Genomic DNA, 224,960 nt, shown 5'->3' with positions numbered 1-224,960 from the left:
AACATCTTTTTACTTCGCTGGAGGCCATGGCGCAAAGCGATGAGATTGATGCGGTCTATATTGCCAGCCCTAACTCGCTGCATTTCCCGCAAACCCGCCTCTTTCTCAGCCACAAAAAGCATGTGATTTGCGAAAAACCGCTGGCGTCGAATCTGCGCGAAGTGGAAGAGGCAATTGCCTGCGCCAGAGAGAACCAGGTGGTGTTGTTCGAGGCGTTTAAAACCGCCAGCCTGCCCAATTTTGTGCTGCTGAAACAGTCGCTGGCGAAAGCGGGCAAACTGCGCAAAGCGTTTCTCAACTACTGCCAGTACTCTTCGCGCTACCAGCGCTATCTGGATGGCGAAAACCCGAACACCTTTAACCCGACCTTCTCTAACGGCTCGATTATGGATATCGGCTTCTATGTTCTGGCGGCGTCTGTTGCGCTTTGGGGCGAACCGAAAGGCCTCCAGGCCACCGCCAGCCTGCTGGAAAGTGGCGTTGATGCCCATGGCGTGGTGGTACTCGACTACGGCGATTTCAGCGTCACGCTGCAACATTCCAAAGTCAGCGACTCGGTGCTGCCAAGCGAAATTCAGGGCGAAGCGGGTGCACTGCTAATCGAGAAGATCTCAGAATGCCAGAAGCTCTCTTTCGTGCCACGTGGCGGTAAAGCCCAGGATCTGACGCAGCCGCAACATATCAACACCATGCTGTACGAGGCGGAAACCTTCGCCAGCCTGGTCGAGCAGAATGAAGTCAACCATGCAGGCCTGGCCGTCAGCCGTATTACCGCGAAGCTATCGACTGAAATCCGCCGTCAAACGGGGGTGGTTTTCCCGGCAGACGACGTGAGCGTGGAACTGCCTGCGTAAAGGTATGTAAAACAGATGTTACAGATCATTGACGGGAGGAATAGCCTGTCATATTTTGTTACGAGCAAAGGGGAGTAACTTCGTTGCCGGTGGGTCGTCATTACGATGCGTCTACCCTAAAGATTTCGAGTTGCAGCCACACAACGGCGGTTCGAAATATAACGGGTATAAGCATCCGGTCGCCGGGCGTCATTCATGTGACGTAAGTGAGACCTTGCCGAAAGGCGAGGACCCAATTGCACCTAAAGCATGCGGCTGACGTCTTTCGACGTTAGCCGTTTTTGTTTATACACATAATCATTCTGGATGCGTCGCGGCGGCAAGACTGAGAATCACCAGGAGCTTACTCAAGTAAGTGCCTGGCGTGAGCAGTCGAAGCCAACAAAGAGGCAGCCAGAAGGATGAAGTGTAAGGTGCTGAGGAACCTCACATGAATACTGTCGGTACACCGCTACTCTGGGGCGGATTCGCCGTTGTTGTCGTTATCATGCTGGCTATCGACCTCCTGCTTCAGGGGCGACGTGGCGTGCACACGATGTCCATGAAACAGGCGGCCGTCTGGTCGCTGGTCTGGGTTAGTCTTTCTCTCTTATTTAACGCTGCCTTCTGGTGGTACCTGGTACAAAACGAGGGCCGCGCCGTTGCCGACACCCAGGCACTGGCATTCCTGACCGGTTACCTGATTGAAAAAGCGCTGGCGGTGGATAACGTCTTTGTCTGGCTAATGCTGTTCAGCTACTTCTCGGTACCTGCTGCGCTGCAACGTCGCGTACTGATCTACGGCGTGCTCGGCGCGATCGTCCTGCGTACCATCATGATCTTCGCCGGAAGCTGGCTTATCTCCCAGTTCGAATGGCTGCTGTATGTCTTTGGTGCCTTCCTGCTGTTCACGGGTGTGAAAATGGCGCTGGCAAAAGAAGATGAAGGCGGCATTGGCGATAAACCCCTGGTCCGCTGGCTACGCAGCCATCTGCGCATGACGGACAAGATCGAAAACGAGCATTTCTTCGTGCGTAAGAACGGCCTGCTGTTTGCCACGCCGTTGCTGCTGGTGCTGATTCTGGTTGAACTGAGCGATGTGATATTTGCAGTCGACAGCATCCCGGCTATTTTTGCCGTCACCACCGACCCGTTTATCGTGCTGACGTCTAACCTGTTTGCCATCCTGGGTCTGCGCGCGATGTACTTCCTGCTGGCGGGTGTGGCAGAGCGTTTCTCCATGCTGAAATATGGCCTGTCGGTGATCCTGGTATTTATCGGTATCAAGATGCTGATTGTCGATTTCTTCCATATCCCGATTGCCATCTCGCTTGGCATCGTGGGTGGCATTCTTATGGTAACGCTGCTGATTAACGCATGGGTTAATCACCGCAACGACAAACGCAAGCTTGCTGAATAAGCAGCTCTAAGGGGCTGAGGTCACAACGTCCCTGGTACGCCCTCTTTTCGGAGAGGGCGTTTTTCTGATTTTTTCCCCCGCCAGTACCTGAAACAGCCTCCTGAGCAGCGAATTCTTTATACTCAATCCGTTACGCCTGCTGGCGCAGCACCGATGGAACACCAATAAAACCAAGGAAAAGGTATGCAAACACAACCTGCTACGACATGGTTGCAACGCGTGATGCGCGGCAATATCGTCAAACAAATTCTCGCCGGACTGATACTCGGCATCCTGTTGAGCTGGCTTTCACCTGACTCAGCGCGCGCCGTTGGCCTGTTGGGCACGCTGTTTGTCGGCGCGCTAAAATCGGTAGCCCCGATTCTGGTGCTGGTACTTGTAATGGCCTCGGTGGCTAATCACCAACAGGGGCAAAAAATCAGTATTCGCCCTATCCTGCTGCTCTACTTAATCGGCACTTTCTCTGCGGCATTAACGGCCGTGATCGTCAGCTTCCTGTTCCCTTCCCGGCTACATCTGGTGGCGGCCGCGACCGATGTCATTGCGCCTTCCGGTATTGTCGGCGTACTGGAAGGGTTACTAATGAATATCGTGGCAAACCCTGTCGATTCGCTGGTCAAAGGGAATTACATCGGCATCCTGGTCTGGGCGGTTGGTCTCGGCTTTGCCCTGCGCCACAGTAGCGATACCAGTAAGAAGCTGATTAACGATATGTCGCAAGCGGTGACCTTTATGGTCACGCTAGTGATTCGCTTTGCGCCGCTGGGGATTTTTGGCCTTGTGGCATCCACCCTCGCGACAACGGGCGTTGGCGCGCTCTGGGATTACGCGCAACTGCTGATGGTCCTGGTCGGCTGTATGTTACTGGTTGCGCTGGTGATCAATCCACTACTGGTCTGGGTGAAGATGCGCCGGAATCCGTACCCACTTGTTTTTATCTGCTTGCGTGAAAGCGGCGTGACCGCTTTTTTCACCCGCAGCTCGGCGGCGAATATTCCGGTAAATATGGCGTTGTGCGAAAAGCTCGGGCTTGATAAAGACACCTATTCCGTCTCGATCCCATTGGGGGCGACGGTCAATATGGCAGGCGCGGCAATCACCATCACCGTGCTTTCGCTGGCCGCGGTGCATACGCTTGGGGTGGCCGTAGATTTGCCCACGGCGGTGCTGTTAAGCATAGTGGCTTCGCTCTGTGCCTGCGGTGCATCCGGAGTGGCGGGCGGCTCGCTGCTGCTGATTCCACTGGCCTGTAACCTGTTTGGTATTTCAGCCGATGTTGCCATGCAGGTCGTCGCCGTCGGCTTTATTATTGGCGTTGTGCAGGACTCTTGCGAGACCGCCATCAACTCCTCAACCGATGTGCTGTTTACCGCCGCCGCCTGTCTGACAGACGGCGAGCGCGCGTCGTTAGTGCCTCAGCGCGATTAACGCGCAGACGTACTCTCTTTTTGCAGCGCGGTTTCGACTTTAAACGGGTCGATGCCGCGTTTTTGCATCCGCCAGAAACGGATAATGTTCAGCCCGTTTACCACAAGGAAGCTGCCTTCAATCAGGGTGCCGCCAATCGATCCCAGCCACAGGTTATGGGTGACCCAGCAGGCGGTTGAACACCACATGACGCAACGCACGGAAAGCCCTTTGCAGCGAAACAGCGCCCAGGTACTGGCAACCGTACCGATAATCGGCAGCAGTTCGACCGGGTGGTGTAATTTTATCAAACCAAAAAACAGCGTCAGCGCAATAAATACAGCCATAACCCACAGCTTGCGGGTATGCATGGAGATAATTGTGCGTATGGCGTTGAGTTCTGCGCTCATACCGGCAGGCAGTGCGCCCATCAGAAAGAAATGCGCGCCGATGGTGGCGCTGTAAAGGGAAAGCTGGAGTTTGAAGCGTTTTTCGTCGCGGTTAATAAACGTGGTAATACCAATAAGAAAAGCAAGTACACCAACGCCCTGGGCTAACCAATACGCGCTCATGGAGGATCCTTGTTAATGACACCAAAAAAGAAACGACGCTTCATAATATGAAACGTCGTTTTTTAATTCTACTGCTGTGTTACCCAAAAGATGTCGTGCTACAGCCAGGCGGCAAGTCCGGAACCCCTGGAAGCTTACATAAGTAAGTGACCGGGGTGAGTGGATGTAGCCAACACCGCTGTAGCGCGAAAGATGAAGGGTAACTTATAACGTTACGCCGCTCTTGAAGATAGCCAGCTCGCGGAACTCGTTGCGTTCATTGCAGGTCTGCTTACCGTTGGCAAAATCCACGATCACATCCACGAACTCGCTCAGAAGCTGCGGCATGGTTTTTCCGTGAATAAGCTGGCCCGCATCGAAATCGATCCAGTGTTTCTTCTTCGCCGCCAGTTCGCTGTTCGTCGCGATTTTCACTGTCGGAACAAAGCCGCCGTAAGGGGTGCCGCGTCCGGTACTGAACAGCACCATGTGGCAACCCGCCCCTGCCAGTGCGCTGGTTGCAACCGCATCGTTACCCGGCGCGCTCAACAGGTTGAGTCCGTGGGTTTTCAGGCGTTCGCCGTAACGCAGCACGTCGACCACCTGGCTGGCCCCCGCTTTTTGTGTACAGCCAAGCGATTTTTCTTCCAGCGTCGTGATGCCGCCTGCTTTGTTACCCGGCGATGGGTTTTCGTAGATCGGCTGGTTATGCGCGATAAAATACTGTTTGAAGTCGTTCACCATGGTGACCGTCTTCTCGAAGGTCTCTTCGTCGCGGCAATGGCTCATCAGAATCTGTTCTGCACCGAACATTTCCGGCACTTCGGTTAATACCGTGGTGCCGCCGTTACCGATAATGTAGTCAGAAAAACGTCCCAGCATCGGGTTCGCTGTGATACCGGAAAGCCCGTCTGATCCGCCACACTCCAGACCAAATTTCAGCTCGCCCAGTTTGCCGGGCTCGCGCTTGTCGTGGCGCATGGCTTCGTACAATTCGTACAGATGCTCAATGCCCGCTTCCACTTCGTCGTCCTGGTGTTGGCAGATCATAAAGTGGACGCGGGACGGATCGTATTCGCCCAGCGTTTCGCGAAACGCATCAACCTGGTTGTTTTCGCAGCCCAGACCAATGACCAGCACCGCCCCCGCGTTCGGGTGACGCACCATATTTTGCAGCATGGTACGGGTGTTAATATGGTCATCGCCCAGTTGTGAGCAACCGTAGGTATGGCTAAACAGGTGCACGCCGTCGATATCTTCAGCGTTGTGCGTCTCTTTCAGAAAACGGGTCTGGATTTGACGGGCGATGCCGTTAACACAGCCTACTGTCGGCAGGATCCACAATTCGTTGCGAACCCCAACCTCCCCGTTTGCACGGCGGTAGATCTGAACGTCGCGATCGGCCGCCGGTGCATTTTCACCAATGAGATCAGGTTGATAGCTATACTCATCCAAATCGCTCAGATTGGTACGCACATTGTGAGAATGTATGTGTTCACCTGCGGCGATATCTGTTGTGGCATGGCCGATAGGAAGACCATATTTAACAACATTCTCGCCCGTCGGGATGGCCTGCAGGGCAAATTTATGTCCGCGTACCACTGCCTGACGAAGCAGAATCTCATGACCGTCAACCACAACCTCTGTGCCTTCGGCGAGATCCGCCAGCGCTACCGCGACATTATCCAGCGAGTGGATCTTGATGTATTGCATATCAACCTCAAACGGCCTTAGTTCAGTTCAATCGCGAAGTAGTCACGCGCATTGTTAAAGCAGATATTTTTCACCATCTCGCCCAGCAGCTGGATATCAGCCGGAGCTTCACCCGCGTGCACCCAGCGGCCAATCATCTGGCACAGAATGCGACGGAAATATTCGTGACGGGTATAAGACAGGAAGCTGCGGCTATCAGTCAGCATGCCCACAAAGCGGCTCAGCAGACCGAGCTGCGCCAGTTGGGTCATCTGACGTTCCATACCGTCTTTCTGGTCGTTGAACCACCAGCCGGAACCAAACTGCATCTTGCCTGGCATACCTTCGCCCTGGAAGTTGCCGATCATGGTGCCCAGCACTTCGTTATCACGCGGGTTCAGGCAATACAGGATGGTTTTCGGCAGCAGATTTTCTTCGTTCTGCTTGCTGAGTAATTTTGACAGTTCTTCCGCCAGCGGACGGTCGTTAATGGAATCGAAGCCCACATCTGGCCCCAGCAGTTTGAACTGGCGCAGGTTGTTATTACGCAGCGCGCCAATGTGATACTGCTGTACCCAACCGCGACGGGCATATTCCGCGCCGAGGAATACCAGAACGGCCGTTTTGAACTGCGCGACTTCATGCTGGCTTAATGCTTCACCCGCCAGACGGCGTGCGAGGATGCTGTCCAGTTCCGCGTCGCTTGCTTCGGCGAAGAGCACAACGTCAAGCGCGTGGTCCGATACTTTACAACCGTGTGCTTCAAAGTGATCCAGACGTTTAGTCAGCGCCGTTTGCAGATCGGCAAAGCGACGGATATCGGTGTCAGACACTTCACCCAGCTTGCTCATGTAATCGTTAAACGTAGCCAGTTCAATATTGAAGGCTTTGTCCGGACGCCAGCTTGGCAGCACTTTGATGGTGAAGGTGGTGTCTTTGGCAACGGCAGCGTGGTGTTCCAGAGAATCGATCGGATCGTCAGTGGTACCGACCATCTTCACATTCATCTGCTGCATGATACCGCGGGCAGTAAATTTATCCTGCGCCAGCAATTCATTGCCCAGATTCCAGATTTCATCCGCCGTAGACGGAGAAAGCAGCTTACCTGTAATACCAAATGGGCGACGAAGCTCTAAATGGGTCCAGTGGTATAACGGGTTGCCAATCGTATGCGGTACGGTTGCAGCCCAGGCGTCAAACTTCTCACGATCGCTGGCATCGCCGGTACACAGGCGTTCCGGCACACCATTGGTACGCATTGCACGCCACTTGTAGTGATCACCTTTTAACCAGATGTCATACAGGTTTTTAAAGCGGTAGTTATCTGCGATCTGCTGCGGCGGCAGGTGGCAATGGAAGTCAAAAATCGGCTGATCTTTCGCGTAGTCATGGTACAGGCGGCGCGCAAATTCGGTATCTAACAGAAAATCTTCAGTCATAAATGGGGTCATTATCGTCTTCCTCTCAACGAGTGCGTCTGATGCTTACCTTAATGCTGACAAAGTTATCACACCAATTTCCAGTGGCCGAAGACTTTTTCGTGAGTTAGATCAATAAACGATGACAAATATTTACAAGAATGCGCGTCAAAATCACCGCCAGGCCGCGCCAGTACTGGTCTGGTGCCGCAAAGTTAAAAACCACACAAAGAAAAACGCTTTTGTGATGTCACTCACCTTTTGAAGTTGTATGACAAGTTATCTTTCTGCCGTCGAATACATCAGCCGACGGAATGCATTGCCGGTGATTAATCATCGGTCTTTACGGTACGGATACCGAATTGAGCACGTTGAATAGCAAGGTTCGGGTCGTTCCGGTGTTTACCGGTTACGCCCTCCGTTTTCACCTCCCGACCGCAACCGGCAGGTGACCGCGCTAGCGGAATTAACATAACGATGAGGTTTACATGCGTAAAATTAAAGGGTTACGTTGGTACATGATAGCGCTGGTGACGATCGGCACCGTGCTGGGTTACTTGACGCGTAACACGATTGCTGCGGCAGCGCCCACGCTGATGCAAGAGTTGAATATCTCCACACAGCAATACTCTTACATTATTGCGGCTTACTCGGCGGCTTATACCATCATGCAGCCGGTCGCAGGTTATGTACTGGACATCCTGGGCACCAAGATCGGCTACGCAGTGTTCGCCGTGACCTGGGCCATCTTCTGTGGCGCTACTGCGCTGGCAGGCAGTTGGGGTGGTCTGGCGCTGGCGCGCGGTGCCGTTGGTGCTGCCGAAGCGGCAATGATTCCGGCGGGCCTGAAAGCGGCTTCTGAGTGGTTCCCGGCGAAAGAACGTTCTATCGCAGTGGGCTACTTCAACGTCGGTTCTTCTATTGGTGCGATGATTGCACCGCCGCTGGTCGTGTGGGCAATCGTCATGCATAGCTGGCAGCTCGCGTTCATTATCTCTGGCGTACTGAGCTTCGCCTGGGCAATGGCATGGTTGGTTTTCTACAAACACCCGCGCGATCAGAAAAAACTGACCGAAGAAGAACGCGAATACATCATTGGCGGTCAGGAAGCACAACACCAGACTTTCAACGGTAAGAAAATGTCCGTCCTGCAGATTCTGGGCACCCGTCAGTTCTGGGGTATTGCACTGCCGCGTTTCCTGGCAGAACCGGCATGGGGTACGTTCAACGCCTGGATCCCGCTGTTCATGTTCAAAGTCTACGGCTTTAACCTGAAAGAAATCGCCATGTTCGCCTGGATGCCAATGCTGTTCGCTGACCTGGGCTGTATCGTCGGTGGTTACCTGCCGCCGCTGTTCCAGCGCTGGTTCGGTGTGAACCTGATTGTTTCCCGTAAAATGGTAGTGACCATGGGTGCGCTGCTGATGATCGGCCCAGGCATGATCGGTCTGTTCACCAGCCCGTATGTTGCAATCGGCCTGCTGTGTATTGGTGGCTTTGCTCACCAGTCTCTGTCCGGTGCATTGATTACCCTGTCTTCCGACGTGTTTGGTCGTAACGAAGTGGCAACCGCGAACGGTCTGACCGGTATGGCGGCGTGGACAGCAAGTACCATGTTCGCTCTGGTGGTAGGTGCGCTGGCTGACACCATCGGCTTTAGCCCGCTGTTCGCCGTGCTGGCCCTGTTCGACCTGCTCGGTGCGGTAGTTATCTGGACGGTGCTGAAAAGTAAATCCGCCAGTGAATTAGCGCAGGAAAGTGCGGTCGGCGGTACCGCAACACAAAGCTAGTACACGCCTTCTTCGTACTACTGTTTCCCAAAAGCCGCCCACCGTTTCGGGCGGCTTTTTCTTGCCTTGTTGTGGTGAGAATGGCGTAAAAGTGGTATAACAAATCTACTAATGCCTTATCTTGCCTGGAGCGCATATGGAAATCACTGAATCACGTCGTTTGTACCAACAACTTGCCGCCGAGCTGAAAAGCCGGATCGAGCAGGGCGTCTATCTTGTGGGTGACAAACTTCCCGCCGAGCGCTTTATTGCAGACGAAAAAAGCGTCAGCCGGACCGTGGTTCGTGAAGCCATCATCATGCTGGAAGTTGAAGGTTATGTTGAAGTCCGTAAAGGCTCAGGCATTCATGTTATTTCCAATCAGCCTCGTCATACCCAGGCCCCTGACGAATCGCTGGAATTTGCTAATTACGGTCCGTTTGAGCTGCTACAGGCACGTCAATTGATTGAAAGCAACATTGCTGAATTTGCCGCGACCCAGGTGACCAAGCAGGACATCATGAAACTGATGGAAATCCAGGAAAGCGCGCGCAAAGAGAAGTGCTTCCGCGATTCCGAATGGGATTTACAGTTTCATGTGCAGGTAGCTCTGGCGACACAAAACAGCGCGCTGGCGGCGATCGTCGAAAAAATGTGGACCCAGCGTGTTCACAACCCGTACTGGAAAAAACTGCACGACCATATCGACTTGCGCACCGTGGATAACTGGTGTGACGATCATGACCAAATTCTCAAGGCGTTGATTCGCAAAGACCCGCACGCGGCTAAAGTCGCGATGTGGCAGCATCTGGAAAACACCAAACAGATGTTGTTTAACGAAACCAGCGATGATTTCGAATTCAATGCTGACCGCTATTTGTTTGCGGAAAACCCCGTGGTTCACCTTGATACCGTAGCAAGTGGCGTAAAATAATGCTTTTCTCTGTCAGGCGCACAGCTCCTCTGCGCCTGGCCACTTAAGGGTCAGTAAAAAGTATAGAGTGTCAGCCTTTGTAAATACCCTCGCCACCCCTCCTTTCGACAAGCAAAATCATTTTCTGACAAAGCGTAATTTCTCTGCCGCAGAACTATGGCATTTGTTACAATTGGACGCACTTTGCCACTGCGTGAGTTAGCGCTTGCTCACAGCGTTGTTACCGGAATAGTCAGGCTGCTGAATGCGCCACGAGCGACCATAATGTCACTATCAATAATGTCGCCGTGCTGTTTTACAGGTAATCGACGTGCCGTAAACCGATGTACCAGGAACATTGAATGGAACTTTTAAGCCAACTGCTGCATGCCCTCTGGAGCCAGGATTTCGAAACGCTGGCCAATCCATCCATGATTGGCATGCTCTACTTTGTGTTATTTGTCATCTTATTTCTTGAGAATGGCCTGCTTCCGGCCGCTTTCCTTCCTGGCGACAGTCTCCTGGTGCTGGTGGGTGTTTTGATTGCCAAAGGGGCGATGGGCTATCCACAGACCATTTTGTTATTAACAGCGGCCGCCAGTCTGGGCTGTTGGCTGAGCTATATTCAGGGCCGATGGCTGGGGAACACGCGAACCGTGCAAAACTGGTTATCGCACCTTCCGGCGCATTATCACCAACGTGCACATCATCTTTTTCATAAACATGGCCTCTCAGCGTTGCTGATTGGGCGTTTTATTGCATTTGTTCGCACACTGTTACCAACTATTGCCGGAATTTCGGGTCTTAGTAGCGCTCGCTTCCAGTTTTTCAACTGGATGAGCGGTTTGTTGTGGGTGCTGATTCTAACGACACTGGGGTATTTGTTGGGTATAACGCCAGTGTTTCGTAAATATGAAGACGCGTTGATGTCTTGTTTGATGCTCCTTCCCGTTGTGCTGCTGGTGATTGGCCTGGTTGGCACACTGGTAGTGTTGTGGAAGAAAAAATACGGTAATCGGGGTCAATAATGGAATCGCAACGTCCCTTCCTGCGCTGGTTTTTTATGGGCATCGCCGCAATGGCGCTGTTCAGCGTACTCTTTTTGGGTTGGGTGACACTGCAAAACCGTGAGTCTACGCTGGCGATACGCCCAATCGCACAAAACACAAGCGTGCCGGATGGTTTTTCCATTTGGCATCATCTGGACGCAAACGGCATCCATTTCAAAAGCATTACGCCGCAAAACGACACGCTGTTAATCAAATTTGAGTCCAGTGCCCAGAGCGCTGCCGCCAAGGAAGTGCTGGACAGAACACTGCCCCACGGCTACATCGTCGCGTTACAGGATGACGAAAGCCAGACCTCCGCCTGGCTTTCACGTTTACGCGATACCACCCATCGATTTGGCTGATCCTCCAGGATTCTGAATCTTTTCACCTACTTTGGTGCTTTAGCCGTTAACGTTCTATGCTTGAGTTAATGGAACCAAAGTCCACGTTATGTCACTGGATGCTGGCGAGCCTTATTTCGCCAGCCAACAATGGAAGGTTTCGACCATGAAATACCGCATCGCACTGGCGCTAACCCTATTATCTGTAAGCGCGATGTCTCAGGCCGCTTCCCCCTGTCAGGAGAAAGAGCAGGAGATTACGCGTGAAATCAGCTATGCCGAAAAGCACAACAATCAGAGTCGGGTTGAAGGGCTGAATAAGGCGCTGCACGAGGTTCGCACCACCTGTTCCGACAGTAAATTGCGTGCGGAGCACCAGCGCAAAATTGCCAGACAGAAAGACGAGGTTACCGAACGTCGCGAAGATCTCGCCAAAGCGAAACAAAAAGGCGATGCGGACAAAATAAGTAAACGCGAGCACAAGCTGAAAGAGGCCGAGGCAGAACTTAAGGCGCTTGAAGCGCGTGACTACTGATTTTGATGGAAGTTAACACTCACTCACCTGGAGAGAATTATGTCTAAAGAGGCAAATACTGAACATCTGCGCGCTGAGTTGAAATCCCTGGCGGATACCCTTGAGGAAGTACTGAGCACCTCCGGGGACAAATCAAAAGAAGAGTTGAGCAAACTGCGCAGCAAAGCCGAAAAAGCCTTGCAGGAAAGCCGTTATCGTCTGGGCGAAACGGGGGATGCCATTGCCCGCCAGACCCGCGAAGCCGCTGCAAGAACTGACGAATATGTACGTGAAAACCCATGGGCCAGCGTGGGCATTGGCGCGGCGATTGGCGTCGTGTTAGGCGTGCTCCTGACGCGTCGCTGATTATGGCGGATTCACGACACGCGCAAGGACCGGGCAAAAGCGTACTGGGTATCGGGCAACGCATTGTTTCCATCATGGTTGAAATGGTGGAAACGCGGCTCCGGCTGGCAGTGGTCGAACTGGAAGAGGAAAAAGCAAACCTCTTCCAGTTGCTCATGATGTTAGGGCTGACCATGCTGTTCGCTGCATTTGGCCTGATGAGTCTGATGGTGCTGGTTATCTGGGCCATCGACCCGCAATACCGACTCAACGCCATGATCGCCACCACGGTGGTGCTCCTGGTGATGGCGTTGATTGGCGGTATCTGGACCCTACGTAAAGCCCGCGAATCCACAATTCTGCGCCACACGCGGCAGGAACTGGCCAATGATCGTCAGTTACTGGAAGAGGATAAACCATGAGTCACAAGGCCGAGCGTCTCAAGCGTAAAGCCCTTTTGCTCAGCCAAATTCAGCAGCAACGGCTGGATTTGACCGCCGCCCGCCGTGACTGGGTGGACGCCACCGGTGTCTATGATCGCGGGTGGAACACCTTCCTTAGCCTGCGTTCCTGGGCGCTGGTCGGCAGCAGCTTCATGGCCGTATGGTCGGTGCGCCATCCCAGCATGCTGATGCGCTGGGCGAAACGCGGGCTTGGGCTGTGGAGCGTCTGGCGGCTGGTAAAATCCACGTTTGATCAACAGCGTTAACAGACTCCCCGGCGGTGCCATACTGGCCGGGGTAGCAGCCTTTTTTTACACCAACTTCATCAGTATCTTTGAAAAATTTCGACAGTTTTCCTTGCTAACAATCTTTTCCCGCCCCGTTTAATATCCTCTCCATCGACAGCAATCATGCGGCCAGCGCCCGTGATTGCCGAACTTTTCACTAAAAAAGACATTGTGGTTCCCTGGAGAGAAAGATGAAAAAATTAGAAGATGTTGGTGTACTGGTAGCGCGTATCCTGATGCCAATCCTGTTCATTACCGCAGGCTGGGGCAAAATCACCGGTTATGCCGGCACTCAGCAATATATGGAAGCCATGGGTGTCCCGGGCTTTATGTTGCCGCTGGTTATCCTGCTTGAGTTCGGCGGCGGTCTGGCCATTCTGTTCGGTTTTCTGACACGCACCACCGCGCTGTTCACCGCAGGCTTCACCCTGCTGACCGCGTTTATCTTCCACAGTAACTTTGCGGAAGGCATGAACTCCCTGATGTTTATGAAAAACCTGAGCATCACTGGTGGCTTCCTGCTGCTGGCTATCACCGGTCCGGGCGCATTCAGCATCGACCGCGTACTGAATAAAAAGTGGTAAGCGCTCTATACTGATAAAGACATGAAGCGAGGAGACATCTCCTCGCTTTTGCCATCTAAAGGAGAATGCATCATGGGACAACTCATTGACGGCGTCTGGCATGATACCTGGTATGATACCAAGTCAACCGGTGGCCGCTTCCAGCGCTCAGTGTCCGCATTTCGTAACTGGCTCACCGCCGATGGCGCACCGGGTCCATCCGGCGAAGGCGGCTTTGCAGCGGAAAAAGACAGATATCACCTGTATGTTTCTCTCGCCTGTCCCTGGGCGCACCGCACGCTCATCATGCGCACGCTAAAAGGGCTGGACGATTTTTTACCGGTTTCGGTGGTGAATCCGCTGATGCTGGAAAACGGCTGGACGTTTGATGATAACTTTCCGGCAGCGACAGGCGACGCGCTTTATCAGCATGAATTCCTCTATCAGCTTTATCTTCATGCCGACCCGCAATACACCGGACGCGTAACGGTCCCGGTACTGTGGGACAAAAAGAACCATACGATTGTCAGCAATGAATCGGCTGAAATCATTCGCATGTTCAACACTGCGTTTGACGCGCAGGGGGCGCGTGCTGGCGACTATTACCCACCAGAATTGCGCACGCAAATTGACGAACTGAATAGCTGGATCTACGACAACGTCAATAACGGTGTCTATAAGGCCGGTTTCGCCACCAGCCAGCAGGCTTACGATGAAGCCGTCGAAAAGGTCTTCGAATCCCTCGCCCGGCTGGAACAAATCCTGGGGCAACATCGCTACCTGACAGGCGATCGGTTAACCGAGGCGGATATTCGCCTGTGGACAACGCTTATACGTTTCGATCCGGTGTATGTGACTCACTTTAAGTGCGATAAGCATCGCATTAGCGACTATCTCAACCTCTATGGCTTCCTGCGGGATATCTACCAGATGCCAGGCATCGCGGAAACGGTCAATTTTGACCATATTCGTACCCACTACTACCGCAGCCACAAAACCATCAATCCGACGGGGATTATCTCCATCGGCCCGTGGCAGGATCTTAACGAGCCTCACGGTCGGGACCTTCGTTTCGCATAATATTTTCGGGCGCAGCCGTTGCGCCCGAAAATATTTCACGCATCCTTTTATCCCCGTCTATTCTTACAGTGATCGCTGAGAAAACAACGTATTGAACGTCTTTCGAGGTAGAGAATGGATTGGTATTTCAAAGTGCTGAGCAACTACGTCCTCTTTCATGGCCGTGCGCATCGCCGGGAGTTCTGGATGTTTATGCTGGTCAACCTCATTCTCTTTGGCGTACTTGTCGTGGTGGATGAAATTTTAGGCTGGCGCACGGGTGGCATTGGCCTGTTAAGCCTGATCTACGCCCTGCTGGTTTTCCTGCCTTCCCTTGCCGTTCAGTCCCGCCGGTTGCACGATACCGATCGCACCGCCAAATGGCTGTGGTTGTGGTGTGTTCCTGTCCTGGGTTGGTTGATGCTGCTGGCCTTCTGGAGCCAGCACGGTACCCCCGAAGAAAATCGCTTCGGCCCTGAGCCAAAAGCGTTTCCTTAAGGGGCCGGGGGAATTATTTTCCGGAGAAGAGTTTCGGTATTTCGCGCAGACACCAGGCTTTCGCTTCGCCCATGCTGTCGCGCCGCCAGGCCATGATGATGTCGACTTCGCTGGTATATTCAGGACTGACGACGCGCAAACGCCCTTCTGCAATGTCCTGCTCAACCAACGGATAAGGCATCGTCGCCACACCCAACCCCGCCAGTAAAGCCTGACGTTTATCCTCAATGGTACTGACCGTCAGACGCGGCTGTTTGTCCAGCAACTGCACCGTCAGCACCGGGCGCTCGCGCGCGGTATCCGCAACCGCCACGCCGCGATATTTCACGCGAGTCACCTCAGACAACGGCTCCGGTTCGTGGTGAATCGGATGGTCTGGTGCCGCGACATAAACGTTCAGTACCTTGTACAGCTTGCGAGAGTTGATTTCCGACGAAGAGCGGAAATGCATATCCGGCGCGATCACGATATCCGCACGCCCCTGCTCCAGCCGCTCCCAGGCGCCTGCCAGCACCTCGGTAATGATCGAGAGTTGCGTGTTGGCTTTTGCCGCCAGTTTATCGACAAGCGGGAAAAGCTCGGGCGTCGGCACCAGTGCTTCGGTAACCAGCGTCAGGTGCGTTTCCCAACCGCGCGCCAGCGCTTCGGCATCGGTAGTGAGTTTGTCAGCCGCTTCGAGCAAAACACGGCCACGTTCCAGCAGCATGCGACCAACGTTGGTAAACTTCGTTCTATGGCCAGAGCGGTCAAACAGAACAACGTCCAGCTCTTCTTCCAGTTTCTGCATTGTATAGCTGAGCGCAGAGGGTACCCGCCCCAGTTCATCTGCCGCGGCGGCAAAGCTACCGCGACGGTCAATTGCGTCCATGACGCGTAACGCTTCCAGCGTAAGTGCCCTATCTTTCGCCATTTTTGTTCTCATTCAGGAAATTTGAACATACCGGGCAGAATATCTGGCTAACAATGCAGCGTCCATACCTTTACCATTGTTTTAGTGTAAAGAGAGGTCAAGAATTATGATTACTACCAGAACAGCCAAACAATGTGGACAAGCGGACTTCGGCTGGCTGCAGGCCCGCTACACCTTTTCCTTTGGACATTACTTTGACCCGAAACTTTTGGGCTACGCCTCCCTGCGCGTACTGAACCAGGAAGTACTGGCACCCGGTGCCTCATTCCAGCCGCGTACCTACCCGAAAGTCGATATTCTGAACCTGATTCTGGAAGGCGAAGCCGAGTATCGCGACAGCGAAGGTAACCATATTCAGGCGAAAACGGGCGAAGCGTTGCTCATTGCGACTCAGCCGGGTATTAGCTATAGCGAACATAATCTGAGCAAAGACAAGCCGCTGACGCGTATGCAGTTGTGGCTGGATGCCTGCCCGGAACGGGAAAATCCGACGGTGCAGAAAGTGATGATTGCCGATCAGGCTCGCCAGTTGCTGGCATCCCCAGACGGAAGCCAGGACAGCCTGCAATTACGCCAGCAGGTCTGGTTGCACCATATCGAACTGGAAAAAGGTGAAGAGCTGACGTTTCAACTGCATGGGCCTCGCGCCTATTTGCAGTCGATTCACGGTACAGTACACGCCGTCATGCCGTGCGAATCGCGGGAAGCGCTCACCTGTGGTGACGGTGCGTTTATTCGTGATGAGGCTAACATAACGTTAGTCGCCGATACGCCGTTGCGCGCTTTACTGATAGATTTACCCGTGTAAGCGCAAGAGTTTTACGGAGTACCAAGGTGAAAAAAAAGAGTGTTCAAAACAGAACGTCAAAACCCATTTCTACAGAGCAAACGACACCGGAAGCATCGCCGCAATCTTTTGATTACGACGATATGTTGACCGAACTGGAAGCTATCGTCGCCGATGCAGAGCAGCGGCTGGCGCAAGAAGACGAAGCAGCGTAACAAAAGCCCTGGTATAAAAACCGGGGCTTTTTTTGTGGGGCTTGCGGAAAAATTAGCCTGACGGCAACGCGCTATCCAGCAAATCGGTGCCGTAAGAATTATCGATAGTGCATAACCAGCCCTGCGAAGCAGTGTGGCGAAAAACATATGTCGCACGACGGATTGTCTTAACAGTGCCGCCTTTGCCGTCCGGGTAACGCAGCAGGGTTTCCATGATGACCAGCGCGTTATCGGCGCCTTCAATGACCTGCATCTCCCCTTGTTCTACCACCAGATTCCCCTGGAAATAGTCAGCGATGGCCATAAAAGCGTTGCGAATATTGTCTTTTCCTTTGGCAATCATTCCCGGCTTTATGACCAGCGCGGCATCGTCCGCGTAAAACGTCATCAGGGTATCGTAATCTTTTGCTGGTATCGCCTTGTCGCAGGCTTCGATGATTTTCCGTATTGGGTGTGAGCGCATGTCAGATGCGTCCTGTGAGTATGTTCCGGTACTCAGTAGAGCATTGTCAGCGGAAAATGTAACGGCGAGACGCGGATAGCTACCGGAAATAGGAGTATGGCGAGACCGTCGTCCCGGTAAACGCAGCGCCACCGGGGAATGTTCAGGCTTCCCCTCGCCCCACTGGAGCCAGAGGGAAGATCGTGCAGAAATTTGAAACCACAGAAAAGCAAAAACCCGCCGAAGCGGGTTTTTACCTGAAAAGATCGAAACTGACCGATAAGCCGGGTTCTGTCGTGGACAGTCATTCATCTAGGCCAGCAATCGCTCACTGGCTCAAGCAGCCTACCCGGGTTCAGTACGGGCCGTACCTTATGAACCCCTATTTGGCCTTGCTCCGGGTGGAGTTTACCGTGCCGCGAACTGTTACCAGCCGCGCGGTGCGCTCTTACCGCACCCTTTCACCCTTACCTGATCCCACTTGCGCGGGCCATCGGCGGTTTGCTCTCTGTTGCACTGGTCGTAGGCTGTTACACCCCCCAGGCGTTACCTGGCACCCTGCCCTATGGAGCCCGGACTTTCCTCCCCTTCGCCTGTCTCCCCCGAAGGAGGACAACGACGAAGCGGCGACTGTCTGGTCAGCTTCGGCGCGCAGTATAGAGGGTTTGCGCGCCGATGTCACCCCTCAGCAGACATGCCAACCTGTAAGGTGGCCGCAATGTTGCGGGATGCATGATAAATATTGTCAAACGCACCACGGAACGCCTCTTCCAGCGTACCAATGCTGGTCAGAACGCTGAATACCGCGTCAATACCATACTGATGCACAATGCCAACATCACGCGTCAGGCTTCCGGCAATACCGATAACTGGCTTGTGGTATTTTTTTGCCACGTTCGCCACGCCCACCGGCACTTTACCGTGGATACTCTGGCTGTCGATACGGCCTTCGCCGGTGACCACCAGGGTACAATCATGAATATGTTCTTCCAGATTCAAGGCCTGGGTTACGATTTCGATACCGCTACGCAGCTCCGCGCCGAGGAATGCCATCAACGCGGCGCCCATCCCACCCGCCGCACCGGCTCCTGGCACATTTTTCACATCAATATGCAGCGATTTTTTAATCACATCGGCGTAATGGGCAAGATTACGGTCCAGCTCAACGATCAGCGCTTCCGTCGCGCCTTTTTGCGGCCCAAAGATACGCGATGCGCCTTTTTCGCCGGTCAGCGGGTTTGTCACATCACAGGCAACACGAATGGTGCAGCCTTCAAGACGCGGATCGAGCCCGGAAACATCAATAGCATTCAGGCTTATCAGGCTACCGCCGCCGTTGCCGATGTCGGTACCATTGGCATCGCACAGCTTCGCGCCAAGCGCCTGTACCATACCCGCTCCGCCGTCGTTCGTTGCGCTACCGCCGATGCCGATAATAATGTTTTTCGCCCCATGATCCAGCGCGTGCAAAATAAGTTCCCCGGTGCCGCGTGAAGTGGTGATCAGAGGGTTTCGTAATTCAGGGGGCACAAGTGCCAGACCGCTGGCGGCGGCCATTTCTATAAAGGCTGTTTTACCGTCGCCGGACATCCCCCAACGCGCATCGACATTTTCACCTAAAGGGCCGGTGACGCATGCGCTGTGCACAGAACCTTTTGTCGCGGCAATCATGGCTTCAACCGTTCCCTCACCGCCATCTGCGACCGGAACTGAAACGTATTGAGCATTCGGGAAAATTTCCCGAAATCCTTTTTCTATCGCCTGCGCTACTTCGGTAGCAGAAAGGCTTTCTTTATAAGAGTCTGGGGCGATTACGATTTTCATAGTTGATTAGCCTGACATTGCCGCGCAAGGCATTCATTTCACCTCACAGGCCATTCACGTCACCGCGATTTTCGACCTGCAAGGTGTTGATGCTTAAGAAATTCAGGGTGCGCTCCCGCACCCTTCTTATTAGCGAGAGATTTCTACTTTCGCCAGTTTTTCGTAGTAGCACGCGAGAGCGCTGTGGTCGTCGCTACCGTGACCATCAGCACGCAATGCCTGCATCATTTCCATGACTGCGGCAGTCAGCGGCAACTGCGCACCTACACCATGAGAGGTATCGAGTGCGTTGGAGAGATCTTTGATATGCAGGTCGATACGGAAACCCGGTTTAAAGTTGCGGTTGAGTACCATCGGTGCTTTTGCTTCCAGCACGGTGCTGCCAGCCAGACCGCCGCGGATTGCCTGGAATACCAGCTCAGGATTCACACCCGCTTTCGTTGCCAGAGACAGCGCTTCAGACATTGCAGCAATGTTCAGCGCTACGATGACCTGGTTAGCCAGTTTGGTCACGTTACCCGCGCCAATATCGCCGGTATGAACAACGGAACCGGCCATGGCTTTCAGCAGATCGTAGTATTTGTCGAACAGCGCTTTGTCACCGCCAACCATTACGGACAGGGTACCGTCGATCGCTTTCGGTTCACCGCCGCTTACCGGCGCGTCCAGCATCTCGATGCCTTTTGCTTTCAGACCTTCGCTGATTTCACGGCTGGCCAGCGGAGCGATGGAGCTCATATCGATCAGAACAGTACCTGGTTTAGCGCCTTCAATGATGCCGCCTTCGCCCAGCGCAACTTCTTTTACGTGCGGGGAGTTTGGCAGCATGGTGATGATCACATCACACTGCTCTGCGATGGCTTTAGCGCTGCTTGCGGCTTCTGCGCCAGCGGCGATCAGTTCTGCGACCACATCGCTATTGCGGTCGGAGACCACCAGTGAGTAACCTGCTTTAATGAGGTTTTTACTCATTGGTTTACCCATGATGCCCAGGCCAATGAAACCAACTTTCATCGTCATAATTGCGTCTCTCTCTTTATTCAGTGGTGGTTTGGTTATTTTTTAAAGGCATCAGCCAGTTTCTGCGTACCCGCACGGAACACCCCCAGGTCGCTGCCAACAGCAACGATGGTCGCACCCCATTCCAGATAGCGGCGGGCATCTGCCTCAACAGGCGCCAGGATACCGCTCGGTTTACCATGTGCTTTTGCACGCGCAAAAATATGCTGGATGGTGCGCTGTACTTCCGGGTGCGCAGCATTGCCGATATAACCCAGGGTTGCCGCCAGGTCGCTCGGACCGACGAATACACCGTCAACGCCGTCGGTTTTGAGGATAGCGTCGAGGTTATCCACGCCTTCCTGGCTTTCGATCTGCACGATGATGGTGATGTTTTTGTTCGACTGCGCGAAGTAATCCGGTACGGTGCCAAACATATTGGCGCGGTGAGACACGGACACGCCGCGGATACCTTCAGGCGGATAACGGGTTGCCGCCACGGCGTTTGCCGCTTCTTCTGCCGTTTCAACAAACGGGACGAGGAAGTTATAGAAACCGATATCCAGCAGACGCTTGATCACAACCGGATCGTTCGTCGGAATACGTACCACCGGTGCGCTGACGCTGCCTTTCAGCGCCATCAACTGCGGTACAAAAGAGAGCACGTCATTCGGGGCGTGTTCACCGTCCAACAGCAGCCAGTCAAACCCTGCCAGGCCCAGAACCTCAGTGCTGATATGACTACCCAGCGCCGACCAACAACCGATCTGAACCTGATTTGCCGCCAGCGCAGCTTTAAATTTGTTCGGGAAGATATCGTTACTCATCTTTTGCACCTTAATTTTTTAAGCCGTTGCTTACTTTTTCAATTCCATACGTTTGATGTCGCCTACCACAAACAGGTAGCACACCATCATCATCAGGGCCGAGCATCCGACAAAAATCAGCGCCCCGTTGAACGAATGCAACTCTTTGACCATGTACCCAATTACCAGCGGGGTCACAATCGATGCCACATTACCGAACACGTTAAACACGCCGCCGCACAGACCGACAATTTCTTTCGGTGCGATATCGGAGATAACCGGCCAGCCCAACGCGCCGAAACCTTTACCGAAGAATGCCAGTGCCATCAACGCGATAACCAGCAGAGTGTTGTCGGTGTAGTTACACAGAATGATGCTGGAAGCCAACAACATCCCGACTACGATGGGGAATTTACGCGCCATGGTCAAAGTACAACCACGTTTAATCAGGTAGTCAGAGAACAGACCGCCCAGCACACCGCCCCCAAAACCACACAGGGCCGGAATGGACGCGACAAAACCCACTTTCAAAATTGACATGCCTTTATCCTGCACCAGGTAAATCGGGAACCAGGTCAGGAAAAACCATGTGATCGTGTTCAGGAAGTACTGACCGAAGAACACGCCGAGCATCATACGGCTGGATAACAGTTGCTTGATGTAATCCAGTTTCGGGCCAGATTGCTTATCGCTGTCGGTTTTTTTGTGGTCCATATCAACCACCGCGCCGTTAGCAGAAATGTAATCCAGCTCTTCGCGAGTCATACGTGGATGGTCAGTTGGGTTATGAATGTATTTAACCCAGGCCGCCGTCAGCACAAAACCAATCACGCCCATCACGGTGAAAACATGTTCCCAGCCCCACGCGAAGGTCAGCCAACCCAGCAACGGAGAAAATAGTGCGAGTGAAAAATACTGCGCCGCGTTAAAGATCGCCGAAGCGGTACCGCGCTCTTTTGCCGGGAACCAGGCCGCCACAATACGGGCGTTTGCCGGGAAAGAAGGCGCTTCCGAGAAGCCCAGCATAAAGCGCATGATAAACATCGAGACCCCGGCCCATGCGAGCGGGAATACGTCGACAAAGCCTTGCAAGAAGGTAAAGAGCGACCAGAAGAACAGGCTCCAGGTGTACACTTTTTTCGAGCCATAGCGGTCAAGTAACCAGCCACCTGGGATCTGCATCAGCAGATACGCCCAGCCAAACGCAGAAAAAATGTAACCCATCGATACCGAGTCAAGGTGCAACTCTTTCGCGACATCGGTCCCCGCAATAGAGAGCGTGGCGCGGTCCGCATAGTTAACTGCTGTAACAATAAATATAATGAGCAGAATTAAATAGCGAGTTGGTATTCCCCTTTTTACCTCAACTGAACTTTGCACAGACATATGGTTTCCCCTGGTGCAGCTTAATTTAAAGATATAATTTTCTTGATATGTAATTTACCCGATATATAAAAAGAAACTCACGAAAAGTAATATCAGGTAATAGCATGTTTGTATTTTATTACCGCACAGTATAATCACCGCCAGCCAGCCACGCACTGGTGGTTTGCTCAATTTTAATATGAACCATTAAGATTATTTTGAGCATATGCACACATGGCTGGGCGCTGATGCACAGATCTGGTAATTCACATCCTTACAGGACGGGTAATCACGAAAATAAGTGATTTAGATCACATTTTAATATTGAGACTCCTGACATTCTTATTTCATCAAACGAGGTTTTAACTTCTGATAATTACAGAATATCCTCCCTTTCTTTTTTTGAGTAATGCATCGTATCGTTAGCTGGAGATTACTTGATAATGGCCGACATTGAAATTAGACAGCAGTCGCCTACGGCGTTTTATATTAAAGTACACGACACCGATAATGTCGCTATCATCGTTAATGACAATGGATTAAAAGCGGGTACCCGTTTTCCGGATGGTCTCGAATTAATCGAACATATCCCGCAAGGTCATAAAGTTGCGCTGGTAGATATTCCTCATCATGGGGAAATTATCCGTTACGGTGAAGTTATCGGTTATGCGGTGCGTGATATTGCACGCGGAAGCTGGATTGACGAATCCACCGTTGAATTACCGAAAGCGCCGCCGTTGAACACACTGCCACTGGCGACTAAAGTGCCCGAGCCGTTGCCGCCGCTGGAGGGTTACACCTTCGAAGGCTATCGCAACGCAGATGGCAGCGTCGGTACCAAGAATCTCCTTGGCATCACCACCAGCGTGCATTGTGTGGCGGGTGTGGTCGACTATGTGGTGAAAATTATTGAACGCGACCTGCTGCCGAAATATCCGAATGTGGATGGCGTGGTCGGTCTGAACCATCTGTACGGTTGTGGCGTGGCGATTAACGCACCGGCAGCCGTTGTGCCTATCCGCACTATTCACAACATCGCGCTGAACCCGAACTTTGGCGGTGAAGTGATGGTCATCGGCCTGGGCTGTGAAAAACTGCAGCCTGAACGCCTGCTTAAGGGTACAGAAGATGTGAAAGCGATTCCGGTAGACGATGCCAGTATTGTCCGTCTGCAGGATGAACATCATGTCGGTTTCAAATCCATGGTTGACGATATTTTGCAAGTTGCGGTTCGTCATCTGGAAAAACTCAACCAGCGCCAGCGCGAAACCTGCCCGGCTTCTGAACTGGTTGTCGGCATGCAGTGTGGTGGTAGTGACGCCTTCTCCGGCGTGACCGCAAACCCGGCTGTCGGTTACGCCTCTGACCTGCTTATACGTTGCGGTGGCACGGTCATGTTCTCCGAAGTGACCGAAGTGCGTGATGCTATCCATCTGCTTACGCCGCGTGCAATCAATGAAGAAGTGGGCAAACGCCTGCTGGAAGAGATGGCCTGGTACGATAACTACCTGGACATGGGGCAAACTGACCGTAGCGCTAACCCGTCGCCGGGTAACAAGAAAGGCGGTCTGGCAAACGTGGTGGAAAAAGCGCTGGGCTCGATCGCGAAATCAGGTAAGAGCGCCATCTCCGAAGTGCTTTCTCCGGGCCAGCGTCCGACCAAACGTGGTCTGATTTACGCGGCAACGCCGGCCAGTGACTTTGTCTGCGGCACGCAGCAGGTTGCGTCGGGTATCACCGTGCAGGTCTTTACCACTGGTCGTGGTACGCCGTACGGTCTGATGGCGGTGCCGGTTATCAAGATGGCAACCCGCACTGAACTGGCCAATCGTTGGTATGACCTGATGGATATCAACGCAGGGACTATCGCAACGGGCGAAGAGACTATCGAGGAGGTGGGCTGGAAGCTGTTCCACTTTATCCTTGATGTCGCAAGCGGTCGTAAGAAAACCTTTTCTGATCAATGGGGCCTGCACAACCAACTGGCTGTCTTTAACCCGGCTCCGGTGACTTGATTCATCAATAAACCTCATCGTTTAGCATGGCTTCGGCCATGCTTTTTTTTTTGCTTTTTTGCCGCCCTTAACTTTCGAAAACCTCCTTTCGCTTTCGTATCTTTCATTTTTCTGACTTAACTCACAAAAAAACGTTACGAAACCCTATATCTTCTTTCGAAGAAAACAAACGAAAGGTTTCGGAGGCAGGATGTACATCATTTCGACGAAAGCGATGCTTAACAAAGCGCAGCAAGAAGGCTACGCCGTCCCGGCATTCAATATCCACAATCTTGAAACGTTACAGGTAGTAGTAGAGACCGCCGCAGAGCTGCGTTCTCCCCTGATTGTTGCGGGCACGCCGGGTACATTCAGTTATGCCGGAACAGGCAACATCGTCGCCATCGCTGGCGATCTGGCAAAAACCTTTAATCAACCACTGGCCATACATCTCGATCATCATGGACAACTTGCTGATATACAAAGCAAAGTCCTCAGCGGCGTGCGTTCCGTTATGATCGACGGCTCCCATCATCCTTTCGCCACAAATATTGAACTGGTGAAAAAAGTCACTGATTACTGCCACCGCTATGACGTCAGTGTTGAAGCGGAACTGGGCCGTCTGGGTGGACAAGAGGACGATCTGGTCGTGGAGGGTAAGGACGCCCTTTATACCAACCCCGAACAAGCATTTGAATTCGTACGTCAGACGGGAATCGACTCGCTGGCTGTTGCTATCGGAACCGCTCATGGCCTGTATACCGCTGAACCCAAACTCGATTTTGACCGCCTTGAAGAGATTCGCCAGCGCGTAAATGTACCGTTGGTGCTGCACGGCGCCTCAGGTTTGTCTGCCGATGATATCCGCCGGGCCATTAGCCTTGGCATTTGTAAGGTCAACGTCGCGACAGAGCTGAAAATCGCCTTCTCGGGCGCGCTCAAGTCATATCTGGCTTCACATCCGGACGCCAGCGATCCGCGGCATTACATGGTGCCAGCAAAGGTTGCCATGAAAGAGGTGGTACGGAAAGTTATCGCCGACTGCGGCTGCGAAGGAAAATTGTGAAAGCAGTTAACTAATTATTGAAAGAATTCAGAAATAACCCGGAGGATATAGTGAAAGATATTATTGCCCGCCATAAGGCAGGGGAGCACCTCGGCATCTGCTCAGTCTGTTCAGCGCACCCGATGGTTATAGAAGCTGCGCTTCGCTTTGATGCTCATAGCGATAACAAAGTGCTGATTGAAGCGACATCGAACCAGGTGAATCAGTTTGGCGGCTATACCGGGATGAGACCGGCAGATTTTCGGGATTTTGTTTTTACGATTGCAAAAGAGGTGGGGTTCCCACTGGAGCGGTTAATTTTAGGCGGCGACCATCTCGGGCCCAACTGTTGGCAGAACGAAACCGCAGAAACGGCAATGGAAAAATCCGTCGACCTTATTAAGGCCTATGTCGCTGCAGGTTTCACGAAGATCCATCTTGATGCGTCAATGTCCTGCGCAGACGATCCCGTTCCTTTGGATCCGAAGGTCGTCGCCGAGCGTGCCGCACGTTTGTGCAAGGCCGCAGAAGAAACTGCCAGCGATGAGCTGAAAAAATCGCTGACCTATGTGATTGGGACCGAAGTCCCGGTTCCTGGCGGCGAAGCAAGCAGCATTGATACGGTTCACGTGACCCGAGTAGAAGATGCCGCCAGCACGCTTGAAACCCACCGGGCTGCCTTCCATGCGCTTGGGCTGGATGAAGCGATGAGCCGAGTTATCGGCATTGTCGTGCAACCGGGCGTCGAGTTTGATCACACCCAGATTATTCACTATCAACCTCACGAAGCCGAAGCACTCTCCGCCTGGATTCGCCAGACACCAATGGTGTACGAAGCTCATTCGACAGACTATCAGTCCCGCCAGGCTTACCGTGCGCTGGTACGCGATCACTTTGCCATCCTGAAAGTTGGCCCTGCCCTCACCTTCGCCCTGCGCGAAGCCATTTTTGCTCTGGCGCAAATGGAAAACGAGCTGGTTATCCCGGAAAACCGCAGTCGTGTGCTGGAGGTGATTGACGAGGTGATGCTCAACGAGCCGGGCTACTGGAAAAAGTATTATCACCCGACATGGAGCCAGGCGATGGTGGACATCCATTTCAGCCTGTCTGATCGCATTCGCTACTATTGGCCACATCCACGCATCCGCCAGGGCGTAGAGAAACTTATCGCCAACCTGAGTGCCATCCCGCTACCGCTGGGGCTAATCAGCCAGTACTTGCCCGTTCAGTTTGAACGTCTATTGCATAACGAGATCGTCGCGACGCCGCAGAATCTTATCAATGACAAAATACAAGATGTATTACGCGCCTACCGTTATGGATGCGCCGAAGAAGCAGCCTGATTTCTGGAGAATGTATGAGTCAACTATTTGTCCGAACCGGAATTGAATTTAGCTCGTGTCAGCAGGCGTTGACACACATAGGTGAAGAGATGCTGGCGAAAGGCGTCGTGCATGATTCTTATCCTGCGGCATTGCTGGAACGTGAAGCGATTTACCCGACAGGGATCGCCCTTGAACGCCATGCCGTTGCAATCCCGCACTGCGAGGCGACTCATGCAAAGTCAGCGGCAATTTATCTTATTCGACCGGATAAACCAGTGAATTTTCAACAGGCTGATGATGACGGCGACATTGCAGTTTCGCTGATCATCGCACTGATTGTTGAGAACCCTGCGGCACAGCTTAAACTCCTGCGCCGCCTTTTTAGTGAGCTACAAAACCCGAATGCACTTGAGGCGTTGATGACGACGCCTTCCGATCGCCTGGCAACGCTTTTTCGGGAAACGATCCTTGAGCCTGAGAATTGCGAACAGGCTTCATAAGATACTGATAATAAAAGGAGTACCCTATGAAACGTAAAATCATCGTCGCCTGCGGCGGCGCGGTCGCCACCTCCACAATGGCGGCAGAAGAGATCAAAGAACTCTGCGAAGCGAATAACATCAGCGTCGAACTGGTGCAGTGCAGAGTTAATGAGATCGAAACCTATATGGATGGCGTCGATCTTATCTGCACAACGGCAAAAGTGGATCGTACCTTCGGCGATATTCCGGTGGTACACGGTATGCCGTTCATTTCTGGTGTCGGCATTGAGGCACTCCAGCAAAAAATCCTGACCATTCTTGTGGGGTGAAGCCATGTTTAGCGAAATCATGCGCTATATCCTCGACCTGGGCCCCACCGTCATGCTGCCGGTGGTGATCATCATCTTCTCAAAATTATTGGGGATGAAGCTCGGGGACTGCTTTAAATCCGGTCTGCATATCGGGATTGGTTTTGTTGGCATCGGGCTGGTTATTGGCCTGATGCTGGACTCTATTGGTCCGGCGGCAAAAGCCATGGCAGAACAGTTTCAAATAAATCTGCATGTCATTGATGTCGGCTGGCCTGGCTCATCCCCAATGACCTGGGCCTCGCAGATTGCGCTCATTGCTATTCCTGTCGCGATTGCCGTGAACGTACTGATGCTGGTCACCAGGATGACCCGCGTGGTGAACGTTGATATCTGGAATATCTGGCATATGACTTTTACCGGCGCGATGCTGCATATCGCAACGGGTTCCTACTGGATCGGGATTTTGGGTGTCGTCGTGCATGCCGCCTTCGTCTACAAACTGGGGGACTGGTTTGCGAAGGATACCCGCGATTTCTTCGGCCTTGAGGGTATCGCCATCCCACACGGCAGCTCAGCTTATCTCGGCCCGATTGCCGTGCTGGTCGACACTATCATTGAGAAAATCCCCGGACTCAACCGCGTTCACTTTAGCGCGGATGATATCCAGAAACGCTTTGGTCCGTTTGGTGAACCGGTAACCGTCGGCTTTGTTATGGGTATTGTTATCGGCCTGCTGGCAGGCTATGACGCTAAAGGCGTACTGCAACTGGCCGTCAAAACAGCCGCCGTTATGCTGCTGATGCCACGTGTCATTAAGCCCATCATGGACGGTCTGACGCCGATTGCAAAACATGCCCGTAAACGTCTGCAGGCTAAATTTGGTAGCCAGGAGTTCCTGATCGGTCTCGATCCGGCACTGCTGCTGGGCCATACATCGGTTGTCTCTGCCAGCTTGATCTTTATTCCGCTGACGATCCTCATCGCAGTGCTGGTGCCGGGCAATCAGGTGTTGCCGTTCGGTGACCTGGCAACGATCGGTTTCTTTGTGGCGATGGCGGTTGCCGTGCATCAGGGGAATCTGTTCCGCACGCTGATTTCCGGGACAATTATCATGGGCATCACCCTGTGGATTGCCACCCAAACTATTGGCTTCCATACACAGCTTGCTGCGAATGCAGGCGCGCTGAAAGCCGGAGGGATGGTTGCCTCAATGGACCAGGGCGGTTCTCCAATAACCTGGCTGCTTATTCAGCTCCTCACCTGGCAGAACATCGTCGGCTTCACCGTCATTGGTGTGATTTATCTCGCCGGCGTACTGCTCACCTGGCGCAGAGCGCGCAACTTCGCAGCCGCGGAAAAGGCCGCCGCCGCGATACAACAAACGCACGTCACATCTTGATATTCAGGGGAGCCACCGCTCCCCTTTTCATTCCTGGAGAGAGTTATGAAATCAGTGGTTATTCACGCTGAGGGGAACATCTGCGTTGAAGAACGTCCTGAACCTCAGTTAAAGCATGACGATGACGTCAAAGTCAGAGTAGTCAGTTCCGGGTTATGCGGTTCTGATATCCCGCGGATTTTCGCAAAAGGAGCCCATTTTTACCCTATTACCCTGGGGCATGAATTCAGCGGCTATATCCAAGAAATGGGGAAAAGCGTTACCGACCTCGCAACGGGCGACGCGGTAGCCTGCGTGCCACTCCTTCCCTGCTTTGACTGCCCGGAATGCCGCAAGCAGTACTTTTCTTTGTGCAAACGCTACCAGTTTGTCGGGTCACGGAGCGACGGCGGCAATGCGGAGTACGTTGTGGTCAGACGGGCAAATCTGATTCGTCTGCCAGAAAAAATGGCCATTGAGGATGGCGCTTTTATCGAACCTATCACGGTCGGTCTGCACGCGTTTCATCTGGCGGGCGGGTGTGCCGATAAAAACGTGGTAATTGTCGGTGCCGGGACGATTGGTCTGCTGGCCATGCAGTGCGCACTGGCGCTGGGGGCGAAAAGCGTAACGGCAATTGACATCAACCCGGACAAATTAGCGCTGGCAAAAAGCCTCGGGGCGACGCACGCCTTTAATAGCCGCGAACTGAGCGCCGCGCAAATTCTCGAAAATCTGACCGACAACCGCTTTGACCAGCTTATTCTGGAGACCGCAGGCGCTCCACAAACCGTTTCACTGGCCATTGAGATTGCCGGTCCACGTGCCCAACTGGCACTGGTCGGCACGCTGCATAATGACCTGACGCTGACCGCAACCGTCTTCGGACAAATTCTGCGTAAGGAGCTAACAATTCTGGGGAGTTGGATGAATTACTCCGGCCCGTGGCCGGGGGAAGAGTGGGTGACCGCCACCCGCCTGCTTACGGAAAAACGCCTTACACTGGAACCCCTTATCGCCCATCGAGGTGGACCAGAGAGCTATGCCCAGGCCGTTCAGGCATTAAACGGCACGCCAATGCAGGGAAAAATCCTACTGAAGCTGGATTAAATGCAGGAGCCAGCAACCTGAGCTGGCTCACATTTACTTTCGAAAGTTAGCGTTCAACTTTCACAATCCTTCGATTACACTATCCAGAGTTAATTCTCAGGCAAATCAACATGAACTCATTTGAACGAAGGAACAAAATCGTCGATCTGGTTAACGCCCAGGGAAGCGTACTGGTTATCGATCTTTCGAATACCTTTGGTATTTCAGAGGTGACGATCCGCGCAGACCTGCGTTTACTGGAAGAAAAAGGTCTGGTTACCCGTTTTCATGGCGGTGCCGCTAAACCAGGCACGCATATGATGGAAAGCGACAATCAGGAAGTGACGCTGGAAGACCGCTATAAACTTGCCAGCGATCCGAAAAAGCGTATCGCCCAGGCGGCAACCGGCATGATTGAAGAAGGGATGACCGTTATTCTGGATAGCGGAAGTACCACAATGCTCATCGCCGAAGCGCTGGCGAAAAAATCCAACATCACCGTCATCACCAATAGCCTTCCTGCTGCGTTTACCCTCTCTGACAACAAAGACATCACGCTGGTGGTCTGCGGCGGCACCGTGCGCCATAAAACGCATTCAATGCACGGCACCATCGCTGAGCGCTCTTTGCAGGGCATCAGCGCTGACCTGATGTTTGTGGGGGCGGATGGCATTGACACCACCAATGGCATCACCACGTTCAACGAAGGCTATTCGATTAGCGGCGTGATGGCGGCTGCGGCACATAAAGTGGTGGCGGTACTGGACGCCAGCAAGTTCAATCGCCGCGGGTTTAATCAGGTGTTACCGATGGACAAAATCGACTGCGTGATTACCGATGAGGGCATCAGCGAGAGGGACAAAGTAGCGCTGAACAAGATGGGTAAAGACGTGATGATTGTTTAACGCGTCCACTGCGATGACCGTAACGAAAACAGCCATGGTATGAATCACATGGCTGTTTTGGTCGAAAGCCCGGAGTTCGTAAACAGGAAATCGCCTGGATATAACCTGTTATGCTCAGGCAGAAAGGTTAGGCATCGCCCTGCTGTTCCAGCGCGTATTTATAGAGCGCGTTTTTCTTCACGCCGTGGATTTCCGCAGCCAGCGCAGCGGCTTTTTTCAGAGGGAGTTCAGCCTGTAACAGGGCCAGCGTACGCAGCGCATCGGCGGGTAAGGCATCTTCCTGCGCCTTATGGCCTTCGACAATCAGCACCATCTCACCTTTGCGGCGGTTTTCGTCCTCTTTCACCCATGCCAGCAATTCCCCTACCGGTGCGCCATAAATCGACTCCCAGGTTTTGGTCAGCTCTCGGGCCAGCACCACGTAACGTGCTTCGCCCAGCACGGCAACGATATCCTCCAGGCTTTCCAGCAGGCGATGCGTTGACTCATAAAAAATCAGCGTGCGTGGTTCTGTCTCCAGCGATTTTAAGGTGTCGCGACGCCCTTTCGATTTGGCGGGCAGAAACCCCTCGTAACAAAAACGATCGGACGGTAACCCCGCCGCACTTAATGCTGCTATTGCAGCACAGGGCCCCGGCAGTGGAACGACACGGATGCCCGCTTCACGGCAGGTGCGTACAAGATGGTAGCCAGGGTCGTTAATCAGCGGCGTGCCAGCATCGGAGACCAGCGCGATGTTTTGCCCTTCTTTTAGCTTCGCCACCAGCGTGTCGGCCTTTTGTTGCTCATTATGGTCGTGCAGGGCAAACAGACGGGCGTTAATGGCGAAATGTGAAAGCAGCAGTCCGGTGTGGCGCGTGTCCTCAGCAGCGATAAGATCGACATCCTGCAATACGGTGAGCGCACGCTGGGTAATATCACCCAAATTGCCGATGGGCGTAGGGACAATGTAGAGCTGGCCCTGATAATTGTCCGCAGATTCGTGTTGTTTCATTGTTCTATCCGTATTGCCGATTTAATATTGAGCATTGCGTAAAAAATATCACTGGATACAGTATGCTACCGTCAACATTTCTACGTTCGAAAGCCATGCGCTGCCTGCCTGTCGTGCTGGCCGCTCTGCTGTTCGCAGGCTGCGGCACACACCCGGTCGATCAAAGCACCGGGCACCTGGAGGGCAAGGCTGAGGCTGATTCGGGTTTTTATCTGCACCAGATGCAGCAAAGCTCAGATGATAGCAAGACCAACTGGCAATTACTCGCCATTCGTGCACTGCTGAAAGAAGGCAGAACCCAGCAGGCCAGTGAATTGTTGGGCCAATTACCTCAAGAGTTGAATGACGAGCAGCGCGCTGAGCAAACCTTGCTGAGTGCTGAGCTCAAACTCACGCAACAAGACTACGCCGGTGCGCAGGCACTGCTGAGCAAGGTCGATCTGAAAGGGTTTAGTCAAAATCAGCAAGCCCGTTACTGGCAGGATGTGATCACCGCAAGCCAGAACAAACCGTCGCCGACACTGCTGCGTGCCCTTATCGCACAGCAACCGCTGCTGACTGCGGCACAGGACAAACAAAAGAATATTGATGCGACCTGGCAGACGCTCTCTTCCCTGACGCCCGATCAGGCCAACGCCATTCAGGTGAGTCAGGACGAAACGGTGCTGCAAGGATGGCTGGATTTACAACGCGTATGGTCCAATAACCGCAACGATCCGAACATGCTAAAAGCGGGTATTGCGGACTGGCAGAAACGCTTCCCGCAAAATCCTGGCGCGGTTCTGTTACCGAGCCAACTGGCGAATGTACAAAATTTCCGTCCGGCATCGGTCAATCAAATCGCGTTGCTGCTGCCGTTAAATGGCCAGGCAGCCGTCTTTAGCCGCGCGATCCAGCAGGGTTTTGAAGCGGCGAAAAACGGCACCACTACTGTTTCTGGCCCGGCCGTGCCTGTTCAGGTAGCCCAGGCCGCGACAATGGCGACCACAGCAGACGTTGTCAGCCCCGCCCAAACCAATGTCAGCGACCTGACCACGCCGCAGTCCGCGCCTGCGGCTAGCGCACCGGTAACGCCGCCGGTACAGGCTCCGGCAGACCAGACGCAACAAACGTCACCTGCTGAGCAAACCACACAGGCTCCTGCTGAACAAACCGATCCGGCCGCCCCGGCAGGACAACCGGTGAATACTCCTGCCGTTGCCAGCACCCCGGCCAATCCGACCGCCGTGCTGAAAGTCTATGACACCAGCTCACAGCCGCTTGACCAGGTGTTGAGCCAGGTACAGAAAGATGGTGCGAGCATTGTTGTTGGGCCATTGCTGAAAAATCACGTCGAAGAGCTAATGCGTAGCCAGACACCGCTGAACGTGCTGGCGTTAAACCAGCCAGAGAAAGTCGAAAACCGTCCGAATATCTGTTACTTCGCCCTCTCCCCGGAAGATGAAGCCCGCGATGCGGCACGCCATATTCACCAGCAAGGCCGTCATACGCCGCTGTTGCTGTTGCCGCGTAGCTCACTTGGCGATCGCGTCGCCAGCGCTTTCGCCCAGGAGTGGCAAAAACTGGGCGGCGGTATCGTGCTGCAGCAAAAATTCGGCTCGACGGCAGAATTACGCATGGGTATTAACAGCGGTTCCGGTATTGCAATGACGGGTAGCCCTGTCACGGCCAGTCTGCCGCAGCAGCAGGGCGTAACCATTGGCGGGTTGAATATTCCGGCTCCGCCAACTGAAGCGCAGATCACCGGCGGCGGCAATATTGATTCTGTCTATATCGTCGCGACACAGGATGAAATCGCCCTTATCAAGCCGATGATTGCGATGCGTACCGGTAGCCAGAGCGGCATTGTTCTGTATGCCAGCTCCCGTAGCGCTCAGGGCGGTTCAGGCCCGGACTTCCGTCTGGAGATGGAAGGGTTGCAGTTTAGCGAAATACCGATGCTCGCTGGTAGCAACCCGGCACTGATGCAACAGGCGTTGATGCATACCAATAATGACTACTCCCTGGCGCGCCTGTATGCGATGGGCGCGGATGCCTGGACGCTGGCGAACCACTTCTCGCAAATGCGTCAGGTGCCAGGGTTTGAAATTAACGGTAACACGGGCGATTTGACCGCCACTCAGGAATGCGTGATTAACAGGAAGTTGTCATGGCTCAAATACCAGCAGGGGCAAATCGTCCCCGCCAGTTGACCCGTAAGCAGACCGGTGATGCGTGGGAGTTACAGGCGCGTCACTGGCTTGAGCGCAAGGGAATGCGCTTTCTTGCCGCTAACGTGCGCGAGCGCGGCGGTGAGATAGACTTGATTATGCAGGACAAGTCGACAACGGTGTTTGTGGAAGTGCGCTATCGCAAGTCGTCACTTTTCGGCGGCGCCGCGGCCAGTGTCACCGCCAGCAAGCAACGTAAATTACTGCATGCCGCCCGTTTGTGGCTGGCCCGGCACAATGGGAGTTTTGATACTGTGGATTGCCGGTTCGATGTGGTAGCCTTCACCGAAAATGAAGTTGAGTGGATACAAAACGCCTTTAACGACCACTCATAATGACTGAATGATAGGGATCACCCGTGCTCGATAGAATTAAAGTTTGCTTTACAGAAAGCATTCAAACCCAGATTGCGGCGGCAGAAGCGCTGCCAGACGCAATTTCACGCGCGGCCATGACCATGGTCCATTCCCTGCTTAATGGCAACAAAATCCTCTGTTGTGGCAATGGGACTTCCGCCGCCAACGCACAGCATTTTGCTGCCAGTATGATTAATCGTTTTGAAACGGAACGCCCAAGTTTACCTGCCATTGCACTTAATACCGATAATGTGGTCTTAACGGCAATCGCAAACGATCGTCTGCATGACGAAATTTATGCCAAGCAGGTTCGGGCACTCGGACACGCAGGCGACATATTGCTGGCGATTTCCACGCGTGGAAACAGCCGCGATATTGTTAAAGCCGTTGAAGCCGCAGTAACGCGCGACATGAGTATCGTGGCGCTTACGGGGTATGACGGTGGTGAACTGGCCGGATTGTTGGGGCCGCAGGATGTCGAGATACGTATTCCTTCCCACCGCAGCGCACGCATACAGGAAATGCATATGCTGACGGTAAATTGTTTATGCGATCTGATAGATAACACGCTTTTCCCTCACCAGGATGATTAAGGAGTACATATGAAGGCATTTACGCCCCTCGCAGTCCTTATTTCCGCACTGCTGCTACAAGGCTGTGTAGGCGCAGTGGTGGTCGGTTCAGCTGCTGTCGGTACCAAAGCGGCAACCGATCCACGTACGGTTGGCACTCAGGTGGATGACGGTACTCTTGAACTTCGCGTTAACAGCGCGCTGTCTAAAGACGAACAGATTAAAAAACAGGCTCGCATAAACGTCACGGCGTATCAGGGAAAAGTCCTGCTGGTGGGTCAGGCGCCAACCACCGATCTCTCGTCACGTGCTAAGCAAATCGCCATGGGCGTAGACGGTGCAACAGAGGTCTACAACGAAATTCGCCAGGGCCAGCCAATTGGTATGGGAACGGCCGCCAGCGATACCTGGATCACCTCAAAAGTGCGTACGCAACTGCTCAGTAGCGACCAGGTGAAATCGTCCAATGTGAAAGTCACCACTGAGAATGGCGAAGTGTTCTTGCTGGGCCTGGTGACCGATCGTGAAGGCAGAGCCGCAGCGGATATCGCCAGCCGCGTCAGCGGTGTGAAACATGTCACCACCGCATTTACAATGATTAAATAGCGTTGACTCTTCTCCCCGGCGGGCATAGCACCACCGGGGAGAATCAGTTAAAACAATGCCAGCGTTCCGGTAATCACCCCGCCTAATGCCACCAGCCCCCCTGTTAGCCACAGTGCTTTGGCCGGAAAGGATTTGCGCAGCATAATCAGCGACGGCAGGCTGACCGCAGGCAGCGTCATCAGTAGCGCCATTGCCGGGGCTGTCCCCATCCCCGCCAGCATCATTGTCTGGACAATCGGAATCTCCGCCGCCGTTGGGATCACGAACAGGCAACCGGCTATCGCCATCGCAACCACCCACATCAGGGAATTATCAATTGCACCATCGGCATGCGGGAACAGCCAGACACGGGCGGCGCCCAGTACCAGCACGGCAAGGATATAAACCGGGATTGTGCTCCAGAACAGAACCCACAGCGCCTTTCCCCAGCGGGCAAAAAAGTGCCCTTCCGGTTCCGGCAACGAAAGATCGACCGGTGCCGTCTGCTGGATATCATCCTTGACCAGATACTGCACCAGTGTCGCCACGCCAATAACCATCACTAACCCGGCAATCAGTCGCATAGCGACAAAATGCCAGCCCAGCACAAAACCCATAAAAACCAGGGTTGCCGGGTTAAGCAGCGGGTTGCCCATCCAGAATGCCAGCGCGCCGCCCATCGAGACCTGCTGACGACGCATTCCCGCCGCAACGGGCGCTGCACAGCAGGAGCACATCATGCCCGGCAGGGAAAACAGCGTGCCAAAGAGTGTCCCGCTCAGTCGCTTTTGCCCAAGAGTACGAATCAGCCAGTTTCGCGGAATAAGCACCTGAATTAACGAACCCAGCAACACCCCCAGCACCGCCGCTTTCCAGACGGCAAGAAAATAGACCATGGCATAGTCAAGAGCCGCCTGGAATGGGCTGGCATCGGCCTGAGCGAGAATAGATTTACCAATACTGTGAGTTTCAGCGGCGGTGAAGGCTTTTCCGTAATAGGGCTGCCACTTCACATACCAGAGACCCACGATCACGACGAGAAAAAAGAGAGCGGGTTTCCACCATTGCACCGGTGTCGCCGCCCGAGATGAAGACTGACCAGTCATACCATTCTCCGGGGGATAAATGCAGAAATAATTACCCGGCGAATAGTACTCCTGGGCTATTTATTTGAAAATGATTAATCACTTGCCATCGCGCGCAGTCGGGCAGATGAGAGGATCTCCACACGTTGCGAAGAAGGAGAAAAGGCCGCTTTCAGCATCGCGCTGGCCACATCCTGTGCAGCAATCGATTTCAAGTTCCCCGGCATGATGCGAAACAGCGGGGCAAACAGTGACTCGTTAACACGATGCTTTTCACGGTTCCCCAGTAGCATCGACGGGCGCGCAATGGTCAAACGCTCCCACTCTTGCTCCATCAGCGCGTTTTCCATCTCGCCTTTCACCCGATTATAGAAAAACGGCGAACGTGCATTAGCGCCCAACGCACTCACCACCAGCATGTGCCGTGCCCCCAGGCGTAGCCCTGTTAATGCCGTGTCGACTACCAGTGTGTAATCGGCATGTATAAAGGCCTCTTTGCTACCCGCTTCACGTCGTGTCGTTCCCAGGCAGCAAAAAACAGTATCAACGGGCTCCGTCACCATGGCGAGTGCATCGGTTAACTGGGGATCATGAGGATTGAACACACCAGAGATCGGTTCTAATGGCCGACGCGTGGGGGCTGCAATGGCATCAACGCGAGCATCATTCGCCAGCATCCGCAGTAAGATCCCGCCAACCAACCCGGTTGCGCCCGTTATCAATACCCGACTCATATCCTCTCCTTTTGCAGAATAGTCTGCCTTGCAATGTCATCGCCCTGAACCAGGCTTAATAATCCTGATAGTCATTATTGTTGAAAATGACCAGCCTGAGCTGAATAACGGAGGATACATGAGCAAGAAAATTGCAGTCTTGATCACCGACGAATTTGAAGATTCAGAATTTACGTCTCCGGCAGAGGAGTTTCGTAAGGCAGGCCACGAAGTGGTTACGATAGAGAAGCAGGCGGGTAAGACAGTGAAAGGTAAGCAAGGCGATGCCAGCGTGACCATCGACGAAGCGATTGATGACGTCCGGCCCGCCGACTTCGATGCCCTGCTTCTGCCAGGCGGACATTCGCCAGACTCTCTGCGTGGCGACAACCGTTTCGTCACCTTTACCCGCGATTTTATTAACAGCGGTAAACCTGTGTTTGCGATTTGCCACGGACCGCAGCTTTTGATTAGTGCCGATGTTCTGCGCGGCAGAAAACTGACGGCGGTGAAACCGATCGTGGTGGATGTGAAAAACGCGGGAGGCGAATTCTACGACCAGGAAGTGGTGGTTGATAATAACCAACTGGTCACCAGCCGTACGCCTGATGATCTCCCCGCGTTTAACCGCGAAGCATTACGGCTGCTGGGTGCCTGAGTCACGTATCCAGTGAAGCTTTTTACCAAAACCCAGCGTGTTATCGGTGAATTTCAGCTCGGTGAGGCGAATTTCCCACATCGGCGCCGATAAAACGCGGGCAACAGGAAAGCGTCGGTTGTACTGCGCACGCGGGCCGACGCTTTCCGCCTCCTCAAGACGCCGAATCTCCCCGGTGAATTGCACGCCGCGAATAAGTGCGACCGTCTTTGGTTGCCCATTCACGGTTCCGGCAATGTTCGCCTGCAGGCCGGTCATCTGCGAATGACGCGTATGGTCCTCACTCAGAAGATAAAATGCGACTTTTTGCGGATCATAGATATAAAAGGCATTCGCACACCACAACTCCCCCCTGTTGGCCACACACCAGGTCACAACATGCTGCTTCGCCAGCCAGCGACTAATGGCCGCAAGAGTTTCCATTTCTCTTCATCCTCGTGTTATTTTTCTTTCACATTAGCACAATGAATGACGTTATGACGCTCTGGTCTCTTTATCTCATCCGCACGGCGGACAACAGCCTTTATACCGGTATTACTACCGATGTGGCGCGTCGCCTTATGCAGCATCAAAGCGGCAAAGGCGCAAAAGCACTGCGGGGAAAGGGGGAACTCACGCTGGCATTCTCCGCGCCAGTGGGAGAGCGCTCGCTGGCGCTGCGTATGGAGTATCGCATCAAGCAACTGACAAAACGCCAGAAGGAGCGCCTCGTTGCCGGAGATGGCATCTTTGAAGCGCTATTAGAAGGCCTGGTTACCGCAGCCGATTAGAAGCGATTAAAGTGCTCGTGGTATTCCACCAGCCCCTTCACATGATTTAACGCATCGTCTGCCAAAGGGTGGAGCTGGAAAGCGCTTTCGGTATCCGGCCAACGGCAATGCAGACCGAACTTCGCCGCAGGCTCAAAGCCCAGATGGCCGAAAAAGTCAGGGTTACCCAGCGTCACCACGGCGGCATAGCCAAACTCATTGAGTGAGTCCAACCCTTCGTATACCAACTGGCGAGCAAGGCCCTGGCTACGATACGCCTCATCGACGGCCAATGGCGCAAGGCCAACCCACTGTAAATCTTCGCCCTGCACGGCAACCGGACTGAATGCGACATAACCGATGACCTGCCCTTCATCATCCGTTGCGACAAGCCCAAGTGTAATTAAGCCGTCTTCGCGCAGATCGTGCACCAGCGTCGCTTCGCGCTCATCCGCAAAAGTGCGGCGCAAAAGCGCGTCGATTCCCGGTGCATCAATCCCAATTTCTACTCGAATCAGCATGGTTCACCTACAGAAGATTGTGGCGTTGAGTCCGGCGCTTGCAGGCCGGCTTCAACAAAATCCGCCAGTTGCAGTAGCATGATGCGAAGTGCTTTCGGCATCTGCTCCAGCTCAATGGCGTCCATCAGGTTTTTCACATACAACCCAAGCTCCGTGTCACCTTCAATGACCAGTCGGCGTTGAAAGAACAGCGTATCCGGATCCTGTTTGCGCGCGGCGATCATCAACAGGTCGCTGGCATCTGCGCTGAAACTGACATCAGCCACGGCAGACTCACGCACGATTAATCGTGAATTTTCAACCGAGGTATACCACGTCAGGCCAATATCGCGAACCTGGATACTTAACCAGCGGCCTTCAAGAAACTCTAGCTCCCCGTCTGCCAGCGCCTGTTGGAACTGCCAGCATAAGACCTGCTCCAGAACCTGCCGTTTAATGGCGAAAGGCGTCAGCTTAACCGGCACGCTCAACAAAGACGGGCCAACGTGAACGAGACGTGAGCGCAGTTTTTCCAACACGAGCATTACTCCCTGAAATGAAAATTCCTTCTATTTTGCCATATCAGATAAACGACATGGCGGCGTAAATCAACAATTACGTAAGAAGAATGCCTCGATTATTGATGTCACCAATACACAATTAACTGCCTCAAATCAAAAATTGTCGCTACCAGGTTAACTAAAATCCCAGTTCATTAACAATTTAGCGCCCCACGTGGGTTGCCAGGGCCAATACAGCCCCTGATTTCAGGATAAATTATGGAGTTGCTCTGCCCTGCCGGAAACCTTCCGGCACTCAAAGCGGCCATCGAAAACGGTGCCGACGCCGTCTATATCGGCCTGAAAGATGATACCAACGCCCGCCACTTTGCCGGTCTCAATTTTACAGAAAAGAAACTGCAGGAAGCGGTCAGTTTTGTGCATCAGCACCGACGCAAACTGCATATCGCGATTAACACCTTCGCGCATCCTGATGGTTATCAACGCTGGGAGCGCGCTGTGGATATGGCCGCGCAAATTGGTGCGGATGCGTTGATTCTCGCCGATCTGGCTATGCTGGAATATGCTGCAACGCGTTATCCCCATATCGAACGCCATGTTTCTGTGCAGGCATCGGCAACCAATGAAGAGGCCATTCGCTTCTATCATCGCCATTTTGACGTCGCCCGCGTTGTCCTGCCTCGCGTTTTATCTATTCATCAGGTTAAACAGTTAGCCCGCGTCACCCCTGTGCCGCTGGAAGTCTTTGCTTTTGGCAGCCTGTGCATCATGGCTGAAGGGCGCTGCTATCTCTCCTCTTACCTGACGGGTGAGTCGCCAAATACCGTGGGCGCCTGCTCTCCGGCACGTTTTGTGCGCTGGCAGCAAACCCCGCAGGGGCTGGAATCACGCCTCAATGAAGTGCTGATCGACCGCTACCAGGATGGTGAAAACGCAGGCTATCCGACGCTGTGTAAAGGCCGCTATCTGGTCGATGGCGAGCGCTACCACGCGCTGGAAGAGCCCACCAGCCTGAATACGCTGGAATTATTGCCTGAACTGCTGGCGGCCAATATTGCCTCGGTGAAAATTGAGGGCCGTCAGCGCAGCCCGGCCTATGTGAGTCAGGTGGCCAAAGTCTGGCGACAGGCCATTGACCGCTGCATTGCCGATCCGCAGAACTTCGTGCCGCAATCCGCCTGGATGAACACGCTGGGTGCGATGTCAGAAGGCACGCAGACCACGCTTGGCGCTTACCATCGCAAATGGCAGTAGGAAACACGATGAAATATTCACTCGGACCCGTGCTCTGGTACTGGTCAAAAGAGACGTTAGAGGCGTTTTACCAGCAAGCCGCAAACAGCAGCGCAGATGTGATTTATCTTGGCGAAGCGGTGTGCAGCAAGCGTCGCGCCACTAAAGTGGGCGACTGGCTGGATATGGCGAAACAACTTGCCGACAGCGGCAAACAGGTCGTGCTCTCGACTCTTGCGCTGGTGCAAGCCTCGTCAGAGCTTAACGAACTCAAACGCTATGTCGATAACGGCGATTTCCTGCTGGAGGCCAGCGATCTCGGCGTGGTGAACCTGTGTGCCGAGCGCAAATTGCCCTTCGTCGCGGGACACGCGCTAAACTGCTACAACGCCGTTACGCTGCGTCTGCTGCTTAAGCAAGGAATGATGCGCTGGTGCATGCCGGTAGAACTTTCGCGCGACTGGCTCATTAACTTGCTCGATCAGTGCGAAACGCTGGGTATTCGCGATCAGTTCGAAGTGGAAGTGCTGAGTTACGGGCATTTGCCGCTGGCCTATTCCGCGCGCTGCTTTACCGCACGCTCGGAAGACAGGCCGAAAGATGAGTGCGAAACCTGCTGCATTAAATATCCAAATGGACGCCGTATGCTGTCGCAGGAAAATCAGCAGGTGTTCGTGCTTAATGGCATCCAGACCATGAGTGGTTACGTCTACAACCTGGGCAATGAACTCAAGTCGATGGCGGGTATCGTGGACATGGTACGGTTGTCACCCATGGGGGAAGAGACGTTTGCCATGCTCGACGCCTTTCGCGGCAATGAAAATGGACAAGCGCCTTTGCCGCTGACAGCAAACAGTGACTGTAACGGCTACTGGCGACGTCTGCCGGGTCTGGAACTCCAGGCTTAAAAAACCGCTCACTTTGTTAACAACAGTCATCAGATTTTAATGCACTATTAAAGATGCAGCTTTTCTGGCCGACGCATCCTGGATGCGCCAGGCTGGAAGAAGACCTTCAATCTGATGACTATGCTGTAGCAAAGTGAGCCGTTATGACCGACAAAACGATTGCCTTCTCGGTGTTGGATCTTGCACCGATCCCACAGGGCGCTTCTGCTAAAGAGGCCTTCGCCCATTCTCTTGATCTCGCAAGGCTTGCTGAAAAGCGCGGATACCATCGCTTCTGGCTGGCTGAGCACCACAATATGGTGGGTATCGCCAGTGCGGCGACATCCGTCTTGATTGGCTATCTGGCGGCCAATACCACCTCTCTGCATCTGGGTTCCGGCGGTGTCATGCTGCCAAACCATGCTCCGCTGGTGATTGCCGAACAATTCGGTACGCTTAACACGCTCTATCCGGGCCGTATCGATCTGGGTCTTGGGCGCGCGCCAGGTAGCGATCAACCAACCATGCGGGCACTGCGTCGCCATATGAGCGGCGATGTGGATAATTTCCCGCGCGATGTTGCCGAACTGGTGGACTGGTTTGATGCCAACGACCCGAATCCGCACGTTCGCCCGGTGCCGGGTTATGGCGAGAAAATTCCGGTATGGCTACTCGGTTCCAGTCTTTATAGTGCTCAACTGGCGGCACAGCTTGGTCTGCCGTTTGCGTTTGCTTCGCACTTTGCACCGGACATGCTGTTCCAGGCGTTGCATCTGTATCGCACCCAATTCAAGCCTTCCGCGCGACAGGAAAAACCGTATGCCATGGTGTGTATCAATATCGTTGCGGCAGACAGTAACCGCGATGCGGAATTCCTGTTTACCTCCATGCAGCAGGCTTTCGTGAAATTGCGCCGTGGGGAAACCGGCCAGTTGCCACCACCGATCCAAAATATGGATCAGTTCTGGTCGCCGTCAGAGCAATATGGCGTACAGCAGGCGCTGGGGATGTCACTGGTGGGCGATAAGGCGAAAGTGCGTCACGGGCTGGAGTCTGTACTGCGCGAAACCCAGGCTGATGAGATTATGGTTAACGGACAAATCTTTGATCACCAGGCGCGTTTGCATTCGTTTGATTTGGCGATGCAGGTGAAAGAGGAACTGCTGGGTTAGGTTTTTCCCGGATGCAGCGCGCTGTGCTTTATCCGGGTTACCCCACCCGTAGCCCGGCTAAGCAGAGCGCCAGCCGGGACAGGAACATTAACGGTAAACCGGCAAAAGATCAAAGCTCGACAGCACATGCACCAGCGCATTGCCCACGCCAAACACAAGGATCAGCGCAATCATCGGCTTGCCGCCCCAGACGCGAAAACGCGGGCTGCCAAAGCGTTTACGCGATGCGTTAGCCAGTAAAGCTGGCACAATTGCCGCCCAGATTGTCGCCGCCAGCCCCGCATAGCCAATTGCGTAGAGAAAGCCATTTGGCCACAACAAACCACCGACAATCGGAGGCAGAAACGTCAGCAGCGCAGTTTTAAAGCGCCCCTGTGCCGAATCATCAAAACCGAACAGATCGGCCAGATAGTCAAACAGGCCCAGGGTCACGCCAAGGAAAGAACTCGCCACCGCAAAGTTGGAGAAGACCACCAGCAGCAGATCCAGACTGCGGCTGTTCAGCACGCCGCTTAACGCCTGCACCAGCACATCAATATTGCCGCCCTTCTGGGCAATGCCGATAAACTCCGGACGTGGAATATTCCCCATCGTGCCCAGCAGCCACACCATATACAGGGCCAGCGCCAGCAACGTGCCATATACCAGGCAACGCGCGATAGTGCGCGGATCTTTACCGTAGAACTTCATCAGGCTCGGCACATTACCGTGGTAACCAAACGACGCCAGACAAAACGGCAGTGTCATCAGCAAGTACGGCGTATAGGACGCATTGCTTTCCGCCACATTGAATAATGTCGCGGGTTGAACATGCCCCAGCAAACTGCCGAAGGTGAGGAAAAAAGTGATAACTTTCGCCCCCAGCACAATCGCCGTCATCCGGCTCACTGCGCGGGTAGATAGCCAGACGATAAAGGCGACCAGCAGCGCAAACCCAAGGCCTGCAATACGAGGCGGGACGTTTAACGACAGCTCAGCAAAGGTGTGATGCAGAATAGAACCGCTCGCTGAAATATAAGCGTAGGTCAGGATATAGAGCACAAAAGCGATGGAGAGACCGTTAATCACATTCCAGCCGTTGCCCAGCAAATCTTTGGTAATGGTATCGAAGCTCGCACCAATGCGGTAATTGAGGTTCGCTTCCAGAATCATTAGCCCGGAATGCAGCATACAAAACCAGGTGAACACCAGGGCCGCTATCGACCAAAAGAACCACGCGCCTGACATGACCACTGGCAGTGAAAACATCCCCGCACCAATCACCGTTCCGCCAATAATCACCACACCGGCAAGCAACGAAGGGGTCGCTTGTGTGGTTGTCAGTGTTGCCATGCTATCTTCTCCAGTAAGGTAAAATACCGATGCATTGTACCAGTACAAGAGTACATAACAGATAAAAGAAACCCCGATGTTTTGCACCGGGGTTGTATCAATTACTTTACGAAGTGTAAAGCTGGCTTACTGCGCGATTATGCGTCACCGAAACGACGACGGCTGGAGCCTTCTTCGCGGTCACGACGCGGAGCGCGACGTTCGCCACTGAAGTTACGACCTTCGCTACGACCGCCTTCACGACGCTCACCACCGAAGCTGCGACCACCTTCACGGCGTTCACCACCACCGAAGCTGCGGCCACCTTCACGACGCTCACCACCGCCACGACGCTCAGGACGCGGCTGTGCATCACCCAGAAGCTGCATGTTCATCGGCTTGTTCAGGATGCGGGTGCGAGTAAAGTGCTGCAGAACTTCGCCCGGCATGCCTTTCGGCAGTTCGATGGTAGAGTGGGTACCGAACAGCTTGATGTTACCGATATAACGGCTGCTGATGTCGCCTTCGTTAGCAATCGCGCCAACGATATGACGAACTTCAACACCATCATCACGGCCAACTTCAATACGGTACAATTCCATTTCACCAGCATCACGACGTTCACGACGCGGACGATCTTCACCACCACGCTCAGGACGGTCGCCACGCGGACCACGGTCGTTACGATCGCCACGGCGTTCAAAGCGGTCGTCGCGCTCACGGAATTCACGCTTAGGACGCATCGGCGCGTCTGGCGGAACGATCAGCGCACGTTCACCCTGTGCCATTTTCAGCAGAGCAGCGGCCAGCGTTTCGAGATCCAGCTCTTCACCTTCCGCAGACGGCTGGATTTTCGCCAGCAGAGCACGGTACTGATCCAGATCGCTGCTTTCCAGCTGCTGCTGTACTTTCGCGGCGAATTTTTCCAGACGGCGTTTGCCCAGCAGTTCTGCGTTCGGCAGTTCTACTTCTGGAATAGTCAGCTTCATGGTGCGTTCGATGTTACGCAGCAGACGACGTTCGCGGTTCTCAACAAACAGCAACGCACGACCAGCGCGACCTGCACGACCGGTACGGCCGATACGGTGAACGTAAGACTCGGAATCCATCGGGATGTCATAGTTAACAACCAGGCTGATACGCTCAACGTCCAGACCACGTGCTGCCACGTCGGTTGCAATCAGGATATCCAGACGACCGTCTTTCAGACGCTCCAGAGTCTGCTCACGCAGGGCCTGGTTCATGTCGCCATTCAGCGCGGCGCTGTTATAGCCACTACGCTCCAGCGCTTCTGCCACTTCCAGGGTCGCGTTTTTGGTACGAACGAAGATGATCGCCGCATCAAAATCTTCTGCTTCCAGGAAACGTACCAGCGCTTCGTTTTTACGCATGCCGTACACAGACCAGTAGCTCTGGCTGATGTCCGGGCGAGTAGTCACGCTGGACTGAATGCGCACTTCCTGCGGCTCTTTCATAAAGCGGCGGGTAATGCGGCGAATCGCTTCCGGCATGGTTGCAGAGAACAGTGCGGTCTGATGACCGTCCGGGATCTCTGCCATGATGGTTTCAACGTCTTCGATGAAGCCCATACGCAACATTTCATCGGCTTCGTCCAGCACCAGACCGCTCAGTTTAGAGAGATCCAGCGTACCGCGTTTCAGGTGGTCAAGCAGACGACCCGGGGTACCGACAACAATCTGAGGCCCCTGACGCAGGGCGCGTAACTGCACGTCATAACGCTGGCCGCCATAAAGGGCAACCACGTTCACGCCGCGCATGTGTTTAGAGAAATCTGTCATGGCTTCGGCAACCTGAACCGCCAGTTCGCGGGTCGGCGCCAGCACCAGGATTTGCGGTGCTTTCAGCTCAGGATCAAGATTGTTCAGCAGCGGTAATGAAAACGCTGCGGTTTTGCCGCTACCCGTCTGGGCCATACCCAGTACGTCGCGACCGCCCAGCAGATGCGGAATGCACTCTGCCTGGATTGGAGATGGTTTTTCGTAACCCAGATCGTTAAGGGCTTCAAGGATAGGAGCCTTCAGGCCCAGATCTGCAAAAGTGGTTTCGAATTCAGCCATGTAGTACGTGTGCCTCGATATTAATGGCGGCCAGTCTACATAACTCATCGTGAAAATTTTCGGTAATTTTCATTAAAAGTGTGAACCGGCTCAAAGTAGGTGTATTAACGAACAACAACGCCCTCACCCGCGAAGGTGATGGCAATCAAAGTAATGATTACGGGCTGATGTGTACGTCAGCTATTGCTGGTCCGATTCTGCCAGGTCATCTTGCTCCTGGCCCAAGAGCGCTAATTCCAACAATGCATAACGGTGCTCAACAAAATTATGAACGTTGTTAGCCACCGCTAATTTGAACAGTGCCGCAGCGCTGTCCTTTTCCCCCAGACTTAGGTAGTACTTACCTAAATAGAAGTTGGTTTCACTGAGATGCTCAGCGAGCGAGGTGTTATCCGTTGCGTCTGCCTTCAGGCGGTTCATTAGCTCTTGTTCGCTAATATCGCCAAGGTAGAACTCGACAATGTTCCATCCCCATTGCTCTTTGCCCGATTTTTCGAAGCGTTGTTTCAGCGCTTCTTTAGCCTGCTTCTCATCGAGCTTCCGCTCAACGATGTAAAGCCACAGACTCCGGAAAGGGTCATTGGGATCGTCTTGATAAAACGCCAGCAGATCATCTTGCGCTAACTTATCGCGACCGCCGTAATATAATGCGATACCGCGATTCAAGTGCGCGTAGTTGTAAGTTGGATCAAGCTCAAGTACAGAATCAAACGCTTCATAGGCAGCATCAAAATTGCCTGCCTGCGTTAAATAAATGCCTAAGTAATTGAATACTTCCGGCATATCCGGTCGGATGGCCAGCGCTTGTGAAAAATCATTTCGCGCCAGTGCTCTCAAACCAAGACTATCATACAATACTCCGCGCTCATATAAAAGCTGTGCGCGTTCATCATCGGATAAAGCCCGACTGGCAAGAATTTGTTCCATGCGCGCCAGAATCACTTCTTGCTGCAAAGTCGGTTGCAATGGCACCGCGAGGACTTCGCTCTTACGCCAGGCAGAGTTGCTGCATCCTGCCAGCGTTAAAGCTGTCGCAACGAAACACCAGCGCAAAAAAGGCTTCATTTCCCACTCCCGAAGACAACAATTGGATGAACGTCCTGTCCCCCGGCTGCAAACACGGCGTCCTGCCAGTTAAATAACCCTCCGCTTTCGCGGAGGGCAAACACCATTTTACTCGCCCTGCTCTGCTTGCGGCGCTTCCGGCGCTGCTTCAGGCTGAGTTTGTTCAGTGGCTTCTTTAATGCTAAGACGAATACGGCCCTGGCGATCAACTTCCAGAACTTTCACCGGTACTTCCTGACCCATCTGCAGATAGTCAGTCACTTTCTCAACGCGCTTGTCAGCGATCTGAGAGATGTGAACCAGACCTTCTTTACCGCCGCCGATGGCAACGAACGCGCCAAAGTCAACAATGCGGGTCACTTTACCGTTGTAGATACGACCTACTTCGATTTCTGCAGTGATCTCTTCGATACGACGAATAGCGAATTTCGCTTTCTCGCCATCGGTCGCTGCAATTTTCACGGTGCCGTCATCTTCGATTTCGATGGTAGTGCCGGTTTCTTCGGTCAGCGCACGAATCACAGAGCCACCTTTACCGATGACGTCTTTGATTTTGTCCGGGTTGATCTTGATGGTGTGGATACGCGGTGCGAATTCAGAGATATCGCCGCGCGGCGCATTGATCGCCTGCTCCATCACGCTCAGGATGTGCAAACGAGCACCTTTAGCCTGGTTCAGCGCAACCTGCATGATCTCTTTGGTGATGCCTTCAATTTTGATATCCATCTGCAGTGCAGAGATACCGTCGCGGGAGCCCGCTACTTTGAAGTCCATATCGCCAAGGTGATCTTCATCGCCCAGGATGTCAGAAAGAACAACAAAGTTGTCGCCTTCTTTCACCAGGCCCATTGCGATACCCGCAACGGCTGCTTTGATCGGTACGCCTGCGTCCATCAGCGCCAGAGAAGCGCCACACACGGAAGCCATGGAAGAAGAACCGTTGGATTCGGTGATTTCAGACACCACACGAACGGTGTACGGGAATTTATCCGCTTCCGGCATTACAGCCAGTACACCGCGCTTCGCCAGACGACCGTGACCAATTTCACGACGCTTCGGCGAGCCAACCATACCGGTTTCACCTACGGAGTACGGAGGGAAGTTGTAATGGAACAGGAAGCTGTCAGTGCGCTCACCCATCAGTTCATCAATGATCTGCGCATCACGGGCAGTACCCAGTGTTGCGGTAACCAGAGCCTGAGTTTCACCACGGGTAAACAGCGCGGAACCGTGAGTACGCGGCAATACGCCAGTGCGCACGTCCAGACCACGGATCATGTCTTTTTCACGACCATCGATACGCGGTTCGCCTGCCAGTACGCGGCTACGAACAACATTTTTCTCGATAGCGTGCAGGATGTCGCCCAGCTCGTTGGCATCCAGGGTTTCATCTTCTGCAACCAGCGCAGCTACAACGTCAGATTTAATGACATCAACCTGAGCATAACGCTCTTGTTTGTCAGTGATGCGGTAAGCATCGCTCAGACGCGCTTCTGCCAGAGCAGCAACACGTGCGTTCAGCGCTTCGTTGACGGCTTCTGGCTGCCAGTCCCAACGCGGTTTGCCCGCTTCTTTTACCAGGTCGTTAATGGCCTGGATAACAACCTGCTGCTGTTCATGGCCAAATACGACTGCGCCCAGCATCTGGTCTTCGCTCAGCAATTCTGCTTCGGATTCCACCATCAATACCGCACCTTCGGTACCCGCTACCACCAGGTCCAGTTTGCTGGACTTCAGTTCTTCCTGGGTCGGGTTCAGTACATATTGATCGTTAATGTAACCCACGCGCGCTGCGCCAATCGGGCCATTGAACGGAATACCTGACAGAGACAGTGCTGCGGAAGCACCAATCATAGAAACGATATCCGGGTTAACCTGCGGGTTAACGGAAACCACGGTTGCAATAACCTGAACTTCGTTAACGAAGCCTTCCGGGAACAGCGGACGAACCGGGCGGTCAATCAGACGCGCAATCAGGGTTTCGCCTTCGCTTGGACGGCCTTCACGACGGAAGAAACCACCCGGGATTTTACCAGCAGCGTAGGTACGCTCTTGATAGTTAACAGTTAACGGGAAGAAATCCTGGCCCGGTTTAGCTTTTTTAGCGCCCACAACGGTAACGAATACCGCAGTGTCATCCATGCTAACCATAACGGCTGCCGTCGCCTGACGTGCCATCATGCCGGTTTCCAGCGTAACGGTATGTTGGCCGTACTGGAATTTACGAACGATCGGATTAAGCAAAATATTATCCTTTCTTAATCTTAATGAATGACAGCAACCCCCAGGGATGCTGTCGTTTAAACCCGATCTTCCTGCATCCTCGCGACTAATGACAACCCTAACCCCGCTCTCGTGGGTAAAGCCTCTCATTAGCCGCGCGAACCTCTGCAACGAAGATCATTCATAGCAACAATACATTATTGTACTGTTAATTACTGCCGTCTGGTTGAAAAAAGGGGCCTTACGGCCCCTTTCTTGAAACTCGCAAGAATTAGCGACGCAGACCCAGACGCTCGATCAGCGCGGTGTAGCGTGCAACATCTTTACGTTTCAGGTAGTCGAGCAGTTTACGACGCTGAGAAACCATACGCAGCAGACCACGACGGCTGTGGTGATCTTTTTTGTGCTCTGCAAAGTGGCCCTGCAGGTGGTTGATCTGTGCAGTCAGCAGTGCAACCTGAACTTCGGTAGAACCGCTGTCGTTTTCGCCACGACCAAACTCAGAAACGATTTTTGCTTTAGCTTCAACGCTTAGAGACATTTTGTACTCCAGTGATAAAAAAATGAGAGGGTGCCGATCTCTAATTCAGCAACCCCGGAATTAATACCAGATATTGTTAAACAATTGACCCGGCATTAAGCGCCAATATTCTACTCTCAGTGACTGGTTATCGCAAGACGAGGCTTAGACTGGCGGGTACTCAACCACCAGACGACGCGGAGCAACACGCCCTTCGTCATCCATTTCGCCCATACCGATAAATTTCGCCTCTTCACCTTCAGTGACACGCACCAGACCTTCATGCGGCACACCGGTGGTTCGCACAGGATTACCGTTGCGGAAGTAAACCGACGAAATCAACGGAAGGTTAACAACAGGGTAATCAGCTGCCGGGCTATCCATGGGCATTAACAACGAATCGAGTAATTGAGCCGCCGGGATATCACGCTGCTCAGCTTGCGCGACCAGCTCATGCAATTGTTCCAGCGTCACCATTCGCTCAGCAGGATATTTACTCACCGCCAGACGGCGCAGATAAATCACATGTGCGCCACAGCCCAGTTTCTCACCCAGATCGTCAACAATCGTACGAATATAGGTGCCTTTCGAGCAGTGAACTTCCAGTTCCAGTTCATCGCCTTCGTGGCGGATGAACAACAGTTCATACACCGTAATAGGTCGGGCTTCACGTGGAACTTCGATACCCTGGCGCGCGTATTCATACAGCTTTTTGCCCTGATATTTCAGTGCAGAATACATTGAGGGTATTTGTTCGATATCGCCACGAAAGGTCTCCAGCGCGGCGGCCAGTTGCTCAGCGCTAAAATCGACCGGACGCTCTTCGACGATTTGACCATCAGCATCAGAAGTATCGGTGCGCTGGCCCAGCTTCGCAATCACACGGTAACGCTTGTCAGAATCCAGCAGATACTGGGAGAACTTTGTCGCCTCTCCCAGACAAACCGGTAGCATACCTGTTGCCAGAGGATCCAACGCGCCAGTATGCCCGGCGCGATTGGCATTAAAGAGACGTTTAACTTTTTGCAGTACATCATTGCTGGATGCGCCTTGCGGTTTATCCAGCAACAGCACGCCGTGCACATCGCGACCGCGACGACGAGGACGACTCATCAGTCCTCCTTGCTGTCGTCCGTTGGGTTCACACGACGTTCATCGTCATGTTTCACCACGCTGGTGACGAGGTTAGACATACGCATCCCTTCCACCAGTGAGTTGTCGTAGAAGAAAGTCAGTTCTGGCACGATACGCAGGCGCATAGCTTTGCCGAGCAGCGTACGGATGAAACCGGATGCTTCCTGCAGCGCTTTGATGCCCGCTTTAACGGCGGCTTCATCTTTGTCGTTCAGGAAGGTCACAAACACTTTGGCATAGGCCAGATCGCGAGAGACTTCAACGCCCGATACAGTCGTCATCATGCCAACACGCGGGTCTTTAATTTCGCGCTGCAGGATGATGGCGATTTCTTTCTGCATCTCCTGGGCTACGCGCTGTGGGCGACCAAATTCTTTCGCCATAATAAATTCTCCAGACAAAAAAGGGGCTTATAGCCCCTTTTGAAATTCATACCGGGTGGCGCTGCGCTTCCCCGGTCTACGCTAATCAATTTTCTAAGCTTTTGGGATTCCGGCAAGGCGGCACGCTCATCAATCCCCGGGAGCATAGATAACTATGTGACCGGGGTGAGTGAACGTAACCAACACAGTGGCGGCCCAAAAGCCGACGAAAATTAATCGATGCTACGTTGGATCTCGATAATTTCGAACACTTCGATCATATCGCCAACGCGAACGTCGTTGTAGTTCTTAACGCCGATACCACATTCCATGCCGTTACGGACTTCGTTAACGTCATCTTTGAAGCGGCGCAGGGATTCCAGCTCGCCTTCATAGATAACCACGTTGTCACGCAGGACGCGGATTGGGTTATGACGTTTAATCGTGCCTTCGGTAACCATACAGCCCGCGATCGCACCGAATTTCGGTGATTTGAACACGTCACGAACCTCAGCCAGACCAATGATCTGCTGTTTCAGTTCCGGAGACAGCATGCCGCTCATCGCTGCTTTCACTTCGTCGATCAGGTTATAGATGACGGAGTAGTAACGCAGATCCAGACCTTCGGCTTCGATCACGCGGCGCGCAGAGGCGTCGGCACGAACGTTAAAGCCAACCAGAATGGCATTCGAAGCCGTTGCAAGGGTAGCATCGGTTTCGGTGATACCACCAACACCGGAACCTACGATCTTCACTTTCACTTCGTCAGTAGACAGTTTCAGCAGAGAATCGGTGATAGCTTCCACAGAACCCTGAACGTCCGCTTTCAGAACGACGTTCACTTCGTGGACTTCGCCTTCGGTCATGTTGGCGAACATATTTTCCAGTTTGGATTTCTGCTGACGCGCCAGTTTGACTTCGCGGAATTTACCCTGACGATACAGGGCAACTTCACGTGCTTTCTTCTCGTCGCGAACAACCGTCGCTTCATCACCCGCTGCCGGAACACCAGACAGGCCGAGGATTTCAACCGGAATAGACGGACCCGCTTCGCTAACTTCACGACCAAGCTCATCACGCATCGCACGTACGCGGCCATATTCAAAGCCACACAGAACGATATCGCCTTTATGCAGAGTACCTTCGCGTACCAGAACGGAAGCAACCGGACCACGACCTTTATCCAGGAAGGATTCGATCACAACACCGCTCGCCATACCGGTACGGATAGCTTTCAGCTCAAGAACCTCAGCCTGCAGCAGGATAGCGTCGAGCAGCTCGTCGATACCGGTACCCGCTTTTGCAGATACATGAACGAACTGGCTTTCGCCGCCCCACTCTTCCGGCATAATGCCGTACTGGGACAATTCATTCTTAACGCGATCCGGATCCGCTTCTGGCTTATCGATTTTGTTCACTGCAACAACAACCGGTACCTGCGCCGCTTTTGCGTGCTGGATAGCTTCGATTGTTTGCGGCATCACGCCATCGTCAGCAGCCACAACCAGAACCACGATATCCGTTGCCTGCGCACCACGTGCACGCATCGCGGTAAACGCGGCGTGGCCCGGGGTATCCAGGAAGGTGATCATGCCGTTTTCGGTTTCGACGTGGTATGCACCGATGTGCTGGGTAATGCCGCCCGCTTCACCTGAGGCTACTTTCGTTGAACGAATGTAGTCCAGCAGAGAGGTTTTACCGTGGTCAACGTGCCCCATGATGGTCACGACTGGTGCACGCGGTTCAGCCGCAGCACCCGTATCACGGTCGCTCATTACCGCTTCTTCCAGTTCGTTTTCACGACGGAGGATAACTTTGTGGCCCATTTCTTCGGCTACAAGCTGCGCGGTTTCCTGGTCGATAACCTGGTTGATGGTGGCCATTGCGCCCAGTTTCATCATCGCTTTGATGACCTGAGAGCCTTTCACCGCCATTTTGTTAGCCAGCTCGCCAACGGTCAGCGTTTCACCGATCACAACGTCACGGTTAACTGCCTGCGCAGGCTTCTGGAAGCTCTGTTGCAGCGCAGAACCTTTACGCTGTTTGCCGCCTTTACCACCGCGAATGGCCGCACGGGCTTCTTCACGATCGGCTTTGCTTTCGGCATGCTTGTTGCCTTTTTTCGCTGGGCGTGCCGCTTTCGCGTTACGACCACGACCACGACCACCTTCGACTTCACGGTCGCTATCGTCCTCAGCCTGGCGTGCATGGTGAGAAGTGGTTACATGATAGTCGCTGCTTTCTTCTTCTTTATCGCTGCTGGCATTCCAACGGGATTCGTTTTCCTCAGCCATGCGACGAGCTTCTTCCGCTACGCGACGCGCATTTTCTTCCAGCTTACGACGAGCCTCCTCTTCCGCTTTGCGCTTAAGATCTTGCGCTTCAGCTTCACGACGGGCTTTTTCACCCTGGGCTGTCCTGGTCATTTCGTCAGATTGTTGGTTGCTCACTTTGCTATTTTCCGCAGCTTCACGTTTTGCTTTATCAGCAGACTCGCGTTTGGCTTTTTCATCCGCTTCACGCTTCGCTCTTTCTTCGGCATCACGTTTGGCTTTTTCCTCGGCTTCGCGCTTAGCAGCTTCCTCTGCTTCACGACGGGCCTTATCCTCCGCTTCACGCTTCGCCTCTTCTTCCGCTGCGAGACGTTCCGCCTCTTGTGGATCGCGTTTTACAAAGGTGCGTTTTTTACGGACTTCGATCTGCACCGATTTACTTTTCCCACCGGTGCCCTGAATGCTTAATGTGCTACGCGTCTTGCGCTGCAACGTCAGCTTGTCAGGACCTGAGCCGTGTTCACGGTTCAGATGCGCTAACAGCGTCTGTTTTTCTTGTGCCGTCACTGAGTCTTCAGCGGACTTACGGATCCCTGCATCAGCAAATTGCTGTACCAGGCGGTCCACAGAGGTCTGAATCTCAGCGGCCAGCGTTTTTACGGTTACATCTGTCATGCTGTTCCTTCCTGCTACAGTTTATTACGCTTCGCCACCAAACCAGCAAATATTACGTGCGGCCATGATGAGCTCCCCGGCTTTCTCGTCGGTCAAACCGTCGATATCGCTCAGGTCATCTACGCCCTGGTCGGCGAGATCTTCCAGCGTACAAACACCGCGGGCTGCCAGTTTAAACGCCAACGCACGATCCAAACCTTCCAGGTTCAGCAGGTCTTCAGCCGGTTCTTTATTACCGATGCTTTCTTCCTGCGCCAGAGCCAGGGTGGTCAGGGCATTTTTCGCGCGTTCACGCAGGGCTTCAACGGTATCTTCATCCAGACCGTCGATTTCCAGCAGCTCTTTCATTGGCACATAGGCCAGTTCTTCCAGCGTGGAGAAACCTTCTTCAACCAGAACAGTGGCGAAGTCTTCGTCAATGTCGAGGTAGCGAGTGAAGGTGTCGATCGCTGCATGGGCTTCTGCCTGATGCTTCGCCTGCAGGTCTTCAACGGTCATCACGTTGAGTTCCCAGCCGCTCAGCTGTGAAGCCAGACGAACGTTCTGGCCATTACGGCCAATCGCCTGAGCCAGGTTACCGGCTTCAACGGCGATATCCATGGTGTGCTTGTCTTCATCAACAACGATAGAAGCCACATCAGCAGGTGCCATGGCGTTAATAACGAACTGCGCCGGGTTATCATCCCACAGGACGATATCGATTCGCTCGCCGCCCAGTTCGGTTGATACTGCCTGAACACGTGCGCCACGCATCCCTACACACGCACCGACCGGGTCGATACGTTTGTCGTTGGTTTTCACAGCAATTTTTGCACGAGAACCAGGATCGCGAGCAGCCGCTTTGATTTCGATAACTTCTTCGCCGATTTCCGGTACTTCAATGCGGAACAGTTCGATCAGCATCTCAGGTTTGGAACGCGTCACGAACAACTGCGCGCCACGCGCTTCGGGACGTACAGCATAGAGCACACCGCGAATACGGTCGCCCGGACGGAAGTTTTCACGCGGCAGCATGTCTTCACGCAGAATGACTGCTTCGGCATTGCTACCCAGATCAAGCGTGATGTTGTCGCGGTTCACTTTCTTCACCACACCCGTGATGATCTCGCCTTCATGCTCACGGAACTGGTCAACAACCATTGCACGTTCAGCTTCGCGCACTTTCTGCACGATAACCTGTTTTGCCGTTTGGGTGGTAATACGGTCAAAGGTGACAGATTCAATCTGGTCTTCAACAAAATCACCAACATTCATGCTTTCGTCTTCGAAGCGAGCCGCTTCCAGCGTAATTTCGCGCGTCGGCTGGGTAACTTCTTCGACCACAACCCAACGGCGGAACGTATCGAAATCACCGCTCTTACGATCGATCTCTACGCGGACATCAATCTCTTGCTCGTATTTTTTCTTGGTTGCTGTAGCCAGAGCACTTTCCAGCGCTTCGAAGATTTTTTCACGCGGCAGCGCTTTTTCGTTAGAAACAGCTTCAACAACAGCCAAAATTTCTTTATTCATCGGGGGCCTTTCACCTCAATCCAGACTGTTAAAAGTGGGGGACCAGGTTCGCTTTCTGAATGTTGCTCAATGCGAACACTTCATCTTTACCTTCGACCGTAACGGTGATCATCTCGCCATCGACACCTTTGATAACGCCTTGCCATTTGCGACGGTTCTGTACCGCCATACGCAAGACCAGCGACACCTCTTCACCCGTAAAACGCGCGTAGTGTTCCGCTGTAAATAAGGGACGATCAAGGCCTGGTGAGGACACTTCCAGGTTATAAGCAACGGTAATAGGATCTTCAACATCCATCACCGCGCTGACCTGGTGGCTGACATCGGCACAATCATCAACATTGATGCCATCTTCACTATCAATATAGATGCGCAGTGTAGATGTGCGACCACGCACAAATTCAATACCAACCAGCTCGTAGCCCAGTGCTTCAACCGGTGCTGTGATCATCTCTGTTAATTTTTGCTCTAATGTGGACAAGCCCACCCCCAAGACATAAAAAAAGGGCGTAAAGCCCAGTTATTCCGTAGTCAGATAACAAAAAACCCCGATAAATCGGGGCTTTAAATAACTGAACCCTATAGCCGCAACTGCGGCCTGGAGAACCTTCCGGGAGTATTTTTTTCAAATCCAGCGACGAAGGCGTTAAGTCTTCATAGTATATTTGAAAAAGAACACTTAGGGAAAGTGGTTGCGGGGGCCGGATTTGAACCGACGACCTTCGGGTTATGAGCCCGACGAGCTACCAGGCTGCTCCACCCCGCGCCTGAAACGTGGCAAATTCTACTCGGTTAGCAGAAGATTTGCAAATAATGCTGGGATTTGGTACCGAAGACGGGACGTATAATCTGCGTACATTATATTGATAAACATAACTATCTGTCAACCCTGACAGGTTTGCCTTTTATGCGCCCGGACTTGTACTATCATGCGCAATGGCGGATGCATTTTCAGAGGGCATTATCAGCCATTATTGCGATGAAAATTGCACTCTTCTCTTCCTGTCATCGCCAAAAGATGTTTAAATGAAAACTCATTTATTTTGCATAACCATTCATTATCGCAACAACAGTGAATGGTATTAAACATCATGGCGTGGCTGTTAAGTCTCTCACCATAGGTATATTAAGCAGGGATTTATTTTATGACGACGATTCTCAAGCATCTTCCGGTTGGTCAACGTATTGGTATCGCCTTCTCCGGGGGCCTGGATACCAGCGCGGCATTGCTGTGGATGCGCAAAAAAGGTGCCGTTCCTTACGCATACACTGCGAATCTGGGTCAACCGGACGAGGACGACTATGACGCAATTCCTCGTCGTGCAAAGGAATATGGCGCGGAGAATGCCCGCCTGATCGACTGCCGTAAGCAACTGGTTGCCGAAGGCATTGCCGCAATTCAGTGCGGCGCGTTTCATAACACAACAGGCGGCCTGACCTACTTCAACACCACCCCGCTCGGTCGTGCGGTAACCGGTACCATGCTCGTTGCAGCAATGAAAGAAGATGGCGTTAACATCTGGGGCGATGGCAGTACCTATAAAGGTAATGATATTGAGCGTTTCTATCGTTATGGCCTGTTGACCAACGCCGAGCTGAAAATCTATAAGCCGTGGCTGGATACCGATTTTATTGATGAGCTGGGCGGCCGTCAGGAAATGTCCGAATTCATGATCGCCTGTGGTTTCGACTACAAAATGTCCGTGGAAAAAGCGTATTCCACCGACTCGAACATGCTCGGCGCAACGCATGAAGCGAAGGACCTCGAATTCCTGAACTCCAGTGTGAAGATCGTAAACCCGATTATGGGCGTTAAGTTCTGGGATGAAAATGTAAAAATCCCGGCAGAAGAAGTGACCGTACGTTTTGAGCAAGGCCATCCGGTTGCCCTGAACGGTAAAACGTTTAGCGATGACGTTGAGCTAATGATGGAAGCTAACCGGATCGGTGGCCGTCACGGTCTGGGCATGAGCGACCAGATTGAAAACCGTATCATCGAAGCGAAAAGCCGCGGCATCTATGAAGCGCCGGGGATGGCGTTGCTGCATATCGCCTATGAGCGTCTGCTGACCGGTATTCACAACGAAGACACTATTGAGCAGTATCATGCGCATGGCCGTCAGTTGGGTCGCTTGCTGTATCAGGGCCGCTGGTTCGACTCTCAGGCACTGATGCTGCGTGATGGTCTGCAACGCTGGGTGGCGAGCCAGATTACGGGTGAAGTGACGCTGGAACTGCGTCGCGGTAACGACTACTCCATCCTGAATACTGTGTCTGATAACCTGACTTATAAGCCAGAACGTCTGACCATGGAGAAAGGCGATTCCGTATTCTCTCCGGATGATCGTATTGGTCAGTTGACGATGCGTAACCTGGACATTACCGATACACGTGAAAAACTGTTCGGTTATGCGCAGTCCGGTCTTCTTTCCGCCTCTTCTGCGACAGGTCTGCCGCAGGTAGAAAATCTGGAAAACAAAGCTAAATAAGCGCTGATCAAAAATGAGAAAAGCCGCGAAAGCGGCTTTTTTTATGCCATACATTTATGCAGTAACATCACGCCGTGGAGACGATAGCCATCAACCCATATCCGAGTCACATACATTCAGGCGCATGGCCTTTTCTAGAGACGAAAAAAAAGACGCTTATTAGCGTCTTCTTTTCGGAATATTGGTACCGAGGATGGGACTCGAACCCACAAGCCCGTTAGGGCACTACCACCTCAAGGTAGCGTGTCTACCAATTCCACCACCTCGGTACGACGACTTCTTATTTCGGGATATCGCTGCTCGGCTGCGCCGGAGCTGCTGGCTGAGTCTGCTCAGTTTGAGCCGGAGCACTCAGTCTTTCCCATTCACTTCCTTTATTGGTTTTGTTGGTATTAATGTTACCCAGCACCAGACTGATGATGAAGAACAGTGTCGCCAACACAGCGGTCATACGGGTCATGAAGTTACCAGAACCACTTGAACCGAACAACGTTGCAGAAGCGCCTGCGCCAAATGAGGCTCCCATATCAGCGCCTTTACCTTGCTGCAGCATGATTAAACCAACAAGGCCAATTGCCACAATAAGGAAAACAACTAAAAGAGCTTCGTACATAATCAACCTGTTCCTTGCGGGGTTGCCGCATGCCAATGCTTCAAACCAATAAAAGTGGGGTTGTTAATGTTTCCCACTGAAGCGGGTGTGAATACTAACCAAAGCGAATCACCTTCGCAAGGCCATTTTAATCGCATTTTATCAAGTGAGGAAAAAAACAGCAAAAACGGGGATGTCGCGCATTAAAAAGGCAGCAAACGCCGCCTTTTTAGACACTTAATGACCGTTAAACCGCTTTAACCGCATCGGCGATACGGTTGGCAAATGCGACAACGTGCTCTTCAACCTCGCCTTCCACCATGACGCGAATCAGTGGTTCAGTACCGGATTTACGCAACAGCACACGGCCACGATTCCCCAGTGCCGCTTCAACCTCAGCGGTCACGCTTTTAACCTGCTCATCTTCAAGCGGATCAATATCACTGGAGGTGTAACGCACATTCACCAGTACCTGAGGGAACATTGTCATCCCGCTGCACAAATCATGCAGGCTCATATGATTACGCACCATCGCCGCCACAACCTGCAAGCCCGCGACAATGCCATCGCCTGTCGTGGTTTTGTCCAGCAGAATGACGTGGCCCGAGTTCTCCGCACCAAGGCGCCAGCCTTTCTCCTGCAATTTCTCCAGCACATAGCGGTCACCCACTTTCGCACGTGCAAACGGAATGCCGAGCTGTTTGAGCGCCAGCTCCAGCCCCATATTGCTCATCAGTGTACCGACAGCACCGCCGCGCAGTTGGCCCTGACGCAGGGCTTCGCGAGCGATGATATAGAGAATTTGGTCACCATCGACTTTGTTGCCTTCGTGGTCAACCATGATCACACGGTCACCGTCGCCATCAAAAGCGATACCTAAATCTGCTTTTTCACTCAGAACGCGTTGCTGCAATGCCCGGACATCCGTTGCGCCGCAGTTTTCATTGATGTTGACGCCATCAGGCTCGCAACCCATTGCGATCACTTTCGCACCCAGCTCACGGAAGACACTCGGGGCAATGTGGTAGGTAGCGCCATTCGCGCAGTCCACAACGATTTTAAGCGTGTTCAGGCTGAGCTCATTCGGGAATGTGGCTTTGCAAAATTCGATATAGCGGCCAGCGGCATCCACGATACGGCTGGCTTTCCCCAGCTCTGCTGAATCCACGCAGGTCAGCTCTTTTTCCATCTCAGCTTCAATGGCTTCCTCTACCGCGTCCGGCAGCTTGGTACCGTCGATAGAAAAGAACTTAATGCCGTTGTCATAAAAAGGGTTATGTGATGCGGAGATGACAATACCCGCTTCCGCACGAAACGTACGGGTCAGGTATGCCACTGCGGGAGTGGGCATCGGCCCGGTAAAAGAGGCAGATAACCCCGCAGCAGCGAGACCCGCTTCGAGTGCGGATTCCAGCATATAGCCGGAAATTCGGGTGTCTTTGCCAATAATAATTTTGCGTGAGCCATGACGGGCCAGCACCTTACCAGCCGCCCAGCCCAGCTTAAGCACAAAGTCAGGGGTAATTGGCGCATCACCAACGCGACCACGGATGCCATCGGTGCCAAAATATTTACGATTACTCATAGCGTTTGTTTTCCTTCGCTGACGCTGACAGTGTGGCTTCCACCACCCGCATGGCTTCAACCGTTTCTTTTACATCGTGGACACGAATAATGTGCGCACCTTGCATGGCGGCAATCACCGCACATGCCAGGCTACCACTCAACCTTTCGTTCGGGCCAACATTCAGTAACTGGCCAACCATCGATTTACGCGACATTCCTACCAACAGGGGCAGATTAAAATGATGAAACTCCGCCAGGCGGGCGAGGAGCGCGTAGTTGTGTGAGAGATTTTTACCGAAACCAAATCCAGGGTCGAGTAACAATTTCTCTTTTGAGATACCTGCCCGCTCGCACCGGGCAATATGATTTATAAAGAAGCTATTCACATCCGTAAATACGTCATCATACTTAGGCGCTTCCTGCATCGTTTTTGGCTGGCCCTGCATATGCATCAGGCAAACAGGCAAACCTGTTTCTGCAGCGGCCTCCAGCGCGCCAGGTTCAGTCAGCGAACGGATATCATTGATGATATGCGCCCCTACTCTTGCCGACTCACGGATAACGTCGGGTTTAGAGGTATCGACAGAAATCCACACTTCAAAGCGCTGCGCTATCGCTTCGACAACCGGAATAACGCGCTCCAGCTCTTCCTCTACACTGACCTCTGCCGCCCCCGGACGCGTAGATTCGCCACCGACATCCACAATCGTTGCGCCAGCATTAATCATCAGATTGGCATGCCTGACCGCCTCGACCAACGTGTTATGCGTTCCGCCATCGGAAAAAGAATCCGGCGTTACATTGAGAATTCCCATCACATGCGGATGAGAAAGATCGAGGGTGGTGCCCTGGGCATGCAATTTCATGACGTAAAACCTTTTTGAATATTTGGTTGTGCAAAAAAGAAAAACCCCGGAGCAAGCCCCAGGGTTTCAGCAAAAGAACACATTATCGACAATAAAAAACTTACTTGTCGCCCAACTGTTCAGACATCGTGTTACCCGGGTTCGGCGTACGCGGTTCATCTACCGGACGCGGTGCACGCGGAGTGCCATTGCTGTCAGAATTGTTGGTGCCTGGTTCTTCCCAGCCAGCAGGCGGGCGAACATCACGGCGAGCCATCAGATCATCAATCTGCGGCGCGTCGATGGTCTCATATTTCATGAGCGCATCTTTCATCGCGTGCAGGATGTCCATGTTTTCATTCAGGAGCTGACGCGCACGATTGTAATTACGTTCAATCAGCGATTTCACTTCCTGGTCGATGATACGCGCGGTCTCATCGGACATATGTTTGGCTTTCGCGACGCTACGGCCGAGGAATACTTCACCCTCTTCTTCGGCGTACAGCAACGGACCGAGTTTGTCAGAGAAGCCCCACTGCGTCACCATGTTGCGCGCCAGGTTGGTCGCGACTTTGATGTCGTTCGACGCGCCGGTAGAAACATGTTCAACGCCGTAGATGATCTCTTCCGCCAGACGGCCGCCGTACAGCGTGGAGATCTGGCTTTCCAGCTTCTGACGGCTGGCGCTGATTGCGTCACCTTCAGGCAGGAAGAAGGTCACACCCAGCGCACGGCCGCGCGGAATAATCGTCACTTTATGCACCGGATCGTGTTCCGGCACCAGACGACCAATAATCGCATGGCCCGCCTCGTGGTAAGCGGTAGATTCTTTCTGCGCTTCCGTCATCACCATGGAGCGGCGTTCCGCACCCATCATGATTTTGTCTTTCGCTTTTTCGAACTCAACCATTGAAACGACGCGCTTGTTGCCACGAGCAGCAAACAGCGCTGCCTCATTCACCAGGTTCGCCAGATCCGCACCGGAGAAGCCAGGCGTACCACGCGCGATAATTGCCGCATCAATATCCGGAGAGAGCGGTACGCGACGCATATGCACTTTCAGGATTTGCTCACGACCGCGAACATCCGGCAGACCCACAACGACCTGGCGGTCAAAGCGGCCCGGACGCAACAGCGCAGGGTCAAGAACGTCCGGACGGTTAGTCGCAGCAATAACGATGATACCTTCGTTACCTTCGAAACCATCCATCTCAACCAGCATCTGGTTAAGCGTCTGCTCGCGTTCATCGTGACCACCGCCTAAGCCAGCGCCACGCTGGCGACCGACGGCGTCGATTTCATCGATGAAGATAATGCATGGTGCTGCTTTTTTGGCTTGTTCGAACATGTCACGCACACGGGATGCACCGACACCAACGAACATTTCCACAAAGTCAGAACCAGAAATGGTAAAGAATGGAACCTTCGCTTCACCCGCGATAGCTTTTGCGAGCAGCGTTTTACCGGTACCCGGAGGGCCGACCATCAGAACGCCTTTCGGGATTTTACCGCCCAGTTTCTGGAAGCGGCTCGGCTCACGCAGGTACTCAACCAGTTCACCCACTTCTTCTTTCGCTTCGTCACAGCCTGCGACATCGGCAAAAGTGGTTTTGATCTGGTCTTCCGTCAACATTCGCGCTTTGCTTTTACCGAACGACATGGCGCCTTTGCCACCGCCGCCCTGCATTTGGCGCATAAAGAATATCCAGACCCCAATCAGCAACAGCATCGGGAACCAGGAAATAAAGATCGAAGCCAGCAGGCTCGGTTCTTCCGGCGGCTCGCCAACCACTTTGACATTTTTAGTCAGCAGGTTATCAAGCAGTTTCGGATCGTTCACCGGGATGTAAGTCGTGTAACGGTTACTATCTTTCTTGGTAACGTTGATCTCACGTCCGTTGATACGCGCTTCGCGAACCTGGTCCTGGTTGACCTCCTGCAGGAAGGTAGAATAATCCACCTTACGGCCATTAGACTCGCTGGGCCCAAAGCTCTGGAATACTGACATCAGCACAACGGCAATGACCAGCCAGAGTATTAGGTTTTTCGCCATGTCACTCAAGGGATTAACCTCATATTACAACTGTGTTAAAAACAGCGTCAGGTTACTATAGTTTTCGCCCGGTCGCTACAATGTACACTTCTCGTGAACGGGCACGGGAAGAGTCCGGCTTACGAACTTTCACTTTCGTAAACAGAGAGCGAATTTCCCTAAGGTACTCATCGAAACCTTCGCCCTGAAAGACTTTCACAACAAAACCACCACCAGGCGCTAACACATCCCGGCACATCTGCAGCGCCAGTTCCACCAGGTACATAGAGCGGGGAATATCAACTGCTGGGGTTCCGCTCATGTTTGGTGCCATATCTGACATGACAACTTGTACTTTACTGTCCCCGACTCGATCCAGTAATGCTTTCAGGACTAATTCATCACGAAAGTCACCCTGAAGAAAGTCCACACCAACGATTGGATCCATAGGTAAAAGATCACACGCGATGATACGGCCTGTGCCCCCGATTTGCGTGACCGCATATTGCGACCAGCCACCAGGAGCAGCACCGAGATCGACAACCGTCATTCCCGGCTTAAAAAGTTTGTCACTTTGCTGTATTTCATCAAGTTTAAACCAGGCACGGGAACGCAACCCTTTTTTCTGCGCCTGTTGAACATATTTATCGCTAAAGTGTTCCTGTAGCCAGCGACTCGAGCTGGCAGAACGCTTCTTACCTGTCATTTCACATTCCGTCTGGGTTCATCGTATACAGCAACGTAAAATTACACGCGGCGATTTGGTGATATATGGGAGATGGCGGTAGAATGACCCGTTTTCAATCCCAACGTAAGCAAAATATACGATGAATCTGAGTACTAAACAAAAACAGCACCTGAAAGGTCTGGCACATCCGCTCAAGCCTGTAGTTATGCTTGGCAATAATGGTTTGACCGAAGGGGTACTGGCCGAGATCGAACAAGCGTTAGAGCACCATGAACTTATCAAGGTCAAAATCGCTACCGAAGACCGCGAGACTAAAACCTTGATCGTGGAAGCTATTGTACGCGAAACCGGCGCCTGTAACGTACAGGTCATCGGTAAAACGCTGGTGCTTTATCGTCCTGCTAAAGAGCGCAAAATCTCGCTGCCGCGCTAAGAATATCCTTAATTGAACACAAAATCTGTGTAAAACGAGGGGTTTTCGCTAACAGACGAGCAAAATGCCATGCTCACTGAGTTGTTAAAAGGCCGCAATGCGGCCTTTTTCTTTTCTTTACAATACGTCAACAACTGCGGTTAACGAAATTATTCACAGGTATTCCACTTTGATAATTTCGAATTCGACATCACCGCCCGGGGTACGAATGACAACGACATCGTCTTGTTCTTTACCGATCAGGCCACGCGCGATCGGTGAATTTACGGAGATCAGATTCTGCTTAAAGTCAGCTTCGTCGTCACCCACGATGCGATAAGTCTGCTCTTCCTCGGTATCCAGATTAAGCACACTTACCGTACTGCCAAAAATCACACGCCCATTGTTCGGCATTTTAGTGATATCGATAACCTGTGCGTTGGACAGTTTCGCTTCGATATCTTTGATACGCCCTTCGCAGAAGCCTTGCTGTTCGCGGGCCGCATGGTATTCCGCATTTTCTTTCAGGTCACCATGCTCACGCGCTTCCGCGATCGCGGCAATAATCTCAGGACGGCGCACAGATTTCAAAAAATCCAGCTCTTCGCGCAGTTTTTCGGCACCACGTAAGGTCATCGGAATAGCTTGCATTTGTTATACCTCTTAAACATTCCTGTAAGGAGCAGTCTCCCGCCCCGGCTGCTATGTCTGCCCGGATTCAGGCGCATAACCCCCGACCAGAAGCAAAAGAAAACTGACCCGGAGACAAAGCCCCAGGTCAGCAGTAATTTTTCAATTTGATACGCATTTTACCCGGAAGTTCACTATGGGTCATCGTTTACTTTCCGGGTCGATGCGCCGTAGTATGACGGTTTGTTTCCAGGTTGTTAGCGCGAGATTATGCGATTTTCCAGATTTTTCATCGGATTGACCACAAGTATAGCCCTGAATGCCCAGGCCGCGAATGTCGACGAGTACATTAACCAATTACCGGACGGCGCGAACCTTGCCCTCATGGTGCAAAAGGTAGGTGCACAAGAACCGGACATCGATTATCACGGCAAGCAAATGGCTTTACCGGCGAGTACGCAAAAAGTCATTACCGCGCTGGCTGCTTTATTACAGCTTGGCCCTGATTTCCGTTTCACCACCACGCTGGAGAGTAAAGGTACGGTTACCGATGGTGTATTGAAAGGGGACTTAGTAGCGAGATTTGGCGGCGATCCGACGTTAAAACGTCAGAATATCCGCAATATGGTCGCTATCCTGAAAAAATCCGGTGTGCAAAAAATCGAGGGTAATGTTCTCATCGATACATCGATTTTTGCCAGCCATGACAAAGCCCCCGGCTGGCCCTGGAACGACATGACCCAGTGTTTCAGCGCCCCACCCGCCGCCGCTATTGTCGACCGCAACTGTTTCTCTGTTTCGTTATACAGCGCGCAGAAACCCGGAGACCTCGCCTATATCCGCGTCGCATCGTACTACCCCGTGAACATGTTCAGCCAGGTTCGTACACTGGCACGCGGCTCATCCGAAGGGCAATACTGCGAACTGGATGTTGTACCAGGCGATTTAAACCGCTTCACGCTCACCGGCTGCCTGCCACAACGTACTGACCCGCTTCCGCTGGCTTTTGCTATTCAGGACGGCGCCAGTTATGCGGGGGCCATAATCAAGGCAGAACTCAAAGATGCAGGCATTACCTATACGGGGACCCTGCTGCGCCAGACCCAAGTCAACGAACCTGGTACAGTTATCGCCAGCACGCAATCAGCCCCTTTGCACGATTTGCTGAAAATCATGCTGAAAAAATCGGACAATATGATTGCCGATACCGTTTTCCGCATGATTGGTCATGCCCACTTTGGCGTACCGGGAACCTGGCGCGCTGGTTCTGATGCTGTTCGTCAAATTCTGCGTCAGCAAGCCGGTGTGGATATCGGAAACACGATCATTGCGGATGGCTCCGGCCTGTCGCGCCATAATCTGATTGCCCCTGCCACTATGATGCAGGTACTCCAGTATATTGCCCAGCATGACAGCGAGCTTAACTACATCTCTATGCTACCGCTTGCGGGCTATGATGGCTCATTGCAGTATCGCGCGGGCCTGCATGAGGCTGGTGTGGACGGCAAGGTTTCCGCTAAAACAGGTTCACTGCAAGGCGTTTACAATCTGGCAGGCTTTATTACTACCGCCAGTGGGCAGCGAATGGCCTTCGTGCAATATCTGTCAGGTTATGCGGTAGAACCCGCCGATCAGCGTAACCGCCGTATTCCACTGGTTCGCTTTGAAAGCCGTCTGTACAAAGATATCTACCAGAACAATTAATAAAAAAGCCGGGTAGCGTTAACGCTTTCCCGGCTCAGAGTGCCTGTAACCCCGTCAGGCTTGCGCCTGTGGGGAAGTAGCAGAATCAATGCTTATAGATGAACTCAACGCCTTCTTCGTCATCTTCGTCCCAGTCATCATCGTCCAGGTCGTCTTCTTCATTTTCTTCAAGCTGCTGACGGTGGTAATCGTCCCACATAAACTCGACTTTCTCTGGCTGCTTCTCTTCCTGCGCCTGAGTGATCGGATTTTCGATGATAAAGGTCATCACATCCCAGCAGAGATCCTTAACACCTTGCTGGCTGGCCGCAGAGATAAGGTAATATTTATCTTCCCAGCCCAATGCTTCGGCGATCTCTTTGGCTTTGGCTTCTGCTGTGGCTTTGTCCATCAGGTCAATTTTATTGAAGACCAGCCAACGCGGTTTAGCCGCCAGTTTTTCGCTGTATTTTTCCAGCTCGCCAATGATGATCCGCGCGTTATCAACCGGATCAGAGCCATCAATCGGATCGATATCGATCAGATGCAGCAATACGCGGCAGCGCTCAAGATGCTTGAGGAAGCGAATGCCCAGACCGGCACCTTCGGATGCCCCTTCAATCAGCCCCGGGATGTCCGCGACAACAAAGCTTTTTTCGTTATCCATACGCACGACGCCAAGGCTTGGCACCAGCGTGGTAAACGGATAGTCAGCCACTTTAGGTTTTGCCGCAGAGACCGCACGGATGAAAGTCGATTTGCCCGCATTCGGCATACCCAGCATCCCCACATCCGCCAGCAACATCAGCTCCAGCATGAGGTCGCGTTTATCACCCGGCGTACCCATCGTCTTCTGACGCGGCGTACGGTTAACGGATGATTTGAAACGGGTATTACCCAGACCGTGCCAGCCGCCTTTCGCCACCATCAGACGCTGACCGTGTTTGGTCATATCGCCCATGGTTTCGCCAGTGCCCTGGTCAATCACACGCGTGCCCACGGGTACTTTCACCGTCACATCTTTACCGCGTTTACCCGTGCAGTCACGGCTTTGACCGTTCTGCCCACGTTCAGCGCGAAAAGATTTTTCAAAGCGGTAGTCAATCAGGGTGTTCAGGTTCTCGTCTGCTTCCAGCCAGACGTCGCCACCATCACCACCGTCACCGCCATCCGGGCCACCGTTAGGAATGTATTTTTCGCGACGGAAGCTCACACAACCGTTACCACCGTCACCCGCCACGACCAGGATGACCGCTTCATCAACAAACTTCATTTTACTCTCCGTAACTCATTCGCCTGAGCGGGGCAAAGTGACAATCACTTCGCGCTTGCGCCAGCGTCCCCAAAGACGATGGCCAATGGCGGAATACATTGCTCCCGCAACCACGACAAACGCACCGAGATAACCGATAAGGTTTAACATCGGTCTGGCGAAAACATCGGGCCAGGCCATTGATAATAAATCTGAAAAAAACAGCGTAAACAGCGGCGTCAGGGTGATGAGCGCGCTTACCTGCGCGGCCTGCCAGCGCGCCATTGCTTCCGCCAGCGCGCCATAGCCAACCAGTGTATTCAGGCCACAAAAAAACAGACACGCAAGTTGCCAGTTGCTGAGCTGGGAAATCACTCCGGGCCTGGCTAACGGCAGTAACGCTATCGTACATAAAGTGTACAGCAAAAAGAGTATCTGTTGTGAAGCCAGACGCCTCAATAATACTTTTTGCGCGACACCATAACTGACCCAAACCGTTGCCGCCCCGACACCGAAAATAACGCCCCAGGTGTAGTCAGTCAGTTTGGTAAAAATCTCTATCAGGCTGGTATTGAAAAACATGACCAGACCGCAAAGCAACATAATTGCGCCTATCACCTGCGTCCCGCGCATCTTCTCTTTCAGGATAAAGACGCTGGCTACCATCATGCCGACCGGTGAAAGCTGACCAATCACCTGGGACGCCGTGGGGCTAAGATATTGCAGGGAAGAACTAAACAGGATGAAGTTACCGAACAGACCGCCCGTCGCAATAGCCAGCATTACCAGCCAGCGCGGCTTACGAAAGATACGCAGCGGTGGAAGCTTGCCTTTAACGGCCAGAATGGCCCCCAGGCCAATGCTCGCCATTAGAAAGCGATAAAACACCACCGTCGGGGGTTCCATCACTGTCAGCACCTGTTTCATTGCAATTGGCAGTGCACCCCAACACATTGCGGTGGTGAGCGCCAAAAGAATACCAATGCCAGCCTGCTGCTTCATGCCCGTTTTCCCTACAGAAACTTTTCCGGACTTCTAATGTAAAAAGCCCCGCAACGTGTTGCGGGGCTTTCATCCGTTACCGGACCACGAAAAACTTACTCAGCAACGATGCTGATGTATTTACGGTTGTTCGGGCCTTTAACTTCAAATTTCACTTTACCGTCTGCTTTAGCAAACAGAGTGTGGTCACGACCGCAACCTACGTTAGTACCAGCGTGGAATTTGGTGCCACGTTGACGAACGATGATGCTACCCGCCAGAACGGATTCGCCACCGAAACGCTTAACGCCGAGGCGTTTAGCTTCTGAATCGCGACCGTTACGAGTTGAGCCGCCAGCCTTTTTATGTGCCATTTAAATCTACTCCTCAGGTCTTAGGCGCTGATGCCAGTGATTTTCACATCAGTGAACCACTGACGATGGCCCTGTTGCTTACGATAGTGTTTACGACGACGAAACTTAACGATTTTAACTTTCTCGCCACGACCGTGAGCAACAACTTCAGCTTTGATTACGCCGCCATCAACGAAAGGAACGCCGATTTTGACTTCTTCACCGTTTGCGATCATCAGAACTTCAGCGAATTCAACAGATTCGCCAGTTGCGATGTCCAGCTTTTCCAGGCGAACGGTCTGACCTTCGCTTACTCGGTGTTGTTTACCACCACTTTGGAAAACCGCGTACATAAAAAACTCCGCTTCCGCGCACATCATCGTGTGATTCAGAGTGCGCTATAAATATTCACAATAGGGCGCGAATATTACGCAAAACGCGAGCCTTTGACAAGAGCGATCGTCAATCCATGCAGAAAAAAAACACAATGCGTAGGGTAACGTTTATCTGGCGCGTTTTTTCAGTACAATCAACAATACTATTCTAACCCGTAACCCTTCGTTATCCCATTTTGATATGTGGTAAACAGGACTGAAAGCCCGGCTTTTGCGATGAATTTAGAAAAAATCAATGAGTTAACCGCGCAAGATATGGCGGGTGTTAATGCGACAATCCTGCAACAGCTCAACTCTGATGTTCAGCTAATCAACCAGTTGGGTTATTACATTGTTAGCGGCGGCGGTAAACGTATCCGTCCAATGATTGCCGTACTGGCAGCGCGTGCCGTTGGCTACGAAGGCAACGCGCATGTGACCATCGCCGCGTTAATCGAATTTATCCACACGGCGACGCTGCTTCACGACGATGTTGTGGATGAATCAGATATGCGCCGCGGCAAAGCTACCGCTAACGCTGCGTTTGGTAACGCGGCCAGCGTACTGGTCGGTGATTTTATTTACACCCGCGCCTTTCAGATGATGACCAGCCTTGGCTCGCTAAAAGTACTGGAAGTCATGTCCGAAGCGGTGAATGTAATAGCCGAAGGTGAAGTTCTGCAGTTGATGAATGTCAATGACCCGAACATCACCGAAGAGAACTACATGCGCGTAATTTACAGCAAGACCGCGCGTCTGTTTGAAGCGGCAGCCCAGTGTTCTGGTTTACTGGCGGGTTGCAGTGACGCACAAGAAAAAGCGTTGCAGGATTATGGCCGCTATCTGGGTACTGCCTTCCAGCTCATCGATGATTTGCTGGACTACAGTGCAGATGGTGAAACGCTGGGTAAAAACACCGGCGATGACCTCAACGAAGGTAAACCGACTCTCCCCTTGCTGCATGCGATGCACAATGGCACTGCAGAGCAGGCACAAATGATTCGTGAAGCCATTGAGCAGGGCAACGGACGACATCTTCTGGAACCTGTTCTGGAAGCTATGGCAGCCTGTGGTTCGCTGGAATGGACGCGTCGTCGCGCGGAGGAAGAGGCGGATAAAGCTATCGCTGCTCTACAGATTCTTCCGGACTCCCCATGGCGTGAAGCCCTCATTGGCCTGGCCCATATCGCGGTCCAACGCGATCACTGATCACCTCGCTTTCCCGCTGGAAACGGGAAAGCGCCAATAAGTTCCTATAAAAATCAACTTAGATTCAAAAACCCATGTTTTTCAGCCTTGATGGATTCTTAAAGCTATCACTCTTACTTGAACTTTTTAGAGCAAAAGCTCTTATATAGGCATGTTAAGCAATAGAATATTGCCATAGCGTTTTAATGGCTTTCACCAGGGAGAGAAAATGGAAAGTAAATTCATTGACTGGCACCCGGCGGATATCATTGCCGGACTGCACAAAAAAGGGACATCACTGGCCGCAGAATCACGCAAGTGTGGTTTGAGTTCATCGACATTGGCGAACGCGCTAACACGCTCCTGGCCAAAAGGAGAGCTCATCATTGCCCGCGCGCTGGATACCGATCCCTGGGTGATATGGCCATCGCGCTATCACGATCCCGTAACCCATGAATTTATCGACAGAACCAGCATGATGCGGCAAAGGAAGCCAAAATAAACAGGATAACCCCCTTCCCGAAACGGGTTGGGGGTTTTAGTGCAAAGAGAGATTATTCGCCTTTTACGCGCTCAATATGGGCGCCCAGCGCACTCAGCTTGTCTTCAATGCGTTCGTAACCGCGATCGATATGGTAAATACGATCCACGATTGTCGTCCCTTCCGCGATACAACCCGCCAGCACGAGGCTTGCAGACGCGCGCAGGTCGGTCGCCATCACTTGCGCGCCGGAGAGTTTTTCAACGCCGTGACAAATCGCGGTGTTGCTTTCGATTTCCGCATGCGCGCCCATACGAATCAGTTCCGGGATGTGCATAAAACGGTTTTCGAAGATCGTCTCGGTGATCACACCCGTGCCTTCCGCAACCAGGTTCAGCAATGTGAACTGTGCCTGCATGTCTGTCGGGAACGCCGGGTGCGGCGCAGTGCGCACGTTGACGGCCTTCGGACGCTTACCATGCATATCCAGGCTTACCCAGTCGTCGCCCACTTCGATTTCCGCACCGGCTTCGCGCAGCTTAGCCAGCACGGCGTCAAGGGTATCGGGTTTCGCGTTACGGCAGACGATTTTGCCACCAGAGATTGCGGCAGCTACCAGGAAGGTGCCTGTTTCAATGCGGTCCGGCAGCACACGATAGACACCGCCGCCCAGACGCTCAACGCCTTCAATGGTGACACGGTCAGTGCCCTGACCACTGATTTTCGCACCCAGCGCATTGAGGAAGTTTGCAGTATCAACGATTTCCGGCTCACGCGCGGCGTTTTCGATGATAGTTGTCCCCTCAGCCAGGGTTGCCGCCGTCATGATGGTGACGGTCGCGCCAACGCTGACCTTATCCATGACGATATGCGCGCCTTTCAGACGACCATTAACGCTCGCTTTGACATAACCTTCTTCCAGCTTAATTTCTGCACCAAGCTGTTCCAGACCCGTGATATGCAGATCTACCGGACGCGCGCCAATGGCACAGCCCCCCGGTAAGGAAACCTGTCCCTGACCAAAACGCGCGACCAGTGGTCCCAGCGCCCAGATAGAGGCACGCATGGTTTTGACCAGATCGTAAGGTGCGCAGAATACGTTAACCTTGCTTGCATCGATCCAGACTGAACCGTTGCGTTCAACTTTGGTACCCAGCTGGCTCAGCAGCTTCATGGTGGTATCAATGTCTTTCAGTTTCGGAACGTTGCGGATCTCTACCGGTTCTTCTGCCAGCAGTGCGGCAAAAAGGATCGGTAACGCGGCGTTTTTAGCACCTGAAATTGTGACTTCGCCCTGGAGCCGGGTTGGCCCCTGTACACGAAACTTATCCATTCATCTGATCTCTGTTAAGAATTCACACGCGCTGCGGGCGTAATACCCGTAGCTCAAAAACCGTTTAGTTTGCGATCGCGTGCCCACTCTTGCGGGGTATACGCTTTGATCGAGAGTGCGTGAATGCGGTTGTCCGCTATATATTCCGCTAATGGGCCATACACGGCCTGCTGTTTTTTGACCCGGCTCATGCCGTCAAAAATCTCACCCACAGCAATAACCTGAAAGTGACTGCCGTCGCCAGTGACGTGGGCTTCCTGGAGAGAGAGTGCGTTCATCAGCACTGTCTGAATTTCATGATTTTCCATGGGCGTTAATTTCATCTGATAGTGAAAACAGCCCCACATCTTAGAGGAAAGTGAGGCGGTCTTAAATAAGCAAAAAGCCCCGTTGGTATACCAAACGAGGCTTTAAAGAGTAACGTACTGAAAAAATTAGCGAGGCAATACGTCCGCAGGCAAATTATATAATGCTGCAAGCGTCTGCAAATTCTCGCTGATCCCTTCGAGTGAAACCTGGTGACCCTGAATTTTCCCCTGAGCAATCAGGTGAATTAATAGCGCTACACCAGCAGTATCAACGCGCGATACGGCGTGAAGATCGATGCAGGTTGTCCCTTTCATTGCCTCCTGACGAGCATTCCACAGAGGATTCAGCACATCCTGATCGAGCTCGCCCTGCAACACCAGCCGTTCACCTTCACGCACCCAGCTTAATTGCGGCGTCATTATTTCTTCTGGTCCAGAGTAATTTTCTGGTGAGAAATGGACTGCAACTGCGCGGTCAGACCATCGATACCTTTGGTGCGCAACAGGTCGCTCCATTCATTTTGCTTGGTGGTGATCATACTCACCCCTTCGGCAATCATGTCATACGCCTGCCAGTTACCGGACTGCGTGTTTTTGCGCCATTGAAAGTCCAGACGCACTGGCGGACGACCGTTAGGATCGATAATAGTCACACGGATCGGCACGATCGTGGCATCACCCAGCGGTTGCTCCGGGGCAATCTCATATGTCTGACCGTGGTACATTGCCAGCGCCTGGCCATAGGCCTGTTTCAGATATTCACGGAAAGCAGCGAAGTAGGCTTCGCGCTGCGCAGGCGTTGCGTCTTTATAGTAACGTCCCAGTACCAGAGCACCGGCATATTTAATCTGGACGTATGGCAGTAATTCCTGGTCAACCACATCACGTAAATAATCAGGATTCGCGCGAATCTTCGGCTGCTCATTTTTGAGGCGATCAAATGTTTTCTTTGCCGCTTCCTGCATTGCTTTGTATGGATTAGCTTGCTCCGCCGCGTTGGCGAGCCCAAGTGGCGCGATAACCAGCATGGCAACCATTAATAGACGTTTAAACATGCGTCAACTCTCCTCGTTAATTCGTCTTACCAGCAGACGGTGCGCTGGAAGTATCATCCTGCGGTTTTGACTGCGCATCGCCAGAATTCTTATTGTCACTGCCTTTACTGTTGTAAAGGAATTGTCCGATCAGGTCCTCAAGCACCATGGCGGATTTCGTATCCTGGATTGTGCTGCCTTCTTTAAGCATAGAAGTTCCCAGCTCAGGATCCTCAAAACCTATGTTCAAAGCCAAATATTGCTCACCCAGCAAACCTGACGTGCGAATAGCCAGCGAACTTGTATCCGGAATCTGGTTATAACGTTCTTCGATATCCATCGCGACGCGCGGCAGATAGGTTTTCGGATCAAGTTCAATATCCGCAACACGGCCAACCACTACGCCACCAATACGGACCGGCGAGCGTGCTTTCAGACCGCCAATGTTGTCGAAGGTTGCGTACACGCGATACGTCGGTTCGGTGCGCATAGAGGCGACATCGGCCGCTTTCAGGCAGATAAACAGCCCCGCCAGCAGCGCCAGTAACAGAAAAATGCCTACCCAAATTTCACTTTTTTTCGTTTGCATGAACTCAATTCCCAAACATCAATGCGGTGAGCACAAAATCCAGACCAAGAACGGCCAGTGAAGAGTGCACAACGGTACGCGTCGTTGCCCGACTGATCCCAGCAGAAGTCGGGATCGCGTCGTAACCATTAAATAAAGCAATCCAGGTTACAGTGATAGCAAAGACGACGCTCTTAATCAGACAGTTCACCAGATCCAGTCGCCAGTCGACGGCATTTTGCATCGCCGACCAGAAGAACCCTGAGTCGATTCCTTTCCAGTTCACACCCACCAGCGAGCCGCCCCAGATACCAACTGCAACGAAGATAATCGTCAGCAATGGCAAGGAGATAACACCCGCCCAAAAGCGAGGGGAAATCACGCGCCGCAGTGGGTCAACAGCCATCATTTCAAGGCTTGAAAGTTGCTCAGTCGCGCGCATCAGGCCAATTTCCGCAGTCAGTGCAGACCCCGCACGCCCTGCATATAGCAGCGCAGCGACAACGGGCCCCAGCTCACGCAACAAGGAGAGTGCCACCAGCATTCCCAGACTGGTTTCCGCGCTGTAGGTCGTCAGCACCAGATAACCCTGCAAGCCAAGCACCATGCCGATAAAGACGCCGGACACGATAATAATGAGCATCGACAGGACACCCACATTATAGAGTTGGCGCACCAGCAACGGCGCGTGTTTGCCAAATTCCGGCTTACCGACCAGCGCGTTGAAGAGCATTAAACCAGCGCGGCCAAACGTCGCGATCGTCTTAATCCCGCGATGTCCAAGCGACGCCAGTGCATGTAACAACATGAGTGGCTTAACTCCCTGTCTCAAATAAATCGGATTGATATTGACCTGCGGGATAGCGGAACGGCACGGGTCCGTCAGCAATGCCGTCGAGGAACTGACGGACACGAGGGTCGGCGTTTTCTTGCAAGCCTTGCGCGCTGCCCTGCGCCACAATTTTCCGGTCTGCAACTATATACGCATAGTCGGCGATGCTCAGCACTTCCGGCACGTCATGCGAGACGACAACACAGGTTACGCCCAGCGCGCTATTCAGTTCAGAGATAAGCTTCACCAGCACACCCATGGTAATAGGATCCTGGCCGACAAAAGGTTCGTCGAACATGATTAAATCAGGTTCCAGCGCGATAGCCCTTGCCAGCGCCGCACGACGCGCCATCCCGCCAGAAAGTTCAGAAGGCATGAGTTTTGCCGCACCGCGCAGCCCTACCGCCTCCAGTTTCATCATGACCGTACTTTTCAGCAACGCAGCCGGTAAATTCGTATGTTCGCGCAGCGGATAGGCGACATTATCGAACACGGTCATATCAGTAAATAATGCGCCGGACTGGAACAACATGCTCATCCGTTTACGCACGGTAAACAGCCGGGAGCGACTCATCTCGGGGATATTCTCGCCGTCAAAGAGGATCTCACCCGCGTCTGGCGGTATCTGTCCACCAATAAGACGAAGCAACGTTGTTTTACCAATCCCGGACGGCCCCATGATGGCGGTAATTTTACCGCGCGGCACCGTCAGCGAGATATTGTCGAAAATACGCCGACTTCCACGGGAGAAACTCACGCCACGGATATCGACCAGATTCGCCACAGTCTGGCTCATTCTTTCTTCCTTATAAGCCTTGATTGGGTCTAAGCATGATGCCGGATAACAGCAAGAACCCACCATTTTTACAGAATATTACCCGTATGAGTTAGCGAAAGCTGGCATTTGTTTTACTTTTGAGCCGCATAAAGTCAAAATTAAGAATTCTCTACGCCGCTTAAAATTCCCGGTTTTCCCCGGCAATCGCAGCCTGCGGACCGGCAGATTATACCTCAAGAAAGGACTTTAGATGCTTTTAGCGACGGCGCTGTTAATTATTGGTTTACTGTTAGTGGTATACAGCGCTGACCGATTGGTATTCGCCGCCTCGATTTTATGCCGCAGTCTGGGCGTTCCACCGTTACTCATTGGGATGACAGTGGTGAGTATCGGCACCTCTCTTCCGGAGATGATTGTCTCCGTTGCTGCCGCCATGCATGGTCAGCTTGATCTGGCGCTGGGTACGGCCCTTGGCTCTAATATCACCAATATTCTGTTGATTCTTGGGCTCGCTGCGCTTCTGCACCCATTTACCGTCCATTCCGATATCCTGCGCCGTGAATTGCCGCTAATGTTAATAACCAGCATGCTGGCAGGGTTCGTCCTGTTTGACGGGCAACTTACCCGGCTGGACGGCCTGTTTTTACTTCTGCTGGCCGTGCTATGGCTGGTATACATTGTTAAAATCGCCCGTCTGGCTGAACTGCAAGGTAGCGATACGCTAACACGTGAACAAGTTGCAGAGTTGCCCCGTGGCGGCAGCCTGTCAGTGGCATTCTTGTGGCTTGGCGTTGCACTCATCATTATGCCGATGTCAACGCGTATGGTCGTAGACAATGCCACGGTGGTCGCAAACTATTTCGCGATGAGCGAATTAACCATCGGCCTGACGGTGATTGCCATTGTGACCGGGCTGCCGGAACTGGCGACAGCTATTGCCGGGGCACGTAAAGGAGAAGACGATATTGCGATCGGTAATATCATCGGCTCGAATATTTTCAACATCACGCTGGTGCTGGGTTTACCCGCACTGATAGCGCCGGGTCATTTTAACAGCCTGGCTTTTACGCGAGATTACGGCGTGATGTTACTGGTGAGCGTCATTTTTGCCCTCACCTGCTGGCGGCGTAAGCAGCAGACAGGCAAAGGAACTGGCGCATTATTATTAGGCGGTTTTATCACCTGGTTGGCACTACTGTACTGGGTTACGCCGCGTTTGACAGGATAACTGGACACACATTTATGTCGCATATCGATCTGCAACCGGGCTTCGACTTTCAGCAGGCTGGCCGGGACGTTTTGCAAATTGAACGTGAAGGCCTGGCTCAGCTTGATCAATACATCAATCAGGATTTTGCACAGGCCTGCGAGAAAATTTTCTATTGCAGCGGCAAAGTCGTCGTAATGGGAATGGGAAAATCCGGTCACATCGGCCGCAAAATGGCCGCAACATTCGCCAGTACCGGGACCTCTTCTTTCTTTGTTCATCCGGGAGAAGCGGCGCATGGCGATCTGGGTATGGTCGGTTCGCAGGATGTGGTGATCGCGCTGTCGAACTCCGGTGAGTCGAATGAGATCCTGGCGTTGATCCCGGTGCTCAAACGACTCAAAGTCTTTCTGATCTGTATGACAAGCCGTCCGGACAGCAGTATGGGCCGCGCGGCTGACATTCATCTGTGCGTGAAGGTGCCGCAAGAAGCCTGTCCATTAGGGCTGGCACCGACATCCAGTACTACCGCCGCACTGGTCATGGGAGATGCCCTGGCCGTCGCGCTGTTGAAAGCCCGGGGTTTTACAGCAGAGGATTTTGCGCTTTCCCACCCTGGCGGTGCGCTTGGGCGTAAGCTCCTGCTGCGGGTCAATGACATCATGCATACCGGGGATGAAATTCCGCATGTGAGTAAAGAGGCAACGCTGCGTGACGCCCTGCTCGAAATCACGCGCAAGAATTTAGGCCTGACGGTTATTTGCGACGATCTGATGAAAATCGAAGGCATTTTTACTGATGGCGATTTACGCCGTGTATTTGATATGGGCGTAGATGTGCGAAATTTAGGCATTGCTGAGGTCATGACGCCAGGCGGTATTCGCGTACGTCCTGGCACACTGGCGGTGGACGCGCTCAATTTGATGCAGTCCCGCCATATCACCTCTGTTTTGGTTGCCGATGGCGACCAATTGCTGGGTGTGTTACATATGCATGATTTGCTGCGCGCGGGCGTGGTGTGAAAAAGGATCGAAGAATGAGTAAGGTTGGAGCGTCGCTTGCGACATGCTACGGACCCGTCAGTACGCAGGTAATGGCGAAGGCAGAAAAAATTAAGCTGTTAATTCTTGATGTAGATGGTGTTTTATCTGATGGATCTATCTACATGGGTAATAATGGAGAAGAGTTGAAAGCGTTCAACGTCCGCGATGGTTACGGTATCCGTTGTGCATTAACGTCCGACATTGAGGTTGCCATTATTACTGGCCGAAAAGCTAAACTGATGGAAGACCGCTGCGAAACGCTGGGCATTACGCACCTCTATCAAGGGCAATCAGATAAGTTGTTGGCTTATCGCGAGTTATTGAGCAAACTTTCGCTGACGCCGGAACACGTTGCGTATGTGGGAGACGACCTCATCGACTGGCCTGTGATGGCTGAAATCGGTTTAAGCGTGGCGGTGGCGGATGCGCATCCGTTGCTCATTCCTCGGGCGAATTATGTCACCCGTACAGCAGGCGGGCGTGGTGCGGTTCGTGAAGTGTGTGATTTGTTATTGCTGGCGCAAGGCAAGCTTGATGAGGCCAAAGGGCAATCAATATGAGTAAAACCAGACGTTGGGTCATCATTGTGCTGTCACTGGTCGCACTGATACTGATTGGGGTGAATCTGGCCGATCGCGAACAGCCAGAACAAGTGACCGTTAACAATACTGACCCAACGTATAAAAGCGAGCATACCGATACGGTAGTCTACAGTCCGGAAGGTGCCTTGAACTATCGGCTGATAGCACAGCATGTTGAATATTATTCCGCTGATGCAATCACCTGGTTTACCCAGCCGGTGCTAACAACTTTCGACAAAGATAAAATTCCCGAGTGGTCCATTAAGGCGGATAAAGCGAAGCTGACCAATGACCGGATGCTTTACCTTTACGGACATGTTGAGGTCAACGCCCTGACCGCGGATGCTCAACTGCGAAAAATTACGACGGATAATGCACAGATAAACCTGATCACGCAGGATGTCGCCTCTGATGATCAAGTTACGTTATACGGAACAACATTTAATTCCACCGGCCTGAAAATGCGCGGCAATTTACGCAGCAAAAACGCCGAGCTTATTGAAAAGGTTAGAAGCTCCTATGAAATTCAGAACAAACAAACTCAGCCTTAATTTTGCCCTGGCCAGTGTCCTTTTTGCCGCCAGTCTTCCGGCGCTTGCGGTGACCGGCGATACCGAGCAACCGATCCATATCGACTCCGATCAGCAGGCGCTGGATATGCAGGGGAATGTGGTGACCTTCACCGGTAATGTTGTCGTGACCCAGGGCACCATCAAAATCAATGCCGACAAGGTTGTGGTAACACGCCCCGGCGGCCAACAAGGTAAAGAAATCATTGATGGTTACGGTAATCCTGCCACCTTTTATCAGATGCAGGATAACGGCAAACCTGTGAAAGGCCACGCCTCCCAGATGCACTATGAGCTGGAAAAAGATTTCGTGGTCCTGACAGGCAATGCTTACCTTGAACAGCTTGATAGCAACATCACGGGCGACAAAATTACCTATCTGGTGAAAGAGCAGAAAATGCAGGCTTTCAGCGATAAAGGCAAACGCGTGACGACGGTTCTGGTGCCGTCGCAGTTGCAGGATAAGAGCAACAATAAAACCCCGGCTCCGGCTCCGGCGCAAAAAAAGAGTAACTAATTCGTTATGGCAACATTAACTGCAAAGAATCTCGCCAAGGCCTACAAAGGTCGTCGTGTGGTGGAAGATGTCAGTCTGACAGTCAATTCAGGCGAAATTGTCGGGCTGCTCGGTCCTAACGGTGCAGGTAAAACCACGACGTTCTACATGGTCGTTGGCATCGTGTCGCGTGATGCGGGCAATATCATCATTGATGATGAAGATATCAGTCTGCTGCCGCTACATGCCCGGGCACGTCGCGGTATCGGCTATTTGCCGCAGGAAGCCTCTATTTTCCGGCGCCTGAGCGTATTTGACAATCTCATGGCGGTACTGCAAATTCGCGACGATCTCACAGCCGAACAGCGTGTGGATCGGGCGAACGAGCTGATGGAAGAGTTCCATATTGAACATCTGCGCGACAATATGGGGCAGGCGCTTTCTGGTGGTGAACGTCGTCGTGTCGAAATTGCTCGCGCGCTGGCCGCAAACCCGAAATTTATCCTGCTGGATGAACCGTTTGCTGGCGTTGACCCGATATCGGTTATTGATATCAAGCGCATTATTGAGCACCTGCGTGATAGCGGACTTGGCGTGTTGATTACCGACCACAACGTTCGCGAAACGTTGGCGGTGTGTGAGCGGGCTTATATTGTCAGCCAGGGGCATTTGATCGCGCACGGTACGCCTCAGCAAATCCTTGAAGACGAACATGTTAAGCGCGTATATCTTGGGGAAGACTTCAGACTCTGATAGGGTAGGGTTTATTGACGTGTTTAGTCGGAGAGTACTGCTCTGAATATGAAGCAAGGTTTGCAATTAAGGCTCAGCCAACAGCTAGCCATGACGCCACAGTTGCAACAGGCTATTCGCCTGCTGCAACTGTCCACGTTGGAACTTCAGCAAGAACTCCAGCAAGCTCTGGAAAGTAATCCATTGCTTGAGCAAACCGATCTTCACGAAGAAGTGGATGCACAACAATCCCAGGACAATGAAGGGCTGGACACGGTTGACGCTCTCGAGCAAAAAGAGATGCCCGAAGAGTTGCCCCTGGATGCCAGTTGGGACGAAATCTATACCGCTGGCACCCCTTCCGGTAGCAGCACCGATTACCTTGACGATGAACTGCCTATTTACCAGGGAGAGACCACCCAGTCGCTACAGGATTACCTGATGTGGCAGGTGGAACTCACCCCCTTCTCGGATACCGATCGCGCCATTGCGACCTCCATTGTCGACGCTGTTGATGACACGGGTTATCTCACCGTTCCCCTGGAAGACATCCTGGAAAGCATGGGTGATGAAGAGATCGGTCTGGATGAAGTCGAAGCGGTACTGAAACGTATTCAGCGTTTCGATCCGGTCGGTGTTGCGGCCAGGGATCTGCGCGATTGCCTGTTGATCCAACTCTCTCAATTTGCCAAAGAGACCCCCTGGTGCGATGAAGCGCGTTTAATCATCAGCGATCACCTGGATCTGCTCGCTAACCATGACTTCCGTACGCTGATGCGCGTCACACGTCTGAAAGAAGATGTGCTAAAAGAGGCGGTCAATTTAATCCAGTCTCTTGATCCACGCCCTGGCCAGTCAATCCAGACCGGCGAGCCCGAATATGTCATTCCTGACGTGCTGGTGCGCAAGCACAATGGGCGCTGGACGGTCGAGCTGAACTCCGACAGCATTCCACGTTTGCAAATCAACCAGCACTACGCCGCTATGTGCGGTGGGGCGCGTAACGATGCCGACAGCCAGTTTATCCGCAGCAATCTGCAGGAAGCGAAATGGCTGATCAAAAGCCTTGAGAGCCGGAATGACACCCTGTTAAGGGTAAGCCGCTGCATTGTTGAACAGCAGCAGGCGTTTTTCGAGCAAGGCGAAGAGTTTATGAAACCGATGGTTCTGGCCGATATCGCTCAGGCCGTCGAGATGCATGAATCAACGATTTCCCGTGTCACGACCCAAAAATATCTGCACAGTCCGCGTGGCATCTTTGAGCTTAAATATTTCTTCTCCAGTCATGTGAATACCGAAGGCGGCGGCGAAGCCTCGTCAACGGCTATCCGTGCACTGGTGAAGAAATTAATTGCCGCAGAGAATCCTGCGAAGCCGTTGAGTGACAGTAAGCTGACTACCATGCTCTCAGATCAGGGTATTATGGTAGCGCGGCGAACCGTTGCGAAGTATCGAGAGTCTTTATCCATTCCGCCGTCTAATCAGCGCAAACAGCTGGTGTGACCTAACCGATAAGGAAGACACTATGCAGCTTAATATCACTGGACATAACGTCGAGATAACCGAGGCCCTGCGCGAATTCGTCACCGCGAAATTTGCCAAACTCGAACAATATTTCGAAAGGATCAATCAGGTCTATGTTGTGTTGAAAGTGGAGAAAGTGACTCATATCTCGGACGCGACCCTGCACGTAAACGGAGGGGAGATTCATGCAAGTGCGGAAGGACAAGACATGTATGCTGCTATCGACGGTTTAATTGATAAACTGGCGCGGCAGCTCACGAAACATAAAGATAAACTGAAACAACACTAATTGTCCGGGCACTCGTCTGGCGCGTATCACCCTGCCGCAACCCGGCAGGGTGTCTGCACTGGCGACGCTTAGGTGAAATTATGATGAACAACGATTCCGCTCTTCAATTGAGCAATGTCCTTAACCAGGAATGTACCCGTAGTGGCGTTCACTGCCAGAGCAAGAAACGTGCCCTGGAAATTATCAGTGAACTGGCTGCAAAGCAGTTGAGCCTGCCACCACAAGTGGTCTTCGAAGCGATCCTGACGCGTGAGAAAATGGGCAGTACCGGCATTGGTAACGGTATCGCCATCCCTCACGGAAAACTCGAAGAAGATACTCTTCGTGCCGTTGGTGTTTTTGTACAACTGGAAACACCTATCGCCTTCGATGCCATTGATAACCAGCCAGTCGATCTGCTCTTCGCGCTTCTGGTTCCCGCCGATCAGACCAAAACCCACCTGCATACGCTTTCGTTGGTGGCCAAGCGTCTGGCGGACAAAACCATCTGCCGCCGCCTGCGCTCAGCGCAAAGCGATGAGGAGTTGTATCAGATCATCACGCTGACAGAAGGCGAAAATGACGATGCGTAACGCAACAGCCGCCTTTCTGTCATTGGTTCTGAGGAGAATTGGCTCATGGTCCTGATGATCGTTAGTGGTCGTTCGGGCTCTGGTAAGTCAGTGGCCCTGCGCGCCCTGGAAGACATGGGATTTTACTGCGTCGATAACCTGCCAGTCGTCCTGTTGCCAGAGCTGGCAAGAACGCTGGCTGACCGCCAGACGTCAGCCGCCGTCAGCATCGATGTGCGTAATATGCCGGAATCCCCGGAAATTTTTGAGCAGGCGATGAGCAGCCTGCCGGACTATTTCTCACCGCAACTGCTGTTCCTGGATGCCGATCGTAACACCTTGATCCGCCGCTACAGCGACACGCGTCGTCTGCACCCTCTTTCCAGCAAAAACCTGTCTCTGGAAAGCGCCATCGATGAAGAGAGCAATCTGCTGGAGCCACTGCGCTCACGCGCGGATCTCATCGTCGATACATCGGAAATGTCTGTTCATGAGCTCGCCGAGATGCTCCGCACCCGCCTGTTGGGTAAACGCGAGCGCGAGCTGACGATGGTGTTCGAGTCCTTTGGCTTTAAGCACGGTATCCCTATCGATGCCGACTATGTGTTTGACGTACGCTTCTTGCCTAACCCGCACTGGGACCCGAAATTACGCCCAATGACCGGGCTGGATAAACCGGTTGCCGCCTTCCTTGACAGACATACGGAAGTGCACAATTTTATCTACCAGACCCGCAGTTATCTCGAACTGTGGCTACCAATGCTGGAAACCAATAATCGCAGCTATTTAACGGTGGCGATTGGGTGTACCGGCGGTAAACACCGTTCCGTCTATGTGGCTGAACAGCTTGCGGACTATTTTCGCTCGCGCGGTAAAAACGTTCAGTCTCGTCATCGTACGCTGGAAAAACGGAAAACATGACCGTAAAACAAACTGTGGAAATCACCAATAAGCTGGGTATGCACGCCCGCCCGGCGATGAAACTGTTTGAACTGGTTCAGGGCTTTGATGCTGAGGTGCTGCTGCGTAACGACGAAGGAACCGAAGCCGAGGCCAATAGCGTGATTGCGCTACTCATGCTGGACTCCGCCAAGGGCCGGCAGATAGAGATAGAAGCGACAGGCCCCCAGGAAGAAGAAGCGCTGGCGGCCGTCATTGCGCTTTTTATTGCCGGGTTTGATGAAGACTGACTGCACGGGTTTTCCCTCTCCCAATGGAGAGGGTATCGTCAATGCAGTTTATTGCGTTCCAGGAACTCTTCTCCGCCAAGCTGACGCATCTGGCGCATAATCCACGCCTGACGGCTGCGCACATACCCTGAGGGCGCATCCGCGCGAAAACGTACCGGGTTTGGCAATACCGCCGCCAGCAATGCCGCCTCAGCCATCGTCAACTTGCTGGCGGGTTTATGAAAGTAACGCTGCGAAGCGGCTTCCACACCAAAGATGCCATCGCCAAATTCAGCAATATTCAAATAGACCGTCAGAATACGCCGCTTGGTCCAGACAGCCTCCGTGACCAGCGTTAATCCCGCTTCAAAGCCTTTACGCACCCAGCTTTTACCGTCCCAGAGCAGCAGGTTTTTAATGGTCTGCTGGGAAATGGTTGACGCACCACGAATACGATTTTCATGCTGTTCATTGTGCGATAAGGCTTTTTCAATCGCGCCAAAATCCAGCCCCCAATGGTCCGGGAAACGCTGATCTTCGGCGGCAATCACCGCCAGCGCCGCCCAGGGTGAGATCTCATCCATGCCGACCCAGTCCGAGTGAGCGACATAGCCGAAATCCCCGGTAAGCCACGCCCCAAACTGCCGTTCGACCATCACGGCTGAAAACGGCACCGGCAAAAAACTGAACAGAAGAATACCGCCGCCCCAGAAAATGCCCAGCGCCAGCACCACCCGGAGTAATAGCTTTTTGATTTTCGCCATTAGCGGGCCACGCGCCCCTCTCATTCAGTGAGCACCAGAACGCGAGAGACCAGTTTTTCGATCCCGGCGGCCGCCTCCGCAATATTCTGCGCCAGCATATACGCCGGCGTGGTCACCACTTTGTTGTCCTCATCGACCACAATGTCGTCGACAGGGCAAGGCACGTGTTCAGCCCCCATATCTTCCAGTACTTCAGCGGTATCGATATCCGTGCCAATCGTCAGACGCAGCGGGAAAGCAAAGATTTTTGGCAGCATCGCAGGTGCAATGCACATAAAGCCGAGCGGTTTCCCCGCCTGGTGCATCTCCAGAGCCAGTCGTTTCAGATCCGGATCGACCACGCTTTCACTACCGAGACTGGCAAAGCTGCTCAGGTTTTTCGCTGCGCCAAATCCGCCAGGAACGATCAGCGCATCCAGATCGTTTATTGATGCCTGCGCGATAGGAAGGATCGCACCGCGAGCAATTCGGGCCGCTTCGATCAGCACGTTCCTGCTTTCCCCCATCGGTTCACCCGTAAGATGATTAATGACATCGGTCTGGGGCTTGTCCGGTGCAAAACATACAGCCTCAGCGCCTTCGCGAGCGATCGCCAGTAGGGTGATGACCGCTTCATGGATCTCCGATCCGTCATAAACGCCTGATCCGCTGAGAACAACACCGATTTTTTTCATTTTGCTCATCCTCTATGCAACGTACTCGGGATAATTAAAAATTTTGATAAGGGCGCTACGCTTCACACATTTCGCTGATTCATGTAACAAATACTTTAAGATTTGCTATCTTATGTGCGTGCAGTTCAAATTTTCCCGACTGCGCCCTTGATAAAAAATAGATAACTTTACGGCGCAGCCACGATTTCCCTGGTGTTGGCGCAGTATTCGCGCACCCCGGTTAATCCGGGGTCATTTTTTTCCAGCGTTTGCCACCCACGCTTTCAAGACGTCAACATCGTGCTGCCATTCCTGCTTCATCTCTTCAACCCATTCACCGACGTTATCCCACCAGGCAGGCAGGTCGGGTGACTGAATTTGTTGACCCAGTTGTTGCAGGTGGCGAAGACCGACCGATCCCGCGGCACCTTTGATCTTATGCCCCTCTTCGACGATCCCTTTTTGATCCCGCGCGGTAAGGTTAGACTCCAGTACACTCAGATAGCCCGGCATCATTTTCTCGAATACCGCCAGCCCATCGGTGATCAGCTTCGGCCCGACCAGCTCGATATACTGTTCAAGCATCGGGATATCCAGCAGGTTTTGTGATTTTTGACCCTCGGTAACAGACATTGCGTCTTTCTCCTCTTCTTCGCCCGCATCCCAGAATTTCTTAATCATGGCAGTTAATGCCGGGACCGCCAGCGGCTTGCTTAAGACGTCGTCCATCCCTGCATCCAGATACTCTTTTTTATCTTTCAGTACGTTGGCGGTAAGCGCCACCAGCGGCGGTAAATCGTCGCGGGCAAACTGGCTGGTGAGGATGCGCGAAATGTCCAGCCCGGTCATATCCGGCAACTGAATATCCAGCAGTACCAGGTCATATTCTCCAGGTTTGAACATCTCCAGTGCGGCTTTACCGGTCATCGCCACATCCACACTGTTGCCCAGCTTTTCCAGTACGGAACGGGCAACGATCACGTTAAGCTCAATGTCTTCCACCAACAGCACATGCAGCGCTGGCAGCGGCATATCATCGTCTTCAAACGCATCTTCCACTTCCTCTGCCACCGCAGGCGCGTGAACGGTCAGGGTGAAGATCGAACCTTTGCCCGGCTGGCTGGTAACAACAATGTCACCGCCCATGTTTTTCGCCAGGCGACGCGATACCGCAAGACCAATCCCGGTACCGGTAGCAGGCTTGCCGCCATGGCTATCTTTCACCTGATAATACATGGCGAAAATTTTATCCAACTCTTCGCGAGGAATACCAATCCCGGAATCTTCGACCTCGAAGTGCAGCATATCGCCTTCGTCATAGCGCACACGGACGGTGACTTGCCCCTCACGGGTAAATTTGACGGCGTTGCTGATAAGGTTCCACAGGATCTGCCGCAACCGCGTGCCGTCAGTGACCACCTTATGCGGTAACGGCAGGGCAGGCTCCATGACAAAGCGCAGACCTTTCTGGTGCGCCTGCAGGCCGGAAAGGTTTTCCAGGTCGGCGAGGAAGCTGGTGAAATCCACCGGCTGGTTATCGAGCTGGACTTTACGACGCTCCATTTTATCCATATCAATAATATCGTTGAAGATATTGCCCAGAGTGACGGCAGAGACATGGATGGTTTTCAGGTATTTTTCCTGCTCGGCCGTTAAATCGGTATCCAGCAGAATACGGCTCAGCCCGACGATGCCATTAAGCGGCGTGCGCAGTTCGTGGCTGATAGTAGAGATAAAGGTGGTTTTATCGCGGCTGGCACGCTCCAGGGCGTCCTGATAGCGCTTACGCTCGGTGATATCACGCCCGAAGCCCATCAAGCCGTGGCGCTTACCTACGCGGTCATAATAGGGCACCTTGCGAATTTCAAAACAGGCTTTGCGTCCATCCGGATAATCCAGCCACTGCTCATAGGTCAGCGAAACATTGTGGCGAAACACCTTCTCATCGGTCTCAATGACCTTCTCCGCCGCTTCCGGCGCGTAGACATCCTGTGGTTTAAGGTTAATCAGTTGCTTCTCGCTTTTGCCCGTCAGCAGTTCCATTGCCCGGTTACAGCCGGAAAACTCTTTGTCTTCGTTGCGATAGAAAACCAGGTCCGGGGAGGCATCAAGGAAAGAGCGTAAAAAGGTGGATTGCTGTTCAAGCTGAATCTGCGTCTGCTCGCGCTCCTGCATCTCCACTTTAAGCTGCTCAAATGTCGCCTGACGTTCAGCTTCGGCTTTCTCGCGATCCGCCATCTCCTGGTTGAGCCGGGTGATGTTGTCTTTAAGCTGGATATTCAGTTTGAGGTCGCGGTCGCGCATCTCTTCCAACTTGTCCACCAGCCGCGACAGGCGCTGACGTGACTCTTCAAGCTGCTCAACGACAACCGATAAGAAATAGACCGCCCAGGGGGTAATTAACAAGCCAAAAAAGATAGAGCGAATGACGTCGATGCTCGCCACCTGCCCCTGTAAGACCATCGTCACCGCCATTTGTACGACGATAGCCAGTACCACCAGCGCCAGGGCAAGTAACAGGGAGAAACGAACCAACCCGAGCTTCATCATCAGGTCGACGTAATATTGCGCCAGTAAACGGATTTGCTTCATAGCGATTTCCTTAAACAATTCCGTTCAATAATACCCAATTCTGAGCAACACGTTGAAGGTTGTGCGAAAAATGCGGAGCCAGGCAACCGTCACGGTTGGATCCAGGGGCGACCCACTGCGGAACCTTGCACACCATGTTCAGTAAGATAGCGATCCAGCTCAACCATTCCCGTCCAGCGATTTTCGCACCACAACGGCGCCAGAAGCGTCGGGCGACGGGCGCTGGCAGAGACGCGATGGTAAATCACCTCCGCTGGCGTGGCGCGAATCATCTCCCCGGCGGTGACAGTGTAGTCTTCCAGTTCAATACCCTGCAGACGGCCCGCCTCCCAGGCTTTGGCCATAATGCTGCCCTTCACAATATGCAGGGGATGCAGCTTGATACCGTCTACGCCAGTCTCTACCACGCGATGGAGCGTTTGCAGGCATTCCGACTGCCCTTCCCCCGGCAAACCGACAATAAGGTGGCTACAGACTTTCAGCCCGCGCTCGCGGGCCAGACGGGTGGTTCGCTGGTAACAGGCGAAATCATGCCCACGGTTAATACGGTGCAGCGTTTTATCGTGCGCGGTTTGCAGACCCAGCTCCAGCCAGACTTCATACCCCTGATCTTTGTATTCGCTTAGCAAATCCAGCACCGCCTCGGGTACGCAGTCCGGGCGTGTACCGACACACAGGCCAACAATGCTGGCCTGGCTTATTGCCTGTTGATACATGGAACGCAGCACCTGTACTTCGGCCCAGGTGCTGGTGTAAGCCTGGAAATAGGCGAGGTAGCGTTTAGCGCGATTCACCAGGTTCGCCTGATGTGCCAGTTGTTCGGCAATCGAACGATGCTGCTGCTCTTCATCGGCAAAAGAAGCGACATTGCAGAACGTACAGCCGCCCCGGCCGATGGTGCCATCCCGATTCGGACAGCTAAAACCGCCGTGAAGCGTCAATTTATGAACCTTTTGTCCATGACGACGGGCAAGATCCCCACCAAACATATTGACTAATTTTTGTAACTGCATAATCTGACAGGCCGTGCCTTTGAAAAGAGGCCAAGCCTGCCATTTTTAGCTTTCGACGGCGATGATGTGGATCAATCGCCCGGCAAGGCTTTTATTCATTGCATAACCAGTCAAGATTACCGCAATTTCATGCACTCCTCGGGCAATTACTTTTCCTTATGTTCAGACGATATTTTGCAGAAATAGTGTCACAAGTGAAAAACAGTGCGTTCATGTGCTCATAAGAACATTCTCAGAATAATATTCTGAAATCCACATTTCCCTTAGTAGGGTAACGCATTAACAACGCTTCCCGATAGTGAGTCAGATCACATTACTCTGCCGCTCCGCGCTGGGCTTATTGATTGTAAATAAGGTTAAATTCATTTACATATCAATTAATTAAACATCCTTTGGCACATTATTAGATAAATAAGCCTGGCATTTGACCTGTGTACGGATTCCCGATAAGTTGGGAATCCGCTGGAAGCTTTCTGGATGAGTGGTCTGCTCATCATATTTATGCAGTTATTGAGATTCCCTCTTAAGCAAGTCCTCAACACTTGTGTACCGATGCGAAAAGGAAATTAAAGAGGGCGACATGCGAGGCTTTATTTAGCCCCGTCGCCATGCTCTTGCTGTGCCCGCGCGCAATCGGTATCGGATGGGAGTCCCGCAGAGCCTGGGGAGGTTCACTGATATGTTGTACGATAAATCCCTTGAGAGGGATAACTGTGGTTTCGGCCTGATCGCCCACATAGAAGGCGAACCTAGCCACAAGGTAGTGCGTACCGCTATTCACGCACTGGCCCGCATGCAGCACCGTGGCGCAATCCTCGCTGATGGTAAAACCGGCGACGGTTGCGGTCTGCTGCTGCAAAAACCCGATCGTTTCTTCCGTATCGTTGCGGAAGAGCGCGGCTGGCGTTTAGCCAAAAACTATGCTGTTGGTATGCTATTCCTGAATAAGGATCCAGAAAAAGCCAGCACATCTCGCCGTATTGTAGAAGAAGAACTTCAACGTGAGACCCTGTCTATTGTCGGCTGGCGCGATGTGCCAACCAACGAAGGGGTACTCGGTGAAATCGCCCTCTCCTCGCTGCCTCGTATTGAGCAAATTTTTGTTAACGCCCCTGCTGGCTGGCGCCCGCGTGATATGGAGCGCCGTCTGTTTATTGCCCGCCGTCGCATTGAAAAGCGTCTGCAGGAAGATAAAGAGTTCTACGTTTGTAGCCTCTCTAACCTGGTGAACATCTATAAAGGTCTGTGTATGCCGGCTGACCTGCCGCGCTTCTACCTGGACCTGGCGGATCTGCGTCTGGAATCGGCCATTTGCCTGTTCCACCAGCGCTTCTCCACCAACACCGTACCGCGCTGGCCGCTGGCACAGCCGTTCCGCTATCTGGCGCATAACGGTGAAATCAACACCATCACCGGTAACCGTCAGTGGGCACGCGCGCGTACCTACAAATTCCAGACCCCGCTAATCCCGGATCTGCATGATGCCGCGCCGTTCGTCAACGAAACCGGCTCTGACTCCAGCTCCATGGATAACATGCTCGAACTGCTGCTGGCCGGCGGGATGGATATCGTGCGCGCCATGCGCCTGCTGGTACCACCAGCCTGGCAGAACAACCCGGATATGGACCCGGACCTGCGCGCCTTCTTCGATTTTAACTCCATGCATATGGAACCCTGGGATGGCCCGGCGGGCATCGTCATGTCCGATGGCCGTTTCGCGGCCTGTAACCTGGACCGTAACGGCCTGCGTCCGGCACGCTATGTCATCACCAAAGATAAGCTGATCACCTGTGCCTCCGAAGTGGGCATCTGGGATTATCAGCCTGACGAAGTGGTCGAAAAAGGCCGCGTCGGTCCGGGCGAGCTGATGGTTATCGATACCCGTGGCGGTCGCATTCTGCACTCCGCAGAGACCGATGACGATCTGAAAAGCCGCCATCCTTATAAAGAATGGATGGAGAAAAACGTTCGCCGTCTGGTGCCGTTTGAAGATCTGGCCGATGACCAGGTTGGCATCCGCGAAATGGATGACGACCTGCTGACAAGCTATCAGAAGCAGTTTAACTACAGCTTCGAAGAGCTGGATTCTGTTATCCGCGTACTCGGTGAAAACGGCCAGGAAGCGGTCGGCTCAATGGGTGACGATACCCCGTTTGCTGTGCTCTCCAGCCAGCCGCGTATCATTTACGACTACTTCCGCCAGCAGTTCGCACAGGTGACGAACCCACCGATTGACCCGCTGCGTGAAGCCCATGTGATGTCGCTGGCCACCAGTATCGGTCGTGAGATGAATGTCTTCTGTGAAGCAGAAGGCCAGGCACACCGTCTGAGCTTCAAATCGCCGATCCTGCTGTACTCCGATTTCACGCAGCTCACCACCATGAAAGAGGAGCACTACCGCGCAGATGTGCTGGACATCACTTTCGATGTGACCGAAACCTCGCTGGAAGAGACAGTGAGAGCGCTGTGCGATAAAGCAGAACAGATGGTGCGTAACGGCACCGTGCTGCTGGTGCTGTCTGACCGTAACATCGCTAAAAACCGTCTGCCGGTACCGGCCCCGATGGCGGTTGGCGCGGTGCAGACCCGTCTGGTTGAGAAAAGCCTGCGCTGCGATGCCAACATCATCGTAGAAACCGCCAGTGCCCGTGACCCGCACCATTTTGCAGTGCTGCTGGGCTTCGGCGCCACCGCGATTTATCCGTACCTGGCGTACGAAACGCTGGCAAAACTGGTCGATACCAAAGCCATTGAGAAGAATTACCGCACGGTGATGCTGAACTACCGCAACGGCATCAACAAAGGGCTGTACAAGATCATGTCCAAAATGGGCATCTCGACGATTGCCTCTTACCGTTGCTCAAAACTGTTCGAAGCCGTTGGTCTGCACGAAGAGGTTTCCGAACTCTGCTTCCAGGGCGTGGTCAGCCGTATCAGCGGCGCAGGTTTTGCTGACTTCCAGCAGGATCTGCTGAACCTCTCCAAACGCGCCTGGCTGGCACGTAAACCGCTCGAAGCGGGCGGTCTGCTGAAATACGTTCACGGCGGTGAATACCACGCCTATAACCCGGATGTGGTGCGCACCCTGCAGCAAGCCGTCCAGAGTGGCGAGTACAGCGACTATCAGCAGTACGCCAAACTGGTGAATGAGCGTCCGGCAGCGACCCTTCGCGACCTGCTGGCTATCACGCCGAACGGCGAAACCGTCAGCATCAACGACGTTGAACCGGCAAGCGAACTGTTCAAACGCTTTGATACCGCTGCAATGTCCATCGGCGCATTGAGCCCGGAAGCGCATGAAGCGCTGGCAGAAGCCATGAACAGCCTCGGCGGCTTCTCCAACTCCGGTGAAGGCGGCGAAGACCCGGCGCGCTATGGCACCAACAAAGTTTCACGCATTAAACAGGTCGCTTCCGGTCGCTTCGGCGTCACCCCGGCGTATCTGGTCAATGCTGACGTGATTCAGATTAAAGTCGCTCAGGGTGCGAAACCGGGTGAAGGCGGTCAGTTACCGGGCGATAAAGTGACCCCGTACATCGCTAAACTGCGCTATTCCGTACCGGGCGTGACGCTGATTTCTCCGCCGCCGCACCACGATATCTACTCTATCGAGGATCTGGCGCAACTGATTTTCGACCTGAAACAGGTCAACCCGAAAGCGATGATCTCCGTGAAGCTGGTTTCCGAACCGGGCGTCGGCACCATCGCGACCGGCGTGGCGAAAGCCTATGCGGATCTCATCACCATCGCCGGTTACGATGGCGGTACCGGTGCGAGCCCGCTGTCATCGGTGAAATATGCGGGCTGTCCGTGGGAACTGGGCCTGGTGGAAACCCAACAGGCACTGGTGGCCAACGGTCTGCGCCACAAAATTCGTTTACAGACAGATGGCGGTCTGAAAACCGGCCAGGACATCATCAAAGCGGCAATCCTTGGTGCGGAAAGCTTCGGCTTTGGTACCGGCCCGATGGTGGCGCTGGGCTGTAAATACCTGCGTATTTGCCACCTGAACAACTGCGCAACCGGCGTAGCAACTCAGGATGAAAAACTGCGTAAAAACCACTACCACGGTCTGCCGTTCAAAGTGACCAATTACTTTGAATTTATCGCCCGCGAAGTGCGTGAGTTAATGGCGCAGCTCGGCGTGAAACGCCTGGTGGATTTGATTGGCCGCACCGATCTGCTCAAAGAGCTGGACGGTTTCACCGCCAAACAACAGAAGCTGGATTTGTCGAAACTGCTGGAAACCGCCGAGCCGCATCCTGGCAAAGCGCTCTACTGCACCGAAAACAACCCGCCGTTCGACAACGGCGTGTTGAACGCGCAGTTGCTGCAGCAGGCCAAACCGTTTGTCGACGAACGTCAGAGCAAAACGTTCTGGTTTGATATCCGCAACACGGACCGTTCTGTCGGTGCGTCTTTGTCTGGCTACATCGCGCAAACGCATGGCGATCAGGGGCTGGCGGCGGATCCGATTACCGTGCACTTTAGCGGTACCGCAGGCCAGAGCTTTGGCGTCTGGAACGCCGGTGGCGTTGAGCTGTATCTGACTGGCGATGCCAACGACTACGTAGGCAAGGGCATGGCAGGCGGTTTAGTCGCGGTACGTCCGCCGGTAGGTTCTGCTTATCGTAGCCACGAGGCCAGCATTATCGGTAACACCTGCCTGTATGGCGCAACCGGTGGTCGTCTGTATGCCGCAGGCCGCGCGGGTGAACGTTTCGGCGTGCGTAACTCCGGCGCGATTACTGTCGTGGAAGGCATCGGCGATAACGGTTGTGAATACATGACCGGCGGTATCGTCTGTATCCTCGGTAAAACAGGCGTGAACTTTGGCGCAGGGATGACCGGCGGCTTCGCCTATGTCCTGGATGAAGACGGCGAGTTCCGCAAACGTGTGAACCCGGAACTGGTGGAAGTGTTGAGCGTCGATGACCTCGCCATCCACGAAGAGCATCTGCGCGGTCTGATTACCGAGCATGTGCACCATACCGGTTCATCTCGCGGCGAAGAGATTCTGGCTAACTGGCCAGCCTTCGCGGAGAAATTCGCACTGGTTAAACCGAAGTCCAGTGATGTGAAAGCACTGTTGGGTCATCGTAGTCGTAGCGCAGCAGAGCTGCGTGTGCAGGCGCAGTAAGGGGCAGCAATGAGTCAGAACGTATACCAGTTTATCGACTTACAGCGCGTGGATCCGCCAAAGAAACCGCTGAAGATCCGTAAGATTGAATTTATTGAAATCTACGAGCCATTTTCGGAAGGCCAGGCCAAGGCGCAGGCAGATCGCTGCCTCTCCTGTGGTAACCCGTACTGCGAATGGAAATGTCCGGTCCATAACTACATCCCGAACTGGCTGAAACTGGCCAACGAAGGGCGTATTTTTGAGGCCGCTGAACTGTCTCACCAGACTAACACCTTGCCGGAAGTCTGCGGGCGCGTTTGCCCGCAGGACCGCCTGTGTGAAGGTTCCTGTACGCTGAATGATGAGTTCGGCGCGGTCACCATCGGTAACATCGAGCGCTACATCAATGATAAAGCGTTCGAGATGGGCTGGCGCCCGGATATGACCGGCGTGAAGCAGACGGACAAACGCGTGGCGATTATCGGTGCAGGTCCGGCAGGTCTGGCATGCGCCGATGTGCTGACCCGTAATGGCGTCAAAGCAGTGGTGTTTGACCGCCATCCGGAAATCGGTGGTCTGCTCACCTTCGGCATCCCGGCATTCAAGTTGGAAAAAGAGGTGATGACCCGCCGTCGCGAAATCTTCACTGGCATGGGGATTGAATTCAAGCTGAATACCGAAGTCGGTCGTGACGTACAGCTTGATGACTTGCTGAAAGATTATGACGCGGTATTCCTTGGCGTCGGCACCTATCAGTCGATGCGTGGCGGTCTGGAAAACGAAGATGCCGATGGCGTATTCGACGCGCTGCCATTCCTCATCGCGAATACCAAACAACTGATGGGCTTTGGTGAATCGACTGACGAACCCTTCATCAGCATGGAAGGCAAACGCGTTGTTGTTCTGGGTGGTGGCGACACCGCAATGGACTGCGTGCGTACTTCTGTTCGTCAGGGTGCCACCAATGTGATTTGTGCTTACCGCCGTGATGAAGAAAATATGCCGGGTTCAAAACGCGAAGTGAAAAACGCGCGCGAAGAGGGTGTGGAATTCCAGTTCAACGTGCAGCCGCTGGGTGTCGAAGTGAATGCCAACGGAAAAGTCTGCGGCGTGAAAATGGCGCGTACCGAAATGGGTGCGCCAGATGCCAAAGGCCGTCGTCGTGCGGAGATCGTTGCGGGTTCCGAACATGTGGTACCGGCTGATGCGGTCGTGATGGCGTTTGGTTTCCGCCCACACAGCATGGAATGGCTGGCGAAACACAGCGTCGAGCTGGACTCTCAGGGCCGCATCATCGCCCCGGAAGGCAGCGAGAACGCGTTCCAGACCAGCAACCCGAAAATCTTTGCCGGTGGTGATATCGTTCGCGGCTCCGATCTGGTGGTCACCGCCATCGCCGAAGGCCGTAAAGCGGCAGACGGCATCCTCAACTGGCTTGAAGTATAAGGGTTTTCCCGGAAATCCAGGGCAGGCAAGAAAAAGCCGGATGGTACACCATCCGGCTTTTTTTATGCCGTAAGCAGGCTGGCACAGACCTTAATTACCACCTTTTTAATCTCTTGCGCAGTACCCACCATACACCCCGACTTATGTGGCTCACCCGGCATAAAAATCGCGAACATGCCAGGCGTTAGCGTGACAACCTGCCCGGCACAAATCGCGGCGCAAAGCTGATAATCGTCCTCAACATGCCAGTCATCGCACTGTCGTGCAGACCCTGGAATGCCATACAAAATGCGCTCTTCACCCGCCAGCAATAGCTGGATATCAATGTAATGCGCATGCAGCTCGGCCTTCTTCTGTTCCGCGGGTTGTGTGGAAAATTGCATGATGTTCATAAAGATAGCGTCACCCTGTAGCGGGTAACTGCCCGGCGGCTTTTCCTGCACGCGCGCATCCAGTGCCAGCGTCAAGGCATTCAGCAGCACCGGATGCAACCCCGAGTGGGCGAGCGACGCCACTTCACCTGTCATCATTTTTTCACTCCTTGCGCCAGCAGCGCGGCACCCAGTAATCCTGCGTCATGGCGATAGTGCGCCTCACTTAACACCACCCGATAGACTGATGGCTCCAGGGCCAGACACGCACGCACTAGCGTCAGATACCCCGGTGCAAGGCCAATACTGCCGCCCACCACCACACGTTGGCAGTCCGTGGTCGCCTTCACATCGGCAACGAGGCGCGCCAGCGTCTGCGCCGAGCGCTGAACCAGTTCGCGCGCCTGCGCATGCCCATTCGCCGCATGGGCAAAAATGGCTTTCGCATCGCAGCCTGCCAGATCACCCTGCGCCGCTGCCGCGATACCGCGTCCGGAGGCGATCGCTTCAACGCATCCCACTCGCCCACAGCCGCAGCGCGGACCGCCAGGATCGGCAAGCGTATGGCCCAAATGGCCTGCCAGCCCCTCATGGCCCATACGCAGCACACCATCGCTCACTACACCGCCGCCTACGCCAGTGGAAACCGTGATAAACACCATATCGTCGATGCTCTCGCCCAATGCGTGGTACTCCGCCCAGGCAGCGGCCTGCGCATCATTCACCGCCAGCGCAGGCAAGCCCGTTATCTCCGTCAGGGTCGAAACCAACGGGAAATGCAGCAGACCACCCAGATTTTGTGGATTGATCGCCTGCAAGGTACCTTCACGAATAATTCCGGTTGAGGCAACCGCCACCTGCCGGGCCTGAGAGGCAAGTGGGGCGACCAACGCCAGGAGTGCCGCCCGCAGGGCATCCGGGGTTTTACTGGCGGGCGTGGGCAACTCACGGCGTTGGTGAATCTGCAGGTCACCGTCCACCAGCGCGGCAGCAAGCTTGGTGCCACCGATATCAATCGCCAGCGTGGTCATGTCGCTGCCTCCTGGAGTGCATCGCAATACCACTGGCAAATGTACTCCAGCCGCGTAATGGCTGAGCCGACGGTCACCGCCCATGCTCCATGGCGCTTCGCCTGCGCCGCCAGTTCGGGCGAGTTATAGCGCCCTTCCGCCATCACCCGGCATCCGGCCTGACTGAGCGTGGTGACCAGCGCCAGGTCCGGTTCTGCGGGGGTGTGTTCGCTGGTGTAGCCAGACAGCGTGGTGCCAATCAACTCCGCTCCTGTTTGCTGGCAATACAAACCATCCTGCTCGCAGGAACAATCGGCCATCGCGATAAGCCCGTGGTGATGAATACGCGCCAGCAGGTCACGCACCGCAACCGGGCGAATACGATCGGTACCATCAATGGCGATAATATCTGCCCCCGCCTGTGCCAGCGCATCGATATCCTCAGCGTAAGGGGTAATGCGCACCGGGGAGTCCGTTAAGTCGCGTTTAATGATGCCGATGATGGGTAGTGATACAGCCTGACGGACGGCACGCAGGTTGTTAATGCCTTCAATACGTACCGCCACCGCCCCGGCCTGCTGGGCGGCCAGTGCCATCGCCGCCACGATGTCCGGCTTATCCAGCGGGCTATCCGGAACAGGCTGGCAGGAGACCACCAGCCCACCCTGGCGGCCAATTTGTGCATCCATTTTCGCTATCAGAGACATGTCTGGTTATCCTTTCGTTTTTAATAACCCGTTCTTACCATCGCTGTGGCTGACCGCGCCGCTGAATGGCTTACCATCGATCGCATCATGGGTACGCAGCGCTTCGGGGCGTAGCCAACGCTGTACGCGCGACGGCATATCCAGCCCAATCAACAGGATCACCACAAATGTCAGGCTAAAGGAGAGCGATCCCAGTGCGGTACCCAGATCCAGACGCTGAGCGATCAGCGCCCCCAGGATTGGTGCCAGTGCGCCGCCCAGGGCCCCAACGTTGTAGGTAAATCCCAAACCTGCCGCACGCTGGTCGGTATCGAAGTAGCCGCCGATCAGTTTAGGCAGAATGCCTGAGATCCCCTGCCCCAGCATTTGCTGGAAGAAGAGCAGAAAACCGAGAACCCATACGTTGGTGCCACCAATGGCAAACACCGGGATGATCAGAATTTGGGAGGCGAGAAGACTGTAGACGTAGGCTTTGCGCGTCCCCAACCAGTCGCCCAGAAAACCGCCAACACAACAGCCCACCGCAGCGCCAAAGCCGCTAAAGAACAGCACCTTAGCTACCGTCGCAGGCGAATAGGCCAGTTCGGTTTTGAGGTAAGTCGGCAGCAGCGACTGGATGGGCCACGAGTAGAGAAACGCAAAGAGCACTACCACCATCAGCATTACGCCGGTTGGCCAGCGTTTTCCGCTGCTTTGCACCATAAAGCTGATAAAGATAAACGCGCACACCAGGCCAAGAATCGCCACCAGCGCGGCATTCTTCATTTCACCGGCAAAGCAGTACCACAATGAGGTCGCGGCAATGAGTGTCATCGCCACGTTAATCACGCGATGTTTGCCGCGATACAGAATATCCACCATCGTGCGTACCGGCGCTTTACCCGCATGTCTCTCTTTCCAGTCTTCCGCTTCCGGAATGTTTTTCCTCAGCCACAGGGCAAAGACGATGGGCAAAATGCCGATGAAAAACAGCGCGCGCCAACCCCAGACGGGTACCACCAGGCTGTAGACCTGCGCCGCGATAACGGCCCCGACGGAGAAGCCGGAAATCAAAAAGCCGCTGGCTTTGTTTCGCAACTGTCGGGGCCAGCTTTCAATCACATACGTCGCGCTGGAGCCATACTCTCCGGCCATCCCCATACCGATCACCAGCCGGGCGATAAACATGGTGGTGAAGCCGGGGGCCAACCCGCAGGCCAGCGTACCGCATGAGAACAGAAGGATACTGGTGACCATCGCCAACCGTCGGCCGTAGCGGTCACCCATTGCGCCCAACATCAGCCCTCCAAACCAACGGGAGATAAAGGCTGCGGAGATGAGGCTTGCCGCCTGTACCGTCGTCAGACCAAATTCGCTCTGAATTTCGGTTAACACCAACGCGATAAGGACAAAATCAAAACCGTCGAGCAGATAGCCCAGCCAGGCGGCGCAGAAAGCCCGCCATTGCGCCCGATCAAGATGGCGATACCACGGGATATTTTGCATAGCAGTACTCATGTGATACTCCCGCGATGGGCGTTGCCCATCGCTTATGTAGACCGACAGAGTTAAGAGCGGCTCCGTCTGTCCGGCCAGCGCAGCGCCTCCGGACAGACAGATCCGGATCACTGTTGTTGTTCTTTCTCTTGTTGCAGTGCTGCCGCCAGCGCTTTAAGTTCTGGCAAATATTTTTCCGCCACCGGCGCGAACGGCTTACGACACAGCGGTACCGCCAGGACATCCATGTAGTGCAGCACCGTTTTCAGGCCGCGGAAAACACCGACTTTGATCAGTAGCTCGATAACCTCATTGCATTGCGCCTGCAGGCGCTGCGCGGTGGCAATGTCGCCCGTTTGCAGCGCGCGAACGATACCCAGATAGCGCCAACCCATGATGTTGTAAGTACTGCCGATACCACCATCCGCGCCCGCCATCAGCCCGGATGCAAAGATCTCGTCATAACCGTTATAGAGCACCAGATCCGGATTCGCCCGGCGGATCTGCTCCATCTGGAAGAGATCGCCCGATGTTTGTTTCAGCGCGCCCACGCCCGGCAGGGTAACCAGCGTGTCGATTTGATCCAGCGTGAGTTTCACCCCACTCAGCGCCGGAATGTTGTAAACCACCATCGGCAGACCATTAGCGGCGTCGATCACTGCACGATAGTGGTCGCAGTGCTCTTCAAAGCTGAACGGATAGTAGAACGGAGTAACGGCAGAGACGGCGTCAAAACCATAGCGGCTGGCCGCCTGCGCAAGCTGCCGGGTTTCGTGGGTGCTGACGGTGCCGACATGGGCAATCAGCGTCAGTTTGCCTTTCGCCTCTTCGGCGACGATCTCCAGCACCTGTTCACGCTCAGCAATGCTTTGTACGAACGCTTCCCCGGTGGATCCCCCCACGTACAGCCCATCGATCCCCTGATTGATATTAAAACGCACCAGACGGCGCAGGCTCTCGGTATCCAGCTTTTCGCTGGCATCAAACGGGGTCAACAGCGCGGCCATCACCCCTCTTAACTGAGCAGTCATCATCTTCTCCTGTTGCATGAGTGCGTTTTGACTATATACCTTTATACCTATTATACCAGTTCAAATGATCGCCATCGGGGAGAGAAAACGCTAAATGGGATCTAACGCACTAAACGATCGCTAGCGCGCAAAAGGGATCGGTCAATCAGTTGCTGGATTTTTGCTGTTTATCGAACGCGTGCCAGGTGGCGAAAACGCTGTTGAGGTGAACATGCAATGCGCGATCGGCGGCATCGGGATCGTGCTGGCGAATGGCATTGACGATCTCAATATGCTGCTGATAACTGAGGTTATTGTGCTGATGCAGCTCTTTTTCAGGCACCGTGGGGCGAGCGGCAATCAGCCAGTCCAGCAGGGCAACATGGATCGTCAGAAAGATAGGATTACCGGGGATTTCAGCCAGTACGCGATGGAATTCAACATCGGAGCGAATAAATAGCGCGTTGTCGTCCAGCGACTGACTGTTCAGCTCCAGCGCCTTACCGAGACGTTCAATTTGCTCATCCGTGGCATGTTCCGCCGCATGGCGCACCAGGCTGGATTCGAAAAACAGGCGTAGCTGCTCAAAATGGGCAATACCACCGGGACGGGAGAGAAAATCTTTCGCCATGCCGGAAAGCTCGCCAATGATGGTATCGGCAGATGGGCGGGAAACGCGGGCGCGTTCACCGTTGCTGATTTGCACTAATCCTTTACGCTTGAGCGCCGCCAGCGCTTCGCGTACCGAGGGGCGGCCCACATTGAAAAACGCCATCAGCTCACGCTCGGAGGGCAGCACATCGCCTTCGGCAAACTCCCGGCGGCGGATCATCTGCTCGAGCTCTTCTTCCACCATCTCGGATAATTTTTTGCGCGCCAACGGACGGCGACGCAGCGTGCGCCCGATATTTTCAGCAGTGTTTTCAGCGTGCGAATCTGATGATTTCATAGCGCTCATGACAGTGGAGTGTGACAAATGTGATAGCAACTTCATCATATCACAGGAATATCTGGCTGGCGAAGTTAGCACCAGAGGGGGAAGTTGGCGAGTGATGAGTGGGAATATTCCCGGGTGGCGCTTCGCTTACCCAGGCTACTCGCACTAGCGTAGCCTGAGTAAAGTACTAACGTCGGTAGATCTCCTCCGTCAGATAATCCGGCCAGTTCTTTTCAAAGAAGATCGTCGAGAGGTCATCAAGCGTACGTAATGGCCGCTGCTCGACAACAAACTCGCCGTTGCGCCATGTCACCTGTATTTGCTCCTGTCGGTGCTCCGCCTTTTCAGAGATGAAACGAAACTCAGACAATACCCCTTCACGTGTTTGCGGTGCGACGTCTCCCTGTGCAGAGCACAACATCCGTGCGCCACGGCTACCGCCGCCACGGGCAATATAGCTTTCCAGCGCCACCAGTAACGCTTCCGATGCCAGCGCCATCTGACGCCACTGGAGGCTAAACGCCGTCTGGTTTGGATGGGTTATTGCCACCCCATTTTGCGCAATACGTTGATTGAGTCGACGGGCCGCCTGAACAGCGCCAGGTACCTGCCCGGCATCACAGACAAACCCGGCACGCTCACTCATGCGCTGCTGGATTTCGTCACGAATATCGTCAATCCGCAACGCCTGAGGATGGCTGCTGTCACGCTGGATCTGCTGCAAAAGCTCAGCCGTTTCACGGGCAAAAAGAGACTCTGATGCGGACCGTGGCGTCGCCGCGATATGCTTCGCGCAGCGTAGCCCAAAGACCTGTCCGGCATTGAGCGCCGCACCGCCGGGGCGCGTTACTCCGTGCGTGCCCGCCGCTTCGCCAATCGCATAGCAGCCACTTAACGTCGAATGGCCCCATGTATCTACCGCAATCCCGCCATTCATATGCTGGTGATTGACGTTAAACGGCAGCGGCTGTGTTGTCAGGTCATGACCATGATGTTTATAAAGCTCAATGGCCAGCGGGTTCATCCGCTGCAGGCGCGCAATCGGTAGCTCCAGACAGGCATCGTTATTGCGCAGATAGTGGTAAACATCCTCGTCCAGATTGCCAAGGGCAAAGGGTTCATCACCCGGTACCGGCAGCGGATTGCGGTTAAAATCCATATAGATCGTGCGCCCGGCCTGCGACTCATTATAGATAGCCAAATCCACCAGGCTGGAGCCAAAATCCAGCATTCGCGTGGCGTGAATCGGCCACTGATATCCCTTACGGAAGATATTCGAGGCCAGCTCCCGCGTGGTGCGATAGTAGCGGGCAAGAAAGTTATGCTCCTGGCCCTGCGCATCTATCGAGTAGATATAAGGCATGCTCTGCACGTAGGTGCCGGAGAGGTTCCAGGGGAACTCATCGCGCCGCGTACCGATACCAAACTGATGTTCCGTCAGGTTGACCGTCGCAATCCCCGCCTCCAGTGCCAGCCCCAGCGAACCAAAACAGCGCTTCGGGTAGACGCTGTCGCGGAACAGTTCACCCGGTCCACCGGCCGCCAGGACTACAGTCGCGCTACGCATCAGACATAGCCCCCACGGGTTATCCTCTTGCCGTGCGCCTTTCACAATGGCCAGCACTCCGGCGACCCGGCGCTGCTCTCCTTCCCCTTCGGTGAGCAGACGTACGGCTGTCGCGTGATCGACAAACGGCACACCCAGCAGTACCGCCTCTTCCGCCAGCACTTTGACCATCAGGCGGGAAGTACGTGGCCCACAACTGGTTGCGCGGCCCACTTCATCGTGATCGGTCTGGTAGCGCAATACGGCGCCGTAGCGGTCCTCCGGCAAGGGAAGCCCCATGCTTTTCAGGCCGATAAAAGCCTCTACCGAGCCGACCGCTTCAACATACGCCGTGTCGGCATCCATCGCTCCACCCGCGCCAATTGCACTGGCGAGGGCTGTAAAATTATCGCCACGAAAACTGGTCGAGGCGGTATGCAGGGTCTGTTTATCCGATCCGGAGCAGGCCGATGTTCCCCAAAACAAGGTTTGGGTCGCCACCAGTACATCCACTTTGCGGCGACGCAACTCCACCGCCGCGCGCAGCCCGGCGGCGCCGCTGCCAATCACTAACGCCTCGCTGTGGTAGAGCGGAATACGGTATCCCGCCACGTCCAGCGTCTGTTGCGGCTGCGCCATCGTGACATGGCGCGGCATGGAGACATTCGTAAGCGCTTCCAGGATCGATTGCGGGATCGCTGTGGTCATGTTTTACCTCGTTAAACGCGTGATGACAGCCCGGATATTTCCATCTCTTTCACTGGCCTGGGTGCTTTACGCACCCCCAGCAGCAGTACCGAACTGACGACCATCACGCAGGCTGCGACAAACCAGACGGCAGACATGGAATATTTATCCGCGAAATAGCCCGCCAGGACGGGTGAAATCCCACCGGCCGTCATGCCGACATTCATCACAAAGCCAATGGCGGAGCCGCGAAGCTGTGGCGGTACCAGTTCGGCGGTAAATGAGAGGACCAGCGGTGTGATGGGATAACCAAGCAGCCCGAGGAACAACACCAGAATCACCACGGCGAAGACCGGCAGTTGCAGCACCATCGCGGCCATCAGCAGACTGCTGGCGAGCGTGATGCCTATCAACACCGCACGCTTACGCGAGAAGTCGCCACGGTCACATAAACGCCCAAGCAGGAAGCCCCCCAGCGCGCCGGTCAGCCCCAGCAGGCTGGCAATGGTTCCTGCGGTACTGATTGGCAGTTGTTTTACATTCATCAGAAAGGTCGGCGCCCACAGCAACACAATCCACCAGCCGCTCAGCAGCAGGAAGTAATAGAACGCCATCAGCATGACGGACTGGTTACGAAACAGTTGTTTTAACGGCACTTTTTCTTTTGTCGTGGCGACAACCACTTTTTTCGGCTCGTTTTTCACCATGAAGGCGTACGCCAGCGCTACCAGCAGACCCAGCGCCCCGGCGACATAGAACACGACGCGCCAGCCGTACACCGGGCCGAGCATTGCGCCGAGCCAGGTACCGAAGAAGCCGCCAATCGGATAACCCATCCAGTAAAGGGACATCACTGTGGTGCGCTGTTTCTCGGTGGTAACGTTGGCCACTTCCAGCGATGCGGCGGGCCAGAAGACCCCCTCGCCGATACCGGTCATCACGCGGTAAAAGATAAGCGATGTCAGACTACCGGCCACCCCCGTCAGGATAGTCGCGAGCGAGAACATCACTAAACCAAGAATAAGCACCGGTTTGCCGCTGAGTTTGTCGGCGATAATCCCGGAGATAAATAAGAAACCAATAAAGCCATAGAAGAATGAACTCATCAGGATCCCGGACTGGGCTCTACCGAGCCCAAAATCCGTCGCGATAAGTCCAATGGCGGAGGAGACAGTCATACGGTCGACGGAGTACATCATGTAGCCAAGGCCACACAGCACCGACACCAGTATCATCTTTTTTGTATCTGTATTCATAATTCCCTCGACTAACCTGGTAAGACTGACGAGACATCAGATACAGCCAAAATCTGATTAACAATGCGTTAAATGACGCGCTTTGCAGGTAGCGAGCACCGTATCCGGGTCACGTTGCCACCAGTCGTGTTCGGAGAAAATCTCCACTTCATGCGCCCCCTGATACCCCAGCGCCTCCACCGCCTGACGGGCCGCGCGAATGTCGATCACCCCATCGCCCATCATGCCGCGATCGAGCAGCAGATGCTGTGTCGGCACCAGCCAGTCGCAGATGTGAAAACCCAGGATACGTTTCCGTCCGGCGCGTTCGATCTGCTGGAAAAACTTTGGATCCCACCAGGTGTGATAGAGATCGACGGCCATTCCTAACCCATCATCACCGAGCTCATCACACAGATCGTTGGCCTGCTCAAGGGTGTTTATGCAGGCGCGGTCCGCGGCATACATCGGGTGTAGCGGCTCAATCGCCAGCGGCATTCCCACCTTGCGCGAATACTCCAGCAGGCGGCCCAGACCATCCCGTACCTGGCTACGTGCGCCGGCAATATCTTTCGAATCACCCGGCAGGCCGCCCACCACCAGCACCAGACAGGCGGCATTCACTGCCAGTGCTTCATCTACCGCCCGGCGGTTATCGTCATCCGCCGCACGGCGTGCCGCCTCATCGATGCCGGGAAACATCCCGCCGCGGCAATAGCCGCTGACGGTCAGTTCGTTACTGCGGATCATCTGCGCGGTACGTTCTAACCCCAGCGCCTGAACCTGATCGCGCCACGGCGAGATGCCGCGAATTTCATGACGGGCGCAGCCGTCGATGATCTTATCCAGCGTCCACTGCTTACGGACGGTGGCGGTATTCATCGATAAACGACGTGGATCGGGCTGTTGCATACGGCCTCCTTAGCGCACCAGTGACGGAACATCGACCCAGCGGCGTTCTTTCCAGCTTTGCAGCGCCAGTTCAACCAATTGCACCCCTTTTGCCCCTTCCAGCAGGTTCCAGCGGAAGTCGATTTCACCATGAACATGGCGCAGAAAGAGTTCCCATTGCACTTTGAAGGCGTTGTCATAGGTGGTGGTATCAGGTACTGGCGCCCAGTCTTCGAAGAAGTCATGTGTCTGGCGAACATCCGGGTTCCAGACAGGTTTCGGGGTGTTCACACGTGATTGCGTCAGACAATCAGTCAGCCCCGCGACCGCAGAACCGTTCACGCCATCCACCTGGAAAGTCACCAGGTCATCGCGGCGCACCCGGACACACCAGGAGCTGTTGATCTGCACGATAGTGCCATTGTGCAGTTCAAATGTGGCGTAGGCGGCGTCATCAGCGGTGGCTTTGTAGGCGTTCCCCTGCTCATCAAAACGTTCCGGAATATGGGTCGCGCCCAGGCAACTGATGCTTTTGATTTCGCCAAACAGGTTGTCGACGACATAACGCCAGTGGCAGATCATATCGAGGATGATGCCGCCGCCATCTTCCTGACGGTAGTTCCATGACGGGCGCTGGGTCGGCTGCAAATCACCTTCAAACACCCAGTAACCAAACTCGCCGCGAACCGACAGCACTTTACCGAAGAAGCCCGCCTGATTGAGCATTTGCAGTTTACGCAGCCCCGGCAGCCACAGTTTGTCCTGTACCACGCCGTGGCAAACGCCCTGCTGCTCTGCATAGTGATATAACTCGACGGCTTCTGACAGGCTGACCGCTACCGGTTTTTCGCAGTAAATATGTTTACCGGCGGCAATGGCTTTTTTCAGTAAACCGGGGCGCGCCTGCGTCGTGGCGGCATCAAAGAAGATCGTATCGTTTGGGTTGGCCAGCGCCGCATCCAAATCCGTGCCCCAACGACTGATACCGGTTTGTTTCGCCAGTGCGGCAATTTTTTCTTCATTACGACCAATCAGGATCGGGTCCGGCATGAGCCTGTCGCCGTTTGCCAGCTCAACGCCGCCCTGTTCACGAATTGCCACGATGGAGCGGATCAGATGCTGATTTTTGCCCATCCGCCCGGTTACGCCATGCATGATGATGCCAACGGAAATTGTCGCCATTGCTGTGCCTCGCAATTAAAAGTGGGATTTGTTCAGGCCGCCGTCGACATCAATAATTTGGCCGACAGTGAAAGGTAAGTTGCCGTTTGCCAGCGCATCGACGACCACGGCAATGTCCGTCGGCTGGCCCCAGCGTTTCATCGGCACCAGACCGCCGCCGATCAACTGGTCATACTTCGGTTTCACACCGCTGGTCATGTCAGTTTCGATGATACCAGGGCGAATTTCATAAACACCGATGCCTTCTTCCGCCAGGCGCAGCGCAAAAAGTTGCGTCACCATGCTGGCGGCTGCTTTCGATACGCAATATTCCCCGCGAGAAATCGATAAGCTGTGGGCGCTACAGGAAGTGATGTTGATAATAGAGCGGTGCTGATTATTAAGCTCACCCTGCGAAAGCATGGCGCGCGCCGCTTTTTGGCAAAAGAAGAACATTGCCCTGGTGTTGACGTCCTGACAGTATTGGTAATTATCCGGCGTGACCTCAAGCAGATCGCCACGCTGCTTTGCCGCCGTCCCGGCGTTGTTGACAAGGCAGTCCAGTCGCCCCCAGCGTTGCAAAACGGTGTCCAGCATCCCTTGCTGGAGAATTAAATCTGAAACATCACCCGGTAACGCCAGAGCTTCGATGCCAAATTGTTCTAATTCCGCTACCATGGCTTGTTGTCGGGCGCGACCTTCTTCGTTATCGCGTCCGTTGATTGCGACGTGAAACCCGGCTCTGGCAAGCGCCAACGCGCACGCTTTACCAATTCCCCGTGTCGAGCCTGTCACTAATGCTACCGGACGTTGCGAATGGATCATGAGCATACTCCCTGATGAGTGCCAAACATTTCAACTAAACAGTTGAAACTGTAAAAGCAGTATAGAAAGAGAGAAAAATTAAATTCATGATCGACTTCTCAAAATCAACCAACTGGTTGATTTATTTAAAACTACAATTAAAACAATAAATTGAATGGAGGATCTATGAAAGGGGAAGCCAGAACAAAGCGCAGGCATGATCCAGATCTCACAAAAAGCCTGATCCTTGATGCAGCCAAAAAGGAGTTCGCTGAAAAGGGTTTTGACGGGGCGAGGATTGATCAGATCGCCGCGACGGCGAACGTGAACAAACAGCTGATTTACTATTATTTCGACAACAAAGATACGCTGTTTACCCATGTTTTGCAGGCCGCGTACCAGGATATCCGTACCAAAGAGGCCGCACTGGAACTCGATCATCTGCCTGCCCGCGACGCGGTACTTGAACTGATGGATTTTACCTGGCACTACTACCTTGAGAACCCGGAATTTATCCAGTTGCTCAACAGTGAAAACCAGCTTAAGGCGCGCCATCTTAAGGAAGTGGATACGATTGTCCCCATCAACAGTAGCTGGCTTTCGATAACCCAGCGCATTCTTGAACGCGGTCAGCAGGATGGGACGATCCGCCCAGGTATTGATGCGATGCAGCTAAACATCACAATGTCGGCTTTGGGATTTTTCTATCTAATTAACCAGTCGACGCTGTCGATCATCTATCAGCAGGATCTTAAGCGTCCGGAAGCGCTGGTAACAAGGCGGAAGGTAATGCGCGAAACGATCGCGTGTTGGCTGGCGCCGGGGTTGCTGCCGTAAAAAAAGCAGGGTCGATTGACCCTGCCTTTGTGTTACTTCACGACACGCAGCGATGGACGCCCGCCGCGTGGTGGGGGATCATCATCCGGATCGTTATCGTCCGCATGATCGGGTTTGTCGCCATCGATCACCGACATCACCGTCTCGCCATCCGGCAGAGAGGTTTCGTCGTCGTCGTTCACCGTGACCACGTCTTCATCGTATGCCGTTTCAGGTTCGAACATCGTACCCGCGCCGTTTTCACGTGCGTAGATAGCAAGAACAGCGGCCAGCGGCACAGCAACCTGACGCGGGACGCCGCCAAAGCGCGCGTTAAAACGCACTTCATCATTCGCCAGTTCAAGATTACCCACGGCTCGCGGCGCAATGTTCAACACGATCTGCCCGTCACGCGCATACTCCATGGGCACGCGCACACCCGGCAACGTTACGTCGACGACCAGATGCGGGGTGAGCTGGTTATCGAGCAACCACTCATAAAAAGCCCGCAACAGGTAAGGACGGCGCGGTGTCAGTTGCGACAAGTCCATTCGATTAACCCCGGCCCAGGCGCATTTCGCGCTCGGCTTCTGTCAGAGACGCGAGGAATGAATCGCGTTCGAAAACACGTGTCATGTAGCCTTTCAGCTCTTTAGAGCCTGCGCCGCTGAGTTCAATACCCAGAATCGGCAAACGCCACAACAACGGCGCCAGGTAGCAATCCACCAGGCTGAATTCATCACTCAGGAAATACGGCTTCTGGCCGAACACCGGAGCAATCTGCATCAGTTCTTCACGCAGTTGACGGCGGGCGTTATCGGCCTGCGCGCCACTGCTGGACATGATCACTTCCATCAGCGAGTACCAGTCTTTCTCAATGCGATGCATGTAAAGACGGCTTTCACCACGCGCAACCGGATAAACCGGCATTAGCGGCGGATGAGGGAAACGCTCATCCAGGTATTCCATGATAATGCGTGATTCCCACAGAGTGAGTTCACGATCGACAAGAGTCGGTACGCTTTGATTCGGGTTGAGGTCAATCAGATCCTGAGGAGGATTATCCTTTTCCACGTGCTCAATTTCGAAGCTGACACCTTTTTCTGCCAGCACGATACGGACCTGATGGCTATAGATGTCAACAGGACCAGAAAACAGCGTCATTACCGAACGTTTGTTGGCAGCGACAGCCATGAAAACCTCCAGGTATATTCAGTATTTTTACTGCTACCAGTCTTACTTTGACCGGCGAGATGTTGGTAACCCACCCACGCGCACAGTCACTCTCGTTTAAACATCAAACAAAAAATGAACAATCCCAGGCATTTGGGCAGAAAATTGGATGATAGTTTACCAGATTTTGCGGGCTTTGTGGTGAGGGGATTCTGGAAATGCTGAAAAAGAAGAGAGAATCAACTCATTACTGTGGATAACGTGATTTTTATCCATAAAAAAACCCGGTAGAAACCGGGTTTTTTCGCCAATCGTTCTGCTTTCGCAGAAAGCAATTAACGTTTGGAGTACTGCGGACGGCGACGTGCTTTACGCAGGCCGACTTTCTTACGTTCAACCTGACGAGCGTCACGAGTGACGAAGCCAGCTTTACGCAGTTCAGAACGCAGGGACTCGTCGTACTCCATCAGAGCGCGGGTGATACCGTGACGGATCGCACCAGCCTGACCAGAGATACCACCACCTTTAACAGTGATGTACAGATCGAGTTTCTCAACCATGTCGACCAGTTCCAGCGGCTGACGAACTACCATGCGGGCAGTTTCACGACCGAAGTACTGTTCCAGAGAACGCTGGTTGATTACGATTTTACCGTTGCCCGGTTTGATGAACACGCGAGCAGCAGAGCTTTTGCGGCGACCAGTGCCGTAGTATTGATTTTCAGCCATTGCCTATAATCCCGATTAGATGTCAAGAACTTGCGGTTGCTGTGCCGCGTGGTTGTGCTCGTTGCCAGCGTAAACTTTCAGTTTACGGTACATAGCACGACCCAGCGGGCCTTTTGGCAGCATGCCTTTAACCGCGATTTCAATCACACGCTCAGGACGGCGGGCAATCATCTCTTCAAAGGTCGCTTCTTTGATACCACCGATGTGGCCAGTGTGGTGGTAGTACATTTTGTCTTCACGCTTGTTGCCGGTTACAGCAACTTTTTCTGCGTTCAGAACGATGATGTAGTCACCAGTATCAACGTGCGGAGTGTATTCCGCTTTATGCTTACCGCGCAGGCGACGTGCCAGTTCAGTAGCCAGACGGCCCAGAGTTTTACCTGTCGCGTCAACAACATACCAGTCGCGTTGTACGGTTTCTGGTTTAGCTGTAAAAGTTTTCATTAAAAGCTTACCCAAATAATAAGTTACACGTTGGTGAACACCCAAACGTTTAGTCAGTTGAGGTTCACACGACATTGTCCAGCAAACCTACCCCTTCGAATAGCCTATGCCGGCGCAGAGAAAGTTTTGGGAAAAAAACCTTCTTGTAACGTGGGGTCGCAGGATTATAGAGAAGTCGGGGTCAAAGATCGACCCCTATTTGTGATTTGAAGAGGCTTTTTCGGTGTTGGGGCTGTGCGGTCTGATGCCCTCCCCCCCCCCCCCAGCCCCTCTCCCACAGAGAAGCGGGCAGTTATGGCATATGTTGCCGCTTGAGGTACTCCTCGCTCTGCATCTCCTGCAGACGAGACAGACAGCGCTGGAACTCGAATTTCAGTCGCTCGCCCTGATAAATCTCGTACAGCGGAACCGCCGCGCTCACCACCAGCTTCACATGCCGTTCGTAGAATTCATCCACCAGTGCGATAAAACGCCGCGCCTCACTCTCCATTAACGGTGTCATGACGGGGACATCAAATAGCATGACGGTGTGATACAGACGAGAGAGGGCAATATAGTCGTGCTGACTGCGGGCATCCACACACAGCGTGGCGAACGATACCGCCAGCGTCTGATTTTCCACCCCCAGCGTCGCCAGCGGACGGTGATTGACCTCTAATACTGGAGAATGAGCCCGTTTTGCCCCTGCCAGCGCTTGCCAGAGTTTATCCATCTGCTGCTGCGTCTCTTCATTTAATGGCGAAAGCCACAGATGGGCCTGGGTCAATGTACGCAGACGATAATCCACACCCGCATCGACATTCATCACATCGCAGTACTGTTTGATGGCATCAATGGCCGGTAAAAAACGCGCCCGTTGCAACCCGTTACGATAAAGTTCGTCTGGCGGAATATTCGAAGTGGCGACCAGCGTAATCCCTCTGGCGAAGAGTGCCTTCATTAGCCCGCCGAGCAACATGGCGTCGGTGATATCCGATACGAAAAACTCATCAAAACAGAGCACATCGGTTTCGGCTTTGAAATGGTCGGCGACAATCTCCAGCGGATCGCTATGCCCCTGTAGTTGCGTTAATTCCTCATGCACACGCAGCATAAAACGGTGGAAATGCAGACGCTGTTTCCGTTCCCCAGGCAGGCTTTGATAAAAGAGGTCCATTAACCAGGTTTTACCGCGCCCGACGCCCCCCCACATATAAAGGCCGCGTACGGGGGTAAGCGTCGTGGGCTCACGCTTACCTAACAATTTGCCAAATTTCGCCATCAAGCCACCGCTTTGCGGGGCGGATTGTTCTTTGGTCACAATTTGCTGGTAAATGAGATCAAGACGGCTAACAGCTTCTTTTTGCACATCATCCGGCTGATGGCTACCCTCGTTGAGGGCATTGAGGTAACGCGATGTCGGGGTAAGGCTCTGCATGGTGTTATCGTTATTCCTTGAAAATCGATCCTGCCCACAGGGTTGGCGAAAAAAAGGTCGTTCTACCCTACGCGATGCCGCGTCGGGATTCCACTTCTGCGCGAATAGCGGTTATAGTGGCATAATCAGGCGCAGGCAAGGAGCTTGCAGCTATTACCCTACGGAACCATAAGACAATGGGAGAAGTACATGACCTGGGAATACGCGCTAATTGGGTTAGTCGTCGGCGTCATCATTGGTGCTGTGGCCATGCGTTTTGGAAACCGGAAATTACGCCAGCAACAGGCAATGCAGTACGAGCTGGAAAAAAATAAAGCAGAACTTGAAGAGTACCGTGAAGAGCTGGTCAATCACTTCGCTCGCAGCGCAGAACTCCTCGACAATATGGCGCATGATTACCGCCAGCTTTATCAGCACATGGCAAAAAGTTCCAGCAGCTTACTGCCGGAAATGTCTGCTGAGGAAAACCCATTCCGTAACCGTCTGGCGGAGTCCGAAGCGGGCAACGATCAGGCACCGGTACAGATTCCTCGCGACTATTCCGAAGGTGCCTCCGGCTTGCTGCGCGGCAACGCAAACCGCAAATAATCACTTTATTACCGCATTTTTAACGGGCGCACAGGTTGCGCCCGTCTTGTCTTTATAATCACAGCTATCATTTAGTCATTAACCTCATTGTTACCCGATTGAAATTTCAATAACATCAAACTGTTTTGCATCGTTTTCCCTTTCACTTCAGGTTACGAGAGCCAGCATCAATGAAGAAACAAACCCAGCTGTTGAGTGCGTTAGCGTTAAGTGTCGGGTTATCTCTCTCGGCACCCATCCAGACTATGGCAGCGATGCCATCGCAGGTTCCAGGCCAGGGAGCGCTTCCCAGCCTCGCGCCAGTGCTGGAGAAAGTTTTACCTGCCGTGGTGAGCGTGCAGGTGGAAGGAACGGCGGTACAAGGACAGAAAGTCCCTGATGAACTGAAAAAATATTTTGGCGACGAGTTGCCCGAACAGCAGCAGGCTCAGCCTTTTGAAGGGTTGGGTTCCGGGGTCATCATTGATGCAGCAAAAGGCTACGTGTTGACGAACAACCACGTCATTAACCAGGCGCAAAAAATCAATGTCCAGCTCAACGATGGTCGCGAGTTCGAGGCCAAATTGATTGGCGGCGACGATCAAAGCGACATTGCGCTGTTGCAGCTACAAAACCCCAGCAACCTCACGCAAATCGCGATCGCCGATTCCGATAAGTTAAGAGTGGGTGACTTTGTCGTTGCCGTGGGGAACCCGTTCGGGCTGGGGCAAACAGCGACATCCGGGATTGTTTCTGCTCTGGGCCGAAGCGGACTTAACCTCGAAGGACTGGAAAACTTTATCCAGACCGATGCCTCGATTAACCGCGGTAACTCCGGCGGCGCATTGCTGAACCTGAACGGTGAGCTTATTGGCATCAACACAGCAATCCTTGCGCCGAGCGGCGGCAGCGTCGGTATCGGTTTTGCGATTCCCAGTAATATGGCACAGACACTGTCTCGCCAGTTGATTCAGTTCGGCGAAATCAAACGCGGCCTGCTGGGTATTAAAGGGACCGAGATGAGTGCTGATATCGCCAAAGCCTTTAACCTGAATGTGCAGCGTGGCGCCTTTGTCAGCGAAGTGTTGCCGAACTCCGGCTCAGCGAAAGCGGGCATTAAATCTGGCGACGTGATTGTCAGCCTTAATGACAAGCCGCTGAATAGCTTTGCCGAACTGCGTTCACGCATTGCAACGACGGAACCAGGCGCAAAAGTGAAGTTAGGCATCCTGCGTGATGGCAAACCGCAGGATATTGAAGTCACACTGGATAAGAGCACTTCGTCTTCCGCCAGCGCTGAACTGATCTCCCCGGCGCTGCAGGGCGCCTCGTTGAGTGATGGTCAACTCAAAGACGGTACGAAAGGTATCAATATTGAGAACGTAGAAAAAGGCAGTGCGGCTGCTCAGGCAGGCCTGCATAAAGACGATGTCATTATTGGCATTAACCGTACGCAGGTGCAGTCCATTGCCGAGCTGCGTAAGGTTCTTGAAACCAAACCGTCGGTAATTGCTCTGCAAATCATCCGCGGCAATGAAACACTCTATTTATTGCTACGTTAAGCAAATACGATCCCGGACATCACCGCTGCATGTGATGTCCGGAAAACTCGTGCTATGCTGCTGCGACTCCCTAATGACGACGCCTGCATCATGTTTTTGAAGCTCTTACGCTCGGTTGCAATTGGTTTAATGGTTGGTGGCATTATCCTCGCCGCCCTGCCTTCGCTACGCCAGCATAACCCGCTAACCGCAACGCAATTTGACAGTACCGATGAAACGCCCGCCAGCTACAACCCGGCGGTTCGCCGCGCCGCGCCCGCGGTAGTCTATGTCTATAACCGTAGTATGAATACGTCATCCCATAATCGTCTGGAAATTCGTACCTTGGGTTCCGGTGTGATTATGGATCAGCGTGGCTATATCGTTACGAATAAACATGTTATCAACGATGCAGACCAGATAATCGTTGCCTTGCAGGATGGCCGCGTTTTTGAGGCGCTTCTGGTGGGGTCAGACTCCCTTACCGACCTGGCGGTACTGAAAATTAACGCCACTGGCGGCCTGCCGGTGATTCCGATCAATCCGCGTCGTGTACCGCACATTGGTGATGTGGTATTGGCGATTGGTAACCCCTATAACCTGGGGCAAACCATTACTCAGGGGATCATCAGTGCCACCGGGCGTATCGGCCTGAACCCAACCGGTCGCCAGAATTTCCTGCAAACGGATGCCTCCATCAACCACGGCAACTCCGGCGGCGCGCTGGTGAACTCGCTGGGTGAGTTAATGGGTATCAATACTCTCTCTTTCGACAAGAGCAATGATGGCGAGACACCGGAAGGTATTGGTTTCGCTATCCCCTTCCAGCTCGCAACGAAAATCATGGATAAGTTGATTCGCGATGGTCGGGTGATCCGTGGCTATATCGGTATCGGCGGAAGAGAAATCGCCCCTATGCATACCCAGAACGGCGGTATCGATCAAATTCAGGGGATCGTGGTTAATGAAGTCTCGCCAGATGGTCCGGCAGCCCGGGCAGGCATTCAGGTGAATGATGTTATTGTCAGCGTGAATGGTAAGCCTGCGATCTCGGCACTGGAAACCATGGACCAGGTCGCGGAAATTCGTCCCGGGTCAGAAATACCGGTTGAAGTGATGCGTGATGACAAGAAACTGAAACTACAAGTCACGATCCAGGAATATCCAGCGACCAACTAAAAGCGATAAAAAAACCGGAGCCCAATGAACTCCGGTTTTTTTGCGCGTCTCTGGAGGCAAACGGCGTACCAGACGGCGGCAGCTATTTATTTGTTAACAAAATCTTCGCCGAGCTGGATATCTTTTTTCAGGGTTTCCAGCATCCCTTCCAGCGCCTGCTGTTCAAAGGCGCTTAATTTGCCAATCGACTGGCGTTCTTCAATACCATTTTTACCTAACAGCAGCGGCTGAGAGAAGAAGCGGGCATACTGGCCATCGCCTTCAACATAGGCACATTCAACAACACCTTTTTCGCCCTGCAACGCACGCACCAGCGACAGGCCAAAGCGCGCGGCTGCCTGGCCCATAGAGAGTGTTGCAGACCCGCCACCCGCTTTTGCTTCGACCACCTCAGTGCCCGCGTTCTGAATACGTTTTGTCAGATCGGCAATTTCCTGCTCAGAGAAGCTGACACCCGGAATTTGCGACAGCAGCGGCAGAATGGTGACGCCTGAATGTCCGCCCACGACCGGCACTTCAACCTCGCCTGGCTGCTTACCTTTCAGCTCAGCCACAAAGGTATTGGAGCGAATGATATCCAGCGTTGTCACGCCGAACAGTTTGTTTTTGTCATACACACCGGCTTTTTTCAGCACCTCTGCGGCAATCGCCACTGTAGTGTTAACCGGGTTAGTGATCACGCCAATACAGGCTTTGGGGCAGGTTTTGGCAATTTGCGCGACCAGGTTTTTCACAATACCGGCATTCACATTAAAGAGATCGGAACGATCCATACCCGGTTTACGCGCGACGCCCGCGGAAATCAGCACCACATCCGCACCGTGCAGGGCAGGCGTTGCGTCTTCTCCAGAAAAACCTTTAATTTTCACTGCGGTAGGAATATGGCTGAGGTCAACAGCAACCCCAGGGGTTACAGGAGCAATATCATAGAGCGAGAGTTCTGAACCTGAAGGCAGTTGTGTTTTAAGTAGTAGAGCTAACGCCTGGCCGATGCCACCAGCTGCGCCGAGGACTGCAACTTTCATCATAAACTCCTTATTATGGTTAGCTAAATATTTTGTTACTCCATTGCGGCGACCTTAATTCACCCTGATAATTATGGCAACGAACCAGCCAAAATTCTGCGGCATGGCGCGCTTTTAAAATATTATAATGGGCTTTCACGACCGTCGGACCGGCAAACCAAGCAACTAAGATTGAGAGTTTACAATATAGCGCTGATATCCATCTAAACAATATCATTTCAGTAACATTTATTTTACTTTTGCTTGAATTTGCGACACATGACACAGTAGGTTCCATAACGTAATTTGATAAAATTTACGTGAACTATAAGAAAATTTGAGTTATTTCCACAGTAGATTATTTGCATAAAAATTCATCCATGTGCATAATAATGTAGTTTTCACGGCCTTAATACGGGTGACTTATGCGAAGCTCGACAAAACAAGAAGAATTAGTTAAAGCGTTTAAAGCGCTACTTAAAGAAGAGAAATTTAGTTCTCAGGGAGAGATTGTTCTGGCGTTACAAGAACAGGGCTTTGACAATATCAATCAGTCTAAAGTGTCCCGCATGTTGACTAAATTCGGCGCGGTGCGTACGCGCAACGCCAAAATGGAGATGGTGTACTGTTTGCCTGTCGAAATGGGTGTTCCAACCACCTCCAGCCCGCTCAAAAATCTGGTGCTTGATATCGATTACAACGACGCCGTTGTTGTTATTCATACCAGCCCAGGCGCTGCACAACTGATTGCGCGCTTACTGGACTCGCTGGGCAAAGCGGAAGGTATTCTGGGTACTATTGCCGGTGACGATACCATTTTCACTACCCCGGCAAGCGGCTTTACGGTCAAAGAACTTTACGAAGCCATCCTCGTTCTCTTCGAACAAGAGCTTTAATTCCTTCCCCCGGTTTCGTGCCGGGGAAGTGCCTCTGTTAGGGTCACACCTCTTTCTGATCCCCTTTGCTTTAACACAATGTGCGAATTTCTGTCGCATTTCATTCACGCAATGAATGTTTTCGCACAAAAAATCAAAATCACACATCCCCTTGATTTTAAATATTAAAAAATAAAACCCCGCTCAAAATCACCCGTTTTTTATGCCTTTTTGACTATAAAAAAAGGTTTCTTTACCACTTACTTACAATAGTAATAATTAGCTCAGTATTAATTTTACACGTTATTAGTGTATACTTGATTTTGTGATGAGGGTCACGAAACAAAGCCCTCAGGAATTAAGATTCGACGAGGTAAGCATTATGAAAATCAAATCAACTGTAGCAACACTCAGCATCCTTTCTGTTCTGTCATTTGGCGCATTTGCAGCAAGCTCTATCGATGCTGGCCAGGCGCAAAATCGCCAATCATTAGGCACCGTCTCCGTCGGTGGCATTGCATCATCCCCGATGGATATGCGTGCGGAACTGAACAAAAAAGCTGAAGAACAGGGTGCGTCTTCTTATCGCATCATCGAAGCACGTACCGGCGATAGCTGGCATGCCACTGCTGAACTGTATAAATAATTAACCGACAACCCTATGTCATCATCACTCAGCGGCACCAGGCATAAAAATAGCGGTATAAACCTTCTCGCCGTTGAGTATTGAGGAGAAAGACAATGAAACGTAACGCAATCATCGCAGCCCTTGGTTTAGCTTCACTGATCTCTTTTGGTGCCAGCGCAGCCACCCAACTGTCCGATAACCAAACACAAAACATGCAGGCCATTGGGACCATTTCTGTTTCCCAAACCGCAAGTTCTCCAATGAGCATCCGTGACGAATTATCTGCTAAAGCGGACGCGGCAGGCGCGAAAGCCTACCACGTGACCGAACTCCAGGAAGGTGATACCTGGCACGCAACGGCGGAACTCTACAAATAAACCCTCGTCGTCTACTCCGACGACTTGCCCCCGCCTGTCGGGGGCTTTTTTTGTGCTGCATTAGCGCACGTTAAAACGCAACTGCCCTTCCAGCTCTTCCTCCGCTTCATCAAACAGCAGAATGAGCGCGCCGAAACGCCGCCGCAGTGTTTCGCTAAGATGAATGAACTCAATTTCAACCGGTAACGGCAACTTTTCCGTCACCACTACCCATAATGAATCCAGATCGGTAATGCTTGCCCCATTGAGAGCAAACCGGCGGGAAAATTCGCGATAGAACTTACTTTGCGTGTCGATCTCAGCAAAATCGAAGGTATAGGTATTCATTGTCCGCCATCCAGCCCTGTCGGGCGGCTTACGCCACCCGTTTCACTATAATCCCCCGAGATGCAGGGTTTTGACTTCCATAAACTCTTCCAGCCCCAGAACGGAGCCTTCCCGCCCCAGGCCGGACTCTTTTACACCGCCAAAGGGGCCCAGCTCGGTAGATACCGCGCATTCATTGATACCAATCATCCCACTTTCAATCGCCTGGGAGACGCGAAATACGCGGGATAAGTTTTGGGTGTAGAAATAGGCTGCAAGACCAAACGGCGTTGCGTTAGCGCGCTGGATAACTTCATCCTCGGTCGTAAAGCGAAAACAGGCGGCGACCGGGCCAAACGTCTCTTCGTTCGCCAGCTTCATGCCATCGCTGCAATCCCCCAGGACTGTGGGTTGCCAGAAATTCCCCCCCAACGCGTGCGCTTTACCCCCAGCCAGAACTTTCGCCCCTTTTGCGACGGCGTCTTCCACGTGTTCACGTACTTTATCCACCGCAGAAGATTCAATAAGCGGGCCAACCACCACACCGTCGTCAAGACCATTCCCGACTTTAAGGGCATTGACCGCCTCTGCCAGTTTCTGCGTGAAGGTGTCATACACCGACTCATGAATATAAAAACGGTTAACGCTCACGCATACTTGCCCGGCATTACGGAATTTATTGGCAACCGCCCCTTTTACCGCCGCATCAATATCTGCGTCTTCAAAGACGATGTAAGGCGCGTTGCCCCCGAGTTCCATGGAGACTTTCTTCATGGTTTCAGCCGCGTTACGCACCAGCGTTTTACCGACGGCGGTAGATCCGGTAAAGGAAATTTTGCGTACATCATGGCTCGCCATGATCGCATCGCTAATTTCCGATGTATTCCCGGCAACTGCATTTAGCACACCATCCGGCACGCCCGCTTTTTTCGCCAGCGCCAGCAGCGCAAAGGCACTGAGCGGTGTGTTATTGGCGGGTTTAATCACGCCCGTACACCCTGCGGCTAACGCGGGTCCCAGCTTACGGGTCAGCATCGCCATCGGGAAATTCCATGGGGTTATCGCTGCCACAACGCCAATGGGTTCGCGGGTAGCAAAAATACGCGATCCGGGTTTTATCGGCGGGATAATTTCGCCATTAGCACGCTTCGCTTGCTCGGCGAACCATTGAATAAAGCTTGCAGCATAGTCCACCTCACCTTCGGCTTCTTTTAAGGGCTTGCCCTGTTCGGTGGTCATCAACCTTCCCAACCAGCTTTTGTTTTCAATGATCAATTCGTACCAGCGATAAAGGATAGCGGAACGCTCTTTTGCCGTTTTCGCACGCCAGGCGGGAAAAGCCCTGGTGGCTGCGGCGATAGCGGCTTCCGTCTCTTTTTTCCCGGCTTTTGCTACCTTTGCGACAACCTCGCCGGTCGCCGGGTTCAGTACGTCAAATGTCGTGTCCAACGATTTCCAGACGCCATCGACAAGATAGCCCGTCTGGAAAAGTTCGCTGTCCTGCAATGCCTGCGTTGTCATTTGTCCTCCTGATCTGTGATTTACAAAAGCTCCCGTAAAGTATAGCCATAAAAAAACCGACGCTTCTGGCGTCGGTTTCGGGTCTAGCTGCTGGTTAGGGCATGCTGATATTTGTGTAACATTCCGGTAAGTCGTTTTACCGGCTCGGTCACCTGCGGCGGCGCATCCCAGTGCTGCAATTTCGCCTGATAGACTTCCAGCTCCTCCAGCAACTGCGAGAAATAGTGCCGTCGTCTGCTGTCAGATCGGGCGGAGATGACGCTGTCAGCCGTACGGCGAAGCTGTCGATGGAACGCCGAAAGCTCATCATTCACCGGTACAGGCGCATCACGTAAACGCTGATGAGCAATGATCAATGTCAGCGCCAGGCGGAATTTCGCCACATCGCCAGGGAATTTATTCAACAGTAAAAAAAGCTGCTGATAGAGCGCAGGAAGATGGTTCTCTTTACGTCGCGCGCTGTTGGTTGTCATCGCCGAAACGGCCGCCGAGACAAACTGATTGAGCAACATCCGTCCGGTACGTGCCTGCGAATTATCCCGCACAAGCAAAATGACGATCAGCGCCAGCCCGCAGCCGATAATTTGCCCGAGCGCGCTATCAAGAAATTGGCTGAACTTAAACGTCATCGGGTTATCAAGCACGATAATGTTGATGGTACTTGCCAGCGCCCCCAGCGAACCCAGCCGCCGTTTCTGCACCTCGACACCGGCAAAAAAAGCCAGTACAGCCAGGCTGATGCAGAGCAATAGCATGCTCTGCTGCGTCGAAGGGATGATAAACAGAAAATAGAGCGCACCGACCGGCAGGGCGACCAACGTCCCTATCAGAAAATCAATGGCTACCATTTTCGGATTTGGCAGACGCATTGCCAGCGACGTCACCACCGCGATCATCACCATGGTTCCACTGCCGGAAGTCCAGCCGCTCCACAACCAGAATAAGGTTCCTAATCCGCAGGATAGAGTGGTACGCCAGAAGTTGACCATCGCATGATGGCGTTCCGCCGATGCCGGTTTGATAACCACTTCGCCGCGCAGGACTTCTTCTTCCGTCGCACTGATTTTGGTGTTGCTCACCACGCCGCGTTTGAGCAGCAAATACCGTGTTGCCGCCCCCACCCAGCTATAGATGGTGACTGGTGTTTCACGTTCACCGGTCCAGGCAATCACCCGGCGCATCCGCTTCATTTGTCTATGCACATCCTGAACGGTTTCTACGGGCTCATCGAACAGTTCGCGGAACGTGTCGGTAATCAATTCGGGTCGCGTATTCTGGATCAGATACGTTTCACACGCCTGGGTAATCAGCGTAAGCGACAACGTATTGATCGCTGTCAGACGGCGGTTGGCGCGCCCCCAGCGGGAAGATTCAATTTTCAGGTTGCTGCGCATCCCTTCCAGGGCAGTCGTGCGCCGCACCAGTGTTCCCCAGGCTTTATCCACATCTTCAGGGTCGCCATGTTTAATGCACAACTGCATTAGTTGGTATTGGGCCACCAGCAAACTGTCCAGCTCGCGGTCAATCTCGCGTTTAATCGAACGGGGCGAAAACAGCAAATCTGCCGCAATGGCGCAGACAATACCGATAACGATTTCACTGCAACGCTCAACGGCAAACTGAGGGGCCAGCAGCGGTTCGCTCTGGATCGTCACAACAATAATCAGCGCCGTATAGCCTGCCAGTCCCCAGGCATAAGAGTTCTCCACCCGGACGAGCGAAGAAACCCAGGTACAAAACCCCGCCCAGATACAGCAGACCGTCAGCATCAGGAATGGAGCGCGGATCATGGCGATGATGATGGTCAGACCGGCGATAGAGCCAATAAAAGTACCGACAATACGCAGCATACCGCGGTAACGAATCGCGCCCGACCAGGGTTCTCCCCCGGCAGCAAAAGCCGGACCTGCCGCCACAATCGCCGCCGTCAATACTGCCCAGCGCGGTGTTTCCAGTTGGAAATGAAAACCGACAAACAGCGCCAGTACGATAGCGCATGCGAGTTTGAGGGCGAAGCGAACGTGGTAGCTGGCGATGGAAAACATAGCCATAGGGATTAACCAAATTCACGCAGGCGATGAGCCAGTTTGCGGAAAAATGAGTCGTGGCTCTCATCGCGATCGGTTTGCCCCGTTACCACAACCGTTGCCGTCGTGCCTGCTGGCCAGAGGTTCCCCTGCTGCTCATCCAGGCGAATACGTACCGGCACGCGTTGCGCCAGACGTACCCACTCAAGATTCGAATCAATGGTCGCCATCCCTTTGCTGTCATTGCTGCTGCTGGCATTGGTCACCCCGGCGGCCACGCTCTCTACCGTGCCTTTCAGAACCCGGTTACTGCCCAGCGGAGTGATTTCGGCCCGGAAGCCAGGATGAACGCCCTCCAGTTTGGTCTCTTCCATATAAGCCTGAACATAGAAGGAGTTCTGTTTGACCAGCGCGACGGCCGTTGAACCACGGGTAATAAACTCCCCGGCGTAGACATTGAGGTTGGTAACCCAGCCGTCTGCCGGTGCGCGAATCACCGTGCGTTCCAGATCCAGTTTTGCCAGGTCGCGTGTGGCCTGCGCTTTCGCCAGTTGATGTAATACTGTCTGCAGGACGTTGTTGGCCTGATCGATTTCTTCGCGGGACATCGCCTGAACGCCAAGCTGGTTACGGCGGCCTGCTTCACGGCGCTTTTCACTTTCCAGCGCCTGGTAGTAAGCGACATCCGCTTCGGCCTCTTCCAGCGCTTTCTGATAACGCGGCTGATCGATGGTAAACAGCACCTGGTCTTTTTTAACCAGTTGGTTATCGTGAACGCTGACGTCGGTAATTAATCCGGCGACGTCAGGCGCGATAGCGACCACGTCGGCGCTAAAGCGCGCATCGCGGGTCCAGGGGGATTCTGTGTAGTACACCCATGCGCGGAAAATAGCGATGAAAGCGAGGATAACCAGCGCCAGGGTGATGGCGGTACGAAAGAAATTTCTTGTTAGTGTTTTCACTTCTACCTCAAACAAACAGACGCGACAGCAGGTAAAACAAGCAGCAGTAGAGCGCAGTATTGAACAACGCCGGATGCCAGACAAAATCATAGATCCCGGTTGGGATCAGCATGCGGCGCACCAGCCAGAAGATCGCCAGTGACAAAAGCAATTCAAAAAAAATCGGTGGGAACGACAGACCGAACACCACGATAACGGGAAACAGACTCATGTTGACCTTGATTAGAGAGAATGCAGGCGACAATATTTCTTATACGCACCGCAGCGGAGCAGGAAGCAAGGCGAGATCGGCACGTTAATTATTCAGCGAATAGTATATTAACGTAACTGTTATGCTGTTATCTATATTATGTGATCTAAATCACTTTTAAGCCAGAGTGAATAATGGAACGACTTAAACGCATGTCGGTATTCGCCAAAGTGGTGGAACAAGGCTCGTTTACTGCCGCGGCCCGGCAGTTGCAAATGAGCGTATCTTCCATCAGTCAAACGGTGGCGAAGCTGGAAGATGAGCTACAGGTTAAGCTGTTAAACCGCAGTACACGCAGCCTTGGGCTCACCGAAGCCGGGAAAATTTATTATCAGGGTTGCCGACGCATGCTGCATGAAGTGCAGGATGTCCATGAACAGCTTTACGCCTTCAATAACACGCCCATCGGTACGCTGCGCATTGGTTGTTCTTCAACCATGGCGCACAATGTTCTGGCGCAGATGACCGCCGCGATGCTGAAAGAGTACCCCGGTTTATCGGTGAATCTGGTGACGGGCATTCCCGCACCGGATCTGATTGCCGACGGGTTGGATGTCGTCATCCGGGTGGGCGCGTTGCAGGATTCCAGCCTGTTTTCACGTCGTCTGGGCGCGATGCCGATGGTCGTCTGCGCGGCTAAAAGTTATCTGGCCCAGTACGGTATTCCGGAAAAACCCACGGATCTTGTTAATCATTCATGGCTGGAATACAGCGTCAGACCAGATAATGAGTTTGAGCTGATCGCACCAGAGGGCATTTCCACTCGCCTGATCCCCCAGGGCCGCTTTGTCACCAACGATCCGATGACCATGACACGCTGGCTTACCGCCGGGGCCGGGATCGCCTATGTACCGTTGATGTGGGCGATCAACGAGATCAATAACGGGACGCTGGAGATCTTGTTCAGCCGCTATCAGTCCGATCCGCGTCCGGTATGGGCTCTGTATACGGAAAAAGACAAACTGCCGCTAAAGGTGCAGGTGTGTATTAACTATTTGACGGATTATTTTAACGAGGTCGCGAAGCTGTATCAGGGCGTACAGGGGCGGAGATTGTAGGATGCGATCCCGGATGACGGCACTGCGCCATCCGGGAATAAACCGAACTTACGCCGTCCCACCGACGGTCAGGTTGTCCACTTTCAGCGTCGGCTGACCGACACCCACCGGCAGGCTCTGGCCTTCTTTGCCGCAGACACCGACGCCGTTATCCAGTTTCAGGTCATTACCCACCATGGAGATCTGCTGCATGGCTTCAATGCCCGAGCCAATCAGGGTTGCCCCTTTCACCGGCTTCGTCACCTTGCCTTTTTCAATCAGATAGGCCTCTGAGGTAGAGAACACGAACTTACCGGAGGTGATATCCACCTGGCCACCGCCAAAGTTCGGCGCATAAATACCAAACTCGACCGACTCGATGATCTCCTGCGGCGTTGATTTCCCTGCCAGCATGTAGGTGTTGGTCATACGCGGCATCGGCAGATGCGCATAGGATTCGCGACGACCGTTACCGGTTGGCGCAACGCCCATCAGACGGGCATTCAACTTATCCTGCATGTAGCCTTTCAACACACCGTTCTCAATCAGCACATTGTACTGGCCCGGCGTACCTTCGTCGTCGATAGAGACGGAACCTCGGCGATCGGCAATGGTGCCATCATCAACAACAGTACAAAGCTCAGAGGCTACCAGCTCGCCCATGTGACCACTGAATACTGATGTGCCCCGGCGGTTAAAGTCGCCTTCCAGACCGTGCCCGACCGCCTCGTGCAGCAATACGCCCGGCCAGCCAGCGCCCAGCACCACAGGCAGTGTTCCGGCAGGCGCCGCCACAGCAGAGAGATTCACCAGTGCCATCCGCACGGCTTCTTTTGCCCAGGCATCGGCACGGACATCGCCATCGACATCTTTCAGGAACCAGTCATAGCCAAAACGACCGCCGCCACCGCTGGAGCCGCGTTCGCGTTTGCCGTCATCTTCCACCTGCACACTCACAGAGAGGCGTACCAGCGGGCGAACATCCGCCGCCAGCGTACCGTCCGTCGCGGCAACCAGAATTAATTCATACACACCGGTCAGGCTGGCGGACACTTCCTGTACACGCTTATCCGCTGCACGGGCCACTTTGTCGACGCGGCGCAGAATATCCAGCTTCTCTTCCCGGCTCATGCTTTGCAGCGGGTCAATGCTGGCATAGAGTCCCTGATGCTCAACGGCGCCGAGCGTTTGCACTCGCCCATCGCCCGACTCACGCACGATGGTACGTGCCGCCTGCGCGCTCTGCTCCAGCGCCAGCAGACTAATTTGGTCAGCGTAGGCAAAACCGGTTTTCTCGCCGCTTACCGCACGCACACCAACGCCTTGGTCGATGTTGTATGACCCGTCTTTGATGATACTGTCTTCCAGCACCCAGGATTCGTGATAGCTCGACTGAAAATAGAGGTCACCGTAGTCGAGTCGGCGCTCGGTCAATTGACAAAGGATGGAAAATAGATCCTGATGATTCAGGCCATTCGCTGCGAGCAATTGTTCACTTACCAGGTTCAGACTCATCGTTTGCTACTCGTCGTTGCCGCCACATCGGGCAATAAAAAAAGTGTGATATAAGGAGCTTGAGGCAATTCGCCGACGCCGTCAAATCATTGCTTTTTATCTGTACGCGGCTGGCGTAAGACTTCATTGATTTGTGGTTTGTCTACCGGACCGGTGATGTGATAACGCAAAATGGAGACTTTATTCCACAGCGGCCCCAAAACTTTACTGGCGGCGAACACCGCAGCACCGATAATCGGGTTAACGGCAAAGGCAGCCGCAACGCCTACCGTTGCTGAGATTTCCGGTGCGACAACTGCCTCGACATCTAACTGGCGCTGTACCAGATCCACCGACCCTTTCATCGCAATATCAGCTTCCAGGCCGTCCACCAGCGTATCGTCAGTATGCAGAATACCATCTTTGATCCAGGCGGCGCTGCGGATAGAGTCAAAATAGAACCCTTCACTGCTGAACGTGTCGCTGAAATCGAAACGAAGCTTGCGCAGCAACGCATCGACGCTAAACAGGCGCAACAGTTGCCCGGCGTGCCCGGTACTGATATCGGTAATATCCCCTTTGCCGAGGCGGGTGCGCAGAATACCGTTAAGCGACTCTTCCTGCGGCTGCCATGGCGCGCTACGCCAGTGTAAATCATAGTTCACATCAAACGGCGCATTGCGCACAGGCGTTGAAATCCCGAAGAAATTCATCGCCGAATCGATTTTGTCACCGTGCAGTGTACCTTTCAGTGAGGTACGTTCCCCGCCGATTTTGTTGACCCACTCGCCATCGGCAGTGAGGCGGGCAAAGCCGCTGTCGATGAGACCATTTGCCAGCGACAGGGTATCTCCGTTGATCGCGAAATCGCCCTCAATACGGCCATATTTTTGTCCCCACAGCCAGCACTCAGCACAACGCAGTTGCAGATCCGGCCAGCCGGTGAAGTCCACCTGCGTCTTGCCGCGCAGCAACGTCGACGGCGAAGAGATATCGTTGTCATCCGACGCTGTCGCTGACGGGTTGTAGTAAAGGTAGCGAATCGCAGCCTGCCACGGTGCGTTATCGCGCAGCGTAAACGTCCCGTTAATTTCACGCCCTTGTGCTTCGACAACCGACCCTGACGCCTGTGGCTGCGAGACAATGCTCAGGTTGTTCCACTGCTGACCTGCCAGGGTGAGCGCCGGAGTGCGCAGCGTGACACTGGCCGGGAAAGCCGTCGCGTTGCTGACGTTACTGGCAACGCCCTGGCGCAGCAGACCCAGCCACTGCGCACCATTCATTGGCGGCAGATTCAATTCAAGACCGGCCTGCTCAGGCAGTGGCGGCAGCGTGCGGCTATCAGATGTCCAGATTGCCCTGTCGAGGGTGAGTTTCTGGTTGAGTAACCAGCGACTGTTAAAATGGTTGCTATTGCCTGCGCTGCCGGTCAGATCGAAACTGCGCAGATTGCCTTCAACATTCACCTTCACCGGTAATGCTTTGCCCGCAGGTTTATCAAGCGGCGGCGGCAGGCGACTGGCGATATCCGTCAAGTCACCGTCGATACTGACGTTATATTTCGCCCCGGCGCTGTGCGGCAGTTCGATGTCCACTTTACCTTTCCAGCCCACACTGCCGCTCACCGCATCACTGAGCTGCTGCGGCATGACGCCCGTTTTCGCCGGTTGCCAGTTGCCATTCAGATTGACCGCCACCTGATAGGCTTTCGCCCCTTCGGTGGTCGTGAAATCAATGTTCACAGGCTGGTTAAACCACATCGCCTGCAGTGGCTCGCTTTTCAGATTACCGTTAACAAAGCTGAACGAGCCCCGCAAATCTTTCACCGTGCTGTTAAGCGGTTTAATGAACAGATTATTGTGGTTGAGGACGACATCGCCTTTCGCGGTCGTTATCTCGCCGTCCAGCGGAATATCAAGATGTAAGCGAGCACTCACATCACCATCCAACTGGAGCTCATCAAGGGCTGTTGAAAGCGTATCTTTTAGCGGCGTATCTTTAAAATAGGGCCCAACCGCTTTCCCTGGCCCGTTGATATCGGCATCAATGAGCAGTTTCTCTTTAATATAATCCGGAATGACAGCCGTCAGGTTTGTGGCTTTAACACCGCCTAATGCCACTTCATCCGTCTTCATCCACAGGCCGTCATTGATGAAATCGAGTTGAATATCGAAATTTTTCAGCGCAGGCCAGTCTGGCTGAAAGGCAAAGGTGGCGTTACGTAACGGCACCAGCACCTCAAACTGCCCTTCATTATGCTTATAAGGAAATAGCCGTGGGTTGCCGCCATAGACCAGCGTCGCGTTATCAGCCTGCCCGCCCTGAATCGCCGCGCTCAGGTAATCCACCAGCGCTTTGCCCATCAGGTTTTCCGGGAAGTAGCGCCATGCCTGGCCGCCATCGGTAACATTAATGCCTGCCAGAATACCCAGCCACGGCTCGTCGTCTTTAGGCTGCAAGTAGCGGAAATCGCCCCTGGCGTGAATCGCATTCGCCTGCACGTCGATATCATGTCCATCAATCTGCAGACCACGCTCATCGTTTTGCCAGGCGAGGGTCGCTACCCCTTTTTCAATCTCCAGCGGCGCACGGAAAACCGTGGCATAAGGCATTTTTGCCTTTGCCATGTCGACAGTCACGCGCCCATTTTCAACGCTACCAGACAACGTACCGGAAAGGTTCTCGACGCCGGGCAGCAGCTCCCACTGCTTCCAGGAGATGTCTTTCCAGTTTGCCTGGAAGCGCGTTTTTTCCGTCGCCTGTAGCGGAATATCCAGCGCCAGGTTTTCCAGCAGCCCTTCCGGGGCCATTGTTCGCCAGACTTTTCCCAGTTGTGGTGAAATTTTTTCGGCAATCGGCAACATACCATCAAGCGCACCCAGATCGAGGCGACTGGCGCGGACGCGTAATTCATCGCTACGCTGATCTTTTTCCCCACCCGCTTCCTGGGCCGGCACCCACGCAAAGGCCAGCGAGCCTTGCGGCCACGGGTGTCCATCCATTGTGATGCGCGTAGTGGGAATATCAAACTGCCAGCCCTGCTGCTGACGCGAGACGTGTGCCGTCAGGTTATCAACCAACAGTTGGTGATTATCTTTGTCCCCAGGCCAGCTTGCGCCGCCTTTTTTAAGCCAGACATCACCACTTTCCACCACACCTTTATTGAGGGTCATCCAGCCTTCGAGACTGAATTGGGCGCTCTCCAGGGCAACGTTGTCCTGCATCCATTTATTAAGCCAGGGCTTAACGTCGATGTCGTCCGCCTGTAGCCACAGCCGACCGTTATTGAGGATGCCCCGGTCATCGCGAAGATCCATTCTCACTTGCATAATGCCATGCTGTCCGGTCAGGCTGGACAGGCTCACCTGGCCTTCTGCACGGTGTCGGTCATCGCTATTAAGCCAGGTCAATTGAGGGATCGCGAGTTCGGCACGCTGGCCGGAGAGGGTCAAAAAGCTAAGGCGACTGTCGCGCAGAACGAAGTGATCGAACTGGCGAAGGAAAAGATCGCGGATACGGTCAGTTTCTATCGCTTTACCATCATCATTGCGCTGTAACGGGGTATTCGTGCGCACAGCCAACTGATAAAACGTGAGATCGCGGAACTGCCAGCGCATTTGTAGCAGGCTTTGCCAGACGTCCAGCGCCAGGGTGACGCGTTTAACGGACAGATCGCCGCCGTCATTGAGGGTGGCTTTAACGTCACGAACGTCGAGGATGGGGCCGAAATTTTCCCAACTGGCGTTCAACTGACTGGCATCGGCCACAATACCGGTGTGTGCCTGAATTTTCGCCAGGATTTCAGGGCGCCAGTTATCCAGATGGGGCAGGATGAGGCGCAAGCTACTTACCAGCAGCGCCACTATCACCACCAGCGTCGCACCTGTAAGCAGCAATATCCCCGGCAATCGCCTCACGCACCTCTCCTTGTTAACAAACGTCTGGACGTAATCGTCTTTTACATCATCACCACATCAAACTGCTCCTGATTATAGAGCGGCTCAATTTGCACTTTAACTTGCTTACCGACAAAGATTTCGACCTCAGCCAGCGCATGAGACTCTTCCCCTTTCAGGGTTTCCGCCACAGCAGGAGAAGCATAGACCAGGAAACGATCCGAGTCGTAAGCATGGTGTACGCGAACGATCTCGCGCATGATTTCGTAGCAGACGGTTTCCACCGTTTTTACTGTGCCTCGTCCATGGCAGGTTGGGCATTCATTACAGAGAACATGTTCCACGCTTTCACGTGTACGTTTACGGGTCATCTCAACCAGGCCGAGCTGAGAGAAACCGTTTATGCTGGTCTTCACACGGTCCTTGCTCAAGGCTTGTTCCAGTGAATGCAGGACACGGCGGCGATGGTCATCGTTATTCATATCAATGAAATCAATGATGATAATGCCGCCAAGGTTACGTAAACGCAGTTGGCGAGCGATAGCCTGCGTGGCTTCGATATTGGTATTGAAAATGGTGTCATCGAGATTACGGTGGCCAACGAACGCCCCGGTGTTGATATCCACCGTCGTCATCGCTTCGGTCTGGTCAATAACCAAATAGCCACCGGATTTCAACTCCACTTTTCTTTCCAGCGCGCGCTGGATTTCATTCTCAACGTCATAGAGATCGAATATCGGCTGGCGACCGCTGTAATGTTCAATCATGCTGGTCATTTCCGGCATGTACTCAGCGGTGAACTCCAGCAGCATCTCATAGGTCAGACGTGAGTCAACGCGGATCCGGTCAAGTTGAGCATCGGCAAAATCACGCAGCACACGCTGCGCCAGCGCCAGTTCGCCGTAGAGCTTGCACCGGGTCTGCTGACGCTTTTTGCGCTCCATGACTTTCGTCCATACCCGCTTGAGGTAGGCTGCATCGGAGGCGAGATCCTCATTGCACACCCCTTCTGCCGCTGTACGAATGATGAATCCGCCCTGCTCATCGCAATACTCAGAGACGACCTGCTTGAGTCGCTCACGTTCAGCCTCGCTTTCAATACGCTGAGAAACCCCAACGTGTGATGCGCCAGGCATGAAGACCAGATAGCGAGAAGGTAGAGTGATGTCTGTGGTCAGGCGAGCACCTTTGGTACCCAGCGGATCTTTCACCACCTGCACCATCAGGTCCTGCCCCTGACGCACCAGCTCAGAGATATCGCGAACGGTGAAGTTCTTCTGCTCTTCCCCCGCCACACATTCGGTGTGAGGCATAATGTCAGAGGCATGAAGAAACGCGGCCTTATCCAGACCAATATCTACAAAAGCCGCCTGCATACCAGGCAGTACGCGACTGACCCGACCCTTGTAGATATTGCCTACTATCCCGCGCCGCGCTTCACGTTCAATGTGAATCTCTTGCAGGATACCGCCATCGATATAGGCCACGCGTGTTTCCGATGGCGTAATGTTGACTAACAATTCAGCCGTCATGATTGTCTCTTCCCTCGCGCAATGCGTTAAAGTTGCTCAACAGTTCCCAGGTCTCTACCAGCGGCAAACCCACCACAGCGTGATAACTCCCGTTTATTTTCCTGACAAAACAGCCGCCCAGCCCCTGAATTCCGTACGCACCGGCTTTGTCCATCGGCTCACCGCTGGCAACATAGGTAGCAATATCATCATCAGAAAGGGTTCGGAACGTCACCTCGGTTGTCACCAGACAATCCAGCAGGTGTTGGTTGTCCGCCAGCGCGACGGCCGTCATCACCTGATGGGTCTGACCAGAGAGCTGTCGCAGCATTTTAGCAGCATGCGAGGAGTCTTTCGGTTTTTCAAGCACTTCACCATTAAATATGACAATCGTGTCAGCCCCCAGCACGGGCAAATCGCGAGAAACCATCGCCACACCTGCGAGCGCCTTTTCCCTTGCCAGCCGCACAACATAATGTTGGGCGCTTTCTTGCGCCCGACGTTGCTCTTCAATACCGGGAATAATTCGCTCGAAGGTCACGCCCAGTTGAGTGAGCAGTTCCTGACGACGCGGGGAACCAGAGGCAAGCCAAATCGATGTCATAAAAACCTTTATTGCACGGCAAACTGCTGGCGAATTTTACGCATAAGCAGGAAAAGCCACGGCCAAAGCACGCCATTAACGAAGCTACTCCAGAAAATTTCTGGTTTGAAGGAGACATTAATGACCAAAAACTCTGCCCAGAAGACGATGACTTCGGTTGCCAGCGACAAGACCATCACCACCAGCGCCTGTTGCCATAGTGCCAGGTTACGGAACAGTTGAAATTTAAGCGCGACCAGATAGGCGATGATGCTCAGAGACAACGCACGTACACCAAGCGTGGATCCGCTAATGAGATCCAGTATGGCACCCATAACGAAACCTGTGCCGACATTTACGCGGTGCGGTAGCGCCAGAATCCAGTAAAGCAGGATAAGTAACACCCAGTTTGGCCGGTAGACAAGAATGTCATCCGGCCAGGGCATAATTTGAAGCAACAATGCGATAAGAAACGAGAGCCAGATAACCCATCGCCCCTGGCTACGGTAACTTGCCACTATTGGCCTCCCCGGGAGCCTTGAGACGGTGACGGCGGCCCGGCAATACCGGTTGCAGGTGCAGGGATCGGCGCAGGCGGCCCCATCGCATCCGGGGCAGGCAATACTTGCGGCATCATCTGCATCAAACGTTCGTTAGCCACGCGGTGTACTTCTTCCGGCGTCATCGGATTCGTGCCGTTACGATCGGCACCCCACAGCAAAAGCAAGTAGCGCAAACGCTGCAAGCCTGCGGTAGGACGCGCCTGGATAACGGTATACGCCCGCTGCGTGTCGAGTTTTACGGAAGAGACCACCCCAACAGGATAACCTTCCGGGAAGCGCCCACCGAGACCGGACGTCACCAGCACATCCCCTACCCGAATATCGGTATTGGCTGGCAGATGTTCCAGTTGCAGATCGTCAGTACAGCCATTGCCTGCGGCAATAACGCGAATATCGTTACGCAGCACCTGAATCGGCAGTGCATGGGTCGCATCACAAATCAACAGGACCCGGCTGGTCAGTTTGGCTACTGCGACAACCTGGCCTACCACGCCTTTATCGCTGATCACCGGCTGGCCTTCATAGACACCGTTAGCGCTGCCCTTGTCGATAACAACCTGGTCGCTATACGGATCGTTGACCGTTGAAATAACCTGAGTGACCATTTTCTGTTCGTCCTGACGCAGCGGCGAACCCAGCAGCTCACGCAGTCGCGCGTTCTCCTGTTTATATTGCCCTAACATCAGCAGCTCGCTGTTTTTCAACAACAGTTCCTGACGCAATGCCCGATTTTCAAGCTCAAGTTGATCGCGCGACGAGATCGTTTGTGAAACGCTATCTAATAATTCGCGAGGACCATTGGAAATAAAGTAGAAAGGACTGACGGCAGTATCCATGTACGTTCGAATTTGACTGAACGTACCGAGGCGGCTGTCGGCAATAATAACTCCGAGCGCCACTACCACCGCCAGGAAAAGGCGAATCTGTAGCGACGGGCCACGGCTAAAAATTGGCTTCATAGGCTTTGCGTATTCTCAGGCCAGACAAATCCGGGGCGATATCTTCGCCCCGAATCTGAATCAGACTATTCTTCGCTGAACAAATCGCCGCCGTGCATATCGATCATTTCCAGCGCCTTGCCGCCGCCACGCGCTACGCAAGTCAGTGGATCTTCTGCAACTACGACAGGAATACCTGTCTCTTCCATTAACAGGCGGTCAAGGTTGCGCAGCAGCGCGCCACCACCGGTCAGAACCATACCGCGCTCAGAAATATCGGACGCCAGTTCTGGTGGGCACTGTTCCAGTGCGACCATCACCGCGCTAACAATACCGGTCAGAGGTTCCTGCAGTGCTTCCAGAATTTCGTTAGAGTTCAGTGTGAAGCCACGCGGAACACCTTCTGCCAGGTTACGGCCACGAACTTCGATTTCGCGGACTTCGTCACCCGGGTAAGCAGAACCGATCTCGTGCTTAATACGCTCAGCGGTTGCTTCACCGATCAGAGAGCCGTAGTTACGGCGAACGTAATTAATGATCGCTTCATCGAAACGGTCACCACCGATACGTACAGAGGAGGAGTAGACCACGCCGTTCAGAGAGATAACGGCCACTTCTGTGGTACCACCACCGATATCGACAACCATAGAACCGGTTGCCTCAGAAACCGGCAGGCCTGCACCAATTGCGGCAGCCATAGGTTCTTCAATCAGGAAAACTTCACGCGCACCAGCACCCTGAGCGGATTCACGGATCGCACGACGCTCTACCTGGGTCGCGCCAACCGGCACACAAACCAACACGCGCGGGCTCGGACGCATAAAACTGTTGCTGTGCACCTGCTTGATGAAGTGCTGGAGCATCTTTTCTGTCACGAAGAAATCGGCGATCACGCCATCTTTCATCGGGCGGATAGCAGCAATGTTGCCCGGCGTACGGCCCAGCATCTGCTTAGCTTCATGACCTACCGCGGCTACACTTTTCGGTGAACCGGCACGATCCTGGCGAATGGCTACCACGGAAGGCTCATTCAATACGATGCCTTGTCCTTTTACATAAATCAGGGTATTCGCGGTACCCAGGTCAATGGACAGGTCATTGGAAAACATGCCACGAAATTTTTTCAACATACTAAGGGATAATCCTGAAAGCTGGGGCGGAAAACAAAATCCGCTTACTTTACCAACCACACGCAGCAGCGACAAGGCGCAAAAATCATCTGCTACGGTGAAAATTAGTGCAGTTTGTTTCCTTTGTTACAAACAACCTGACTCCTTCAGGAATGAACCATGGCGGGAGCAATCCTTGCCCTGCGTTTGTAACCTGTCAAAGGTTAAAACTAGCGTTCGCGCTGTGGCAATCTGGCGGGCAGGCAAGCACACCCCCATACGTACGATACAGCGCGCGTTATTCTACGTGAAAACGGCTTAAACGGCAGTTCAAACCGAGTATCTTTGCGAATATTTTTTCACATTGGTGTCAAGCGGCTGGGAGGAAGCAAAAAAATCCCCCTGACCACCCGAAACGCCACGTTCAATCAGCGTCTGCCATTCGCCACGGGAACGAACGCCAGTGGCGAAAACGCGCGTATGCGTACCTTTGCAGGCTTCCACGAGACTTTGCACCAGTAGCTGATTTTCCGTGCGTTTCTCAATGTTCCTGACAATCCCAGGATGAAGTTTTAGCAATTCGACATCCAGCGCTTTAATCCAGCTGGTACTGACCAGGGTGAGACCCGCCTGCGTGACAGCAACTCGCGAGCCTAACGCATTAATCAACCGCACCACCGGTTGTAACCGGCTGATATGTTGACAAACATCAGCCTCGGCAAGTTCAAAAATAATCCGTCGACGCTGTGATTTTTCACATTGCATCAAGGTATCGCGCAGCCAGCGCTGAAAACGTGGTCGAATAAGCGACTCCACGGTCACCTGCATGGCGAGGGTTTCTTCCGGCCAGTACCCCAGATAAGGAATGAGGCGTCCAATTTGCAGTCGGTCATACTCCTCAGACAGACCAAACTGCAGCACCATGGGCATATATTCCGCAGAAATAACTTCCTGGTCGCCATCATAGATGCGGCACATCAGTTCGCGATGGTGAACAATCCCTTCGCGATTAACTGCTGGCTTCTGGTAGACCCGCGGGCCGCCACGGCTAAGCATTTGCTCAATGAGCGTACGCCAGCGAACGTTGCCGCGCCCCTGCTCCGGCAGCGTATCGTCGTAAACCGACCAGCTATTCCCCCCTTGCAATACCGCATTGCGGGTCGCCGCTTCGGCATGCTCCATGACCTGCTCTGTCGACTGTCCACTGCGCCAGGCGCAAATGCCAATGTGCATCATATCTTCACGATCGAGCATTTTGCTGGGCTGCAGGCCATCCACGGCCTTTAAAATCTGCCCGGCGATACTTTCCGCTTCTTTTAATGTGCGGTGCGGTAACAGCACGGTAAAGTCGCTGCGGTGGTAGCGCGCCAGCAGCGCGCCGGGATAACGCATAATAAATGTTGATAACAGGTTGATGAGCATAAACAGATGCTCTTCGACGGCCGGGCGCCCCCAGCTATCGCGCAGTAATTCAAAATCGGGTAACCGGATCATCATGACAACGCCGTGCGCGCCGACTTTCTCCTGATCCTCAAGCAATGTGGCCAGTTGATTATCAAAGAACAGACGGTTATTGAGCCCGGTTTTGGTATCCTGGGCGGCGTAGGAGCGGATCAGCGTATCGATATGGCTGCGCTGATCGCTGGCAAACTGGATCTCTGAGAGCAGAACATCCAGCGCGCTACTGGCGCGGGATGGCCATTCATAAATAGAACCGCGCGCCTGGGCCCCGCGCTCCCCATTAAGAATGCGGGTGGAGCGAAGTTCGAGTAATTCCTGCCCCGAGAGCTGTCGGCGCAGCCAGCGTACAGAGAGGAAAATAATCAGGACCATAAAACCGATCGCCAGCGTCAGCGGTACGGTGGTTAAGAGAGAACGGAAATAGTTAGCCATCGGGTCCTGATAGACCAGCGTGATGGTCATGCCCGGATTTTTAAGGGAGTTAATCTCTAATTCACGATACTGGTAATTACTCCCGGCGGGGCGATAACTGCTTTTGCGGGTGTGCTGCAGAACGGTTTGCTTTCCCTGACGTACCTCAATCCCCACAATGTCCACTGGCACCATAAGTTCATCCAGATGGGATGAGATGGCCGAAGGAGACATAAAAATCAAACGGGTATCGACCACCGCCGCAACCGATTCAACGCGGTTAATCACCTTCGACTGAATGGCGTTGTAAAAGCTCAGTGAGCAGCCAAACAGGGTGACAAATATTGCCAGGCCCGTTAGTAGCGTCACAAAAGCTGAGAATTTCGTCGTTAATCGCATCCTTGTGTTAACTCCGTAGTGTAAAAGAACGAGACGCGGCAAACCCTGAAAACAAAGTAAGCGCTAACTTGAAAAACGAGCCCGGCATACTAGCAGGCCTGACGCTTCTGGCAATCAGTATTGCATACAACTATGCGAGTATAGCCCTCAGAATTTATTTGCCAATCATCCAGGGGAGCAAAGGCCACCTGCAGGCAGTAAACGGCCAGATTTCAATTTTTCGTGATAATCCCCCGCCCCCATATTCGCCGTGCTACAAGTAATAAAAAGGGGGAAATTTATGCACAAGAAAAAACTTACTGAATCCGATGTCACCGCCGAATCCGTTTTTATGCTGCGACGTCGCCAGATCCTGAAAACGCTGGGCATTAGCGCCGCTGCCCTGAGCCTGTCTCCCACTGCGCGCGCCGATCTGCTTGACTGGTTTAAAGGAAATGATCGGCCTAAAGCCCAGCCCGGCAAACCACTCCAGTTCAGTAAACCGGCTCAGTGGCAAAACACGCTGACATTAACGCCCGAAGATAAAGTGACGGGCTATAACAATTTTTATGAGTTTGGGCTGGATAAAGCCGATCCCGCGGCTAACGCGGGAAGCATGAAAACCAATCCATGGACGCTCAAAATTGACGGTGAAGTAGCCAAACCTCTTACGCTTGATTATGACGCGCTTACCACGCGTTTCCCGCTGGAAGAGCGCATCTACCGCATGCGTTGTGTTGAAGCCTGGTCGATGGTGATTCCATGGACCGGCTTTCCGCTGCATAAGCTGCTGTCGCTGGTCGAGCCCACCAGCAACGCTAAATATGTGGCTTTTCAAACCCTCTATGCCCCCGATGAGATGCCCGGTCAGAAGGATCGCTTCATTGGCGGCGGTCTGGAATATCCTTACGTAGAAGGGTTACGTATAGATGAAGCGATGCATCCCCTCACATTATTGTCGGTTGGCGTTTATGGTAAAGCGCTGCCGCCACAAAATGGCGCGCCGATCCGCCTGACCGTCCCGTGGAAATACGGCTTTAAAGGCATTAAGTCGATAGTCAGTATTAAGCTAACGAAAGAGCGTCCCCCCACCACCTGGAACCTTGCGGCGCCAAATGAGTACGGTTTTTTTGCCAATGTAAATCCGCATGTCGACCATCCTCGCTGGTCACAGGCAACCGAGCGCTTTATCGGATCCGGCGGCGTGCTGGATGTAAAACGCCAGCCTACGCTTCTCTTTAACGGCTATGCGGATGAAGTGGCGTCCCTTTATCGTGGTTTGGATCTGCGGGAGAATTTTTGAGTGCGTTTAACAGCAAAACAGATTGTCTGGCTTAAAGTATTGCTGCACCTGGCAGGTTTTCTGCCGTTTGTCTGGTTGTTCTGGGCATCGTCGCAGGGGTATTTTAGTGCCGACCCGGCAAAAGACATTCAGCATTTTACCGGCAGAATGGCGCTGAAATTTTTACTGGCAGGCTTGCTGGTTGCGCCACTGGCGCGTTACGCTAAACAACCGTTGCTTATTCGCACCCGTCGTTTACTGGGATTATGGTGTTTTGCATGGGCAACATTGCATCTGACCAGTTACGCGCTGCTGGAACTGGGGATCAACAATCTGGTTCTGCTTGGCCGGGAGCTGACAACGCGCCCCTATTTAATGTTAGGAATTGTGAGCTGGCTTATCCTGCTGGCCCTGGCAGCGACATCTACCCAGTGGGCACAGCGAAAAATGGGTAAACGATGGCAACAATTGCATAACTTCGTCTATCTCGTCGCGATCCTGGCCCCTATCCATTACCTGTGGTCAGTGAAGATATTATCGCCGTTGCCGCTCCTTTATGCAGCCGCTGCATTCGGGCTATTAGCGTGGCGATACAAGAAGTTCCGCCAGTGGTGGCGCTAAAGTTTCGATATGTGCACTCCTCCGCAGTTCCATTATCAATCGCAGGGATAAAACCAAATGCGGTTGATAATCTTCCCTGATAAGACCAGTATTTAGCTGCGAAATGCTACGAAATAGTTATAATGTGCGACTTTGGTTTTGCCTGGCGGGCTTTTTAAGGTCCAAAAAGGTGACAACCACGCAATGAAGGTATATTTTGTTTTTTACCGGAAAATTGCAGGAGATAGCAGCACGATGGCTGGCAAGTTGCGCATTTTGCTTTTAAACGGCCCCAATCTTAACATGCCGGGAGCACGCAAGTCGGAAACCTATGGCACCCTTCGACTTTACTGAGTTCACTCTGAGCAATATGCATGCGCACGAACCATCTCGCCATCATTCCTGGCTCTCCGAAATCGCTACTGGCGTGGTCTTCGGACCTTATGCTGGCAGTTGTACATACGCTTTACAGACGGCGGTAACACGCCTGTCACAATCAAACTAAACAAGAGTACGGAACCCACTCATGGATATTCGTAAGATTAAAAAACTGATCGAACTGGTTGAAGAATCAGGCATCGCTGAACTGGAAATTTCTGAAGGCGAAGAGTCTGTACGCATCAGCCGCGCACCGGTGAACACGGGCTTCCCGGTGATGCAGCAAGCTTATGCGGCTCCGGTTATGCAGCAGCCAGCCCCTGCGCTTTCTGGCGCAGTCGCTCCCGCAGCTCCGGCTACGGCAGCAGAACCTGCGGCTGCGCAAATCAGTGGTCACATCGTACGTTCCCCGATGGTCGGGACCTTCTACCGCACGCCGAGCCCGGACGCTAAAGCGTTCTGTGAAGTCGGCCAGAAAGTCAATGTCGGCGATACCCTGTGCATCGTTGAAGCCATGAAAATGATGAACCAGATCGAAGCCGACAAAGCGGGCGTAGTGAAAGCCATTCTGGTTGAAAGTGGCCAGCCGGTAGAGTTTGACGAGCCGCTGGTCGTCATCGAATAACGAGGCGCACATGCTGGATAAAATTGTCATCGCCAACCGCGGCGAGATTGCACTGCGTATTCTTCGTGCCTGTAAAGAACTGGGTATCAAGACTGTCGCCGTGCATTCGACTGCGGACCGCGATTTAAAACACGTACTCCTGGCGGATGAGACGGTCTGTATTGGCCCGGCTCCGTCCGTAAAAAGCTACCTGAACATCCCGGCTATCATCAGCGCGGCGGAAATCACTGGCGCGGTGGCGATTCACCCCGGTTATGGTTTCCTTTCAGAGAACGCCAACTTTGCCGAGCAGGTTGAGCAGTCCGGCTTTATCTTCATCGGCCCGAAAGCCGATACTATTCGCCTGATGGGCGACAAAGTGTCTGCCATTACCGCGATGAAGAAAGCGGGCGTACCGACCGTACCGGGCTCCGACGGCCCGCTGGGCGACGATATGGATGTCAACCGCGCGCATGCCAAACGCATTGGCTACCCGGTTATCATCAAGGCGTCCGGCGGCGGCGGCGGTCGCGGTATGCGTGTCGTTCGCGGTGACGCTGAACTGGCACAGTCCATTGCCATGACCAAAGCTGAGGCCAAAGCGGCGTTCAACAATGACATGGTGTACATGGAAAAATACCTGGAAAATCCTCGTCATATCGAGATCCAGGTACTGGCTGATGGCCAGGGTAACGCCATTTATCTGGCTGAACGTGACTGCTCCATGCAGCGTCGTCACCAGAAGGTTGTCGAAGAAGCACCGGCTCCGGGCATCACCCCGGAACTGCGCCGCTATATCGGTGAGCGTTGCTCCAAAGCCTGTGTGGATATCGGTTACCGTGGAGCAGGTACGTTTGAGTTCCTGTTCGAAAATGGCGAGTTCTATTTCATCGAAATGAACACCCGTATCCAGGTGGAACATCCGGTGACCGAAATGATCACTGGCGTGGACCTGATCAAAGAGCAGTTGCGTATCGCTGCCGGTCAGCCACTTTCCATCAAACAGGAAGAAGTTGTGGTGAAAGGCCATGCGGTAGAGTGCCGTATCAACGCCGAAGATCCGAACACCTTCCTGCCGAGCCCGGGTAAAATTACCCGTTTCCATGCGCCAGGCGGTTTTGGCGTGCGCTGGGAATCACATATCTACGCCGGTTACACCGTACCGCCGTACTATGACTCAATGATCGGCAAGCTGATTTGCTTTGGTGAGAACCGTGATGTGGCAATTGCGCGTATGAAAAATGCGTTGCAGGAGCTGATCATTGACGGTATCAAAACCAACGTGGATCTGCAGATGCGCATCATGAGCGATGAAAAATTCCAGCAGGGTGGCACTAACATCCACTACCTGGAGAAGAAACTCGGTCTGAACGAAAAGTAAGACTGGGTGACTTGTCATGTAAAAGGCCGGATTTTCCGGCCTTTTTTATTTCAGGGGATCGCTGACTATCCATAAGGTACAATCCCCGCTTTCTTTATCCACATGGGACACAAAATGGACAAACGTTTTGTTCAGGCCCACAAAGAAGCGCGCTGGGCGCTGTGGCTGACCCTCCTCTACCTCGCCGCATGGTTGGTGACTGCTTACTTACCAGATTCAACGGTCGGGTTTACCGGATTACCTCACTGGTTTGAAATGGCCTGCCTGTTAACGCCGCTGGTTTTTATTCTGCTGTGCTGGGCGATGGTGAAGTTTATTTATCGCGATATTCCCCTGGAGGACGATGATGCAGCCTGAAGTCATTCTTCCCCTTGTCGCTTATCTGTTAGTGGTGTTTGGCCTGTCTGTGTACGCCATGCGCAAAAGGACTAACGGCACCTTTCTGAACGAGTATTTTCTCGGCAGCCGTTCGATGGGCGGCATAGTACTGGCAATGACGTTAACCGCGACCTACATCAGCGCCAGTTCCTTTATCGGCGGCCCAGGCGCTGCCTATAAATACGGGCTGGGTTGGGTGCTGCTGGCGATGATCCAGTTGCCCGCTGTCTGGCTTTCGCTGGGTATTCTTGGCAAGAAATTCGCCATTCTGGCGCGGCGCTACAATGCAGTGACGCTCAACGATATGCTGTTCGCCCGCTACCAGAGTCGTCTGCTGGTCTGGCTGGCAAGCCTGAGCCTGCTGGTGGCGTTCATCGGCGCAATGACCGTGCAGTTTATTGGCGGCGCACGTTTGCTGGAAACCGCAGCGGGCATCCCTTACGAAACCGGTCTGCTGATTTTTGGCATCAGCATTGCGCTGTATACCGCGTTTGGCGGTTTTCGCGCAAGCGTACTGAACGACACAATGCAGGGCATGGTAATGCTGATTGGCACCATCGTCCTATTGGTGGGCGTGGTGCATGCGGCGGGTGGTTTAGGTCATGCGGTGGAGACATTGCAGACGATCGATCCGAAACTGGTCACGCCGCAAGGGGCCAACGATATTCTGTCGCCAACCTTTATGACCTCATTCTGGGTGCTGGTCTGTTTTGGCGTGATCGGTTTACCGCACACGGCGGTACGCTGCATCTCCTATAAAGATAGCAAAGCGGTGCATCGCGGAATTATCATCGGCACGATTGTGGTGGCGATCCTGATGTTCGGCATGCATCTGGCTGGCGCGCTGGGCCGCGCGGTGATCCCTGACCTGACCGTACCGGATTTGGTGATCCCCACGTTAATGGTTAAAGTGCTGCCGCCGTTTGCCGCCGGGATCTTCCTGGCAGCGCCGATGGCGGCGATCATGTCGACGATCAACGCCCAGTTGCTGCAAAGTTCCGCTACGATCATTAAAGACCTCTATCTCAACCTCCGCCCGGAACAGCTAAAAAACGAGACGCGTCTGAAACGGATGTCGGCAGTCATCACGCTGATGTTAGGCGCTCTGCTGCTGCTTGCCGCCTGGCGACCACCGGAGATGATCATCTGGCTGAACCTGCTGGCGTTTGGTGGGCTGGAGGCCGTATTCCTGTGGCCGCTGGTGCTGGGGCTTTACTGGGAACGTGCAAACGCGGCAGGCGCGCTGAGCGCCATGATCGTCGGCGGCGTGCTGTATGCCGTGCTTGCTACGTTTAAGATCCAGTACCTGGGCTTCCATCCGATTGTGCCTTCGTTACTGTTAAGTTTACTGGCGTTTGTGGTCGGCAACCGTTTCGGTGAGCCTGTTTCACAACCCGCTACGATTTCTACTGATAAATAAAGAGTTTTGCCATGCCGTGGATCCAACTAAAACTGAATACAACTGGCGCTAACGCCGAAGACCTGAGCGACGCGCTGATGGAGGCTGGCTCGGTCTCCATTACCTTTCAGGACACGCATGACACGCCGGTCTTTGAGCCGCTGCCGGGCGAGACGCGCCTGTGGGGTGATACCGACGTTATTGGCCTGTTCGATGCCGAAACCGACATGAAAGAGGTTGTGGCGATGCTTGAGCAACATCCGCTGCTCGGTGCGGGTTTCGCACATAAAATTGAACAGCTCGAAGATAAAGACTGGGAGCGCGAGTGGATGGACAACTTCCATCCGATGCGCTTTGGTGAACGTCTGTGGATCTGCCCGAGCTGGCGCGATGTGCCGGACAAAAACGCGGTAAATGTGATGCTCGATCCGGGCCTGGCGTTCGGTACCGGCACGCACCCAACCACCTCATTATGTCTACAGTGGCTTGATGGTCTGGATTTAGCGGGTAAAACAGTGATCGACTTTGGCTGCGGCTCCGGCATTCTGGCGATTGCCGCGCTGAAACTGGGGGCGGCAAAGGCGATCGGTATCGATATCGACCCGCAGGCGATTCAGGCCAGCCGCGACAATGCCGAGCGTAACGGCGTTTCTGAGCGCCTGGAACTGTATCTGCCGCAAGACCAGCCTGACGCGATGCAGGCGGACGTGGTGGTCGCCAACATTCTGGCAGGCCCTTTGCGTGAGCTTGCCCCGCTTATCAGCGTACTGCCGATCTCAGGCGGCCTGCTCGGCCTTTCCGGGATTCTCGCCAGCCAGGCTGAAAGTGTCTGTGAAGCCTATCGCGATACCTTCGCACTCGACGCTGTGGTGGAAAAAGAAGAATGGTGCCGCATCACCGGCCAGAAAAAGTAAGTCGTCGACCAGGCAATAAGGCCACGAAGCATTCAGCAACATAATGCTCCATAGGGTGAAAATGGGAGTCTGATCTCATTTTCACCCTCTTTTTTGACGATTAAAACAGCAAGATATGCCGCTGAATCAGGGTTATGGTGAAGAAAAACAGAGAAGTTTGACGAATTTATATTTGTTCACAAATTCGCCATTTTAATATAACTCAATGATTTTAAATCATTAATATTTTCACCTATCGCCTTTCGCTGTGATTCATTGATCTGCGACAGTGGATTGGTCAAAGTTTGGCCTTTCATCTCGTGCGAAAAATGCGTAATATACGCCGCCTTGCAGTCACAGTATGGTCATTTCTTAACTCATGCGCATCGGACACCACCAGCTCAGAAATCGACTGATCGCAGCGCCAATGGCTGGCATTACTGACAGACCGTTTCGGACGTTGTGTTACGAGATGGGAGCCGGATTAACGGTATCCGAGATGATGTCCTCCAACCCTCAGGTTTGGGAGAGTGACAAATCAAGGCTGCGGATGGTGCATATCGATGAGCCCGGTATTCGTACCGTGCAAATTGCCGGTAGTGACCCGGAAGAAATGGCGGAAGCCGCACGTATCAACGTGGAAAGCGGCGCCCAGATTATTGATATCAATATGGGCTGCCCGGCAAAGAAAGTGAATCGCAAGCTTGCGGGCTCTGCCCTGCTGCAATACCCGGATCTGGTGAAGTCTATCCTGAACGCGGTAGTGAAAGCAGTGGATGTGCCCGTCACGCTTAAGACTCGCACTGGCTGGGCTCCGGAACACCGTAACTGCGTAGAAATTGCCCAACTGGCTGAAGACTGTGGCATTCAGGCTCTGACCATTCATGGACGCACCCGCGCCTGTTTGTTCAATGGAGACGCTGAGTACGACAGTATTCGGGCAGTTAAGCAGAAGGTTTCCATTCCGATTATCGCGAATGGTGACATCACTGACCCGCTTAAAGCCAGAGCTGTACTCGACTATACGGGGGCTGATGCCCTGATGATAGGACGTGCAGCTCAGGGAAGACCCTGGATCTTTCGGGAAATCCAGCATTATCTGGACACTGGGGAGCTGCTCGCCCCACTGCCTTTGGCAGAGGTAAAGCGCTTGCTTTGCGCGCATGTTCGGGAATTGCATGACTTTTATGGTCAGGCAAAAGGGTACCGAATTGCACGTAAACACGTCTCCTGGTATCTCCAGGAGCACGCTCCAAATGACCAGTTTCGGCGCACATTCAACGCCATAGAGGACGCCAGCGAACAGCTGGAGGCGTTGGAGGCATACTTCGAAAATCTTGCGTAATGAAATAAAGAGCTGACAGAACTATGTTCGAACAACGCGTAAATTCTGACGTACTGACCGTTTCTACCGTTAACTCTCAGGATCAGGTAACTCAAAAGCCCCTGCGTGACTCGGTTAAACAGGCACTGAAGAACTATTTTGCTCAACTGAATGGTCAGGATGTTAATGATCTGTATGAGCTGGTACTGGCTGAAGTTGAACAGCCACTGTTGGACATGGTGATGCAATACACCCGCGGCAATCAAACCCGCGCTGCCCTGATGATGGGTATCAACCGTGGTACGCTGCGTAAGAAACTGAAAAAATACGGCATGAACTGATAATTATCAGCTAAGTGACTGTTTAAAAAGGCGCTACTCGGCATGGGATAGCGCCTTTTTTATTGCTTGTGATACACCTTGTGATACACAGTTGAGCGAACCTTATTGAACGAAGTTGAACACCTTCCATATTTGGCATTACAGTCATAAAAGCCGGAAAAAAATGGAAGGTATGATGGACGATTTTTTAAATGAATTTGCATCGGATGAGGAAAGAGCAAGGCATCTTGAGAATCTTTTAATCGAGGTTGCCAGAGGAGGACCGCGAGAAAACAGCGATAACTTCAATGCTCTTCGGTCCCATTTCATAAAAAATGGAGTTTTAAAAGATCTTCTGCCTGCATTTGTCCGAGAGTGCAGAAGCCTTAAGCAATTTTGGGGCTTTATTCAACCCGCATACTCTTCTTACAGAGAACGTGAAAATTTCATTGCGTCCGAGTTCACCCCCTTAATTGATTATTTTGAAGGGGCAAACACCATCCCTTCTGATTTTCATATCACTGATGGACTGAAAAGTTACGATGAGCGCGGCGTAAATGAAGCGTGGACAAAAGCATTAGACCGCAGAAGCACAGACCCAGAAGGTGCTATAACCGCAGCACGCACGTTAGTAGAAACAGTTTGCAAACATATCTTGGATGATTTGAAAATTCCTTATGATCGAAACCTTGATATGAGTGAGTTGTACAAGCTAACGTCAAAAGAACTAAATCTTGCCCCTGATCAGCATGGTGAACAGATATTTAAACAGATACTCAAAGGCTGCTCATCAGTGGTTAATGGTCTCGGTACGCTGCGAAATAAATATGGTGATGCTCATGGGATAGGAAAAAAACCGCCCAAGCCAACTGACCGGCACGCTCTATTAGCCGTAAATCTCGCTGGTAGCATGGCTGTTTTCCTAATCCAAACCTGGCAAAAAAAATCGAAAGGCTAGCGTCGTGGCGGTGTAACTTTTTGCCATTGGTACGGTTTGACCTCCATCCTCTGACGGCGCCGCTCTTTAGCAGCTAAAGCCATAGCAACCCTTGTACGAATAATTAGCCTATCCTGCCCGTTTAGTTCATGGCCCTGCTGACGGGCCATTTCCTTTATTACTTCTTCGTATTTATCCAGATCAAGCATGTTCGCCTCAGTTGATGGAGTTTGTGCTGTGAGCGAATACAGCCAGGCTGGCAGCAAGCAGTTCTTTCATGTGCTCGGCCCAACCATTAAAAATTGCTTTGTCTGTGCCGGGAAACGTCACCAAAAAAGATATCAGAATGTCATCAGTGAGCTTGTCCTGCTGATCCCAGTCAACAATGAACTGTCGAAATAGTGAGTACGCCTTTTCCGGGTCTGTGTTCTGCCACGTCGCGACAACAACATCGAAGGGAGGGACGGTGTAAGTCACCAAAACTGGCAAAGGCTCATACTTTGTTGGTATCAGCACCTCACGGATGAATGTCTCACCTTCCGGCCATAACTGAGGATGATTTGTCATTGCTGATCCTCCACGTAGATTCCTGCGGAAATAATGGCGCCGCCGATGCGACGCTTTCCATAGCCCAATGGAACTGGATATCCCTGTGCTGCCGTATTCGTGACGCTGCCAAAAGCGTAAGACGCTTTGTTATCGGCGTCCTGCTTACTGGCGAGACCTGCGGTCTGTGGCGAAAGCATCTGAATTACGCCACCAGCCATCATTGCCGCCCCCATTTGCATGGTATATGGCCCCCAGGTGGCACCGCCAAGAGCTTGGCCAAAATATGTAAATGTCCCAATGGCACCTACCACAACCAACACAGCGCCAAGAATAGTTTGAAGGACACCGCCACGTTTACTGCCCATAACTACAGGCACAATACGAATTTCACGCCCCGAGTTTGGGTAGTCGAGTTCATCTTTTCCAATATTGTCTTTTCCGCGAAATACGGCATATGTCAGCCCACGCTCACGACTTGACCTCATATAATCTTCGAAGCCTGGAATTGTGGCAGCAAGTGCCCTACCGGCCTCCCCTGTGGTTCGAATAAGCCTATGGTGTACTTTTCCGAAAAGCTTACCAAGTTGCCCCCCGAGGCGAATGGTCGTCATTACTTCCTGATTTGCTTCACGCATAAATAATCTCCTGTCAGATACCGTTAAATGTCGCCAGTCGTTGTTTGTGAATATCACTCATGTCGAAAGCAAAATCCTCGTGCTCAGCCTGGAAGGTGCCGAAAGCCATCAGCGCTGATACCGCAGGATCTATCTTGTTAGAGGATTTCTTTTTGTTGGGCTTAATGTTGGCGTTAGCGTCGGACTCCATCACCACGTTACCAATCGCCCAGGCCAGAACCGGATCGCCGCGATGGCGCACTACCTTACGGTTAACGAACACCTCAAAGGATTTCGCTACCGGGCTGAACTTGAGATAGGTTTGCGGGAACGGCTCCACATCGAGGCCAGCCCCCTGCAACTGGGTGCGCAAGTGTGTGGCGTTCCACGTATCAAAGCCCACCAGCCGGATATTGAATGTTTCAGCGTCGCGCAGGATATCGTCACGGATGCGGTCATAGTCGATACAGTCGCCGGGGGTGGTTCGTATCCAGCCCGCTTTTACCCACTGGCGATAGATGGCGCGGTTTTTGTTAGCAACGTTAAGTAGCTGCGCTTCGGGCAGATAGTGCCGGGTAAGAAGCCTAATCTCGCGTTCAAACGGGAAAGCGTAACTCACACTGGTAATATCGCTGGTCGAGGACAGGTCAAATCCGGCGTAACACTCCATCCCTGCCAGATCTTCTTCGGCATAATCGAGTGCACAGGCATCCCATGCACCAGCCCCCATCCACGGTGTGGAACCCTGACACCAGATATTGAAACGCTTGGTCAGCATCTCCACCCATTGTGACGGTATACCCCGCGCTTTCTGGATGGTGGATTCCAGCTTCGCGGCATCAACGGAAACATGAAGGTTAGGGTTAGCCTTGATCCACATTTCCGGCTGCTCAACCTCGCTTTCGTCGTCAAGCTCGTAGATGAGGACAAACAGCGAATCGTTGCTCTCTTCCCCGGCCAGAATCTGACAGCAGTAGTCATAATGCTGCTTACAGGCCGAGACAACGTTACTCCCGGCGGTGGTGATGGCGAACAAAATCGCCTCCGGACGAGCGCCCATACCCAGCTCAAGCGCGGAATAAACGCCGTTATCCGGGTGAAGGTGGTACTCATCGACAATCGCCAGGCTTGGGTTAGTCCCTTCAATGGTGGCCGCTTTCGCCGCCAGCGGCTTTAACAGGCTGTTGCTCTTCGGGAAAATGACCTTATGCGCCTGGATATTGACGCGCTTTTTCAGCGGTTTTGACAGCAGGCACATCTGGCGGGCATCGTCGAACACGATTCGGGCCTGATCCCGGCTCACCGCCGCCGTGTAGATATCCTGCTGGCCCCTCTCCATTACCAAAAACCAGTTAGCCAGCATGGCGGCCACGGTGGATTTGGCGTTCTTACGCGGCACCTCAATAAATGCGCTGCTGTACTTGCGACGGCCTGACTCCCTGACCTTAAAGCCCAGCAGGTTAGCAAAGGCGAACTGTTGCCACGGCTCCAGCTCTATAGGCTGGCCGCGCAGCGGGCCTTTGACGTGTGGACAGAGCCGGGAGAACGCAATAAATCGCTCTACGGTCGCCGTATCGAACTCATAACGAGGGTCATTCAGGTCTGAAAAGTATCTTTCCACGGCCTGTTTCACGCGCTTACAGGCCAGAATTTCGCCCGTTTTTATCGCGTTTGCGTACTCATTCCAGACGGTCAAGCTCGTCTTCCTCTTCCGTTTCTACCGGGTTACGGCGGCGGCTTACCGGATCAAAGCCCAGCAGCGACGACATTTTAATCATGATTTTTTCAGCGTCGGCCTTTGCGCTCAGCGCCGGATTTCGGCTCTCGCCGCCCTGGCTGTTCACAATGCTGAAACCACGGCTGGCAAGGTCTTCCACGGCTTTGCGGTACATCGAATAGTTAACGCAAAAAAGCTCAAGGTTGTTCCAGTCGGCGGGAGTCAGATCCCCGCGCTCGGCCAGTTGCTTTGCCTTCGCCTTCCACTGCTGCGCGGCTAACTCATCAAGGTAAGCGGGTGGTTTTGGTGGTCTTGCCATAAAAATTTCTCGTTTCCATCGCGTTTTATTTTCAAAAAAATCACCGTGCGTAAAAATTTGAGGGGGCGGTCGGTGCCTGGCACCCTGAGGTTTGTCCTGAAAACCTCCCCCACCCCGTCCATGCGGCCTGTCAGCGGTTGCGGAAGCATTCCATCACCTCCCGTTCACGCTCACTCATGCGCTTTGCTGGCTGGCGTTCATTGCGTCTGGTGCGGGCCTGCATGAAGCCATCACGGCATCGGGCCAGCGACTGATAAAGATTTACCACCTCTTTTTCATTCATGATCGGCCTCATACATCCAGTCATTACGCTGTGCTGCCCGCTCTTCCTGCTCGCTGTACATCCCCGCTTTGCGGTTGGCTTTAGTGATGGGGTCTTGCTGCGTGGTCTTCTGGTTATGATGTGTCTGGCATAACGGCTGGTGATTCCATTCAGGCCAGAACAGGACATCATCACCGCCGTTGACAGGGATGATGTGATCGACAATCTTGGCGGGAACATAGAAGCCCAGCTTCTGGCACTCAACGCACAGGGGATGACGTTTCAGATACTGAGCGCGGTACTTCTCCCACGAAGCAGAGTAGCCACGGGCGCGACGGTGGCCGCGTCTGGCATCCTCGGCTCTCCACGCTTCCCGCTTATGCTCATCACATTTACCGGACTTGACGCGTCTGTTACATCCCGGCTCGGTGCAACGACGTAACGGTTGCCACGGCATCAGTACACCCCCACATCACGATAGACAGACCACAGCGCAGAGATAGCCAGAGGAACTGCTTTCGCCTCCACATCGCTAATCATTGAGCGGTACTCGTACAACTGAGAGACGTACATCAGGCAGCCAATTTTGATAGCCGGTGTGAATGCCAGCCCACTCTCAAATCGTTTACCGATATGCTCCTGGCAAACTTCCAGCGCCGCATCGATATACGCCTGAATCAGTACATCTTCCTCGTTACCGTCAATGCGACAATGCAGCTTCGCCTCAGCTAGGGTGATTTCACTCATTTCTCTGTCCCCTGTTTGCAAAGGATTTCCAGGCGCGTCATACCCGTGTCAGGGACAGGCGGCCCGATGATGTTGAGCGTGGAGCCAGCAAACGCGCCAGTTAAGACTTTCAGACGGGAAGCGGCCGTGATATCGCGACGAAAACGCACCCATACCCGGACAGTGGCCTCAGCCGTTACAGCCCCGGAGGCCACCAGCTCACGCCCGCTGATACCTTTTACTTCTGCCCAGATGGTTGCGCCGTCTTCCCACTTCTCAATAACCTGCCCGGAAGGTGAACGCGACGTGGTGAACTTACGGATGGTTACACGGTTTTTTAAGCCTCCGGCTCTCATGGTTTGTCCTCCGTTTTTCCGTTTCCGGTATTGACGGCGATTTCCTGTTTCCATGCCTGGCTGTATTCGTCACCCCCTTCACGTGGTGGCATCCCCTCTTTTTCTCTCGCTTCGTTCGGGTTAATAATCCCGTTCTTGATCCCACGCTCGTAAGTGGCGTAACGGTCGGTAGGGGTTGCACGAAGGAGATCGGCAGAGTCGAATTCAACCTGGTAGCGAATACCCGGCACTGGTGAAGCCACCAGCAGCGCAGATTTGATCTGCTGCTCAAAGTTCGTCAGCCAGGGGCGCATCGTCATGGTGAGAAAGGCACGGCTCGCTTCACTAAAGTTGCTGTAGGTGCTGTTGCTGTATTCCTGCAGAAAGATAGGCGACACGTTGAACATGCGGGCAATGTCTTCAATGGTGAAGCGACGGGAGGCCAGCCATTCGGCATCCTGATTGCTCATGCCAAGCTGCTTGTAGTCCATGCCGCCTTCAAGGATTGGCGTTTTACCGGCATTCTTCGCACCTTTGTAGCGTTCCAGTGCGTCCAGAGCCTGCTTACCCTTTACGCTGTCGAGCCATTCAGCAGTAGTAACCACGCCCGCCGCCATCATGCCGTCTTTCATAATGCTGGCGCCGTGGCGCTGCTGGGCCAGACCTAACCCCAGCGCTTCACGGCAGATGGTGATCGGCGAGCGCCCCAGAAAACCATCATCGGAGGAGTAACGCAGGTGCAGGATCTCCTCCTGCAAATAGGTGCGTACTACTCCGGTAAACGGTTCAGTAATGGTGTATTTGTACTTATGCTCGCCGATACGCTCAGGCACCACCGCCCCCGGCGCATACGGATGCAGGGATTGCGGCTGGCCGTCGCGGTTCCACTCGATCACCGCATAGGCGTTACCGTTCAGCAGACAGTGACGCATCATCGTGCGCTTGAACTGGTAAGGTGTCTGGCAGGCGTTAGGCTGTTCATTCAGCAGAAAATCCACAGGGTGATTACTCAGCCATTCCCGCGCCTCACGACCGTTATCATTGCGTACCCGGTACAGATAGCAGGGCATTGTTGCCACCGCTTCACTGATAACTGACACAGCATTCATCACCGCTGGCAGAGATTCCGCAGTACCAGCAGACACATACTCACCTGATCCGGTATTTGGGATACCTGCCATCGCCAAAACTTATCAATGGTCAGGCTGCGCTGATCTGTTTTGCGGCCAAAAGGCCAGATATTCCACATATCACAGCCCCGCCAGGTCAGCCCAGCGGCGACGGTTATCACCAGTGCGCATAAGTTCAGGATGCTGGGAGAAAAGCGAACGGTGCGCAATTTCCACACCAGACTCAGGATAGGCGGGCATTGATGTTACGGTAATTTCCCGTAGTTCGGCAGCGGTCACGGTGCGCAGGTAAGGCGACTGACCGATATCCCACGCCTCTTTCAGCGCCCGGAAGCCAAAGCTCATGCCGGAAATATCGCCACGCTCCACCAGCTCCAGCACATCATTACCAAGCTGGGTATTCGGTGGCGTCAGTTCGAAGCGCAGCCCGGTATCATCTTCTGACAAAAACCAGTGTGCCGGATTTGGTACGCCCCAGCAGTTGGGTATATTATGCTCATACAGCGCACGCACATCACTACCGGATGCCAGGCTTTCTTTAAACGCACCCGGCGCGAACTGCTCCCGGAATTCATCCCAGATAATTTCTGACAGGCTGTTCCAGCGCACCGCATACCCCACCAGCTTTTTGTTGCTGGCACTCAGGTCGGAAGTGCGGATTTCAAAATCGATTGTTTTCATTGTCTGGACTCCACTGAGGGCAAAAGGGGCCGCAGCCCCTTACACGTCAAATCAGGAACCGGAGCCGGAAAGCTCAAGCACCTTGATGGCACGGGAGTCCACCACGCCACCGCCCAGATATTTATCGGTATGTACTTTGTAGAAACCCTGCTCGGTAATGTTGTCGGACGGGTACGCACTCCAGTGGTGTGATCCACGATGAAGTAACCGCGCTTGAAGTCACCCACAGCCAGGAACGCTTCACCCGCAGCTGCATCAGGCATGGTTTCCAGATACTGAACCGGACGGCCCAGCAAAGTATCAGGGGAATCAGCAACCAGACGATCGCGCCAGATGTAATCCCCGTTGCCGTTTTTCAACTTTTGCAGCGTAGCGGCGGTGTTTGAGTTCATCACCATACGGCATTTTTGCGGTATTTGGCTCGCAGTTTGTAGAGCAGATCGATCAGACCATCTGAGGTAACAGCGGCAGTGACCATTTTCTCCAGCGTTCCAAACGGACGGGCTCTGTCACCAGTGGCAGCGCGGGATAGGCCAAAAAGCCTTTGGATTTTTTATCCCCGTCACCGTTAACAAGGTCGTTTTCTTCCGTCTCAGTAAAGGTGTCGGAGATTTCGGAGGACAACCAGCCGAGAATATCCACTTCGGAGAAGTCGAGAATCTCCTGGGTTGTTTTCGGGTAGGCATAGATCGGGTTGAGTTTGATATCAACGCGTTCCATTTTCGGGGTGCTGGTTTCGGTGCGGGCTTCGCCCTCAGTACCACGCTTAACGGTAGCGCCGCCAACAGAGACCAGTTTCTGGTATTCATTGGTTTAGTGGTTTTAACCGTACAGATGGAGCGCATAACGCTGTCATCCTGCAACTGGCGCATGATCTCTCTGTCCAGCTCAGGGATAACGGTATAGCCGCCATCACCCTGCACCATCGTAGAAAGGGAGCGGGTATCACCCGTCATGATGTAATGGCGCAATTCATCGTTGCTTACGGGCTTACCTTCAACTGAGGTACCAGGCAGATTGCGCTGATCGTCAGTAACGGCTTCGAGGCGAGTGATATCAATTTCAAGAGCATCAGCCTGGGCGCGGAGTTCGTCGAACTGCTTACCTTCTTCTTCATTCAGGCTGCGTTTTTCAGTGTCGGCTTTCTCCAGCATGTTGCGCATCTGCGTTTTAAGCGCGGCCTTCTGCTGGCGTAATTCGAGTAATTTTTTCATGGAGTGGTTCCGTATCAATTAACGTTGAGACGTGAAACCAGCGCAGGAGGGATGGCCGTTTAACCTTTTTCTGCATCTCGCAGGCTACTTCCCGCAGCTTGATTAAACGGCCAGAGTGGCGGCTCACGTCTGAGGGCCACTCTTAAAGGTATATATATAAATCAGTTAGTAAACAGCTAGTTATTAGCGCAAACGGTAATGAAAACAAGCGAACAAATAATTTACAAATTATGAAAGAGAATTTAGCCTGATGTTTTCTCTAATCAATCAGGAAGGAATTGAAATGGAAAATAAACAGATCATGTTGGCTCTATTTGCACAACAGCGCATTCAAGTTATGCACATTGCTAAACATCACGATGAATTTACCGATGCTTATCTCTATGCGTGGGAGTCGGGTGTTTATCCGCTCCTCAGCGATACCGATGGCAGCGTTCCAACAATGCCACATGAAGCCTTTGCAGAATTATTTATTACTGACCGTTCAAAAGGTGAATTTCTTCTGAAGCGATTAGATGACGCATGGATGGCGAAGGAAGAGTTAACTTTTTACAAACTTGAAGATGAGCTCAATGTTCATGGTGGATATGCAACGGAATGGACGCGATCTGATTTACTCCACTTGTGCAGATACTTTTATCTAGATAATCGATTTGATGACGCTTTGTGGAAAAACATTTGCAAAAACATGGAGTGCCCAACTGAGGCTCACTTCATCATGGATGACTTTAATCGTCTGGAAGATATTTACTTTATGTAATCTTGTTTTTGCAGGCCTGGAATAGGCCAGGCCCTTTAATTTAGTCTTCCACTACTTCTTTAAGTTCAGACAACTGTCCAATTAAAGCATCAATCTGTCCTTTTGATGCCGCAAGTACTTCACCAGAAAACTGGCTACGCAGAAATCCGTTATGATCCACAAAGAAGAATGCCTCCGGTTGACCATGGTTTTGTATTCGCTCAAAGGCATGATTTGCAGATCTCGCTTGTCATCAGGAATGCCGAACATCTCCTTATGTTCTTTTATTTTTTTAAGTAACACAATGGCATACACAACTTCTTCATTCTGATTTCCCATCTTTCAGATCCCTGCAATGTTATAAAATTAAAAATATACGTTTAAGTGTTCACCTGTTCACCTTATGAATATTTATCAATTAATTCATTGTGTTAGATGGTGAATACTAACCTTTCAAGTGTTCACAAGTGTTCACCCTACCCTTCACCTTTTTGGTAAAACTAAACATTGTGAACAGGTGAACACTTGGTGAATACTTAACAATTAAGTGTTCACCCTTTAACCTACTGTTAGTAATAGTTTTTTTAACAGGGTGAATACTGGTGAACACTTCGTCTATAAGTATTACTACGGCACCTCGCTATTTGATGTGCCGCCACATGATGGCATCCAGTCATCAGAGTCATCGCTGAGGGTTACGTTAGACCTGATACCGGCCTTTGTTTTCCGCTTCTGGTATTCCTTACCGTATTCCGCCATAGCACCAGGCATATCAGTGCCAAACCGCATCAACGATACTGGTTTACTCAGGCCATTGGCCCTCATGTACGCCAGATACGCGTGATACAGGTAGCGCCGTGGGCTGAATGGAACTATTTCGGCGTTTCCGATAAACATGCCATCACAGACAACTGACGCCATCAGATAGCCGCAGAAGTCCACCAGCGAATCCCCCTCACGCTTAATTGCCAGCGCCTCCTCTGACTTCTGCTGCTCATGCAGCATCTGTTTTGCCACGCTCTGATCGGCGAACCGGGTAAGAAGGTGGCGAATAACTACCGCCAGTTCCCCCTCTATTTTCTCTGCGAGCAAAGGATCCCGCTCGTTTTCGGGCACAACTTCCGAGAAATTGAAAATAACCCGGCGTCGAGAAATACCACCGCTACGGTCGCTGAACGTCATGGCATTGTTGTTTACGGCCAGTACCACTGCGGGGATACGTGTCGAATAAGGAGCTTTGTGTTTCGGGTCGATAGACACCTTATCACCGCCAGTGATCGCCTTAATTCCTGCGCCATCCCCGGCATAACGGGTCATATCGGGCATGATGATAAGTGAGTAACCAACCACCAGCGCCCTGTCTCGCGGGTCTTCCAGCGCTCTCATGCTGGCCGATACCGTGTTGGCCTTTCCTGCCAGCATGGTGCAAATCTCAGCCATCACGCTCTTACCACTTCCCCCCGGCCCCGTAACTTCAAGGAACAACTGCCAGTCGTACCGGTTCGCCAGCACCAGAAAGAGCGCAGCCAGTACACGATCAGACTTCCGGTCATTGTCGGCGACCGAGCGGCGTAACCATTTCCAGAAGTTGGGCGCATGACTGGCCAGCGTCTCCCCCTCTGCTGGTGGGCTGAATGGCAAATCGCTCGCAATGAGTAACCAGTCGTCTTTCTTGTGCTCTCTGAATAGCCCTGCGCGGGTATCAAATACCCCGTTGCTGAACCCGATCAGGTTTCGGGCCGTTACTCCCATTACAGGGAGGCTTAACTTCATGGTTTCAACAGCCGATTTAATAGCGTTCTGCGAGTAGGCCACCTCAGCCTCAATAAAGATTTGGGCCATATCCCGCTGTAACTCTTTATCCGGCAGCGGAACCCACACAACCCCGTTGTAGTAGTGAACAGTGTCAGAGTCAGCATGAATAGCTAAGTTGCCATTATAGTGAGCCAGTAAAACCTCACCCCGCTGGCTGGCCCCCATCTGATTAAGTGCAGGAGCTACCCACTCCCGCATGGGCTCCTTCTTGCTGACAGGCAGATTAACTACGACATTATCACCACGCTCAGATTCTTCACGTAACCCAGGCAAACGTGGCGACCAGTCCTCCACGGGCTTTGGCTCATACATGCCATTGAAGAGACGGGCCTCCTTTACACCAGCGAGAGCCAGCTTGCGGGCAATAAGGGTAAGGTAAGCTTCTCCAATTTCCCCGGCGCGAATTACTCGCACACACTGGCGTCCACCATCAACGATTTTTAGGCTCTCAAGCTCCACCAGTTGCTTTTTACCAAGGTAAACAGGCGGTATATCATCACCTGCTTTTTTACCCTCACTCTCGATCCAGTGTTGTGCATGGGCAAATGCATCTGCACCAGCAAAAATAATCGCCTCTGTGAATTTATCCTTTGGCAGGCACTTAACATTTGGCGCGTTTTTGCTTCTCATTTAGGGATCCCTCCGCTCATCTGGAACTTGCCAAGCAAGGGATGAAACCAGTACGCCGAACCGTATTTACGCTTGGCGCTGCGGAGCACCAGTCGGGCCGCTTCCCTGAATTTCTCATCAGGCGCAACAAAACCACCTGATTTAAGTTTGACCAGCATCACGCCCGTGTTTTTCGCCAGTTCCTCGGCCTTTTTGGTAGAAATGCCATACTCAGCCGCCAGCGTTGCGACAGGAGTCATACCCGGAGGGATTTCACCGCCCTGGGTATCGGTGAGCACCCTTACTTTTTCTTCAAGAACAGTGACTTTCTCCACCAGCAGATCAAAGCGCTTTTCCAGTTCATTGAATTTAACGTTGCTGATCATGGGCGCACCTCGCTATTGCTATCAAAACGCTCACGTTCGGCTTTTAGAAACTCATCGACGTTGTAGGCCAGGCTTTCAAACAGTTGCCCCAGAGCCGATAGTTCATCGTTTTCAATCTGATTTGGATAGCAAACCAACAGCGTCGAAATAAACTTCGCCTGCGCTGCACTCAATGCAGCAACACGTAAAGCCTCTTCATGGTCTGCCAGTGTTTTGTTATCACCGATATAACGTATTACTGACTTAGCCATGATGCACCCCCACACCGTCCAGTTGCTGGCGCAGGTTGCGGCAGCGCATTAACGCCTTATCAATGAGCTCAAAGGCGATCTCGTTCTCATCCTCCTTGCTGCAATCCATTTCCATAGCTGCAGCCAGCAGTACTTCAAGGGAGCGGAACTTATCTCCCATATCCAGCATGGTTAATTTAGCCATGGCTAACCTCCTGAACTGGCAGGCGGGCGGCTAATGAGAGGATGAAATGCGGGGCCAGAATACGGCGGGCTTCGCGTTCGGTTGCTGCCTCAACAGATAGGCGGCATAGCCTGGCCTTTTTGTCGTGGCGGTTCAGAGCCAAAAAACGCCAGATGTAGATGTGCCGCCCTTTCGGGTGTGTGATAAGATCTTTCATAGCTGCCTCGTTACTTGCGATAACGTTGGTGGTAAGAGGCCCGGTTAGTGTTGACGCACTGCCGGGCTTCGCGCTCTCAAGGTGTATTTCACCTTCGCTTTTAAAATTATCCCAAAGTGAAATACACCTCAAGCCTTTTCTTCTCATTTCTTTTGCGTATACTGACATACACCTAACACATGGAGTTTCAGCAATGGCAACTGGTGCGAAGAACGCAAAATCACAAATGACCACCGTAAGAATCCCCCACGAAGTCATGGAAGACATTGAACGGCTCAGGGAAGAGGGCGAGAGCACTGCTGGTTTTTTAGTCACTGCAGCTAAGGGCGAGATCAAACGCCGCCAGCGTAAACAGAGTAAACAATCAGCCGGCGAGGAGCCTAAGTAATGACGAAAAATCGATATACCAGAGAGCAAGCTATCGACCAAATGAAGCTGGAGCTTTCTCCATTCATTGTTGGGACAGACAGGGCATACGACACTGATCCAATCAGTTATAGAATATTCGCTTCTGGTGATGATGATGTGCATATCGAGCACGGCGAATTTGGTTATAAAGACTACTCGAAACCAGATGTCTTGCTGCCCCGTCTCAAACGGATAAAAGAATTGCTCAACGACCGTTAACAAAAAGCGATACCCAATAACCGGGTAATGGTAAGCGTAATCCCGCCCTTGGGTTTTCCCCAGAACTGGGGAGATGGGGGGGTGCGCCAACGGCGCAGTGAGTTGCGAATTAGCAACACGATTATTGGTCACCTCAACCAACACAACGATATTGGGTAGGCATCCAACTAGCTTTGAGATAGTCGGATTTGCACAACTCTTAAAGAGTTGCGCTCCTGTCATTCTGCGAGCGGTCAGGCTTTGACCACCAGTACAAGGCCTAGTATGCTGATCCTGTTTAGCTTTGATGTGATGACTTGGGCGGCCCTGCATGGCCGCCTTTGTTTTATCTGACATACCCCACCCCTTACGCCGCTTTGCGGCTCTGCTGCCAGGCAGAAACCTCTGAAAGAAGCCAGCCAACAGCACGGCCACCCAATTTGCGACGAGCGGGAAACTGCCCTTCCTTTTCCATCATGTAGCGAGTTGTACGGCAAATTCCGGTTAACTGACGGCACTCAGCCTCACGGATAACACGCTCTGCGGGTGGGAATGGTTGTTTGAGATGATTCATATAAAAATGCCCTCGTTCATTAACATTCATTCGACGAGGGCATTAAAAAGCTTAATAAAGTTATTCTTCGGTAGATTCCAAAAAAACCTTGGAACTTCCACTACCTTTTATCTATGTCAATGTCCTTTAACCATGATTCAATTGCCTTTCCACTTGGTAAAACAATTCCTTCCTTATCGAAATCTTTCTTTATCTTGCTTCTGGCGTTCTCAAAAAATTTCCGAGGATTATTTGCAGCCTCCTCCCCATAACAAACATGTAATAATGATTTTATAAATGCAGCTCTATAATTTCTAGTTTTGGAACTGATATCTTCAACCATTACCCTTGGCTTACTTTCATTTTCAAAATTATCCAAAGACAATAAAACCCTTTGTTTTACTCCTGAAATTATCTCAATATTTTCTCTTGAAATATATAAATCTGACACAAGTATTTCACTACCTTCCCAATATTGAGCATCTTTTATCCATTCGTGTTTACTTCCAAACGGATTTAAAAGCGTAAAGTTAACCCTTTCGCCATCAAGAGAAAAATTGCATAGTTCCCAGAAACCAGAGAGTATGCATTCTAGCTCATACTCTATCATATTATGAATAGGGTTTATTTTACCCTCAAATTCATAATCACTATAATCGTCTGGTGAAAGTGAAAAGTAGCAAAATTGTGAAGGATAGAAATTCCCATCACCGGGGTCAATATCATTGAGTGATTTATATAAATCAACTTTATCGCTAAATGTTATTCTCGCATCTCGCCCATCTAGATTAGTGAAATTTACCATCAATGTAATGGCCTTTATTTCAGCCCAATGTAAAATATCACCTAGCTCACATCCAAGTAACCGGCATGCCCTATCCAAGGTACAGAATTCTAATGCAGGCAAATCAAAATCTTTCATTTAGCCATCTCCAGAATAGTAACGTTAGGATAGTCAGAGGAAATAACCTCTAAGCGTTCCATCCATTTATTCAGCGCGTCCAGTTTTTCGGGTAAATACTGGCTACGGTTATATACCGCCATAACGCCGCCCAGCGTGTGGCCCAGCAGTTGTTCAACCACATGAGGCGCAATACCCATATTGTTAAGTGTGGTGGCGAACGTGCGGCGCAGGTCGTGAAGCGTCCAGGAATCCGCATGGCCCAGGCGTTTATAGATTCCCCTTCCCCACTGGCTGACGGCTTCCGGTTTCTTCATCTCGCCCAGCAGCAGGCCTGTTTGATTATTTTGCTCGTACAGATCCGACACGAACTGGCGCATAGCAACGGGAATAGGACGTAATATCTTCTCGCCCCCTTTGCTATGCTCTTTCGGCACGGTCCAGACCCAGTTTTTCAGATCCCATTCAGCCCAAGTAGAAAGACGAACCTCCTGGGAACGGCAACCAAAGACCACCAGCAGACGTAACAGAGTGGCATAGTAGGGTTTAAACAGCTTACCCGAACACGAGCGCCAGACTTGCGCCAGTTCGTCCATATCATGAACCCTGTCGCCTTTGTCCTGCTTTTTACCCACATCCTGTATTGTCAGGTCATCAAGCGCATTACTGACGGCATAGCGACGCACGCGGCAGAATTTAAGCGCCTGTTTACACATCTGAAAGACGTAACCGGCTGCAACGGGGGTTTTACCTTTAGCCCTATCAAAGCACTCGAGCCAGTGACGTGTTTCGCATAGTGATAGGGGGAGATCACCAATGTAGGGATAGATGTGTTTGTCGAGCTGGGCTTCGTGGCGATTAACGTTTACACGGTGATGAGTCGCATACTCGCGTATCCAGTAAGACATTGCGTCTCTTACCGTCACCGGGCGAAGAACCTCTTCCGTTCTTTTATCGAGCTGAAATTTTGGGTTTTTCCCTTCGGCCAGCCAGGCTCGACATTCTTCACGCCGCTCACGCGCCAGCTTAAGAGACATGTCCGGGTAATTTCCCAACGTTAACCTTTCCAGTCTGGAATCCCGGCCACCGAGACGATACGAGAAAATCCAACTGATGGATCCGGACCGAAGTAAGCGAACGCTTAATCCGTCGCCGTCGGCCATCATTTCCTCTTTTTCCCTCACAGAACCGAGCAACGCCTTTAGCTTTTTGTCGCTTAGTTTGTTGGTTGAGCCAGCCATAAAACCTCAGTTCATAAGAAGTTTGTGATACACCTTGTGATACACCTTGTGATACACGGCTCAGTGTAAGCCCCCAAACGGCAATGAACAAGAATAAACGAAATTGGTAATAAATACATTTAAAATCATGTTGTTATTCACAATACAATCAACCATGACGAACGGTAATAAACAATGCTTGTGAACATACGGCATGAACTGATAGTTATCAGAGACTGCTTGTTAAAAGGCGCGGACCGGCATGGGGACGCGCTTTTTTTTCGCTGGAATTCCGCCAAAAAACTTATCTTTCCTCAACGCCTGCCGATAACATTTTCGTGTATATTCCCAACGAATGGTTGCACGAAAAGGATATGCGGGATGATTCGAAAGTATTTTTGGCTGGTTATTTTTGCCCTTTCTGTCCTGTTGCTGGATGCATTGATCATGCAGTGGATCGAATTCCTGACAACAGAGGTAGATAAATGCCGAAACATGGATTCCGTCAATCCTCTCAAGCTGGTGAACTGTGCTGATTTAAATTAGCTGTTTTCCCGCCCGGCCTCTTGCTTCGTGCAAGCAGAGAAACCGTTTTGAGTCATCCACTTGCAATGATAATGTCACCACCTTTTTTGTCTTCTCAAGTGTAGTTACGCATAATACTTTTGTGAATGAGTTGATGACATCATGCTGGTTAGCCAATACGACCAAATCCTGGTTGTTGTTTCTTTTATTGTTGCCATTCTGGCTTCCTATACTGCGCTAAATATGGCAGGTCGTGTGTCCACCAGCTCAGGGTCTTCATCATGGGTGTGGCTGACCGGCGGCGGTGTAGCAATGGGCATTGGTATCTGGGCCATGCATTTTATCGGCATGCTGGCGATGGATATCTCAATGCACCTGAGCTATGACCCGTTATTGACGGCGATCTCCATGCTCATTGCCATCGGCGCCTCATTGTTCGCACTCTGGTTAGTCAGCGGTAATGAACTGACCATGCTGCATCTTCTCCCCGGTTCCTTTGTGATGGGGATGGGGATCGTTGCCATGCACTATACCGGCATGGCAGCGCTGAAAGTGGAGCCCGCCATTGTCTGGGATATGTTCTGGGTCGCCATCTCGGTCATCATTGCATTAACCGCTTCTTTTGCCGCGCTATGGCTGACGTTCCGTCTTCGTCATGAAGCCGCTCAGGTGGCCTTAATGCGCTTTGGCGCGGCCATCCTGATGGGGATCGCTATTGCCGGTATGCACTACAGCGGCATGATGGCCGCGCGATTCCCAAACCAGGAGCCAATGAGTCACCATGGCGTTAACGGCAACTGGCTGGCAGTGCTGGTAAGCGTCGTGGCATTTTCCATCCTCGGCATCACTCTACTCGTTTCCATGCTGGATGCACGCCTGCAGGCACGGACATCTCAGTTGGCCTCGTCACTGGCAGAAGCGAACCGCGAGCTGGCCCAACTGGCGCTACACGATACCCTAACGCGCCTGCCTAACCGCGTGCTGCTGGAAGACCGTCTGGATCAGGCGATAAATAAAGCCAGACGTGAAGGTTCTTTCTTCGCGCTGATGTTTATGGACCTGGACGGCTTTAAAACCGTTAACGACGCCTATGGGCACGACGTGGGCGATAAATTGCTGGTTGCAGTGGCTGATCGTCTCAAGCAGCAACTCAAAGGGCAATTTACGCTGGCTCGTATGGGGGGTGACGAATTCGTCCTGCTGACAGAGGTAAGTGCCCCGGATGAAGCAGCGACGCTTGCAGGCTCGCTGGTGCGCGTTATCGACAAGCCGTTTAATATCGACCCGTATGACATGATGGTCACCCTGAGCGTGGGCATCGCACTCTATCCGCACGATGGTAAAAATGAGCGCGAGCTGATGTTTAACGCCGACGCGGCGATGTATCACACCAAGCATATGGGGCGAAACGGCTATCACTTCTTCCAGCCGTCCATGAATACCCTGGCGCAGACGCAGTTACAACTGATGAACGACCTGTGGCTGGCAATGGAACGTAAAGAGTTCCGCCTGGTTTATCAACCGAAATTCCAGGCGCCAGCCGGACCAATCATTGGCTTTGAAGCCCTGCTCCGCTGGCAGCATCCAAAACGAGGGATGCTCTCTCCGGATGTCTTTTTACCGTTAGCCGAGAAGACGGGCCTGATTGTCCCGCTCGGAAACTGGGTCATTGACGAAGCATGCCGCCAGTTAAGCGAATGGCGTGCGCAGGGTAATATTGGCTGGTCGGTAGCAGTCAACTTATCAACACTGCAATTTGAACAACCGTCGCTGGTTCAGACCATCATGGATAGCCTGCAAAAGCATGAGGTGCCACCTGACACGCTAATACTTGAGGTCACCGAGACCACCGCGATGACGAACCCTGACGAGAGCGTTCGCGTCTTGACGGAACTTACCGATGCAGGCGTTCAGGCATCCATTGATGACTTTGGTACGGGCTATTCCAGCTTGCTTTATCTTAAGCGACTTCCCGCGTGTGAACTGAAAATTGATCGCGCTTTTGTCAGAGAACTCAACAGTGATGGCGATGATGCAACCATCGTCTCGGCTATCATCGCGCTGGCGAAAACGTTAAATCTGAAAGTGGTGGCGGAAGGGGTTGAAACCACAGAACAGCAGGCCTTTTTGACTGAGCTGGGGTGCAATACGCTACAAGGTTATCTGTTAGGTCGCCCGGTCACGCCTGAGGTTATCAGCGCTCAGGGAAATACATTGTGCCAACAGGAACCTGTTTGTTAAATATCAATAGAGTAGATAAAAGGGGGGGTTAATTTTGCACCCTTTTATCTATTAGCCAGTCGGCGTTTTTAACCTACCTTGTTATTGCCATTTCCATTATTTTTATTAAAATCATTGGCTCACAATAGATAACGAACTTTAAATTTTTATATTTCCTTATTCCCCTGCATACTCTCTTCATCCCCTCCATTTTTTCTGCATTATTCGATGAAATATCGTTATTCTCTTCACGATGTTTACACTGCTCATACTTTGAGATTATTGAACGGGGCATTCTTAATCTTCGCGATGTTAAAATAGCGTATCGATTCTGCGCTGGTGTCGTTATTTGATACCGGGGATCGGGACTATTTAGAGGTAACATCATGAAAAGATTAATTTCCGTTGTTCTGCTTACCGCTACCCTGGCAGGTTGTGCGCACGACTCACCTTGCGTCCCTACGTATGATGATCAAGGGCGTCTGGTCCATACCAATACCTGTGTAAAAGGAACGACTCAGGACAACTGGGAAACCGCAGGTGCGATTGCGGGAGGGGCTGCGGCTCTGGCAGGCTTAACGCTGGGTATCGTCGCGTTAACTAAGTAATTTATCCAAAGCGCGGTTATGCCGCGCTTTGCTTTATTACAGTGCATTTCTTTTTATCGGCGTAAATTTTTAGCATCAAAAATGAGCAACTCATTTAAATAATTCTGCACTCCTGCCTGATTTCCCACCACATTTTAAATTATTTCATCTCTGCTCGTGACGCGTTTCACAAAGTAATGCGTTTAGCTTTCTTGCTTATATTACCCCCTGAAACTTATTTGTTAGCAGAATCGGCTATGTGAAAGTTTTTTGCTCTGTTTTGTGGCGCAGGTTGGAATTTTGCACCATAGCAGGGCGTTGAGGTTATTTTTTCCTGTCTACACTCTCCATATTGTGCTCGCGGCTCGCATTTTTCCGCGTTCGCAAAAACTGGCACTACCTTTGCTTTAAAGAGTATGGCCAAAGCCACAGACAGGTTTAAGGCGTTTCCCGGACGCCTTCATATAACGATAATTTTTCGCCACACAGGATGCATTATGAAAAAGATGATGATTGCCAGCCTGGCAGCTGCCGGCGTGCTGTTTGCCGTTGCAAATCAAGCCCATGCTGGCACAACTCTGGATGCCGTTAAGAAGAAAGGCTTCGTACAGTGCGGTATCAGTGACGGTCTTCCTGGCTTCTCTTACGCGGATGCTAACGGTAAATTCACCGGTATTGATGTAGATGTTTGCCGTGGCGTTGCCGCTGCCGTATTTGGCGATGACACGAAAGTAAAATACACCCCGCTGACCGCAAAAGAGCGTTTCACCGCACTGCAATCCGGCGAGGTAGACATCCTTTCCCGTAACACAACCTGGACCTCTTCACGCGACGCCGGTATGGGGATGTCCTTTACTGGCGTAACCTATTACGACGGTATCGGCTTCCTGACCCATAACAAAGCTGGCCTGAAAAGCGCCAAAGAGCTGGACGGCGCAACCGTATGTATTCAGGCGGGTACCGATACCGAGCTCAACGTGGCGGATTACTTTAAATCCAACAATATGAAATACACGCCGGTGACCTTTGACCGCTCTGATGAATCCGCAAAAGCGCTGGAGTCAGGCCGTTGCGATACGCTGGCATCGGACCAGTCTCAGTTGTACGCACTGCGTATCAAGCTGAGCAATCCGGCTGAATGGATCGTCCTGCCGGAAGTGATCTCCAAAGAGCCGCTGGGCCCGGTCGTTCGTCGCGGTGATGAAGATTGGTTCTCCATCGTTCGCTGGACCCTGTTTGCCATGCTGAACGCAGAAGAAATGGGCATCAACTCGAAAAACGTTGACGAGAAAGCGGCTAAACCAGCAACGCCAGACATGGCGCACCTGCTGGGTACCGAAGGTGATTTTGGTAAAGACCTGAAACTCGACAACAAATGGGCCTACAACATCATCAAGAAAGTGGGCAACTACTCTGAAATCTTCGAGCGTAACGTCGGTGCTGACAGTGCGCTGAAAATCAAACGCGGCCAGAATAATCTCTGGAACAACGGCGGTATTCAATACGCTCCGCCAGTACGTTAAGACGTAAGTGCTGTAACGGGCGCCGCCTATGCGGTGCCCACTCCAGAGTCATGGTTACCGAGGTTTTCTTATGTCCCAACGCCGCCCAACCGTTAAAGGATCACTCTCCTTTTCAAACCCTGCGGTTCGTGCCTGGCTGTTTCAAATTATCGCTATTCTTGCTGTTGTCGGCATCGCGATCTATTTGATACACAATACCGTTACTAACCTGAACAGCCGCGGTATTATTTCTGGTTTTGCATTTCTTGATCGTGCTGCCGGATTTGGCATTGTTCAGCACCTTATCGACTACGAACAGGGTGACACTTATGGCCGCGTCTTCTTCGTTGGCCTGCTCAATACCTTGCTGGTATCAGCGCTGTGTATTGTTTTCGCGTCATTTATCGGCTTCTTTCTGGGGCTTTGCCGTCTTTCAGAAAACTGGCTGTTACGTAAGCTCTCTACGATTTATATCGAGACGTTCCGTAATATTCCCCCGCTGCTGCAAATCTTCTTCTGGTATTTCGCCGTATTGCGTAATTTACCTGGCCCACGTCAGGCTATTGGCGCTATGGATTTGCTGTTCCTCAGTAACAGGGGGCTCTATATCCCATCACCCCAACTGGGGGAAGGGCTATGGGCGTTTATTGGCACGATTGTTATCGCACTGGCCATCAGCATCGGTCTGTACCGCTTTAACAAAGCTCACCAGATTAAAACCGGACAATTGCGCCGCACATGGCCAACGGCACTGGGGTTGATTATTGTGCTCCCATTGCTGGCTCATTGGGTATTTGGCGCGGCGCTTCACTGGGACATCCCGCACTTGCGCGGTTTCAACTTCCAGGGCGGTATGGTGTTGATTCCGGAACTGGCGGCACTCACGATTGCACTGTCGGTTTACACCTCGGCATTCATTGCTGAGATTATCCGCTCAGGCATTCAATCTGTTCCCTACGGTCAACATGAAGCGGCACGTTCGCTTGGCTTGCCCAACCCGGTGACGTTGCGTCAGGTCATCATTCCGCAGGCACTGCGTGTCATTATTCCACCGCTGACCAGCCAGTATTTAAATATTGCAAAAAACTCGTCTCTGGCGGCCGCGATTGGTTATCCGGATATGGTGTCGTTGTTCGCCGGTACGGTGTTGAACCAGACAGGCCAGGCCATCGAAACGATCGCGATTACCATGTCGGTTTACCTGATTATCAGTCTGTCGATTTCGTTGCTTATGAATATCTATAACCGCCGCATCGCATTAATTGAGCGCTAAGGACATCTGATGACAAAAGCTATTCTGTCTCAATCTACGCGCCAGACCCGTGCAGGAAGCAGCGGTATTGTGCTGTGGATAAAGAAAAATTTATTTTCAAGCTGGTTGAACGCACTGCTGACGCTCTTCTGCCTGTGGCTGATGTGGGAACTGATTCCACCGCTGCTGAACTGGGCTCTTTTTCAGGCGAACTGGATAGGATCGACGCGCGCAGACTGCACCAAAGCGGGTGCGTGCTGGGTGTTTATTCATGAGCGTTTTGGTCAGTTCATGTATGGCCTCTATCCGCATGAGCAACGCTGGCGCATTAACCTCGCCCTGATTGTCGGACTCCTTTCTATTGCACCGATGTTCTGGAAAAAGCTACCGAGCCGTGGTCGCTATATCGCTTGCTGGGCTGTGGCTTATCCGCTCGTGGTGTGGTGGCTGATGTACGGTGGTTTTTTGGGACTCGATCGCGTGGAAACGCGCCAGTGGGGTGGGTTAACGCTGACGTTGATCATCGCCTCTGTGGGTATCGCTGGCGCTTTGCCTCTGGGCATATTGCTGGCGCTCGGGCGTCGCTCAAAAATGCCGGTCGTGCGGGTATTGTCAGTGATTTTTATCGAGTTCTGGCGTGGCGTACCGCTGATCACTGTACTGTTCATGTCCTCGGTCATGCTGCCGCTGTTTATGGCGGAAGGCACAAGTATCGATAAGCTGATCCGTGCGCTGGTCGGGGTGATTCTGTTTCAGTCCGCCTACGTCGCCGAAGTCGTGCGTGGCGGCTTGCAGGCTCTGCCAAAAGGGCAATACGAAGCTGCCGAGTCACTGGCGCTGGGATACTGGAAAACACAAGGGCTGGTGATTTTACCGCAGGCACTGAAACTGGTTATTCCGGGTCTGGTGAATACCATTATCGCGCTGTTTAAAGATACCAGCCTCGTTATCATCATCGGCCTGTTCGATCTTTTCAGTAGCGTCCAGCAGGCAACGGTTGACCCCGCCTGGCTCGGTATGTCGACCGAAGGTTATGTATTTGCCGCGTTAGTTTACTGGATTTTCTGTTTTAGCATGTCGCGCTATAGCCAACATCTGGAGAAGCGCTTCCATACCGGGCGTTCAGCGCATTGAGGAAATTATGAGTCAAATTACTATGCAACCTGCCGATGCGATGATTACGCTCGAAGATGTGAATAAATGGTACGGGCAATTTCACGTACTTAAAGATATTAACCTTAAGGTAAAGCAAGGGGAACGCATCGTTCTGTGCGGCCCTTCCGGCTCAGGGAAATCCACGACTATTCGTTGCATTAATCATCTGGAAGAGCATCAGCAGGGTCGTATCGTAGTGGATGGCATCGAGTTAAACGAAGATATTCGTAATATCGAGAAGGTTCGCCAGGAAGTGGGGATGGTATTTCAGCACTTCAACCTTTTCCCGCATCTGACGGTATTACAGAACTGTACGCTGGCACCGATCTGGGTGCGGAAGATGCCGAAGAAGGAAGCCGAAGCGCTGGCCATGCATTATTTAGAGCGCGTCCGTATTGCTGAGCACGCCCATAAATTCCCGGGGCAAATTTCTGGTGGACAGCAGCAGCGTGTGGCTATCGCCCGCTCACTCTGTATGAAACCGAAAATTATGCTCTTTGATGAACCAACCTCTGCGCTTGACCCTGAGATGGTGAAAGAAGTGCTGGATACTATGATTGGTCTTGCTGAATCGGGAATGACAATGCTGTGTGTGACTCACGAAATGGGCTTTGCACGTACCGTTGCTGACCGGGTGATCTTTATGGATCGTGGTGAAATCGTTGAGCAGGCGCCGCCGCAGGAGTTTTTCGCTAATCCTAAGTCCGAACGCACCCGAGCTTTTCTGTCTCAGGTTATCCACTGATAGTTGTTATAGAAATGCAACAGGCCATCCCTACGGATGGCCTTTTTTATTGATTCAGTTCCCGCAGGTTGTACTGGAAAAGAAGCTGCAAACGCGCTGATAAACCTATATCAAAAACAAAAGGCCCAGTCTTTCGACTGAGCCTTTTGTTTTAATTGATGTCTGGCAGTTCCCTACTCTCACATGGGGAGACCCCACACTACCATCGGCGCTACGGCGTTTCACTTCTGAGTTCGGCATGGGGTCAGGTGGGACCACCGCGCTAAAGCCGCCAGACAAATTCTTTCTAAGCGCCGAACTTTAACCTTAAAACTGGTGCTGATACCCAGAGTCGAACTGGGGACCTCACCCTTACCAAGGGTGCGCTCTACCAACTGAGCCATATCAGCACGCTTAATTTGATGCCTGGCAGTTCCCTACTCTCACATGGGGAGACCCCACACTACCATCGGCGCTACGGCGTTTCACTTCTGAGTTCGGCATGGGGTCAGGTGGGACCACCGCGCTAAAGCCGCCAGGCAAATTCTGTTAATCTGTATCTAAGCTGAAAATCTTCTCAATCCGCCAAAACATCTTCGGCGTTGTAAGGTTAAGCCTCACGGTTCATTAGTACCGGTTAGCTCAACGCATCGCTGCGCTTACACACCCGGCCTATCAACGTCGTCGTCTTCAACGTTCCTTTAGTGTCCTTAAAGGACAAGGGAGAACTCATCTCGGGGCAAGTTTCGTGCTTAGATGCTTTCAGCACTTATCTCTTCCGCATGTAGCTACCGGGCAGTGCCATTGGCATGACAACCCGAACACCAGTGATGCGTCCACTCCGGTCCTCTCGTACTAGGAGCAGCCCCCCTCAATTCTCCAGCGCCCACGGCAGATAGGGACCGAACTGTCTCACGACGTTCTAAACCCAGCTCGCGTACCACTTTAAATGGCGAACAGCCATACCCTTGGGACCTACTTCAGCCCCAGGATGTGATGAGCCGACATCGAGGTGCCAAACACCGCCGTCGATATGAACTCTTGGGCGGTATCAGCCTGTTATCCCCGGAGTACCTTTTATCCGTTGAGCGATGGCCCTTCCATTCAGAACCACCGGATCACTATGACCTGCTTTCGCACCTGCTCGCGCCGTCACGCTCGCAGTCAAGCTGGCTTATGCCATTGCACTAACCTCCTGATGTCCGACCAGGATTAGCCAACCTTCGTGCTCCTCCGTTACTCTTTGGGAGGAGACCGCCCCAGTCAAACTACCCACCAGACACTGTCCGCAACCCGGATTACGGGTCCACGTTAGAACATCAAACATTAAAGGGTGGTATTTCAAGGTTGGCTCCACGCAGACTGGCGTCCACGCTTCAAAGCCTCCCACCTATCCTACACATCAAGGCTCAATGTTCAGTGTCAAGCTATAGTAAAGGTTCACGGGGTCTTTCCGTCTTGCCGCGGGTACACTGCATCTTCACAGCGAGTTCAATTTCACTGAGTCTCGGGTGGAGACAGCCTGGCCATCATTACGCCATTCGTGCAGGTCGGAACTTACCCGACAAGGAATTTCGCTACCTTAGGACCGTTATAGTTACGGCCGCCGTTTACCGGGGCTTCGATCAAGAGCTTCTCCTTACGGATAACCCCATCAATTAACCTTCCGGCACCGGGCAGGCGTCACACCGTATACGTCCACTTTCGTGTTTGCACAGTGCTGTGTTTTTAATAAACAGTTGCAGCCAGCTGGTATCTTCGACTGATTTCAGCTCCACCCGCAGGGGCTTCACCTACATATCAGCGTGCCTTCTCCCGAAGTTACGGCACCATTTTGCCTAGTTCCTTCACCCGAGTTCTCTCAAGCGCCTTGGTATTCTCTACCTGACCACCTGTGTCGGTTTGGGGTACGATTTCGTGTTACCTGATGCTTAGAGGCTTTTCCTGGAAGCAGGGCATTTGTTACTTCATCACCGTAGTGACTCGTCATCACACCTCAGCCTTGATTATCCGGATTTGCCTGGATAACCAGCCTACATGCTTAAACCGGGACAACCGTCGCCCGGCTAACATAGCCTTCTCCGTCCCCCCTTCGCAGTAACACCAAGTACAGGAATATTAACCTGTTTCCCATCGACTACGCCTTTCGGCCTCGCCTTAGGGGTCGACTCACCCTGCCCCGATTAACGTTGGACAGGAACCCTTGGTCTTCCGGCGAGCGGGCTTTTCACCCGCTTTATCGTTACTTATGTCAGCATTCGCACTTCTGATACCTCCAGCATGCCTCACAGCACACCTTCACAGGCTTACAGAACGCTCCCCTACCCAACAACACTTAGTGTCGCTGCCGCAGCTTCGGTGCATGGTTTAGCCCCGTTACATCTTCCGCGCAGGCCGACTCGACCAGTGAGCTATTACGCTTTCTTTAAATGATGGCTGCTTCTAAGCCAACATCCTGGCTGTCTGTGCCTTCCCACATCGTTTCCCACTTAACCATGACTTTGGGACCTTAGCTGGCGGTCTGGGTTGTTTCCCTCTTCACGACGGACGTTAGCACCCGCCGTGTGTCTCCCGTGATAACATTCTCCGGTATTCGTAGTTTGCATCGGGTTGGTAAGCCGGGATGGCCCCCTAGCCGAAACAGTGCTCTACCCCCGGAGATGAATTCACGAGGCGCTACCTAAATAGCTTTCGGGGAGAACCAGCTATCTCCCGGTTTGATTGGCCTTTCACCCCCAGCCACAAGTCATCCGCTAATTTTTCAACATTAGTCGGTTCGGTCCTCCAGTTAGTGTTACCCAACCTTCAACCTGCCCATGGCTAGATCACCGGGTTTCGGGTCTATACCCTGCAACTTAACGCCCAGTTAAGACTCGGTTTCCCTTCGGCTCCCCTATTCGGTTAACCTTGCTACAGAATATAAGTCGCTGACCCATTATACAAAAGGTACGCAGTCACCCCATTAAGAGGCTCCCACTGCTTGTACGTACACGGTTTCAGGTTCTTTTTCACTCCCCTCGCCGGGGTTCTTTTCGCCTTTCCCTCACGGTACTGGTTCACTATCGGTCAGTCAGGAGTATTTAGCCTTGGAGGATGGTCCCCCCATATTCAGACAGGATACCACGTGTCCCGCCCTACTCATCGAGCTCACAACCTGTGTGCTTTCGTGTACGGGGCTGTCACCCTGTATCGCGCGACTTTCCAGACGCTTCCACTAACACACAAGCTGATTCAGGCTCTGGGCTGCTCCCCGTTCGCTCGCCGCTACTGGGGGAATCTCGGTTGATTTCTTTTCCTCGGGGTACTTAGATGTTTCAGTTCCCCCGGTTCGCCTCGTTTGACTATGTATTCATCAAACGATAGTGCAACGAATTGCACTGGGTTTCCCCATTCGGACATCGCCGGGTCAAAGGTTCATATCACCTCGCCGGCGCTTTTCGCAGATTAGCACGTCCTTCATCGCCTCTGACTGCCAGGGCATCCACCGTGTACGCTTAGTCGCTTAACCTCACAACCCGAAGATGTTTCGTAAAACATCATCGTGTCGCGAAAATTTGAGAGACTCGAACACACTTTCGTGTGTCGTTTCAATTTTCAGCTTGATCCAGATTTTTAAAGAGCAAATATCTCAAACATGACTCGAAAGTCAGTTTTGAGATATCGGTGGCAACGCCTTTCACACATTACCGCGCAAGTGGCGTCCCCTAGGGGATTCGAACCCCTGTTACCGCCGTGAAAGGGCGGTGTCCTGGGCCTCTAGACGAAGGGGACACTTAAGTCTCGCTCGCAAGACGCCTTGCTTTTTACTTTTCATCAGACAATCTGTGTGAGCACTACAAAGGCAGGTTCTTTAAGGTAAGGAGGTGATCCAACCGCAGGTTCCCCTACGGTTACCTTGTTACGACTTCACCCCAGTCATGAATCACAAAGTGGTAAGCGCCCTCCCGAAGGTTAAGCTACCTACTTCTTTTGCAACCCACTCCCATGGTGTGACGGGCGGTGTGTACAAGGCCCGGGAACGTATTCACCGTGGCATTCTGATCCACGATTACTAGCGATTCCGACTTCATGGAGTCGAGTTGCAGACTCCAATCCGGACTACGACATACTTTATGAGGTCCGCTTGCTCTCGCGAGGTCGCTTCTCTTTGTATATGCCATTGTAGCACGTGTGTAGCCCTGGTCGTAAGGGCCATGATGACTTGACGTCATCCCCACCTTCCTCCAGTTTATCACTGGCAGTCTCCTTTGAGTTCCCGGCCGGACCGCTGGCAACAAAGGATAAGGGTTGCGCTCGTTGCGGGACTTAACCCAACATTTCACAACACGAGCTGACGACAGCCATGCAGCACCTGTCTCACGGTTCCCGAAGGCACTAAGGCATCTCTGCCAAATTCCGTGGATGTCAAGACCAGGTAAGGTTCTTCGCGTTGCATCGAATTAAACCACATGCTCCACCGCTTGTGCGGGCCCCCGTCAATTCATTTGAGTTTTAACCTTGCGGCCGTACTCCCCAGGCGGTCGACTTAACGCGTTAGCTCCGGAAGCCACGCCTCAAGGGCACAACCTCCAAGTCGACATCGTTTACGGCGTGGACTACCAGGGTATCTAATCCTGTTTGCTCCCCACGCTTTCGCACCTGAGCGTCAGTCTTTGTCCAGGGGGCCGCCTTCGCCACCGGTATTCCTCCAGATCTCTACGCATTTCACCGCTACACCTGGAATTCTACCCCCCTCTACAAGACTCAAGCCTGCCAGTTTCGAATGCAGTTCCCAGGTTGAGCCCGGGGATTTCACATCCGACTTGACAGACCGCCTGCGTGCGCTTTACGCCCAGTAATTCCGATTAACGCTTGCACCCTCCGTATTACCGCGGCTGCTGGCACGGAGTTAGCCGGTGCTTCTTCTGCGGGTAACGTCAATCAACACGGTTATTAACCGTATTGCCTTCCTCCCCGCTGAAAGTGCTTTACAACCCGAAGGCCTTCTTCACACACGCGGCATGGCTGCATCAGGCTTGCGCCCATTGTGCAATATTCCCCACTGCTGCCTCCCGTAGGAGTCTGGACCGTGTCTCAGTTCCAGTGTGGCTGGTCATCCTCTCAGACCAGCTAGGGATCGTCGCCTTGGTGAGCCATTACCTCACCAACTAGCTAATCCCATCTGGGCACATCCGATGGCAAGAGGCCCGAAGGTCCCCCTCTTTGGTCTTGCGACATTATGCGGTATTAGCTACCGTTTCCAGTAGTTATCCCCCTCCATCGGGCAGTTTCCCAGACATTACTCACCCGTCCGCCACTCGTCACCCGAGAGCAAGCTCTCTGTGCTACCGTTCGACTTGCATGTGTTAGGCCTGCCGCCAGCGTTCAATCTGAGCCATGATCAAACTCTTCAATTTAAAAGTTTGATGCTCGTAGAATTAAACTTCGTAATGAATTACGTGTTCACTCTATGAGACTTGGTATTCATTTAGTGTCCGAAGACATTAAGAATCCATGTCACTTTGAGTGCCCACACAGATTGTCTGATAAATTGTTAAAGAGCAGTGCAACGCGGCTTTCGCTCACCGTTGCGAGGTGGCGTATATTACGCTTTCCTCTTTCAGAGTCAACCCGTTATTTCAGGATTTTTCTCTTCGTTGTTCCGACCATCTCGTGAAGTGTTTCACATTGTCGTCTCAACGGAGGCGCATTATAGGGATCCCATTTTTTTGCACAAGCCTTTTTTCGATCTTTTTTACTGATTGTTGTTTTTTCGCCCTTTTCGATGAGATCCCGTACGATCTGCTCGAATTATGACAAGTAAAAGGCTTGCACAAGGCCGTTATTGCCACCAAAGTCTACTTCACAACCTGTTTTTGATGAGGTAGCTATGTCCGCAGTTTTACGTCCTTATAGAAATTTGTATCCTCAAGTCGGTGAAAAAGTGATGGTCGATGCCACCAGCGTCGTGATCGGCGATGTACGAATTGCTGATGATGTCGGCATCTGGCCACTGGTCGTTATCCGCGGTGATGTCAACTATGTAGAGATAGGGGCACGCAGTAATATCCAGGACGGTAGCGTATTACACGTTACGCATAAGTCTTCTTATAACCCGGAAGGTAACCCGCTTATCATTGGCGAAGATGTGACGGTGGGACATAAAGTCATGCTGCATGGCTGCATTATCGGTAACCGCGTTCTGGTCGGAATGGGGTCCATTTTATTAGATGGCGCGGTTATAGAGGATGACGTGATGATTGGCGCGGGCAGCCTGGTTCCGCAAAATAAACGCCTCGAGAGCGGTTACCTATACCTTGGCAGCCCGGTGAAACAGATCCGCCCGCTAAAAGAAGAAGAGATCGCAGGGTTAAAATACTCAGCGAACAACTACGTGAAATGGAAGGATGAGTATCTGGCTCAGGATAACCAGATATAACCCTGCTCGTCTTCCTGCTGCTCACGGATCAACTGTTCGGCCTCGTCTTCCAGATCCCAGCGGTTTTCCCGGAATAACGCCAGCCACAGCGCTGGCGAATCGCCTCCAAAACGTTCCGCCAGGACCTCAGCACGCATAATGCAGGTAAGTTGTAAGCCATTAACCAGGGCAGGAAAACACACCGCCTGCTGTGCATCATTCCACTCTTCCCTGTCGGGAAATTGGATAGCCTGGTTCATTCCGCCAGTTCCCTCTGGAGCTGTTTAATAACAGATTCGATATCTGGCAATACGCCATGCCATAACAGCACGGAATGCGCAGCTTGCCCCACCAGCATCCCTAAACCATCGGCGCATCGCTGCGCCCCATTTTGCTGGCACCAGGCAAGGAAAGGTGTACTGCCTTTTTGATAGAACATGTCGTAGCAAAAAAGCTCTGCATGGATGAGAGATTCGGGTAACTCGGGCACGCCTCCATCAATACCACTGGAGGTAGCATTAATGATGAGGTCGAATTCATGACCTGCCAGCTCGGATAACGCAAGCGCATTCACGCTGCCGGTATGAGCAAAAAGCGTTGCCAGTTCCTGTGCTCGAGCCAACGTCCGATTGGTTATTGTCACTGCGCAATCCAGCGAAAGCAGCGGGAGCAGTACGCCTCGTGCAGCGCCACCCGCACCAATTAGCAGGATGCGAAAGCCGGGTTTGATAAATGACAAGCGCTCCAGATCGCTCAATAACCCGATCCCGTCAGTGTTGTCACCCAGCAAGCGCCCATCATCAAGACGCTTTAATGTATTTACCGCCCCCGCAAGCGCAGCGCGTTCCGTAAGTTCATCTGCCCGACTGAAAGCTTCTTCTTTAAAAGGCACGGTAATATTGGCGCCTTTTCCTCCCGCAATAAAGAAAGCCTCAAGCGTATTGACGAAATCATCCACTGGCGCCAGTACGCGACCATAAGGATGTTCAATCTTTAACTGAGCCGCAAATTGCGCGTGAATAAACGGCGATTTGCTGTGTGCGACGGGGTTACCAAATACAGCGTAGGATTCCATAGCGTTAACCTTGACGAAATAATTCACCGGTAAGGGCGTCGCGAATTTCAGAAGGATTCTGGCGGCCACCCGTTTTCCCTTCCACGACAGGGAAGTCGGCACCAAATTGCTGGCGTACTTCGTCATCCGTTCTGCAAGGAGGTAAACCGGTCAAGTTTGCACTGGTTGATACCAGTGGTTTGCCGTACGCCTCGCACAGCGCGATCACCAGCGGGTGATCGGTAACGCGCACTGCCAAAGAGTCGAAACGCCCGGTCAGCCAGCGCGGCGTGGTAGCTTTGGCAGGAAAGACGAATGTTACCGGTCCTGGCCAGCAGGCGAAAACAGCCTGCCGCTGAGTCTCATTCAGCATGCTGTCGTCTATATAGGGCTTTAACTGCTCGAAACTGGCGGCGATCAGTATCAGTCCTTTCTCGACCGGGCGCTGTTTCAATTCAAGCAGACGATTTACGGCAATCTCACTGTCCGGGTCACACCCAACACCGAAAACCGCTTCTGTGGGATATGCGATGACTTTTTTATTTTTCAGGACCGCCACCGCAGCAGCAATGGGATCCAAATGCAGGTTATTCTTCACGAGTCTGTTCCGCCGTTACCGGCTTTCCACATTGTTTACTGGCGCAGAAACATCTGATGCCTTGCGCCGTTTTTTTCTCAATCAGTAGCGGGTAGTGGCATGTTGGACACTCCCCTGCCACGGGTTTGAAATTGATGACGAACTGACAATCGGGATAACGATCGCAGGAATGGAAGGTTTTGCCAAATCGCGACCGTCGCTGGATCAAGTGCCCGGTCTGACACTGTGGACATGTGATCGCGGTGTCATCGGGTTTGTCGATTTGTTCGGTATGTTCACACTCAGGATAGTGGCTACAGCCAATGAACATCCCAAACCGCCCCTGTCGCAGTACCAGTACGGCACCACAGACGGGGCAGTCTTGTCCATCCAGAATTTTAACGACGTGCCCATCCGCCTGACTTTTCAGCGGACGAACATAATCGCATTCCGGATAATGAGAACATCCGAGAAACGGACCATGCTTGCCGGAACGAATAACGAGTTCAGCCCCGCACTGTGGGCAGGGCTCGTTGTTACGCACCGTAAACAGTGCTGATTTGGCCATAAGGACTCTGGAAGCTGCAAAAATGATTAATGCAGCATACCTTCATTCACTTCAAAGAGTAATTCTTCCATTTGCTGGTAGGCGTTTTCACACCCTGGAATGTTAAACAGAACCATCAGAATGACCCATTTAAGGTCTTCCAGTTCGAATTCTGCCGTATCCAGCGCCAGCACACGTTCAATCACCATTTCACGTGTTTCGAGGTTTAGCACCTGAATCTGCTCCAGGAATAATAAAAATCCCCGGCAACTGGCATCCAGCCGTTCACACTCTTCTGGCGTATAAATACGCACGGAGAGCGGGTCAGAAGCGAGCTGCATCGGTTCGGCAAGGCCTTCCTGATAATCAGCCAGCTTTTCAAGCCACAGAAGCGCGTTATAGATATCTTCACGATCAAAACCAGCGTCGGTAAGGTCCCGTTCCAGTTTGTCCTGATCCACCCGCATTTCAGCTTCGTTATGGATGTAAGTCTCAAACAAATACATTAGTACGTCGAACATGGCTTGCCCTCCTTAATCGGACATAGCCGCCGGGTACAGCTGCGATCCACCCTGCTAACTCCAGTTCAAGTAGCTGAGCCACAGTTACTGGCACAGGTTGGCCGGCACGTTCAGCGACGACGTCAACAGGTGTTACCTCATCTCCTACGTTAGCCAGGAGCTCGGGAAATGGCAATGCCACCTCTTCTTGATCTGGCGAATAAATTGAATTTTCGTTACCTGGCTGCAACCAATGTAGCCCGTATTGCAAACTTTCCAGAATCTCTTCTGGCGAGACAACCAGGAGCGCGCCCTGCTGTATCAACCAGTGCGGCCCCTCACTGCCGGGATTTCCTACCGGACCGGGGAGCGCAAAAACTTCACGCCCCTGTTCCACCGCACAGCGCGCAGTCACTAATGAGCCGCTGCGTAAAGCAGCTTCAATAACCAGCACCCCACGACTAAGCCCACTAATGATGCGATTACGTCGAGGGAAATTGCCCGGATTAGGTGTAGTCTTGAGGGAAAATTCGGAGACGAGCGCCCCACCATTGGCAACGATGTCAGCAGCCAGGGAGATATGACGCCGTGGATACACGGTAAAAAGGCCATGCCCCAATACACCAATGGTTTTACCCTGCGCGTTAAGCGCTGCGCGATGCGCAACACTGTCGATCCCAAGCGCCAGTCCACTGGTAATGGTTAAACCGCTCCGTGCCAGAGCTTCACAAAACTGAGTCCCCCAACGCTCGCCGTACCATGAATGTGCTCGACTGCCAACGACAGCAATCTGCTGGCTCGCCAGCACATCTGGATCCCCTTTAATAAAAAGCGCCCCAGGATAATCAGCAAGCGCCCGTAACTGCGGAGGATATTGCTTCTCGCAGGCCAGAATAAGATGATGCTGTGGCTGCTCAAGCCATAGCAAACTCTCTTCAATTTCCTGCGAGCTCATGGCCAGAAACCGTCTGGCCTGTTTTGCCGTCAGGCCGCTTGAGGTTAACGTCTCAGCATCAATCACAGCGCTATTTGCCAGGCTTTGCGCCGCCCTGAGCATCCCCTCACCGAACAGATCGCCTGTATATATCAGGCGCAACCATATTTCTGTAGAAGTCATCTGCATCCCTGCCATAAATACCTCGCCCAATCCTTGCGATTGGTCACCGATGCTGTCAATCGGAGGGGGATTTGTCTAGAATAGAGGGAATAATCTTTCTTACTCTTGAACACGACTCTGGATATTTATGGCAGTTTTGCAAGTGTTACATATTCCGGACGAGCGTCTTCGCAAAGTCGCCGCGCCGGTAAAAGAAGTTAATGCAGAAATTCAGCGTATCGTCGACGATATGTTTGAGACGATGTACGCCGAAGAAGGTATCGGTCTGGCTGCAACCCAGGTAGATATTCATCAACGTATTATCGTTATTGATGTCTCTGAAAACCGCGATGAGCAACTGGTGTTAATTAACCCGGAACTGCTGGAAAAAAGCGGCGAGACGGGAATTGAAGAGGGTTGCCTCTCTATTCCAGAACAGCGTGCGCTTGTTCCGCGTGCCGAAAAAGTGAAAATCCGCGCGCTGAACCGCGAAGGTCAAACCTATGAGCTGGAAGCGGATGGCCTGTTGGCTATTTGCATTCAGCATGAGATGGATCATCTGGTCGGAAAATTGTTTATTGACTATCTGTCACCACTCAAGCAACAACGTATTCGCCAGAAAGTTGAAAAACTTGATCGCATGAAAGCGCGAGCTTAAGGATAAGAATCCACGTGTCAGATTCACTACGCATTATATTTGCCGGCACACCTGATTTTGCAGCGCGTCACCTCGACGCGCTGCTCTCTTCTGAGCATCAGATCGTTGGCGTATTCACTCAGCCTGATCGTCCTGCCGGACGCGGCAAAAAATTGATGCCGAGCCCGGTCAAAGTACTGGCTGAAGAGAAAGGGATTCCAGTATTTCAGCCAGTGTCTCTTCGCCCACAGGAAAATCAACAGCTCGTTGCCGATTTGCAGGCCGATGTCATGGTGGTTGTCGCCTACGGCCTCATCCTGCCGAAAGCTGTTCTGGAGATGCCTCGTCTCGGCTGCCTGAACGTACACGGTTCTTTGCTCCCACGCTGGCGTGGTGCGGCACCGATCCAACGTTCCCTCTGGGCGGGTGACACGGAAACTGGCGTCACCATCATGCAAATGGATGTCGGGCTGGACACGGGGGATATGCTTTATAAGCTCTCCTGCCCAATCACTGCCGAAGACACCAGTGCGACACTCTACGATAAGCTGGCACAACTTGGCCCGCAGGGTTTGCTCGCAACGCTGACGCAAATTGCAACCGGTACGGCAACGCCCGAGATTCAGGATGAAACGCAGGTTACCTATGCTGAAAAACTTAGCAAAGAAGAAGCGCTTCTTGACTGGTCTTTGCCTGCTGAACAGCTTGAGCGTTGTATTCGAGCCTTCAATCCCTGGCCAATGAGCTATTTCGTCATTGAGGATCAGCCCGTTAAGGTCTGGAAGGCGTCGGTGATAAATAGCCAGGCTAAAGCCGAACCCGGCACCATTATTGAAGCTAATAAGCAAGGTATTCAGGTTGCAACGGCTGAGGGCATTTTGAATCTTGAATCGCTCCAACCCGCCGGTAAAAAAGCGATGAATGCCCAGGATTTACTAAACTCCCGGCGGGAGTGGTTTACGCCGGGCAATCGTCTGGTCTGACAATTATCTTTAAGCCCGGTACTACCGGGCGTTTTTATTTTCGTGGCTATGAAAAAAAATATTAATTTACGCAGCATGGCGGCACAGGCTATCGAGCAGGTCGTTGAACAAGGGCAATCCCTGAGTAATGTTCTTCCGCCGCTACAGCAAAAAGTCTCCGATAAAGACAAAGCACTGCTGCAGGAGCTCTGCTTTGGCGCACTGCGAACGCTCCCGCAACTGGACTGGCTTATCAACAAGCTGATGTCCCGCCCAATGACGGGTAAACAGCGTACCGTGCATTATCTGATTATGATTGGCCTGTATCAGCTACTGCATACCCGTATTCCGGCTCACGCCGCGCTGGCAGAGACCGTTGAAGGTGCCGTTGCTATCAAGCGTCCACAGCTTAAGGGCCTGATTAATGGTGTACTGCGTCAGTTCCAGCGCCAGCAAGAAGCCTTACAGGCTGAGTTTGAACAGAGTGAACAACGCTTCCTGCACCCAACATGGTTGCTAAAACGCCTGCAAAAAGCGTATCCGCAACAGTGGCAACATATTGTCGAGGCCAATAATCTGCGTCCACCTATGTGGTTGCGCGTCAATCGTAACCATCACTCCCGTGACGCCTGGCTGGCGCTGCTGGCCGAAAGCGGAATGGAAGGATTCTCACATCCGGATTATCCCGATGCTGTACGCATGGCATCCGCGGTTCCTGTAAGCGCATTACCCGGTTTTGATGAGGGCTGGGTCACTGTCCAGGATGCGTCCGCACAGGGCTGCATAACTTTCCTTGAACCGCAAAATGGTGAACGCATCCTGGATTTGTGTGCCGCCCCAGGCGGTAAAACCACACATATCCTTGAAGCCGCTCCGCAAGCCCGCGTTCTGGCTATCGACATTGACGAGCAACGTCTTTCCCGCGTCTATGACAACCTTAAACGTCTGGGAATGAAGGCTGAGGTGAAGCAAGGCGATGGACGTCACCCTGCACAATGGTGCGGCGATGAGAAATTCGACCGTATTTTGCTGGATGCGCCCTGCTCAGCAACGGGGGTTATCCGTCGCCATCCGGATATCAAATGGTTGCGCCGGGATCGTGACATCAGCGAACTTGTACAATTACAGGCTGAGATTCTTGATGCTGTCTGGCCACATCTTAAACCTGGCGGGACGCTGGTGTATGCCACGTGCTCAGTTTTGCCGGAAGAGAACAGCCAACAAATTGCCGCATTCCTTTCACGTACGCCTGATGCTCGCTTAAACGTAACGGGAACACCAGAACGGCCAGGTCAGCAGAATCTGCCTGGAGCCGAAGAGGGTGACGGCTTCTTTTACGCTAAGCTTTCCAAACAATAAGTAGGATAACGGGTCGCAGCTGATGAAAATCATAATACTGGGTGCGGGGCAAGTCGGCGGAACGCTGGCGGAAAACCTGGTCGGTGAAAATAATGACATCACCGTCGTGGATACTAACGGCGATCGTCTGCGTAGTCTGCAGGACAAATTTGATTTACGCGTCGTCCAGGGGCATGGTTCACATCCACGCGTGCTGCGCGAGGCTGGTGCTGACGACGCAGATATGCTGGTTGCGGTAACCAGTTCTGACGAAACGAATATGGTTGCCTGCCAGGTGGCCTATTCATTGTTTAATACGCCAAACCGTATTGCACGCATCCGCTCTCCGGACTATGTGCGTGACGCAGACAAGTTGTTCCATTCTGAAGCTGTGCCTATTGACCACCTCATTGCCCCGGAGCAATTGGTCATCGACAGTCTTTATCGATTGATTGAATACCCGGGGGCGCTTCAGGTTGTGAATTTCGCCGAGGGGAAAGTTAGCCTCGCTGTCGTAAAAGCCTATTACGGTGGTCCCCTGGTAGGAAACGCGTTATCAACCATGCGCGAGCATATGCCGCATATTGATACTCGCGTCGCCGCTATTTTCCGTCATGACCGCCCAATTCGCCCGCAGGGTTCAACGATTGTCGAAGCCGGTGATGAAGTCTTTTTCATCGCCGCGTCTCAACATATTCGCGCCGTGATGAGCGAGTTACAGCGTCTTGAAAAACCCTATAAGCGCATCATGCTGGTTGGCGGCGGGAATATCGGCGCTGGCCTGGCAATGCGCCTGGAAAAAGATTACAGCGTTAAATTGATCGAGCGCGATCAACAACGCGCGGCGGAACTGGCGGAAAAACTACAAAACACCATTGTATTTTATGGTGATGCGTCGGATCAGGAACTGCTCGCAGAAGAACATATTGATCAAATGGATCTCTTCATTGCCGTTACCAACGATGATGAGGCGAATATCATGTCCGCCATGTTGGCCAAGCGAATGGGCGCCAAGAAAGTCATGGTGCTCATTCAACGCCGTGCCTACGTCGATCTGGTGCAGGGCAGCGTGATCGATATTGCGATTTCACCACAGCAGGCCACTATTTCTGCGTTGCTAAGCCATGTGCGCAAAGCAGATATCGTCGGTGTGTCATCGCTGCGCCGCGGTGTTGCCGAAGCGATAGAGGCTGTGGCACATGGCGATGAGAGTACCTCGCGTGTCGTCGGACGTGTTATTGATGAGATTAAGCTGCCACCAGGCACAATTATCGGTGCCGTCGTGCGCGGTAATGATGTGATGATCGCCAACGATAATTTACGTATCGAACAGGGTGACCACGTCATCATGTTCCTTACCGACAAAAAATATATTACCGACGTTGAGCGCCTGTTCCAGCCCAGCCCTTTCTTCCTGTAATTATCGGGCGCCAGACCGGCGCCTTTTATTTAACCCTGGTTTTATCAATGTTAAAAAAATTCAGCAAATTTTTACCCTCAATGGAAAACGAGAATACATTTGTTAGACTTAACTTGTCTGACAGCACAAGGAGAAGAGCATGAGCTTGCTAAAAGAATTTCGCGAATTTGCGATGCGGGGAAATGTAGTTGATTTGGCAGTAGGTGTGATCATTGGGGCAGCATTCGGCAAGATTGTGTCGTCACTGGTTGCTGATATTATCATGCCGCCATTAGGGTTACTGATTGGTGGAATAGACTTTAAGCAATTTGCCCTAACTTTACGCGAAGCACAAGGCGATGTCCCGGCAGTCGTAATGCATTACGGTGTCTTCATCCAGAATATTTTCGACTTTATTATTGTCGCGTTTGCTATTTTCATGGCGATTAAATTGATTAACCGTCTCAAACGTAAACAGGAAGATGAACCCAAAGCACCGCCGGCTCCTGGCAAAGAGGAATTGCTGTTAACAGAAATCCGCGATCTGTTGAAAGAACAAAATAAACGCTCCTGATTAAACTGTTTTAAGCAGAAGGCCAGTGGTAAATAAGCGATTCGCTTGCTTGCCACTGGCCTCCCAGTTCCCTTTCTTACCATGTTTGTCTTTGCGTAAATAACTCCCTTTCCCCTTCTTATTCTTCTCAACTCGCTGTCTGAACAAAGGATCATGAAGCAATGCCTCGATGGCGTTATTGTTAATTTGCCCTTTCTTATGCTGATAGTGGCTCATAATTTCTCCAGATTGTAGTTTAAAACGGCGCAAGTGTAGGCTTGCTGGCAACAAAAAGCAATGTCCCTAAGGAGCGCTGCTGGCACCTTGCTCCAGGGCCTCGAGTATTGAGCAATAGACGCTACTGTGCGCACTCCCACAGCAAGCATCATTCAATTTCTGTAGAGAGCGTTGCATAATCTGCAATTCCTGAATTCTCGCTTCAACCTCGCTCAATCGCGCCTGAACAATGCTCTTGGATTCCTGGCAAGTGTGATGCTCAGGATCGATACGGATAGAGAGCAATTCACGAATAGACTCAAGCGTAAAACCAAGCTGGCGTGCATGTCGGATAAATTTCAGACGCTGTAAGTCATTGTCCGAATAAAGGCGAAAGCCACCCTCCGTTCTGATCTCGTGATCCATCATCTGCTGTTTTTCATAGTAGCGAATGGTGTCCGGGGTAACGTCAGCCAGCTTGGCTAATTCTCCAATGCGAAACATCTCTACTCCTCATCTAATTTCAGCATTAATTTTTCCGCATATTCGCCGCGAAGGAATTCCGTACTTAGTCCAGCTTGCTTCAATTTCAGCTCCAGAAGCGTCAATCTCCGACTTACTTCATGATAATCCGGATGATCCTGGTGTATATGAGCCAGTAACTCTGACAAAGCGAGTGCTTCTTTACGATATTCAAGTTCAGGCGGAAGACAGCCCGCATTTTTGAGTAAACGAAACCCTGCGCGTAGTTCAGGCGGGACATGCGAATCATCGTCCAGGACAAGCGGTTTACCGTTACCAGGCAAATGCTCAAATTCACCTTTTTTCTGCGCATCGAGGATATGTCGTTCTGCCCACTGGTCAAGTAACCACATACCACCTCCAGGAGAGGAACGAAAAACTTATAGACATTTTAGAGAATATGGAGGTTTTGCGGATATAAAAAAACCCGCCGAAGCGGGTTTTCTTACGTTACTGCAGATTACTCTGCAGCAGCTTCTGCTTTCGATTCAGAACGATCAACCAGCTCGATGTATGCCATCGGCGCATTGTCGCCTGCACGGAAGCCACACTTCAGAATGCGAGTGTAACCACCGGCACGGCTCGCGAAACGCGGGCCCAGTTCGTTAAACAGTTTTGCCACGATCTCGTTATCACGAGTGCGGGCGAATGCCAGACGACGATTAGCAACGCTATCAGTCTTGGCAAGAGTAATCAGCGGCTCAACTACGCGACGCAGTTCTTTCGCTTTCGGCAGGGTCGTCTTGATGATTTCATGACGAACCAGCGAACCTGCCATGTTGCGGAACATAGCCTGGCGATGGCTGCTGTTGCGGTTCAGTTGACGACCACTCTTACGATGGCGCATGACCTTATCCTTCTCAGTAAAACCTTAACCTGTGATCCGGTTACTCGTCAGCAATGCTTGCCGGCGGCCAGTTTTCCAGGCGCATGCCCAGAGACAGACCACGTGAGGCCAGCACATCTTTAATCTCGGTGAGAGATTTTTTACCCAGGTTCGGCGTTTTCAGCAACTCAACCTCGGTACGCTGTACCAGATCACCGATATAGTGGATAGCTTCTGCCTTGAGGCAGTTAGCAGAGCGGACAGTCAATTCCAGATCGTCAACAGGGCGCAGCAGGATCGGATCGAATTCTGGTTTCTCTTCTTTCACTTCCGGCTGACGTACATCACGTAAATCAACGAAAGCTTCCAGTTGTTCAGCCAGAATGGTGGCCGCACGACGAATCGCCTCTTCAGGATCGATTGTGCCGTTGGTTTCCATTTCGATGACCAGCTTGTCCAGGTCGGTACGCTGTTCTACACGCGCTGCTTCAACATTGTAGGCAATACGCTCTACAGGGCTGTAGCATGCGTCGACCAGCAGACGGCCGATTGGGCGCTCATCTTCTTCCGAATGAATTCGGGCAGAAGCCGGCACATAACCACGACCGCGCTGAACTTTGATACGCATGCTAATAGACGCGTTCTCATCGGTCAGGTGGCAGATCACGTGCTGCGGCTTGACGATTTCGACATCACCGTCGTGGGTAATGTCGGCTGCAGTCACAGGGCCAATGCCAGATTTATTCAGAGTAAGAATAACATCATCTTTACCCTGAACTCTCACCGCCAGCCCTTTCAGGTTGAGCAGGATTTCAAGGATATCTTCCTGAACGCCTTCTTTGGTGCTGTACTCATGAAGTACACCATCAATCTCAACCTCGGTCACCGCGCAACCCGGCATCGATGAGAGCAGAATACGGCGCAGTGCGTTACCCAGAGTATGGCCAAAGCCACGCTCTAAAGGCTCAAGGGTCACCTTGGCGTGCGTCGAACTCACTTGCTCGATATCTACCAGGCGCGGTTTTAGAAACTCTGTCACAGAACCCTGCATTGTGTCCTCTCTTTGGTACTAAGCTTTACTTGGAGTAAAGCTCGACGATCAGGTGTTCGTTAATGTCCGCAGACAGATCAGAACGCTCCGGCTTACGCTTGAACGTGCCTTCCATCTTGCCAGCATCAACTTCCAGCCAAGTTGGCTTTTCACGCTGCTCAGCCAGCTCCAGAGCGGCTTTCACGCGAGACTGCTTTTTCGCTTTCTCACGAATGCTAACAACGTCATTCGGACTAACCTGATAAGAAGCGATGTTAACAACACGACCGTTTACCATGATAGCCTTGTGGCTAACCAGCTGGCGTGCTTCTGCACGAGTGGCGCCGAAGCCCATACGGTATACAACGTTGTCCAGACGACCTTCCAGCAGAGCCAACAGGTTTTCACCGGTGTTGCCTTTCAGACGTGCTGCTTCTTTATAGTAGTTACGGAACTGACGCTCCAGCACACCGTAGATACGGCGAACTTTTTGCTTTTCACGCAACTGCACACCATAGTCAGACAGACGCGGTTTACGCGCACCGTGCTGGCCAGGAGCTTGTTCAATTTTACACTTGGTATCGATCGCGCGAACGCCAGACTTAAGGAATAAGTCGGTGCCCTCACGACGGCTCAGCTTGAGCTTAGGACCCAAATATCTTGCCATTTTCTTTCTCCAACAATCCTAGAAAACGAGCGCGTTATACGCGACGTTTTTTCGGCGGACGACAACCGTTATGAGGGATCGGAGTCACATCAGTAATATTAGTGATGCGGAAACCAGCGGCGTTCAGAGCACGAATAGTAGATTCGCGACCCGGACCCGGACCTTTGACCATAACTTCCAGATTCTTGATGCCGTATTCTTTAACGGCTTCTGCACAACGCTCTGCTGCAACCTGAGCTGCGAACGGAGTGGATTTGCGAGAACCACGGAAACCGGAACCACCGGCTGTTGCCCAACCCAATGCGTTACCCTGACGATCAGTAATAGTAACGATGGTGTTGTTGAAAGAAGCATGGATATGAGCCACGCCGTCAGAGACTTGTTTTCTTACACGTTTACGTGCACGAATTGGTGCCTTTGCCATTATTCAATCACCCCGATTATTTCTTGATCGGTTTGCGCGGACCCTTACGGGTACGTGCGTTGGTCTTAGTACGCTGACCGCGCACTGGCAGACCACGACGATGACGCAAACCGCGATAGCAACCAAGATCCATCAGGCGCTTGATGCTCATGCTGATTTCACGGCGCAGATCACCTTCAACGACAAATTTGGCAACTTCGTCACGCAGCGTGTCGATTTGTTCTTCAGACAGCTCACTGATCTTAACATCTTCAGCGATACCCGCTGCAGCCAGGATGGCTTTGGAACGGGTCTTGCCGACGCCGTAGATCGAAGTTAATGCGATCACGGCATGTTTCTGATCAGGAATGTTAATGCCTGCTATACGGGCCACTATGCACTCCTATAATTTTACTTGTACGCACCATGCTGAAAAGCCCGTTTTCAGGATACTCAAATGGAAACGCACAGACATACAAAAGATTGGCTGGCTAATCTAGCCAGCTCAACCCAACTTTGCAAGAAAAATATGCGAAATAATCAGCCTTGGCGCTGTTTATGTTTCGGCTCGGCACTGCAAATCACGCGGATGACGCCATCACGCTTAACGATTTTGCAGTTACGGCATAATTTCTTGACGGAAGCACGAACTTTCATTTTTACTCTCCGTAACTTCTCGGGCGACCATTAACGGCCATAGCCTTTCAGGTTCGCCTTCTTCAATGCAGACTCGTACTGACTTGACATCATCAGAGTTTGCACTTGAGCCATAAAGTCCATAATCACGACAACAACGATAAGCAGCGAGGTCCCACCGAAGTAGAACGGCACTTTCATCGCATCACGCATGAACTCCGGGATCAGGCAGATAAAAGTAATATACAACGCACCAATCAAAGTCAGGCGTGTCATTACCTTATCGATATACTTCGCCGTTTGCTCTCCCGGACGAATTCCTGGTACAAATGCACCGGACTTCTTCAGGTTATCTGCTGTTTCACGCGGATTGAAAACCAACGCCGTGTAGAAGAAACAGAAGAAGATGATTGCAGACGCATAGAGTAACACATAAAGCGGTTGCCCAGGCTGCAAATACAGCGAAATTGTTGTCAGCCAGTTCCAACCAGTACCGCCCCCGAACCATGACGCGATGGTTGCCGGGAACAGAATAATACTGGAAGCGAAAATTGCCGGGATTACCCCCGCCATATTCACTTTCAGCGGCAAATGTGTGCTCTGAGCAGCATAGACACGACGGCCCTGCTGACGTTTCGCGTAGTTTACCACAATGCGGCGTTGACCACGTTCAACGAATACAACAAAGAACGTCACTGCAAATACTAATACTGCAACCAACAGCAACAGGAGGAAGTGCAGGTCGCCTTGACGCGCTTGCTCGATAGTATGGGCAATGGCTGGCGGGAGTCCCGCAACGATACCGGCGAAGATAATGATTGAGATACCGTTACCGATACCACGCTCAGTAATCTGTTCGCCGAGCCACATCAGGAACATTGTCCCTGTAACCAGACTCACAACAGCGGTGAAATAGAATGCAAAGCCCGGGTTAATAACCAGGCCCTGCATACCAGGCATATTCGGCAAACCGGTAGCAATACCGGTTGCCTGAAATATTGCCAGCACCAGAGTGCCGTAACGGGTGTACTGGCTAATCTTACGACGACCAGATTCCCCTTCTTTCTTCAGCTCTGCCAGGGCCGGATGAACGACCGTCAGCAGCTGGATAATAATTGATGCCGAGATGTACGGCATAATACCCAGAGCGAAGATAGAAGCACGGCTGAGAGCACCACCAGAGAACATGTTAAACATTTCAATGATGGTGCCTCGCTGTTGCTCAAGCAGTTTGGCAAGTACAGCGGCATCAATACCAGGGATCGGAATAAAAGAGCCAATACGGAACACAATAAGCGCACCGATAACAAACAGCAGTCTGCGTTTCAGCTCGCCTAAGCCACCTTTGGCACTTTGAAAATCTAATCCCGGTTGTTTAGCCATCTGCTACTTATTCCTCGATTTTACCGCCAGCAGCTTCGATAGCAGCACGAGCGCCTTTAGTAACACGCAGGCCACGAACAGTTACCGGAGTAGAAACTTCACCAGACAGGATCACTTTCGCGAACTCGATCTGAATACCGATAATGTTTGCTGCTTTCAGCGTGTTCAGGTCAACTACGTCGCCTTCTACTTTAGCCAGATCAGAGAGGCGGACCTCTGCAGTGATCATTGCTTTACGAGAAGTGAAACCGAATTTCGGCAGACGACGGTACAGAGGCATCTGACCACCCTCGAAACCGCGACGTACGCCACCGCCAGAACGAGAGTTCTGACCTTTGTGACCACGACCACCGGTTTTACCGAGGCCAGAACCGATACCACGACCCAGGCGTTTACCCGCCTTTTTGGAGCCTTCGGCCGGAGACAGAGTATTTAAACGCATCTCTTACTCCTCAACTTTAACCATGAAGGAAACCGCGTTGACCATACCACGAACAGCAGGAGTATCCTCGCGCTCTACGGTGTGACCAATACGACGCAGACCCAGGCCAAGCAGCGTTGCCTTGTGTTTCGGCAGACGACCGATTGCACTGCGGGTTTGAGTAATTTTAATAGTCTTTGCCATGGTTTATTTCCCCAGAATTTCTTCAACGGATTTACCACGCTTGGCAGCGACCATTTCTGGAGAATTCATATTTTCCAGGCCATCAATAGTTGCACGAACCACGTTGATCGGGTTGGTGGAACCATATGCTTTAGCCAGAACGTTATGAACCCCAGCGACTTCCAGAACGGCGCGCATTGCACCACCGGCGATGATACCGGTACCTTCGGAAGCCGGCTGCATGAATACACGAGAACCCGTGTGAGTACCCTTAACCGGGTGCTGCAGGGTGCCGTGGTTCAGCGCGACGTTAATCATATTGCGACGGGCTTTTTCCATCGCTTTCTGGATCGCTGCTGGAACTTCACGCGCTTTACCGTAACCAAAACCTACGCGACCGTTACCGTCACCTACCACAGTCAGAGCTGTGAAGGAGAAAATACGACCACCTTTAACGGTTTTAGATACGCGGTTTACCGCGATCAGCTTTTCCTGCAGTTCGCCAGCTTGTTTTTCGATGTGAGCCATCTTACACCTCTACCTTAGAACTGAAGGCCAGCTTCACGGGCAGCATCTGCCAGTGCCTGGACACGACCATGATATTGGAACCCGGAACGGTCAAAGGACACATCTTTGATGCCTTTTTCCAGAGCGCGTTCAGCGACAGCTTTACCCACAGCTGCAGCCGCGTCTTTGTTACCGGTGTACTTCAGTTGTTCAGAGATAGCTTTTTCTACAGTAGAAGCAGCTACCAGAACTTCAGAACCGTTCGGTGCAATTACCTGTGCGTAAATATGACGCGGGGTACGATGTACCACCAGGCGAGTTGCGCCCAGCTCTTTGAGCTTGCGGCGTGCGCGGGTCGCACGACGGATACGAGCAGATTTCTTATCCATAGTGTTACCTTACTTCTTCTTAGCCTCTTTGGTACGCACGACTTCGTCGGCGTAACGAACACCCTTGCCTTTGTAAGGCTCAGGACGACGGTAGGCGCGCAGATCAGCTGCAACCTGACCGATCAACTGTTTATCAGCGCCTTTCAGCACGATTTCAGTTTGAGTCGGGCACTCTGCAGTGATGCCAGCCGGCAGTTGATGGTCAACAGGATGAGAGAAACCTAAAGCCAGGTTTACTGCATTCCCTTTAACCGCTGCACGGTAACCTACACCAACCAGCTGCAGCTTCTTAGTGAAGCCTTCGGTAACACCGATAACCATTGAGTTCAGCAGGGCACGCGCGGTACCAGCCTGAGCCCAACCGTCTGCGTAACCATCACGCGGACCGAAAGTCAGAGCGTTATCTGCATGTTTCACTTCAACAGCATCGTTGAGAGTACGAGTCAGCTCGCCGTTTTTACCTTTGATCGTGATAACCTGACCGTTGAGTTTTACATCAACGCCGGCAGGAATAACGACCGGTGCTTTAGCAACACGAGACATTTTTTCCTCCGATTAGGCTACGTAGCAGATAATTTCGCCACCAAGACCAGCCTGGCGCGCTGCACGATCAGTCATAACACCTTTAGAGGTAGAAACAACTGCAATACCCAGACCACCCATAACTTTCGGCAGCTCATCTTTTTTCTTATAGATGCGCAGACCTGGGCGGCTGACACGCTGAATGCTTTCTACAACAGCTTTGCCCTGGAAGTATTTAAGAGCTACTTCCAGTTCAGGCTTGGTGTCGCCTTCGATTTTGAAATCTTCAATAAAACCTTCTTCCTTCAGCACGTTGGCAATTGCCACTTTCAGCTTGGAGGAAGGCATGGTGACCGCAGCTTTGTTCGCGGCCTGACCGTTACGGATACGGGTCAGCATATCCGCGATCGGATCTTGCATGCTCATCTGTCTTTACTCCCGTGATTCAATTGGTGACAATTACCAGCTAGCCTTTTTCAGACCCGGGATTTCACCGCGCATAGCGGCTTCACGGACCTTAATACGGCTCAACCCGAACTTCCGCAGGAAAGCGTGCGGACGACCAGTTTGACGGCAGCGATTACGCTGACGAGACGGGCTGGAATCACGCGGCAGAGTCTGCAGCTTGAGAACGGCATTCCAACGATCTTCGTCGGTTGCGTTCACATCAGAGATGATAGCTTTCAGTTCAGCGCGTTTAGCGAAGAATTTATCAGCTAAAGCTACGCGCTTTACTTCGCGTGCTTTCATTGATTGCTTAGCCATTAAGTAACCCTACCTTACTTGCGGAACGGGAAGTCAAAGGCAGCCAGCAGAGCACGGCCTTCTTCATCAGATTTCGCAGTAGTGGTAATGGTAATATCCAAACCACGCACGCGGTCGACTTTATCGTAGTCGATTTCTGGGAAGATGATCTGCTCACGGACACCCATGCTGTAGTTACCACGACCGTCGAAAGACTTAGCGGACAAGCCACGGAAGTCACGGATACGCGGTACAGCAATAGTGATCAGGCGCTCAAAGAACTCCCACATGCGTTCGCCACGCAGAGTTACTTTACAGCCGATCGGATAGCCCTGACGGATTTTGAAGCCTGCAACAGATTTGCGTGCTTTGGTGATCAACGGTTTTTGACCGGAGATTGCTGCCAGGTCAGCTGCTGCGTTATCCAGCAGTTTCTTGTCAGCGATCGCTTCACCAACACCCATGTTCAGGGTGATCTTCTCGACCCGAGGGACTTGCATGACAGAATTGTAGTTAAACTCAGTCATGAGTTTGTTAACTACTTCGTCTTTGTAGTAATCATGCAGTTTCGCCATCGTACTACTCCAAATTACTTGATAGTTTCGCTGTTAGACTTGAAGAAACGGACTTTTTTGCCGTCTTCGAATCTAAAGCCTACACGGTCAGCCTTGCCGGTTGCCGCATTGAAGAGTGCAATGTTAGAGATCTGAATAGCTGCTTCTTTCTCAACAATGCCGCCTGGTTGGTTCAGGGCCGGAACCGGCTTCTGATGTTTCTTAACCAGGTTGATACCTTCAACAATGACCTTGCCGGAAGACAGGACATTCTTAACTTTACCGCGTTTACCTTTATCTTTACCGGTTAACACGATAACTTCGTCATCACGACGGATTTTCGCTGCCATGATTCGCTCCTTAGAGTACTTCTGGTGCCAGAGAGATAATTTTCATGAACTTCTCGTTGCGAAGTTCACGAGTTACCGGCCCAAAAATACGCGTACCGATAGGCTGCTCGCTGTTATTGTTTAAAATAACGCATGCATTACCATCGAAGCGAATGACAGAACCGTCCGGGCGACGAACACCCTTCTTGGTGCGCACCACTACCGCCTTCAGCACATCACCTTTTTTGACCTTACCACGCGGAATTGCTTCTTTGATGGTGATCTTGATGATGTCGCCTACGCCTGCGTAGCGACGGTGCGAGCCACCCAGAACCTTGATACACATTACGCGACGTGCACCGGAGTTGTCGGCGACGGTCAGCATAGTCTGTTCTTGGATCATTTTAGTGCTCCGCTAATGTCAACTACTACTGAGACCCTAAAAACGGGTCGTTAAAAAAGCCCCATATCGGGGGCGCGGCATTATAACACCGCTTCTTAGATATGGGTAGAAAAAATAAACGGCCCATCGCTGGACCGTTTATTATTGAGAATGCGTACTGTATTACAGAACCGCTTTCTCTACAACGCGAACCAGCGTCCAGGACTTAGTCTTGGACAGCGGACGGCATTCGCGGATTTCAACCACGTCGCCAATACCGCATTCGTTGTTCTCGTCATGTACGTGCAGTTTGGTCGTACGCTTGATGAATTTACCGTAGATCGGGTGTTTCACAAAACGTTCGATAGCAACAACAATGGATTTCTCCATTTTGTCGCTAACTACGCGACCTTGCAGAGTACGGATTTTATCGGTCATTACGCACCCGCCTTCTGAGTCAGTAAAGTCTTAACGCGTGCAACATCACGACGAACCTGCTTCAGCAGGTGAGTCTGTTGCAGCTGGCCACTTGCAGCCTGCATACGCAGGTTGAACTGCTCACGCAGCAGGTTCAGCAGCTCAGCGTTCAGCTCTTCAACGCTTTTTTCACGCAGCTCATTTGCTTTCATTACATCACCGTCTTAGTTACAAAGGTGGTTTTAATCGGCAGTTTTGCTGCTGCCAGCTCGAAGGCTTCACGGGCCAGCTCTTCCGGAACGCCGTCCATTTCATACAGGACTTTACCCGGCTGAATCAAGGCAACCCAATACTCCACGTTACCTTTACCTTTACCCATACGAACTTCCAGCGGCTTCTCGGTGATCGGTTTGTCCGGGAATACACGGATCCAGATCTTACCCTGACGCTTAACTGCACGTGTCATGGCACGACGTGCTGCTTCAATCTGACGAGCGGTCAGACGACCACGGCCAACAGCTTTCAGACCGTAAGTGCCGAAGCTCACATCCGTGCCCTGCGCCAGACCACGGTTGCGGCCTTTGTGCACCTTACGGAATTTTGTACGCTTTGGTTGTAACATCAGCGACGCTCCTTATTTACGGCCTTTACGCTGCTGCTTTTTCGGTTGAGCAGCCGGTTTTTCCGGTTGTTCAACAGCAGCCATACCACCAAGGATCTCACCTTTGAAGATCCACACTTTAACGCCGATTACACCATAAGTGGTGTGCGCTTCAGAGGTGTTGTAGTCAATGTCAGCACGCAGAGTGTGCAGCGGAACACGACCTTCGCGGTACCATTCAGTACGTGCGATTTCCGCGCCGCCCAGACGGCCGCTAACTTCAACTTTGATACCTTTAGCGCCCAGACGCATTGCGTTCTGTACAGCACGCTTCATAGCACGACGGAACATTACACGACGTTCCAGCTGAGAAGTGATGCTGTCAGCAACCAGTTTTGCGTCCAGTTCAGGTTTACGAACTTCGGCGATATTGATCTGAGCAGGAACGCCAGCGATATCCGCTACGACCTTGCGCAGTTTTTCTACGTCTTCGCCTTTCTTACCGATAACGATACCCGGGCGAGCGGTGTGAATGGTCACACGGATGCTCTTAGCCGGACGCTCGATAACGATACGAGATACGGACGCTTTAGCCAGTTCCTTAGTCAGGTACTGGCGTACTTTAAAATCGCTGTCCAGGTTGTCAGCGAATTCTTTGGTGTTCGCGAACCAGGTAGAGTTCCAAGGTTTGACAATACCCAGGCGAATACCATTAGGATGTACTTTCTGACCCATTGCTAGTCTCCAGAGTCTCAGCGATCGGACACAACCACAGTAATGTGGCTGGTGCGCTTCAGGATGCGATCTGCACGACCTTTTGCACGCGGCATAATGCGCTTCATGCTCGGGCCTTCGTCTACGAAAATTTTCGCAACTTTCAGATCGTCAATGTCAGCGCCATCGTTGTGTTCAGCGTTAGCAATGGCAGATTCCAGAACTTTCTTGACCAGTACAGCCGCTTTCTTATTGGTGTAGGTCAGAATATCCAGGGCCTGCGACACTTTCTTACCGCGAATCAGGTCAGCAACAAGGCGTACCTTCTGAGCAGAAGAACGAGCATGGCGATGTTGAGCTAAAGTTTCCATCTCTTCCTCCTACCTTATTTCTTCTTCGCTTTTTTATCAGCAGCGTGGCCGCGATAAGTACGAGTCGGTGCGAATTCACCCAGTTTGTGACCGACCATTTCGTCGGAAACAAATACCGGAACGTGCTGACGACCATTATGGACAGCGATGGTCAAACCGATCATGTTAGGAAAGATCGTTGAACGACGGGACCAAGTGCGCAGGGGCTTCTTGTCTCCGCTTTCCACCGCTTTCTCTACCTTCTTCAGCAAGTGCAGGTCAATAAAAGGACCTTTCTTGAGAGAACGTGGCATGGCTTATCCTCTAATATTATTTGCTACGGCGACGTACGATAAATTTATCAGTACGCTTGTTGCTGCGGGTCTTCTTACCTTTGGTCTGAACGCCCCACGGAGTTACCGGGTGCTTACCAAAGTTACGACCTTCACCACCACCATGTGGGTGATCGACTGGGTTCATCGCAGTACCGCGAACGGTAGGACGAACACCACGCCAGCGTGCAGCACCTGCTTTACCCAGAACGCGCAGCATATGCTCAGCATTGCCAACTTCGCCCAGAGTAGCGCGGCAGTCTGCTTCGACTTTACGCATTTCACCAGAACGCAGACGCAGGGTGACATAAGCACCATCACGAGCAACGATCTGAACGTAAGTACCAGCGGAACGTGCCAGCTGACCGCCTTTACCTGGTTTCATTTCTACGTTATGAACGGTAGAACCAACCGGGATATTGCGCATCGGCAGGGTGTTGCCTGCTTTGATTGCAGCATCAACGCCAGACTGAATCTGGTCGCCAGCTTTCAGGCCTTTAGGGGCCAGGATGTAACGGCGTTCGCCATCTTTGTACAGAACCAGCGCGATGTTCGCGGAACGGTTCGGATCGTACTCAAGACGCTCAACAACTGCCGGGATACCGTCTTTGTTGCGTTTGAAGTCAACCAGACGATAAGCCTGCTTGTGGCCACCACCGATGTGACGAGTGGTGATACGGCCATTGTTGTTACGACCACCGGATTTGCTGTTTTTTTCCAGCAGCGGAGCAAAAGGTTTGCCCTTGTGCAGCTCAGGGTTAACCACTTTAACTACGTGGCGACGACCCGGAGATGTCGGTTTACATTTAACAACTGCCATTGTATTACTCCTCCGACTTACTCAGCGCCGCCAACGAAGTCCAGATTCTGGCCTTCTTTCAGGGTGACGTAAGCTTTTTTCCAGTCGCTACGACGACCGATACGCTGTCCGTGACGTTTAACTTTCCCTTTAACAACCAGGGTGTTAACGACTTCGACTTCGACTTCAAACAGTTTCTGCACAGCAGCTTTGATTTCTGCTTTGGTCGCGTCTTTAGCAACTTTGAGAACGATGGTGTTAGTTTTTTCCATCGCAGTAGACGCTTTTTCAGAAACGTGCGGTGCGCGCAGCACCTTCAGCAGACGTTCTTCACGAATCATGCCAGCATCTCCTCAACTTGCTTAACAGCATCAGCAGTCATTACGACTTTGTCGAAGGCGATCAGGCTAACCGGGTCGATACCAGTTGCATCGCGTACGTCAACCTTGTGCAGGTTGCGCGCAGCCAGGAACAGGTTTTCGTCCAGCTCACCGGTGATGATCAGCACATCTTCCAGAGCCATGTCTTTCAGTTTCTGTGCCAGCAGCTTAGTTTTAGGCGCTTCTACAGAGAAAGATTCGACAACGATCAGACGATCCTGACGTACCAGTTCGGACAGAATGCTTTTCAGCGCGCCGCGGTACATCTTTTTGTTAACTTTTTGACTGTGGTCCTGCGGACGCGCAGCGAAAGTTACGCCACCAGAACGCCAGATCGGGCTCTTGATAGAACCAGAACGCGCACGGCCGGTACCTTTCTGGCGCCACGGTTTTTTACCGGAACCAGTTACTTCAGCACGAGTCTTCTGAGCACGAGAACCCTGACGTGCACCAGCTGCATAAGCAACAACAACCTGGTGTACCAGCGCTTCGTTAAAATCACGACCGAAGGTAGTTTCGGAAACAGTCAGCGCGCTCTGCGCGTCTTTCAATACTAATTCCATTGCTATCTCCTCACGCCTTCACAGCTGGTTTAACGATCAGGTCGCTACCGGTTGCACCCGGGACCGCACCTTTAACCAGCAGCAGGTTGCGCTCAGCGTCAACACGTACTACGTCCAGGCTCTGAACAGTGACACGTTCGTTACCCAGCTGACCTGCCATTTTCTTGCCTTTGAACACTTTGCCCGGAGTCTGGTTCTGACCGATAGAACCCGGAACGCGGTGAGACAAGGAGTTACCGTGGGTAGCGTCCTGGGTACGGAAGTTCCAGCGCTTAACGGTACCTGCGAAACCTTTACCTTTAGAGGTGCCAGTTACGTCAACTTTTTTAACTTCGGCAAACAGCTCAACGCTAATGCTCTGACCTACGGTGAACTCTTCGCCGTCAGCAAGACGGAATTCCCACAGACCACGGCCAGCTTCTACGCCAGCTTTAGCGAAGTGACCCGCTTCCGGCTTGGTTACACGGTTAGCTTTTTTAGCACCAGTGGTAACCTGAACAGCGCGGTAGCCATCGTTAGCCAGATCTTTAACCTGAGTAACGCGGTTTGCTTCAACTTCGATTACGGTTACTGGGATAGATACGCCATCTTCAGTGAAGATGCGGGTCATACCCACTTTTTTACCGACTAAACCAATCATTGTTTCAACCTCTCAATCGCTCGATGACCTGATTAACCCAGGCTGATCTGCACGTCTACACCGGCAGCCAGGTCCAGACGCATCAGAGCATCAACGGTTTTCTCGGTTGGCTCAACGATGTCAACCAGACGCTTGTGAGTGCGGATTTCGTACTGATCGCGCGCGTCTTTGTTGACGTGCGGGGAGATCAGAACGGTGAAGCGCTCTTTGCGGGTCGGCAGCGGGATCGGACCACGGACTTGCGCACCAGTGCGCTTAGCAGTCTCGACGATTTCCGCGGTTGATTGATCGATCAGACGATGATCAAACGCTTTCAGGCGGATACGGATTCTTTGGTTCTGCATGAGACCAGAGCTCCAATTATTTTATAGACGAAATGATTACTCCTCATACCCATTACGATTGATGGGAGAGTGTAACCGTTCTTACATAGCCCCCCGATTGGGAGCATTGTTTGATAGCCAAATGCGCTATCAGGGTTCATATCGAACCAGCCGTCAATTACGACAAGCCCGCGCATTATACGTAAATCTCGCATTTACGCAAGGGGCGTTTATAAATTAAACGCCTGTGCGTGAAGCGTCGCACATTGCTTGCCGCGCTATGCAAGGCAGTTATCTTTTTCTGGAGCTTGTACGCAAGAGCGCGCTTGCCCCTCTTTTGCCGTTTATCTCTGTCGCTGATGCTTAATCGCCAGCGAACATGCGGAGGTTATATGGCAGGTACAATTCTCTTTATATGTATTTATCTTGTACTTAATACATTGCTGGTTTGGTATGACGTCCGGCAGGGCCTTCTACCCGATCGCTTCACCTGCCCTCTTCTCTGGAGTGGGCTGTTTTATTGTGGCTGGTTCAATCCCATGCAGTTACAGGAAAAGGTATTAGGGGCTATTGCGGGCTACGTCGGATTCGCGGCACTTTATTGGGGGTATCGCTTCCTACGTAATAAGGAAGGACTCGGCTATGGTGATGTGAAATTTCTGGCGGCCCTGGGTGCCTGGCATGGCTGGGAAGCCTTACCCATGCTTGTCTTTGTTGCCGCATCACTTGCGTCCGGCGCCGCTTGCCTTATGTCCATAAGACGCAGAAGCATGCAGATAATAAAAAACCCGCTGCCTTTTGGTCCATTCCTGGCGGGCGCGGGTTTGTTCATGGCTTACCAAAGCATCTTTAGGTCGATGGTTAATCTTGAACCTTGATTTGCGACTGGAGATAGTTCTGCAAACCAATCTTGCCGATAAGGTCCAGCTCGGTTTCCAGCCAGTCAATATGGCCTTCTTCATCAGCCAGGATTTCAATCATCATGTCCCGGCTGACATAATCATGCACGCTGTCAGCGTAGGCAATGGCTTCACGCAAATCTCTGGCGCCTTCCAACTCCAGTCGTAAATCGGACTGTAGCATCTCTTCAACGTCTTCACCGATACCGAGTTTGCCCAGATCTTGCAGATTTGGAATGCCTTCAAGAAACAAAATACGCTCGATGTATTTATCGGCGTGTTTCATTTCATCGATGGATTCATGATATTCAACATCATTAAGGCGCATCAGGCCCCAGTTCTTGAACATTCTCGCATGGAGAAAATACTGGTTGATTGCGACAAGCTCGTTTCCCAATAACTTATTGAGATAATTTATAACTTTGACATCACCTTTCATTATAGTCCCTCCGCTTCCACTCATTGAAGCGTAGATCGGGCTACAGGGAAGTCAAAAAAAAGCAGAAGACTCAGGCAGTTTCTTTATATTCCGGGATCTGCAGCAACTCATCCTGCATGATTTCGCGAGCAGCGCGTACGCACTTACCACACTGATTTCCCACAGGAATAAACTTGCGCAATTGCTGGAATGATTGAGGATGGAACTGGCGTACAGCCTGGCGAATTTTTTTATCACTTACACCATTACACAAACAAACGTACATAATCACTCCCGTTCAATTTATGCGCAAAGTGTAAATGAGAATAGTTATGATTACAATAGCACAGCGACCTTTGTATGGTGGGATAATGAGAAAAAATGCGAACAAATATGATGGCAGACAGCAAGAAGGCAGGCAGCAAAAAGGGCGCCTTAGCGCCCTTTTCAATTCAAAACTAATTAACGAGTAATTAGCCCAGAACTTTTGCTACAACGCCCGCGCCTACAGTACGGCCGCCTTCACGGATTGCGAAACGCAGACCGTCGTCCATCGCGATCGGGTGGATCAGGGTAACAACCATTTTGATGTTGTCGCCCGGCATTACCATCTCTACGCCTTCCGGCAGTTCGATGGTGCCAGTCACGTCAGTTGTACGGAAGTAGAACTGCGGACGGTAGCCTTTGAAGAACGGAGTATGACGGCCGCCTTCGTCTTTGGACAGAATGTACACTTCGGATTCGAACTTGGTGTGCGGCTTGATGGTGCCCGGCTTAGCCAGTACCTGACCACGTTCGATTTCTTCACGTTTGATACCACGCAGCAGAACACCAACGTTCTCACCAGCACGGCCTTCGTCCAGCAGTTTGCGGAACATTTCAACGCCTGTACAGGTAGATTTCGCAGTATCTTTGATACCAACGATTTCAACTTCTTCACCAACTTTGATGATACCGCGCTCTACACGACCGGTAACAACGGTACCACGACCGGAGATGGAGAATACGTCTTCGATCGGCAGCAGGAACGGCTTGTCAATCGCACGCTCTGGTTCCGGGATATAGGTATCCAGGTGGCCAGCCAGTTCGATGATTTTCGCTTCCCACTCAGCTTCGCCTTCCAGCGCTTTCAGAGCAGAACCACGAACGATCGGAGTGTCGTCGCCCGGGAAATCGTACTGAGACAGAAGTTCACGAACTTCCATTTCAACCAGTTCCAGCAGCTCTTCGTCATCAACCATGTCGCATTTGTTCAGGAACACGATGATGTACGGAACGCCTACCTGACGACCCAGCAGGATGTGCTCACGAGTCTGCGGCATCGGGCCGTCAGTCGCAGCAACAACCAGGATCGCGCCGTCCATCTGCGCAGCACCGGTGATCATGTTTTTAACATAGTCGGCGTGGCCCGGGCAGTCTACGTGTGCGTAGTGACGGATCGCAGTATCGTACTCAACGTGAGAGGTGTTGATGGTGATACCACGTGCTTTTTCTTCCGGCGCGTTATCGATCTGGTCGAATGCACGAGCCTGGCCACCGTAAGTTTTGGACAGAACGGTAGTGATTGCAGCAGTCAGAGTAGTTTTACCGTGGTCAACGTGGCCGATGGTGCCGACGTTAACGTGCGGTTTTGTACGTTCAAATTTTTCTTTAGACACGGCTATATTCCTTACTATAGTGCTCCCCCCTTATGGAGAGAGCACGGGACTTTGGTTTTAACCCTGCGGCTTATTTACCACGGGCTTCGATTACGGCCTGAGCAACGTTGTTCGGGGCATCATCATACTTCAGGAATTCCATAGTGTACGATGCGCGACCTTTGGTCAGAGAACGCAGCTGAGTTGCGTATCCGAACATTTCAGACAGCGGTACTTCAGCGTGGATCTTAACGCCAGTCACTTCGGATTCCTGACCGCGCAGCATACCGCGACGACGGCTCAAGTCACCAATAACGTCACCAGTGTTCTCTTCCGGAGTCTCTACTTCAACCTTCATGATCGGCTCAAGCAGAACTGGTTTTGCTTTCTTAAAGCCTTCTTTAAAGGCAATAGACGCAGCCAGTTTAAACGCCAGTTCAGAGGAGTCAACGTCATGGTAAGAACCGAAGTGCAGACGCACGCCCATGTCAACTACCGGGTAACCAGCCAGCGGACCAGATTTCAGCTGCTCCTGGATGCCTTTATCAACGGCCGGGATGTATTCGCCAGGAATTACACCACCTTTAATGTCGTTGATGAACTCGTAACCTTTCGGATTTGAGCCCGGCTCCAGCGGGTACATGTCGATAACAACATGACCATACTGACCACGACCACCAGACTGTTTCGCGTGTTTACCTTCAACATCGGTAACTTTCTGACGAATCGCTTCACGGTAAGCAACCTGAGGTTTACCTACGTTAGCTTCAACGTTGAATTCACGTTTCATACGGTCAACGATGATATCGAGGTGCAGTTCACCCATACCAGCGATGATGGTCTGGTTAGATTCTTCGTCAGTCCATACACGGAAAGACGGGTCTTCTTTAGCCAGACGGCCCAGAGCCAGACCCATTTTTTCCTGGTCAGCTTTGGTTTTCGGTTCTACTGCGATGGAGATTACCGGTTCCGGGAATTCCATACGCTCCAGAATGATCGGGTGATCCGGGTTACACAGGGTGTCACCGGTGGTCACGTCTTTCAGACCGATAGCTGCAGCGATATCGCCCGCGCGAACTTCTTTGATCTCTTCACGTTTGTTCGCGTGCATCTGCACGATACGACCAAAACGTTCACGAGCCGCTTTCACGGAGTTCAGTACGGTATCACCAGAGTTAACCACGCCAGAGTACACGCGGAAGAACGTCAGGTTACCTACGAACGGGTCGGTAGCGATTTTGAATGCCAGCGCAGAGAACGGCTCGTCATCACTTGCGTGACGTTCAGCCGGGGTATCTTTACCGTCGTCCAGAATACCGTTGATTGCCGGTACGTCAGTCGGTGCAGGCAGGTAATCAATTACCGCATCCAGCATCGCCTGAACACCTTTGTTCTTAAATGCAGAACCACAGGTTACCAGGATGATTTCGTTGTTCAGAACACGCTGACGCAGCGCTTTCTTGATCTCTTCCTCGGTCAGCTCTTCGCCGCCCAGGTATTTTTCCATCAGCTCTTCAGACGCTTCAGCTGCGGACTCGATCAGGTTCTGGTGCCATTCGTCAGCCAGGTCCTGCATGTCAGCCGGGATATCTTCGTAAACGAAGGTAACGCCCTGGTCTGCATCATTCCAGTTGATGGCTTTCATTTTCACCAGGTCAACAACACCGGTGAAACCTTCTTCAGCACCAATCGCCAGCTGCAGCGGAACAGGGTTCGCGCCCAGACGGGTTTTGATCTGACCAACAACTTTCAGGAAGTTCGCGCCCATACGGTCCATTTTGTTAACGAACGCGATACGCGGAACTTTATATTTGTTTGCCTGACGCCATACGGTTTCAGACTGCGGCTGAACACCACCAACTGCGCAGTAAACCATTACCGCGCCATCAAGAACACGCATGGAACGTTCTACTTCGATGGTGAAGTCAACGTGCCCCGGGGTGTCGATGATGTTTACGCGATGCGGTTCATACTGTTTGGCCATACCAGACCAGAATGCAGTAGTTGCAGCGGAAGTGATGGTGATACCACGTTCCTGCTCCTGCTCCATCCAGTCCATGGTAGCGGCGCCGTCGTGAACTTCACCGATTTTGTGGTTTACACCGGTGTAGAACAGAATACGTTCGGTAGTCGTGGTTTTACCGGCGTCGATGTGCGCACTGATACCGATGTTACGGTAGCGTGCGATGGGTGTTGTACGAGCCATTTGATTCCTCGTTTATTGCTTTAGACGTTCAGATTAAGTGAGCCAGAGCGGGCACCGAAGCGCCCGCCTGGTGACTAAACCGAAGGGATTACCAACGGTAGTGTGCGAACGCCTTGTTGGCTTCTGCCATACGGTGAACGTCTTCACGTTTCTTAACTGCAGTACCTTTGTTGTCTGCAGCATCAGAAAGTTCGTTCGCCAGGCGCAGAGCCATGGATTTATCACCGCGTTTACGAGCAGCTTCAACGATCCAACGCATTGCCAGAGCATTGCGACGAACCGGACGGACTTCAACTGGAACCTGATAAGTAGAACCACCAACGCGGCGAGACTTAACTTCTACAGTCGGGCGCACGTTTTCGAGAGCGACTTCGAATGCTTCCAGTTCGTTTTTACCAGAACGCTGAGCCAGGGTCTCAAGCGCGCTGTATACGATAGATTCGGCAGTAGATTTTTTACCATCTACCATCAGGATATTTACAAATTTAGCCAGCAGTTCTGATCCGAACTTCGGATCCGGCAGAATTTTACGCTGACCAATGACGCGACGACGTGGCATGGAAATACTCCGTTGTTAATTCAGGATTGTCCAAAACTCAAAGAGTTTAGTTTGACATTAATTTAAAACGTTTGGCCTTACTTAACGGAGAACCATTAAGCCTTAGGACGTTTCACGCCATACTTGGAGCGTGCTTGCTTACGGTCTTTAACACCGGAGCAGTCAAGCGCACCACGAACGGTGTGGTAACGAACACCCGGGAGGTCTTTTACACGACCGCCACGGATCAGGATCACGGAGTGCTCCTGCAGGTTGTGACCTTCACCACCGATGTAGGAAGTCACTTCAAAACCGTTAGTCAGACGAACACGACATACTTTACGCAGTGCGGAGTTCGGTTTTTTAGGAGTGGTAGTATATACACGAGTACATACGCCACGTTTTTGCGGGCATGCTTCCAGCGCAGGCACGTTGCTTTTCGCAACTTTGCGTGCACGTGGTTTGCGTACCAGCTGGTTAACTGTTGCCATTAAATAGCTCCTGGTTTTAGCTTTTGCTTCGTAAACACGTAATAAATCGACCTCATATAATATGAGGACGCAGAATTTTATGGCTGTGCTGAAAAGGTGTCAAGAAATATACAACGATCCCGTGTCACCAACGCATCTGAGTCTCGTGTTTTACCGCCAGGCTAACGAAATCATTATAGCCAACCCTGACGACACTGCTCGAAATTTGACCAGACAGACCCCGCGCATCAATGTCTTCATTCAGCGCATGCACCGTTATGGGGGCATTTAGCAGCAACTCAAGGTACTGCCCGCCTTCCAGAGCCGCAATCACACCATCGGAAAGCAATAAAAGATCGTCCCCACTGCGCACGGTTCGCAGTAACGTTGCCATATCACATTGCCAGGGAGAGTGAGTCAAAGTGTGCAACATAAATGCCTCAAAACGTCATGACAACATCGTACCCATCTAATTGATCGCGAAGCGCATCCGGCTCCAGCAGTTGCGCTGGTAACACAAATTGCGTCGCATCACTCAGGCCACGCTCGCGAAGCGATGCCTGGCAAACCCAACAGGTTTCGATGTCATAAAGAGGAAGAACTTTAAAGGTCGCGATGTAATCTCGTGCCAGGATAGCGTTCGGCTGCTGATTCACCAGCAACTGGAAGACACCGTCACCGATAAAAAACACGCCGATATCATCGGTAAAAGCGGACGCGGCCATTAATGCATCAAGGCCTTCACGTCCGGCAGCAGATCCATGCGGCGCAGAGCTAAAGATAAAAGCGATACGTTTCATTAAAATTGCACCACACGATCGCACGTTAATGCCGCTTCGGCCAGCGCCCCCAGGCCCGATAGCGTGAACCCCGGCTGGAGATTAGCGCAAGGCAAGCCCTGTTGACTGGCCTCGTTTTCATCAACAACGCCCCGACGCAGCGCCGCCGCAACGCAGATATGCAATGCAACCTGATGCTGCTCATGCAGACGTTGCCATGCGCGAACGAGATCAAACTCGTCCGAGGCGGGAGAGGTCAACACGTTCGCATTGCTGACCCCATCCTGGTAGAAAAAGACACAATCCAGCTCATGCCCACTGGCGAGCAGCGCGCAGGCAAACTGCCAGGCACTGCTCGCCTGCTGGGAACCATAAGCCGGGCCGGTGACCATTAAGGCAAAACGCATTACCGATCCTGCCCGGAGAAGTCGCCGCTTTTGAATTGACGGATATACAGATAAACGGTGTGCTTGGAGATATTCAAACGATCCGCCACCTGGTTGATGGCATCTTTGATATCGAAGATACCTTTTTCGTAGAGGTTCAGAACGATTTGGCGATTCTTGGCGTTATTGGAAACGTTACGATCGGCATTCACTTCTTCAATCGTGAACTCAAGGGTCTGAGTTACCAGATCCTCTACCGAAGAGGCAAAGTTGACAGACGAACCTGCATCCGGTGTTTCTGGCGGGATAAAGGTGTTCATGATTTGCGAGAACGGCACGTCAAGGTTCATGTTGATGCACAACAGACCAATGACCCGATGATCGCGATTACGAATAGCAATAGTCACCGATTTCATTAAAACGCCGCTTTTCGCGCGCGTGAAGTAGCACTTGGACACGCTACTGTCCGCACCGGTCATATCATGCAGCATACGCAATGCAAGGTCAGTAATCGGCGAACCGATTTTACGCCCGGTGTGCTCGCCGTTAGCGATACGAATGGCGGAACATTTCAGATCCTGCAGGGAGTGCAAAACAATTTCGCAGTGAGAACCAATGAGCATCGCTAACCCGTCCACAACGGCTTCGTATGACTTAAGAATATCGAAGTCTGTTTGATCGAAAGGACGTTGATCCAGTAAATCAAGTTCACTGGTTTCGTTGGTTAAAAGCGACCTGGACATGAAAAAAAGCACTCCTTTTCAGGAGCCTGTCGTTATGTTTTCAGGGCAGGCTCGACATTTACACAGAGGATTAAATTAATACAGCGTGGGTGACGCTTTCCAGAATTATATACATTTTATGCTTCAAACTGCTTCTTTGTTGGCGGCATCAGCGCTGTCTGGTCACAGATTTGAGTATGCGTGGGAAATACTGGTATTCCCGCCCCGAAGCAATATGAATGATGTGTATCTCTGTGCTGCAATAAAAAAACCGCCGCTCAAAAGGCGGCGGCGTTTACATCATTATTTTTTGCTTGCGTCAGAGGGCTTATCGCCCGTAGCGGCTGGCGCATCAGGCGCAGCTGCTGCATCTGGCGCGGCAGATGCGTCTGCTTTCGGTGCTGGTTTGATATCCAGCAGTTCTACGTTAAAGACCAGCGTAGAGTTAGCCGGAATACCCGGAACGCCGTTTTTACCGTAAGCCAGTTCTGGCGGAATCACGAGTTTGATTTTGCCGCCTTTCTTGATGTTTTTCAGCCCTTCGGTCCAGCCAGGGATAACACCATCAAGACGGAAAGAGAGCGGCTCGCCACGGGTATAAGAGTTGTCGAACTCTTTACCGTCAATCAGCGTCCCTTTGTAGTTAACAACTACGGTATCGCTGTCTTTCGGCGCATCACCCGTACCTTCTTTCTCTACCTGATAGAGCAGGCCAGTAGAAGAGGTTTTAACGCCTTTCTCTTTAGCGAACGCATCACGGAAAGCTTTGCCCTTGGTTTCGTTTTCCAGAGCGTCTTTTTCCATTTTTTCCTGCGCGGCTGTCTTCACGCGGGTTTCAAACGCCTGCAGAGTCTGTTCGATCTCCTGGTCGGTCAGTTTGCTCTTATCAGCAAACGCATCCTGAACACCTGCGATCAGCTGATCTTTGTCCAGTTTGATGCCCAGTTTTTCTTGCTCTTTCAGGGAGTTTTCCATGTAGCGGCCCAGTGACGCACCCAGCGCATACGCGGATTTCTGGTCGTCATTTTTAAATGCCGCTTTGCTGTCAGCTGCTGCTGCAGTTGCATCTTTCGTTGCGGTTTCAGCAGCGAAGGTCAGCGGCGCATTCAGTGCAACGGCCATCGTGGTCGCCAGCAGCGTGACTTTAAACAGTGATTTCATCCATATCTCCAGGGCCGGGGCATCTCACCCCAGGGTTAAACGTAAATGAGAAACGTACTATAAAACGTTGTGGGCGAAATCAACATAAGGTCTCCCCCTGAAATCGCCTGTTTTCAGACTATTTTTGTTTAAATTAGTTTCGCGTCGCCAGTCGGATGCTGCAGACGGGGTGAAAGTTCAGTAAAATCCGTCATCCTGGCGATAACCGTGCAGAACATTGATACGAGGTACACCATGAACGATTTAACAATGGAAGCGCGGCTGGCAGAACTGGAAAGCAAACTGGCCTTCCAGGAGATGACCATTGAAGAGCTCAACCAGACGGTCATTGCCCATGAACTGGAAATGACGAAGCTGCGCGAACATATGCGCTTAATGGCAGAAAAACTCAAAGCCAGCCAGCCCTCACACATCGCTTCACAGTCCGAAGAGACACCTCCGCCCCATTATTGAGACGTAAAAAAAGCGGGAATCTCCCGCTTTTTTTGTGCCCGAACATTTACCGAGTCACCGCAACACATAAAGCTACTGGACTCCCCGGAGCATAGATCACTCTGTGACCGGGGTTCGCAAGCGTAGCCCATGCCGCTGTGGCTGGAAAGACGACGGGTATTAGTGGCAGCCGCAACCGCCATTACCGCCGCAACCACCTTTGCCATGCTCATGACCGTGGTCATGATCGTGGCCGTGGCCGCCGCAGCAACCGTCGTGACCATGGTCGTGATCGTGATCATGACCGTGAGCACCGTGAACGTGACCATGAGCCAGTTCTTCTTCGGTTGCTTCGCGAATAGCAACAACTTCAACGTTGAATTTCAGGTTCTGGCCAGCCAGCATGTGGTTACCGTCAACCACCACGTGATCGTCTTCCACTTCGGTAATTTCTACCGGTACCGGGCCCTGGTCTGTTTCAGCCAGGAAACGCATGCCAACCTGCAGCTCGTCAACGCCCATGAAGACATCTTTAGGAACGCGCTGAACCAGATTTTCGTCGTATTGACCGTAAGCGTCATTCGCGCCTACAGCAACATCAAATTTGTCGCCGACGTCGTGACCTTCCAGCGCTGTTTCCAGGCCAGAGATCAGGGAACCATGACCATGCAGGTAGTCCAGCGGCGCACTCACCGGAGACTCATCAACCAATACACCGTCTTCTGTACGTACCTGATAGGCCAGGCTGACCACCAGGTCTTTTGCTACTTTCATGATATCTCCTGAGCGTGGGAAAATTGCTGGCGCAGATTGTAACGGAAATCCGCCCCTGTGTACCCTTTAGCTTAAAAAAACTCTGGGTATATCGCTAGTCCGGATGAAAGATCCCGATAACTTGCTCATCTTTGCGGACATGTTCACGGGCTTCTTTATCCGCCTCACGCATCTGGTGACCGCACTTAACGCATTCAACTATATCGACATTATTCTCGCGCCACATTGCCATCGAATCCTGCGCCTGGCAGGACGGGCATACGGCCCCGGCAATAAAACGTTTACGTACTGCCATGGGTTCCCCCTTATTCAAACTCGTCCCAGCCATCCAGTTGGCGAAGCTCTTGCTGCATTTCACGCTGAAAAATCTCTTCCAGCTCTCGTCTCGCTTCCCGCACACGGGAAATTTGCATTGTGTCGGTATGCACTGGCATCAGCTCACGCAGCATACGCATATCGAGACGCTTAAAGTGCAACTGCGCACGGTGGGCCTGATGCGGGTGCATCCCCACCGAGATAAGCGTCTTACGGCCTAATTCAAGCGCACTGGAAAACGTCTCACGGGAAAATTGTGTCACGCCCACCTGCAAGAGCTCATGTGCTTCCACACGGCCCCGCGCACGCGCCATGATCTTAAGCTGCGGGAAATGTTGCTGACACAGTTCCACCAGCTTCATCGTATCTTCCGGATCGTTACAGGTGATGACGATGGACTGGGCCTCTTCTGCCCCCGCAGAACGCAACAATTCAAGCTGCGTGGCGTCACCGTAATACACTTTATAGCCATATTTACGCATCAGGTTAACGGCGCTGATATCCCGCTCCAGTACCGTTATGCGCATTTTATTGGCCATCAGCAGACGACCAATCACCTGACCGAAACGCCCGAATCCCACCACAATCACCTGCGGTTTATCATCGTCCACCCACGGCATTTCGTCTTCATCTTCTGGCTGGTTAAAGCGCCGGGACAGCAATTTATCGATGAGCTTCATCAGCGCTGGCGTGGTCATCATGGATAAGGTGACCGTCACCAGTAGCAACGCCATTTGATCATTGTGGAACAGGCGTTGCGAGGATGCCGAGGAAAAAAGCACAAAAGCAAATTCTCCCCCCTGGCTCAACACCCCGGCAAACTGCATTCGCTCGGAACTGCGCAGACCATAGATACGCGCCAGGGAATAGAGCACTCCCGTCTTCACCGCCACCAGCACGGCAACACTCGCCAGTACCCAAAGCAGATGGGTATAGAGCACGCCAAGGTTGAGCGCCATGCCGACGGAAATAAAGAACAACCCTAACAGCAGTCCTTTAAACGGATCGATGGCTATTTCCAGCTCATGACGGTATTCACTTTCCGCCAGCAGCACACCCGCAATGAAGGTGCCCAACGCCATCGATAGCCCCAGCGCATCCATAAACAGCGCCGATCCGAGGACCAGTAACAATGTAGCGGCTGTAAAAACTTCCCGTACGCCGGATGCGGCAATAAAGCGAAACACCGGGCGCAACAGATAGCGCCCGCCAACCAGCACACCCGCAAACACCAGCACCTTGATGCCTATTTTTACCCAGTCAGGATGGTCATCACCGTTACCCGCCAACAGCGGTACCAGCGCCAGCGCCGGGATCACCGCTAAGTCCTGAAACAGGAGCACCGAAAAGCCAAGCTGGCCGGATTCGCTACGGTTCATCCCTTTTTCACGCATCAACTGGAGCGCCATCGCGGTAGAGGACATCGCCAGACCAATCCCGCCAATCACCGCCGCCTGCCAGGAGAATTGTGTCAGCATCAGTAATCCGGCCAGCACGGCCGCGCTCATCAGCACCTGCGCGGCGCCTACGCCAAAGATAGAGCGACGCAGCGCCCAAAGTTTTGACGGATTTAACTCCAGTCCAATGATGAACATCAGGAAGACGACACCAAGTTCCGAAAAGTGCAGGATCTCATCGACATCGCTGATGAAACCGAGCCCCCAGGGGCCAATGGCAATCCCCGCCAGCAAGTAACCGAGCACTGCGCCAATTCCTAACCTGGCAGCAAGCGGAACCGCCACCACCGCAGCGAAAAGAAACAGAACGCCAGCCAGCAATAAATCCGAACCTTCCATTACAGGCCTCCCGTCATGATTGGCGAGGCCAGCCAGTCGCCGTAGGCTTTCGCATGGTTTGCCAGCGCCTCTGGCGGCTGCCTGCGCGCCCAGTAAATAATGATGGGATTCATCCAGTGCATGCGGCACATGGCCGCCGTTAACTCAAAAGGGCGCAGAATATCGCTTATGGGATAACGGTTGAGCCCGTCATGGCGATAGGCCGCCTCCGGCTCACCGGTGGTGATGACACTACGCCAGTACTTTCCCGCAAGCTGACTCCCTCCCGGGCCGCTGGCGAATTCGCGCGTAAGCACGCGATCAAACCACTCTTTCAGCAACGCCGGGCAACTGTAGGTATAAAGCGGATGTTGGAAAACAATAACCTCATGCTCGCGCAACAGCGCCTGCTCCCGGGGAATATCAATAAAAAAGTCTGGATAGTGTGCATAGAGGTCATGCACGGTGACATTGTGCAGTTGCTTTGCCGGCTTGAGCAAAACTCGATTTGCCACCGAGTCCTGTGATTCCGGATGGGCATACAGCAGCAGTACTTTCGCTGTCTGGGACATCATCCCCCTCCCGGGCGTAAAACCTGTCATTTTTATTACCGCATTCAGCGGTCAGAATGATTTTGTCTAAATTCTTTGTTTTGGGCTACCATTGCGGGCCTGGTGAGGCGAAACCGCTCACTACTTACATTATCATAATGACAAATTAACATAGTCTGAACATACGGCGCCTTATGATTGTTTTCTCCTCGTTACAAATTCGTCGCGGCGTGCGTGTCCTGCTGGATAACGCCACAGCTACCATCAACCCGGGTCAGAAAGTCGGCCTGGTGGGCAAAAACGGCTGCGGCAAATCTACGTTGCTGGCGCTTTTGAAAAACGAGCTCAGCGCTGATGGCGGTAGTTTTACCTTTCCCAATAACTGGCAACTGGCGTGGGTAAATCAGGAAACCCCTGCCCTGCCGATGCCTGCACTCGACTATGTGATTGATGGCGATCGCGAATACCGTCGTCTCGAAGCAGAGCTGAACGCCGCCAACGAACGCAATGACGGACACGCCATCGCCACCGTCCACGGCAAGCTCGACGCTATCGACGCCTGGACTATCCGTTCGCGCGCCTCCAGTTTGCTACACGGTCTGGGTTTTTCTAACGAGCAGCTCGAACGTCCGGTCAGCGATTTCTCAGGCGGCTGGCGTATGCGTCTTAACCTCGCGCAGGCGCTGATTTGCCGCTCCGACCTGCTGCTGCTCGATGAACCGACCAACCACCTCGATCTCGATGCGGTAATCTGGCTGGAAAAGTGGCTAAAGAGCTATCAGGGCACTCTGATTCTTATCTCCCACGATCGTGACTTTCTCGATCCGGTGGTCGATAAAATTATTCATATCGAACAGCAAACCATGTTCGAATACACCGGCAACTACAGCTCCTTCGAGCGTCAGCGCGCAACCCGTCTGGCGCAGCAGCAGGCAATGTACGAAAGCCAGCAGGAGCGCGTGGCGCATCTGCAAAGTTTCATCGATCGCTTCAAGGCCAAAGCCAGCAAAGCGAAGCAGGCGCAAAGCCGCATCAAAATGCTTGAGCGTATGGAGCTTATCGCCCCGGCCCACGTGGATAACCCGTTCCACTTTAGCTTCCGTGCGCCAGAAAGCCTGCCCAATCCGCTGCTGAAAATGGAAAAAATCAGCGCTGGCTATGGCGACCGCGTCATCCTCGACTCTATTAAGCTCAACCTGGTGCCAGGGTCGCGTATCGGGTTGCTGGGCCGCAACGGTGCGGGTAAATCGACGCTTATTAAACTGCTGGCCGGTGAACTGACGCCGTTTAGCGGCGACATTGGTCTGGCGAAGGGCATCAAGCTTGGCTATTTCGCCCAGCATCAGTTGGAGTTCTTGCGTGCCGACGAATCGCCGTTACAGCATCTGGCGCGTATGGCCCCGCAGGAGCTGGAGCAAAAGCTGCGTGATTATCTCGGCGGTTTTGGTTTCCAGGGTGACAAAGTCAGCGAAGAGACTCGCCGCTTCTCCGGGGGCGAAAAAGCACGCCTGGTACTGGCGCTGATCGTCTGGCAGCGCCCGAACCTGCTGCTGCTCGATGAACCCACCAACCACCTTGATCTCGACATGCGTCAGGCGCTGACCGAAGCGTTAATCGAATTTGAAGGCGCGTTGGTGGTGGTGTCGCATGACCGTCATCTGCTGCGCTCCACTACGGACGATTTATACCTGGTGCACGACGGGAAAGTCGAACCGTTCGATGGCGATCTGGAGGATTATCAGCAGTGGCTGAGCGACATTCAGAAACAGGAAAGCCAGCCGACCGACGCACCGAAAGACAATGCCAACAGTGCGCAGGCCCGCAAAGACCAGAAACGCCGTGAAGCCGAATTGCGAACCCAAACGCAACCACTGCGCAAAGAGATCACCCGCCTCGAAAAAGAGATGGAAAAACTCAATGCCCAGCTAGCGCAGGCGGAAGAGAAGCTCGGAGACAGCGGCCTGTATGACCAAAGCCGTAAAGCAGAACTTACCGAGTGTCTGCAGCAACAGGCGAAGGCAAAAGCGGGTCTTGAAGAGTGCGAAATGGCGTGGCTGGAGGCGCACGAGCAGCTCGAGGCCATGCTGCAAACCGATTAATCACGCAGGCAGGCTGAGATGAACCCCGACATCACCAGTGATCTCACCTTTCGCAAGCTGGCCATTTTTATGGCCTTCATGGAGAAAGGCAATATCGCCCGAGCCGCCGAGGCGCTGAACCTTAGCGGTGTGAGCGTGCATCGCGCGCTGCATACGCTGGAGGAGAACGTACGCTGCCCGCTGTTTGTCCACAAGGGGCGTAACTTATTGCCCCTCCCGGCGGCCTGGACATTACTGGAGTATTGCCAGGAGGCCACGCAAATCATGGAGCGCGGTCTGGCAGAAGCCCGCAAGATGGCGGGTATCGGCCAGAATCGTTTGCGCGTCGGCACCCTCTATTCACTCACGCTGGAAACCGTCCCCCAGTTGATCATGGGGATGAAGCTGCGCCGCCCGGAACTTGAGATGGATTTGACGATGGGGTCGAACGAGACCCTGTTGCATAAACTGGAGGAAGGATCGCTGGACGCGATACTGATCTCGATTTCTGAATCGGAACTGGATTCAGCCAACCTCGAAATGCTGCCGCTCTTCCACGATGAAATCTTTCTGGCTGCACCGGCGGCCGCGAAACTGAATACCTCCGCTCCAGCCGATTTACGCGACTATCGCCAGCAAAAATTCGTCGCTCTCGCCGAAGGGTTTGCCACCTACGCCGGGTTTCAGGAAGCCTTCCATATCGCCGGGTTTGAGCCAGAGATTGTGACGCGGGTGAATGATATCTTTTCTATGCTGAGCCTGGTGCAGGCGGGCGTGGGCTTCACATTGATGCCGGGGCGAATGAAGAAGGTGTATGAGAATTCCGTGCAGCTACTCAAACTCGCACAGCCCTACCAGATGCAGCAGCAAATAGCCATTGTCTTTGCCCGCAACCGCGAGCATGACCCGAACTTACTGGCGCTGGCGGCGGAAGGCCGTATGTACGCCAGAAACCGGCAGGCCAACGCCTGAACCGAACACGGCTTATTCCTGCGATCTGAGCCGTTTTGCGAGGTGTTCTGCGACCGACACGCCGCTGCGATCTAATGAAATCGTCTCTCCCGTCCATGCGGCCTGACGGGTTAAGCAGGTCAGTATGCCGCCGGGCGGCATCTCAATCGCCAGCCGGGCTTCACGTTCGTTTGCCGCAATCATCGCCTCCTGCCAGCGCACGGTGCGCGCCATGTTCATCGCCAGATCGTCGGCAATTTTATCAGCCTGCCACAATACGCGCCCGGTGCTACCGCTAAGGTAAGCACAGCTCGGGCGAGCAAGTGTCACCTTGCGAAATGCCTCCGCCAGTTTTTGGGCCGGTTCAGCCAGCAGCGCACAGTGTGACGGTACGCTGACATCAAGACGTCGGACTTTATTTGCGCCTTTGGCGAGCGCTTTCTGCCCCGCACTCGCCATCGCCGCGTCGCTACCGGCAATCACAATCTGGGTCTCGGCATTCAGATTGGCAATATACGCCCCGCTCCCTTCCACCAGTGCTTCCACCTGCGGTAGCGTCAGGCCCATGATCGCCGTCAGACCATAACCGTGGGGCCAGGCTTGTTCCATTAAATCACCGCGTAATGCCACAAGCCGCAGAGCGTCTGCGTAGTCCAGTGCTCCGGCGATGACCGCGGCCGGATAGGCGCCAATCGAAAGGCCGCTGACAATATCGGGCGAAACGTCCCGGCGCATAAGTTCACGCGCCCAGGCAACCCCGGCTATCAACAAACAAAGCTGAACGGCGCGCGTATGCTGTAAGGCTTCTGCAGTATCCAGCGTATCGATTTCTGCGCCCAGCACCTCACGTGCCTGCGCCAGTTCCGTTCCCGGAAGTGCGCGCAACATCCCCGGATGCTGCGTCCCCTGCCCGGGAAAGGTGAACAGAATTTTCATTTAATTTCCCTCAAACCAGGGATCGCTGACCAACTGCGGCCCACGATTCGTTTTCAGAAGCACCCGGCCATCACGCAGCCACTCACTCAGCGCAAAGCCGCCCTGCGGAACATTGACCTGCGTATCAACACGGCATAAGGCGCCTGAAATCTGCTGCTGCCAGCGAAGCAACGCCTCGTGTGCCAGCGGTTGCGGCGCACGGATCATCAGGTCAAGGTCGCTGGCCGCATGCAAAACCGGGATCCCGGTTGCCAGGCTATAACCGCTACTGCCCGTAATTCCCCAGACCCACGGCCAGCGCTGCTGAGCCAACTGGAACGCAACCTGCACGGGCGGCTGAGTGATAAACGGCGAACGGACCAGCGTCTGCGTATCAACGAGTTCTTCCGGAGAGACAACGCGGACAACGTGCTCCGGGGCAACCCAGGCCGCTGCGCGTTGCTCACGTTTGAGGCCGCGTATCCCGACAGGTACGCGTCCATTAGGATTCACATCACGCCGCACCACCACCGGCAAACCGGGGTGCCATATCTCTTCAACCCAGGCTTCGGTAACGCCTTCCAGGGCGCTACGCTCGGCCAGCCAGACAAGATCGTGCGGTCGTAATGTTTTCATGGTTTAGATTCCTGAGGTCAGCGAGATAAACAGCGGCAACGACAGAATACACAGTACTGAGCTTAACAGCAGCACGGCTTCTGCATCCGGCGATTGCACGCCAAATCGGTTACCGAATACCACACCGAAGAAACCGGCAGACAGCGCAATCATCAGGATTGCGGTGATCGCCACCGAACCGTGCAGGCCAAAAATCAGCACGATGCCCCAGGCGATAAAGGGCTGAATCAGCAGCTTGGCAATGGTCGATGTGATGACCATCGTGTTGATCTGCAGTTTACGGGCAGAGAGGATCACCCCGGTCAGGAATAACGCCGCTGCGGTTGCAGACAGGCCCAGCGGTTTAATCGCCGCCAGCAGGAGTTCCGGCATTTTGATACCAATCGCAGAGAGGATCACACCCAACAGCGGCCCCATCACGATCGGTTTTTTCAGCGAGCGCCACATCAAAACCGGCAGCATTGCCAGCGTGGAACCGGAGTTACCTCCCTGCGCACGGGCCTTTTCACGCTCCAGAATCAGCAGGCAGAACGGGGTCATCAATACTGAGCCACAGGCAATCGACACCGCGACAGAAAGCGACGTAGAAGAACCTTCGCCCAGCACGCTACCCAGAATAGGCAGCCCCAGCGCCGCATAGTTCGGCAGCGCGACGGTCAGGGTCAGCACGGCGGCATCCTGCGGCGATTTTTTAAAGACACGGGTCGCCAGGAAGTAGATAACCGCGTAAGTAACCCACATCGCCAGCGTCAGGACCAGAATCAGTGGAGACTGGGCAACGATACCTGTCCACGGAGTTTGTACCGTGGCACTGAACAGGGCTGCGGGGAGTGCAAAATCCATGACGAAAATATTGAGTAGGGAAACATTCTTGTTATCCACCATTTTGGCCTTGCCCGCCCAGAAGCCCAGCAACATGATGATAAAAATCGGTGCGAGGGCATGAACAATTACATAAGTCATAAATCACCTGTAATAAATAAAGAAACGTTTAGCACTGGTGCGATGATTATTATTTTCAGGATGCACGTTCCCGCGTGGGCACAGTGGCTGTGCCCACGGAGTTAATGCATCTGGCAGGTCTCTTTTTTACTTACCAGCTCGCTTTCATGCGTTCACGCACAAGCGCAGAGCTGCGGCGATTGTCAGCGCCCAGACGGTTTTTCAGGGTGGCATCCTGACGAGCGGCGTTGATAGCCTCTTGCAGCGTGGTTTTCACCAGCGCCAGATCGGACGACGATGGCGCATCCGGATTGCTGATATCCAGCAGATTTTCCAGCAGCCCCAGGGTGGCGTAGTTACTGATGTCATACGCCATCGGTGGGATGGTTGCCGCCAGTTTTTCCAGCGCCTCTACGGTACGCAAGGTGATACGCGCGGCGGACTCTTTACCCATCGCGTGAATCAAAACGCCTTTGTCGTTGAAGGCAATCAGCCGGTTAGCCTGATAACCGTGCGCCAGAAACGCGCCGGACATCGCTTTACCAACAATGAGACCAATCACCGGATGGCCCGCCAGGCGCGCATTGGCATAGGCCGCAGCGGCACCGGCCAGCGCCTGGTGAATACCAAAACCTTCTTCACGGCGACCGTACGCCTGGCTTGGCACATCAATTACCGCCACAATCGGGCGTTTCACGGCTTTATCCGCATCAGCGGCGACCGTTTCGCTGATAACTTTCGCCAGCGTCCAGCCTTCCAGCAGGCCCACCTCGCCTTTGGCGGCGCGCGGGAAATGGTTATTCGCATCAGGGACAACGGCAACAAAGCGCACCGTTTCACCGTTCAGTTCACCATCGGCTACCTGTACGGACGGGCATAAGCCTGCCAGGCGCTGGGCGTTTGGGGCGAGAGTTTCCAGCCAGAGTTCGCCACGGCTTATTGCAGTACTCATCATTTCACCTCCCGGGCAAAAAGGGCTTTAATCTGTTCGGCATCAGCCTGTTTGCGGGTGTCGAAATTGGTCAGACGGGCAAGGTAGTCGTCGTAGTTATCGGTGCGATGTTTTGCCGGTACGCCTTTGGCAATCGCCTCGTTCATGGCTTGCTTCACCGCGTTTACACCATCGCCCACCAGCGCATCCACCAGCCCGCTTTGATAGCGCACTTCCCCACCGGTCATGCTCCAGATAAACGGACGGTCGCGGGAGTCGTACTCTTCAATACCCGCTTCCTGTTCGATGACCTGCGGACCGTTCAGCCCCAGGCGGGCTTCGCGGGTAACAATCAGATAACTGCACAACGCTGCGGCAATGGACATCCCACCGAAGCAGCCCACGGTCCCGGCCACAATACCGATCACCGGGGTATAGCGGCGCAGGTCAACAATCGCGGCATGAATATCAGCAATCGCCGCCAGGCCAAGGTTGGCCTCCTGCAGACGAACGCCACCGGTTTCCAGACTCAGCACCGCCTGAGTCGGGATACCGTTGCGGTTATCTTCTGCCGCCAGTTCCAGCGCCGCTGCCATTTTGGCACCGGAGACTTCGCCCATGCTGCCGCCCTGGAAGGCGCCCTCAATGGCGACGACCACGGCAGGTTTGCCGTTGATGGTGCCTTTCGCCACCACCATGCCGTCATCGGCCTGCGGCACGATGCCCTGCGCGCCCAGCCACGGGGAGACAATCCCTTCAAACGGGTCGAGCAGTTCACGGTAGCTGCCTTCATCCAGCAATGCATGCGCACGCTGGCGTGCTTTTAGTTCGATAAAACTGCGATCATCACGCATAGCTCACCTCTTCAAAGACCTGTTCAATACGAATGCGCGCGACGCCAGGCGTGGCGCCGAAATCATGAATGATCAGTTTGCCCGCAGGCAGGCTGCTGACGGTTTGCAGACGGTTGAACAAGGCTTCCCAGCGGCCACGGCTGTTGTCGACGGAAGTCGTGATATCTATAGTGAGTGTCTGGCTCTGGTCGGCGGTGAATAACACCTCCATATCCCCTGAACCAACAACCCCTGCCAGCGCTTTGCCATTTAAGGTACGGCTGGCGGGCACGGTTAATGTGATTTTTTCCATAACATCCTCTTAATGCTTGAAATAGGGCGTCCCGATACGGTCAAGAAACAGAGTGGCAGCCAGTAAGTCTGCCGCACCACCCGGAGAGGCGTTCAGCGCCAGCATTTGACGATCCAGGAGGTGGAGCGCCTGCTGTCCTTCCGGGGTCGCACTGCCCCCCGCGGTTAAAACGGCACGCGCGCCGTGCTGCATGGCCTCAAGCCCTTCCATCCCGGCACGGGAGAGCACGCAGGTATCGGTAAGCGAGGTCATGATGGCCATCAGGGCATCAATCCGGGCGTGAGATTCACTGCCACAGTTATTCCGGCTCAAACGCAACTGCGGTAAGGCGAGCTGCAAAATATGCGGGAAGGCCTGCTGTGCCTCTTCTCTGGCACCGGGTACGCGATAGCGATGTGTAGCGCGAAGCCCTTTACTGAAAATTTTGGGCGCGGCGGCGTCCGGCAGTTTCGCCAGTGTGGCGGCGGTCGCTGCAATAACAGAAGCGCTCGCATCGCCACCACGCATCGCCACCGCGCTGACCAGCAGCCCCAGCGCCCAAATCGCACCACGGTGGGTATTCACGCCACCTGTTGCCGCCATCATCTGCTGTTCGCCAACACGTCCGAGTCGTCCAATGGTTTGTCGTAGCGCAATGTCCGCCGGACGTTGCCAGCTTTGTTGCGCCAGCACCTGAAACGTGGGGGTCAGGCTATGGGCAGAGCGTTCCATCAGCGCAAGCGTTAAGTCGTGGTGCGCGCCGTTCCCCCGACTGTCCACCAGACCGGGTTTCGGGCTTAATCGTGCTTCGTCAATCAGACACTGCGTGGCGGTTCGCGCCAGCCATTCGGCACCGCCTTCAACCTGAATCTGTGGCAGAAGTTTCATTACCAGCTCCGGAATTTCGCAGGCGGGTTATAAAGACCACCGGACCATTCCACCAGGTCTGCCACGCTGCTTGCCGCCAGTAACGAACGGGTGGCCTCGGTGCGGCGAATACCCATATCTTCCGGGTAAACCACTTTGCCACTGCGGCGCAGTTCGGCGACGCGTTTGGCGTCTACGCCCAGGCCAATATCGGTGATACCCGCCACGGCGGCGACCATCGCACGGCGCTCTTCAAGGCTTTCAGCACGATAGAGGTAAGCAATGCCTTCTTCGGTCAGCACATGGGTGACGTCATCGCCATAAATCATGACCGGCGCCAGCGGCATACCGGACGTTTTGGCCACTTCTACAGCATCAAGCGTTTCCACAAAGGTGGGTTTTGCACCAGCCTGGAAGGTCTCAACCATCTGCACCACCAGCTTTTTACCGCGCTGCATGGGGTCAGGTTCGGTGATCATATTCAGCCAGGCAGGCGTCGCATGACGACGACCATGCGGGTCATGGCCCATATTTGGCGCACCGCCGAAACCAGCCAGACGCCCACGGGTCACCGTCGACGAGTTTGCCAGGCCATCCACCTGCAGGGTCGAGCCGATAAACATATCCACCGCGTACTGCCCCGCCAGTTGACAGAAGGCGCGGTTGGAGCGCATAGAACCGTCTGCGCCGGTAAAGAACACGTCCGGGCGGGCGCGGATGTACTCTTCCATCCCCAGTTCGCCGCCGAAGCAGTGCACGCTCTCCACCCAGCCGCTTTCAATGGCCGGGATCAGCGTCGGATGCGGGTTCAGCGTCCAGTGCTTACAGATTTTGCCTTTCAGACCAAGCTGTTCTCCGTAAGTCGGCAGCAACAGTTCAATCGCCGCGGTGTTAAAGCCGATACCGTGATTCAGCGACTGCACCTGATGCTCGGCGTAGATACCTTTGATGGCCATCATCGCCATCAGAATGTGTTCCTGTTTGATCAGGCGCGGGTCGCGGGTAAACAGCGGTTCAATAAAGAAAGGTTTATCAGCCACGACCACGTAGTCAATCCACGAGCCAGGGATATCCACACGCGGTAAATCGCATTCGTCATCCACCAGTTCATTGACCTGGGCGATAACAATACCGTCGCGGAAGGCGGCCGCTTCCACCAGCGCCGGGGTGTCTTCGGTACTCGGCCCGGTGTAGAGATTGCCTTTACGGTCCGCTTTGTAACCGGCAATCAGTGCCACGTTTGGCGAGAGGTCAACATACAGGCGGGAATACAGCTCGATGTAGGTATGAATAGCGCCGATTTCCAGCAGGCCATCTTCCAGCAACTGTGAGATACGCAGGCTTTGGGTACCCGAGAAAGAAAAGTCCAGCTTGTGGGCGATGCCTTTTTCGAAAATGTCGAGATGTTCACTGCGTCCGACGCTTGGCATGATCATATGCAGGTCATGGACTTTTTGCGGGTTGACCGACGCCAGCGCGCGGGAGAGAAAATCGGCCTGTTTTTGGTTATTCCCTTCCAGTACCACTTTGTCGCCCGGCGCGATCAATTTTTCCAGCATGGCGACCAGGTCGTCGGTCGGCAGCACCTTGCCCTGTACAGGTACGGATGCCAGGCGCCGCTGTTTTTCCGTGCGCCGCGTATTCCACACCCGTTCTGGTGTTTGTCCAGATAACATTATTAACCTCCTGATTCAGCGAATCATTTTGATTTGCTTAACACTGAGTAAAGTGTGCGCGCTGGTGAGAAAGGCATCAATTAAGGATAAAAGGCGATTGTTAGCCTGAGAGTAATAATCAAAGTGATGATTTGTGACGACGATCATTTTAAGAGGGGAAAATCTGTAGCAAGTAGGGGGCACAATGCGCCCCCGGAATGGAGTAGAGCGGTTAGCGCTGGGCGGTCAGGCGCTGGCGAATCTGTTCAAAATGGTCAACGTTATACAGTTTGCCGTCCAGGAAACGCGTTTTCAGTTCACCGGTTTTTTCCTGCTCCCAGGTTTGTTCATCATGCAGTTGCAGTTCACCCTGCGCGTCTCTTTCTACCCGTAACAGCCCGCGCGCTGAACGTTTCAGGCCGCTGTCAGTTTTCGGCTCTTTGAAGATCATCCGCCCTTCGCCGTTAACCGCGCCCCATGTCGCTTTCATCGCAAAACCAAACGTATCGCGTGTGTTGTACTGATAGGTAAATGATCCCACCCCGAAGACAACGTTTGAGCTGGCAAAACCTTTGGCTTCCAGGCGACGCAGGATTTCATCTGCCCGCGCAAGAGTAATGGAGTCGCCATAAATCAGGCCAACATGCGGGTCGAGTACCTTGTAGCCCTTCTCATTCACGGTGCCGCCGAAGATCTCCCATAACACTTCCACAGAACCTTTCTCCTCCGGGGTGCGCGTGTTGCGGGTATCATCATCCGCCACGGTGCCACACAGGATCTCAACCGGGTCACCGCTGTCCGGGCGGAACACGACGCGCCCTTCACGATTAAGGATTATCTGTTTCAGTTCACGGGTGTATTCCGTCATCACCCGCCAGTAATCCCAGGTATCCGAGACGATTGAGACAAAGCCCTGCGGATAGAGATCGACTATCAAACGACGGAAGGTTTCAATTTCTTTTTCCTTCTCGCCCATGCACATCACGCTATGCTCGGTGGCCGGAATGCTCGCGCCGATAAAATAGTCCTCGCCAGCGGTGTAGTGATCACGGGCGTAGAGCAGTGACGGAATGCTGTCGGTACCTTTAAAACTCAGCAGGTGCCCGGCACCGGCCTGCATTGTGTCCTGGAGACCCGCCATGCCACGGAAGGAAAAGTCGTGGCACTGGAAATCAAGATGTGACATATCGCTGCAGGTTTTTACCGCCCACTGTTCACAGACTTTACGGTAGTGGTGCGCAATGGTGGCGTTGGTAGAGGCTTTCCACAATTCAGCGGAGAGCACCGTCTCAAGATAATTCACCAGCCAGAAGAACTCGTCACGGGTATTGGTGATGGTCAGCACCGGCACTTTCATCGGCACTTTGCTGCCCTCATCAAGAGATTTAATGTGCAGAGGCAGATAACCCAAATTGTGCAGTGCGCGAATGTGGTCAACCGGCACGGCGTCTTTGCCCAGGTAGCTGTCCATCACCGCTTTGTATTCATTCACCACGTCTTCTTGTGGGCGGGCAAAAAAGGCATCATTGAACAAATCGACCATAAACCACTGCAAAAACCCCTGCAGGCCAAAGAACACCAGCTTACCGTCCGCCACGGGAGAGGAGAAAAAGCGATCGCTGCGCGGCGTAAAGTTGGAGTACACCTGCGTGGTCCCTTGCGGGTACTGCGCACGGTGGGAAACTTTGTAACCGTCGATAGCCAGGATGGGGTTCATTTTCATGGTGTTATCTCCCTTAAGCGCAAAAAATAGTGTCGATATCGATAAGCTCAACGCGAGGGTCGCGAAGCTCAGAAGAGGCAAAAGAAGTAGTGGTATAAATGGCGTCAATACCATTGTTCAGCAGGTTCTCCACTCCTTTAGAAAA

At 52.7% G+C, this 224,960-nt stretch carries 247 protein-coding genes, 4 tRNA genes, 4 rRNA genes, 1 other RNA gene and 4 pseudogenes (2 of these 260 running past the window's edge); 90 read left to right on the top strand and 170 right to left on the bottom strand.

Annotation, left to right across the window (positions count from 1 at the left end):
* The 3 genes from C5523_RS03435 to sstT all read left to right on the top strand — a co-directional run.
* On the top strand, positions 1-854 hold the 3' portion of the coding sequence (locus tag C5523_RS03435) for a Gfo/Idh/MocA family protein (RefSeq protein WP_108700582.1). Its footprint begins 145 nt before the window's first position; the window shows 854 of its 999 coding nt (coding positions 146-999); its start codon lies beyond the left edge, outside the window; it ends in the stop codon at positions 852-854.
* 430 nt (positions 855-1,284) lie between these two features.
* Positions 1,285-2,253 (top strand): TerC family protein, encoded by a 969-nt coding sequence (locus tag C5523_RS03425; protein WP_039077529.1) that lies wholly within the window; start codon positions 1,285-1,287, stop codon positions 2,251-2,253.
* Between the two features lie 183 nt (positions 2,254-2,436).
* A complete protein-coding gene (sstT, locus tag C5523_RS03420; RefSeq protein ID WP_039077528.1) occupies positions 2,437-3,681 on the top strand; it encodes a serine/threonine transporter SstT in 1,245 nt (414 codons plus the stop codon).
* Here sstT and C5523_RS03415 read toward each other — a convergent pair.
* From C5523_RS03415 to uxaC, 3 genes are all read right to left on the bottom strand, one after another.
* On the bottom strand, positions 3,678-4,232 hold the full coding sequence (locus tag C5523_RS03415) for a YgjV family protein (protein WP_039077527.1): 555 nt from the start codon (positions 4,230-4,232) through the stop codon (positions 3,678-3,680). The two genes, sstT and C5523_RS03415, sit on opposite strands and share 4 nt — an antisense overlap.
* Before the next feature lie 204 nt (positions 4,233-4,436).
* Complete coding sequence (locus C5523_RS03410) at positions 4,437-5,924, bottom strand: UxaA family hydrolase (protein ID WP_071194465.1); 1,488 nt, start codon at positions 5,922-5,924, stop codon at positions 4,437-4,439.
* Positions 5,925-5,941: 17 nt separating this feature from the next.
* Positions 5,942-7,354 (bottom strand): glucuronate isomerase, encoded by a 1,413-nt coding sequence (gene uxaC, locus C5523_RS03405; RefSeq protein WP_039077525.1) that lies wholly within the window; start codon positions 7,352-7,354, stop codon positions 5,942-5,944.
* Positions 7,355-7,809: 455 nt separating this feature from the next.
* On the opposite strand from uxaC, the gene C5523_RS03400 reads away from it, so the two are divergent.
* Both C5523_RS03400 and exuR read left to right on the top strand, forming a co-directional pair.
* On the top strand, positions 7,810-9,111 hold the full coding sequence (locus C5523_RS03400; RefSeq protein WP_039077524.1) for an MFS transporter: 1,302 nt from the start codon (positions 7,810-7,812) through the stop codon (positions 9,109-9,111).
* 136 nt (positions 9,112-9,247) lie between these two features.
* A complete protein-coding gene (exuR, locus tag C5523_RS03395; protein ID WP_039077523.1) occupies positions 9,248-10,024 on the top strand; it encodes a transcriptional regulator ExuR in 777 nt (258 codons plus the stop codon).
* 209 nt (positions 10,025-10,233) lie between these two features.
* Here exuR and C5523_RS27875 read toward each other — a convergent pair whose 3' ends face one another.
* Positions 10,234-10,362 carry a hypothetical protein gene (locus tag C5523_RS27875; RefSeq protein WP_255423333.1) on the bottom strand — a complete coding sequence of 43 codons (129 nt, stop codon included), beginning with the start codon at positions 10,360-10,362 and terminating at the stop codon, positions 10,234-10,236.
* 3 nt (positions 10,363-10,365) lie between these two features.
* Between C5523_RS27875 and yqjA the strand changes: the two genes are divergently transcribed.
* The 9 genes from yqjA (at position 10,366) to C5523_RS03350 (ending at position 15,102) form a co-directional block, all read left to right on the top strand.
* Positions 10,366-11,031 (top strand): DedA family general envelope maintenance protein YqjA, encoded by a 666-nt coding sequence (gene yqjA / locus C5523_RS03390; protein WP_039077522.1) that lies wholly within the window; start codon positions 10,366-10,368, stop codon positions 11,029-11,031.
* The gene (gene mzrA / locus C5523_RS03385; RefSeq protein ID WP_039077521.1) at positions 11,031-11,414 is read left to right on the top strand and encodes an EnvZ/OmpR regulon moderator MzrA; all 384 of its coding nucleotides are present in this window, start codon (positions 11,031-11,033) and stop codon (positions 11,412-11,414) included. Before yqjA ends, mzrA begins: the two co-directional genes overlap by 1 nt.
* 145 nt (positions 11,415-11,559) lie before the next feature.
* Positions 11,560-11,928, top strand: coding sequence for a DUF1090 domain-containing protein (locus C5523_RS03380; protein WP_108702280.1), 369 nt, complete (start codon positions 11,560-11,562; stop codon positions 11,926-11,928).
* A gap of 39 nt (positions 11,929-11,967) precedes the next feature.
* Positions 11,968-12,273 (top strand): YqjD family protein, encoded by a 306-nt coding sequence (locus C5523_RS03375; protein WP_039077519.1) that lies wholly within the window; start codon positions 11,968-11,970, stop codon positions 12,271-12,273.
* A gap of 2 nt (positions 12,274-12,275) precedes the next feature.
* A complete protein-coding gene (locus C5523_RS03370; RefSeq protein ID WP_108700581.1) occupies positions 12,276-12,674 on the top strand; it encodes a phage holin family protein in 399 nt (132 codons plus the stop codon).
* Positions 12,671-12,961, top strand: coding sequence for a YqjK-like family protein (locus tag C5523_RS03365; RefSeq protein WP_108700580.1), 291 nt, complete (start codon positions 12,671-12,673; stop codon positions 12,959-12,961). The genes C5523_RS03370 and C5523_RS03365 overlap by 4 nt, the downstream gene beginning before the upstream one ends.
* 212 nt (positions 12,962-13,173) lie before the next feature.
* The gene (locus C5523_RS03360) at positions 13,174-13,566 is read left to right on the top strand and encodes a DoxX family protein (RefSeq protein WP_039077516.1); all 393 of its coding nucleotides are present in this window, start codon (positions 13,174-13,176) and stop codon (positions 13,564-13,566) included.
* A 72-nt stretch (positions 13,567-13,638) separates the two neighbouring features.
* Positions 13,639-14,625, top strand: a complete 987-nt coding sequence (locus tag C5523_RS03355) for a glutathione S-transferase family protein (RefSeq protein ID WP_108700579.1) — start codon at positions 13,639-13,641, stop codon at positions 14,623-14,625.
* 114 nt (positions 14,626-14,739) lie between these two features.
* Complete coding sequence (locus tag C5523_RS03350; RefSeq protein WP_039077514.1) at positions 14,740-15,102, top strand: DUF805 domain-containing protein; 363 nt, start codon at positions 14,740-14,742, stop codon at positions 15,100-15,102.
* Between the two features lie 13 nt (positions 15,103-15,115).
* On the opposite strand, the gene yhaJ is transcribed toward C5523_RS03350, so the two are convergent.
* Complete coding sequence (gene yhaJ, locus C5523_RS03345; protein ID WP_039077513.1) at positions 15,116-16,012, bottom strand: DNA-binding transcriptional regulator YhaJ; 897 nt, start codon at positions 16,010-16,012, stop codon at positions 15,116-15,118.
* Between the two features lie 106 nt (positions 16,013-16,118).
* Between yhaJ and C5523_RS03340 the strand changes: the two genes are divergently transcribed.
* Together C5523_RS03340 and C5523_RS27365 are read left to right on the top strand one after the other, a co-directional pair.
* Positions 16,119-16,820 carry a pirin family protein gene (locus tag C5523_RS03340; RefSeq protein WP_039077512.1) on the top strand — a complete coding sequence of 234 codons (702 nt, stop codon included), beginning with the start codon at positions 16,119-16,121 and terminating at the stop codon, positions 16,818-16,820.
* A gap of 26 nt (positions 16,821-16,846) precedes the next feature.
* Positions 16,847-17,014, top strand: coding sequence for a hypothetical protein (locus tag C5523_RS27365; protein WP_165157949.1), 168 nt, complete (start codon positions 16,847-16,849; stop codon positions 17,012-17,014).
* A 52-nt stretch (positions 17,015-17,066) separates the two neighbouring features.
* On the opposite strand, the gene C5523_RS03335 is transcribed toward C5523_RS27365, so the two are convergent.
* The 6 genes from C5523_RS03335 to C5523_RS03310 all read right to left on the bottom strand — a co-directional run bounded on the left by C5523_RS03335 (position 17,067) and on the right by C5523_RS03310 (position 22,471).
* Positions 17,067-17,477, bottom strand: coding sequence for an SgcJ/EcaC family oxidoreductase (locus C5523_RS03335; RefSeq protein WP_108700578.1), 411 nt, complete (start codon positions 17,475-17,477; stop codon positions 17,067-17,069).
* A 243-nt stretch (positions 17,478-17,720) separates the two neighbouring features.
* Positions 17,721-18,102, bottom strand: an RNA gene (gene rnpB, locus C5523_RS03330) — RNase P RNA component class A.
* 32 nt (positions 18,103-18,134) lie between these two features.
* Positions 18,135-19,280, bottom strand: coding sequence for a glycerate 2-kinase (gene garK, locus C5523_RS03325; protein WP_039077510.1), 1,146 nt, complete (start codon positions 19,278-19,280; stop codon positions 18,135-18,137).
* Positions 19,281-19,409: 129 nt separating this feature from the next.
* Positions 19,410-20,300: a 2-hydroxy-3-oxopropionate reductase gene (gene garR / locus C5523_RS03320; protein ID WP_039077509.1), complete on the bottom strand. Its 891-nt coding sequence runs from the start codon at positions 20,298-20,300 to the stop codon at positions 19,410-19,412.
* Between the two features lie 35 nt (positions 20,301-20,335).
* Entirely contained in the window at positions 20,336-21,106 is a 771-nt protein-coding gene (garL, locus tag C5523_RS03315; protein ID WP_039077508.1) for a 2-dehydro-3-deoxyglucarate aldolase, read from the bottom strand.
* Positions 21,107-21,136: 30 nt separating this feature from the next.
* The gene (locus C5523_RS03310; protein WP_108700577.1) at positions 21,137-22,471 is read right to left on the bottom strand and encodes an MFS transporter; all 1,335 of its coding nucleotides are present in this window, start codon (positions 22,469-22,471) and stop codon (positions 21,137-21,139) included.
* A gap of 422 nt (positions 22,472-22,893) precedes the next feature.
* On the opposite strand from C5523_RS03310, the gene garD reads away from it, so the two are divergent.
* From garD to C5523_RS03270, 8 genes are all read left to right on the top strand, one after another.
* Positions 22,894-24,465 carry a galactarate dehydratase gene (gene garD, locus C5523_RS03305; RefSeq protein WP_039077506.1) on the top strand — a complete coding sequence of 524 codons (1,572 nt, stop codon included), beginning with the start codon at positions 22,894-22,896 and terminating at the stop codon, positions 24,463-24,465.
* Between the two features lie 190 nt (positions 24,466-24,655).
* Complete coding sequence (locus C5523_RS03300; protein ID WP_108700576.1) at positions 24,656-25,510, top strand: tagatose bisphosphate family class II aldolase; 855 nt, start codon at positions 24,656-24,658, stop codon at positions 25,508-25,510.
* Between the two features lie 50 nt (positions 25,511-25,560).
* Positions 25,561-26,832 carry a tagatose-bisphosphate aldolase subunit GatZ gene (gene gatZ / locus C5523_RS03295; RefSeq protein WP_039077504.1) on the top strand — a complete coding sequence of 424 codons (1,272 nt, stop codon included), beginning with the start codon at positions 25,561-25,563 and terminating at the stop codon, positions 26,830-26,832.
* Between the two features lie 14 nt (positions 26,833-26,846).
* Positions 26,847-27,314, top strand: coding sequence for a PTS galactitol transporter subunit IIA (gene gatA / locus C5523_RS03290; protein WP_107223813.1), 468 nt, complete (start codon positions 26,847-26,849; stop codon positions 27,312-27,314).
* 26 nt (positions 27,315-27,340) lie between these two features.
* Positions 27,341-27,625, top strand: coding sequence for a PTS galactitol transporter subunit IIB (gene gatB / locus C5523_RS03285; RefSeq protein ID WP_039077502.1), 285 nt, complete (start codon positions 27,341-27,343; stop codon positions 27,623-27,625).
* A gap of 4 nt (positions 27,626-27,629) precedes the next feature.
* A complete protein-coding gene (locus C5523_RS03280) occupies positions 27,630-29,006 on the top strand; it encodes a galactitol-specific PTS transporter subunit IIC (protein WP_107223811.1) in 1,377 nt (458 codons plus the stop codon).
* Between the two features lie 45 nt (positions 29,007-29,051).
* On the top strand, positions 29,052-30,095 hold the full coding sequence (gatD, locus tag C5523_RS03275; RefSeq protein WP_107223810.1) for a galactitol-1-phosphate 5-dehydrogenase: 1,044 nt from the start codon (positions 29,052-29,054) through the stop codon (positions 30,093-30,095).
* A gap of 110 nt (positions 30,096-30,205) precedes the next feature.
* Entirely contained in the window at positions 30,206-30,979 is a 774-nt protein-coding gene (locus C5523_RS03270) for a DeoR/GlpR family DNA-binding transcription regulator (RefSeq protein WP_108700575.1), read from the top strand.
* A 127-nt stretch (positions 30,980-31,106) separates the two neighbouring features.
* Here the strand turns inward: C5523_RS03270 and rsmI are convergent, their stop codons facing one another.
* Entirely contained in the window at positions 31,107-31,973 is an 867-nt protein-coding gene (rsmI, locus tag C5523_RS03265; RefSeq protein ID WP_039077498.1) for a 16S rRNA (cytidine(1402)-2'-O)-methyltransferase, read from the bottom strand.
* A 62-nt stretch (positions 31,974-32,035) separates the two neighbouring features.
* Between rsmI and C5523_RS03260 the strand changes: the two genes are divergently transcribed.
* Genes C5523_RS03260 through dolP form a run of 4 tightly spaced genes read left to right on the top strand, consistent with a single transcriptional unit; the run spans position 32,036 to position 35,717 of the window.
* A complete protein-coding gene (locus tag C5523_RS03260; protein ID WP_108700574.1) occupies positions 32,036-34,165 on the top strand; it encodes a penicillin-binding protein activator in 2,130 nt (709 codons plus the stop codon).
* The gene (locus tag C5523_RS03255) at positions 34,123-34,518 is read left to right on the top strand and encodes a YraN family protein (protein ID WP_079497065.1); all 396 of its coding nucleotides are present in this window, start codon (positions 34,123-34,125) and stop codon (positions 34,516-34,518) included. Before C5523_RS03260 ends, C5523_RS03255 begins: the two co-directional genes overlap by 43 nt.
* A gap of 23 nt (positions 34,519-34,541) precedes the next feature.
* Positions 34,542-35,132: a DnaA initiator-associating protein DiaA gene (diaA, locus tag C5523_RS03250; RefSeq protein WP_039077495.1), complete on the top strand. Its 591-nt coding sequence runs from the start codon at positions 34,542-34,544 to the stop codon at positions 35,130-35,132.
* A gap of 9 nt (positions 35,133-35,141) precedes the next feature.
* Positions 35,142-35,717 carry a division/outer membrane stress-associated lipid-binding lipoprotein gene (gene dolP / locus C5523_RS03245; protein WP_039077494.1) on the top strand — a complete coding sequence of 192 codons (576 nt, stop codon included), beginning with the start codon at positions 35,142-35,144 and terminating at the stop codon, positions 35,715-35,717.
* 47 nt (positions 35,718-35,764) lie between these two features.
* Here the strand turns inward: dolP and C5523_RS03240 are convergent, their stop codons facing one another.
* A complete protein-coding gene (locus C5523_RS03240; RefSeq protein ID WP_107223807.1) occupies positions 35,765-36,802 on the bottom strand; it encodes a permease in 1,038 nt (345 codons plus the stop codon).
* 74 nt (positions 36,803-36,876) lie between these two features.
* Entirely contained in the window at positions 36,877-37,515 is a 639-nt protein-coding gene (locus C5523_RS03235; RefSeq protein WP_071194452.1) for an NAD(P)H-binding protein, read from the bottom strand.
* 118 nt (positions 37,516-37,633) lie between these two features.
* On the opposite strand from C5523_RS03235, the gene C5523_RS03230 reads away from it, so the two are divergent.
* Positions 37,634-38,152: a type 1 glutamine amidotransferase domain-containing protein gene (locus tag C5523_RS03230; RefSeq protein WP_039077491.1), complete on the top strand. Its 519-nt coding sequence runs from the start codon at positions 37,634-37,636 to the stop codon at positions 38,150-38,152.
* Here the strand turns inward: C5523_RS03230 and C5523_RS03225 are convergent.
* A complete protein-coding gene (locus tag C5523_RS03225) occupies positions 38,132-38,575 on the bottom strand; it encodes a YhbP family protein (RefSeq protein WP_071194451.1) in 444 nt (147 codons plus the stop codon). The genes C5523_RS03230 and C5523_RS03225 overlap by 21 nt on opposite strands.
* Positions 38,576-38,628: 53 nt before the next feature.
* Here C5523_RS03225 and C5523_RS03220 point away from each other — a divergent pair, with 53 nt between their 5' ends.
* Entirely contained in the window at positions 38,629-38,922 is a 294-nt protein-coding gene (locus tag C5523_RS03220) for a GIY-YIG nuclease family protein (RefSeq protein WP_071194450.1), read from the top strand.
* Here C5523_RS03220 and C5523_RS03215 read toward each other — a convergent pair.
* Together C5523_RS03215 and C5523_RS03210 are read right to left on the bottom strand one after the other, a co-directional pair.
* Positions 38,919-39,422: a GNAT family N-acetyltransferase gene (locus tag C5523_RS03215; RefSeq protein ID WP_039077488.1), complete on the bottom strand. Its 504-nt coding sequence runs from the start codon at positions 39,420-39,422 to the stop codon at positions 38,919-38,921. The genes C5523_RS03220 and C5523_RS03215 overlap by 4 nt on opposite strands.
* On the bottom strand, positions 39,416-39,940 hold the full coding sequence (locus tag C5523_RS03210) for an SCP2 domain-containing protein (RefSeq protein ID WP_108702279.1): 525 nt from the start codon (positions 39,938-39,940) through the stop codon (positions 39,416-39,418). Before C5523_RS03210 ends, C5523_RS03215 begins: the two co-directional genes overlap by 7 nt.
* A gap of 240 nt (positions 39,941-40,180) precedes the next feature.
* Between C5523_RS03210 and C5523_RS03205 the strand changes: the two genes are divergently transcribed.
* From C5523_RS03205 to C5523_RS03195, 3 genes are all read left to right on the top strand, one after another.
* A complete protein-coding gene (locus C5523_RS03205) occupies positions 40,181-41,176 on the top strand; it encodes a peptidase U32 family protein (RefSeq protein WP_039077487.1) in 996 nt (331 codons plus the stop codon).
* Between the two features lie 8 nt (positions 41,177-41,184).
* The gene (locus C5523_RS03200; RefSeq protein WP_155525383.1) at positions 41,185-42,063 is read left to right on the top strand and encodes a U32 family peptidase; all 879 of its coding nucleotides are present in this window, start codon (positions 41,185-41,187) and stop codon (positions 42,061-42,063) included.
* A gap of 143 nt (positions 42,064-42,206) precedes the next feature.
* Positions 42,207-43,214, top strand: coding sequence for a luciferase-like monooxygenase (locus tag C5523_RS03195; protein WP_108700572.1), 1,008 nt, complete (start codon positions 42,207-42,209; stop codon positions 43,212-43,214).
* Between the two features lie 87 nt (positions 43,215-43,301).
* On the opposite strand, the gene mtr is transcribed toward C5523_RS03195, so the two are convergent.
* The 12 genes from mtr to C5523_RS03130 form a co-directional block, all read right to left on the bottom strand.
* Entirely contained in the window at positions 43,302-44,546 is a 1,245-nt protein-coding gene (gene mtr / locus C5523_RS03190; protein ID WP_108700571.1) for a tryptophan permease, read from the bottom strand.
* Between the two features lie 137 nt (positions 44,547-44,683).
* Positions 44,684-46,603, bottom strand: a complete 1,920-nt coding sequence (locus tag C5523_RS03185; protein ID WP_039077483.1) for a DEAD/DEAH family ATP-dependent RNA helicase — start codon at positions 46,601-46,603, stop codon at positions 44,684-44,686.
* Positions 46,596-46,676, bottom strand: coding sequence for a protein YrbN (gene yrbN / locus C5523_RS03180; protein ID WP_103245196.1), 81 nt, complete (start codon positions 46,674-46,676; stop codon positions 46,596-46,598). The genes C5523_RS03185 and yrbN overlap by 8 nt, the downstream gene beginning before the upstream one ends.
* A gap of 107 nt (positions 46,677-46,783) precedes the next feature.
* Positions 46,784-47,668, bottom strand: a complete 885-nt coding sequence (gene nlpI / locus C5523_RS03175; protein WP_039077482.1) for a lipoprotein NlpI — start codon at positions 47,666-47,668, stop codon at positions 46,784-46,786.
* 108 nt (positions 47,669-47,776) lie between these two features.
* Positions 47,777-49,912: a polyribonucleotide nucleotidyltransferase gene (pnp, locus tag C5523_RS03170; RefSeq protein WP_071194447.1), complete on the bottom strand. Its 2,136-nt coding sequence runs from the start codon at positions 49,910-49,912 to the stop codon at positions 47,777-47,779.
* A 250-nt stretch (positions 49,913-50,162) separates the two neighbouring features.
* A complete protein-coding gene (rpsO, locus tag C5523_RS03160) occupies positions 50,163-50,432 on the bottom strand; it encodes a 30S ribosomal protein S15 (RefSeq protein WP_004385056.1) in 270 nt (89 codons plus the stop codon).
* A 144-nt stretch (positions 50,433-50,576) separates the two neighbouring features.
* Positions 50,577-51,524 (bottom strand): tRNA pseudouridine(55) synthase TruB, encoded by a 948-nt coding sequence (truB, locus tag C5523_RS03155; RefSeq protein ID WP_108700570.1) that lies wholly within the window; start codon positions 51,522-51,524, stop codon positions 50,577-50,579.
* Positions 51,524-51,928, bottom strand: a complete 405-nt coding sequence (gene rbfA / locus C5523_RS03150) for a 30S ribosome-binding factor RbfA (protein ID WP_039077479.1) — start codon at positions 51,926-51,928, stop codon at positions 51,524-51,526. Before rbfA ends, truB begins: the two co-directional genes overlap by 1 nt.
* Positions 51,929-52,140: 212 nt before the next feature.
* A complete protein-coding gene (infB, locus tag C5523_RS03145; protein ID WP_039077478.1) occupies positions 52,141-54,855 on the bottom strand; it encodes a translation initiation factor IF-2 in 2,715 nt (904 codons plus the stop codon).
* Positions 54,856-54,879: 24 nt separating this feature from the next.
* Positions 54,880-56,367, bottom strand: a complete 1,488-nt coding sequence (nusA, locus tag C5523_RS03140) for a transcription termination factor NusA (RefSeq protein WP_039077477.1) — start codon at positions 56,365-56,367, stop codon at positions 54,880-54,882.
* Between the two features lie 28 nt (positions 56,368-56,395).
* Positions 56,396-56,848, bottom strand: coding sequence for a ribosome maturation factor RimP (rimP, locus tag C5523_RS03135; protein WP_047373469.1), 453 nt, complete (start codon positions 56,846-56,848; stop codon positions 56,396-56,398).
* Positions 56,849-57,056: 208 nt separating this feature from the next.
* A tRNA-Met gene (locus C5523_RS03130) sits at positions 57,057-57,133 on the bottom strand.
* Between the two features lie 379 nt (positions 57,134-57,512).
* On the opposite strand from C5523_RS03130, the gene argG reads away from it, so the two are divergent.
* The gene (gene argG, locus C5523_RS03125; RefSeq protein WP_039077476.1) at positions 57,513-58,856 is read left to right on the top strand and encodes an argininosuccinate synthase; all 1,344 of its coding nucleotides are present in this window, start codon (positions 57,513-57,515) and stop codon (positions 58,854-58,856) included.
* A gap of 182 nt (positions 58,857-59,038) precedes the next feature.
* Here the strand turns inward: argG and C5523_RS03120 are convergent.
* The 6 genes from C5523_RS03120 to rlmE form a co-directional block, all read right to left on the bottom strand.
* Positions 59,039-59,125, bottom strand: a tRNA-Leu gene (locus C5523_RS03120).
* A gap of 11 nt (positions 59,126-59,136) precedes the next feature.
* Positions 59,137-59,469 (bottom strand): preprotein translocase subunit SecG, encoded by a 333-nt coding sequence (gene secG, locus C5523_RS03115; RefSeq protein WP_071194444.1) that lies wholly within the window; start codon positions 59,467-59,469, stop codon positions 59,137-59,139.
* Positions 59,470-59,695: 226 nt separating this feature from the next.
* Complete coding sequence (gene glmM / locus C5523_RS03110) at positions 59,696-61,033, bottom strand: phosphoglucosamine mutase (protein WP_039077474.1); 1,338 nt, start codon at positions 61,031-61,033, stop codon at positions 59,696-59,698.
* Positions 61,026-61,880: a dihydropteroate synthase gene (folP, locus tag C5523_RS03105; RefSeq protein WP_039077473.1), complete on the bottom strand. Its 855-nt coding sequence runs from the start codon at positions 61,878-61,880 to the stop codon at positions 61,026-61,028. Before folP ends, glmM begins: the two co-directional genes overlap by 8 nt.
* Before the next feature lie 100 nt (positions 61,881-61,980).
* A complete protein-coding gene (ftsH, locus tag C5523_RS03100; protein ID WP_039077472.1) occupies positions 61,981-63,912 on the bottom strand; it encodes an ATP-dependent zinc metalloprotease FtsH in 1,932 nt (643 codons plus the stop codon).
* Positions 63,913-63,967: 55 nt separating this feature from the next.
* Positions 63,968-64,597, bottom strand: a complete 630-nt coding sequence (gene rlmE, locus C5523_RS03095; protein ID WP_039077471.1) for a 23S rRNA (uridine(2552)-2'-O)-methyltransferase RlmE — start codon at positions 64,595-64,597, stop codon at positions 63,968-63,970.
* Between the two features lie 121 nt (positions 64,598-64,718).
* Between rlmE and yhbY the strand changes: the two genes are divergently transcribed.
* Complete coding sequence (gene yhbY / locus C5523_RS03090) at positions 64,719-65,012, top strand: ribosome assembly RNA-binding protein YhbY (RefSeq protein ID WP_039077470.1); 294 nt, start codon at positions 64,719-64,721, stop codon at positions 65,010-65,012.
* Positions 65,013-65,165: 153 nt separating this feature from the next.
* Here the strand turns inward: yhbY and greA are convergent, their stop codons facing one another.
* Positions 65,166-65,642: a transcription elongation factor GreA gene (gene greA, locus C5523_RS03085; protein WP_039077469.1), complete on the bottom strand. Its 477-nt coding sequence runs from the start codon at positions 65,640-65,642 to the stop codon at positions 65,166-65,168.
* 249 nt (positions 65,643-65,891) lie between these two features.
* Here greA and dacB point away from each other — a divergent pair, with 249 nt between their 5' ends.
* The gene (gene dacB / locus C5523_RS03080; RefSeq protein ID WP_039077468.1) at positions 65,892-67,325 is read left to right on the top strand and encodes a serine-type D-Ala-D-Ala carboxypeptidase; all 1,434 of its coding nucleotides are present in this window, start codon (positions 65,892-65,894) and stop codon (positions 67,323-67,325) included.
* An 85-nt stretch (positions 67,326-67,410) separates the two neighbouring features.
* On the opposite strand, the gene cgtA is transcribed toward dacB, so the two are convergent.
* The 4 genes from cgtA to rplU form a co-directional block, all read right to left on the bottom strand.
* Positions 67,411-68,577, bottom strand: coding sequence for an Obg family GTPase CgtA (gene cgtA, locus C5523_RS03075; protein WP_039077467.1), 1,167 nt, complete (start codon positions 68,575-68,577; stop codon positions 67,411-67,413).
* Positions 68,578-68,592: 15 nt separating this feature from the next.
* Entirely contained in the window at positions 68,593-69,558 is a 966-nt protein-coding gene (locus C5523_RS03070) for a DMT family transporter (protein ID WP_039077466.1), read from the bottom strand.
* Positions 69,559-69,653: 95 nt separating this feature from the next.
* On the bottom strand, positions 69,654-69,911 hold the full coding sequence (rpmA, locus tag C5523_RS03065; protein WP_003861831.1) for a 50S ribosomal protein L27: 258 nt from the start codon (positions 69,909-69,911) through the stop codon (positions 69,654-69,656).
* Between the two features lie 20 nt (positions 69,912-69,931).
* Positions 69,932-70,243 carry a 50S ribosomal protein L21 gene (gene rplU / locus C5523_RS03060; RefSeq protein WP_003025032.1) on the bottom strand — a complete coding sequence of 104 codons (312 nt, stop codon included), beginning with the start codon at positions 70,241-70,243 and terminating at the stop codon, positions 69,932-69,934.
* A 258-nt stretch (positions 70,244-70,501) separates the two neighbouring features.
* Here rplU and ispB point away from each other — a divergent pair, with 258 nt between their 5' ends.
* Positions 70,502-71,473: an octaprenyl diphosphate synthase gene (ispB, locus tag C5523_RS03055; protein ID WP_039077465.1), complete on the top strand. Its 972-nt coding sequence runs from the start codon at positions 70,502-70,504 to the stop codon at positions 71,471-71,473.
* A gap of 208 nt (positions 71,474-71,681) precedes the next feature.
* Positions 71,682-71,954 (top strand): DNA-binding transcriptional regulator SfsB, encoded by a 273-nt coding sequence (sfsB, locus tag C5523_RS03050; protein WP_039077464.1) that lies wholly within the window; start codon positions 71,682-71,684, stop codon positions 71,952-71,954.
* A 52-nt stretch (positions 71,955-72,006) separates the two neighbouring features.
* On the opposite strand, the gene murA is transcribed toward sfsB, so the two are convergent.
* The 7 genes from murA to mlaF form a co-directional block, all read right to left on the bottom strand.
* Positions 72,007-73,266, bottom strand: a complete 1,260-nt coding sequence (gene murA / locus C5523_RS03045; protein WP_039077463.1) for a UDP-N-acetylglucosamine 1-carboxyvinyltransferase — start codon at positions 73,264-73,266, stop codon at positions 72,007-72,009.
* Positions 73,267-73,319: 53 nt separating this feature from the next.
* Positions 73,320-73,574, bottom strand: coding sequence for a BolA family iron metabolism protein IbaG (gene ibaG / locus C5523_RS03040; protein WP_039077462.1), 255 nt, complete (start codon positions 73,572-73,574; stop codon positions 73,320-73,322).
* 126 nt (positions 73,575-73,700) lie between these two features.
* Complete coding sequence (mlaB, locus tag C5523_RS03035; protein WP_039077461.1) at positions 73,701-73,994, bottom strand: lipid asymmetry maintenance protein MlaB; 294 nt, start codon at positions 73,992-73,994, stop codon at positions 73,701-73,703.
* The gene (gene mlaC, locus C5523_RS03030) at positions 73,994-74,629 is read right to left on the bottom strand and encodes a phospholipid-binding protein MlaC (RefSeq protein WP_039077460.1); all 636 of its coding nucleotides are present in this window, start codon (positions 74,627-74,629) and stop codon (positions 73,994-73,996) included. Before mlaC ends, mlaB begins: the two co-directional genes overlap by 1 nt.
* 16 nt (positions 74,630-74,645) lie before the next feature.
* Positions 74,646-75,197, bottom strand: coding sequence for an outer membrane lipid asymmetry maintenance protein MlaD (gene mlaD, locus C5523_RS03025; protein ID WP_039077459.1), 552 nt, complete (start codon positions 75,195-75,197; stop codon positions 74,646-74,648).
* A gap of 4 nt (positions 75,198-75,201) precedes the next feature.
* On the bottom strand, positions 75,202-75,984 hold the full coding sequence (gene mlaE, locus C5523_RS03020; RefSeq protein WP_039077458.1) for a lipid asymmetry maintenance ABC transporter permease subunit MlaE: 783 nt from the start codon (positions 75,982-75,984) through the stop codon (positions 75,202-75,204).
* Between the two features lie 7 nt (positions 75,985-75,991).
* Positions 75,992-76,804: a phospholipid ABC transporter ATP-binding protein MlaF gene (gene mlaF / locus C5523_RS03015; RefSeq protein WP_108700569.1), complete on the bottom strand. Its 813-nt coding sequence runs from the start codon at positions 76,802-76,804 to the stop codon at positions 75,992-75,994.
* Between the two features lie 232 nt (positions 76,805-77,036).
* Here mlaF and C5523_RS03010 point away from each other — a divergent pair, with 232 nt between their 5' ends.
* From C5523_RS03010 to npr, 11 genes are all read left to right on the top strand, one after another.
* A complete protein-coding gene (locus tag C5523_RS03010; protein WP_107223875.1) occupies positions 77,037-78,014 on the top strand; it encodes a calcium/sodium antiporter in 978 nt (325 codons plus the stop codon).
* A gap of 14 nt (positions 78,015-78,028) precedes the next feature.
* Entirely contained in the window at positions 78,029-79,015 is a 987-nt protein-coding gene (gene kdsD, locus C5523_RS03005) for an arabinose-5-phosphate isomerase KdsD (protein WP_039077455.1), read from the top strand.
* Positions 79,016-79,029: 14 nt separating this feature from the next.
* Complete coding sequence (gene kdsC / locus C5523_RS03000) at positions 79,030-79,596, top strand: 3-deoxy-manno-octulosonate-8-phosphatase KdsC (protein WP_039077454.1); 567 nt, start codon at positions 79,030-79,032, stop codon at positions 79,594-79,596.
* Positions 79,593-80,168 (top strand): LPS export ABC transporter periplasmic protein LptC, encoded by a 576-nt coding sequence (gene lptC, locus C5523_RS02995; RefSeq protein WP_039077453.1) that lies wholly within the window; start codon positions 79,593-79,595, stop codon positions 80,166-80,168. The genes kdsC and lptC overlap by 4 nt, the downstream gene beginning before the upstream one ends.
* Positions 80,137-80,703, top strand: coding sequence for a lipopolysaccharide ABC transporter substrate-binding protein LptA (gene lptA / locus C5523_RS02990; RefSeq protein ID WP_071194439.1), 567 nt, complete (start codon positions 80,137-80,139; stop codon positions 80,701-80,703). Before lptC ends, lptA begins: the two co-directional genes overlap by 32 nt.
* A 6-nt stretch (positions 80,704-80,709) precedes the next feature.
* On the top strand, positions 80,710-81,435 hold the full coding sequence (gene lptB / locus C5523_RS02985) for an LPS export ABC transporter ATP-binding protein (protein ID WP_108700568.1): 726 nt from the start codon (positions 80,710-80,712) through the stop codon (positions 81,433-81,435).
* A 48-nt stretch (positions 81,436-81,483) separates the two neighbouring features.
* Positions 81,484-82,917, top strand: coding sequence for an RNA polymerase factor sigma-54 (gene rpoN / locus C5523_RS02980; protein WP_071194438.1), 1,434 nt, complete (start codon positions 81,484-81,486; stop codon positions 82,915-82,917).
* 22 nt (positions 82,918-82,939) lie between these two features.
* Positions 82,940-83,227, top strand: coding sequence for a ribosome hibernation promoting factor (hpf, locus tag C5523_RS02975; protein WP_039077449.1), 288 nt, complete (start codon positions 82,940-82,942; stop codon positions 83,225-83,227).
* A gap of 80 nt (positions 83,228-83,307) precedes the next feature.
* Complete coding sequence (gene ptsN, locus C5523_RS02970) at positions 83,308-83,799, top strand: PTS IIA-like nitrogen regulatory protein PtsN (RefSeq protein WP_039077448.1); 492 nt, start codon at positions 83,308-83,310, stop codon at positions 83,797-83,799.
* Positions 83,800-83,844: 45 nt separating this feature from the next.
* The gene (rapZ, locus tag C5523_RS02965) at positions 83,845-84,699 is read left to right on the top strand and encodes an RNase adapter RapZ (protein WP_039077447.1); all 855 of its coding nucleotides are present in this window, start codon (positions 83,845-83,847) and stop codon (positions 84,697-84,699) included.
* Entirely contained in the window at positions 84,696-84,968 is a 273-nt protein-coding gene (gene npr, locus C5523_RS02960; protein ID WP_039077446.1) for a PTS phosphocarrier protein NPr, read from the top strand. The genes rapZ and npr overlap by 4 nt, the downstream gene beginning before the upstream one ends.
* Positions 84,969-85,006: 38 nt before the next feature.
* Here the strand turns inward: npr and mtgA are convergent, their stop codons facing one another.
* The 4 genes from mtgA to C5523_RS02940 form a co-directional block, all read right to left on the bottom strand.
* Positions 85,007-85,711 carry a monofunctional biosynthetic peptidoglycan transglycosylase gene (gene mtgA / locus C5523_RS02955; RefSeq protein ID WP_223878759.1) on the bottom strand — a complete coding sequence of 235 codons (705 nt, stop codon included), beginning with the start codon at positions 85,709-85,711 and terminating at the stop codon, positions 85,007-85,009.
* 20 nt (positions 85,712-85,731) lie between these two features.
* Positions 85,732-86,385, bottom strand: a complete 654-nt coding sequence (gene elbB, locus C5523_RS02950; RefSeq protein WP_039077444.1) for an isoprenoid biosynthesis glyoxalase ElbB — start codon at positions 86,383-86,385, stop codon at positions 85,732-85,734.
* A 231-nt stretch (positions 86,386-86,616) separates the two neighbouring features.
* Positions 86,617-88,956: an aerobic respiration two-component sensor histidine kinase ArcB gene (gene arcB / locus C5523_RS02945; protein ID WP_039077443.1), complete on the bottom strand. Its 2,340-nt coding sequence runs from the start codon at positions 88,954-88,956 to the stop codon at positions 86,617-86,619.
* An 89-nt stretch (positions 88,957-89,045) separates the two neighbouring features.
* Positions 89,046-89,969 carry a TIGR01212 family radical SAM protein gene (locus C5523_RS02940; RefSeq protein ID WP_039077442.1) on the bottom strand — a complete coding sequence of 308 codons (924 nt, stop codon included), beginning with the start codon at positions 89,967-89,969 and terminating at the stop codon, positions 89,046-89,048.
* Between the two features lie 679 nt (positions 89,970-90,648).
* Here C5523_RS02940 and gltB point away from each other — a divergent pair.
* Positions 90,649-95,109: a glutamate synthase large subunit gene (gene gltB, locus C5523_RS02930; RefSeq protein WP_125123811.1), complete on the top strand. Its 4,461-nt coding sequence runs from the start codon at positions 90,649-90,651 to the stop codon at positions 95,107-95,109.
* Between the two features lie 9 nt (positions 95,110-95,118).
* The gene (gene gltD / locus C5523_RS02925) at positions 95,119-96,537 is read left to right on the top strand and encodes a glutamate synthase subunit GltD (RefSeq protein WP_079497052.1); all 1,419 of its coding nucleotides are present in this window, start codon (positions 95,119-95,121) and stop codon (positions 96,535-96,537) included.
* A 62-nt stretch (positions 96,538-96,599) separates the two neighbouring features.
* Here gltD and nanQ read toward each other — a convergent pair whose 3' ends face one another.
* The 11 genes from nanQ to C5523_RS02870 all read right to left on the bottom strand — a co-directional run bounded on the left by nanQ (position 96,600) and on the right by C5523_RS02870 (position 108,393).
* Positions 96,600-97,067, bottom strand: coding sequence for an N-acetylneuraminate anomerase (gene nanQ / locus C5523_RS02920; protein ID WP_108700567.1), 468 nt, complete (start codon positions 97,065-97,067; stop codon positions 96,600-96,602).
* Positions 97,064-97,939 (bottom strand): N-acetylmannosamine kinase, encoded by an 876-nt coding sequence (locus C5523_RS02915; RefSeq protein ID WP_071194433.1) that lies wholly within the window; start codon positions 97,937-97,939, stop codon positions 97,064-97,066. The genes nanQ and C5523_RS02915 overlap by 4 nt, the downstream gene beginning before the upstream one ends.
* Positions 97,936-98,625, bottom strand: coding sequence for an N-acetylmannosamine-6-phosphate 2-epimerase (locus C5523_RS02910; protein WP_071194432.1), 690 nt, complete (start codon positions 98,623-98,625; stop codon positions 97,936-97,938). Before C5523_RS02910 ends, C5523_RS02915 begins: the two co-directional genes overlap by 4 nt.
* Positions 98,626-98,631: 6 nt before the next feature.
* Complete coding sequence (locus C5523_RS02905) at positions 98,632-100,122, bottom strand: MFS transporter (protein WP_071194431.1); 1,491 nt, start codon at positions 100,120-100,122, stop codon at positions 98,632-98,634.
* Positions 100,123-100,229: 107 nt separating this feature from the next.
* The gene (nanA, locus tag C5523_RS02900; RefSeq protein WP_071194430.1) at positions 100,230-101,132 is read right to left on the bottom strand and encodes an N-acetylneuraminate lyase; all 903 of its coding nucleotides are present in this window, start codon (positions 101,130-101,132) and stop codon (positions 100,230-100,232) included.
* A 145-nt stretch (positions 101,133-101,277) separates the two neighbouring features.
* Entirely contained in the window at positions 101,278-102,060 is a 783-nt protein-coding gene (gene nanR / locus C5523_RS02895) for a transcriptional regulator NanR (protein ID WP_369944395.1), read from the bottom strand.
* Positions 102,061-102,235: 175 nt separating this feature from the next.
* On the bottom strand, positions 102,236-104,302 hold the full coding sequence (locus tag C5523_RS02890) for an FAD-binding protein (RefSeq protein ID WP_108700566.1): 2,067 nt from the start codon (positions 104,300-104,302) through the stop codon (positions 102,236-102,238).
* Between the two features lie 11 nt (positions 104,303-104,313).
* On the bottom strand, positions 104,314-105,537 hold the full coding sequence (locus C5523_RS02885; protein ID WP_071194427.1) for an MFS transporter: 1,224 nt from the start codon (positions 105,535-105,537) through the stop codon (positions 104,314-104,316).
* A gap of 57 nt (positions 105,538-105,594) precedes the next feature.
* Positions 105,595-106,428, bottom strand: coding sequence for a sugar phosphate isomerase/epimerase (locus C5523_RS02880; protein ID WP_039077431.1), 834 nt, complete (start codon positions 106,426-106,428; stop codon positions 105,595-105,597).
* A gap of 9 nt (positions 106,429-106,437) precedes the next feature.
* Positions 106,438-107,589 (bottom strand): Gfo/Idh/MocA family protein, encoded by a 1,152-nt coding sequence (locus C5523_RS02875; RefSeq protein ID WP_039077430.1) that lies wholly within the window; start codon positions 107,587-107,589, stop codon positions 106,438-106,440.
* A 15-nt stretch (positions 107,590-107,604) separates the two neighbouring features.
* Positions 107,605-108,393, bottom strand: a complete 789-nt coding sequence (locus C5523_RS02870) for a 3-ketoacyl-ACP reductase (RefSeq protein WP_052249198.1) — start codon at positions 108,391-108,393, stop codon at positions 107,605-107,607.
* A gap of 165 nt (positions 108,394-108,558) precedes the next feature.
* Here C5523_RS02870 and C5523_RS02865 point away from each other — a divergent pair, with 165 nt between their 5' ends.
* Positions 108,559-109,209: a TetR/AcrR family transcriptional regulator gene (locus tag C5523_RS02865; protein ID WP_071194425.1), complete on the top strand. Its 651-nt coding sequence runs from the start codon at positions 108,559-108,561 to the stop codon at positions 109,207-109,209.
* 32 nt (positions 109,210-109,241) lie between these two features.
* On the opposite strand, the gene sspB is transcribed toward C5523_RS02865, so the two are convergent.
* From sspB to zapE, 5 genes are all read right to left on the bottom strand, one after another.
* On the bottom strand, positions 109,242-109,739 hold the full coding sequence (gene sspB / locus C5523_RS02860) for a ClpXP protease specificity-enhancing factor (RefSeq protein ID WP_039077428.1): 498 nt from the start codon (positions 109,737-109,739) through the stop codon (positions 109,242-109,244).
* 4 nt (positions 109,740-109,743) lie between these two features.
* Entirely contained in the window at positions 109,744-110,382 is a 639-nt protein-coding gene (sspA, locus tag C5523_RS02855) for a stringent starvation protein SspA (RefSeq protein WP_039077427.1), read from the bottom strand.
* Between the two features lie 314 nt (positions 110,383-110,696).
* Positions 110,697-111,089, bottom strand: a complete 393-nt coding sequence (gene rpsI, locus C5523_RS02850; RefSeq protein WP_002437466.1) for a 30S ribosomal protein S9 — start codon at positions 111,087-111,089, stop codon at positions 110,697-110,699.
* Between the two features lie 15 nt (positions 111,090-111,104).
* Entirely contained in the window at positions 111,105-111,533 is a 429-nt protein-coding gene (gene rplM / locus C5523_RS02845) for a 50S ribosomal protein L13 (RefSeq protein ID WP_013364512.1), read from the bottom strand.
* 292 nt (positions 111,534-111,825) lie between these two features.
* Positions 111,826-112,950, bottom strand: coding sequence for a cell division protein ZapE (gene zapE / locus C5523_RS02840; protein WP_079497044.1), 1,125 nt, complete (start codon positions 112,948-112,950; stop codon positions 111,826-111,828).
* A 189-nt stretch (positions 112,951-113,139) separates the two neighbouring features.
* Here zapE and zapG point away from each other — a divergent pair, with 189 nt between their 5' ends.
* From zapG to degS, 3 genes are all read left to right on the top strand, one after another.
* A complete protein-coding gene (zapG, locus tag C5523_RS02835) occupies positions 113,140-113,538 on the top strand; it encodes a Z-ring associated protein ZapG (protein WP_039077425.1) in 399 nt (132 codons plus the stop codon).
* 170 nt (positions 113,539-113,708) lie between these two features.
* A complete protein-coding gene (degQ, locus tag C5523_RS02830) occupies positions 113,709-115,079 on the top strand; it encodes a serine endoprotease DegQ (RefSeq protein ID WP_039077424.1) in 1,371 nt (456 codons plus the stop codon).
* A gap of 90 nt (positions 115,080-115,169) precedes the next feature.
* Positions 115,170-116,237, top strand: coding sequence for an outer membrane-stress sensor serine endopeptidase DegS (gene degS, locus C5523_RS02825; RefSeq protein WP_107223896.1), 1,068 nt, complete (start codon positions 115,170-115,172; stop codon positions 116,235-116,237).
* An 86-nt stretch (positions 116,238-116,323) separates the two neighbouring features.
* Here degS and mdh read toward each other — a convergent pair whose 3' ends face one another.
* The gene (gene mdh, locus C5523_RS02820) at positions 116,324-117,262 is read right to left on the bottom strand and encodes a malate dehydrogenase (RefSeq protein ID WP_039077423.1); all 939 of its coding nucleotides are present in this window, start codon (positions 117,260-117,262) and stop codon (positions 116,324-116,326) included.
* A gap of 404 nt (positions 117,263-117,666) precedes the next feature.
* On the opposite strand from mdh, the gene argR reads away from it, so the two are divergent.
* From argR to yhcN (C5523_RS02805), 3 genes are all read left to right on the top strand, one after another.
* Positions 117,667-118,137, top strand: a complete 471-nt coding sequence (gene argR, locus C5523_RS02815) for a transcriptional regulator ArgR (protein WP_108700565.1) — start codon at positions 117,667-117,669, stop codon at positions 118,135-118,137.
* Positions 118,138-118,498: 361 nt separating this feature from the next.
* The gene (yhcN, locus tag C5523_RS02810) at positions 118,499-118,762 is read left to right on the top strand and encodes a peroxide/acid stress response protein YhcN (protein ID WP_039077421.1); all 264 of its coding nucleotides are present in this window, start codon (positions 118,499-118,501) and stop codon (positions 118,760-118,762) included.
* A gap of 95 nt (positions 118,763-118,857) precedes the next feature.
* On the top strand, positions 118,858-119,121 hold the full coding sequence (gene yhcN, locus C5523_RS02805) for a peroxide/acid stress response protein YhcN (RefSeq protein WP_039077420.1): 264 nt from the start codon (positions 118,858-118,860) through the stop codon (positions 119,119-119,121).
* A 60-nt stretch (positions 119,122-119,181) separates the two neighbouring features.
* Here the strand turns inward: yhcN (C5523_RS02805) and C5523_RS02800 are convergent, their stop codons facing one another.
* The 5 genes from C5523_RS02800 to aaeX form a co-directional block, all read right to left on the bottom strand.
* Positions 119,182-119,448, bottom strand: coding sequence for a hypothetical protein (locus C5523_RS02800; RefSeq protein ID WP_107223885.1), 267 nt, complete (start codon positions 119,446-119,448; stop codon positions 119,182-119,184).
* Between the two features lie 45 nt (positions 119,449-119,493).
* Positions 119,494-120,948, bottom strand: coding sequence for an NAD-dependent succinate-semialdehyde dehydrogenase (locus C5523_RS02795; protein WP_107223886.1), 1,455 nt, complete (start codon positions 120,946-120,948; stop codon positions 119,494-119,496).
* Between the two features lie 83 nt (positions 120,949-121,031).
* Positions 121,032-122,999, bottom strand: a complete 1,968-nt coding sequence (aaeB, locus tag C5523_RS02790) for a p-hydroxybenzoic acid efflux pump subunit AaeB (protein WP_107223887.1) — start codon at positions 122,997-122,999, stop codon at positions 121,032-121,034.
* 5 nt (positions 123,000-123,004) lie between these two features.
* Positions 123,005-123,937 (bottom strand): p-hydroxybenzoic acid efflux pump subunit AaeA, encoded by a 933-nt coding sequence (gene aaeA / locus C5523_RS02785; protein WP_039077416.1) that lies wholly within the window; start codon positions 123,935-123,937, stop codon positions 123,005-123,007.
* Between the two features lie 7 nt (positions 123,938-123,944).
* Positions 123,945-124,148 (bottom strand): p-hydroxybenzoic acid efflux pump operon protein AaeX, encoded by a 204-nt coding sequence (aaeX, locus tag C5523_RS02780; RefSeq protein WP_039077415.1) that lies wholly within the window; start codon positions 124,146-124,148, stop codon positions 123,945-123,947.
* Between the two features lie 173 nt (positions 124,149-124,321).
* Between aaeX and aaeR the strand changes: the two genes are divergently transcribed.
* Positions 124,322-125,245: an HTH-type transcriptional activator AaeR gene (gene aaeR, locus C5523_RS02775; RefSeq protein ID WP_071194419.1), complete on the top strand. Its 924-nt coding sequence runs from the start codon at positions 124,322-124,324 to the stop codon at positions 125,243-125,245.
* A 48-nt stretch (positions 125,246-125,293) separates the two neighbouring features.
* Here the strand turns inward: aaeR and tldD are convergent, their stop codons facing one another.
* The 8 genes from tldD to csrD all read right to left on the bottom strand — a co-directional run bounded on the left by tldD (position 125,294) and on the right by csrD (position 137,589).
* On the bottom strand, positions 125,294-126,739 hold the full coding sequence (gene tldD, locus C5523_RS02770) for a metalloprotease TldD (protein ID WP_107223888.1): 1,446 nt from the start codon (positions 126,737-126,739) through the stop codon (positions 125,294-125,296).
* 86 nt (positions 126,740-126,825) lie between these two features.
* A complete protein-coding gene (yhdP, locus tag C5523_RS02765) occupies positions 126,826-130,635 on the bottom strand; it encodes an AsmA2 domain-containing protein YhdP (protein ID WP_107223889.1) in 3,810 nt (1,269 codons plus the stop codon).
* 41 nt (positions 130,636-130,676) lie between these two features.
* A complete protein-coding gene (gene rng, locus C5523_RS02760) occupies positions 130,677-132,146 on the bottom strand; it encodes a ribonuclease G (RefSeq protein ID WP_039077411.1) in 1,470 nt (489 codons plus the stop codon).
* On the bottom strand, positions 132,136-132,729 hold the full coding sequence (locus C5523_RS02755; protein WP_039077410.1) for a nucleoside triphosphate pyrophosphatase: 594 nt from the start codon (positions 132,727-132,729) through the stop codon (positions 132,136-132,138). Before C5523_RS02755 ends, rng begins: the two co-directional genes overlap by 11 nt.
* A gap of 8 nt (positions 132,730-132,737) precedes the next feature.
* Entirely contained in the window at positions 132,738-133,226 is a 489-nt protein-coding gene (gene mreD / locus C5523_RS02750) for a rod shape-determining protein MreD (RefSeq protein ID WP_039077409.1), read from the bottom strand.
* Positions 133,226-134,230, bottom strand: coding sequence for a rod shape-determining protein MreC (gene mreC / locus C5523_RS02745; RefSeq protein WP_071194416.1), 1,005 nt, complete (start codon positions 134,228-134,230; stop codon positions 133,226-133,228). The genes mreD and mreC overlap by 1 nt, the downstream gene beginning before the upstream one ends.
* A gap of 65 nt (positions 134,231-134,295) precedes the next feature.
* On the bottom strand, positions 134,296-135,339 hold the full coding sequence (gene mreB, locus C5523_RS02740; protein WP_006818047.1) for a rod shape-determining protein MreB: 1,044 nt from the start codon (positions 135,337-135,339) through the stop codon (positions 134,296-134,298).
* A gap of 309 nt (positions 135,340-135,648) precedes the next feature.
* Complete coding sequence (gene csrD / locus C5523_RS02730) at positions 135,649-137,589, bottom strand: RNase E specificity factor CsrD (RefSeq protein ID WP_079497037.1); 1,941 nt, start codon at positions 137,587-137,589, stop codon at positions 135,649-135,651.
* Positions 137,590-137,869: 280 nt separating this feature from the next.
* Here csrD and msrP point away from each other — a divergent pair, with 280 nt between their 5' ends.
* The 11 genes and pseudogenes from msrP (at position 137,870) to C5523_RS02670 (ending at position 147,085) form a co-directional block, all read left to right on the top strand.
* Positions 137,870-138,871: a protein-methionine-sulfoxide reductase catalytic subunit MsrP gene (gene msrP, locus C5523_RS02725; protein WP_039077406.1), complete on the top strand. Its 1,002-nt coding sequence runs from the start codon at positions 137,870-137,872 to the stop codon at positions 138,869-138,871.
* Positions 138,872-139,471: a protein-methionine-sulfoxide reductase heme-binding subunit MsrQ gene (gene msrQ, locus C5523_RS02720; protein ID WP_039077405.1), complete on the top strand. Its 600-nt coding sequence runs from the start codon at positions 138,872-138,874 to the stop codon at positions 139,469-139,471.
* A 234-nt stretch (positions 139,472-139,705) separates the two neighbouring features.
* Positions 139,706-139,955, top strand: a pseudogene (locus C5523_RS02715) (type II 3-dehydroquinate dehydratase).
* A gap of 21 nt (positions 139,956-139,976) precedes the next feature.
* The gene (accB, locus tag C5523_RS02705) at positions 139,977-140,453 is read left to right on the top strand and encodes an acetyl-CoA carboxylase biotin carboxyl carrier protein (protein ID WP_039077404.1); all 477 of its coding nucleotides are present in this window, start codon (positions 139,977-139,979) and stop codon (positions 140,451-140,453) included.
* A 10-nt stretch (positions 140,454-140,463) separates the two neighbouring features.
* Complete coding sequence (accC, locus tag C5523_RS02700; RefSeq protein ID WP_039077403.1) at positions 140,464-141,813, top strand: acetyl-CoA carboxylase biotin carboxylase subunit; 1,350 nt, start codon at positions 140,464-140,466, stop codon at positions 141,811-141,813.
* A gap of 114 nt (positions 141,814-141,927) precedes the next feature.
* Positions 141,928-142,170, top strand: a complete 243-nt coding sequence (locus C5523_RS02695; RefSeq protein WP_071194414.1) for a YhdT family protein — start codon at positions 141,928-141,930, stop codon at positions 142,168-142,170.
* Positions 142,160-143,611: a sodium/pantothenate symporter gene (panF, locus tag C5523_RS02690; protein WP_108700564.1), complete on the top strand. Its 1,452-nt coding sequence runs from the start codon at positions 142,160-142,162 to the stop codon at positions 143,609-143,611. The genes C5523_RS02695 and panF overlap by 11 nt, the downstream gene beginning before the upstream one ends.
* Positions 143,612-143,622: 11 nt before the next feature.
* Positions 143,623-144,504: a 50S ribosomal protein L11 methyltransferase gene (gene prmA / locus C5523_RS02685; RefSeq protein WP_071194412.1), complete on the top strand. Its 882-nt coding sequence runs from the start codon at positions 143,623-143,625 to the stop codon at positions 144,502-144,504.
* A gap of 358 nt (positions 144,505-144,862) precedes the next feature.
* Positions 144,863-145,828 carry a tRNA dihydrouridine synthase DusB gene (gene dusB, locus C5523_RS02680; RefSeq protein ID WP_039077399.1) on the top strand — a complete coding sequence of 322 codons (966 nt, stop codon included), beginning with the start codon at positions 144,863-144,865 and terminating at the stop codon, positions 145,826-145,828.
* 23 nt (positions 145,829-145,851) lie between these two features.
* The gene (gene fis, locus C5523_RS02675; protein WP_000462905.1) at positions 145,852-146,148 is read left to right on the top strand and encodes a DNA-binding transcriptional regulator Fis; all 297 of its coding nucleotides are present in this window, start codon (positions 145,852-145,854) and stop codon (positions 146,146-146,148) included.
* Positions 146,149-146,311: 163 nt separating this feature from the next.
* A complete protein-coding gene (locus tag C5523_RS02670; protein ID WP_223878758.1) occupies positions 146,312-147,085 on the top strand; it encodes an abortive infection family protein in 774 nt (257 codons plus the stop codon).
* Here C5523_RS02670 and C5523_RS27585 read toward each other — a convergent pair.
* From C5523_RS27585 to C5523_RS02610, 12 genes and pseudogenes are all read right to left on the bottom strand, one after another.
* A complete protein-coding gene (locus C5523_RS27585) occupies positions 147,082-147,273 on the bottom strand; it encodes a hypothetical protein (RefSeq protein ID WP_108700563.1) in 192 nt (63 codons plus the stop codon). The two genes, C5523_RS02670 and C5523_RS27585, sit on opposite strands and share 4 nt — an antisense overlap.
* A 7-nt stretch (positions 147,274-147,280) precedes the next feature.
* The gene (locus C5523_RS02660; protein ID WP_108700562.1) at positions 147,281-147,631 is read right to left on the bottom strand and encodes a hypothetical protein; all 351 of its coding nucleotides are present in this window, start codon (positions 147,629-147,631) and stop codon (positions 147,281-147,283) included.
* A complete protein-coding gene (locus tag C5523_RS02655; RefSeq protein ID WP_223878757.1) occupies positions 147,628-148,248 on the bottom strand; it encodes a tail assembly protein in 621 nt (206 codons plus the stop codon). Before C5523_RS02655 ends, C5523_RS02660 begins: the two co-directional genes overlap by 4 nt.
* A 13-nt stretch (positions 148,249-148,261) precedes the next feature.
* Positions 148,262-149,923 (bottom strand): terminase large subunit, encoded by a 1,662-nt coding sequence (locus C5523_RS02650; RefSeq protein WP_108700561.1) that lies wholly within the window; start codon positions 149,921-149,923, stop codon positions 148,262-148,264.
* The gene (locus C5523_RS02645; RefSeq protein ID WP_000113647.1) at positions 149,907-150,263 is read right to left on the bottom strand and encodes a phage terminase small subunit P27 family; all 357 of its coding nucleotides are present in this window, start codon (positions 150,261-150,263) and stop codon (positions 149,907-149,909) included. Before C5523_RS02645 ends, C5523_RS02650 begins: the two co-directional genes overlap by 17 nt.
* Before the next feature lie 130 nt (positions 150,264-150,393).
* On the bottom strand, positions 150,394-150,546 hold the full coding sequence (locus tag C5523_RS27360) for a hypothetical protein (protein ID WP_172960870.1): 153 nt from the start codon (positions 150,544-150,546) through the stop codon (positions 150,394-150,396).
* Positions 150,539-150,982, bottom strand: a complete 444-nt coding sequence (locus C5523_RS02635) for an HNH endonuclease signature motif containing protein (protein WP_108700559.1) — start codon at positions 150,980-150,982, stop codon at positions 150,539-150,541. Before C5523_RS02635 ends, C5523_RS27360 begins: the two co-directional genes overlap by 8 nt.
* Complete coding sequence (locus tag C5523_RS02630) at positions 150,982-151,272, bottom strand: head-tail connector protein (RefSeq protein WP_108700558.1); 291 nt, start codon at positions 151,270-151,272, stop codon at positions 150,982-150,984. The genes C5523_RS02635 and C5523_RS02630 overlap by 1 nt, the downstream gene beginning before the upstream one ends.
* Positions 151,269-151,607, bottom strand: a complete 339-nt coding sequence (locus tag C5523_RS02625; protein ID WP_108700557.1) for a phage head closure protein — start codon at positions 151,605-151,607, stop codon at positions 151,269-151,271. The genes C5523_RS02630 and C5523_RS02625 overlap by 4 nt, the downstream gene beginning before the upstream one ends.
* Positions 151,604-152,835, bottom strand: a pseudogene (locus tag C5523_RS02620) (phage portal protein). The gene C5523_RS02625 and the pseudogene C5523_RS02620 overlap by 4 nt, the downstream one beginning before the upstream one ends.
* Before the next feature lies 1 nt (position 152,836).
* Positions 152,837-153,397 carry an HK97 family phage prohead protease gene (locus C5523_RS02615; protein WP_108700556.1) on the bottom strand — a complete coding sequence of 187 codons (561 nt, stop codon included), beginning with the start codon at positions 153,395-153,397 and terminating at the stop codon, positions 152,837-152,839.
* A gap of 51 nt (positions 153,398-153,448) precedes the next feature.
* A pseudogene (locus C5523_RS02610) lies at positions 153,449-154,611 on the bottom strand (phage major capsid protein).
* Between the two features lie 283 nt (positions 154,612-154,894).
* Here C5523_RS02610 and C5523_RS02605 point away from each other — a divergent pair.
* The gene (locus C5523_RS02605; protein ID WP_108700555.1) at positions 154,895-155,371 is read left to right on the top strand and encodes a hypothetical protein; all 477 of its coding nucleotides are present in this window, start codon (positions 154,895-154,897) and stop codon (positions 155,369-155,371) included.
* Between the two features lie 81 nt (positions 155,372-155,452).
* Here the strand turns inward: C5523_RS02605 and C5523_RS02600 are convergent, their stop codons facing one another.
* The 6 genes from C5523_RS02600 to C5523_RS27580 form a co-directional block, all read right to left on the bottom strand.
* Positions 155,453-155,689: a hypothetical protein gene (locus C5523_RS02600; protein WP_108700554.1), complete on the bottom strand. Its 237-nt coding sequence runs from the start codon at positions 155,687-155,689 to the stop codon at positions 155,453-155,455.
* Positions 155,690-155,977: 288 nt separating this feature from the next.
* Complete coding sequence (locus C5523_RS02595) at positions 155,978-157,795, bottom strand: primase-like DNA-binding domain-containing protein (protein ID WP_108700553.1); 1,818 nt, start codon at positions 157,793-157,795, stop codon at positions 155,978-155,980.
* Positions 157,792-158,160, bottom strand: a complete 369-nt coding sequence (locus tag C5523_RS02590) for a hypothetical protein (protein ID WP_108700552.1) — start codon at positions 158,158-158,160, stop codon at positions 157,792-157,794. The genes C5523_RS02595 and C5523_RS02590 overlap by 4 nt, the downstream gene beginning before the upstream one ends.
* Entirely contained in the window at positions 158,157-158,411 is a 255-nt protein-coding gene (locus tag C5523_RS02585; RefSeq protein ID WP_108700551.1) for a hypothetical protein, read from the bottom strand. The genes C5523_RS02590 and C5523_RS02585 overlap by 4 nt, the downstream gene beginning before the upstream one ends.
* Positions 158,404-158,595 (bottom strand): hypothetical protein, encoded by a 192-nt coding sequence (locus C5523_RS02580; RefSeq protein ID WP_108700550.1) that lies wholly within the window; start codon positions 158,593-158,595, stop codon positions 158,404-158,406. Before C5523_RS02580 ends, C5523_RS02585 begins: the two co-directional genes overlap by 8 nt.
* Positions 158,588-158,791, bottom strand: a complete 204-nt coding sequence (locus C5523_RS27580; protein WP_223878756.1) for a host cell division inhibitor Icd-like protein — start codon at positions 158,789-158,791, stop codon at positions 158,588-158,590. The genes C5523_RS02580 and C5523_RS27580 overlap by 8 nt, the downstream gene beginning before the upstream one ends.
* Before the next feature lie 193 nt (positions 158,792-158,984).
* Between C5523_RS27580 and C5523_RS27575 the strand changes: the two genes are divergently transcribed.
* Positions 158,985-159,179: a YlcI/YnfO family protein gene (locus C5523_RS27575; protein ID WP_223878755.1), complete on the top strand. Its 195-nt coding sequence runs from the start codon at positions 158,985-158,987 to the stop codon at positions 159,177-159,179.
* Entirely contained in the window at positions 159,179-159,418 is a 240-nt protein-coding gene (locus tag C5523_RS27570; protein WP_223878754.1) for a hypothetical protein, read from the top strand. Before C5523_RS27575 ends, C5523_RS27570 begins: the two co-directional genes overlap by 1 nt.
* A 346-nt stretch (positions 159,419-159,764) precedes the next feature.
* Here the strand turns inward: C5523_RS27570 and C5523_RS02570 are convergent, their stop codons facing one another.
* From C5523_RS02570 to C5523_RS02560, 3 genes are all read right to left on the bottom strand, one after another.
* The gene (locus C5523_RS02570; protein WP_108702275.1) at positions 159,765-159,971 is read right to left on the bottom strand and encodes an AlpA family transcriptional regulator; all 207 of its coding nucleotides are present in this window, start codon (positions 159,969-159,971) and stop codon (positions 159,765-159,767) included.
* A gap of 100 nt (positions 159,972-160,071) precedes the next feature.
* Positions 160,072-160,872 (bottom strand): hypothetical protein, encoded by an 801-nt coding sequence (locus C5523_RS02565; protein ID WP_108700549.1) that lies wholly within the window; start codon positions 160,870-160,872, stop codon positions 160,072-160,074.
* On the bottom strand, positions 160,869-162,092 hold the full coding sequence (locus tag C5523_RS02560) for a site-specific integrase (protein ID WP_108700548.1): 1,224 nt from the start codon (positions 162,090-162,092) through the stop codon (positions 160,869-160,871). The genes C5523_RS02565 and C5523_RS02560 overlap by 4 nt, the downstream gene beginning before the upstream one ends.
* A gap of 360 nt (positions 162,093-162,452) precedes the next feature.
* Between C5523_RS02560 and C5523_RS02555 the strand changes: the two genes are divergently transcribed.
* The 7 genes from C5523_RS02555 (at position 162,453) to C5523_RS02525 (ending at position 170,057) form a co-directional block, all read left to right on the top strand.
* Positions 162,453-162,617 (top strand): DUF2556 family protein, encoded by a 165-nt coding sequence (locus C5523_RS02555; RefSeq protein ID WP_039077398.1) that lies wholly within the window; start codon positions 162,453-162,455, stop codon positions 162,615-162,617.
* Between the two features lie 141 nt (positions 162,618-162,758).
* Positions 162,759-164,837, top strand: coding sequence for a bifunctional diguanylate cyclase/phosphodiesterase (locus tag C5523_RS02550; RefSeq protein ID WP_039077397.1), 2,079 nt, complete (start codon positions 162,759-162,761; stop codon positions 164,835-164,837).
* A 365-nt stretch (positions 164,838-165,202) separates the two neighbouring features.
* Entirely contained in the window at positions 165,203-165,424 is a 222-nt protein-coding gene (locus C5523_RS02545) for a membrane protein (RefSeq protein ID WP_039077395.1), read from the top strand.
* A 476-nt stretch (positions 165,425-165,900) separates the two neighbouring features.
* On the top strand, positions 165,901-166,926 hold the full coding sequence (locus C5523_RS02540; protein ID WP_039077394.1) for an amino acid ABC transporter substrate-binding protein: 1,026 nt from the start codon (positions 165,901-165,903) through the stop codon (positions 166,924-166,926).
* Between the two features lie 70 nt (positions 166,927-166,996).
* Positions 166,997-168,178: an amino acid ABC transporter permease gene (locus C5523_RS02535; protein WP_108700547.1), complete on the top strand. Its 1,182-nt coding sequence runs from the start codon at positions 166,997-166,999 to the stop codon at positions 168,176-168,178.
* Positions 168,179-168,187: 9 nt separating this feature from the next.
* Positions 168,188-169,291, top strand: a complete 1,104-nt coding sequence (locus C5523_RS02530; RefSeq protein ID WP_071194400.1) for an amino acid ABC transporter permease — start codon at positions 168,188-168,190, stop codon at positions 169,289-169,291.
* A 7-nt stretch (positions 169,292-169,298) separates the two neighbouring features.
* Entirely contained in the window at positions 169,299-170,057 is a 759-nt protein-coding gene (locus C5523_RS02525; protein ID WP_039077391.1) for an amino acid ABC transporter ATP-binding protein, read from the top strand.
* A 160-nt stretch (positions 170,058-170,217) separates the two neighbouring features.
* Here C5523_RS02525 and rrf (C5523_RS02520) read toward each other — a convergent pair.
* From rrf (C5523_RS02520) to C5523_RS02495, 6 genes are all read right to left on the bottom strand, one after another.
* Positions 170,218-170,333, bottom strand: a 5S ribosomal RNA gene (gene rrf / locus C5523_RS02520).
* A gap of 37 nt (positions 170,334-170,370) precedes the next feature.
* A tRNA-Thr gene (locus C5523_RS02515) sits at positions 170,371-170,446 on the bottom strand.
* A gap of 14 nt (positions 170,447-170,460) precedes the next feature.
* Positions 170,461-170,576, bottom strand: a 5S ribosomal RNA gene (rrf, locus tag C5523_RS02510).
* A gap of 66 nt (positions 170,577-170,642) precedes the next feature.
* Positions 170,643-173,544 (bottom strand): 23S ribosomal RNA (locus C5523_RS02505).
* Between the two features lie 187 nt (positions 173,545-173,731).
* A tRNA-Glu gene (locus C5523_RS02500) sits at positions 173,732-173,807 on the bottom strand.
* Between the two features lie 85 nt (positions 173,808-173,892).
* A 16S ribosomal RNA gene (locus tag C5523_RS02495) occupies positions 173,893-175,432 on the bottom strand.
* Together the 16S, 23S and 5S rRNA genes with 2 tRNA genes alongside form the textbook arrangement of a ribosomal RNA operon.
* A 473-nt stretch (positions 175,433-175,905) precedes the next feature.
* On the opposite strand from C5523_RS02495, the gene C5523_RS02485 reads away from it, so the two are divergent.
* On the top strand, positions 175,906-176,454 hold the full coding sequence (locus C5523_RS02485; protein ID WP_039076835.1) for a gamma carbonic anhydrase family protein: 549 nt from the start codon (positions 175,906-175,908) through the stop codon (positions 176,452-176,454).
* Here the strand turns inward: C5523_RS02485 and C5523_RS02480 are convergent.
* From C5523_RS02480 to dprA, 6 genes are read right to left on the bottom strand one after another with little or no spacing between them, the layout of a single operon-like run.
* Complete coding sequence (locus C5523_RS02480; RefSeq protein ID WP_071193701.1) at positions 176,436-176,693, bottom strand: DUF1488 domain-containing protein; 258 nt, start codon at positions 176,691-176,693, stop codon at positions 176,436-176,438. The two genes, C5523_RS02485 and C5523_RS02480, sit on opposite strands and share 19 nt — an antisense overlap.
* On the bottom strand, positions 176,690-177,508 hold the full coding sequence (gene aroE / locus C5523_RS02475; protein WP_107224659.1) for a shikimate dehydrogenase: 819 nt from the start codon (positions 177,506-177,508) through the stop codon (positions 176,690-176,692). Before aroE ends, C5523_RS02480 begins: the two co-directional genes overlap by 4 nt.
* A gap of 4 nt (positions 177,509-177,512) precedes the next feature.
* Positions 177,513-178,085, bottom strand: coding sequence for an L-threonylcarbamoyladenylate synthase type 1 TsaC (tsaC, locus tag C5523_RS02470; protein ID WP_039076832.1), 573 nt, complete (start codon positions 178,083-178,085; stop codon positions 177,513-177,515).
* Positions 178,075-178,632: a type I DNA topoisomerase gene (locus tag C5523_RS02465; protein WP_107224658.1), complete on the bottom strand. Its 558-nt coding sequence runs from the start codon at positions 178,630-178,632 to the stop codon at positions 178,075-178,077. The genes tsaC and C5523_RS02465 overlap by 11 nt, the downstream gene beginning before the upstream one ends.
* 26 nt (positions 178,633-178,658) lie before the next feature.
* Positions 178,659-179,132, bottom strand: coding sequence for a DUF494 family protein Smg (gene smg / locus C5523_RS02460; RefSeq protein WP_039076830.1), 474 nt, complete (start codon positions 179,130-179,132; stop codon positions 178,659-178,661).
* Positions 179,104-180,228: a DNA-protecting protein DprA gene (dprA, locus tag C5523_RS02455; RefSeq protein WP_108700546.1), complete on the bottom strand. Its 1,125-nt coding sequence runs from the start codon at positions 180,226-180,228 to the stop codon at positions 179,104-179,106. The genes smg and dprA overlap by 29 nt, the downstream gene beginning before the upstream one ends.
* A 127-nt stretch (positions 180,229-180,355) precedes the next feature.
* On the opposite strand from dprA, the gene def reads away from it, so the two are divergent.
* From def to mscL, 5 genes are all read left to right on the top strand, one after another.
* Positions 180,356-180,865, top strand: a complete 510-nt coding sequence (def, locus tag C5523_RS02450; RefSeq protein WP_039076828.1) for a peptide deformylase — start codon at positions 180,356-180,358, stop codon at positions 180,863-180,865.
* A 14-nt stretch (positions 180,866-180,879) separates the two neighbouring features.
* Positions 180,880-181,827 (top strand): methionyl-tRNA formyltransferase, encoded by a 948-nt coding sequence (fmt, locus tag C5523_RS02445; protein WP_079498855.1) that lies wholly within the window; start codon positions 180,880-180,882, stop codon positions 181,825-181,827.
* Between the two features lie 48 nt (positions 181,828-181,875).
* Entirely contained in the window at positions 181,876-183,165 is a 1,290-nt protein-coding gene (rsmB, locus tag C5523_RS02440; protein ID WP_039076826.1) for a 16S rRNA (cytosine(967)-C(5))-methyltransferase RsmB, read from the top strand.
* A 22-nt stretch (positions 183,166-183,187) separates the two neighbouring features.
* Positions 183,188-184,564, top strand: a complete 1,377-nt coding sequence (trkA, locus tag C5523_RS02435) for a Trk system potassium transporter TrkA (protein WP_039076825.1) — start codon at positions 183,188-183,190, stop codon at positions 184,562-184,564.
* Positions 184,565-184,703: 139 nt separating this feature from the next.
* Positions 184,704-185,117, top strand: a complete 414-nt coding sequence (gene mscL, locus C5523_RS02430; protein WP_039076824.1) for a large-conductance mechanosensitive channel protein MscL — start codon at positions 184,704-184,706, stop codon at positions 185,115-185,117.
* Here mscL and C5523_RS02425 read toward each other — a convergent pair.
* The 31 genes and pseudogenes from C5523_RS02425 to rpsJ all read right to left on the bottom strand — a co-directional run bounded on the left by C5523_RS02425 (position 185,008) and on the right by rpsJ (position 199,950).
* A pseudogene (locus C5523_RS02425) lies at positions 185,008-185,333 on the bottom strand (alternative ribosome-rescue factor A). The gene mscL and the pseudogene C5523_RS02425 sit on opposite strands and share 110 nt — an antisense overlap.
* 66 nt (positions 185,334-185,399) lie before the next feature.
* Entirely contained in the window at positions 185,400-185,816 is a 417-nt protein-coding gene (zntR, locus tag C5523_RS02420; protein ID WP_039076822.1) for a Zn(2+)-responsive transcriptional regulator, read from the bottom strand.
* 2 nt (positions 185,817-185,818) lie between these two features.
* Positions 185,819-186,187 carry a DUF1992 domain-containing protein gene (locus C5523_RS02415; protein WP_108700545.1) on the bottom strand — a complete coding sequence of 123 codons (369 nt, stop codon included), beginning with the start codon at positions 186,185-186,187 and terminating at the stop codon, positions 185,819-185,821.
* Between the two features lie 107 nt (positions 186,188-186,294).
* Entirely contained in the window at positions 186,295-186,681 is a 387-nt protein-coding gene (rplQ, locus tag C5523_RS02410) for a 50S ribosomal protein L17 (protein ID WP_001216372.1), read from the bottom strand.
* A gap of 40 nt (positions 186,682-186,721) precedes the next feature.
* Entirely contained in the window at positions 186,722-187,711 is a 990-nt protein-coding gene (gene rpoA, locus C5523_RS02405) for a DNA-directed RNA polymerase subunit alpha (RefSeq protein ID WP_034461761.1), read from the bottom strand.
* A gap of 25 nt (positions 187,712-187,736) precedes the next feature.
* On the bottom strand, positions 187,737-188,357 hold the full coding sequence (gene rpsD / locus C5523_RS02400; RefSeq protein ID WP_000135224.1) for a 30S ribosomal protein S4: 621 nt from the start codon (positions 188,355-188,357) through the stop codon (positions 187,737-187,739).
* Between the two features lie 34 nt (positions 188,358-188,391).
* Positions 188,392-188,781 carry a 30S ribosomal protein S11 gene (rpsK, locus tag C5523_RS02395; RefSeq protein ID WP_002919257.1) on the bottom strand — a complete coding sequence of 130 codons (390 nt, stop codon included), beginning with the start codon at positions 188,779-188,781 and terminating at the stop codon, positions 188,392-188,394.
* A 16-nt stretch (positions 188,782-188,797) separates the two neighbouring features.
* Positions 188,798-189,154: a 30S ribosomal protein S13 gene (gene rpsM / locus C5523_RS02390; protein ID WP_003863308.1), complete on the bottom strand. Its 357-nt coding sequence runs from the start codon at positions 189,152-189,154 to the stop codon at positions 188,798-188,800.
* Positions 189,155-189,300: 146 nt separating this feature from the next.
* A complete protein-coding gene (gene rpmJ / locus C5523_RS02385) occupies positions 189,301-189,417 on the bottom strand; it encodes a 50S ribosomal protein L36 (RefSeq protein WP_000868187.1) in 117 nt (38 codons plus the stop codon).
* 30 nt (positions 189,418-189,447) lie between these two features.
* A complete protein-coding gene (secY, locus tag C5523_RS02380; protein ID WP_039076820.1) occupies positions 189,448-190,779 on the bottom strand; it encodes a preprotein translocase subunit SecY in 1,332 nt (443 codons plus the stop codon).
* 7 nt (positions 190,780-190,786) lie between these two features.
* Positions 190,787-191,221, bottom strand: coding sequence for a 50S ribosomal protein L15 (gene rplO, locus C5523_RS02375; RefSeq protein ID WP_039076819.1), 435 nt, complete (start codon positions 191,219-191,221; stop codon positions 190,787-190,789).
* A 3-nt stretch (positions 191,222-191,224) separates the two neighbouring features.
* On the bottom strand, positions 191,225-191,404 hold the full coding sequence (gene rpmD, locus C5523_RS02370; protein ID WP_001140434.1) for a 50S ribosomal protein L30: 180 nt from the start codon (positions 191,402-191,404) through the stop codon (positions 191,225-191,227).
* A 3-nt stretch (positions 191,405-191,407) separates the two neighbouring features.
* Positions 191,408-191,911 (bottom strand): 30S ribosomal protein S5, encoded by a 504-nt coding sequence (gene rpsE, locus C5523_RS02365; protein ID WP_039076818.1) that lies wholly within the window; start codon positions 191,909-191,911, stop codon positions 191,408-191,410.
* A gap of 14 nt (positions 191,912-191,925) precedes the next feature.
* Positions 191,926-192,279: a 50S ribosomal protein L18 gene (gene rplR, locus C5523_RS02360; protein WP_039076817.1), complete on the bottom strand. Its 354-nt coding sequence runs from the start codon at positions 192,277-192,279 to the stop codon at positions 191,926-191,928.
* 9 nt (positions 192,280-192,288) lie between these two features.
* Positions 192,289-192,822 carry a 50S ribosomal protein L6 gene (gene rplF / locus C5523_RS02355; protein ID WP_039076816.1) on the bottom strand — a complete coding sequence of 178 codons (534 nt, stop codon included), beginning with the start codon at positions 192,820-192,822 and terminating at the stop codon, positions 192,289-192,291.
* Between the two features lie 12 nt (positions 192,823-192,834).
* A complete protein-coding gene (gene rpsH / locus C5523_RS02350) occupies positions 192,835-193,227 on the bottom strand; it encodes a 30S ribosomal protein S8 (RefSeq protein WP_039076815.1) in 393 nt (130 codons plus the stop codon).
* Positions 193,228-193,260: 33 nt separating this feature from the next.
* On the bottom strand, positions 193,261-193,566 hold the full coding sequence (rpsN, locus tag C5523_RS02345; protein WP_039076814.1) for a 30S ribosomal protein S14: 306 nt from the start codon (positions 193,564-193,566) through the stop codon (positions 193,261-193,263).
* A 14-nt stretch (positions 193,567-193,580) separates the two neighbouring features.
* Positions 193,581-194,120, bottom strand: coding sequence for a 50S ribosomal protein L5 (gene rplE / locus C5523_RS02340; RefSeq protein ID WP_007702494.1), 540 nt, complete (start codon positions 194,118-194,120; stop codon positions 193,581-193,583).
* A gap of 14 nt (positions 194,121-194,134) precedes the next feature.
* Positions 194,135-194,449: a 50S ribosomal protein L24 gene (gene rplX / locus C5523_RS02335; RefSeq protein ID WP_035894981.1), complete on the bottom strand. Its 315-nt coding sequence runs from the start codon at positions 194,447-194,449 to the stop codon at positions 194,135-194,137.
* Positions 194,450-194,459: 10 nt separating this feature from the next.
* Complete coding sequence (rplN, locus tag C5523_RS02330; protein WP_008457164.1) at positions 194,460-194,831, bottom strand: 50S ribosomal protein L14; 372 nt, start codon at positions 194,829-194,831, stop codon at positions 194,460-194,462.
* A 162-nt stretch (positions 194,832-194,993) separates the two neighbouring features.
* Positions 194,994-195,248, bottom strand: a complete 255-nt coding sequence (gene rpsQ, locus C5523_RS02325; protein WP_000130100.1) for a 30S ribosomal protein S17 — start codon at positions 195,246-195,248, stop codon at positions 194,994-194,996.
* The gene (gene rpmC, locus C5523_RS02320; protein ID WP_032614707.1) at positions 195,248-195,439 is read right to left on the bottom strand and encodes a 50S ribosomal protein L29; all 192 of its coding nucleotides are present in this window, start codon (positions 195,437-195,439) and stop codon (positions 195,248-195,250) included. Before rpmC ends, rpsQ begins: the two co-directional genes overlap by 1 nt.
* The gene (gene rplP, locus C5523_RS02315) at positions 195,439-195,849 is read right to left on the bottom strand and encodes a 50S ribosomal protein L16 (RefSeq protein WP_007369814.1); all 411 of its coding nucleotides are present in this window, start codon (positions 195,847-195,849) and stop codon (positions 195,439-195,441) included. Before rplP ends, rpmC begins: the two co-directional genes overlap by 1 nt.
* Positions 195,850-195,861: 12 nt before the next feature.
* The gene (gene rpsC, locus C5523_RS02310) at positions 195,862-196,563 is read right to left on the bottom strand and encodes a 30S ribosomal protein S3 (RefSeq protein WP_000529945.1); all 702 of its coding nucleotides are present in this window, start codon (positions 196,561-196,563) and stop codon (positions 195,862-195,864) included.
* Positions 196,564-196,580: 17 nt separating this feature from the next.
* Positions 196,581-196,913, bottom strand: a complete 333-nt coding sequence (gene rplV, locus C5523_RS02305) for a 50S ribosomal protein L22 (RefSeq protein WP_002919773.1) — start codon at positions 196,911-196,913, stop codon at positions 196,581-196,583.
* 14 nt (positions 196,914-196,927) lie between these two features.
* Positions 196,928-197,206, bottom strand: a complete 279-nt coding sequence (gene rpsS / locus C5523_RS02300) for a 30S ribosomal protein S19 (RefSeq protein WP_001138115.1) — start codon at positions 197,204-197,206, stop codon at positions 196,928-196,930.
* Positions 197,207-197,222: 16 nt separating this feature from the next.
* The gene (rplB, locus tag C5523_RS02295) at positions 197,223-198,044 is read right to left on the bottom strand and encodes a 50S ribosomal protein L2 (protein ID WP_039076813.1); all 822 of its coding nucleotides are present in this window, start codon (positions 198,042-198,044) and stop codon (positions 197,223-197,225) included.
* 17 nt (positions 198,045-198,061) lie between these two features.
* Complete coding sequence (gene rplW, locus C5523_RS02290) at positions 198,062-198,364, bottom strand: 50S ribosomal protein L23 (RefSeq protein WP_000617546.1); 303 nt, start codon at positions 198,362-198,364, stop codon at positions 198,062-198,064.
* Positions 198,361-198,966, bottom strand: a complete 606-nt coding sequence (gene rplD / locus C5523_RS02285) for a 50S ribosomal protein L4 (RefSeq protein WP_039076812.1) — start codon at positions 198,964-198,966, stop codon at positions 198,361-198,363. The genes rplW and rplD overlap by 4 nt, the downstream gene beginning before the upstream one ends.
* Before the next feature lie 10 nt (positions 198,967-198,976).
* Positions 198,977-199,606, bottom strand: a complete 630-nt coding sequence (rplC, locus tag C5523_RS02280) for a 50S ribosomal protein L3 (protein WP_039076811.1) — start codon at positions 199,604-199,606, stop codon at positions 198,977-198,979.
* 32 nt (positions 199,607-199,638) lie between these two features.
* Positions 199,639-199,950 carry a 30S ribosomal protein S10 gene (rpsJ, locus tag C5523_RS02275; RefSeq protein WP_001181005.1) on the bottom strand — a complete coding sequence of 104 codons (312 nt, stop codon included), beginning with the start codon at positions 199,948-199,950 and terminating at the stop codon, positions 199,639-199,641.
* Between the two features lie 371 nt (positions 199,951-200,321).
* Between rpsJ and C5523_RS02270 the strand changes: the two genes are divergently transcribed.
* Positions 200,322-200,807, top strand: coding sequence for an A24 family peptidase (locus C5523_RS02270; RefSeq protein WP_108700544.1), 486 nt, complete (start codon positions 200,322-200,324; stop codon positions 200,805-200,807).
* Here the strand turns inward: C5523_RS02270 and bfr are convergent.
* The 11 genes from bfr to fkpA all read right to left on the bottom strand — a co-directional run bounded on the left by bfr (position 200,791) and on the right by fkpA (position 209,145).
* The gene (gene bfr, locus C5523_RS02265) at positions 200,791-201,267 is read right to left on the bottom strand and encodes a bacterioferritin (RefSeq protein WP_039076809.1); all 477 of its coding nucleotides are present in this window, start codon (positions 201,265-201,267) and stop codon (positions 200,791-200,793) included. The genes C5523_RS02270 and bfr overlap by 17 nt on opposite strands.
* Positions 201,268-201,337: 70 nt before the next feature.
* A complete protein-coding gene (bfd, locus tag C5523_RS02260; protein WP_039076808.1) occupies positions 201,338-201,532 on the bottom strand; it encodes a bacterioferritin-associated ferredoxin in 195 nt (64 codons plus the stop codon).
* A gap of 187 nt (positions 201,533-201,719) precedes the next feature.
* The gene (gene tuf, locus C5523_RS02245; RefSeq protein ID WP_047372876.1) at positions 201,720-202,904 is read right to left on the bottom strand and encodes an elongation factor Tu; all 1,185 of its coding nucleotides are present in this window, start codon (positions 202,902-202,904) and stop codon (positions 201,720-201,722) included.
* Between the two features lie 70 nt (positions 202,905-202,974).
* Positions 202,975-205,089 (bottom strand): elongation factor G, encoded by a 2,115-nt coding sequence (gene fusA, locus C5523_RS02240; protein WP_041851438.1) that lies wholly within the window; start codon positions 205,087-205,089, stop codon positions 202,975-202,977.
* Positions 205,090-205,177: 88 nt separating this feature from the next.
* Entirely contained in the window at positions 205,178-205,648 is a 471-nt protein-coding gene (rpsG, locus tag C5523_RS02235) for a 30S ribosomal protein S7 (RefSeq protein WP_035894363.1), read from the bottom strand.
* 95 nt (positions 205,649-205,743) lie between these two features.
* Positions 205,744-206,118 carry a 30S ribosomal protein S12 gene (rpsL, locus tag C5523_RS02230; protein WP_000246815.1) on the bottom strand — a complete coding sequence of 125 codons (375 nt, stop codon included), beginning with the start codon at positions 206,116-206,118 and terminating at the stop codon, positions 205,744-205,746.
* Between the two features lie 124 nt (positions 206,119-206,242).
* Positions 206,243-206,530: a sulfurtransferase complex subunit TusB gene (gene tusB, locus C5523_RS02225; RefSeq protein WP_041851437.1), complete on the bottom strand. Its 288-nt coding sequence runs from the start codon at positions 206,528-206,530 to the stop codon at positions 206,243-206,245.
* 7 nt (positions 206,531-206,537) lie between these two features.
* Positions 206,538-206,897 (bottom strand): sulfurtransferase complex subunit TusC, encoded by a 360-nt coding sequence (gene tusC / locus C5523_RS02220; RefSeq protein ID WP_071194924.1) that lies wholly within the window; start codon positions 206,895-206,897, stop codon positions 206,538-206,540.
* Positions 206,897-207,283, bottom strand: coding sequence for a sulfurtransferase complex subunit TusD (tusD, locus tag C5523_RS02215; protein WP_041851435.1), 387 nt, complete (start codon positions 207,281-207,283; stop codon positions 206,897-206,899). The genes tusC and tusD overlap by 1 nt, the downstream gene beginning before the upstream one ends.
* Positions 207,283-208,005 carry a transcriptional regulator gene (locus C5523_RS02210; protein WP_041851434.1) on the bottom strand — a complete coding sequence of 241 codons (723 nt, stop codon included), beginning with the start codon at positions 208,003-208,005 and terminating at the stop codon, positions 207,283-207,285. The genes tusD and C5523_RS02210 overlap by 1 nt, the downstream gene beginning before the upstream one ends.
* Before the next feature lie 282 nt (positions 208,006-208,287).
* On the bottom strand, positions 208,288-209,145 hold the full coding sequence (gene fkpA, locus C5523_RS02205) for an FKBP-type peptidyl-prolyl cis-trans isomerase (protein WP_108700542.1): 858 nt from the start codon (positions 209,143-209,145) through the stop codon (positions 208,288-208,290).
* Between the two features lie 234 nt (positions 209,146-209,379).
* On the opposite strand from fkpA, the gene C5523_RS02200 reads away from it, so the two are divergent.
* Positions 209,380-209,598, top strand: a complete 219-nt coding sequence (locus C5523_RS02200; RefSeq protein ID WP_041851432.1) for a protein SlyX — start codon at positions 209,380-209,382, stop codon at positions 209,596-209,598.
* 159 nt (positions 209,599-209,757) lie between these two features.
* Here the strand turns inward: C5523_RS02200 and slyD are convergent, their stop codons facing one another.
* From slyD to kefG, 4 genes are all read right to left on the bottom strand, one after another.
* The gene (gene slyD / locus C5523_RS02195) at positions 209,758-210,351 is read right to left on the bottom strand and encodes a peptidylprolyl isomerase (RefSeq protein ID WP_041851431.1); all 594 of its coding nucleotides are present in this window, start codon (positions 210,349-210,351) and stop codon (positions 209,758-209,760) included.
* A 94-nt stretch (positions 210,352-210,445) separates the two neighbouring features.
* Complete coding sequence (locus C5523_RS02190) at positions 210,446-210,646, bottom strand: YheV family putative zinc ribbon protein (RefSeq protein ID WP_041851430.1); 201 nt, start codon at positions 210,644-210,646, stop codon at positions 210,446-210,448.
* 10 nt (positions 210,647-210,656) lie between these two features.
* On the bottom strand, positions 210,657-212,462 hold the full coding sequence (kefB, locus tag C5523_RS02185) for a glutathione-regulated potassium-efflux system protein KefB (protein ID WP_108700541.1): 1,806 nt from the start codon (positions 212,460-212,462) through the stop codon (positions 210,657-210,659).
* Positions 212,462-213,016: a glutathione-regulated potassium-efflux system ancillary protein KefG gene (gene kefG / locus C5523_RS02180; RefSeq protein ID WP_072039772.1), complete on the bottom strand. Its 555-nt coding sequence runs from the start codon at positions 213,014-213,016 to the stop codon at positions 212,462-212,464. The genes kefB and kefG overlap by 1 nt, the downstream gene beginning before the upstream one ends.
* 170 nt (positions 213,017-213,186) lie before the next feature.
* Between kefG and C5523_RS02175 the strand changes: the two genes are divergently transcribed.
* A complete protein-coding gene (locus C5523_RS02175) occupies positions 213,187-215,091 on the top strand; it encodes an ABC transporter ATP-binding protein (protein WP_041851427.1) in 1,905 nt (634 codons plus the stop codon).
* 18 nt (positions 215,092-215,109) lie between these two features.
* The gene (locus C5523_RS02170) at positions 215,110-216,042 is read left to right on the top strand and encodes a LysR family transcriptional regulator (protein ID WP_108700540.1); all 933 of its coding nucleotides are present in this window, start codon (positions 215,110-215,112) and stop codon (positions 216,040-216,042) included.
* Between the two features lie 12 nt (positions 216,043-216,054).
* Here the strand turns inward: C5523_RS02170 and mdcH are convergent, their stop codons facing one another.
* The 10 genes from mdcH to prs form a co-directional block, all read right to left on the bottom strand.
* Complete coding sequence (mdcH, locus tag C5523_RS02165; protein WP_079497025.1) at positions 216,055-216,957, bottom strand: malonate decarboxylase subunit epsilon; 903 nt, start codon at positions 216,955-216,957, stop codon at positions 216,055-216,057.
* Entirely contained in the window at positions 216,958-217,572 is a 615-nt protein-coding gene (locus tag C5523_RS02160) for a malonate decarboxylase holo-ACP synthase (RefSeq protein WP_108700539.1), read from the bottom strand.
* Between the two features lie 3 nt (positions 217,573-217,575).
* Complete coding sequence (locus tag C5523_RS02155) at positions 217,576-218,535, bottom strand: AEC family transporter (RefSeq protein ID WP_041851423.1); 960 nt, start codon at positions 218,533-218,535, stop codon at positions 217,576-217,578.
* Positions 218,536-218,665: 130 nt separating this feature from the next.
* Positions 218,666-219,466, bottom strand: a complete 801-nt coding sequence (gene mdcE, locus C5523_RS02150) for a biotin-independent malonate decarboxylase subunit gamma (RefSeq protein ID WP_079497024.1) — start codon at positions 219,464-219,466, stop codon at positions 218,666-218,668.
* Positions 219,466-220,299, bottom strand: coding sequence for a biotin-independent malonate decarboxylase subunit beta (locus C5523_RS02145; RefSeq protein WP_041851421.1), 834 nt, complete (start codon positions 220,297-220,299; stop codon positions 219,466-219,468). Before C5523_RS02145 ends, mdcE begins: the two co-directional genes overlap by 1 nt.
* A complete protein-coding gene (gene mdcC, locus C5523_RS02140) occupies positions 220,292-220,591 on the bottom strand; it encodes a malonate decarboxylase acyl carrier protein (protein ID WP_041851420.1) in 300 nt (99 codons plus the stop codon). Before mdcC ends, C5523_RS02145 begins: the two co-directional genes overlap by 8 nt.
* A gap of 9 nt (positions 220,592-220,600) precedes the next feature.
* Complete coding sequence (locus C5523_RS02135; RefSeq protein WP_108700538.1) at positions 220,601-221,458, bottom strand: triphosphoribosyl-dephospho-CoA synthase; 858 nt, start codon at positions 221,456-221,458, stop codon at positions 220,601-220,603.
* Entirely contained in the window at positions 221,458-223,113 is a 1,656-nt protein-coding gene (gene mdcA, locus C5523_RS02130) for a malonate decarboxylase subunit alpha (protein ID WP_041851418.1), read from the bottom strand. Before mdcA ends, C5523_RS02135 begins: the two co-directional genes overlap by 1 nt.
* A gap of 211 nt (positions 223,114-223,324) precedes the next feature.
* A complete protein-coding gene (locus C5523_RS02125) occupies positions 223,325-224,815 on the bottom strand; it encodes a nicotinate phosphoribosyltransferase (RefSeq protein WP_108700537.1) in 1,491 nt (496 codons plus the stop codon).
* Between the two features lie 13 nt (positions 224,816-224,828).
* Positions 224,829-224,960 carry the 3' end of a ribose-phosphate diphosphokinase gene (prs, locus tag C5523_RS02120; RefSeq protein ID WP_107223555.1) on the bottom strand. The gene runs 729 nt beyond the window's last position, so the window shows 132 of its 861 coding nt (coding positions 730-861); its start codon lies off the right edge, out of view — the gene reads right to left on this strand; the stop codon is at positions 224,829-224,831.

This window comes from Phytobacter sp. SCO41 (assembly GCF_003073275.1).
GTDB classification, from domain to species: Bacteria; Pseudomonadota; Gammaproteobacteria; order Enterobacterales; family Enterobacteriaceae; genus Phytobacter; species Phytobacter diazotrophicus.
The sequence above is the reverse complement of the archived record's forward strand: the minus strand, read 5'-3'. Positions and strand labels throughout refer to the sequence as shown.

Coding starts and splice junctions, on each gene's coding strand:
- C5523_RS02885 (WP_071194427.1), bottom strand. CDS start 105,537: ATGAATACAGATACAAAAAAGATGATACTGGTGTCGGTGCTGTGTGGC.
- aaeB (WP_107223887.1), bottom strand. CDS start 122,999: ATGGCTATGTTTTCCATCGCCAGCTACCACGTTCGCTTCGCCCTCAAA.
- C5523_RS03215 (WP_039077488.1), bottom strand. CDS start 39,422: ATGCTGATTCGAGTAGAAATTGGGATTGATGCACCGGGAATCGACGCG.
- C5523_RS02590 (WP_108700552.1), bottom strand. CDS start 158,160: ATGATCAGCAACGTTAAATTCAATGAACTGGAAAAGCGCTTTGATCTG.
- yrbN (WP_103245196.1), bottom strand. CDS start 46,676: ATGAAAATTACCGAAAATTTTCACGATGAGTTATGTAGACTGGCCGCC.
- C5523_RS02545 (WP_039077395.1), top strand. CDS start 165,203: ATGAAAAGATTAATTTCCGTTGTTCTGCTTACCGCTACCCTGGCAGGT.
- rplE (WP_007702494.1), bottom strand. CDS start 194,120: ATGGCGAAACTGCATGATTACTACAAAGACGAAGTAGTTAACAAACTC.
- rplX (WP_035894981.1), bottom strand. CDS start 194,449: ATGGCAGCGAAAATCCGTCGTGATGACGAAGTTATCGTGTTAACCGGT.
- C5523_RS02655 (WP_223878757.1), bottom strand. CDS start 148,248: ATGCGTGAAGCAAATCAGGAAGTAATGACGACCATTCGCCTCGGGGGG.
- tldD (WP_107223888.1), bottom strand. CDS start 126,739: ATGAGTCTGAACCTGGTAAGTGAACAATTGCTCGCAGCGAATGGCCTG.
- C5523_RS02415 (WP_108700545.1), bottom strand. CDS start 186,187: ATGTGGTTACTTGACCAGTGGGCAGAACGACATATCCTCGATGCGCAG.
- rpmC (WP_032614707.1), bottom strand. CDS start 195,439: ATGAAAGCAAATGAGCTGCGTGAAAAAAGCGTTGAAGAGCTGAACGCT.
- C5523_RS02865 (WP_071194425.1), top strand. CDS start 108,559: ATGAAAGGGGAAGCCAGAACAAAGCGCAGGCATGATCCAGATCTCACA.
- C5523_RS02530 (WP_071194400.1), top strand. CDS start 168,188: ATGACAAAAGCTATTCTGTCTCAATCTACGCGCCAGACCCGTGCAGGA.
- cgtA (WP_039077467.1), bottom strand. CDS start 68,577: ATGAAGTTTGTTGATGAAGCGGTCATCCTGGTCGTGGCGGGTGACGGT.
- bfd (WP_039076808.1), bottom strand. CDS start 201,532: ATGTACGTTTGTTTGTGTAATGGTGTAAGTGATAAAAAAATTCGCCAG.
- C5523_RS02565 (WP_108700549.1), bottom strand. CDS start 160,872: ATGAAAGATTTTGATTTGCCTGCATTAGAATTCTGTACCTTGGATAGG.
- C5523_RS02940 (WP_039077442.1), bottom strand. CDS start 89,969: ATGCAGTTACAAAAATTAGTCAATATGTTTGGTGGGGATCTTGCCCGT.
- C5523_RS02210 (WP_041851434.1), bottom strand. CDS start 208,005: ATGTCCAGGTCGCTTTTAACCAACGAAACCAGTGAACTTGATTTACTG.
- truB (WP_108700570.1), bottom strand. CDS start 51,524: ATGAGTCGTCCTCGTCGTCGCGGTCGCGATGTGCACGGCGTGCTGTTG.
- rplO (WP_039076819.1), bottom strand. CDS start 191,221: ATGCGTTTAAATACTCTGTCTCCGGCCGAAGGCTCCAAAAAGGCGGGT.
- C5523_RS02190 (WP_041851430.1), bottom strand. CDS start 210,646: ATGGCAGTACGTAAACGTTTTATTGCCGGGGCCGTATGCCCGTCCTGC.
- lptA (WP_071194439.1), top strand. CDS start 80,137: ATGAAATTCAGAACAAACAAACTCAGCCTTAATTTTGCCCTGGCCAGT.
- C5523_RS03410 (WP_071194465.1), bottom strand. CDS start 5,924: ATGCAATACATCAAGATCCACTCGCTGGATAATGTCGCGGTAGCGCTG.
- rpsD (WP_000135224.1), bottom strand. CDS start 188,357: ATGGCAAGATATTTGGGTCCTAAGCTCAAGCTGAGCCGTCGTGAGGGC.
- mdcC (WP_041851420.1), bottom strand. CDS start 220,591: ATGGAAAAAATCACATTAACCGTGCCCGCCAGCCGTACCTTAAATGGC.
- gltB (WP_125123811.1), top strand. CDS start 90,649: ATGTTGTACGATAAATCCCTTGAGAGGGATAACTGTGGTTTCGGCCTG.
- C5523_RS02550 (WP_039077397.1), top strand. CDS start 162,759: ATGCTGGTTAGCCAATACGACCAAATCCTGGTTGTTGTTTCTTTTATT.
- C5523_RS03340 (WP_039077512.1), top strand. CDS start 16,119: ATGATTACTACCAGAACAGCCAAACAATGTGGACAAGCGGACTTCGGC.
- C5523_RS02905 (WP_071194431.1), bottom strand. CDS start 100,122: ATGAGTACTGCTATGCAAAATATCCCGTGGTATCGCCATCTTGATCGG.
- ftsH (WP_039077472.1), bottom strand. CDS start 63,912: ATGGCGAAAAACCTAATACTCTGGCTGGTCATTGCCGTTGTGCTGATG.
- mtr (WP_108700571.1), bottom strand. CDS start 44,546: ATGGCAACACTGACAACCACACAAGCGACCCCTTCGTTGCTTGCCGGT.
- arcB (WP_039077443.1), bottom strand. CDS start 88,956: ATGAAGCAAATCCGTTTACTGGCGCAATATTACGTCGACCTGATGATG.
- C5523_RS02525 (WP_039077391.1), top strand. CDS start 169,299: ATGAGTCAAATTACTATGCAACCTGCCGATGCGATGATTACGCTCGAA.
- def (WP_039076828.1), top strand. CDS start 180,356: ATGGCAGTTTTGCAAGTGTTACATATTCCGGACGAGCGTCTTCGCAAA.
- C5523_RS03350 (WP_039077514.1), top strand. CDS start 14,740: ATGGATTGGTATTTCAAAGTGCTGAGCAACTACGTCCTCTTTCATGGC.
- garK (WP_039077510.1), bottom strand. CDS start 19,280: ATGAAAATCGTAATCGCCCCAGACTCTTATAAAGAAAGCCTTTCTGCT.
- secY (WP_039076820.1), bottom strand. CDS start 190,779: ATGGCTAAACAACCGGGATTAGATTTTCAAAGTGCCAAAGGTGGCTTA.
- rpmJ (WP_000868187.1), bottom strand. CDS start 189,417: ATGAAAGTTCGTGCTTCCGTCAAGAAATTATGCCGTAACTGCAAAATC.
- C5523_RS02880 (WP_039077431.1), bottom strand. CDS start 106,428: ATGCAACAGCCCGATCCACGTCGTTTATCGATGAATACCGCCACCGTC.
- rpoA (WP_034461761.1), bottom strand. CDS start 187,711: ATGCAGGGTTCTGTGACAGAGTTTCTAAAACCGCGCCTGGTAGATATC.
- C5523_RS27575 (WP_223878755.1), top strand. CDS start 158,985: ATGGCAACTGGTGCGAAGAACGCAAAATCACAAATGACCACCGTAAGA.
- C5523_RS03300 (WP_108700576.1), top strand. CDS start 24,656: ATGTACATCATTTCGACGAAAGCGATGCTTAACAAAGCGCAGCAAGAA.
- C5523_RS02660 (WP_108700562.1), bottom strand. CDS start 147,631: ATGACAAATCATCCTCAGTTATGGCCGGAAGGTGAGACATTCATCCGT.
- kefG (WP_072039772.1), bottom strand. CDS start 213,016: ATGATGTCCCAGACAGCGAAAGTACTGCTGCTGTATGCCCATCCGGAA.
- fis (WP_000462905.1), top strand. CDS start 145,852: ATGTTCGAACAACGCGTAAATTCTGACGTACTGACCGTTTCTACCGTT.
- C5523_RS03270 (WP_108700575.1), top strand. CDS start 30,206: ATGAACTCATTTGAACGAAGGAACAAAATCGTCGATCTGGTTAACGCC.
- rapZ (WP_039077447.1), top strand. CDS start 83,845: ATGGTCCTGATGATCGTTAGTGGTCGTTCGGGCTCTGGTAAGTCAGTG.
- rplB (WP_039076813.1), bottom strand. CDS start 198,044: ATGGCAGTTGTTAAATGTAAACCGACATCTCCGGGTCGTCGCCACGTA.
- C5523_RS02800 (WP_107223885.1), bottom strand. CDS start 119,448: ATGAATACCTATACCTTCGATTTTGCTGAGATCGACACGCAAAGTAAG.
- rpsE (WP_039076818.1), bottom strand. CDS start 191,911: ATGGCTCACATCGAAAAACAAGCTGGCGAACTGCAGGAAAAGCTGATC.
- rsmI (WP_039077498.1), bottom strand. CDS start 31,973: ATGAAACAACACGAATCTGCGGACAATTATCAGGGCCAGCTCTACATT.
- smg (WP_039076830.1), bottom strand. CDS start 179,132: ATGTTCGACGTACTAATGTATTTGTTTGAGACTTACATCCATAACGAA.
- C5523_RS03225 (WP_071194451.1), bottom strand. CDS start 38,575: ATGGAAACTCTTGCGGCCATTAGTCGCTGGCTGGCGAAGCAGCATGTT.
- mlaD (WP_039077459.1), bottom strand. CDS start 75,197: ATGCAAACGAAAAAAAGTGAAATTTGGGTAGGCATTTTTCTGTTACTG.
- C5523_RS02555 (WP_039077398.1), top strand. CDS start 162,453: ATGATTCGAAAGTATTTTTGGCTGGTTATTTTTGCCCTTTCTGTCCTG.
- rpsN (WP_039076814.1), bottom strand. CDS start 193,566: ATGGCTAAGCAATCAATGAAAGCACGCGAAGTAAAGCGCGTAGCTTTA.
- nlpI (WP_039077482.1), bottom strand. CDS start 47,668: ATGAAGCCTTTTTTGCGCTGGTGTTTCGTTGCGACAGCTTTAACGCTG.
- folP (WP_039077473.1), bottom strand. CDS start 61,880: ATGAAATTGCATGCCCAGGGCACCACCCTCGATCTTTCTCATCCGCAT.
- tusC (WP_071194924.1), bottom strand. CDS start 206,897: ATGAAACGTATCGCTTTTATCTTTAGCTCTGCGCCGCATGGATCTGCT.
- C5523_RS02595 (WP_108700553.1), bottom strand. CDS start 157,795: ATGAGAAGCAAAAACGCGCCAAATGTTAAGTGCCTGCCAAAGGATAAA.
- zntR (WP_039076822.1), bottom strand. CDS start 185,816: ATGTTTCGCATTGGAGAATTAGCCAAGCTGGCTGACGTTACCCCGGAC.
- C5523_RS03235 (WP_071194452.1), bottom strand. CDS start 37,515: ATGAGTCGGGTATTGATAACGGGCGCAACCGGGTTGGTTGGCGGGATC.
- C5523_RS03400 (WP_039077524.1), top strand. CDS start 7,810: ATGCGTAAAATTAAAGGGTTACGTTGGTACATGATAGCGCTGGTGACG.
- C5523_RS02465 (WP_107224658.1), bottom strand. CDS start 178,632: ATGGCCAAATCAGCACTGTTTACGGTGCGTAACAACGAGCCCTGCCCA.
- C5523_RS02695 (WP_071194414.1), top strand. CDS start 141,928: ATGGACAAACGTTTTGTTCAGGCCCACAAAGAAGCGCGCTGGGCGCTG.
- hpf (WP_039077449.1), top strand. CDS start 82,940: ATGCAGCTTAATATCACTGGACATAACGTCGAGATAACCGAGGCCCTG.
- C5523_RS03280 (WP_107223811.1), top strand. CDS start 27,630: ATGTTTAGCGAAATCATGCGCTATATCCTCGACCTGGGCCCCACCGTC.
- slyD (WP_041851431.1), bottom strand. CDS start 210,351: ATGAAAGTAGCAAAAGACCTGGTGGTCAGCCTGGCCTATCAGGTACGT.
- C5523_RS02910 (WP_071194432.1), bottom strand. CDS start 98,625: ATGTCTCTGATAGCGAAAATGGATGCACAAATTGGCCGCCAGGGTGGG.
- C5523_RS02135 (WP_108700538.1), bottom strand. CDS start 221,458: ATGAAACTTCTGCCACAGATTCAGGTTGAAGGCGGTGCCGAATGGCTG.
- C5523_RS02485 (WP_039076835.1), top strand. CDS start 175,906: ATGTCCGCAGTTTTACGTCCTTATAGAAATTTGTATCCTCAAGTCGGT.
- C5523_RS03360 (WP_039077516.1), top strand. CDS start 13,174: ATGAAAAAATTAGAAGATGTTGGTGTACTGGTAGCGCGTATCCTGATG.
- C5523_RS03310 (WP_108700577.1), bottom strand. CDS start 22,471: ATGTCTGTGCAAAGTTCAGTTGAGGTAAAAAGGGGAATACCAACTCGC.
- C5523_RS02560 (WP_108700548.1), bottom strand. CDS start 162,092: ATGGCTGGCTCAACCAACAAACTAAGCGACAAAAAGCTAAAGGCGTTG.
- mreB (WP_006818047.1), bottom strand. CDS start 135,339: ATGTTGAAAAAATTTCGTGGCATGTTTTCCAATGACCTGTCCATTGAC.
- C5523_RS02540 (WP_039077394.1), top strand. CDS start 165,901: ATGAAAAAGATGATGATTGCCAGCCTGGCAGCTGCCGGCGTGCTGTTT.
- C5523_RS02270 (WP_108700544.1), top strand. CDS start 200,322: ATGGCAGGTACAATTCTCTTTATATGTATTTATCTTGTACTTAATACA.
- ibaG (WP_039077462.1), bottom strand. CDS start 73,574: ATGGAAAATCATGAAATTCAGACAGTGCTGATGAACGCACTCTCTCTC.
- yhaJ (WP_039077513.1), bottom strand. CDS start 16,012: ATGGCGAAAGATAGGGCACTTACGCTGGAAGCGTTACGCGTCATGGAC.
- mtgA (WP_223878759.1), bottom strand. CDS start 85,711: ATGGCGAAAATCAAAAAGCTATTACTCCGGGTGGTGCTGGCGCTGGGC.
- C5523_RS03260 (WP_108700574.1), top strand. CDS start 32,036: ATGCTACCGTCAACATTTCTACGTTCGAAAGCCATGCGCTGCCTGCCT.
- tusD (WP_041851435.1), bottom strand. CDS start 207,283: ATGCGTTTTGCCTTAATGGTCACCGGCCCGGCTTATGGTTCCCAGCAG.
- nanQ (WP_108700567.1), bottom strand. CDS start 97,067: ATGATGACAGGTGAAGTGGCGTCGCTCGCCCACTCGGGGTTGCATCCG.
- C5523_RS03255 (WP_079497065.1), top strand. CDS start 34,123: ATGGCTCAAATACCAGCAGGGGCAAATCGTCCCCGCCAGTTGACCCGT.
- elbB (WP_039077444.1), bottom strand. CDS start 86,385: ATGAAAAAAATCGGTGTTGTTCTCAGCGGATCAGGCGTTTATGACGGA.
- rplV (WP_002919773.1), bottom strand. CDS start 196,913: ATGGAAACTTTAGCTCAACATCGCCATGCTCGTTCTTCTGCTCAGAAG.
- rplM (WP_013364512.1), bottom strand. CDS start 111,533: ATGAAAACTTTTACAGCTAAACCAGAAACCGTACAACGCGACTGGTAT.
- mdcH (WP_079497025.1), bottom strand. CDS start 216,957: ATGAAAATTCTGTTCACCTTTCCCGGGCAGGGGACGCAGCATCCGGGG.
- lptB (WP_108700568.1), top strand. CDS start 80,710: ATGGCAACATTAACTGCAAAGAATCTCGCCAAGGCCTACAAAGGTCGT.
- kdsC (WP_039077454.1), top strand. CDS start 79,030: ATGAGTAAGGTTGGAGCGTCGCTTGCGACATGCTACGGACCCGTCAGT.
- bfr (WP_039076809.1), bottom strand. CDS start 201,267: ATGAAAGGTGATGTCAAAGTTATAAATTATCTCAATAAGTTATTGGGA.
- rpmA (WP_003861831.1), bottom strand. CDS start 69,911: ATGGCACATAAAAAGGCTGGCGGCTCAACTCGTAACGGTCGCGATTCA.
- mdcE (WP_079497024.1), bottom strand. CDS start 219,466: ATGAGTACTGCAATAAGCCGTGGCGAACTCTGGCTGGAAACTCTCGCC.
- yqjA (WP_039077522.1), top strand. CDS start 10,366: ATGGAACTTTTAAGCCAACTGCTGCATGCCCTCTGGAGCCAGGATTTC.
- C5523_RS02175 (WP_041851427.1), top strand. CDS start 213,187: ATGATTGTTTTCTCCTCGTTACAAATTCGTCGCGGCGTGCGTGTCCTG.
- rplN (WP_008457164.1), bottom strand. CDS start 194,831: ATGATCCAAGAACAGACTATGCTGACCGTCGCCGACAACTCCGGTGCA.
- C5523_RS02480 (WP_071193701.1), bottom strand. CDS start 176,693: ATGAACCAGGCTATCCAATTTCCCGACAGGGAAGAGTGGAATGATGCA.
- gatA (WP_107223813.1), top strand. CDS start 26,847: ATGAGTCAACTATTTGTCCGAACCGGAATTGAATTTAGCTCGTGTCAG.
- C5523_RS03335 (WP_108700578.1), bottom strand. CDS start 17,477: ATGCGCTCACACCCAATACGGAAAATCATCGAAGCCTGCGACAAGGCG.
- C5523_RS02200 (WP_041851432.1), top strand. CDS start 209,380: ATGAACGATTTAACAATGGAAGCGCGGCTGGCAGAACTGGAAAGCAAA.
- infB (WP_039077478.1), bottom strand. CDS start 54,855: ATGACAGATGTAACCGTAAAAACGCTGGCCGCTGAGATTCAGACCTCT.
- C5523_RS02635 (WP_108700559.1), bottom strand. CDS start 150,982: ATGCCGTGGCAACCGTTACGTCGTTGCACCGAGCCGGGATGTAACAGA.
- rlmE (WP_039077471.1), bottom strand. CDS start 64,597: ATGACAGGTAAGAAGCGTTCTGCCAGCTCGAGTCGCTGGCTACAGGAA.
- gltD (WP_079497052.1), top strand. CDS start 95,119: ATGAGTCAGAACGTATACCAGTTTATCGACTTACAGCGCGTGGATCCG.
- C5523_RS02645 (WP_000113647.1), bottom strand. CDS start 150,263: ATGGCAAGACCACCAAAACCACCCGCTTACCTTGATGAGTTAGCCGCG.
- C5523_RS03375 (WP_039077519.1), top strand. CDS start 11,968: ATGTCTAAAGAGGCAAATACTGAACATCTGCGCGCTGAGTTGAAATCC.
- dolP (WP_039077494.1), top strand. CDS start 35,142: ATGAAGGCATTTACGCCCCTCGCAGTCCTTATTTCCGCACTGCTGCTA.
- C5523_RS03195 (WP_108700572.1), top strand. CDS start 42,207: ATGACCGACAAAACGATTGCCTTCTCGGTGTTGGATCTTGCACCGATC.
- C5523_RS02755 (WP_039077410.1), bottom strand. CDS start 132,729: ATGACATCGATTTGGCTTGCCTCTGGTTCCCCGCGTCGTCAGGAACTG.
- rpmD (WP_001140434.1), bottom strand. CDS start 191,404: ATGGCAAAGACTATTAAAATTACTCAAACCCGCAGTGCAATCGGTCGT.
- rplF (WP_039076816.1), bottom strand. CDS start 192,822: ATGTCTCGTGTTGCTAAAGCACCGGTCGTTATTCCTGCCGGCGTTGAT.
- mdcA (WP_041851418.1), bottom strand. CDS start 223,113: ATGTTATCTGGACAAACACCAGAACGGGTGTGGAATACGCGGCGCACG.
- kdsD (WP_039077455.1), top strand. CDS start 78,029: ATGTCGCATATCGATCTGCAACCGGGCTTCGACTTTCAGCAGGCTGGC.
- gatB (WP_039077502.1), top strand. CDS start 27,341: ATGAAACGTAAAATCATCGTCGCCTGCGGCGGCGCGGTCGCCACCTCC.
- C5523_RS27875 (WP_255423333.1), bottom strand. CDS start 10,362: ATGTTCCTGGTACATCGGTTTACGGCACGTCGATTACCTGTAAAACAG.
- greA (WP_039077469.1), bottom strand. CDS start 65,642: ATGCAAGCTATTCCGATGACCTTACGTGGTGCCGAAAAACTGCGCGAA.
- C5523_RS03365 (WP_108700580.1), top strand. CDS start 12,671: ATGAGTCACAAGGCCGAGCGTCTCAAGCGTAAAGCCCTTTTGCTCAGC.
- degS (WP_107223896.1), top strand. CDS start 115,170: ATGTTTTTGAAGCTCTTACGCTCGGTTGCAATTGGTTTAATGGTTGGT.
- mlaF (WP_108700569.1), bottom strand. CDS start 76,804: ATGAGCCAGACTGTGGCGAATCTGGTCGATATCCGTGGCGTGAGTTTC.
- C5523_RS03240 (WP_107223807.1), bottom strand. CDS start 36,802: ATGACTGGTCAGTCTTCATCTCGGGCGGCGACACCGGTGCAATGGTGG.
- mreC (WP_071194416.1), bottom strand. CDS start 134,230: ATGAAGCCAATTTTTAGCCGTGGCCCGTCGCTACAGATTCGCCTTTTC.
- C5523_RS03010 (WP_107223875.1), top strand. CDS start 77,037: ATGCTTTTAGCGACGGCGCTGTTAATTATTGGTTTACTGTTAGTGGTA.
- rplP (WP_007369814.1), bottom strand. CDS start 195,849: ATGTTACAACCAAAGCGTACAAAATTCCGTAAGGTGCACAAAGGCCGC.
- C5523_RS02160 (WP_108700539.1), bottom strand. CDS start 217,572: ATGAAAACATTACGACCGCACGATCTTGTCTGGCTGGCCGAGCGTAGC.
- yhcN (WP_039077420.1), top strand. CDS start 118,858: ATGAAACGTAACGCAATCATCGCAGCCCTTGGTTTAGCTTCACTGATC.
- C5523_RS03230 (WP_039077491.1), top strand. CDS start 37,634: ATGAGCAAGAAAATTGCAGTCTTGATCACCGACGAATTTGAAGATTCA.
- csrD (WP_079497037.1), bottom strand. CDS start 137,589: ATGCGATTAACGACGAAATTCTCAGCTTTTGTGACGCTACTAACGGGC.
- rpsH (WP_039076815.1), bottom strand. CDS start 193,227: ATGAGCATGCAAGATCCGATCGCGGATATGCTGACCCGTATCCGTAAC.
- yhbY (WP_039077470.1), top strand. CDS start 64,719: ATGAATCTGAGTACTAAACAAAAACAGCACCTGAAAGGTCTGGCACAT.
- rplU (WP_003025032.1), bottom strand. CDS start 70,243: ATGTACGCGGTTTTCCAAAGTGGTGGTAAACAACACCGAGTAAGCGAA.
- C5523_RS02155 (WP_041851423.1), bottom strand. CDS start 218,535: ATGACTTATGTAATTGTTCATGCCCTCGCACCGATTTTTATCATCATG.
- C5523_RS03415 (WP_039077527.1), bottom strand. CDS start 4,232: ATGAGCGCGTATTGGTTAGCCCAGGGCGTTGGTGTACTTGCTTTTCTT.
- rpsC (WP_000529945.1), bottom strand. CDS start 196,563: ATGGGTCAGAAAGTACATCCTAATGGTATTCGCCTGGGTATTGTCAAA.
- C5523_RS02585 (WP_108700551.1), bottom strand. CDS start 158,411: ATGGCTAAGTCAGTAATACGTTATATCGGTGATAACAAAACACTGGCA.
- panF (WP_108700564.1), top strand. CDS start 142,160: ATGCAGCCTGAAGTCATTCTTCCCCTTGTCGCTTATCTGTTAGTGGTG.
- C5523_RS02670 (WP_223878758.1), top strand. CDS start 146,312: ATGGAAGGTATGATGGACGATTTTTTAAATGAATTTGCATCGGATGAG.
- C5523_RS02870 (WP_052249198.1), bottom strand. CDS start 108,393: ATGATCCATTCGCAACGTCCGGTAGCATTAGTGACAGGCTCGACACGG.
- C5523_RS02605 (WP_108700555.1), top strand. CDS start 154,895: ATGGAAAATAAACAGATCATGTTGGCTCTATTTGCACAACAGCGCATT.
- mscL (WP_039076824.1), top strand. CDS start 184,704: ATGAGCTTGCTAAAAGAATTTCGCGAATTTGCGATGCGGGGAAATGTA.
- accC (WP_039077403.1), top strand. CDS start 140,464: ATGCTGGATAAAATTGTCATCGCCAACCGCGGCGAGATTGCACTGCGT.
- secG (WP_071194444.1), bottom strand. CDS start 59,469: ATGTACGAAGCTCTTTTAGTTGTTTTCCTTATTGTGGCAATTGGCCTT.
- garD (WP_039077506.1), top strand. CDS start 22,894: ATGGCCGACATTGAAATTAGACAGCAGTCGCCTACGGCGTTTTATATT.
- C5523_RS03425 (WP_039077529.1), top strand. CDS start 1,285: ATGAATACTGTCGGTACACCGCTACTCTGGGGCGGATTCGCCGTTGTT.
- argG (WP_039077476.1), top strand. CDS start 57,513: ATGACGACGATTCTCAAGCATCTTCCGGTTGGTCAACGTATTGGTATC.
- tusB (WP_041851437.1), bottom strand. CDS start 206,530: ATGTTGCACACTTTGACTCACTCTCCCTGGCAATGTGATATGGCAACG.
- accB (WP_039077404.1), top strand. CDS start 139,977: ATGGATATTCGTAAGATTAAAAAACTGATCGAACTGGTTGAAGAATCA.
- nusA (WP_039077477.1), bottom strand. CDS start 56,367: ATGAATAAAGAAATTTTGGCTGTTGTTGAAGCTGTTTCTAACGAAAAA.
- ispB (WP_039077465.1), top strand. CDS start 70,502: ATGAATTTAGAAAAAATCAATGAGTTAACCGCGCAAGATATGGCGGGT.
- aaeX (WP_039077415.1), bottom strand. CDS start 124,148: ATGAGTCTGTTTCCCGTTATCGTGGTGTTCGGTCTGTCGTTCCCACCG.
- C5523_RS03370 (WP_108700581.1), top strand. CDS start 12,276: ATGGCGGATTCACGACACGCGCAAGGACCGGGCAAAAGCGTACTGGGT.
- C5523_RS27580 (WP_223878756.1), bottom strand. CDS start 158,791: ATGAAAGATCTTATCACACACCCGAAAGGGCGGCACATCTACATCTGG.
- C5523_RS27360 (WP_172960870.1), bottom strand. CDS start 150,546: ATGAATGAAAAAGAGGTGGTAAATCTTTATCAGTCGCTGGCCCGATGC.
- rpsG (WP_035894363.1), bottom strand. CDS start 205,648: ATGCCACGTCGTCGCGTCATTGGTCAGCGTAAAATTCTGCCGGATCCG.
- C5523_RS02535 (WP_108700547.1), top strand. CDS start 166,997: ATGTCCCAACGCCGCCCAACCGTTAAAGGATCACTCTCCTTTTCAAAC.
- dprA (WP_108700546.1), bottom strand. CDS start 180,228: ATGACTTCTACAGAAATATGGTTGCGCCTGATATATACAGGCGATCTG.
- rpsL (WP_000246815.1), bottom strand. CDS start 206,118: ATGGCAACAGTTAACCAGCTGGTACGCAAACCACGTGCACGCAAAGTT.
- sspB (WP_039077428.1), bottom strand. CDS start 109,739: ATGGACTTGTCGCAACTGACACCGCGCCGTCCTTACCTGTTGCGGGCT.
- sstT (WP_039077528.1), top strand. CDS start 2,437: ATGCAAACACAACCTGCTACGACATGGTTGCAACGCGTGATGCGCGGC.
- sspA (WP_039077427.1), bottom strand. CDS start 110,382: ATGGCTGTCGCTGCCAACAAACGTTCGGTAATGACGCTGTTTTCTGGT.
- degQ (WP_039077424.1), top strand. CDS start 113,709: ATGAAGAAACAAACCCAGCTGTTGAGTGCGTTAGCGTTAAGTGTCGGG.
- C5523_RS02625 (WP_108700557.1), bottom strand. CDS start 151,607: ATGAGAGCCGGAGGCTTAAAAAACCGTGTAACCATCCGTAAGTTCACC.
- argR (WP_108700565.1), top strand. CDS start 117,667: ATGCGAAGCTCGACAAAACAAGAAGAATTAGTTAAAGCGTTTAAAGCG.
- C5523_RS03205 (WP_039077487.1), top strand. CDS start 40,181: ATGGAGTTGCTCTGCCCTGCCGGAAACCTTCCGGCACTCAAAGCGGCC.
- rpsS (WP_001138115.1), bottom strand. CDS start 197,206: ATGCCACGTTCTCTCAAGAAAGGTCCTTTTATTGACCTGCACTTGCTG.
- mdh (WP_039077423.1), bottom strand. CDS start 117,262: ATGAAAGTTGCAGTCCTCGGCGCAGCTGGTGGCATCGGCCAGGCGTTA.
- exuR (WP_039077523.1), top strand. CDS start 9,248: ATGGAAATCACTGAATCACGTCGTTTGTACCAACAACTTGCCGCCGAG.
- C5523_RS02580 (WP_108700550.1), bottom strand. CDS start 158,595: ATGGCTAAATTAACCATGCTGGATATGGGAGATAAGTTCCGCTCCCTT.
- C5523_RS03185 (WP_039077483.1), bottom strand. CDS start 46,603: ATGGCTGAATTCGAAACCACTTTTGCAGATCTGGGCCTGAAGGCTCCT.
- rpsO (WP_004385056.1), bottom strand. CDS start 50,432: ATGTCTCTAAGCGTTGAAGCTAAAGCAAAAATCGTTTCTGAGTTTGGT.
- rpsJ (WP_001181005.1), bottom strand. CDS start 199,950: ATGCAGAACCAAAGAATCCGTATCCGCCTGAAAGCGTTTGATCATCGT.
- C5523_RS03355 (WP_108700579.1), top strand. CDS start 13,639: ATGGGACAACTCATTGACGGCGTCTGGCATGATACCTGGTATGATACC.
- glmM (WP_039077474.1), bottom strand. CDS start 61,033: ATGAGTAATCGTAAATATTTTGGCACCGATGGCATCCGTGGTCGCGTT.
- C5523_RS02915 (WP_071194433.1), bottom strand. CDS start 97,939: ATGACCACGCTGGCGATTGATATCGGTGGCACCAAGCTTGCTGCCGCG.
- aroE (WP_107224659.1), bottom strand. CDS start 177,508: ATGGAATCCTACGCTGTATTTGGTAACCCCGTCGCACACAGCAAATCG.
- C5523_RS03070 (WP_039077466.1), bottom strand. CDS start 69,558: ATGAAGCAGCAGGCTGGCATTGGTATTCTTTTGGCGCTCACCACCGCA.
- C5523_RS02630 (WP_108700558.1), bottom strand. CDS start 151,272: ATGAGTGAAATCACCCTAGCTGAGGCGAAGCTGCATTGTCGCATTGAC.
- yhcN (WP_039077421.1), top strand. CDS start 118,499: ATGAAAATCAAATCAACTGTAGCAACACTCAGCATCCTTTCTGTTCTG.
- zapE (WP_079497044.1), bottom strand. CDS start 112,950: ATGCAGAGCCTTACCCCGACATCGCGTTACCTCAATGCCCTCAACGAG.
- prmA (WP_071194412.1), top strand. CDS start 143,623: ATGCCGTGGATCCAACTAAAACTGAATACAACTGGCGCTAACGCCGAA.
- ptsN (WP_039077448.1), top strand. CDS start 83,308: ATGATGAACAACGATTCCGCTCTTCAATTGAGCAATGTCCTTAACCAG.
- gatD (WP_107223810.1), top strand. CDS start 29,052: ATGAAATCAGTGGTTATTCACGCTGAGGGGAACATCTGCGTTGAAGAA.
- kefB (WP_108700541.1), bottom strand. CDS start 212,462: ATGGAAGGTTCGGATTTATTGCTGGCTGGCGTTCTGTTTCTTTTCGCT.
- lptC (WP_039077453.1), top strand. CDS start 79,593: ATGAGTAAAACCAGACGTTGGGTCATCATTGTGCTGTCACTGGTCGCA.
- C5523_RS02570 (WP_108702275.1), bottom strand. CDS start 159,971: ATGAATCATCTCAAACAACCATTCCCACCCGCAGAGCGTGTTATCCGT.
- mlaC (WP_039077460.1), bottom strand. CDS start 74,629: ATGTTTAAACGTCTATTAATGGTTGCCATGCTGGTTATCGCGCCACTT.
- mlaB (WP_039077461.1), bottom strand. CDS start 73,994: ATGACGCCGCAATTAAGCTGGGTGCGTGAAGGTGAACGGCTGGTGTTG.
- rplQ (WP_001216372.1), bottom strand. CDS start 186,681: ATGCGCCATCGTAAGAGTGGTCGTCAACTGAACCGCAACAGCAGCCAT.
- sfsB (WP_039077464.1), top strand. CDS start 71,682: ATGGAAAGTAAATTCATTGACTGGCACCCGGCGGATATCATTGCCGGA.
- rplR (WP_039076817.1), bottom strand. CDS start 192,279: ATGGATAAGAAATCTGCTCGTATCCGTCGTGCGACCCGCGCACGCCGC.
- C5523_RS27570 (WP_223878754.1), top strand. CDS start 159,179: ATGACGAAAAATCGATATACCAGAGAGCAAGCTATCGACCAAATGAAG.
- garL (WP_039077508.1), bottom strand. CDS start 21,106: ATGAGTAACGATATCTTCCCGAACAAATTTAAAGCTGCGCTGGCGGCA.
- C5523_RS02145 (WP_041851421.1), bottom strand. CDS start 220,299: ATGCGTGATGATCGCAGTTTTATCGAACTAAAAGCACGCCAGCGTGCG.
- trkA (WP_039076825.1), top strand. CDS start 183,188: ATGAAAATCATAATACTGGGTGCGGGGCAAGTCGGCGGAACGCTGGCG.
- C5523_RS03220 (WP_071194450.1), top strand. CDS start 38,629: ATGACGCTCTGGTCTCTTTATCTCATCCGCACGGCGGACAACAGCCTT.
- dusB (WP_039077399.1), top strand. CDS start 144,863: ATGCGCATCGGACACCACCAGCTCAGAAATCGACTGATCGCAGCGCCA.
- C5523_RS03200 (WP_155525383.1), top strand. CDS start 41,185: ATGAAATATTCACTCGGACCCGTGCTCTGGTACTGGTCAAAAGAGACG.
- rsmB (WP_039076826.1), top strand. CDS start 181,876: ATGAAAAAAAATATTAATTTACGCAGCATGGCGGCACAGGCTATCGAG.
- rng (WP_039077411.1), bottom strand. CDS start 132,146: ATGACGGCTGAATTGTTAGTCAACATTACGCCATCGGAAACACGCGTG.
- C5523_RS02600 (WP_108700554.1), bottom strand. CDS start 155,689: ATGGGAAATCAGAATGAAGAAGTTGTGTATGCCATTGTGTTACTTAAA.
- rpsK (WP_002919257.1), bottom strand. CDS start 188,781: ATGGCAAAGGCACCAATTCGTGCACGTAAACGTGTAAGAAAACAAGTC.
- zapG (WP_039077425.1), top strand. CDS start 113,140: ATGACCTGGGAATACGCGCTAATTGGGTTAGTCGTCGGCGTCATCATT.
- C5523_RS02170 (WP_108700540.1), top strand. CDS start 215,110: ATGAACCCCGACATCACCAGTGATCTCACCTTTCGCAAGCTGGCCATT.
- C5523_RS02615 (WP_108700556.1), bottom strand. CDS start 153,397: ATGAAAACAATCGATTTTGAAATCCGCACTTCCGACCTGAGTGCCAGC.
- C5523_RS02125 (WP_108700537.1), bottom strand. CDS start 224,815: ATGAAAATGAACCCCATCCTGGCTATCGACGGTTACAAAGTTTCCCAC.
- rplD (WP_039076812.1), bottom strand. CDS start 198,966: ATGGAATTAGTATTGAAAGACGCGCAGAGCGCGCTGACTGTTTCCGAA.
- garR (WP_039077509.1), bottom strand. CDS start 20,300: ATGACGATGAAAGTTGGTTTCATTGGCCTGGGCATCATGGGTAAACCA.
- fkpA (WP_108700542.1), bottom strand. CDS start 209,145: ATGAAATCACTGTTTAAAGTCACGCTGCTGGCGACCACGATGGCCGTT.
- C5523_RS03380 (WP_108702280.1), top strand. CDS start 11,560: ATGAAATACCGCATCGCACTGGCGCTAACCCTATTATCTGTAAGCGCG.
- fusA (WP_041851438.1), bottom strand. CDS start 205,089: ATGGCTCGTACAACACCCATCGCACGCTACCGTAACATCGGTATCAGT.
- dacB (WP_039077468.1), top strand. CDS start 65,892: ATGCGATTTTCCAGATTTTTCATCGGATTGACCACAAGTATAGCCCTG.
- C5523_RS27585 (WP_108700563.1), bottom strand. CDS start 147,273: ATGCTTGATCTGGATAAATACGAAGAAGTAATAAAGGAAATGGCCCGT.
- rpsQ (WP_000130100.1), bottom strand. CDS start 195,248: ATGACCGATAAAATCCGTACTCTGCAAGGTCGCGTAGTTAGCGACAAA.
- msrP (WP_039077406.1), top strand. CDS start 137,870: ATGCACAAGAAAAAACTTACTGAATCCGATGTCACCGCCGAATCCGTT.
- mzrA (WP_039077521.1), top strand. CDS start 11,031: ATGGAATCGCAACGTCCCTTCCTGCGCTGGTTTTTTATGGGCATCGCC.
- rplC (WP_039076811.1), bottom strand. CDS start 199,606: ATGATTGGTTTAGTCGGTAAAAAAGTGGGTATGACCCGCATCTTCACT.
- mlaE (WP_039077458.1), bottom strand. CDS start 75,984: ATGTTGTTACATGCACTGGCGTCGCTTGGACATCGCGGGATTAAGACG.
- rbfA (WP_039077479.1), bottom strand. CDS start 51,928: ATGGCGAAAGAATTTGGTCGCCCACAGCGCGTAGCCCAGGAGATGCAG.
- rplW (WP_000617546.1), bottom strand. CDS start 198,364: ATGATTCGTGAAGAACGTCTGCTGAAGGTGCTGCGCGCACCGCACGTT.
- C5523_RS02795 (WP_107223886.1), bottom strand. CDS start 120,948: ATGACAACGCAGGCATTGCAGGACAGCGAACTTTTCCAGACGGGCTAT.
- npr (WP_039077446.1), top strand. CDS start 84,696: ATGACCGTAAAACAAACTGTGGAAATCACCAATAAGCTGGGTATGCAC.
- aaeR (WP_071194419.1), top strand. CDS start 124,322: ATGGAACGACTTAAACGCATGTCGGTATTCGCCAAAGTGGTGGAACAA.
- murA (WP_039077463.1), bottom strand. CDS start 73,266: ATGGATAAGTTTCGTGTACAGGGGCCAACCCGGCTCCAGGGCGAAGTC.
- rpoN (WP_071194438.1), top strand. CDS start 81,484: ATGAAGCAAGGTTTGCAATTAAGGCTCAGCCAACAGCTAGCCATGACG.
- nanR (WP_369944395.1), bottom strand. CDS start 102,060: ATGAAATCATCAGATTCGCACGCTGAAAACACTGCTGAAAATATCGGG.
- rpsI (WP_002437466.1), bottom strand. CDS start 111,089: ATGGCTGAAAATCAATACTACGGCACTGGTCGCCGCAAAAGCTCTGCT.
- uxaC (WP_039077525.1), bottom strand. CDS start 7,354: ATGACCCCATTTATGACTGAAGATTTTCTGTTAGATACCGAATTTGCG.
- C5523_RS02890 (WP_108700566.1), bottom strand. CDS start 104,302: ATGACCACAGCGATCCCGCAATCGATCCTGGAAGCGCTTACGAATGTC.
- C5523_RS02875 (WP_039077430.1), bottom strand. CDS start 107,589: ATGGCGACAATTTCCGTTGGCATCATCATGCATGGCGTAACCGGGCGG.
- nanA (WP_071194430.1), bottom strand. CDS start 101,132: ATGACTGCTCAGTTAAGAGGGGTGATGGCCGCGCTGTTGACCCCGTTT.